180 protein-coding genes, 1 tRNA gene, 2 pseudogenes and 1 riboswitch (1 of these 184 running past the window's edge) are annotated in these 185,872 nt (G+C 62.1%); of the genes and pseudogenes, 100 read left to right on the forward strand and 83 right to left on the reverse strand.

Translation table 11 applies throughout. From position 1 onward, the window contains the following. The 3 genes in view from HP556_RS23300 to HP556_RS23310 are tightly spaced (at most 46 nt apart) and all read left to right on the forward strand, a layout consistent with a single transcriptional unit that may run on beyond the window. On the forward strand, nt 1–1,051 hold the 3' portion of the coding sequence (locus HP556_RS23300; RefSeq protein ID WP_175368702.1) for a TonB-dependent receptor. 1,154 nt of this gene lie to the left of the window's left edge; only the last 1,051 of its 2,205 coding nucleotides appear in the window; its start codon lies beyond the left edge, outside the window; it ends in the stop codon at nt 1,049–1,051. A gap of 46 nt (nt 1,052–1,097) precedes the next feature. Beyond that, entirely contained in the window at nt 1,098–1,466 is a 369-nt protein-coding gene (locus HP556_RS23305) for a hypothetical protein (RefSeq protein WP_089262497.1), read from the forward strand. Continuing rightward, nucleotides 1,463–2,719 carry an MFS transporter gene (locus tag HP556_RS23310; protein WP_175368703.1) on the forward strand — a complete coding sequence of 419 codons (1,257 nt, stop codon included), beginning with the start codon at nt 1,463–1,465 and terminating at the stop codon, nt 2,717–2,719. Before HP556_RS23305 ends, HP556_RS23310 begins: the two co-directional genes overlap by 4 nt. On the opposite strand, the gene HP556_RS23315 is transcribed toward HP556_RS23310, so the two are convergent. After that, a complete protein-coding gene (locus tag HP556_RS23315) occupies nt 2,691–3,659 on the reverse strand; it encodes an ABC transporter substrate-binding protein (protein ID WP_175368704.1) in 969 nt (322 codons plus the stop codon). The genes HP556_RS23310 and HP556_RS23315 overlap by 29 nt on opposite strands. A 59-nt stretch (nt 3,660–3,718) precedes the next feature. On the opposite strand from HP556_RS23315, the gene HP556_RS23320 reads away from it, so the two are divergent. Then, a complete protein-coding gene (locus tag HP556_RS23320) occupies nt 3,719–3,913 on the forward strand; it encodes a hypothetical protein (RefSeq protein ID WP_175368705.1) in 195 nt (64 codons plus the stop codon). Nucleotides 3,914–4,051: 138 nt separating this feature from the next. Continuing rightward, nucleotides 4,052–5,152 (forward strand): glycosyltransferase, encoded by a 1,101-nt coding sequence (locus HP556_RS23325; RefSeq protein ID WP_175368706.1) that lies wholly within the window; start codon nt 4,052–4,054, stop codon nt 5,150–5,152. Here HP556_RS23325 and HP556_RS23330 read toward each other — a convergent pair. Next, nucleotides 5,149–6,075, reverse strand: a complete 927-nt coding sequence (locus tag HP556_RS23330) for a LysR family transcriptional regulator (RefSeq protein WP_175368707.1) — start codon at nt 6,073–6,075, stop codon at nt 5,149–5,151. The genes HP556_RS23325 and HP556_RS23330 overlap by 4 nt on opposite strands. A 107-nt stretch (nt 6,076–6,182) precedes the next feature. Here HP556_RS23330 and HP556_RS23335 point away from each other — a divergent pair, with 107 nt between their 5' ends. Both HP556_RS23335 and wrbA read left to right on the forward strand, forming a co-directional pair. Beyond that, on the forward strand, nt 6,183–6,881 hold the full coding sequence (locus tag HP556_RS23335) for a pirin family protein (protein WP_120288381.1): 699 nt from the start codon (nt 6,183–6,185) through the stop codon (nt 6,879–6,881). Nucleotides 6,882–6,937: 56 nt separating this feature from the next. Further along, on the forward strand, nt 6,938–7,537 hold the full coding sequence (gene wrbA / locus HP556_RS23340; RefSeq protein WP_175368708.1) for an NAD(P)H:quinone oxidoreductase: 600 nt from the start codon (nt 6,938–6,940) through the stop codon (nt 7,535–7,537). Nucleotides 7,538–7,550: 13 nt separating this feature from the next. On the opposite strand, the gene HP556_RS23345 is transcribed toward wrbA, so the two are convergent. Further along, a complete protein-coding gene (locus HP556_RS23345) occupies nt 7,551–7,769 on the reverse strand; it encodes a hypothetical protein (protein ID WP_175368709.1) in 219 nt (72 codons plus the stop codon). Nucleotides 7,770–7,828: 59 nt separating this feature from the next. On the opposite strand from HP556_RS23345, the gene HP556_RS23350 reads away from it, so the two are divergent. Both HP556_RS23350 and HP556_RS23355 read left to right on the forward strand, forming a co-directional pair. Further along, nucleotides 7,829–8,203, forward strand: a complete 375-nt coding sequence (locus tag HP556_RS23350) for a winged helix-turn-helix domain-containing protein (protein WP_175368710.1) — start codon at nt 7,829–7,831, stop codon at nt 8,201–8,203. A 149-nt stretch (nt 8,204–8,352) separates the two neighbouring features. Beyond that, the gene (locus HP556_RS23355; RefSeq protein ID WP_175368711.1) at nt 8,353–8,919 is read left to right on the forward strand and encodes a DUF2478 domain-containing protein; all 567 of its coding nucleotides are present in this window, start codon (nt 8,353–8,355) and stop codon (nt 8,917–8,919) included. Nucleotides 8,920–8,940: 21 nt separating this feature from the next. Here HP556_RS23355 and HP556_RS23360 read toward each other — a convergent pair whose 3' ends face one another. The 3 genes from HP556_RS23360 to HP556_RS23370 all read right to left on the reverse strand — a co-directional run bounded on the left by HP556_RS23360 (nt 8,941) and on the right by HP556_RS23370 (nt 12,655). Next, nucleotides 8,941–9,603, reverse strand: coding sequence for a sulfite oxidase-like oxidoreductase (locus HP556_RS23360; RefSeq protein ID WP_089262482.1), 663 nt, complete (start codon nt 9,601–9,603; stop codon nt 8,941–8,943). A gap of 30 nt (nt 9,604–9,633) precedes the next feature. Next, complete coding sequence (locus HP556_RS23365; protein WP_175368854.1) at nt 9,634–10,869, reverse strand: MFS transporter; 1,236 nt, start codon at nt 10,867–10,869, stop codon at nt 9,634–9,636. Between the two features lie 361 nt (nt 10,870–11,230). Beyond that, the gene (locus HP556_RS23370; RefSeq protein ID WP_175368712.1) at nt 11,231–12,655 is read right to left on the reverse strand and encodes an amidase family protein; all 1,425 of its coding nucleotides are present in this window, start codon (nt 12,653–12,655) and stop codon (nt 11,231–11,233) included. A gap of 147 nt (nt 12,656–12,802) precedes the next feature. Here HP556_RS23370 and HP556_RS23375 point away from each other — a divergent pair, with 147 nt between their 5' ends. Next, nucleotides 12,803–13,648 (forward strand): alpha/beta hydrolase, encoded by an 846-nt coding sequence (locus HP556_RS23375; protein WP_175368713.1) that lies wholly within the window; start codon nt 12,803–12,805, stop codon nt 13,646–13,648. 69 nt (nt 13,649–13,717) lie between these two features. On the opposite strand, the gene HP556_RS23380 is transcribed toward HP556_RS23375, so the two are convergent. Next, a complete protein-coding gene (locus HP556_RS23380) occupies nt 13,718–14,473 on the reverse strand; it encodes an SDR family oxidoreductase (RefSeq protein ID WP_175368714.1) in 756 nt (251 codons plus the stop codon). Between the two features lie 133 nt (nt 14,474–14,606). Between HP556_RS23380 and HP556_RS23385 the strand changes: the two genes are divergently transcribed. Continuing rightward, nucleotides 14,607–15,497: an AraC family transcriptional regulator gene (locus HP556_RS23385; RefSeq protein WP_175368715.1), complete on the forward strand. Its 891-nt coding sequence runs from the start codon at nt 14,607–14,609 to the stop codon at nt 15,495–15,497. 43 nt (nt 15,498–15,540) lie between these two features. Here HP556_RS23385 and HP556_RS23390 read toward each other — a convergent pair whose 3' ends face one another. Then, nucleotides 15,541–15,972, reverse strand: a complete 432-nt coding sequence (locus HP556_RS23390; protein ID WP_089262474.1) for a winged helix-turn-helix transcriptional regulator — start codon at nt 15,970–15,972, stop codon at nt 15,541–15,543. 156 nt (nt 15,973–16,128) lie between these two features. On the opposite strand from HP556_RS23390, the gene HP556_RS23395 reads away from it, so the two are divergent. Together HP556_RS23395 and HP556_RS23400 are read left to right on the forward strand one after the other, a co-directional pair. Beyond that, nucleotides 16,129–17,004, forward strand: a complete 876-nt coding sequence (locus HP556_RS23395) for an alpha/beta fold hydrolase (protein ID WP_175368716.1) — start codon at nt 16,129–16,131, stop codon at nt 17,002–17,004. 20 nt (nt 17,005–17,024) lie between these two features. Beyond that, nucleotides 17,025–18,026, forward strand: a complete 1,002-nt coding sequence (locus HP556_RS23400; protein WP_175368717.1) for an NADP-dependent oxidoreductase — start codon at nt 17,025–17,027, stop codon at nt 18,024–18,026. A 9-nt stretch (nt 18,027–18,035) separates the two neighbouring features. On the opposite strand, the gene HP556_RS23405 is transcribed toward HP556_RS23400, so the two are convergent. Next, nucleotides 18,036–19,046, reverse strand: a complete 1,011-nt coding sequence (locus HP556_RS23405; RefSeq protein ID WP_089262468.1) for a polyprenyl synthetase family protein — start codon at nt 19,044–19,046, stop codon at nt 18,036–18,038. 236 nt (nt 19,047–19,282) lie between these two features. Here HP556_RS23405 and HP556_RS23410 point away from each other — a divergent pair, with 236 nt between their 5' ends. The 8 genes from HP556_RS23410 to HP556_RS23445 all read left to right on the forward strand — a co-directional run bounded on the left by HP556_RS23410 (nt 19,283) and on the right by HP556_RS23445 (nt 26,503). Beyond that, nucleotides 19,283–19,510 carry a putative signal transducing protein gene (locus HP556_RS23410; RefSeq protein ID WP_068733164.1) on the forward strand — a complete coding sequence of 76 codons (228 nt, stop codon included), beginning with the start codon at nt 19,283–19,285 and terminating at the stop codon, nt 19,508–19,510. Between the two features lie 4 nt (nt 19,511–19,514). Further along, nucleotides 19,515–20,291: a tRNA1(Val) (adenine(37)-N6)-methyltransferase gene (locus tag HP556_RS23415; protein ID WP_175368718.1), complete on the forward strand. Its 777-nt coding sequence runs from the start codon at nt 19,515–19,517 to the stop codon at nt 20,289–20,291. Nucleotides 20,292–20,525: 234 nt separating this feature from the next. After that, on the forward strand, nt 20,526–21,410 hold the full coding sequence (locus tag HP556_RS23420; RefSeq protein WP_175368719.1) for a S49 family peptidase: 885 nt from the start codon (nt 20,526–20,528) through the stop codon (nt 21,408–21,410). Nucleotides 21,411–21,518: 108 nt separating this feature from the next. After that, entirely contained in the window at nt 21,519–21,710 is a 192-nt protein-coding gene (locus HP556_RS23425; RefSeq protein WP_089262464.1) for a hypothetical protein, read from the forward strand. A 188-nt stretch (nt 21,711–21,898) separates the two neighbouring features. Further along, nucleotides 21,899–22,066, forward strand: coding sequence for a hypothetical protein (locus tag HP556_RS23430; RefSeq protein WP_175368720.1), 168 nt, complete (start codon nt 21,899–21,901; stop codon nt 22,064–22,066). Between the two features lie 51 nt (nt 22,067–22,117). Next, nucleotides 22,118–23,050, forward strand: a complete 933-nt coding sequence (locus HP556_RS23435) for a glycine--tRNA ligase subunit alpha (protein WP_175368721.1) — start codon at nt 22,118–22,120, stop codon at nt 23,048–23,050. Continuing rightward, complete coding sequence (gene glyS / locus HP556_RS23440) at nt 23,050–25,140, forward strand: glycine--tRNA ligase subunit beta (protein ID WP_175368722.1); 2,091 nt, start codon at nt 23,050–23,052, stop codon at nt 25,138–25,140. Before HP556_RS23435 ends, glyS begins: the two co-directional genes overlap by 1 nt. A gap of 262 nt (nt 25,141–25,402) precedes the next feature. Beyond that, nucleotides 25,403–26,503, forward strand: coding sequence for a hypothetical protein (locus HP556_RS23445; protein ID WP_175368723.1), 1,101 nt, complete (start codon nt 25,403–25,405; stop codon nt 26,501–26,503). A 263-nt stretch (nt 26,504–26,766) separates the two neighbouring features. On the opposite strand, the gene HP556_RS23450 is transcribed toward HP556_RS23445, so the two are convergent. Next, nucleotides 26,767–27,132, reverse strand: coding sequence for a DUF1236 domain-containing protein (locus HP556_RS23450; protein ID WP_089263628.1), 366 nt, complete (start codon nt 27,130–27,132; stop codon nt 26,767–26,769). Nucleotides 27,133–27,379: 247 nt separating this feature from the next. On the opposite strand from HP556_RS23450, the gene HP556_RS23455 reads away from it, so the two are divergent. The 8 genes from HP556_RS23455 (at nt 27,380) to HP556_RS23495 (ending at nt 36,633) form a co-directional block, all read left to right on the forward strand. Then, nucleotides 27,380–27,538: a DUF3096 domain-containing protein gene (locus HP556_RS23455; RefSeq protein ID WP_089262456.1), complete on the forward strand. Its 159-nt coding sequence runs from the start codon at nt 27,380–27,382 to the stop codon at nt 27,536–27,538. 118 nt (nt 27,539–27,656) lie between these two features. After that, the gene (gene ppdK / locus HP556_RS23460) at nt 27,657–30,629 is read left to right on the forward strand and encodes a pyruvate, phosphate dikinase (protein ID WP_175368724.1); all 2,973 of its coding nucleotides are present in this window, start codon (nt 27,657–27,659) and stop codon (nt 30,627–30,629) included. Between the two features lie 363 nt (nt 30,630–30,992). Then, nucleotides 30,993–32,435 (forward strand): cell wall hydrolase, encoded by a 1,443-nt coding sequence (locus HP556_RS23470; protein WP_175368726.1) that lies wholly within the window; start codon nt 30,993–30,995, stop codon nt 32,433–32,435. A 40-nt stretch (nt 32,436–32,475) separates the two neighbouring features. Further along, nucleotides 32,476–32,622 carry a hypothetical protein gene (locus HP556_RS23475; RefSeq protein WP_175368727.1) on the forward strand — a complete coding sequence of 49 codons (147 nt, stop codon included), beginning with the start codon at nt 32,476–32,478 and terminating at the stop codon, nt 32,620–32,622. A 78-nt stretch (nt 32,623–32,700) separates the two neighbouring features. Next, nucleotides 32,701–33,954, forward strand: coding sequence for an MFS transporter (locus HP556_RS23480; protein WP_089262451.1), 1,254 nt, complete (start codon nt 32,701–32,703; stop codon nt 33,952–33,954). Between the two features lie 65 nt (nt 33,955–34,019). Further along, nucleotides 34,020–34,172: riboswitch (FMN riboswitch) on the forward strand. A gap of 80 nt (nt 34,173–34,252) precedes the next feature. Then, entirely contained in the window at nt 34,253–34,762 is a 510-nt protein-coding gene (locus HP556_RS23485) for a 6,7-dimethyl-8-ribityllumazine synthase (protein ID WP_175368728.1), read from the forward strand. A gap of 140 nt (nt 34,763–34,902) precedes the next feature. After that, nucleotides 34,903–35,889, forward strand: coding sequence for an acrylyl-CoA reductase (NADPH) (gene acuI / locus HP556_RS23490; protein WP_175368729.1), 987 nt, complete (start codon nt 34,903–34,905; stop codon nt 35,887–35,889). A 111-nt stretch (nt 35,890–36,000) separates the two neighbouring features. Beyond that, entirely contained in the window at nt 36,001–36,633 is a 633-nt protein-coding gene (locus HP556_RS23495; RefSeq protein ID WP_089262445.1) for a hypothetical protein, read from the forward strand. Between the two features lie 5 nt (nt 36,634–36,638). Here the strand turns inward: HP556_RS23495 and HP556_RS23500 are convergent, their stop codons facing one another. Both HP556_RS23500 and HP556_RS23505 read right to left on the reverse strand, forming a co-directional pair. After that, the gene (locus tag HP556_RS23500) at nt 36,639–37,790 is read right to left on the reverse strand and encodes a M48 family metallopeptidase (protein ID WP_175368730.1); all 1,152 of its coding nucleotides are present in this window, start codon (nt 37,788–37,790) and stop codon (nt 36,639–36,641) included. A 26-nt stretch (nt 37,791–37,816) separates the two neighbouring features. Then, nucleotides 37,817–38,377 (reverse strand): LemA family protein, encoded by a 561-nt coding sequence (locus HP556_RS23505; RefSeq protein ID WP_175368731.1) that lies wholly within the window; start codon nt 38,375–38,377, stop codon nt 37,817–37,819. 330 nt (nt 38,378–38,707) lie between these two features. On the opposite strand from HP556_RS23505, the gene HP556_RS23510 reads away from it, so the two are divergent. Further along, the gene (locus HP556_RS23510) at nt 38,708–41,593 is read left to right on the forward strand and encodes an autotransporter family protein (RefSeq protein ID WP_175368732.1); all 2,886 of its coding nucleotides are present in this window, start codon (nt 38,708–38,710) and stop codon (nt 41,591–41,593) included. A 278-nt stretch (nt 41,594–41,871) separates the two neighbouring features. Here HP556_RS23510 and HP556_RS23515 read toward each other — a convergent pair whose 3' ends face one another. The 9 genes from HP556_RS23515 to HP556_RS23555 form a co-directional block, all read right to left on the reverse strand. Beyond that, nucleotides 41,872–42,252 carry a COG4315 family predicted lipoprotein gene (locus HP556_RS23515; protein WP_093759564.1) on the reverse strand — a complete coding sequence of 127 codons (381 nt, stop codon included), beginning with the start codon at nt 42,250–42,252 and terminating at the stop codon, nt 41,872–41,874. A 67-nt stretch (nt 42,253–42,319) separates the two neighbouring features. Next, the gene (locus HP556_RS23520; protein WP_175368733.1) at nt 42,320–43,312 is read right to left on the reverse strand and encodes a small ribosomal subunit Rsm22 family protein; all 993 of its coding nucleotides are present in this window, start codon (nt 43,310–43,312) and stop codon (nt 42,320–42,322) included. 185 nt (nt 43,313–43,497) lie between these two features. Beyond that, nucleotides 43,498–46,962: a chromosome segregation protein SMC gene (gene smc, locus HP556_RS23525; RefSeq protein WP_175368734.1), complete on the reverse strand. Its 3,465-nt coding sequence runs from the start codon at nt 46,960–46,962 to the stop codon at nt 43,498–43,500. 324 nt (nt 46,963–47,286) lie between these two features. Continuing rightward, nucleotides 47,287–48,048 (reverse strand): hypothetical protein, encoded by a 762-nt coding sequence (locus tag HP556_RS23530; RefSeq protein WP_175368735.1) that lies wholly within the window; start codon nt 48,046–48,048, stop codon nt 47,287–47,289. 2 nt (nt 48,049–48,050) lie between these two features. Further along, nucleotides 48,051–48,929 (reverse strand): hypothetical protein, encoded by an 879-nt coding sequence (locus tag HP556_RS23535; protein ID WP_175368736.1) that lies wholly within the window; start codon nt 48,927–48,929, stop codon nt 48,051–48,053. Nucleotides 48,930–49,547: 618 nt separating this feature from the next. Then, entirely contained in the window at nt 49,548–49,799 is a 252-nt protein-coding gene (locus tag HP556_RS23540) for a hypothetical protein (RefSeq protein ID WP_120288406.1), read from the reverse strand. A 618-nt stretch (nt 49,800–50,417) separates the two neighbouring features. Beyond that, on the reverse strand, nt 50,418–50,762 hold the full coding sequence (locus HP556_RS23545) for a DMT family transporter (protein WP_175368737.1): 345 nt from the start codon (nt 50,760–50,762) through the stop codon (nt 50,418–50,420). 62 nt (nt 50,763–50,824) lie between these two features. Then, nucleotides 50,825–51,481 (reverse strand): DsbA family protein, encoded by a 657-nt coding sequence (locus HP556_RS23550; RefSeq protein WP_120288407.1) that lies wholly within the window; start codon nt 51,479–51,481, stop codon nt 50,825–50,827. Between the two features lie 105 nt (nt 51,482–51,586). Then, on the reverse strand, nt 51,587–52,066 hold the full coding sequence (locus HP556_RS23555) for a DUF721 domain-containing protein (RefSeq protein ID WP_175368855.1): 480 nt from the start codon (nt 52,064–52,066) through the stop codon (nt 51,587–51,589). 28 nt (nt 52,067–52,094) lie between these two features. Between HP556_RS23555 and mutY the strand changes: the two genes are divergently transcribed. Further along, nucleotides 52,095–53,207 carry an A/G-specific adenine glycosylase gene (gene mutY / locus HP556_RS23560; RefSeq protein WP_175368738.1) on the forward strand — a complete coding sequence of 371 codons (1,113 nt, stop codon included), beginning with the start codon at nt 52,095–52,097 and terminating at the stop codon, nt 53,205–53,207. 43 nt (nt 53,208–53,250) lie between these two features. Here mutY and HP556_RS23565 read toward each other — a convergent pair whose 3' ends face one another. Beyond that, a complete protein-coding gene (locus HP556_RS23565) occupies nt 53,251–54,540 on the reverse strand; it encodes a flavin-dependent oxidoreductase (RefSeq protein WP_175368739.1) in 1,290 nt (429 codons plus the stop codon). Between the two features lie 206 nt (nt 54,541–54,746). Between HP556_RS23565 and HP556_RS23570 the strand changes: the two genes are divergently transcribed. Beyond that, nucleotides 54,747–55,283: a PAS domain-containing protein gene (locus HP556_RS23570; protein ID WP_089263626.1), complete on the forward strand. Its 537-nt coding sequence runs from the start codon at nt 54,747–54,749 to the stop codon at nt 55,281–55,283. Further along, nucleotides 55,246–56,571 carry a methyl-accepting chemotaxis protein gene (locus HP556_RS23575; protein ID WP_175368740.1) on the forward strand — a complete coding sequence of 442 codons (1,326 nt, stop codon included), beginning with the start codon at nt 55,246–55,248 and terminating at the stop codon, nt 56,569–56,571. The genes HP556_RS23570 and HP556_RS23575 overlap by 38 nt, the downstream gene beginning before the upstream one ends. Before the next feature lie 78 nt (nt 56,572–56,649). Here HP556_RS23575 and HP556_RS23580 read toward each other — a convergent pair whose 3' ends face one another. Both HP556_RS23580 and HP556_RS23585 read right to left on the reverse strand, forming a co-directional pair. After that, the gene (locus HP556_RS23580) at nt 56,650–56,985 is read right to left on the reverse strand and encodes a hypothetical protein (RefSeq protein ID WP_089262415.1); all 336 of its coding nucleotides are present in this window, start codon (nt 56,983–56,985) and stop codon (nt 56,650–56,652) included. A 156-nt stretch (nt 56,986–57,141) separates the two neighbouring features. Continuing rightward, nucleotides 57,142–58,065 carry a LysR family transcriptional regulator gene (locus HP556_RS23585; protein WP_175368741.1) on the reverse strand — a complete coding sequence of 308 codons (924 nt, stop codon included), beginning with the start codon at nt 58,063–58,065 and terminating at the stop codon, nt 57,142–57,144. Between the two features lie 91 nt (nt 58,066–58,156). Between HP556_RS23585 and HP556_RS23590 the strand changes: the two genes are divergently transcribed. After that, entirely contained in the window at nt 58,157–58,585 is a 429-nt protein-coding gene (locus HP556_RS23590; RefSeq protein ID WP_175368742.1) for a nuclear transport factor 2 family protein, read from the forward strand. A gap of 53 nt (nt 58,586–58,638) precedes the next feature. Here HP556_RS23590 and HP556_RS23595 read toward each other — a convergent pair whose 3' ends face one another. Continuing rightward, the gene (locus tag HP556_RS23595) at nt 58,639–59,325 is read right to left on the reverse strand and encodes a glutathione S-transferase family protein (protein ID WP_175368743.1); all 687 of its coding nucleotides are present in this window, start codon (nt 59,323–59,325) and stop codon (nt 58,639–58,641) included. 149 nt (nt 59,326–59,474) lie between these two features. Further along, nucleotides 59,475–60,608 (reverse strand): site-specific DNA-methyltransferase, encoded by a 1,134-nt coding sequence (locus HP556_RS23600; RefSeq protein ID WP_175368744.1) that lies wholly within the window; start codon nt 60,606–60,608, stop codon nt 59,475–59,477. Between the two features lie 240 nt (nt 60,609–60,848). On the opposite strand from HP556_RS23600, the gene ypfJ reads away from it, so the two are divergent. Continuing rightward, entirely contained in the window at nt 60,849–61,790 is a 942-nt protein-coding gene (gene ypfJ, locus HP556_RS23605; RefSeq protein WP_089262405.1) for a KPN_02809 family neutral zinc metallopeptidase, read from the forward strand. Between the two features lie 2 nt (nt 61,791–61,792). Further along, the gene (gene moaB, locus HP556_RS23610; RefSeq protein ID WP_092139542.1) at nt 61,793–62,353 is read left to right on the forward strand and encodes a molybdenum cofactor biosynthesis protein B; all 561 of its coding nucleotides are present in this window, start codon (nt 61,793–61,795) and stop codon (nt 62,351–62,353) included. Here the strand turns inward: moaB and HP556_RS23615 are convergent. Both HP556_RS23615 and HP556_RS23620 read right to left on the reverse strand, forming a co-directional pair. Further along, nucleotides 62,350–62,829: pseudogene (locus HP556_RS23615) on the reverse strand (GNAT family N-acetyltransferase); the annotation flags it as partial. The gene moaB and the pseudogene HP556_RS23615 overlap by 4 nt on opposite strands. Nucleotides 62,830–62,858: 29 nt before the next feature. After that, nucleotides 62,859–63,428, reverse strand: a complete 570-nt coding sequence (locus HP556_RS23620) for a glycosyltransferase (RefSeq protein WP_175368746.1) — start codon at nt 63,426–63,428, stop codon at nt 62,859–62,861. A 204-nt stretch (nt 63,429–63,632) separates the two neighbouring features. Between HP556_RS23620 and HP556_RS23625 the strand changes: the two genes are divergently transcribed. The 4 genes from HP556_RS23625 to HP556_RS23640 all read left to right on the forward strand — a co-directional run bounded on the left by HP556_RS23625 (nt 63,633) and on the right by HP556_RS23640 (nt 67,761). After that, the gene (locus HP556_RS23625) at nt 63,633–64,796 is read left to right on the forward strand and encodes a PA0069 family radical SAM protein (RefSeq protein WP_175368747.1); all 1,164 of its coding nucleotides are present in this window, start codon (nt 63,633–63,635) and stop codon (nt 64,794–64,796) included. A gap of 111 nt (nt 64,797–64,907) precedes the next feature. After that, complete coding sequence (locus HP556_RS23630; protein ID WP_175368748.1) at nt 64,908–65,366, forward strand: VOC family protein; 459 nt, start codon at nt 64,908–64,910, stop codon at nt 65,364–65,366. A 75-nt stretch (nt 65,367–65,441) separates the two neighbouring features. Continuing rightward, on the forward strand, nt 65,442–66,170 hold the full coding sequence (locus tag HP556_RS23635) for a ribonuclease HII (protein WP_175368749.1): 729 nt from the start codon (nt 65,442–65,444) through the stop codon (nt 66,168–66,170). Between the two features lie 82 nt (nt 66,171–66,252). Further along, nucleotides 66,253–67,761: a glycosyltransferase family 39 protein gene (locus HP556_RS23640; RefSeq protein WP_175368750.1), complete on the forward strand. Its 1,509-nt coding sequence runs from the start codon at nt 66,253–66,255 to the stop codon at nt 67,759–67,761. 14 nt (nt 67,762–67,775) lie between these two features. Here the strand turns inward: HP556_RS23640 and HP556_RS23645 are convergent, their stop codons facing one another. Beyond that, nucleotides 67,776–68,609, reverse strand: coding sequence for a uracil-DNA glycosylase (locus HP556_RS23645; RefSeq protein ID WP_175368751.1), 834 nt, complete (start codon nt 68,607–68,609; stop codon nt 67,776–67,778). Between the two features lie 156 nt (nt 68,610–68,765). Between HP556_RS23645 and HP556_RS23650 the strand changes: the two genes are divergently transcribed. The 3 genes from HP556_RS23650 (at nt 68,766) to HP556_RS23660 (ending at nt 73,438) form a co-directional block, all read left to right on the forward strand. Then, on the forward strand, nt 68,766–70,424 hold the full coding sequence (locus HP556_RS23650; RefSeq protein ID WP_175368752.1) for an electron transfer flavoprotein-ubiquinone oxidoreductase: 1,659 nt from the start codon (nt 68,766–68,768) through the stop codon (nt 70,422–70,424). 310 nt (nt 70,425–70,734) lie between these two features. Further along, nucleotides 70,735–72,522, forward strand: coding sequence for a tetratricopeptide repeat protein (locus HP556_RS23655; protein ID WP_175368753.1), 1,788 nt, complete (start codon nt 70,735–70,737; stop codon nt 72,520–72,522). A 4-nt stretch (nt 72,523–72,526) separates the two neighbouring features. After that, nucleotides 72,527–73,438: a 4-(cytidine 5'-diphospho)-2-C-methyl-D-erythritol kinase gene (locus tag HP556_RS23660; RefSeq protein ID WP_175368754.1), complete on the forward strand. Its 912-nt coding sequence runs from the start codon at nt 72,527–72,529 to the stop codon at nt 73,436–73,438. 168 nt (nt 73,439–73,606) lie between these two features. Here HP556_RS23660 and HP556_RS23665 read toward each other — a convergent pair whose 3' ends face one another. Continuing rightward, nucleotides 73,607–74,386: an SDR family oxidoreductase gene (locus HP556_RS23665; protein ID WP_175368755.1), complete on the reverse strand. Its 780-nt coding sequence runs from the start codon at nt 74,384–74,386 to the stop codon at nt 73,607–73,609. A 144-nt stretch (nt 74,387–74,530) separates the two neighbouring features. Between HP556_RS23665 and HP556_RS23670 the strand changes: the two genes are divergently transcribed. Further along, entirely contained in the window at nt 74,531–75,607 is a 1,077-nt protein-coding gene (locus tag HP556_RS23670) for a tartrate dehydrogenase (protein WP_175368756.1), read from the forward strand. Between the two features lie 72 nt (nt 75,608–75,679). Here HP556_RS23670 and HP556_RS23675 read toward each other — a convergent pair whose 3' ends face one another. Genes HP556_RS23675 through HP556_RS23685 form a run of 3 tightly spaced genes read right to left on the reverse strand, consistent with a single transcriptional unit; the run spans nt 75,680 to nt 78,817 of the window. Beyond that, on the reverse strand, nt 75,680–76,588 hold the full coding sequence (locus tag HP556_RS23675) for an NAD(P)-dependent oxidoreductase (protein WP_175368757.1): 909 nt from the start codon (nt 76,586–76,588) through the stop codon (nt 75,680–75,682). A gap of 22 nt (nt 76,589–76,610) precedes the next feature. Then, nucleotides 76,611–77,858 carry a Zn-dependent hydrolase gene (locus HP556_RS23680; RefSeq protein ID WP_175368758.1) on the reverse strand — a complete coding sequence of 416 codons (1,248 nt, stop codon included), beginning with the start codon at nt 77,856–77,858 and terminating at the stop codon, nt 76,611–76,613. Between the two features lie 41 nt (nt 77,859–77,899). After that, nucleotides 77,900–78,817, reverse strand: a complete 918-nt coding sequence (locus tag HP556_RS23685) for a LysR family transcriptional regulator (RefSeq protein WP_093759539.1) — start codon at nt 78,815–78,817, stop codon at nt 77,900–77,902. A gap of 119 nt (nt 78,818–78,936) precedes the next feature. Here HP556_RS23685 and HP556_RS23690 point away from each other — a divergent pair, with 119 nt between their 5' ends. From HP556_RS23690 to HP556_RS23725, 8 genes are all read left to right on the forward strand, one after another. Further along, a complete protein-coding gene (locus HP556_RS23690; protein ID WP_175368759.1) occupies nt 78,937–79,755 on the forward strand; it encodes a putative hydro-lyase in 819 nt (272 codons plus the stop codon). An 81-nt stretch (nt 79,756–79,836) separates the two neighbouring features. Beyond that, complete coding sequence (locus HP556_RS23695) at nt 79,837–81,087, forward strand: ABC transporter substrate-binding protein (RefSeq protein ID WP_175368760.1); 1,251 nt, start codon at nt 79,837–79,839, stop codon at nt 81,085–81,087. A gap of 267 nt (nt 81,088–81,354) precedes the next feature. Beyond that, complete coding sequence (locus HP556_RS23700; protein ID WP_210269314.1) at nt 81,355–82,188, forward strand: branched-chain amino acid ABC transporter permease; 834 nt, start codon at nt 81,355–81,357, stop codon at nt 82,186–82,188. Beyond that, the gene (locus HP556_RS23705; RefSeq protein ID WP_170849756.1) at nt 82,188–83,171 is read left to right on the forward strand and encodes a branched-chain amino acid ABC transporter permease; all 984 of its coding nucleotides are present in this window, start codon (nt 82,188–82,190) and stop codon (nt 83,169–83,171) included. Before HP556_RS23700 ends, HP556_RS23705 begins: the two co-directional genes overlap by 1 nt. Beyond that, complete coding sequence (locus tag HP556_RS23710; RefSeq protein ID WP_068733262.1) at nt 83,168–83,902, forward strand: ABC transporter ATP-binding protein; 735 nt, start codon at nt 83,168–83,170, stop codon at nt 83,900–83,902. Before HP556_RS23705 ends, HP556_RS23710 begins: the two co-directional genes overlap by 4 nt. After that, nucleotides 83,886–84,590, forward strand: coding sequence for an ABC transporter ATP-binding protein (locus tag HP556_RS23715; RefSeq protein WP_068733264.1), 705 nt, complete (start codon nt 83,886–83,888; stop codon nt 84,588–84,590). The genes HP556_RS23710 and HP556_RS23715 overlap by 17 nt, the downstream gene beginning before the upstream one ends. A 52-nt stretch (nt 84,591–84,642) precedes the next feature. Beyond that, nucleotides 84,643–84,843 (forward strand): hypothetical protein, encoded by a 201-nt coding sequence (locus HP556_RS23720; protein WP_175368761.1) that lies wholly within the window; start codon nt 84,643–84,645, stop codon nt 84,841–84,843. Then, the gene (locus HP556_RS23725) at nt 84,840–85,094 is read left to right on the forward strand and encodes a ParE family toxin-like protein (RefSeq protein ID WP_175368762.1); all 255 of its coding nucleotides are present in this window, start codon (nt 84,840–84,842) and stop codon (nt 85,092–85,094) included. The genes HP556_RS23720 and HP556_RS23725 overlap by 4 nt, the downstream gene beginning before the upstream one ends. A gap of 10 nt (nt 85,095–85,104) precedes the next feature. Here HP556_RS23725 and otnC read toward each other — a convergent pair whose 3' ends face one another. Continuing rightward, the gene (gene otnC, locus HP556_RS23730) at nt 85,105–85,773 is read right to left on the reverse strand and encodes a 3-oxo-tetronate 4-phosphate decarboxylase (protein ID WP_175368763.1); all 669 of its coding nucleotides are present in this window, start codon (nt 85,771–85,773) and stop codon (nt 85,105–85,107) included. A 133-nt stretch (nt 85,774–85,906) separates the two neighbouring features. On the opposite strand from otnC, the gene ltnD reads away from it, so the two are divergent. The 5 genes from ltnD to HP556_RS23755 all read left to right on the forward strand — a co-directional run bounded on the left by ltnD (nt 85,907) and on the right by HP556_RS23755 (nt 93,756). Continuing rightward, on the forward strand, nt 85,907–86,839 hold the full coding sequence (gene ltnD / locus HP556_RS23735; RefSeq protein WP_175368764.1) for an L-threonate dehydrogenase: 933 nt from the start codon (nt 85,907–85,909) through the stop codon (nt 86,837–86,839). Nucleotides 86,840–86,856: 17 nt separating this feature from the next. After that, the gene (gene otnI, locus HP556_RS23740; RefSeq protein WP_175368765.1) at nt 86,857–87,639 is read left to right on the forward strand and encodes a 2-oxo-tetronate isomerase; all 783 of its coding nucleotides are present in this window, start codon (nt 86,857–86,859) and stop codon (nt 87,637–87,639) included. Next, complete coding sequence (gene otnK / locus HP556_RS23745; RefSeq protein ID WP_175368766.1) at nt 87,636–88,913, forward strand: 3-oxo-tetronate kinase; 1,278 nt, start codon at nt 87,636–87,638, stop codon at nt 88,911–88,913. The genes otnI and otnK overlap by 4 nt, the downstream gene beginning before the upstream one ends. A gap of 459 nt (nt 88,914–89,372) precedes the next feature. Beyond that, nucleotides 89,373–92,558: an efflux RND transporter permease subunit gene (locus tag HP556_RS23750; protein ID WP_175368767.1), complete on the forward strand. Its 3,186-nt coding sequence runs from the start codon at nt 89,373–89,375 to the stop codon at nt 92,556–92,558. After that, nucleotides 92,548–93,756 (forward strand): efflux RND transporter periplasmic adaptor subunit, encoded by a 1,209-nt coding sequence (locus HP556_RS23755; protein ID WP_175368768.1) that lies wholly within the window; start codon nt 92,548–92,550, stop codon nt 93,754–93,756. Before HP556_RS23750 ends, HP556_RS23755 begins: the two co-directional genes overlap by 11 nt. 65 nt (nt 93,757–93,821) lie before the next feature. Here HP556_RS23755 and HP556_RS23760 read toward each other — a convergent pair whose 3' ends face one another. Genes HP556_RS23760 through HP556_RS23770 form a run of 3 tightly spaced genes read right to left on the reverse strand, consistent with a single transcriptional unit; the run spans nt 93,822 to nt 96,952 of the window. Continuing rightward, the gene (locus HP556_RS23760; protein WP_175368769.1) at nt 93,822–94,277 is read right to left on the reverse strand and encodes a PaaI family thioesterase; all 456 of its coding nucleotides are present in this window, start codon (nt 94,275–94,277) and stop codon (nt 93,822–93,824) included. Nucleotides 94,278–94,283: 6 nt separating this feature from the next. Continuing rightward, nucleotides 94,284–95,801, reverse strand: coding sequence for an acetyl-CoA acetyltransferase (locus HP556_RS23765; RefSeq protein ID WP_175368770.1), 1,518 nt, complete (start codon nt 95,799–95,801; stop codon nt 94,284–94,286). Nucleotides 95,802–95,818: 17 nt separating this feature from the next. Continuing rightward, nucleotides 95,819–96,952, reverse strand: coding sequence for a nitronate monooxygenase (locus HP556_RS23770; protein WP_175368771.1), 1,134 nt, complete (start codon nt 96,950–96,952; stop codon nt 95,819–95,821). 211 nt (nt 96,953–97,163) lie between these two features. Between HP556_RS23770 and HP556_RS23775 the strand changes: the two genes are divergently transcribed. Beyond that, on the forward strand, nt 97,164–98,825 hold the full coding sequence (locus HP556_RS23775; RefSeq protein ID WP_175368772.1) for a flavin-containing monooxygenase: 1,662 nt from the start codon (nt 97,164–97,166) through the stop codon (nt 98,823–98,825). A gap of 160 nt (nt 98,826–98,985) precedes the next feature. Here HP556_RS23775 and HP556_RS23780 read toward each other — a convergent pair whose 3' ends face one another. Beyond that, the gene (locus HP556_RS23780; RefSeq protein WP_175368773.1) at nt 98,986–99,777 is read right to left on the reverse strand and encodes an SDR family NAD(P)-dependent oxidoreductase; all 792 of its coding nucleotides are present in this window, start codon (nt 99,775–99,777) and stop codon (nt 98,986–98,988) included. A gap of 218 nt (nt 99,778–99,995) precedes the next feature. On the opposite strand from HP556_RS23780, the gene HP556_RS23785 reads away from it, so the two are divergent. From HP556_RS23785 to HP556_RS23795, 3 genes are read left to right on the forward strand one after another with little or no spacing between them, the layout of a single operon-like run. Further along, nucleotides 99,996–100,790 (forward strand): enoyl-CoA hydratase/isomerase, encoded by a 795-nt coding sequence (locus tag HP556_RS23785; RefSeq protein WP_175368774.1) that lies wholly within the window; start codon nt 99,996–99,998, stop codon nt 100,788–100,790. A gap of 3 nt (nt 100,791–100,793) precedes the next feature. Next, nucleotides 100,794–101,792: a phosphotransferase family protein gene (locus tag HP556_RS23790; RefSeq protein ID WP_175368775.1), complete on the forward strand. Its 999-nt coding sequence runs from the start codon at nt 100,794–100,796 to the stop codon at nt 101,790–101,792. Nucleotides 101,793–101,850: 58 nt separating this feature from the next. Then, nucleotides 101,851–102,225 (forward strand): DUF6285 domain-containing protein, encoded by a 375-nt coding sequence (locus tag HP556_RS23795; protein ID WP_175368776.1) that lies wholly within the window; start codon nt 101,851–101,853, stop codon nt 102,223–102,225. A gap of 11 nt (nt 102,226–102,236) precedes the next feature. On the opposite strand, the gene HP556_RS23800 is transcribed toward HP556_RS23795, so the two are convergent. Next, nucleotides 102,237–103,016: an enoyl-CoA hydratase-related protein gene (locus HP556_RS23800; protein ID WP_175368777.1), complete on the reverse strand. Its 780-nt coding sequence runs from the start codon at nt 103,014–103,016 to the stop codon at nt 102,237–102,239. A 146-nt stretch (nt 103,017–103,162) separates the two neighbouring features. Here HP556_RS23800 and HP556_RS23805 point away from each other — a divergent pair, with 146 nt between their 5' ends. Next, nucleotides 103,163–104,437, forward strand: coding sequence for an acyl-CoA dehydrogenase family protein (locus HP556_RS23805; RefSeq protein ID WP_175368778.1), 1,275 nt, complete (start codon nt 103,163–103,165; stop codon nt 104,435–104,437). Between the two features lie 118 nt (nt 104,438–104,555). Here HP556_RS23805 and HP556_RS23810 read toward each other — a convergent pair whose 3' ends face one another. The 4 genes from HP556_RS23810 to HP556_RS23825 form a co-directional block, all read right to left on the reverse strand. Further along, a complete protein-coding gene (locus HP556_RS23810; RefSeq protein ID WP_175368856.1) occupies nt 104,556–105,191 on the reverse strand; it encodes an HAD hydrolase-like protein in 636 nt (211 codons plus the stop codon). Between the two features lie 15 nt (nt 105,192–105,206). Continuing rightward, on the reverse strand, nt 105,207–105,581 hold the full coding sequence (locus HP556_RS23815; RefSeq protein ID WP_175368779.1) for a TIGR02301 family protein: 375 nt from the start codon (nt 105,579–105,581) through the stop codon (nt 105,207–105,209). A 79-nt stretch (nt 105,582–105,660) separates the two neighbouring features. Then, complete coding sequence (locus tag HP556_RS23820) at nt 105,661–106,083, reverse strand: NUDIX domain-containing protein (RefSeq protein WP_175368780.1); 423 nt, start codon at nt 106,081–106,083, stop codon at nt 105,661–105,663. A gap of 4 nt (nt 106,084–106,087) precedes the next feature. Beyond that, nucleotides 106,088–106,603: a hypothetical protein gene (locus HP556_RS23825; RefSeq protein ID WP_175368781.1), complete on the reverse strand. Its 516-nt coding sequence runs from the start codon at nt 106,601–106,603 to the stop codon at nt 106,088–106,090. A 61-nt stretch (nt 106,604–106,664) separates the two neighbouring features. Between HP556_RS23825 and HP556_RS23830 the strand changes: the two genes are divergently transcribed. Further along, nucleotides 106,665–107,420, forward strand: a complete 756-nt coding sequence (locus tag HP556_RS23830) for an SOS response-associated peptidase (protein ID WP_175368782.1) — start codon at nt 106,665–106,667, stop codon at nt 107,418–107,420. Nucleotide 107,421: 1 nt separating this feature from the next. Here HP556_RS23830 and HP556_RS23835 read toward each other — a convergent pair whose 3' ends face one another. The 3 genes from HP556_RS23835 to HP556_RS23845 are packed head-to-tail and all read right to left on the reverse strand — an operon-like array spanning nt 107,422 to nt 110,351. Further along, nucleotides 107,422–107,850 (reverse strand): GNAT family acetyltransferase, encoded by a 429-nt coding sequence (locus HP556_RS23835; protein ID WP_175368783.1) that lies wholly within the window; start codon nt 107,848–107,850, stop codon nt 107,422–107,424. Then, nucleotides 107,847–109,304 carry an FAD-binding oxidoreductase gene (locus HP556_RS23840; protein ID WP_175368784.1) on the reverse strand — a complete coding sequence of 486 codons (1,458 nt, stop codon included), beginning with the start codon at nt 109,302–109,304 and terminating at the stop codon, nt 107,847–107,849. Before HP556_RS23840 ends, HP556_RS23835 begins: the two co-directional genes overlap by 4 nt. A gap of 51 nt (nt 109,305–109,355) precedes the next feature. Continuing rightward, nucleotides 109,356–110,351 carry an L-threonylcarbamoyladenylate synthase gene (locus HP556_RS23845; protein WP_175368785.1) on the reverse strand — a complete coding sequence of 332 codons (996 nt, stop codon included), beginning with the start codon at nt 110,349–110,351 and terminating at the stop codon, nt 109,356–109,358. 94 nt (nt 110,352–110,445) lie between these two features. Between HP556_RS23845 and HP556_RS23850 the strand changes: the two genes are divergently transcribed. Beyond that, nucleotides 110,446–110,522, forward strand: a tRNA-Pro gene (locus HP556_RS23850). Between the two features lie 107 nt (nt 110,523–110,629). Here the strand turns inward: HP556_RS23850 and HP556_RS23855 are convergent. Further along, nucleotides 110,630–111,355, reverse strand: coding sequence for a FadR/GntR family transcriptional regulator (locus HP556_RS23855; protein WP_175368786.1), 726 nt, complete (start codon nt 111,353–111,355; stop codon nt 110,630–110,632). Between the two features lie 141 nt (nt 111,356–111,496). Beyond that, nucleotides 111,497–112,507 (reverse strand): Gfo/Idh/MocA family protein, encoded by a 1,011-nt coding sequence (locus HP556_RS23860; protein ID WP_175368787.1) that lies wholly within the window; start codon nt 112,505–112,507, stop codon nt 111,497–111,499. Nucleotides 112,508–112,762: 255 nt separating this feature from the next. Here HP556_RS23860 and HP556_RS23865 point away from each other — a divergent pair, with 255 nt between their 5' ends. The 6 genes from HP556_RS23865 to HP556_RS23890 all read left to right on the forward strand — a co-directional run bounded on the left by HP556_RS23865 (nt 112,763) and on the right by HP556_RS23890 (nt 118,650). Then, the gene (locus HP556_RS23865; protein ID WP_175368788.1) at nt 112,763–113,926 is read left to right on the forward strand and encodes an ABC transporter substrate-binding protein; all 1,164 of its coding nucleotides are present in this window, start codon (nt 112,763–112,765) and stop codon (nt 113,924–113,926) included. Nucleotides 113,927–114,004: 78 nt separating this feature from the next. Then, the gene (locus HP556_RS23870; protein ID WP_175368789.1) at nt 114,005–115,081 is read left to right on the forward strand and encodes an ABC transporter ATP-binding protein; all 1,077 of its coding nucleotides are present in this window, start codon (nt 114,005–114,007) and stop codon (nt 115,079–115,081) included. An 11-nt stretch (nt 115,082–115,092) separates the two neighbouring features. Then, the gene (locus tag HP556_RS23875; RefSeq protein ID WP_120288454.1) at nt 115,093–115,977 is read left to right on the forward strand and encodes an ABC transporter permease; all 885 of its coding nucleotides are present in this window, start codon (nt 115,093–115,095) and stop codon (nt 115,975–115,977) included. Nucleotides 115,978–115,986: 9 nt separating this feature from the next. After that, on the forward strand, nt 115,987–116,799 hold the full coding sequence (locus HP556_RS23880) for an ABC transporter permease (RefSeq protein ID WP_093759509.1): 813 nt from the start codon (nt 115,987–115,989) through the stop codon (nt 116,797–116,799). Nucleotides 116,800–117,015: 216 nt separating this feature from the next. Continuing rightward, nucleotides 117,016–117,402: a hypothetical protein gene (locus HP556_RS23885; protein ID WP_210269298.1), complete on the forward strand. Its 387-nt coding sequence runs from the start codon at nt 117,016–117,018 to the stop codon at nt 117,400–117,402. A 420-nt stretch (nt 117,403–117,822) separates the two neighbouring features. Then, nucleotides 117,823–118,650 (forward strand): NAD-dependent protein deacetylase, encoded by an 828-nt coding sequence (locus tag HP556_RS23890; protein ID WP_175368791.1) that lies wholly within the window; start codon nt 117,823–117,825, stop codon nt 118,648–118,650. Nucleotides 118,651–118,666: 16 nt separating this feature from the next. Here HP556_RS23890 and HP556_RS23895 read toward each other — a convergent pair whose 3' ends face one another. Continuing rightward, nucleotides 118,667–118,888 carry a hypothetical protein gene (locus HP556_RS23895; protein WP_175368792.1) on the reverse strand — a complete coding sequence of 74 codons (222 nt, stop codon included), beginning with the start codon at nt 118,886–118,888 and terminating at the stop codon, nt 118,667–118,669. A 320-nt stretch (nt 118,889–119,208) separates the two neighbouring features. On the opposite strand from HP556_RS23895, the gene HP556_RS23900 reads away from it, so the two are divergent. Then, on the forward strand, nt 119,209–120,087 hold the full coding sequence (locus HP556_RS23900; RefSeq protein ID WP_175368793.1) for a UPF0104 family protein: 879 nt from the start codon (nt 119,209–119,211) through the stop codon (nt 120,085–120,087). 1 nt (nt 120,088) lies between these two features. Here HP556_RS23900 and HP556_RS23905 read toward each other — a convergent pair whose 3' ends face one another. Then, nucleotides 120,089–120,781 carry a class I SAM-dependent methyltransferase gene (locus HP556_RS23905; RefSeq protein ID WP_246297869.1) on the reverse strand — a complete coding sequence of 231 codons (693 nt, stop codon included), beginning with the start codon at nt 120,779–120,781 and terminating at the stop codon, nt 120,089–120,091. Between the two features lie 169 nt (nt 120,782–120,950). Here HP556_RS23905 and HP556_RS23910 point away from each other — a divergent pair, with 169 nt between their 5' ends. Then, entirely contained in the window at nt 120,951–122,159 is a 1,209-nt protein-coding gene (locus tag HP556_RS23910) for a BtaA family protein (protein WP_175368794.1), read from the forward strand. Nucleotides 122,160–122,219: 60 nt separating this feature from the next. Here HP556_RS23910 and HP556_RS23915 read toward each other — a convergent pair whose 3' ends face one another. The 6 genes from HP556_RS23915 to HP556_RS23940 all read right to left on the reverse strand — a co-directional run bounded on the left by HP556_RS23915 (nt 122,220) and on the right by HP556_RS23940 (nt 127,697). Further along, nucleotides 122,220–122,927 (reverse strand): ABC transporter ATP-binding protein, encoded by a 708-nt coding sequence (locus HP556_RS23915; RefSeq protein ID WP_089262171.1) that lies wholly within the window; start codon nt 122,925–122,927, stop codon nt 122,220–122,222. Beyond that, the gene (locus HP556_RS23920) at nt 122,914–123,657 is read right to left on the reverse strand and encodes an ABC transporter ATP-binding protein (RefSeq protein ID WP_120288460.1); all 744 of its coding nucleotides are present in this window, start codon (nt 123,655–123,657) and stop codon (nt 122,914–122,916) included. Before HP556_RS23920 ends, HP556_RS23915 begins: the two co-directional genes overlap by 14 nt. Then, nucleotides 123,654–124,583: a branched-chain amino acid ABC transporter permease gene (locus HP556_RS23925; RefSeq protein WP_175368795.1), complete on the reverse strand. Its 930-nt coding sequence runs from the start codon at nt 124,581–124,583 to the stop codon at nt 123,654–123,656. Before HP556_RS23925 ends, HP556_RS23920 begins: the two co-directional genes overlap by 4 nt. Nucleotide 124,584: 1 nt before the next feature. Beyond that, nucleotides 124,585–125,439 carry a branched-chain amino acid ABC transporter permease gene (locus HP556_RS23930; protein ID WP_068733337.1) on the reverse strand — a complete coding sequence of 285 codons (855 nt, stop codon included), beginning with the start codon at nt 125,437–125,439 and terminating at the stop codon, nt 124,585–124,587. Nucleotides 125,440–125,567: 128 nt separating this feature from the next. Next, a complete protein-coding gene (locus HP556_RS23935; protein ID WP_175368796.1) occupies nt 125,568–126,791 on the reverse strand; it encodes an ABC transporter substrate-binding protein in 1,224 nt (407 codons plus the stop codon). 498 nt (nt 126,792–127,289) lie between these two features. Next, nucleotides 127,290–127,697, reverse strand: coding sequence for a hypothetical protein (locus tag HP556_RS23940; RefSeq protein ID WP_089262161.1), 408 nt, complete (start codon nt 127,695–127,697; stop codon nt 127,290–127,292). A 229-nt stretch (nt 127,698–127,926) separates the two neighbouring features. Here HP556_RS23940 and HP556_RS23945 point away from each other — a divergent pair, with 229 nt between their 5' ends. Further along, entirely contained in the window at nt 127,927–128,316 is a 390-nt protein-coding gene (locus tag HP556_RS23945) for a hypothetical protein (RefSeq protein ID WP_246297870.1), read from the forward strand. 55 nt (nt 128,317–128,371) lie between these two features. On the opposite strand, the gene HP556_RS23950 is transcribed toward HP556_RS23945, so the two are convergent. The 4 genes from HP556_RS23950 to HP556_RS23965 all read right to left on the reverse strand — a co-directional run bounded on the left by HP556_RS23950 (nt 128,372) and on the right by HP556_RS23965 (nt 132,957). Then, nucleotides 128,372–129,661 (reverse strand): ArgE/DapE family deacylase, encoded by a 1,290-nt coding sequence (locus HP556_RS23950; protein WP_175368797.1) that lies wholly within the window; start codon nt 129,659–129,661, stop codon nt 128,372–128,374. 27 nt (nt 129,662–129,688) lie between these two features. After that, nucleotides 129,689–130,966 carry a 4-aminobutyrate--2-oxoglutarate transaminase gene (gene gabT / locus HP556_RS23955; protein WP_175368798.1) on the reverse strand — a complete coding sequence of 426 codons (1,278 nt, stop codon included), beginning with the start codon at nt 130,964–130,966 and terminating at the stop codon, nt 129,689–129,691. A gap of 270 nt (nt 130,967–131,236) precedes the next feature. Then, a complete protein-coding gene (locus HP556_RS23960) occupies nt 131,237–132,262 on the reverse strand; it encodes an arginase family protein (protein WP_120288468.1) in 1,026 nt (341 codons plus the stop codon). Then, nucleotides 132,259–132,957 (reverse strand): GntR family transcriptional regulator, encoded by a 699-nt coding sequence (locus HP556_RS23965; RefSeq protein ID WP_246297871.1) that lies wholly within the window; start codon nt 132,955–132,957, stop codon nt 132,259–132,261. Before HP556_RS23965 ends, HP556_RS23960 begins: the two co-directional genes overlap by 4 nt. Nucleotides 132,958–133,095: 138 nt before the next feature. Here HP556_RS23965 and HP556_RS23970 point away from each other — a divergent pair, with 138 nt between their 5' ends. The 6 genes from HP556_RS23970 to HP556_RS23995 all read left to right on the forward strand — a co-directional run bounded on the left by HP556_RS23970 (nt 133,096) and on the right by HP556_RS23995 (nt 139,952). Beyond that, complete coding sequence (locus HP556_RS23970; RefSeq protein WP_093759488.1) at nt 133,096–133,869, forward strand: class II aldolase/adducin family protein; 774 nt, start codon at nt 133,096–133,098, stop codon at nt 133,867–133,869. 66 nt (nt 133,870–133,935) lie between these two features. Further along, nucleotides 133,936–135,483 (forward strand): ABC transporter substrate-binding protein, encoded by a 1,548-nt coding sequence (locus HP556_RS23975; protein WP_175368800.1) that lies wholly within the window; start codon nt 133,936–133,938, stop codon nt 135,481–135,483. Between the two features lie 84 nt (nt 135,484–135,567). Further along, a complete protein-coding gene (locus HP556_RS23980; protein WP_120288470.1) occupies nt 135,568–136,539 on the forward strand; it encodes an ABC transporter permease in 972 nt (323 codons plus the stop codon). Further along, nucleotides 136,536–137,375 (forward strand): ABC transporter permease, encoded by an 840-nt coding sequence (locus tag HP556_RS23985; RefSeq protein ID WP_093759485.1) that lies wholly within the window; start codon nt 136,536–136,538, stop codon nt 137,373–137,375. Before HP556_RS23980 ends, HP556_RS23985 begins: the two co-directional genes overlap by 4 nt. After that, entirely contained in the window at nt 137,375–138,994 is a 1,620-nt protein-coding gene (locus tag HP556_RS23990; RefSeq protein ID WP_175368801.1) for an ABC transporter ATP-binding protein, read from the forward strand. Before HP556_RS23985 ends, HP556_RS23990 begins: the two co-directional genes overlap by 1 nt. 19 nt (nt 138,995–139,013) lie before the next feature. After that, nucleotides 139,014–139,952 (forward strand): NAD(P)-dependent oxidoreductase, encoded by a 939-nt coding sequence (locus HP556_RS23995; protein WP_175368802.1) that lies wholly within the window; start codon nt 139,014–139,016, stop codon nt 139,950–139,952. A 115-nt stretch (nt 139,953–140,067) separates the two neighbouring features. Here HP556_RS23995 and HP556_RS24000 read toward each other — a convergent pair whose 3' ends face one another. From HP556_RS24000 to HP556_RS30425, 5 genes are all read right to left on the reverse strand, one after another. Next, nucleotides 140,068–140,646, reverse strand: a complete 579-nt coding sequence (locus tag HP556_RS24000) for a sarcosine oxidase subunit gamma family protein (protein WP_175368803.1) — start codon at nt 140,644–140,646, stop codon at nt 140,068–140,070. Further along, nucleotides 140,639–143,605, reverse strand: coding sequence for a sarcosine oxidase subunit alpha family protein (locus HP556_RS24005; protein WP_175368804.1), 2,967 nt, complete (start codon nt 143,603–143,605; stop codon nt 140,639–140,641). Before HP556_RS24005 ends, HP556_RS24000 begins: the two co-directional genes overlap by 8 nt. Next, complete coding sequence (locus HP556_RS24010; protein ID WP_175368805.1) at nt 143,602–143,862, reverse strand: sarcosine oxidase subunit delta; 261 nt, start codon at nt 143,860–143,862, stop codon at nt 143,602–143,604. The genes HP556_RS24005 and HP556_RS24010 overlap by 4 nt, the downstream gene beginning before the upstream one ends. Nucleotides 143,863–143,868: 6 nt before the next feature. Further along, entirely contained in the window at nt 143,869–145,119 is a 1,251-nt protein-coding gene (locus HP556_RS24015) for a sarcosine oxidase subunit beta family protein (RefSeq protein ID WP_175368806.1), read from the reverse strand. A gap of 109 nt (nt 145,120–145,228) precedes the next feature. Next, entirely contained in the window at nt 145,229–145,354 is a 126-nt protein-coding gene (locus HP556_RS30425) for a hypothetical protein (protein WP_256461202.1), read from the reverse strand. A 125-nt stretch (nt 145,355–145,479) separates the two neighbouring features. Here HP556_RS30425 and HP556_RS24020 point away from each other — a divergent pair, with 125 nt between their 5' ends. Then, the gene (locus HP556_RS24020; RefSeq protein ID WP_175368807.1) at nt 145,480–146,298 is read left to right on the forward strand and encodes an aldo/keto reductase; all 819 of its coding nucleotides are present in this window, start codon (nt 145,480–145,482) and stop codon (nt 146,296–146,298) included. Nucleotides 146,299–146,503: 205 nt separating this feature from the next. On the opposite strand, the gene nikR is transcribed toward HP556_RS24020, so the two are convergent. Further along, nucleotides 146,504–146,944 carry a nickel-responsive transcriptional regulator NikR gene (nikR, locus tag HP556_RS24025; protein WP_120288477.1) on the reverse strand — a complete coding sequence of 147 codons (441 nt, stop codon included), beginning with the start codon at nt 146,942–146,944 and terminating at the stop codon, nt 146,504–146,506. A 96-nt stretch (nt 146,945–147,040) separates the two neighbouring features. On the opposite strand from nikR, the gene HP556_RS24030 reads away from it, so the two are divergent. Together HP556_RS24030 and HP556_RS24035 are read left to right on the forward strand one after the other, a co-directional pair. Then, nucleotides 147,041–149,335 carry a TonB-dependent receptor gene (locus HP556_RS24030; protein WP_175368808.1) on the forward strand — a complete coding sequence of 765 codons (2,295 nt, stop codon included), beginning with the start codon at nt 147,041–147,043 and terminating at the stop codon, nt 149,333–149,335. A gap of 91 nt (nt 149,336–149,426) precedes the next feature. Beyond that, complete coding sequence (locus HP556_RS24035; protein WP_175368809.1) at nt 149,427–150,578, forward strand: lactonase family protein; 1,152 nt, start codon at nt 149,427–149,429, stop codon at nt 150,576–150,578. Nucleotides 150,579–150,643: 65 nt separating this feature from the next. Here HP556_RS24035 and HP556_RS24040 read toward each other — a convergent pair whose 3' ends face one another. From HP556_RS24040 to HP556_RS24065, 6 genes are all read right to left on the reverse strand, one after another. Beyond that, on the reverse strand, nt 150,644–151,579 hold the full coding sequence (locus HP556_RS24040; protein WP_175368810.1) for an MBL fold metallo-hydrolase: 936 nt from the start codon (nt 151,577–151,579) through the stop codon (nt 150,644–150,646). Nucleotides 151,580–151,791: 212 nt separating this feature from the next. Further along, nucleotides 151,792–152,691: an NAD(P)/FAD-dependent oxidoreductase gene (locus HP556_RS24045; protein ID WP_175368811.1), complete on the reverse strand. Its 900-nt coding sequence runs from the start codon at nt 152,689–152,691 to the stop codon at nt 151,792–151,794. Continuing rightward, nucleotides 152,688–153,155 (reverse strand): RrF2 family transcriptional regulator, encoded by a 468-nt coding sequence (locus HP556_RS24050; protein WP_175368812.1) that lies wholly within the window; start codon nt 153,153–153,155, stop codon nt 152,688–152,690. The genes HP556_RS24045 and HP556_RS24050 overlap by 4 nt, the downstream gene beginning before the upstream one ends. Before the next feature lie 250 nt (nt 153,156–153,405). Next, nucleotides 153,406–154,620: an acyl-CoA dehydrogenase gene (locus HP556_RS24055; protein ID WP_120288483.1), complete on the reverse strand. Its 1,215-nt coding sequence runs from the start codon at nt 154,618–154,620 to the stop codon at nt 153,406–153,408. Between the two features lie 124 nt (nt 154,621–154,744). Then, on the reverse strand, nt 154,745–155,836 hold the full coding sequence (gene ribB, locus HP556_RS24060) for a 3,4-dihydroxy-2-butanone-4-phosphate synthase (protein ID WP_089263618.1): 1,092 nt from the start codon (nt 155,834–155,836) through the stop codon (nt 154,745–154,747). A gap of 272 nt (nt 155,837–156,108) precedes the next feature. After that, the gene (locus HP556_RS24065; protein WP_175368813.1) at nt 156,109–157,836 is read right to left on the reverse strand and encodes a cation:proton antiporter; all 1,728 of its coding nucleotides are present in this window, start codon (nt 157,834–157,836) and stop codon (nt 156,109–156,111) included. A gap of 154 nt (nt 157,837–157,990) precedes the next feature. Here HP556_RS24065 and HP556_RS24070 point away from each other — a divergent pair, with 154 nt between their 5' ends. Continuing rightward, nucleotides 157,991–159,232: an aminotransferase-like domain-containing protein gene (locus HP556_RS24070; RefSeq protein WP_175368814.1), complete on the forward strand. Its 1,242-nt coding sequence runs from the start codon at nt 157,991–157,993 to the stop codon at nt 159,230–159,232. Nucleotides 159,233–159,257: 25 nt separating this feature from the next. Here HP556_RS24070 and HP556_RS24075 read toward each other — a convergent pair whose 3' ends face one another. Continuing rightward, nucleotides 159,258–160,103: a DUF1499 domain-containing protein gene (locus tag HP556_RS24075; RefSeq protein WP_089262113.1), complete on the reverse strand. Its 846-nt coding sequence runs from the start codon at nt 160,101–160,103 to the stop codon at nt 159,258–159,260. Nucleotides 160,104–160,304: 201 nt separating this feature from the next. Between HP556_RS24075 and HP556_RS24080 the strand changes: the two genes are divergently transcribed. Then, nucleotides 160,305–161,915 (forward strand): acyl-CoA synthetase, encoded by a 1,611-nt coding sequence (locus tag HP556_RS24080; protein WP_175368815.1) that lies wholly within the window; start codon nt 160,305–160,307, stop codon nt 161,913–161,915. A gap of 208 nt (nt 161,916–162,123) precedes the next feature. Here HP556_RS24080 and HP556_RS24085 read toward each other — a convergent pair whose 3' ends face one another. Continuing rightward, the gene (locus HP556_RS24085) at nt 162,124–162,645 is read right to left on the reverse strand and encodes an SRPBCC family protein (protein ID WP_210269300.1); all 522 of its coding nucleotides are present in this window, start codon (nt 162,643–162,645) and stop codon (nt 162,124–162,126) included. Between the two features lie 215 nt (nt 162,646–162,860). Between HP556_RS24085 and HP556_RS24090 the strand changes: the two genes are divergently transcribed. Next, nucleotides 162,861–163,478: a LysE family translocator gene (locus HP556_RS24090; protein ID WP_175368816.1), complete on the forward strand. Its 618-nt coding sequence runs from the start codon at nt 162,861–162,863 to the stop codon at nt 163,476–163,478. Between the two features lie 69 nt (nt 163,479–163,547). Then, nucleotides 163,548–164,522, forward strand: coding sequence for a DUF3592 domain-containing protein (locus tag HP556_RS24095; protein WP_231078033.1), 975 nt, complete (start codon nt 163,548–163,550; stop codon nt 164,520–164,522). A 39-nt stretch (nt 164,523–164,561) separates the two neighbouring features. Here HP556_RS24095 and HP556_RS24100 read toward each other — a convergent pair whose 3' ends face one another. Beyond that, on the reverse strand, nt 164,562–165,365 hold the full coding sequence (locus tag HP556_RS24100; RefSeq protein WP_175368817.1) for an N-formylglutamate amidohydrolase: 804 nt from the start codon (nt 165,363–165,365) through the stop codon (nt 164,562–164,564). Nucleotides 165,366–165,491: 126 nt separating this feature from the next. On the opposite strand from HP556_RS24100, the gene HP556_RS24105 reads away from it, so the two are divergent. Beyond that, nucleotides 165,492–166,400 (forward strand): transglutaminase family protein, encoded by a 909-nt coding sequence (locus HP556_RS24105; RefSeq protein ID WP_175368860.1) that lies wholly within the window; start codon nt 165,492–165,494, stop codon nt 166,398–166,400. Nucleotides 166,401–166,408: 8 nt separating this feature from the next. Continuing rightward, nucleotides 166,409–166,804, forward strand: a complete 396-nt coding sequence (locus HP556_RS24110; protein WP_175368818.1) for a gamma-glutamylcyclotransferase family protein — start codon at nt 166,409–166,411, stop codon at nt 166,802–166,804. Here the strand turns inward: HP556_RS24110 and HP556_RS24115 are convergent. The 4 genes from HP556_RS24115 to HP556_RS24130 form a co-directional block, all read right to left on the reverse strand. Continuing rightward, entirely contained in the window at nt 166,801–168,018 is a 1,218-nt protein-coding gene (locus HP556_RS24115) for an MFS transporter (protein ID WP_175368819.1), read from the reverse strand. The genes HP556_RS24110 and HP556_RS24115 overlap by 4 nt on opposite strands. Before the next feature lie 280 nt (nt 168,019–168,298). Further along, nucleotides 168,299–168,622 carry a BrnA antitoxin family protein gene (locus tag HP556_RS24120; protein WP_175368820.1) on the reverse strand — a complete coding sequence of 108 codons (324 nt, stop codon included), beginning with the start codon at nt 168,620–168,622 and terminating at the stop codon, nt 168,299–168,301. Further along, nucleotides 168,564–168,896 carry a BrnT family toxin gene (locus HP556_RS24125; RefSeq protein ID WP_175368821.1) on the reverse strand — a complete coding sequence of 111 codons (333 nt, stop codon included), beginning with the start codon at nt 168,894–168,896 and terminating at the stop codon, nt 168,564–168,566. The genes HP556_RS24120 and HP556_RS24125 overlap by 59 nt, the downstream gene beginning before the upstream one ends. A 119-nt stretch (nt 168,897–169,015) precedes the next feature. Continuing rightward, entirely contained in the window at nt 169,016–169,573 is a 558-nt protein-coding gene (locus HP556_RS24130) for a chlorite dismutase family protein (protein ID WP_175368822.1), read from the reverse strand. Between the two features lie 24 nt (nt 169,574–169,597). Here HP556_RS24130 and HP556_RS24135 point away from each other — a divergent pair, with 24 nt between their 5' ends. The 3 genes from HP556_RS24135 to rpoD all read left to right on the forward strand — a co-directional run bounded on the left by HP556_RS24135 (nt 169,598) and on the right by rpoD (nt 174,383). Further along, nucleotides 169,598–169,810, forward strand: coding sequence for a hypothetical protein (locus HP556_RS24135; RefSeq protein WP_175368823.1), 213 nt, complete (start codon nt 169,598–169,600; stop codon nt 169,808–169,810). Between the two features lie 144 nt (nt 169,811–169,954). Beyond that, nucleotides 169,955–171,973 (forward strand): DNA primase, encoded by a 2,019-nt coding sequence (gene dnaG, locus HP556_RS24140; RefSeq protein ID WP_175368824.1) that lies wholly within the window; start codon nt 169,955–169,957, stop codon nt 171,971–171,973. A gap of 280 nt (nt 171,974–172,253) precedes the next feature. Beyond that, complete coding sequence (gene rpoD, locus HP556_RS24145; RefSeq protein ID WP_175368825.1) at nt 172,254–174,383, forward strand: RNA polymerase sigma factor RpoD; 2,130 nt, start codon at nt 172,254–172,256, stop codon at nt 174,381–174,383. Nucleotides 174,384–174,513: 130 nt separating this feature from the next. On the opposite strand, the gene HP556_RS24150 is transcribed toward rpoD, so the two are convergent. Together HP556_RS24150 and HP556_RS24155 are read right to left on the reverse strand one after the other, a co-directional pair. Next, the gene (locus tag HP556_RS24150; RefSeq protein ID WP_175368826.1) at nt 174,514–175,215 is read right to left on the reverse strand and encodes an NlpC/P60 family protein; all 702 of its coding nucleotides are present in this window, start codon (nt 175,213–175,215) and stop codon (nt 174,514–174,516) included. 60 nt (nt 175,216–175,275) lie between these two features. Continuing rightward, a complete protein-coding gene (locus HP556_RS24155) occupies nt 175,276–176,607 on the reverse strand; it encodes a hypothetical protein (RefSeq protein WP_175368827.1) in 1,332 nt (443 codons plus the stop codon). A 114-nt stretch (nt 176,608–176,721) separates the two neighbouring features. On the opposite strand from HP556_RS24155, the pseudogene HP556_RS24160 reads away from it, so the two are divergent. Beyond that, nucleotides 176,722–176,910: pseudogene (locus HP556_RS24160) on the forward strand (sigma factor-like helix-turn-helix DNA-binding protein); the annotation flags it as partial. Nucleotides 176,911–177,100: 190 nt separating this feature from the next. Here HP556_RS24160 and HP556_RS24165 read toward each other — a convergent pair. Further along, nucleotides 177,101–177,925 carry a LytTR family DNA-binding domain-containing protein gene (locus HP556_RS24165; protein ID WP_175368828.1) on the reverse strand — a complete coding sequence of 275 codons (825 nt, stop codon included), beginning with the start codon at nt 177,923–177,925 and terminating at the stop codon, nt 177,101–177,103. Nucleotides 177,926–178,045: 120 nt separating this feature from the next. Here HP556_RS24165 and HP556_RS24170 point away from each other — a divergent pair, with 120 nt between their 5' ends. The 7 genes from HP556_RS24170 to HP556_RS24200 all read left to right on the forward strand — a co-directional run bounded on the left by HP556_RS24170 (nt 178,046) and on the right by HP556_RS24200 (nt 184,853). Next, on the forward strand, nt 178,046–179,017 hold the full coding sequence (locus HP556_RS24170; protein ID WP_175368829.1) for an alpha/beta hydrolase family protein: 972 nt from the start codon (nt 178,046–178,048) through the stop codon (nt 179,015–179,017). A 194-nt stretch (nt 179,018–179,211) separates the two neighbouring features. Continuing rightward, complete coding sequence (ku, locus tag HP556_RS24175; protein WP_175368830.1) at nt 179,212–180,147, forward strand: non-homologous end joining protein Ku; 936 nt, start codon at nt 179,212–179,214, stop codon at nt 180,145–180,147. Next, a complete protein-coding gene (locus HP556_RS24180; RefSeq protein ID WP_089262085.1) occupies nt 180,144–180,491 on the forward strand; it encodes a hypothetical protein in 348 nt (115 codons plus the stop codon). Before ku ends, HP556_RS24180 begins: the two co-directional genes overlap by 4 nt. Nucleotides 180,492–180,874: 383 nt before the next feature. Continuing rightward, nucleotides 180,875–181,267, forward strand: coding sequence for a DUF4345 domain-containing protein (locus HP556_RS24185; protein WP_175368831.1), 393 nt, complete (start codon nt 180,875–180,877; stop codon nt 181,265–181,267). A 100-nt stretch (nt 181,268–181,367) separates the two neighbouring features. Further along, complete coding sequence (locus HP556_RS24190) at nt 181,368–181,937, forward strand: hypothetical protein (RefSeq protein ID WP_175368832.1); 570 nt, start codon at nt 181,368–181,370, stop codon at nt 181,935–181,937. A gap of 9 nt (nt 181,938–181,946) precedes the next feature. Continuing rightward, entirely contained in the window at nt 181,947–182,111 is a 165-nt protein-coding gene (locus HP556_RS24195; RefSeq protein WP_175368833.1) for a hypothetical protein, read from the forward strand. Nucleotides 182,112–182,204: 93 nt separating this feature from the next. Further along, nucleotides 182,205–184,853, forward strand: a complete 2,649-nt coding sequence (locus HP556_RS24200; protein ID WP_175368834.1) for an ATP-binding domain-containing protein — start codon at nt 182,205–182,207, stop codon at nt 184,851–184,853. A gap of 259 nt (nt 184,854–185,112) precedes the next feature. Here the strand turns inward: HP556_RS24200 and HP556_RS24205 are convergent, their stop codons facing one another. Then, the gene (locus tag HP556_RS24205) at nt 185,113–185,349 is read right to left on the reverse strand and encodes a hypothetical protein (RefSeq protein WP_068733419.1); all 237 of its coding nucleotides are present in this window, start codon (nt 185,347–185,349) and stop codon (nt 185,113–185,115) included. Nucleotides 185,350–185,686: 337 nt separating this feature from the next. On the opposite strand from HP556_RS24205, the gene HP556_RS30120 reads away from it, so the two are divergent. Continuing rightward, the coding region (locus HP556_RS30120) for a hypothetical protein (RefSeq protein ID WP_210269301.1) at nt 185,687–185,872 on the forward strand (186 nt) is incomplete at its 3' end.

Genomic DNA, 185,872 nt, shown 5'->3' on the forward strand with positions numbered 1-185,872 from the left:
CAAGACATGGCAGACGCTGACCGATGGCCGCGATGTGTTCACGCCGTTGACCCAGGTGACGACCGCCGGATTTGCATTGGTACAAGTCCCGATCACCGATCGGCTGACCGCGCGGGGCGGCGTTCGCTACGAGCATTTCGATCTCAGCGTCGACGACTTCCTGCGTCCGGCCGCCTATGCCGCGATCTCGCCCGTGACGCGCTTCGTTCTGCCGGCGCTCAATGTTATCGGCGGCCAGTACGAATATGCCTCGCCGACCTACAATCTCGGCGCGACCTTCAAGCTCAACAACAAGATCGACCTGTTCGGCGGCTTCTCGCAGGGTTATGCGCTGCCTGATGTCGGCGCCTATACGCGCCGCGCCGGCCTGTCATCCACGGCCTTTGCCTGTCCGGTGGCGACGCCGAACTGCCTGCCGCTGGCACGCCAGACCATCTCTTTCACCTCGATCGCGCCGGAAGCCCAGATCGTCAACAATTACGAAATCGGCATCCGCGGCGGCGACGGCCCCTACAAGGGCAGCATCACCGGTTTCGTCAGCACCTCCGAGAAGGGCGTGACCTTCGATCCCGTCACCAACCTGATCTCGCAGCAGAAGGAAATGATCTACGGCGTCGAATATATCGGCGAGATGGCGATCAACCGGAATTTCACGCTGGGTACCACGATCGGCTACAAGGAAGGCCGCTACGACACCAACAAGGACGGTGTGCTCGACTCGTGGCTGCCCAACAACCGGATCGGCAGTCCGGTGCGCGGTCTGATCTTCGGCGACTATCGCTTCGACAACGGCATCAAGCTGCGCGTCGAGGGCGAGGGCTATTCGGGCCGGAACCGCGGCATCAACCTGACCAATACGGTCTATCCCATTGAAGGCGGCTTTACGATGAATGCCGCGCTGAGCGGGCCGGTCTATGGTGGCGAGGCCTATGCTGCGGTCAACAACCTGTTCGACGCGGAATTGCAGAACCCGACCGCAACCTCAGTGCGCAACCTGCCGGTCTATTCCTGGGGCCGCACCGTGACGGTCGGCTATCGCAAGACGTTCTAAGAACAAACCTTCCAAGGCCACTTCCCAGGGAGTTCTAATTGCCATCATGGTGGATCTGGAGATTGATGGGAGCCTGCTGACGCTACGGTTCCTGCCGCCTTACGCGGAGTCGGACGAGCGCGATTATCTGGCCGCGCTGGCCCGAGTCGGCGAGCATGATGCGCCATTCGAACTTCTGACCGTGTTCGGGGGCGGCGGGAAACTGTCCGTCGCCGGCGAGCGGGAGCAGGCGCTGTGGTTCAAGGCGACGCGCGGCCATATCTCCGCGCGCTGCCGTGCTGTGGCGATTGTACGCCCCGGCGCCAACAAGAAGATGGAAGAGACGTTTCGGAAGCTCTGGCCGATGCCGCTGGTGGCGCTCGAGGACGAGATCGCCGCGCGCGCCTTTCTCGCCGAACATCGCGGCCTCGCATGAGCACCGCGGAGCTTAACGCATCTGCGCCGGTCGCCGTCATGGGACGCAAGCGTCTGTTCGTCGTGCTTGGCGGGCTGTATCTGGCACAGGCGATCCCGTCCTATCTGTTCGCGGCGGCCCTGCCGCCGATCATGCGCGAAGCCGGCGTCTCGCGCAGCGAGATCGGATATCTCAGCCTCTGGTTTCTGCCGTTGCTGCTGAAGTTCTTCTGGGCGCCGGTGGTGGATCGCATCCGCCCGTTCGCGCGTGCACATCGTGCCGGTTGGGTGATCGTGACCCAAACCGGGGTCATCATCAGCCTGCTGTGTTTGATCCCGCTCGGCGCGACCAATATCTGGGGCATCATCACGGTGGGCCTGTTCGGTTCACTGCTGATCTCGACGCAGGATATCGCCACCGATGGCTATGCTGCGAAATATCTGGCGCCGGAGGACCGTGCCATCGGCAACGCCATCCAGGGCGGCTCGGTCGCGTTCGGTGTCGTGATCGGCGGCACGCTCGGGCTGGTGCTGTATGCGCAGATCGGTTGGACCGGTATGCTGCTGACCATCGCCGGCTTCTCGCTGATCCCGCTCTTTGCCGCCTTCGCCATGCGCGAGGACGAAGCCGGGCAGATCGATCCGTTGAAGCCGCGGCCTTCCGTGATGGCCTTCCTGCGCCGCCGCGAGGTGCGCAACATTCTCTGGATCGCACTGATCTACCGGATGAGCGAGGGCCTCGTGAAGGCGATGGAGGGCAGCTATCTCGTCGATGCCGGCGTGCCGCTCAAACAGATCGGTTATCTTTCCGGCGGCGCCGCGACGACGGCGGGCCTCGCGGGTGCCGCTGGCGCAGCATGGCTGTTGCAACGCTGCGGCACCGGCTGGACGCTGGGTCTGCTGGGCATTCTCCGCACTATCTGCTTCGCGCTGTTTACGGCTCATGCGCTGGGTGTGATCTCGGGCTTCTGGCCGATTTTCGGTGCGGCCGGATTCCAGACCCTGATCCGCTACATGGAGATCGTTGCGCTCTACAGCCTGTTCATGGCCGCGGCGTCGAAGGAGCAGCCGGGCACCGACTTCACCATTCTCGCCTGCGCCCAGCTCATCATCTACTTCATCGGCTCGATGCTGTCGGGCCGTATTGCCGATCTGCTCGGCTATGGGACGCTATTCAGCGTCGCCACAGTGTTGTCGCTGATCGCGGCGATTGCGACGATGCGCATTCTCGCAGCGCAACCGCCCGCTAGTTTGACGCCGGCGCAGCCTGCGTGAAGCTGCGATCGACGGCCTTGCTGACATCGACCTGTTTTGACAGGATTCCGTAGCGCGTGGCGCGGTCGGAGGCTTCCTGGAACTCCTTCACCACGCCATCGTCGATGGCGATCGGCCGTGTGTCCTGCGCCTTGTAGGCGCGCGCCAGCACGTCTTCCGGCAGCTTGGTCAGCTCGGCGGTGTTTTTAGCATATTCATTGACATGCTCGCGCGACCAGTTGCGGGCCTTGTTAAGCCGCTGCAACAGGTCGGCGACGGCCTCGCGCTTGGTGGCAATTGCCTGTTCGGAAGCGACGATAAAGGTCAGGGTCGGGGTCAGGCCCGTGCCATCGGCAACCACCCGCGCATTGTCTTTCAGCACGGCGTAGGAGATGTAGGGTTCCCATACGGCCCAGCCGTCGATCGAACCGGCGAGAAGTGCAATCTTGGCATCGACGGGACCGAGCGGCGCGAAAGTTGCGTCGCTGGTCTTGTAACCGGCTTTCTCCAGCGTCGCCTCAATCAGGAACTGGCCCCAGCCGCCGCGTGTGCCTGCGAGGCGCTTGCCCTTGAGGTCGGCAGCGGTCTTGATCGGTGAATCGTTGCGCACTAGGATCGCCTGTGTGTCCGCATTGGAGCGTGTGCCGCCTATCGCCTTGATCGGTGCGCCGTTGGCATAGACCGTGAGGAACGAGAGGTCGCCGGTGTAACCGACATCGAGTGCGCCGGCATTGATGGCTTCGAGAATCGGCGCTGCCGCAGGGAATTCCGACCACTGGATCTTGTAAGGCAAGTCCTTCGCCAAGCCGGAGATCTCCAGCAGCGAGCGGTTGCCACCCTTCTGGTCGCCGACGCGCAGCGTGATCTGGTCCGCCGCGAAAGCGGAGGTGGCGAGCGTTGCGCTGAAGGCTGTGGCGATGAGTGTTGAAAGCAAGCGGCGCGAGGTGGAAGAGGCGGTCATGGTCACTTTCTCTGATGCAATGGCGAGCATCAAAGCTACGTCCGAGACGGATTCAGTCAATGAAATGGCTGACTGAATATCATCGAGCGAAAGCAACGAATGTAGCGCTGCTGGAAGTAGCGTGGAAGTTTTGCGCTTTCGGAAAATCTGATGTGTTTTGGCCCACCGTCAACCTGCGTGCGCATTCCCGCCCAACTCTGCCGCCTTTCCGCCAGAATTCATTTCCGCAGCGCATTTGGTGCGCCGCAGAATAGCCACGAGCGTCAGCCGAAATAGGCTACGAAACATAATCCGGACGCCTGTGAAATTCCACGCAATTGCTGCGGCGGAATAATCCGGATGAAGGTCTAGCTGGAAATTTACGCGGCATCCGGGCCGGGGGCATTTCAAACGTGGCGTCTGTACTTCAGTTGATTTCATCCCTGACCGTGGGCGGGGCCGAACGGCTGCTGATCAACTTTGCAGTCAGTTGCGAACCGGGTGCGGGCGTGCCGCAGGTGTTCGTTGTGATCAACGACCGGCTCAATCCCGATCTCGCCGCCGAACTCTCCGCCACCGGTCACCCGATCTATTTTCTGAAACGCGCGCCGGGCAATCGCAATCCGCGCATCATTCTGACGCTGCTCAATATCATTCGCCGCCATGACATTCGCGTTATTCACGCCCATGACAGCGGGGCGAAACATTTCGCGATGCTGAGCAAACTGTATAGGCCCATGAGCGTCGGCTACACGATCCACAATACCGGCATCGCAGGTACCTGGGATCGCGTGAAGCTGCGCCTGCACCGCCGCTTCGTCGACTGGAACATCGCCATCTCCGCCGCCGTCGAACGCGAATGTCAGGCCGTGCATCTGCAGCGGTTGTTCAAGGTGCATAACGGCATTCCGCTGGGCGCCTTCCGCGCCGTGGCCCGCGAACGTCGCTTCGGCTCGCCGCTGCGGCTGATCAACGTGGCCCGCATCTATCCGAAACAGAAGGGGCAGGACATCCTGATCAAGGCGGTCAGTCTCTGCGCCGCGCGCGGGCTCGACATTCGCTGCGATTTCGTCGGCAGTCCACCGGAGGGCGACGAGTCGACCCTCCTGAGTTTGAAGGCGCAGGCGATCGCCGAGAACGTCGCCGATCGCGTTCGCTTCCTGTGCGGGCGCACCGATGTGCGCCGTCCGCTGGACGAGGCTGATATTTTCGTCTTGCCATCGCGTTTCGAAGGTTTCGGACTGGTGCTGCTCGAAGCCATGGCGGTCGGCCTGCCTGTCATCGCCGCGGATGTCGATGGCCCGGCCGAACTGCTGGTGGACGGCTCGAACGGTATCAAATTCAAGGTCGGATCCGCTGAGGATCTTGCCGACAAGATCGCGGCGCTTGCGGCGCAGCCCGAGCTCGCCGCGAAGATCGCAAGGACGGCGAAGGATTTCGTCACCGAATTCGATATCGCCAATATGCGCGACCAGTATTTCGGCATCTACGGGCAGATGATGAAGGTGAGCTAGCTTGATGTCTTGCGTGCGCGCTTGCCGGTGGCAGCGAGTTTGTCAGCGAGGAATTCCAGCAGCACCTCGACGCGGGCGGGGCGGGGACCGCCCGGTGGCGTGACGAGGTAGACACCGCTCGACGATTGCGACCAGTCCTGCAACACGGCCTCCAGCGCGCCGCTCGCCAATGCATCGCCGACGATGAAATCCGGCAGGTCGCTGATCCCCAATCCCGCGATCAGCGCAGGCAGCAGCGCCTCGCCATTGTTGACGCGGAGCGGTCCGGCCGGCCGAACGCTGGCCTGTTCGCCGGCTACATTGGTGAAGTGCCAGACGCCGGGGGTCGAGAGATAGGTGTAGCCAAAGCACTTGTGGTCGGCGAGATGCATGGGATGCGTCGGCCGGCCGTATTTCGCGAAATAGGACGGCGCCGCCACGATGTGGCGCTTCACCGGGCAGAGCCGCCGCGCGATCAGCGATGAGTCCGGCAGCGTGGCGATGCGGATTGCAGCATCGAAACCTTCGCCGATCAGATCGACGGTGGCGTCGCTGAGGCTGAGGTCAATGGAGACTTCCGGATATTTGGCGAGGAACTCCGGCAGCAGATGCGCCACCGTATTGGTGCCGTAGGTCATCGGCACGGCCAGCCGTACCAGCCCGCGCGGCGTTGCCGACTGCGCCAGTGCCTCGTTCTCGAGCGCTTCGCCGTCCGCCAGCAATTGCGCAGCCTTCACCGCCAGCGTCCGGCCGGCATCGGTCAGCGCCAGCCGCCGCGAGGTCCGGTTGAACAGCCTGGCACCGAGGCGGTCCTCCAGCCGGCTCACCGCCTTGGAGACGGTGGCCTTGGACAGGGTCAGCTCGGTCGCCGCCGCCGCAAAGGACCGCAGTTCGACCACCTTGGCGAAAATCGCCAGCGCTTCGAAATCGGGAAGTTTGGGCATCTCAAAATCCGAAACGATGAGTTTCCATCATTTCTATTTATGCGCCATCTGCGAGGGCATATCCAGATGCCCAGGATGCAAATGCATCAAACGACGGAGATTTCGTCATGATCGACCTCAGACCTTTCGACAAACTCGGCGGTGCCGACCACGGCTGGCTCAAGGCCAAGCATCACTTCTCGTTCGGCAGTCACTACGACCCAGAGAATATGGGCCACGGCAGCCTGCGCGTCTGGAACGACGACGAGATCGCGCCGAACACCGGTTTCCCGGCTCATCCGCATTCCAACATGGAAATCATCACCTATGTCCGCGAAGGCGCGATCACGCATCAGGACAGTCTGGGCAACACGGGTCGCACCGAGGCCGGCGACGTCCAGGTGATGAGTGCGGGCTCAGGCATCCGGCACTCCGAATACAATCTGGAGGCATCGACCACGCGGATCTTCCAGATCTGGATAGAGCCCACCCAAACGGGCGGCCAGCCTTGCTGGGGCGCCAAGCCGTTCCCGAAGGCCGATCGCTCCGGCCAGTTCGTCACCATTGCCAGCGGCTTCAAGGACGACGCCGGGGCACTGCCTATCCGGGCTGACGCCCGGGTGCTGGCAACCACGCTGAAGGCCGGTGAGACCGCGCAATATCCGCTGGGTAGCTCGCGCAACGGCTACCTCGTGCCGGCGGCCGGCGCGATTGAGATCAACGGCATTCGCGTCAACGCCCGCGACGGTGTCGCCATCCGTGACGAAGCAAACGTCACGATCAAGGCGCTGGAAGATTCCGAACTCGTGTTGGTGGACGCCGCCTGACGGCGCCCACCAATCATCAACCCGACCTATTCATCCCAATCCAACGGAGACTGACCATGACCAAAGTACTCGTTCTGTATTATTCCGCTTACGGCCATATCGAAGCGATGGCCAATGCCGTCGCCGAAGGTGCCCGCGAAGCCGGCGCCACTGTCGATATCAAGCGCGTGCCTGAACTGGTGCCTGCCGAGGTCGCCAAGGCGTCCTACTACAAGATGGACCAGGCTGCCCCGATCGCGACCATCGACGATCTCGCCAATTACGACGCGATCATCGTCGGCACCGGCACCCGCTTCGGCCGCATGTCCTCGCAGATGGCCAACTTCCTCGATCAGGCCGGTGGCCTGTGGATGAAGGGCGCGCTGCATGGCAAGGTCGGCGGTGCCTTCACCGCGACCGCGACCCAGCATGGCGGCCAGGAGACCACGCTGTTCTCCATCATCACCAACCTGCTGCATTTCGGCATGACCATCGTCGGCCTCAATTACGGCTTCCAGGGCCAGATGAAGCTCGATGAAGTCACCGGCGGTTCGCCTTACGGCGCGACCACCCTGACCGGTGGCGACGGCAGCCGCCAGCCTTCGGCCAACGAACTGGCCGGTGCCCGTTATCAGGGCAAGGTCATCGCCGAGACGGCCAAGAAACTTCACGGCTAAGCTGCGTGGCTAACTAAAAAGAGATGGCTGACAAGAGAAAGGCGGCGTTCTGATTGCAGAGCGCCGCCTTATCTATGCTGGAACAAACGGATTCGATTTCATCATGCTCGACGTGTATTTCATCTATCAGCTGGCCCGGCGGCCGCTGCACGCGATAGCCCGGAAATGGCTTTGTCGCGGCATCGCGCATGTGACCAGGGGCGAAGTCGTTTGCCCCGAATGCCGCCAACACTGAAACGTTCCTCGATTGTTGGACTGGCAACGTTGCGTCTGGGGACGTAGACTTCGGCTATGTCCAAGCCAGCCAGCCCGTCCGCGCCAGCCCTCAGTATCCGCATCGACCTCGATCCCGAGGGACGGATCGGACCGGGCAAGATTCAGCTTCTCGAACATATTCACACCACCGGTTCGATTTCGGCTGCTGGCCGCGCCATGGCGATGTCCTACAAGCGCGCTTGGGATCTGGTCGATGAACTCAATCGGATTTGCGGGCAGCCTGCCGTCGAGCGCCAGACGGGTGGTAAGAATGGGGGCGGAGCTCTCCTCACGCCATTCGGCTTGACGCTCATCAAGCGCTATCGTGGCATCGAAAGCGCTGCGGCCACCGCCGCGCGCAAGGAGCTGCTGGCGCTGAAGGGCGATATCGGCAAGAAGCGCAGGTTCTAACCGGTCAAGCCGGCGGTATCACCGTTGTATTCGGATAAATATATCGTGACGGTCACCCTGATCGCGCTTTCGAATGGCTCTATTCTGGAATAGGATTGATCCATCCTTGGTCGCTCGTGGCGCGCCGTGGTCTAAACTGGAACTTCGCAATGTTCGACGCCCAATGCGATCTGGCTGCGCTTGTCTATGACAAGGATCAGGATCCCGACGCAGTGTTGCACACCTTCGCGGCGGATTTGAGCAAGCAGGGCGTTCGCGCCGTCGGATTGGTGCAACTCGGGCATCGCGAATTCGACGTGCCGAAGCTGACTGCGGTCATGCTGCACACCGGTGCGCACGTGCGCTTGTTTCAGGATCTCGGTCCCGGCGCCAAGGGCTGCAAGCTCGATGTCGGACAATTGCTCGATGCCGGCACGCAGGTCGCCGACGCCATCGACGAGGGCGCCGATCTCGTCATCATCAACCGGTTCGGCAAGCAGGAGCGCGAGGGCAAGGGGCTCGCTTATCTGATCGAGCGCGCGCTCTCTAGCGATATCCCCGTGGTGATCGCCGTGCCGTCGCATCGCTTTGCCGAATGGATTGCATTTGCCGATGGCATGAGCGTGAAGCTGCATTGCGATCGCGAGTCGCTCGATGGCTGGTGGGCAAAAGTCTCTTGCCGCACCGAGGGACTGATACGTCAGGACCATCGCAGCGTTTGCGAAGTGCTGAAATAGAATTCCATCAACGCGTCTCTATCAATCGTCCGAATATCGCTGCTCCTGCCACGGATCGCCGCGGTTGTGATAACCGCGGACTTCCCAATAGCCGGGCTTGTCGTCGCCGACGAACTGGATGCGCTGCAGCCACTTGGCGCTCTTCCAAAAATATAGATGCGGCACGATCACCCGCACCGGGCCGCCATGATCGCGCTCGATCGGGGAGCCCTGCCACGAATGCGCCAGCAGTGCGTCTTCGGCAGCGAAATCTTCCAGCGACAGGTTGGTGGTGTAGCCGTCATGGGATTCCAGCACCACAAAGCGCGCCTCGGGCTTCGGCTGGCACGCATCCAGCAGCGCACGGGTCGAAAGACCTTCCCACTGGTTGTCGTAACGCGACCAGGTGGTGACGCAATGGATGTCTGAGATGAAGGTCGATTGCGGCTGCGCGCTGAACTGGCCGAAATCCCAGAACAGCGGCGTCTCGACGGCGCCGTAGACATCGAGCCGCCAGCGCTCGCGAGGGATGTTTGGCGTGATGCCCAGATCCAGTACCGGCCAATCCTGGGTCAGATGCTGGCCGGGCGGGAGCCGCTGGTCGTCCGGGCGCGCAATCTTGCCGGTGAGAAACCGGCCTTCGCGCGCCCAGCGCTGTTTGGTCTGCGTCAGCTTGGATTCCGGCGGGGTGTGATCCTCGGTCATGGCTGACGCTCCTTGGCTAGACGTTGACCGTCACTCGTGACGGTGCATCGCCGACTTGTGCTTGGTGTCGCGCATGGTGGCGTAAATCAGCAGCGACAGGAAGATCATGCCCGACAGATAATAGTAGAACCACTGTTCATGACCGATCTGCTTGAAGTACAGCGCGATCGCCGGCGCCGTACCGCCGAAGATTGACACCGTCAGCGCATAGGGTACGCCGACGCCGAGGGCGCGGATATTGGTCGGGAACAGTTCGGCCTTCACCACCGCATTGATCGAGGTATAGCCGGCCACGAAGATCCAGGCGCCGCAGATCAGCAGGAACGCCGTGAATGGCGACTTGGTGGTCTGCAGCGTGGTGAGGATCGGAACAGTCGCCAGCGTGCCGACAACGCCGAAGAAGATCAGCAGCGGCTTGCGGCCGATGCGGTCGGAGATCGCGCCATAGATCGGCTGCAGCAGGCAGGCGAATATCAGCGTGCCGAAGATCACCGTGGTGGTCTGGTCCGCGGTGAGGCCGACCGAGAGCTTCACGAAGGTCTGCATGTAGGTGGTGAAGGTATAGAACGCCGCGGTGCCGCCGGCGGTGAGGCCGACAACCAGCAGCAATTCGCGCGGATAGGCCATCAGCGCGCGCAGCGAACCCATTGGCTTGGCCTGCTTCTTCGCTTCAACGAACTGGTCAGTCTCGTGCATGTCGCGACGCATCACGGCGGTGAAGACCGCAAGACCAGCGCCGATCACGAACGGAATGCGCCAGCCCCAGTCCTTCAGCTCCTGCTCGGTGAGGAACACCTTCTGCAGCAGCAGGAGCACGATGATCGCGGTCAGCTGGCCGCCGATCAGCGTGACATACTGGAAGCTCGAATAGAAACCGCGATGCTTAGGATCGGCAACTTCCGAGAGATAGGTGGCGCTGGCGCCGTATTCGCCGCCGAGGCTGAGGCCTTCGATGATGCGGGCGAGCGCGAGCAGGATCGGTGCCGCGATGCCGATGGTGGCATAGGTCGGCGTGCAGGCGATGATCAGCGAGCCGAAGCACATGCACAGGACCGAGATCGTCAGCGATATACGACGGCCATAGGTGTCGGCGAGATAGCCGAACAGCCAGCCGCCGAGTGGCCGCATCAGGAAGGTGGCGGCAAACAGCACGGCCGCATTGAGCTGCTGAACGACGGGGTCGGAGTTCGGGAAGAAGGCCGGCGCGAAATACAATGCGAAGGCGGTGTAGGCGTAGAAGTCATACCATTCGACGAGATTGCCCATCGAGCCGATGAAGATCGCCTTGATGCGTTTCTTGGCGTCGTCGAAATGGAGTTTGCCGTCCGCCGGCGGTGCGAATGAATCTGCCACGTAGAACCCTCGTATTCCGTGAAGTGAAATGTCCCGTTGCCACGCGCGGCACGAAAAGCCAATGCCGCGGAATGCATTGCTGCTGGCAGGATCGTTCTGTCAGGCGATGCCCGCATCCCGGCCGCGGCCGCACATGACTAGCCGCGACATGTGACAATGTGGCTTAGACAAAAGTCTATGAAGGGTAGCGGTACTCCGGGCGGCCCTGCCCAAAGGCATCGTCCTGGCCGGCACAAGGCCAGCCAGGACGAGCGAGTATGAGGGCGGAGTTCCGTTACTTCGCCGGGCGCGGATCGATCGGCGTAGAGTCGCGCAGGCCCAGAATGTCTTCCAGCACGCGTGCGCCGGCGAGCAGCGAAGCTTCGCCGCGCGGCGGGCCGACGACCTGCAATCCGACCGGCAGACCCTTTGAGGTGAAGCCGCAAGGCATCGACAGCGCCGGGCAGCAGGTCAGCGTGATCGCATAGACGATGCCGAGCCACTGCACGTAGTTGTCGAATTTGGTGCCGTTGCATTCGGCGAGATAGCGCTGTTCGATGGGGAATGGCGGCGTGATGGTCGCCGGGCACAGCAGCAGGTCGTAGCTCTGGAAGAACTCGTAGGCACGCGCCGCCAGCGTGACACGCTGCGCTTCCGCCTTCGCCAGGTCATCGACCGTGAGCTTTAGGCCCTGCTCGATGTTCCAGATCACTTCCGGCTTCAGCTGATCGCGCTTGTCGCGGAGCAGCTGGAGCTTCGAGATCGCGAAGTCATAGGCGCGCAGCACGTGGAAGCATTCGTGGGCTTCGCGCAGGTCGGGATGCGCTTCCTCGACGATCACGCCGGCGTCGGCGAATGCCATCGCTGCCTTGCGGGTGATGGCGACCACTTCGGGATCGACGGGGGTGATACCGAGATCCGGCGAATAGGCGATGCGCTTCGGTTTGGTACCGGCGCGCACGGCCGAGCGGAACGAGGTCGGCAGTTTCGGCAGCGAGATCAGATCGGCAGGATGTTCGCCGCTCATGGCATCGAGCATCAGCGCGAGGTCTTCCACGGTGCGGGCCATCGGGCCCTGCACGCTCACCATCCGGGCGAGCGCCACGGCGGGCGTGGACGCAACGCGGCCGACGCTCGGACGCAGGCCGACGATGCCGCAGAAGCTGGCGGGATTACGCAGCGAGCCGCCCATGTCGGAGCCATGGGCAATCCACGCCGTGCCGCTGGCAAGGGCTGCCGCGGCGCCGCCGGACGAGCCGGCGGCCGACTTCGACAGGTCCCACGGATTCAGCGTCGCACCGAACACTTCGTTGAACGTATTGGCGCCCGCGCCGAATTCAGGCGTGTTGGACTTCGCATAGATCACGCCGCCGTTTTCTTCGAGGCGTTCGACCAGCACGTTGGACTTGGTCGGCACGACGTCCTTGTAGATCGGCGAGCCCTGTGTGGTGCGCACGCCGGCGACGGCGGTGAGATCCTTGATCGGCACCGGCAGGCCGGCAAGGATGCCGCGTTCGCCGAGCGGCTTCTTCATCAATTCCTTTGCGTGATCGCGGGCGCGATCGAAACACAGGATCGGCAGCGCGTTGACCTGGCCGTCGACTTCCTTGATGCGCGCTTCCAGCGCGTCCAGCAGGTCGAGCGGCGTCACCGTCCCGGCATTGAGTTGATCGACCACGGCGCAGGCCGTTGCTTTGATGAGATCTTGCTGAGAGGCCACGCACGTCTCCAATTTCGGATGCAGAGCAATTCGTATGCTTGGGATGTCGATCCCGACGTAGCCGTGTAGACCATTTTCTGGATAAATGGGACTCGCAGGCCAAATCTCCTTAACCCAAGTCGCCTCACACAATGCAGGGATGCAACCATGAGTAAGCCTTTCGGCGATTCCAACTGGCGCGCGATGACGCGCGAGCAGCTCGATGCCGGCCTGAACAACTCGACCGCCGTTGCAGGCAGCGCCGACATCGCCGCCGGATGGGGCCAGCGCTCCGACGCGATGAAGGCGAAGTATCCCGCACATCTCGACGTCGCCTATGGCCCGCGCGAGCGCAATAGGTTCGATTTCATCAAGGCGGCCGATGGCGGGCCGACACTGCTGTTGATTCACGGCGGTTACTGGCAGATGCGCTCGAAGGACTTCTTCACCTGCTTCGCTGCAGGTCCCATCGCCCACGGCATCAACGTCGCTGCGATCGGCTATACGCTGGCGCCAGACGCGACGCTGGACGAGATCGTGGCCGAGATGCATGCCGGCGTCGATGCGCTGGTGGAGAAGCTGCCTTCGCTCGGCGGCGATCCGAACCGCATCGTGGTGTCCGGCTGGTCGGCCGGCGGTCATCTCACCTCGACCACGCTGTCGCATCCGAAGGTGAAGGGCGGCGTCGCCATTTCCGGCATCTACGATCTCGAACCGATCCGCGCGTCCTATCTGAACGAGAAACTCAAGCTCGACGAGGCGATGTCGAAGCGACAGTCGCCGCTGCTGCAGGATGGCGGCCCGAACAAGCCGCTGGCGCTGGTGGTCGGCGGCGGCGAGTTGCCGATCCTGCGCCAGCAGACCGCGGACCTCGCCGTGCATCGGGCAAAGCACGGTCTGCCGGTGAGCTATGAGGAGATCCCGGGCGCGGATCACTTCTCGATCATGAAAGAACTGGAATCGCCGACGGGGCGGATCACGACGCTGATCAAGGAATTGGTCGCGCGGATTTAAAATCAGACCAGCAACTTGAATATGCGAGACGTCTCCCGGCGCCGCTCGTCAGCGCCGGGATTGTGTTGTCTACAGCCCCTGTCCGCCCGATACCTCGATCCGCTGTGTGTTCACCCAGCGATTATCCTCCGACAGCAGGCTCGCGATCATCGGCCCGATATCGTCGGGCAGGCCGACGCGGCCAAGGGCGGTCATGCCGGCGATCGTCTTGTTGATGTCTGGATTGTCACGCACGGCACCGCCGCCGAAATCGGTTTCGATTGCGCCGGGCGCGACCGTGTTCACGGTGATCCGGCGGCTGCCCAGTTCCTTCGCCATATACATGGTCATCACCTCGACGGCGCCCTTCATCGCGGCATAAGCAGCATAGCCGGGGAGGCACATGCGGGTCAGCCCGGACGACAGGTTCACGATGCGGCCGCCGTCCGCGATCAGTGGCAGCAGTGTCTGCGTCAGGAAGAACACGCCTTTGAAATGCACATTCACCAGCCCATCGAACTGCGCCTCGGTGGTATCGGCGATCAGTGCATAATCCCCGTGTCCGGCATTGTTCACGAGATGGTCGAACGTCTCGCGCGACCAGGTTTCGCGCAGTGCTGTTCGCAGACGACCAGCAAAGTCGGCGAAGCCGGCAATCTTGCCGGTGTCGAGTTGCAGCGCCACCGCCTTGCGGCCCATGCGCTGGATTTCGGAGACGACAGCCTGTGCGTCTTCGCTGCGGCTTTGATAGGTGAGGACGACATCGCCGCCGTGACGGGCAATGTTGAGAGCGGTATTGCGGCCGAGACCGCGGCTGGCGCCGGTAACGAGGGTAATCTTGGTCATGGTCAGCTCCTGTGGTGTGACCATCCCGATATCGCCCCGGCGAACCGGGCTTGGTTGCCCGAAGCTCGACGTTCCTTGCCTAATCCTCCAAAATCATGTGCTGGCGCATTTACGATGATGTAGGCTGGGCGTCATGACCACGCTTCTCAATGCCGTTCGCCGTTACACAGAGACCCATGCTGATAGTGCCGGCATCGCGACCACGCCGATCCTCGGCCTTGCTGCCGTGCGCGCAACCACACCCAGCGACATTATCCACGCGATCTTCCAGCCGCTGATCTGCCTCGTCGTGCAGGGCACCAAGCATGTCACCATGGGCACGGAGAGTTTTGTCTTCGCCGCCGGGGATTCGCTGATCATCACGGCCGATGTTCCGATCGTCAGTCAAATCACACGGGCGAGCATTGCCGCGCCCTATCTCTCGCTGGTGTTCGAACTTGATCTGGCCGTGATCGCCGAACTGGTTGTCGAGATGAAAGCGGAGCCAAGCGCCGATCTCGCGCGTGTCCGGGTCGAGCCCACCGATGCCGAAGTTGCGGACGCGGCGTTGCGGCTGATGCGCTTGCTCGATCGTCCGGCGTCATTGCCGGTGCTGCGCGCGCAGCTGGTGCGGGAGATGCATTACTGGCTGCTGGCTGGTCGCCACGGGCCGGCGATCCGACGGCTTGGCTGGCCGGATAGTCACGCACAACGTGTCGCGCGCGCGGTCGCGGTGTTGCGCGCCGAGTTCGCGCGGCCGGTGCTGGTTGAGCGTCTTGCAGATGTTGCGGGCATGAGCCCGTCGTCATTCCACCAGCATTTTCGCACGGTGACCTCACTCACGCCGCTGCAGTTCCAGAAGCAGTTGTGCCTGATCGAGGCGCGGCGGCTGATGTTGTGGGAAGGCGCGGCCGCGAGCAGCGCGGCCTTCGCCGTCGGTTATGAGAGCGTGCCGCAATTCACCCGCGAATATGGCCGCATGTTCGGCGCGCCGCCGGTACGCGACATCGAGGCTGCGCGTGACAAGGCACGCTCCGTGGCGTGATCGCCAGCGCATTGCCGGCCATGGCGCCGGAATGCCGCGCGGCTCATTCGATTGCGGCGACGCGAATGGGACGTGTTCCGACCGGAGCGCCGGTCTCGCGGTCGATGGTAACGGGATCGATCTCCGTTCCGGCCTCTGCGTCGAAGAACCGGGTGACGTCGCCCCCGCCGCGATGCTTGCGTCCCCACGCGCCGATCGCAAATAGCACCGGCAGAAAGTCGCGGCCGGCTTCCGTCAGCACATATTCGTCCCGTGGCGGACGCTCGGAATAGCGACGTTTCTCCAGCAGCCCTTCGTCGGTCAGGGCTGAAAGACGCCCCGTTAGCATCGTTGGCGCGATACCGAGGCCTTTGCGGAAATCATCGAAGCGGGTCAGCCCCGCATGGGCGTCGCGCATGATCAGCATGCTCCATGCGTCCCCCACTACCGCAAGGCTTCGGGCAATCAGGCATGGCTGGTCCGAAAGATTCTTCATGTCGGTATCTTTTTAGTAGTGACTTACTATTAATTCGATAGTAACACCGCCTCCAAGGATGTTCCACGATAAAATGAAGGCAGAAGCGATGAGTACAGGAGAGCGCAGCCGTGTCGGGTTGGTGACAGCACAGGTGCTGCGGCAATGGAGCAAACAATGACGAGTGCTCCTGGCAACGTTGGATCTGGCGTGCGCTACGTTGAGGCGCCCAATCTCTCCATCAACGTCGGAGGAACTGCCTTTGCCTATCGAGATCTAGGCCCCCGGGGCGGCGTGCCGCTCGTTCTCCTCAATCATTGGGGAGCGGTGCTGGACAATTTCGACCCGCGGATCGTTGACGGCCTCGCCTGCAAACACCGCGTGATCGCGACCAACTATCGCGGCATCGGCGCGTCGGGCGGAACAGCACCTGTGACTATCGACGAAATGGCGCGCGACGCGATTGCCCTGATCCGGGCGCTGGGTTTCGAGAAGGTCGATCTGCTCGGCTTTTCCCTCGGCGGATTTGTGGCGCAGGATGTTGCGCTCAAGGCTCCCGGTCTTGTGCGAAAGCTCATCCTGACTGGCACCGGTCCTGCGGGCGGCAAAGGTATCGATAAGGTCGGAGCGGTGTCCTGGCCGCTCATGATCAAGGGTCTGCTGACGCTACGCGACCCGAAATTGTATCTGTTTTTCACATCTACGGCCAATGGTCGCCAGGCCGCGAAGGCCTTTCTGAAGCGGTTGAAGGAACGCAAGGCGGACAGGGACAAGGGCCCGACTCCTGGCGCCTTCCTGCGGCAACTCAAGGCAATCAAAGCCTGGGGCCGACAGGCGCCTCAGGATCTCGGCCGTATCAAGATCCCCGTCCTGATCGCGAATGGCGACAACGATATCATGGTCCCGACTGTGAACAGCACCGACTTGGCCGAACGCATCCCCGGAGCGCAACTGGTGATCTACGAAGACGCCGGGCATGGCGGGATATTCCAGTACCACGCTGATTTCGTGCCGAAGGCTCTTTCCTTCCTGAGCGATTGGCGCCGCTGCTAACTTGAGATTGGAGAAAGCCCATGAAGGCATTCGTCGTTGATAAGTACAAAAAGAAGGGCGCTCTGCGCCTGGCCAACGTGCCCGAACCGGAAGTGCAGGACACTGATGTTCTGGTCCGGGTTCACGCCACAGCTGTGAACCTGCTGGATTCCAAGCTCCGGGATGGAGAGTTCAAGCTTATTCTTCCCTATCGTCCGCCTTTTATCCTGGGTCACGACGTCGCCGGAACGGTTGTCAGGACAGGATCCAGGGCCAGCCGGTTCAAGGTGGGCGACGAAGTCTATGCGCGGCCGCGCGATCATCGGGTCGGTACGTTCGCCGAACTCATCGCCATCAATGAAGCTGACGTGGCGCTGAAGCCGAAAAATCTCAGCATGACGGAAGCGGCATCCATCCCGCTGGTGGGGCTGACGGCGTGGCAGGCGCTGGTCGAAGTGGGCAAGGTGAAGCCCGGCCAGAAGGTCTTCATTCAGGCCGGCTCCGGTGGTGTCGGGACTTTTGCAATCCAGCTCGCCAAGCATCTCGGCGCTACAGTTGCGACGACAACCAGTGTAAAGAATGCCGAACTGGTCAAAAGTCTCGGGGCGGATGTGGTCATCGACTACAAGACGCAGGACTTCGAGAAGGTCCTGTCGGGCTACGATCTTGTGCTGAATAGTCAGGATCCAAAGACGCTCGATAAATCTCTGGGTGTGCTCAAGCCGGGCGACCAGCTCATTTCCATTTCCGGTCCGCCCGATCCGGCTTTCGCCAAGGAAGCCGGTCTGAACCTGTTCCTGAAACTGATCATGCGTCTGCTGAGCCGTGGCGTGAGGAAAAAAGCCGAGCGCCTCGGCCTACGCTATTCATTCCTGTTCATGCGCGCGCAGGGGCAGCAGTTGAGCGAGATTACGTCCCTGATCGAAGCCGGCGTGATCCGGCCGGTCGTCGATAAGGTGTTCCCGTTCGAGAACACCGGGGATGCGCTGGCCTATGTCGAGACCGGCCGCGCGAAGGGCAAGGTGGTCATCGCGGTGCAGTGAGGTCTGGCCTTAGTGCGTCCGTGCCAGACAGAACGCCACGACCTGCTCCAGTGCAGTCTTCATCGGCGACGACGGAAACAGCGCCAGTGCATCGACCGCCATGGCGCCGTAATGCTGGGCGCGGTTGATCGTGTCTTCCAGTGCGCGGTGCTTGGTCATCAGGCCGATCGCGTGATCGAGGTCGCCTTCGCCGATCTCGCCGCGCTCCAGCGCCTTGATCCAGAATTCGCGCTCGGCGTCGTTGCCGCGGCGGAAGGCGAGCACCACGGGCAGGGTGATCTTGCCCTCGCGGAAATCGTCGCCAACATTCTTGCCGAGCTTGGCGGCCTTGCCGCCGTAGTCGAGCACGTCGTCGATCAGCTGGAAGGCGATGCCGAGATTCATGCCGACCGAACGGCACGCGGTCTGCTCGGCCTTCGGGCGGTTCGCGATCACCGGGCCAACTTCGCAGGCGGCGGCAAACAGTTCGGCCGTCTTGCCGCGGATGACCGCGAGATATTCGTCTTCGGTGGTGGCGGTGTTCTTGGCGGCGGCGAGCTGCATCACTTCGCCCTCCGCAATGGTGGCGGCAGCCGAGGATAGAATATCGAGCGCGCGCAGTGAGCCGACTTCGACCATCATGCGGAAGGCCTGGCCGAGCAGGAAGTCGCCGACGAGAACGCTGGCCTCGTTGCCCCACAGCATGCGCGCGGACAGCTTGCCACGGCGCAGTTCGCTCTGGTCGACCACGTCGTCATGCAGCAGCGTCGCGGTGTGCATGAATTCGACGGACGCCGCGAGCTTGATATGGCCGTCGCCGGTGTAGCCGGTGAGGTTGGCCATCGCGAGCGTCAGCATCGGGCGCAGCCGCTTGCCGCCCGACGAGATCAGGTGGTTGGCGACCTCGGGGATCATGGTGACTTCCGAGCCGGTCCGCGACAGGATGGTCGCATTGACGCGCTCCATGTCAGGGGCGACAAGGCTGACCAACTGGTCGATCGACGCTGTCGCGTGACTCTCGAAGGGAACAATCACCGCCACGCTGGGCTCTCCGAATTACAAGGGCGCTTCGTCGGGCCATGAAGAAGGCAGGCACTGGCAGCGCTTATATTCAAATAGGGCGAATTCACGTTGAAAACAGGTGTCCCCATCTGCTGAATTGCCGTCGACCGATATCGGGCCGCACAATAGAAACTGCGCAGCGGCGCGGCAAGGGCATCGGAACCTTGACTTCCCCATAGATACACACCCGGTTACTGGCAGGGAGCGACCTCCAATTGCGCGAAATCATGCGGACGAACGATGTGGTGCTGGTCTCGGCGGTGGGCGCGCTGCTCGACGGCGCGAATATCCACCATCTGGTGCTGGACCAGAATATGAGCGTGATCGAGGGATCGCTGGGCATCATTCCGCGCCGGATCCTGGTGCATGAAGACGATGACCTGCAGGCGCGCCGCGTGCTGACGGATGCCGGACTGGCCCACGAGTTGCGGCCGCAGGATTGATGTGATGGCTGACGCGATCGTGACCACGGAGGACGGCTTCCTGGGTGGCCAATTGCGGCTGCGGCAGCCGAAATCCGGTCATCGCGCCGGCCATGACGCGATCCTGCTGGCTGCTGCAACCTCGGCGCAAGCCGGACACAAGGTCGTCGATTTTGGATCAGGCGTGGGGACGGCCGGTCTGGCGCTGGCGCGGCGTGTCCCCGGCCTGTCCCCGACGCTGGTCGAGATCGACCCGCAACTCGCTGAACTGGCGAGGGAAAACGCGACGGCGAACGGTATCGCAGTGGATGTCGTGACGCTCGATATCGCTGCGAGCGCCGATGTTTTCGCTGCCGCAGGTCTGCCGCAAGACAGCGCCGACGCGGTACTGATGAATCCGCCCTTCAACGATCCCGCGCGCCATCGCGCCTCGCCGAACAAATCGCGCGAGATCGCCCATGTCGCGACTGAAGACACGTTGCAGACATGGATTCACGCGGCGCGGCGGCTGCTCAAATCCGGCGGCGTGCTAACGCTGATCTGGCGGGCGGACGGATTGGCCGATGTGTTGACTGCGCTGGACCGCGGCTTCGGCAGCGTCGCGATCATGCCGGTACATGGTGACACGACAGCGCCTGCGATCAGGGTGTTGGTGCGTGCTGTGAAGGGTGGCCGCGCGCCTGCGGCAATTGAGCCCGGCATATCGCTGCGGGATGCGGATGGCGCGCCTGATCTCCATATCCAGCGCGTGCTGGCCGGGCAGGCGGTTCTGCCATGGTCGTCGCTTCGGGCATCGCTCTAGGCGATGCCGCAGTCGGCCTGGTGTTTATTGAGGAGCTGTTTCGGAACGTTTCTGCGGCGTCGACGTGAAGTGGATCGCCGTGAGCAGCGTACCGATGATCAGCATGAGCAGATAGATTTTCATGTCTTCTCCCGCTGCGGCGTAAAGGCCTGTTATGGTTTTCAAACGCTGAAAGCGTCTCTCGGTTCAATGACAGCAGCGTGATAAAAGTTGGTTAATGTCGAGGAAATTTGAATGAGCGAATCCAATTTAAAAGCGACGATCACAAGGCTGCTGCCTGCGCGTTTCCGTCGCGCAACTGCAGTCGTGCCGGTGGTGCGTCTGTCCGGCACAATCGGCGCCGTCACGCCGCTGCGTCCAGGATTGTCGCTCGCGGGCGTGGCAAGGCTGCTGGACAAGGCATTTGCGACGAAGAATGCCAAGGCTGTCGCGCTGGTGATCAATTCGCCGGGCGGCTCGCCAGTGCAGTCGCGGCAGATCTATCTGCGCATCCGCCAGCTCGCGGCGGAGAAGAAACTACCGGTGTTCGTGTTCGTCGAGGACGTCGCGGCATCCGGCGGTTACATGATCGCCTGTGCGGGCGATGAAATTTTTGTCGATCCGTCGTCGATCGTCGGCTCGATCGGCGTGGTCGGTGGCACCTTCGGTTTTCAGGAGCTGATCAAGAAGATCGGCGTCGAGCGCCGCCTCTATACCGCGGGTGAGCACAAGGCGATGCTCGATCCGTTCCTGCCGGAAGATCCCAATGATGTGGCGCGGCTGAAATCGCTTCAGCGCGAAATCCACGCGATCTTCATCAATCTCGTGAAGGACAGCCGCGGTGCCCGGCTGAAGGGCGCCGAGGATGTGCTGTTCTCCGGAGAATACTGGGCCGGTGAAAAATCCATCGCGCTCGGCCTCAGCGATGCCATTGGCGATCTGCGCTCGGTGCTGCGTGCCCGCTATGGCGACAAGGTGCAGATGCCGGTGATCGCGCAGCCATCCGGCATGTTGTCGGGTCTGCTCGGCCGCAAATCGGGAGCGGGCTCGCAGCTTTCGATGGACGGCCTGTCGGGACTGCCGGATCAACTGATCTCGGCGCTGGAGACTCGCGCGCTGTGGTCCAAATACGGCTTTTAGCAGGACGGTATTGCGCGGCATTTGGTGTCGCAAAAGCCAATTGCGGGAAACCGGCACTTGCGCGAGACTATCGGCAGGGGGCTTGAGATGAACGACAGGAATCGACACATGCCGCCGCTGGTCGCACTTGCAGGCGCGCTTGGGAGCGCAGCCGTTGTCCGCTGGGCCTATCGAACCGCCAAGCGGATCAATCATGAACTGGAAGAAGCCCGCCAGGCGCGGGTCGCCGAACGCAGCGGGACCACGGAAGTCCCAACCCTGCGCCGCGATCCCGTCACGGGCGCCTATCGGCCGGGCTAGCCGCCGTAAATTGGGCCCCAAAACATTTGCGCCGGCCTGAGGACGGGGCACGTCCTCGAGACCGGCGACAAAGTTGGGCTTTCAGGCTTGGAGGTCCCTCGGCCCTGGAGATTTGGACAACTTAAGACTTGGAGGTCTTCGGCCCGCGCGACTTGGATCGTTCGAGCCTTTCGCTGGGGTAAGTCCCGATGACCGGGTTCGTTCCCACCGATGCGATTCAGGATAGTGCGCCGGACTTAACGACTAACCCTGCTGATCAGGCGATGTGCCGGCGCGGTTACCCGTCGGTTACCGCCAAATCGGGCCGCATTGCCTTGATTCCGCAAGGCCGCGCCGATACGGTCCGCGCGCTTTGATCCGCCTTGATCCCCTTGGCGAATCCCCGGAAAAACGGCCCAGAAACCACCATGGACTCCCTGCCTCCGCACATGCGCCCGGAACGTTCGTTCCAGGGCTTCATTCTCGCTCTGCAGCGGTTTTGGGCCGAGCAGGGCTGCGTGATCCTGCAGCCCTACGACATGGAAATGGGCGCCGGCACCTTCCATCCCGCGACGACCTTGCGCGCGCTGGGGCCGAAGCCCTGGAAGGCCGCCTATGTGCAGCCGTCGCGCCGGCCGAAGGATGGCCGTTACGGTGAGAACCCGAACCGGCTGCAGCATTATTATCAGTTCCAGGTGATCATGAAGCCGTCGCCGGCGAACCTGCAGGATCTGTATCTCCAGTCCCTCAAGGCCATCGGTATCGACACCGCCTTGCATGACGTGCGCTTCGTCGAGGACGACTGGGAGAGCCCGACTTTGGGCGCCTGGGGTCTCGGCTGGGAATGCTGGTGCGACGGCATGGAAGTCAGCCAGTTCACGTACTTCCAGCAGGTCGCGGGCGTCGAATGCGCGCCGGTGGCGGGCGAACTCACTTACGGTCTCGAACGTCTCGCAATGTACGTGCAGGGCGTCGACCGCGTGTATGACCTCAACTTCAATGGCCGCGACGGCGCCGACAAGGTGACCTATGGCGACGTCTTCCTGCAGGCTGAGCAGGAATATTCGCGGCACAATTTCGAACATGCCGATACCGCGATGCTGTTCGAGCAGTTCAAGATGGCCGAGGCCGCCTGCCGCAAATATCTCGACGCCGGCTGGAAGAGCGACAAGCGCGACGAACATCTGATGGCGCTGCCGGCCTATGACCAGTGCATCAAGGCCAGCCATGTCTTCAATCTGCTCGATGCGCGCGGCGTGATCTCGGTCACCGAGCGCCAGAGCTACATCATGCGCGTCCGCGAACTCGCCAAGGCCTGCGGCGAAGCGTGGGTGCATACCGAAGCCGGAAGTGCTGCCTGATGCCTGATTTGCTCCTCGAATTGTTCTCCGAAGAAATCCCCGCTCGCATGCAGGCCAAGGCGGCGGAAGACCTGCGCCGCATGGTCACTGACCGACTGGTTGCCGAAGGTCTCGTTTATGAAGGCGCCAAGGCCTTCGCCACGCCGCGTCGTCTGACGCTCACGGTGCATGGCATTCCCGCGCGCCAATCCGACCTCAAGCAGGAGCGCAAGGGACCGCGCGTCGGCGGCGCCGAAGCCGCGATCCAGGGCTTCCTGAAAGCCACCGGTCTCGCTTCGCTGGATGAGGCCAAGATCCAGCGCGACCCGAAGGGCGATTTCTACATCGCGCTCACCGAGAAGCCGGGCAAGCCGACGGTCGACGTGCTGGCCGAGATCCTGCCCATCATCATCCGCACCTTTCCGTGGCCGAAGCAGATGCGCTGGGGCGCAGCTTCCGCGAAATCCAGCGCGCTGACCTGGGTGCGCCCGCTGCATTCCATCGTCGCCACCTTCGGCATCGAGACCGAAGAACCGGAAGTGGTGCAGTTCGACCTCAGTGGCGTCAGCGTCGGCCAGACCACCTACGGCCATCGCTTCCTCGCGCCCGATGCCATCCAGGTGCGCCGCTTCGACGACTATGTGGCGAAACTGCAGGCCGCGAAAGTCGTGCTCGATCCCGAGCGCCGCAAGGAAATCATCCTGGCTGACGCGCGGCAGCTCACTTTCGCGCAGGGCTATGAACTGGTCGAAGACCCCGCGCTGCTCGACGAAGTGGCGGGGCTGGTCGAATGGCCGGTGGTGCTGATGGGCTCGTTCGACAAGGAATTCCTGTCGATCCCGGACGAAGTGATCCGCGCCACCATTCGCGCCAACCAGAAATGCTTTGTGGTCCGCGATCCCAAGACGCAGAAGCTGACCAACAAGTTCGTCATAACAGCCAATATCGAAGCGAGCGATGGCGGCACCGCGATCATCGCCGGCAACGAACGCGTCATCCGCGCGCGTCTGTCGGATGCGAAGTTCTTCTACGAGACGGATCTCAAGACCAGGCTCGAATCGCGGCTGCCGAAATTCGAGCAGATCGTGTTTCACGAAAAGCTCGGCACCCAGGCCGCGCGTATCGCCCGTATCGAAAAGCTGGCTGGCGAGATCGCGCCGCTGGTCGGCGCCGATGTCACGAAGACCAAGCGTGCGGCGCAGCTCGCGAAGACGGATCTGCTCACCGAAGTGGTCGGCGAGTTTCCAGAGTTGCAGGGCCTGATGGGCAAGTATTACGCGCTGGCGCAAGGCGAAGACGCCGCTGTCGCTGCCGCTTCCGAGGATCACTACAAGCCGCAGGGACCGACCGATCGCGTGCCGAGTGATCTTGTCAGTGTCGCCGTGGCGCTGGCCGACAAACTCGATACGCTGGTGGGTTTCTGGGCGATCGACGAAAAGCCGACGGGATCGAAGGACCCGTTCGCATTGCGTCGTGCGGCGCTCGGTGTGATCCGTCTGATCATCGAAAACAATCTGCGCCTCAAGCTGAAGTCTGTCGCGTCGTCTCATGCGTCGACGATGACCGGCTATGACGAGAGCAAACCGGCCGATCTCCTCGCCTTCTTCGCAGACCGCCTCAAAGGCCAGCTCCGTGACCAAGGCGCCCGTCACGATCTCGTCGATGCGGTGTTTGCGCTCGGCGGCCAGGACGACCTGTTGATGGTGGTCCGCCGCGTCGAAGCGCTCGGCAAATTCCTCGACAGCGATGACGGCAAGAACCTGCTGGCCGGCACCAAGCGCGCCAACAACATTCTCGCCATCGAGGAGAAGAAGGACAAGCGCAAGTTCGACGGCGCGCCGGATGCTGCGTTGTTCAAGCTCGATGAAGAAAAGGCATTGGCCAGGGCGATTGCCGAGGTCGGTCCGGAAGCGAGCGTGGCTGTCGCCAAGGAAGACTTTGCCGGCGCGATGACCGCCATGGCCAAGCTGCGGCCGGCGGTGGATGCGTTCTTCGACAAGGTGAAGGTCAATGACGACGACGCGGCGGTCCGCGAAAATCGTCTGAAGCTGCTGAACGAGATCCGCGCGGCGACGCGTGCGGTGGCGGATTTCTCGAAGATCCAGGACTAAGGCTTACATACGGGCCTCTCCCCATGTCATGGCCGGGCTTGACCCGGCCATCCATGTCTTTCTCTGTCGCCTAGGCGTGGATACCGGCACGAGGCCGGGCGGAGATTGAACCGAGGGCGCGGCAGTCGTCGGCTGACGCGATATTTCCAGCAATCTCCCGAAACATTTACCTTACATTAACCATCCCTTGAAATGGTCCGGTTCCGTAACGGTTCCTTAACCGTCGCTTCCCAGCGCGGGCAGGACTGCCCAAGGATCGCCCATGACTTCGGTCAATACCGGCCTCAATCCCTATGCCAATTACGGCTCCGCCTATGCGCGGGCCGCCGCCACTGCGCAGCCATCGCTGGCCAATGCGCTCAACAGTAATGAAAGCGCCTCGTCGTCCTCGTCCGATGCGGCGACCAATCTGACGCTATCGGAGGCGGCGCGGGCGAAGCTTGCGAGCTCCGGCTCCGACAAGGATATCGCGACCGTCATTACGGATCTGCGGGCGAAGCTGGCGGCCCAATATGTGGCCGCAAAGGCGACGGGTCCGCTGGACAAGGACGGCAAGCTGACCATCGATCTCTCGACGCTGGATCGCCGTTCGCTCTACGCCATGGCCACCAACAATGGCGGCACCTTCACCGCCGACGAGCAGAAGGTCGCCCAAGCCGAACTGGGCAATCGTTTCAACGCGGCGCTGGCGCCTGCTGCAGGCACGGCCAAGCTCACCGGCGATTTCAGCGGCATCTACAAGGCGGCGCTGGACTATCTCGATGCCGCGGGCAGCGAAGAGAAAGCCTCGGCGGCCTGGTCCGCGCAGCGCGAGGCCGTGCTGAAGGGCATTCAGGCGACCGAGCAGACACCGACCAAGGCGCCATCAGGCATCGCCAACGATCCGGTCGCAGCCTATCTCGCGCAGCCCGATACAACGACGCCCGTGCAGGACATCGCCACCGTTGCGAAGAGCGTGCGTGCGGCGCTGGATGCGCAGGCCAAGGCGGCGAAAGAGGCGGGCAAGGGCGAACTCGTTTATGACAGCCGCCGCAAGACCGGCCAGCTCGCGGATTTCTCCGCCGTCGACAATCGTTCGCTCTCGGCGATCTCGCTCAATCAGGATGGTCTGTTCTCGAAGGAAGAGAGCTTTGCGGCCAAGCAGGTGCTCGATTCACGTAATCGCACCAGCATTCTCGAGGCGTTGCAGGCAAGCCAGAAGAGCGGCGATCCCAGCCAGTTCAGCCTCGGCATTCTCAACACCTATTCGGCGATGAGCGATGAGGAGCGGACCGCCTCCAACTGGACGCCGAGTTTCCGCGACAATGCAGTGGCGAGCTACAAGTCGACCAACCACATTCTGTCGCTGCTGAAGAGCGGATAAGCGTCGATACAGGAAGGTGCTGAAATACTCCGTCCTCATCCTGAGGAGCGGCATCTTCGCCGCGTCTCGAAGGACGGCTGCAAACGCCGGCGCTCCCCATTCATGGTTCGAGACGCGCGAAGTCGCGCTCCTCACCATGAGGCGGTGCTTGTGGCGTCATGCGCAAAGAAAAAGCCCCGCCCGGTGGGGGATGACCGGGGCGGGGCTTCTTCGCCCGGTCGCCATTCGCGGCGCCCGAACGAATCTTTTTTCAACGTGACGTGTTAGTCGACGACCTGCACGATGCGGCGTGAGCGCGGCTCCACCAGCACTGTCTGACCATTCACCACGGTGTAGCGATACGGCGTTGTCGCCACCGTCTGCGGCACGTCGTAATAGGTCACGCCGGCTTCAGGCAGCGTGGTGCCGACGACGATGCGATCGGGCACGGTGAAGGTCGGCACGCGTTCGCGCACCACATATTCACGGAATGCCGGACGCTCCTGCACAGTGATGCCATCCGGATCGTTGTTGTCGACGATGACGCGATCACCGCCCGATACACCGACGGTGACGCCCTGAGCCTGCACGGCCAGCGGAGTGCTGAGCGCGCCGACAAGGGCCGCTGCTGCAATAAGTTTGTTTCGCATGATCGTCTCCTTCATGAACGATGTCCGGCTTGCCGCGCCGGTCTGTGCCATCCAGCCTGGTTTGATTTATTCACCGTCCGCCAATGCATGCCGCCAGCGATCGTTCCGGAATTTTCCACGCGCAATTGCTGGTTTTTGATGCACTGCATGCAGGTATGACGGAACCCATTGATGGGCAGGGCGTCTTTATGCTGCTAAATCCCCGCGGCGCATCGCACCCGAATCGATTCCCTCACGGAGACACTTCATGGTCATCACGGCAGCTCACATCCAGCCGATTGTCGCGCTTATCGCTGGCGTTCTGATTTTGATCATGCCGCGGTTTCTCAATCTGGTGGTGGCGATCTATCTGATCTTCGTCGGACTGGCCGGACTCGGCGTCTTCAGGATGTTGAAGATCGGCTAAATTTCGACACGGCCGTTACCTACAGCGGTACCTCCGGGCTGCTTGCGCCACGTCCCTGAAACGTGGTGTAACGCGGCACATTTCCCTGTCGTTTCCTCTCGCGGATTGATTGAGAACCATGGCCAAAACCGCCTCGAAGTCCAAGAAAGCCCCTGCGAAGTCAAAGTTGTCCAAGGCTGCGCCCAAAGTAGCGTCGGTGGCCCGCAAGGCGCTTAAGAAGTCAGCTGCAAAACCTGCAGCTAAATCCGCGGCGAAGGCCAAAACGGCTGTGAAAGCAAAGGTTGCTCCGAAGCCTGTTGCAAAGGCTCCCGCATCGAAGAAGGCGGTTGTGGCCAAATCTTCTACAGCCAAGACTTCGGCGACCAAGGCCGTCAAGAAGGCCGCCGGCAAGCCGGTGACGGACGTCATCAAGGCTGGCAAGTGGGTTTACAATTTCGGTGGCGGCAAGGCCGAGGGCAAGGCTGGCCTGCGCGACCTGCTCGGCGGCAAGGGCGCGAACCTCGCCGAAATGGCCAATCTGGGCCTGCCGGTGCCTCCCGGCTTCACCATTCCGACCTCGGTCTGCACCTATTTCTACGCGAACGGCAAATCCTATCCGAAGGAATTGCAGTCGCAGGTGGAGAAGGCGCTCGAGGCCGTCGGCAAGATCACCGGCAAGGGCTTTGGCGACGAGAAAAATCCGCTGCTGGTTTCGGTGCGCTCCGGCGCCCGCGCCTCGATGCCGGGCATGATGGACACGGTCCTCAATCTCGGTCTCAACGACACCACGGTGGAAGCGCTGGCCGAACTGTCGGGCGACAAGCGCTTCGCCTATGACAGCTATCGCCGCTTCATCACCATGTATTCCGACGTGGTGCTCGGCTTCGAACATCATCACTTCGAGGACATTCTCGACACCTACAAGGACAACAAGGGCTACACACTCGACACCGATCTCGATGGTGACGACTGGGTCAAGCTTGTCGGCCAGTACAAGGAAGCTGTCGCGCGCGAAACGGGGAAGGACTTCCCGCAGGATCCGCATGAGCAGCTCTGGGGCGCCGTCGGCGCCGTGTTCTCATCCTGGATGAATACCCGCGCGGTGACCTATCGCCGCCTGCACGATATCCCGGAGTCGTGGGGCACCGCCGTCAGCGTGCAGGCCATGGTGTTCGGCAATATGGGCGAGACCTCGGCCACCGGCGTTGCGTTCACGCGCAACCCGTCGACCGGCGAGAGCAAGCTGTATGGCGAATTCCTGATCAACGCGCAGGGTGAAGACGTGGTGGCGGGCATCCGCACGCCGCAGGACATCACCGAAGACGCACGGATCGAGAGCGGTTCGGACAAGGCGTCGATGGAAGCGGCGATGCCGGAGGCGTTCAAGGAATTGACGCGCATCTACACCCAGCTCGAGAAGCACTACCGCGACATGCAGGACATGGAGTTCACGGTCGAGCAGGGCCGGCTCTGGATGCTGCAGACCCGCAATGGCAAGCGTACTGCCAAGGCGTCGATCCGCATCGCGGTCGAACTCGCCAATGAAGGCGTGATCTCGCAGAAGGATGCGGTATCGCGCATCGATCCGGCGTCGCTGGATCAGCTCCTGCATCCGACCATCGATCCGTCAGCCAATCGCGACGTCATCGCCACCGGCCTTCCGGCATCGCCGGGCGCCGCATCGGGCGAGATCGTGTTCTCGTCGGACGAAGCCGCCAAGCTGCAGGCCGACGGCAAGAAGGTTATTCTTGTTCGCGTCGAAACCTCGCCGGAAGACATTCACGGCATGCACGCTGCCGAAGGCATTCTTACCACCCGCGGCGGCATGACCTCGCATGCGGCGGTGGTCGCGCGCGGCATGGGCAAGCCTTGCGTCTCCGGCTGCGGCACCGTCCGCGTCGACTACGGCCGCGGCACCATGTCGATCGGCGGTCGTGTGTTCAAGGCTGGCGACGTCATCACCATCGACGGTTCGGTTGGCCATGTGCTGTCTGGCCGCATGCCGATGATCGAGCCGGAATTGTCGGGCGAGTTCGCAACGCTGATGGGCTGGGCCGACAAGGTCCGCAAGCTCAAGGTCCGCGTCAATGGCGACACGCCGGAAGATGCCCGCACCGCCATCAAGTACGGCGCGGAAGGCATCGGCCTGTGCCGCACCGAGCACATGTTCTTCGAAGAGACCCGCATTCGCACCGTGCGCGAGATGATCCTCGCCGAAGACGAGCAGGCCCGCCGCGCCGCGCTTGCCAAGCTGCTGCCGATGCAGCGTGCCGACTTCGTCGAACTGTTCGAAATCATGAAGGGCCTGCCGGTTACCATCCGTCTGCTCGATCCGCCGCTGCACGAATTCCTGCCGCACACCCAGGGTGAAGTCGAGGAAGTGGCGCGTGTCATGGGCACCGATCCGCGCAAGCTTGCGGACCGTGCGCGTGATCTCGCCGAGTTCAACCCGATGCTCGGCTTCCGCGGCGTACGCATCGCTATCGCCTATCCGGAAATCGCCGAGATGCAGGCGCGTGCGCTGTTCGAAGCCGCGATCGAAGCGGGCAAGCGCACTGGCGAACAGGTCGGCCTCGAAGTCATGGTGCCGCTGATCGTCACCAAGATGGAGTTCGATCTCATCAAGGCGCGCATCGATGCCACTGCGGTGTCGGTGATGAAGGAGACCGGCGGCAAGCTGAACTATTCGGTCGGTACCATGATCGAACTGCCGCGTGCCTGTCTGCTGGCTGGCGAGATTGCCGAGACCGCCGAGTTCTTCTCGTTCGGTACCAACGATCTCACGCAGACGACCTTCGGCATCAGCCGTGACGACGCCGCGAGCTTCCTCGGTACTTATATCGCCAAGGGCATTCTGCCCGTCGATCCGTTCATCACGGTCGACCGCAGCGGCGTCGGCGAACTCGTGAAGATTGGCGTCGCGCGTGGCCGCAAGACTCGTCCTGATATCAAGGTTGGTATCTGCGGTGAGCACGGCGGTGATCCGGCATCGGTAGCCTTCTGCCATGAGATCGGCCTCGACTACGTGTCGTGCTCACCCTATCGCGTGCCGATCGCGCGTCTCGCTGCCGCACAGGCTGCGCTCGGCAAGGAAATTTCCAGCCAGGCGTAAGTGCTTCGCTGATTTCATGATCTGAAAAATGGCCGGGGAGTTCCCCGGCCATTTTTATTGCGTGCCTCATGCCGTGTTTGTTCGTGCGTCGGAATGGAACTCGCAAACATTTTCACGCGCGCGCAAATTTCTCTTCATCATCTTTGTCAACGCGATGTTTACTACTTTTGTGGAGCCGCGGTTTACCAAGGCTTTCGAATGATTTTGCGCTGCGCTCGTACAGCTTGCGTGTGGCGTCGTTGCATCGCCGATTAACTCCGCGGCAACTTTGATTCCGTACTAACGAAATAGATCGAAATGTACGGATGTGCAGATTAGTGCCGTGCAGGGCGATGCTGGTGTAAGCGTTGCGTGAGCGTATCGATGTTAGTACTGCGTAACCGGCCGAAGGGCGCGCGTGGCGCGTTCTTCGGCTTCGGTCTCTGCGTTTTCGCATTGGCCCCGACAGAATCTGGCTATCAGGACATCGCCTCGCTGCTGGCTCGCCAGCCGGGCGTGACCGAACGCTGGCAGAAGCGCGTGTTCGCGCCCGCCGTCTCCTCCATCCAGGTTGCGACATTCTCGTTCGGCCGCCCGATGGGCACGGCCTCGCGCAATCCGACCTTGCAGCTCGCCAGCCTCGACAATTCCGGCATCGCCGCCAGCGGAGCGCTGACTGACATCACCGGTGCACTGACCCGCAATCCGCTGGCGCAGCCGCCCCGCCGCTATGAAGCTGCAGATTTTCCAAAAGTGGATCGCTCGCTGAAGGGCGATCGCCTCGCCATCCGCGCGCCGGAGACCGTGGCGCCTGATGAGCCGGCAAAGCAGGATTCATTCGACGACAACAGATCGGTGATGGGCGCGAAGACCGTCGATGCACTGCCATCCGCGCAGCATGCCCCGCTCGATCCAGAACTCGATGAAGCGCTGCGTGCCCCACCGCTTGCGCAATACGACGCATCGCAGTCCGTGCAGCCCACCGAGGACGCCAAGACCGATGCGGCGGTGATCCCCGTTGAGCCGGCGCCGGCCAAGGACGGCTTCTCGGTGAAGACCGCGAGCCTGTTTTTCGGAAGTTCGTCGCTTGGCGCATCGGTCGAGACAATGGAACGCTGGCAGCCCGGCGAAGAGCCAACCATCGTAATGCCAGGCACAGCCGTGCCAGGCATGGCCATGCCGGGCTCAAGCCTCGATCCGGACATGAAGGCTACGGCGGTGGTGCCGAATGCGGCGATCAACCCGACCGACGGCGGCGAAAGCGTTGCCGGCAAAGGCGAGGTCAACGGCGCCAATCAGCGTGCGAAGACGCCGGCCGAACGTATGGGCCTCACCGAGCAGACGCGCGGCAAGCAGGAAAAGTGTCTGACGGAAGCCATCTATTTCGAGGCCCGCGGCGAGGCGGTGCGCGGCCAGATGGCGGTGGCGCAGGTGGTGATGAACCGCGTGTTCTCCGGCTTCTATCCGACAACCGTCTGCGGCGTCGTCTATCAGAACAAGCATCGCCGCCTGGCCTGCCAGTTCACCTTCGCCTGCGACGGCATTCCGGATGTCGTGAAAGAGCCGGATATGTGGGAGCGCGCCCGCAAGATCGCGAAGGCGACGCTGGACGGCCGGATCTGGCTGCCGGAAGTCGCGAAGTCCACACATTACCATGCCTATTGGGTGCACCCGTCCTGGGTCCGCGAGATGAAGAAGATGTACAAGACCGGCGTGCATTCCTTCTATCGCCCACGTAACTGGGGCGACGGCAGCGAAGCACCAAGCTGGGGCACGGCGGCGCAGACGGCGGAAATCTCCGCCAAGCTCTCCGAAATCAAGCCGTAGCAGCCACGACTTTACCTCCGAGCCTGCCAAGAGCGATGCCATGCCCGGCATCGCTCTTTCCATTCCGGATTTCGCAAATGTTATCCCGACCCTGGGCTGTGATGACGTCTGCGCGGCCCTGCATCCCAGCAATGCATCCTCCGAAATCCCCATCAACGCCATTGGGATTTCCATGCGAATGCATTAATCTCCCGTCTAATCCGGACCGGGCCTGCGCTCTTGGGCCGGCTGAATTTTCAATCCGAATTTGATCCGGGGAAACGACATGGCGGCAATTGACGGCGCGACGCGCCCGGCATCTGGTTTTGGCTGGCGTACGCCGCTGGTGATCATCATCTGCGGATCGCTGATCGGCATGCTCACCTTCGGGCCGCGCTCCAGCGTCGGCTTCTTCATGCAGCCCTTCAGCCAGGAGTTCGGCTGGGGCCGTGACGTTTTCGCGCTCGCCTTCGCCGTGCAAAACCTGCTCTGGGGCATCGGCCAGCCTTTCGCCGGCGCCGTTGCCGACAAGTTCGGCAGCGTACGCGTGATCTGCGTCGGCGCCTTCCTCTATGCGGCTGGCTTGCTGATGATGCGCTATTCCTCGACACCGCTCGAGCTGAATATCAGCGCTGGACTGCTGATCGGTTTTGGCCTGTCGGGTTGCTCGTTCAATCTGGTGCTGTCCGCCTTCGGCAAACTGGTGCCGCCGGAATGGCGAGGCATCGCGCTCGGCGCCGGCACCGCCGCAGGCTCGTTCGGCCAGTTCATCTTTGCGCCCTTCACCGTGGCGATGATCGACAACACCGGCTGGCAGGCGACGCTCACCGTGTTCGCGGTGCTGATGTTGCTGGTGATCCCGTTGTCGCTTGCCTTGGCGACTCCGACCGCGAGTGCCGCGTCCGCCGACGCGCCGGTGGCGCAGAAGCAGTCGTTCAAGAGCGCACTCACGGAAGCCTTTGGCCATCGCTCCTATGTGCTGCTGGTACTGGGCTTCTTCACCTGTGGCTTCCAACTCGCTTTCATCACCATGCATCTGCCGGCCTATCTGGTCGATCGCGGCTTGCCAGCCGCTGTGGGCGGCTGGGTGATTGCCATCATCGGCCTGTTCAACATCATCGGCTCGCTGACGGTCGGTTATGTGCAGGGCAAGCTGCCGAAGCGCTACATCCTGTCCTTCATCTATTTCACCCGCGCGCTGGCGACGGTGGCCTTCATCATGCTGCCGCTGACCACCACCTCGGCGCTCGTCTTTGGCGCCATCAGCGGTCTTGCCTGGCTCTCCACCGTGCCACCGACATCGAGCTTGGTGTCGCTGATGTTCGGCACGCGCTGGCTGGCAACGCTGTATGGCTTTGCCTTCTTCAGCCATCAGGTCGGTGGCTTCCTTGGCGCCTGGCTGGGCGGTGTCGTGTTCGACAAGTTCGGCTCCTACACGCCGGTTTGGTGGCTGTCGGTGCTGTTCGGCGTGTTGTCGGCGCTGATCAATCTGCCGATCGTGGAAGAGCCGGTGAAGCGTCCGATTGCACAGCCGGCATGAGCCTGTTGTTGACTCGCTGATCTCCAGCGATAAAAATTGATCTTGGCCGTCCCAGTCAGGGCGGCCTTCGTTCTCAGGGCGGGGTGAAAATCCCCACCGGCGGTAATCGGGCGCAAGCTCGGGAGCCCGCGAGCGCCTGACGGGTTACACCGTCGGGGTCAGCAGATCCGGTGCGATGCCGGAGCCGACGGTCATAGTCCGGATGAAAGAGAACGGGTATGCGCAGGGAGTCCGCCTTGGCGGATGCTCGGCGTGTGACCGTACGTCCTGATTCTGGTCTCAAACCGCGAGAGCATCCATGAATCAGCCTGTGATGAACTTCAAAACTTCCACTTCCGTAAATCTTGCACCATCGACCGGGCGGATCGCCTTCATCCAGTCGTGCTGGCACAAGGATATCGTCGATCAATGCCATGTCGGTTTTGTCGCCGAACTTGCACGGCATGGTGTGCCTGACAGTCAGATCGATGTCTTCGAGGTGCCCGGCGCCTTCGAAATTCCGCTGCAGGCCAAATTGCTGGCGCGCACCGGCCGCTATGTGGCGATCGTTGCCACCGGGCTCATCGTCGATGGCGGAATCTATCGCCATGAATTCGTCTCTGACGCTGTGATCAACGGGTTGATGCGGGTGCAGCTCGACAGCGAAGTGCCGGTGATCTCGGCGGTGCTGACGCCGCAGCATTTCCACGAACATGCCGAACACGTCAGGTTCTTCCGCGAGCATTTCGTCGTGAAGGGCACCGAGGCGGCGACGGCCTGTGCAGCGACCGTCGCCAATATCGCGGCGACCCGGCAACTGGCCGCCTGATCGCCACCATCGCCGCGTTATGCCGCTATGGCCGGGCAGGGCTGCAGAGCTCCTGCCCGGCTGGCGCGGGTGGCGTTTCCCGCAACGGCGCGGCATAATTCGGCAACGGAAATCACAAGCAAAAACTCGGGAGTGGCGTGTTGGGAACGTTCAAGGCTGTCCGCATCGACAAGGCTGACAAAGGCACCACGGTTGCGCTGACGCAGTTCGACGAATCCGAATTGATGGACGGCGACGTCACCGTGCGGGTCGAATGGTCCACGGTGAATTACAAGGACGGCCTCGCCGTCACCGGCAAGGCACCGGTGGTGCGCCGCTTTCCGATGATCGCCGGCATCGATTTCGCAGGCACGGTGGAAGCCTCGTCCAATCCGAACTGGAAGCCCGGCGACAAGGTGATCGGCAATGGCTGGGGCATGGGAGAAACCCATCTTGGTGCCTATGCCGAAAAGACCCGCGTGAAGGGGGACTGGCTGGTTCGGCTGCCGGACGGCATGACCACCCGCGACGCCATGGCGGTCGGTACCGCCGGCTACACCGCAATGCTGAGCGTACTGGCACTGGAGAAGCATGGGCTGAAGCCCGCCGATGGCCCGATCGTCGTGACGGGTGCAGCCGGCGGCGTCGGTTCGGTGGCGATCGCCGTCCTGTCGAAGCTCGGTTACCAGGTCATCGCCTCGACCGGCCGGACCTCGGAGGAGGGCTATCTCAAGGGCCTCGGCGCCAGCGAGATCATCGACCGCAACGAGCTGTCCGGACCGGCCAAGCCGCTGGCCAAGGAGCGCTGGGCCGGCGGCATCGACAGCGTCGGTTCGACCACCCTGGCGAATCTCCTGTCGATGACGAAGTATCGCGGCGCCATCGCCGCCTGCGGTCTCGCGGCCGGCATGGACCTGCCATCTTCGGTTGCACCCTTCATTTTACGCGGCGTGTGTCTTCTCGGCATCGATTCTGTCATGTGCCCAATCGAGCTGCGACAGCAGGCCTGGGCGCGGCTGGCGACGGATCTGGATCACACAAAACTCGCTGAAATTACTCAGGAAATTCCGCTGGACCAAGTGATCGACGCCGGCGCCAAGGTTCTGGCCGGGCAGGTCCGCGGGCGAATCGTGGTAAAGATCGGCTAACGACGTTCAGACTTTACCAACCAACCTGCTCCATTGTTGCCACGGTTGGTATGGTAAGCAGCGGGTAAAGACATCAGGCGGTCATCCGCGCTCGGTTGTTCGGAGTATCCTATGGTTGCGCGTTATGTGTTGGGAGCGGTGCTTGCCGCCACGGTGGCGACCCCCGCGCTGGCTGGGTCGATGACGGCCGAAGAGGCCCGCAAGTTCGTCGCCGGCAAGGTCTTTGCCTTTACCTGTTTCGACGGTACCCGCGGCGCAGGCCGCGTGTTCGACGACGGCGGTGCGGCGGGCGCTGTCCAGTTTTCGGGCTCCGGTCCTGCGCGCAACATGCGCCTGCCGGGCAATACGCTGCAGGTCCGCGGCGAAGCGATTTGCGCCTCGATCAAGGGCATCCCGTTCGAGCCGTGCTTCAATCTCAACAAGAATGACGAGCGCAGCTTCCGTGGCTCGGTCTCCGGCATGGGCTTCGCTTATTGCGATTTCCGTCACCAGGGCGGCCGTGGCCAGATGCTGATGGCCCGCTCGCTGTCGGCCCCGCGCTCGCTGCGCGCGCCGTCGACGACCCGTTCGGCCGACGCCTCTGCCGGTGCCGACAATACGGTGACCCGCGTCTCGACCCCGCGCGTCGAGAGCAGCAAGATCGACGCCGTCGGATCGATCAAGTCCGAGCCGGCCAAGGAAATTGCCAAGACGCCGGAGCCGGAAAAGACCGAAGCGCTCGAGCTGCGCAAATCCACCAACTAAGCAAGCTAGGCGTGGCGACCCCAGGGTCCCCGTAGCGGCTCCTGCGCGCTGCTGGTAGGCGCAGTCTTGTCGGTCCATGGGCCGGAGCGCGGCGGCAGCGGCGACGTGTCGTCGGCCTCTCCGGGCGCGTCCGTATCGGATGGCAGTGCCATCCGGCCGGGATCGTGTCCTCCGGCGAATTTCACCAGTGCCGCGACCCGCGAATCCACCGACGGATGCGTCGCGAACAGGTCGGCAAAACCCTCGCGGGGATTGTCGATGCACATCTCCATGACGGCCGAAGTCGCGCCGGGCAGTTCGCCGCGATTCTCGATCTTGCGCAGTGCCGAGATCATGGCGTCGGGATTCTTGGTCAGCTCCACCGAACCCGCATCGGCCAGTAATTCGCGCGAGCGCGACAGTGCAAAGCGCACCACCAGCGACAGCGCCCAGGCCAGCGCGATCAGTGCCACGGCGATGATGATGACGATGATAGCGCCGCCGCCGGAGCCCTTGCTGTTGCTGTCAGACGAGGAAGACGATCGCGACGATCGGCTGCCGCCGAAGCGGAAGCCGGAATTGATGAATATCCGGAAGAACAGTTCAGCCGCAAAGCCGACCACGCCGGCGATGATGACGGCGACTACCATCAGCTGCACGTCGCCATTGCGGATATGCGTCAGCTCGTGGCCGAGCACTGCTTCCATCTCGTCATCGTTGAGCGCGCGCAGGAGGCCCGTCGTGACCGTGACGGAATATTGCCGGGGGTTGAGGCCGGTGGCGAAGGCGTTCAGCGCATCAGAGTCCATCACCTTGAGCTTCGGCATCGGAATGCCGCGCGAGATGCAGAGGTTTTCAAGTAGGTTATAGAGCCGCGGCTGCTCCTGCCGCGTCACGCTTTCGCTGCCGGTGATGCTGTCGATCATCTTTTGATGCCCGAAATAGGCGATGACGATCCACAGCACCGCGCCGATGGTGGCGAAAGGAAGCGCCTTGATCAGGTCGCGCGTTGCGGCGTTGATATAATACGCAACCGAGCCATTGCTGTTAACGGCCACCTCGCCTATCAGGGCGCCGGCGAACACCATGACGTAAATCAGCAGGAACAGCCCTGCGAGCAGCAGCATCGAACGCGTCTTGTTCGAGGCGATATGCGTATAGAGACCATAGGCGGCCATGATGCGCTGCTCGGTTCAGGCCGTGATCAGAACTTGACCTGCGGCACGGCTTCGACCTCCTTGCGGGTCTCGCCGAGGTCGAAGAACTCCTTCGAATGGAAGCCGAAGGTGCCGGCGAACAGAGCCGCGGGCATCTGCTGGATGCCGGTGTTGTATTCGGACACGGCATTGTTGAAGAACCGGCGCGACGCGGCGATCTTGTTCTCGATGTCCGAGAGCTCGGTCTGCAGCTGCTGGAAGTTCGCATTGGCCTTGAGGTCCGGATAGGCCTCGGACAATGCGATCAGCCGGCCGAGCGCGCCGGAGAGCTGGTTTTCCGCGGCGCCGACCTGCGCCGGGCCTTGTGCATTCATCGCCGAATTGCGCGCCTTGACGACGTCGTCCAGCGTGCCGCGCTCATGCGCCGCATAGCCCTTTACGGTCTCGATCAGGTTCGGGATCAGGTCGTGGCGCTGCTTGAGCTGCACGTCGATATCGGCAAAGGACTGGTTGACCCGCTGGCTCAGCGCCACCAGCCGGTTATAGGCAGCAAATGCCAGGACAATCAAGACAACGATGACGCCAAGAACGATCCAGCCGGTCGACATGTAAGAACCCCCAAAAGAAACCATCAAACCCAAAGCCTAGCCGATCATGCGGCCACAGAGCAGGGGCCGCAGGCATGTCGCGGCACGGATTGGTCGGCGCGAGGGTGGAATACGTTCAAGGGCGCTCCTCCATCGCGCCCTGTCATGTGTACCCCTCTGCTACAACTTTGAAAGGAGATGTTATCGGTCTGCACCGTTGCGATGTTGCATCAGTGGGTAGGAGACGTCAGCAGAACGCCTGCGGGTTAGCGCCGGTGCGCTATCCGTCATCCAACCGTCATCCGCAGAACCTAATGAAATCCTAACCTTTGGGCTGGGGAATGAACTGTGATGTTGGAATGGCGTAACGGCGCGAGCCGGCTTGCGATGGGCGTTGTTGTGGCGGCGCTGTTCGCGCCGATGGCAGCGGAGGCGGCATCGTTCACGGTGGCAAACGGTGCGAGCGACGCGTCCAAAACGCTAAACGGTACGGAAACTGGAACCGTGGAGGCCGGTGGCCTGCTGACCGGAGCAACCGCAATTACATGGGGTGTGACCGGCCCTCTTCCTTCACCTGCACCCGGCGTGACCATCGATAATTCTGGCACGATCACTGGTACCACGCGCGCTATCGGCACATCTGGCTCCGGAACGCCGCGTAATCTGACTCTGTGGAATCGTGCGGGTGGTACGATCACGGGCATTGGCAACGACGCTTTCCAGATCGGCAATGATATCGGAAACGGCACGGTCAACGTCTATAACTACGGCACAATCCTTTCGAACGGCGGTCAGGCGCTCGATTTTGATGCCATCTCCTCGACGACGGCGACGGTGAACATCGTCAACTATGCGACCGGCGTGATCAAGAGCACAGCCAATGACGCGATCCGTCCCGGGCAGGGCGCGGTGGTGACAAACTACGGTTTGATCTATTCGGAAGGAGTAGTCGGTGCCAGCAATGACGGCATCGACTGGCAGGGTCATTCCGGCACTGTAATCAACAAGACCGGTGGCATCATCTCTGGCCTACGCCACGGTATCACCACCGATGTCGATGTGAAAGTTACCAATGAGGTCGGAGCGACAATCATCGGCCGCAACGGATCCGGCGTGGGATCCGACGGCGCGGGCACCGTAGTGAACTATGGCCGCATCACCGGCGCTTATGATGGCAGCGGCGTTGGTGACGGCGATGGCGTCGATGTCGATAACATTGCTAGCGTAACTAATTATGGGATTATCGAGGGGACGGGCGCTGCCGGTTACAAAAATGGCCTCGCCAACGCGAGCGAAGGTCTCTCCATCGGTGGCGGAACGATTCTCAACTATGGAACGATCTCCGGTGCCGATGCTGGCATCGTCGTGAATAACGACGGCAATCTCAACCGTAGCGGCCTCGCCGCAACCACGTTGACCAACTACGGAACCATCGTTGGCCAGAAGAGCTATGCGATCCGCATGGAGAACAAGCTTGGCACCGCAGCGGACAACGATACGATTACGAACTATGGAACGATCATCGGCAACGGCGCAATCCCGAACCCGAACGCTACGGTTCTGACCGATACCGGTACGCCCGATCCTGCCAACGGTACACTGAACGGTGTGACCTATGCTGCCGGCTCCGCCCGCTTCATCCGCGGCGATGGTTCCGCGATCCAGATGGGCGAAGGCAACGACGTGCTGACCAATTACGGTACGATCATCGGCAACAATGGCCGCGCCGTGAACATGGAAGGCGGCAACGACACCGTTAACATCATGAAGGGCTCGCGCATCGTCGGTCTGGTCGATGGCGGCGTTGGTACGGATACGCTGAACTACAACAAGGCGGGCCTCACCGACGCCAAGCGCGCCGCACTGCAGGCCGGTCAGACCGTGAATATCGGCGGTACACTCTATACGTCGTTCGAGGTGATCACCGGAGCGTCGTCTTCGTTCGCGTCCTTTGCCAGCGCGGGCTCGCTGGGCGTCGCGTCGCTGTTCGACAATCTGCCGGCCAACGCCACCAGCAGTTCGGTGGTCAATCTGCTCGACAGCGTTGCCAGCTCGGCAGATGTCGGCGCGGCGCTGGCGCAGCTCACGCCCGCGGCCTATCAGGGCCTCGGCCGCATGACTATGAATGACGCGTTCCAGACAACCTCGCTGGTCGGCCAACACCTGACGCAGAACCGCCTCGGCGGCCTCGGCACCGACATGTCCGGTGTCGGCAATGCGCTGGCGATGTTCGATGGCGGCATGTTCGACAAGAATTTCAGTGCCGATCGTGCGCTGGCCGCGGTGACGGGATTCCCTGGCAGCGCGAGTTCTGCGCTGGCCGATGCCGGCTGGGGCGCTAATGCCGCCGATGCGATGGCCTATGCGCCGGTGACCAAGGCTCTGCCCGGTCTGCGTCCAGTCGCCGTCGCTGCCGAACAGGGCCTGTTCATCACGTCGGGCGCGAGCTTCGCCCGCGAAGGCGCACGCACTGACGCGCCGGGCTTCAAGTCGAACACGGTCAACGTGCTCGCCGGCTACGACCGGCGCATCACGGACAGCATCGTCGCCGGCGTGTTCGGTGGCTATGCGCTGACCCGCGGCGATATCGATAATGTCGGCAGCCACACCAAGATCTCGACCGGTACCATCGGCGGCTATGGCACCTATCAGGCGCCCGGCTGGTTCGCGACCGCCATGGGCCTCTATGGCTTCAGCGATTACGACACCACGCGCGTGGCGGTCGGCACGGCGAACACCGCGGCCTTCAGCGGCGATCACTATGCGATCCGTGGCACGGTTGGCACCGACCTGCGCGTCAGCGGCTGGGTCGTCACGCCGGAGATCGGCCTGCAATATACGCGGGTGATGACCGATGGCTTCGCAGAGCGCGGCGGCGCTGCCGCGCTGGTGGTCGGCTCGGACAGTTCGGAATCGCTGCGCTCCAGCGTCGGCGCACGCTTCGCCTATGACTACGCGCTGAATGGCGGCGTGCTGACGCCGGAATTGCGGCTGGCCTGGCTGCATGAATTCAGCGATGGCGTGCGCGGCATCAATGCGAGCTTCGCCGATACGACACTGCCGGGCTCGTTCATCACCGCGACCGGCAGCGCATTGCGCGATCGCGGCGTGATCGGTGCCGGTCTGTCCGGCAAGCTTGCGCCGCTCACGGTGCTGTCGGTGAACTATGATGCGATCGTCGGCAGCAACGACGCCGTCGCGCATCAGGTGATGGGCCGCATCCGGCATTCGTTCTGAGAGCGGGCTATCCGCAGGAAAAACGAGATTCGCAAATACCGAATGTAGGTGAGGGCGGTGCCATGCCCCTCACCCGACATCCGCGCTACGCGCGCATGTCGACCTCTCCCCGCGCAGAGCGGGGAGAGGTAAGCACGGCGCCACCTTCCTTAACCTCGCCCCGCTCTTTGCGGGGAGAGGTCGACTGGCGAAGCGCAGCGAAGCCGGTCGGGTGAGGGGCCTTGCAGTGAGCTAGCCGCAATCTCGCGACCAGCGGGTCGTTCCAGCGCAGAAGCCGCTTACGGCTTCGCCATATGCCACGCACCGTTCAAAAATCCGTCGCCATTGGTGTCGCCGGCGGCGGTGTCCTTCTTGAAGGTGTAGAGCGGCTTGCCTTTATAGGCCCACATCTTCTTGCCGTCGTCGCGCACGACGATGGTCATGTCGGCACTCGGCTTGGCATCGTCCACCGCGAACAGTGGTGGCCAGTTTTCGGCGCAGGGACCGTTGCACATCGACTTGCCACCGGCGTCCTTGTCGAAGGTGTAGAGCGTCATGCCCTTGGCATCGACGAAGGTCTTTCCCTTGGCGGTGTCGGCGGTCTTCAGCATCTGAGCCGAGGCGGCGCTTGAGGCGAGCATGAGAGTCAGAGCCGCGAGGGCGGCGAATGATTTGGTCATTGCAGCGTTACTCCTGATGATTGGGCGACGCAGTCGCGTCAGGAGAACAAACGCCCGCCGTAGAGAATTATTCCGCGGATGATGTCGGTGAATCGAAAACCGCATCGCCCCAGTCGAGCTTGCGGAACTTTGCATACTTCGCCTTGTCGCGGCGTGGTGCGTTTGCGGCGATAACGCCTACATTTGTGCAGAGTTTTGCCGTGATTGCGATCTTCGTCGTCACCGGCTGCGCGAGCACGCGCGATGGCCGCTGTGCGACAGGCGTACGCGACAGCGCGACGTAAATAAATTTCTCGTCCTCATAGGGAAGTTCTGCAGATTTGAGTTGTTTATGCACACGGGAGCGCTGCAGCCGCTGGCTGAAGTGGCACCAGTCCGGTTTCACCAGCGGACATGCATCGTCATGAGGGCAGGGCGCGATCACATGCGCGCCGTTCTTGATGAGCTGCGCACGCGCATCGAGAATGCGTTGATAGCCCGACGGTGTGCCGGGCTCGACGATTAGCAATGTATCATTGGTCTTCGCCCACATCGCCGCGACGAGTTTTGTTCGCGCGAGATCGTTGAGCTCATTGATGACATAGCTCGCGATGACGAGATCGGCGGATGGGGCATTGGCGATTGTCGCGGCAGCGTCGCCGAGCGTGTAGTTCATCGCGGGGATGCGGTGGCTGTCCTGCGCCAAACCGAGCGCAAGCGTGCGCAGAGCGGGATTGGCATCGAGCAGCGTGAACGCATTGAGCGACGCGAAGGCTTCGGCGCAGGCCCATGTCGCCGTTCCCGGCCCGGCGCCGCAATCGAGTAGCGTGGTCGGTGCGAAGTCCGGTCGTGTCTCCTGCAGCGCATTGAGGCTGGCGATGACCGCCGCATAGGTCGCCGGCATGCGGGCGAGCGCATAGGCCAGCGCGTCACTCTCGTTGCGGATGGTCGTGGAGCCGCCGCCAGAGCGATAGGTCTGCGAGATTGCATCGGAGCGCGCAGCCGCGTCGTTGCGCGAGAAGCCGTGCAGGCGGGCGTTGAGGGCCGCGGTGAGTTCGGCGGGGAGATCGGGTGCGGTCATAACTTAAGCGCGCCCTTTCTTATCCCTCCCCCTTGCGGGGAGGGTGGCCGCGCGTAGCGCGGTCGGGTGGGGGTGCCACATACTCAGCGGCGCGTGGGGCACCCCCACCCCGGCCTCCACTTCGTTCGGCCGACCCTCCCCACCTGGCGAAGCTTGGCTTCGCGCGGGGGGAGGGCAAGGAAGAGTTACGCTACTTCTTGATCGAGGATCTTCACCGCGTTTTCGAGATCCACCGAGACCAGCTGCGACACGCCGCGCTCCGCCATCGTCACGCCGTACAGGCGGTGCATGCGCGCCATGGTGATCGGGTTGTGCGTGATGGTGATGAAGCGCGTTTCGGTCGAGGCGCACATTTCATGCAGCAGGCTGCAGAAGCGCTCCACGTTGTGGTCGTCGAGCGGCGCGTCGACTTCGTCCAGCACGCAGATCGGCGACGGGTTGGTGAGGAACACCGCGAAGATCAGCGCCAGTGCGGTCAGGGCCTGCTCACCACCTGACAGCAGCGACAGGGTCTGCGGCTTCTTGCCGGGCGGCTTGGCGACGATTTCGAGACCTGCTTCGAGCGGATCGTCACTCTCGATCAGCTTCAGCTCGGCTTCGCCGCCGCCGAACAGTTCGACGAACATGCGCTTGAAGTGGCCGTTGACGATGTCGAACGAGGTCATCAGCCGTTCGCGGGCTTCCTTGTTCAGGCTCTGGATGCCGGTGCGCAGCTTCTTGATGGCTTCGACGAGGTCGTCGCGCTCGGTGGCGAGGCCGTTGTGCGTGCCTTCGACTTCGTTGAGCTCTTCCTCGGCGCGCAGGTTGACGGCGCCGAGACGCTCGCGATCGCGGCGCAGCTTTTCCAGATCGGCTTCGATGTCGGCGAGCGGCGGCAGCGTGTCGTCCTGGCGGACTTCGGCCAGCGCCGCGACGCCTTCCGGCTCGACTTCGAGCATGTCGCGGATTTCGCGCTCGATGTCCTCCAGGCGGCGCTTGCCGCTTTCCATGCGCTCCTCGGTGCGGGCGCAAGCTTCGCGCGCGGCCGAGAGCGCTTCCAGCGAGCCGCGGGCATCGCGGTCGGTCTCGCGCATGGCGTTTTCGGCCGAGGCGAGTGCGTTGGCGGCGAGCTGGCGGGCCTGTTCGGCGCTCTCGACTTCCGAGATCAGCGCGCGGCGCTTCTGCAGATAGAGCGCCGGGGCGTCTTCGAGTTCGGCGCGTTCGCGGGTCACTTCGGCGACGCGCGCGGCAACCGTCTCGATCTGCGAGGCCGCGGAGGTCTTGCGGTTCGCCCAGTCGGTGCGCTCGGCGATGATCGCCTGCAGGCGGCGGTCGGCCAGTTCGGCCTCGCGGGCCAGCGCCTGCGCTTCGGCGCGCACCTGAGCGGCGCCGCGGCGGTGGCCTTCGATCTCGCCGCGCACGGTCGCAAGCTGCGCCTCGGCGTCGGAGCTCTCCGGCAGATATTCCAGTGCGGCGTGCGCGCTCTCATGCGCCGCTTCGGCTTCCATGCGATCGTTCGACAGGCGCGACTGCGCTTCGGTCAGCGTCGCGCGGCGGGCCGCATGGCGGTTGATCTCGCGTTCGGCATTGGCATGGCGCTCGCGGGCCTGGTCGACGTCGCGGCGGGCATTGCGCAGCGCGTCGCGCGATGCGCCTTCAGCCGAGGCCGCAGCCTTCAGCGCCTGCTCGGCGCTTTCCAGCGCTTCGCGCTTGGCAATGGCGTCGATCTTGGCGTTTTCCAGATCGGCTTCGATATCGGTCAGGCGTGCGCGCTCGGCGAGACGACGGGCAGCACCCGTCGGCGCATGCGCACCGGCAACGAAACCGTCCCAGCGCCAGACGTCGCCTTCCAGCGACACCAGCCGCTGGCCGGTCTGCAACTGCGAGACGAGGGCTGCGCCCTGATCCTTGGTGACGACGCCGATCTGCTTCAGGCGGCGTGCGAGTTCGGCCGGCGCATTCACATGCGAGGCCAGCGATTCCACGCCCGCAGGCAGCGCCGGATCGTTGGCGTGATCGCCGGCATTGGTCCAGCGCATCGGCGCCGAGGGATCGACCGGCGCGTCGAGATCGTCGCCGAGCACGGCGCCGAGCGCCTTTTCATAGCCCTTGGTGACGCTGACGCCATCGATGATCGGCGGCCACAGGTTCTTGGTTTCGCCGTTGAGGATCTTTGAGATCGTGCGGGCTTCGGTCTCGAGCCGCTGCACCTTCCTGTCGGCGTCGTTCAGCGGCGCGCGTGAGGCTTCCAGCGTCTGCCGGGCCGCGATATGGGCGGCCTCGTTGTCGGCCACGGCGCCTTCGGCCTGCAGCAGGATTTCCTGCGAGGTCTCCATCAGGGCTGCGAGTTCGTCCAGGTCGCCGAAGCCTGACGTTTGCGCCGTCAGTGCCTCGATCTCGGCCTCGACGCTGGCGATTTCCTGGCCCAGACGCGCGAGGCGATCGGCCTGGCTGCGCACGTTGGACTGCAGCTGGTTGCGCTTGGCGGTCATGTCCGCATGCGCGGTGGTGAGTTCGGTGAAGGTGCGCTCGGCGGCGGCCAGCACGGCTTCGGCCTCGGAGACGCGGTCATCGACGCCGCCACGCAGCTCGACGCGCTGCATGATCTCTTCCTTGAGCATCGCGTCTTCTTCGTCGAGACGGAGCAGCGCGAATTCAGCGTCTTCCGACTGCTTCATCTCGCGCGCGACGTCGCTCTCGAACTGGGTCAGGCGACGGTCGAGCTCGGCGGCGCGCTCCTTGGCGCGCTCTTCCTCGCGGTCGAGCATGTCGCGGGCATTGGTCAGGCGCTGCAGACCGGCCGCGGCGGCGGCTTCGGCCTCGCGCAGCGCGGGCAATTCACTGGCGCGGATCGCCTGGATGCGCGCGGCCTCGCCCTGTTCGCGGGTGCGTTCGGCGAGATCGCGGACATACTGGTCGTGCAGGGTTGCGGCTTCGGCATTGTCCTGATGCGCCTGCAGCCAGCGCAGGTGGAACAGCATGGCCTCGGCCTTGCGCACCTTGCCGGCGACTTCGCGGTAGCGGATCGCCTGGCGGGCCTGCTTCTTCAGGCCTTCCATCTGGCCGGAGAGCTGACCGATCACGTCCTCGACGCGGGTGAGGTTGGTTTCGGCGGCCTTGAGGCGCAGCTCGGCCTCGTGGCGGCGCGCATGCAGGCCGGCGACGCCGGCGGCGTCTTCCAGCACGCGGCGGCGCTGCTCGGGCTTCGCCTGGATGATTTCGCCGATCTTGCCCTGGTGGACGAGGGCGGGCGAACGCGCGCCGGTGGCGGCGTCGGCAAACAGGATCTGCACGTCGCGGGCGCGCACGTCGCGGCCGTTGATGCGGTATTGCGACCCGGCTTCGCGCTCGATGCGGCGGGAGATTTCGAGAATTTCGGCGTCATTGACCATGGCCGGCGCCGTGCGATCGGTATTGTCGATCGTCATCACCACTTCGGCGTGGTTGCGCGAGGCGCGGTTGCCGGAGCCGGCGAAGATCACCGCGTCCATGTCGGCGGCGCGCAGCGACTTGTGCGAGGTTTCGCCCATCGCCCAGCGCAGCGCTTCCACCAGATTGGACTTGCCGCAGCCGTTCGGGCCGACGACGCCGGTCAGACCGGGCTCGATCATGAAGTCGGTCGGTTCGACGAACGACTTGAATCCGTGCAGGCGCAGGCGCGTGAGTTTCATGGATACGGTACTCTAGGTTAGCCGAACAGCCCCGAGAATCGCGAATCCCCCAGCACGAACAATAGCATAAATGCAGCTGCCGCGCGGACGGAGACTCGCTGGTCGCGGCTCTCATTGGCTCGGACAATGGCGAGACGAGGGCAGCTGCGCAACCGCGGAACCCCGCTTTTCCCAAGGGTTTTGCGGGGGATAGGTGGGGGAGGGAGAGAAAAAGGGCTTGTTTTGCAGGGCTCCAGGATCGTGCCCCTATGAATGTGTCTATTTCCGCCCAGCGTGGATGTGCCAGATTTGGCGATGCGAAGAAAATGCTGGTTGGGCGACCCGCTAAGTTAAAGACGTGCCAAAGTCTGGTCTCATTTTGTATCGCGAGGGCGCAAATTTCAGGTGGTGCGCGATTGGTGCGAGGGGGTCCCGCGAGATCGGGAGCGTTATGACGAAATTTCGTGCAGTGACATAGCAGGCATCGTGCTCGAGCTTAAACGTAAATGGCTTGCTCCAAGTAGGATCATCAACGGTGGTCGCGGGCGCTCCGCTAAGCAGTATTTGGTAGCGAGAGCCGAGATTGCGATGAAAGCGATGCGGATTGAAGAATTGTTCGCGCAAGAGAAGCCCGCTCTTCATCAAAGTAGTGATGTACCCAAACTCCTCGACCATTGCGAGATACCCGAGTATCAGACCTCCGATGATGTGCGTGTTATATAGTCGCTTGTCTTCGCTCTTAGTGACGGCGCGGCCCGACAAGATATCAGCAATCGGACCGTCGAAGTGCTTACCTTTCCAACTATTGCACCCGCTGCCGTGCAGCGGCGAATTCTTGTAGAGCAGAGGTTTCCTGCACAAGAGGATGTTGCGCGCACGAACATTGCGCGGTGTTGCAGGATCATTCCTCACCTCCAGGGGGTCTTCACGCAGTGCCTGTTGCGGGATGACGTGCTCCAGATCGAAATCATCTTGCGGCAAAAAGCGTCCGCAAGCGCAGCACATCAGCAGCCGATTGTTTGCGATTTCGGGGACGAACTTAGTCAGGTAGGCCCGCATCTTGTGCCACAGCCGCTCCTTGATCGAAGTATCGAGCAACTCGGACATTTCTACTCTGCCCATACTCGGTAAAATAAGGAAGTTAAGCGTGCTTTTATGCGTTCGGTGGCAGTGAGTTCCTTTTTGAAACCCTTCACCCAGTCCCTATAATTACTGTCGGGCGGGATGAGTCCGGCTTTTTTTGCTATATCCCAATTGGGTGGCCCGATTTTTTTACCTGGTAGGCGGTATCGCCAGCGATAATTTGCTCGTAGCGCATGCTCGGCCTCGATTATGCGGTCGCCGAGCTGTCGACCAAAAAATATACAATCGTCCGTTTGAGCGTATAGGGCGTGAACGCAATCCTTCCAGCGAGTATCTTGCCCGCCGCCGCTTGGAAGTCCCAAGTAGAAGGAGAGTTTTTCTAAGTGGCCAGTCGGCGCCTTTCCGCGAAATTCCTTTGTCAGCTCGTTCCTCAGATCAATCGTTCTCTTGAGGTCATCCGCGGATTCACAAAGCGCAACTACAGTGGCGATACTCCTTCCGCCTAAGAAGCATTTTTCGAAGAGTGTTTTCTCCAAAGCAGGAGTTGCAAAAGTAGTTTGTGACAGAGTTTGCAAATCTAAATTTGCGTTGAACGTGCCTTGTGGATTTCGCTGATAGTCGGTGAACGCGGCAAAAACAGAGTCGAAGTTCTCTTTCAGGGATCGGACGTGCTGGCTCTTTATGGCGAGGGCTTTGTTGACCACTGCAAAGCATAGCGCTTGCGCGGCGCGCAGTGCGCGCAACTCGGCTACGATTTCCTTTTTCTTCTGGGATCTGCTCGTCACCCAAGCACCAAAAAGAGCGCCAATCGCGGCCGTAAGAAAAGTTTTTACCGCGCCAGGCGTTTGGTGCCAGATCGCTTGTGCGTAATCCAAAATCGTCACGTTATCCCCCGCTTCAGGCATCTCATCGCAACCTTAGCGAGAGATCAAGGGACTCGACGCGCGAGAGTGCCCTCTAAGGGAGGCTTCATCCAACTGCCGGTGCTGCTGGATTCACGTCGGACGGCGCGACGATCGTGTAGCCACTCGGGCCGGCAGGCCGGTCGTCGCTGTACGGAATGCTCAAGGATCGGTTCGGAGTGACCTGGGCTCTGGATGTCGAGACGAAGTCGGCTGCGGCTTGATCGATCAGACGACGGGCAATGGTGCGGCGAGCGTTCGCCCATGCTCGTGTGTCGTCAGCGCGTTGTGTGAGGGGCTTGGTGTTTTGGCCGGTCGTTACACGTCCCGCGCATATCCATTCGGACGACGCTGCTGCGGCGCGCCGAGCACGGCGATGCAGAGGCCGAGAAATGCCAGGCCGATGATCTCGCAGATGAAATTTTCAAACATGATACGCCCTCACGCTAATGGGATGAGAATGCGGAGATGGCGCTTAAGCGTTCCTTAATGCGCGTTTACACCTGGAATCAGGGTTAATCCGGGGGCGCGTCATCCGTTAAGATCTGGGAGGCGCGTGGGCGCGGCTGTCGCCGGACTGCTACCGCAGGGCTGCTACCGCAGGGTGCCAGCCGCAGGGTGTCAGCGAGCGTGAGTCTCTGCGCTGCGCGGCATCGGAATTTTGGCCTTCAGCGCGGCTTCGCCTTCGGGCGTGATGCAATAGCGCACCAGCGAGCCGGCCTGGAGCGCGATCCAGGTCTTGGCGACCATCTTGGACAGGGTCTTCGGCCCGGCAGGCATCAAATGCGGCGCAAGCAGGCCCGGCGTATCGCGCAATTTCTGAAGCGCGGTGCGCTCGACATAATGCGGCAGGTGGCTGGCGCGTGTCGGCATGGGGCAAGTCTCATCAGGTTGGACGAGGGGAACTGAACTATTCTTTTGGGTGAACTACATGAACGCATGAGCGCGGCTTCAGTTGCATCCGGCATCGAAAAAATGCCTGGCGGACACTTGACAATTTTCCTATAAGATTATAATCAAATCTTATCCGGTTCGCGAGGGGCGCTTCATGAGGCGTCTTGAGGTGGGACAGGATGCGGCGCCTGCGGGTGTGGGGTGACGTACCCCGCACACTCGGGAGGCTTGGGGTCACCGTCCGGGCCCACTACGGGGCTCTGCCACTCATGCTGGCTGGACGTGGTATTGGTGAACGGCGCGAAATCGTCGGGATAAGCGGAGTGCGGAGCTCTGCCCTTTACCCGGAAGAACGGTCCCGAAGCTAAAAAGACGTCGCGGTGGCGCGCCCTCAAGGCGTTGCGCGGTTGCAGCTTGCCGGCGTTCCGGTGGAGCGGATCGCGACACACACCACCCTTTGCGCCTGATGGCGCGCCGCGACCCCTCATGTTTCAGGAGGGGGGATTGCTCACACCTCGGACGCGCAAGCGCCGCGAGACTGCGAGAGCTTGGCTGTTTGAAGCGAAGAATCAGAGAACACGATGGCGCGGCAGCGCGCTAATGCGATGCGCTGGCCGAGAACGCGTTGACGATGACCACGCCGGTCAGGATGAAGCCGATGCCGATAATGGCGGCGAGATCGAGCGCCTGCCGGAATGCAAAATAGCTCACCGCCGAAATCAGCACGATGCCGAGCCCGCTCCAGATCGCATAGGCGATGCCGACCGGCATCACTTTCAGCGCATGGGACAGGAAATAGAGCGACAGGATGTAGCAGACGGCCATGCCGAACGTCGGCCAGAGCTTCGTGAACTGCTGCGACTGCGCCAGCAGCGCCGTGCCGACGGTCTCCAGCACGATGGCGCAGCCAAGGGCGGCGTAGTTGAGGAAGGTCGGGGTCATGAAAGGGCTCGGGCGTTCAGGAATCCCTCCCCGCGCGAAAACGGGGGAGGGACAAGAAAACCTCAGCTCTTCAGCAGCGGGGTGATCTTCTTGGAGAATTCCTCGAACGACTGCTCGCCCTTCAGCATTTCGCCATTGATGAAGAAGGTCGGTGTCGAGTTCACCTTCAGCACTTCATTGGCGTATTTCTGGTCAGCGGCGATCTTGTCGAGCAGCGCCTGGTCCTTCAGGCATTCTTCCACGGCCTGCTGGCTGAGGCCGGCCTGCTTGCCGATGCGGGTCAGGGTCGCGGCGGTGTCCTTCATCACCCAGTCGTTCTGCTGCTTGAACAGCATGTCGATGACGGCGAAGTACTTGCCCGAGTCTTCCTTGGCGATGCAGCGCGCCAGCATCGAGCCGGCGGCGGCCTTGATGTCGAGCGGGAATTCGCGAAACACGAAGCGGATCTTGTTGGTGTCGATGAAGGCTTCCTTGATCTTCGGGAACACCTGCTCGGTGAAGGCCGCGCAATGCGGGCAGGTCATCGAGGCATATTCGGTGACGGTGACGGCGGCATCCTTCGGGCCGAGCGCCATGTCGGGCAGCGACACCGGCTTGGCGACGTCGACGGCGTTCTGCGCGAATGCCTCGGAGATCAGCTGCAGCGGCGACAGGCCGATGGCTGCTGCGGCGCCGGTGAGGGCAATGGCGGCGGTGAAGTCACGGCGCGTGATGATCAAAGGAATGCTCCAAAGCGGCGGCGGACGCCGGGACAAGGTTCGCTTCGCTAACTTGAAACCACAAATGTGGCAAGCACGCGCCGGTTCCGGGCGAGCTGGAAAGCCTCAACTTCGCTTGATCGAGGCGCCGAGCCGCGCCAGCGCCTCGCGCAAGGCGTCGTCCTCGACCTCGGGCAGCGTTTCCGCAAACTGGGCGATGGCCTTGGCATCCGGCGGCTTCACGGTGCGGCGAGGCTGCGGCCGTGACAGCGGCGCCTGGCGCAGCGCGATCTTGCCGACCGCATTCCAGCCGAAAAAGCGATTCACCCGCTGCAGGATCGCATCCGACGAATGCTGGATCTCCAGCGCCATCGGGCCCTCGACGCGCAGGATGAGCGTCGCCGGCTCCTGCGGCTGGCCTTCCACCGGCCGCGGCCACTGGATCTTCAAGGGCTCCGAGAAATTCGCCACCTGCTGGCCGGCGATTTCGGCCCAGCGTGTCACCAGCTCGCGCGAAGCAAAGCCCTGTTTGGCATAGGCATCGGCAAACACCCCGCCGAGCAGGACGGAGAGCGGTTTCGCCGAGATATAGCCGGGCTTGTTCATGGTCGGGCGTTTTGGATACATGGTCGGCATGAGTCTATCAGCCGCCGCCACCCGACGAAAGAAACCTTCCGCACGGGATAGCGGGGAAAGCGCCGCCGCCAAGCGTCCGGCCCAACTGCTCGCCTGGTATGACAAGCATCGCCGCAGGTTGCCGTGGCGGCCATTGCCCGGCGAGGGCATCGATCCCTACCGCGTCTGGCTGTCGGAAATCATGCTGCAACAGACGACGGTTCAGGCGGTGGGGCCGTATTTCGCCAAGTTCCTGGCGCGCTGGCCTACCGTGAGCGATCTCGGCAGCGCCTCGCAGGACGACGTGCTGCGGATGTGGGCGGGGCTCGGCTATTACTCCCGCGCGCGCAATCTCCATGCCTGCGCCGTCACCGTGCTGCGCGATCATGGCGGCGTCTTCCCGGATACCGAGGACGGGTTGCGCGCGCTGCCGGGCATCGGGCCCTATACGGCGTCAGCCATCGCCGCGATTGCCTTCGGCCGCCAATGCATGCCGGTAGATGGCAATATCGAGCGCGTCACGTCGCGGCTCTATGCGGTGGAAGAACCGCTGCCGAAATCCAAGCCGGTGATTGTGGCGCTGGCTGCGACATTGCTCGGTCCGACGCGGGCGGGCGACAGCGCCCAGGCGCTGATGGATCTCGGCTCCACCATCTGCACGCCCAAAAAACCCGCCTGTGCGCTGTGCCCGATCAATGACGATTGCGCAGCAAAGACCCGCGGCGATCAGGAGACGTTTCCGCGCAAGGCGCCGAAGAAGGCCGGCATACTGCGGCGTGGTGCGGCTTTCGTGGTCACGCGCGGCAACGAACTCCTGGTGCGCACCCGCCCGGAAAAGGGCCTGCTGGGAAACATGACCGAAGTGCCGTCATCGGAGTGGCTCGCCGGTCACGACGACAAGGACGCCTTGAAGCAGGCGCCAACCTTAAAAAATCTCACGGCATGGCATCGCAAAACCGGCGCGGTCACCCATATCTTCACACACTTCCCGCTGGAGCTCGCCGTCTATACGGCGCATGTGCCGCCCCGCACCCGCCCCCCGGAGGGGATGCGCTGGGTCCCGATCGCAACATTGGACGACGAAGCCTTGCCGAACGTCATGCGCAAGGTCATCGCGCACGGGCTCGATTGAAGTTTGAGTCCAGACGCTTGAATGCGCGCCGGCGCGAGTTGCATCAACCCGCGCTGGAAAGTTGCGACGATTGCGGCAGCGTCACGATCGGCGGCTTCGCGTTGAGCCCTTCAACCTGAAAACCGGCGACGCGCTTATAGTTGGCGGCGATGTCTTCCAGTTCCTGCTGCGACAGCACGTCGGTGACGACATCGAATCCCTCAGGCGCGCGCTCCTCGACGATCTGCATGACCTGTTCCGGTCCGTTGCGGCGGTTCAACATCACAAGGTCAGTGGTCGCGGGGCGTCGTTCGGCCTCATAGGCTTCAAGTGCAGCCGGCACTTCACCTTTGGCGAGAATTTCACGCGTCAGTACGCGCGCATCGAGGATGGCCTGCGACGCGCCATTGGAGCCGATCGGATACATCGGATGCGCGGCGTCTCCCATCAGCGTGACGCGGCCGAAGGTCCAGCGATCGACCGGATCGCGGTCGACCAGCGGATATTCATAGGCGTGCGGGCAATTGCTGATCAGGCCGGGCACGTCGAGCCAGTCGAAGCGCCAGTCCTTGAACCAGGGCAGGAATTCCTCGAGCCGCGCCGCGCGGTTGTAATCCTCACGGCGCCACTCATAGGTCGGCGGCATGTGCCGTTCGGCCACCCAGTTGATGTCGTACTTTCCGTTGGCATCCGGCTCCTGCGAGATCGGGTAGCAGACGAATTTCAGGATCTCGTGGCCGGCCATGATCATGGTGCGGCCAGTCAGGAACGCATCGCCCTTGGTGATACCGCGCCACAGAATGCGGCCGTTCCAGAGCGGCGCGCCTTCCTGCGGATAGAGCTTCTGCCGGATGACCGAATGGATGCCATCGGCGGCGATCAACAGCGTGCCGTCATAGCTGCCAGCGGATTTGCCGGTGGCCTTGTCGATGAAGTCGGCGCGGACGCCGTCCGGCGTTTCCGTCCAGCCGCTCAGGTGATGGCTGGTGAGGATGTTGTCGGCGCCAAGGCGTTCGATGGCGGTGTCGAGCAGGATCTGCTGTAGCCTGCCACGATGGATCGAGAACTGCGGCCATTTGTAGCCGGCCTCGATGCCGCGCGGTTCGCTCCAGATCGGCTTGCCGTGCTTGGAGAAGAAGGCGAGTTCGCGGGTGCGCACGCCGGACGCGTCGAGCTGGTCGTGCAGGCCGAGCTCGATCAGCTCGCGCACCGCATGCGGCAGCACATTGATGCCGACGCCGAGCGGCCTGAGCGCCGGCACGCTTTCAAACACGCGGCATGGCACGCCGATCTGGTGCAGGCTGAGCGCGAGCGTCAGTCCGCCAATTCCGCCGCCCGCAATGAGAACGGTCATTTTTTGTTGCCTCCCCTCGATTTGATCGAGGTCATGGCACGGGAAAGGCGATCGCGGCAACTGGGACGATCGCGACGGAAAAACGCGTCCGGATCGTCCGCCGGCAGCGAATTCATGGTGGACAGAACCTTAACGCAAAATTCAGCCGCGTTCCCTAATACCGGTGGCACTAGTTTTTGGGTGAATCGGTCACCAACAGGTCAATGATGTCCAACCAGATCAAGCCGAGCGGCCGCGAGACTTTCTTTCCGGCATCGGAGCTCATCGTATCCAAGACGGATCTCAAGGGTCGCATGACCTATGTGAACCGTCTGTTCTGCAAGATGGCCGGTTATACCGAAGCCGAGTTGCTCGGCCAGCCGCACAGCTTGATCCGTCATCCCGATATGCCGCGCAGTGTCTTCAAGCTGCTCTGGGACACCGTCGAGGAACGCCGCGAGATTTTCGCTTTTGTGAAAAACATGGCGAGCAATGGCGATCACTACTGGGTCTTCGCCCATGTCACGCCGTCCTATGGTCTCGACGGCAAGATCGCTGGCTATCATTCCAATCGCCGTGTCCCGCCGCCGGATCTCATCAAGAAGACGATCGCGCCTGTATATGCCGACGTGCTGGCAATCGAGAAGCGGCACGTGAACGGCAAGGAATCCCTCGCCGCCGGCTACAAGGCCCTAACCGATTTCGTTGCATCCCAGAAAGTCAGCTATGACGAACTTATGTTTTCTCTCAAGAGCGCAGCTTAGCACGCTCGTCGTCATTGCCGGCTCTGCGCTTGCTCTGGTGCTTCAGTTCTTCGGTCTTCCGCTCGCGGCCATGGTCTGTCAGGCTGTTGCGATCGCTGCCGCCGTTGTCGCGCTTGTCCTGATGGGCAAGACGGCGCGCCTGATCGAGAAAGCGCGTATCGCCTGCCAGCGCATCGCGCAAGGTGACTTCGAGGCCCGTATCCTTGGCATCCCGGTGCGCGGCGTGACCGGCGAGTTGCTGCACAGCGTTAATGACATGATCGACGGCTGCGATGCTTTCGTGCGCGAATCCACCGCGGCGATGGCAGCGCTGAACGACAACAAGTATTATCGGCGCATCCTGCCGGGCGGATTGCATGGCGGCCTGCTGTACGGGGCGAAAGCGATGAACGCGGCGACCGACAACATCGCCGACCGCATCCGGAATTTCGAGCGCCAGACCAGCCAGCTCGAATCCACCGTGGGTGGCATCGTATCCGCACTCGACAGCGGCGCGGTCGAGATGAGCAGCACCGCAGGCAATCTGCGGACTGGCGCATCCTCGACATTGACCCGCGTCACGTCGGTGGCAGCGGCATCCGAACAGGCGTCCGCCAACATGCAGTCGGTGGCTTCGGCCACGGCGCGACTGTCGTCCAGCGCCAGCGAAGTGGGCGCCGACGTCAATCGCTCGGCGGCGATTGCCGGCCGTGCCGTCGAACGCGTCGCCGATGCAGCCAGCAATGTCGACGTGCTTCGCGCTGTCGCCGTACGCATCAGTGAAGTCGTGACCTCGATCAACGTGATCGCCAGCCAGACCAATCTGCTGGCGCTGAACGCGACGATCGAGGCGGCCCGCGCAGGCGATGCTGGCCGCGGTTTCGCTGTGGTGGCGCATGAAGTGAAGGCACTGGCGACCCAGACCGCCAACTTCACCGCCGAGATCGAAAAGGAAATCGGCCAGGTTCAGTCGGCGACCGACAAGGTCAGCTCGTCGATCACCGAGATTGGCACCGTGATTGCGGAAGTGAACGAGATCACCGGCAAGGTCGCGAGCGCCTCCGAAGCGCAGTCGGCGGCAACGGCCGATATCTCGCGCAACATCGACGAGGCCTTCGCGGTGGTGCGCGAGATTTCAACCAACATCCAGTCGCTGGCAACCACGGCCAAGGACACCGAACAACTCGCCACATCGACCATGGTGGCATCGAGCGATCTGTCGTCGCAGTCGGGATTGCTGACCAAGGAAATCCGCGGCTATCTCGGCGAGGCCCGGCAAAATCTGGTACGCCAGGCTGCCGCGCGCTGATCGCGTCCGCTCATTTCGATTGATCCGGAATTGGCGCCGTTGCGGCGCCAATTTCTTTAGCGGTGTAACGCGCGACTGCTAGGCGCTGATATCCGTAAAGAAACCACTGGCGCTGCCGCCATTCTCGGTCTTCTTGTTCACGGCTTCCTTGATCTTGTCGGCAATCTTCTGCTCGACCTCCCGGCGTTGCTCCGGCGACATGTTGTTCAATTCTTCTTCCGTTACGCCGATGCTCGACAGCAGCGCGTCGCGCATTTTTTCTGCCGGCGTCTTTTTCGCGTAGTCGAGGAATTTCTCTTCCGGCGATTTTGCTATCGCTGTTGCATTGCCGAGGCCGCTCTCGGCCTTGTCGGATGGCTGCAGTCTGGTCGGAAGCTTGAAGGACTGCATGCTGGAGATAATGGAGTTCGACATCTGAATTTCTCTTGCTGTGAGATGTTTGCGACCCACTACGCAAAAATCAGGCCATCAGAAATATTCAGACATCATAAGCGGTTAGGTATTTGTAGTTGCTATCAGGCGTTGCCTGCCGGCAAGCTTTGCCGGCAAAATTGACCGGGGCGCGCTGTGTCAGGCCGTACGGCGCTTTGGCGGATCGAGCTCGCGGCCGGTTTCCAGCATGATCTTGCGGAGCCAGATTGAGCCGGAATCGAATTGCGCGCGTGTCGGCGTGAACATGAACTGTTCGTCGTTGCCGGGATCGAATGGTGGCGCAATTGTCGTGAGCGATAGTGGCTGAGCCAATGCGGCAATCAGGCGTCGCGGCACAAAGGCCACGAGATCGGTCCGTGCCGCGACATGCAGCACCTCGATATAGCTCGGCACGACGAGGGCGATCTGCCGCTCCAGTTTCTTGTTGCGCAGCCAGTCGTCGATCAGGTCTTCGCTCTGGCCCCGGAGCACCACGGCGATGTGGCGGGCTTTGAGAAATCCCTCGGTCGTCTTCAGGCGCGCCACTGCCGGATGGCCCTTGCGGACGGCGAGGGCGTCGGAATCGACATAGAGCAGCTGACGATGGAAGCCGTTGAAGGCGTTGCCGATGCTGATCACCATGTCGAGGCTGCGGGCGAACTCCGCCGTCATGATTGCCGGACCGCGCCATGGTACGACATTGATCCGCACACCTGGCGCGACGCTGTCGAGTTTCTTCATCAATGGTGGCATCAGCAGTTCGACGGCCAGATCCGGCATCATCAGCCGAAAGTGCCGGTCGCTTTGGCGGGCGTCGAAGACATCCGGGATGAACAGTCCGCGGACTTGCTCCAGTGTCTGGGCAAGTGGACCGCGCAGGGCCTGTGCGCGCGGCGTCAGCTCCATGCGGGCGCCGACACGGACCAGCAGGGGATCGCCGAGAACGTCGCGCAGCCGGCGCAATGCGTGACTCGCAGCCGGTTGCGACAGGCCGATCCGCATCGCGGCGCGGCCGACATTGCTCTCGCGCAGCAATGCATCGAGCGCGACCAGCAGATTGAGATCGAGCGCGGCTAAATTCATAGGTCGAATATATATCATACAGACTATCGATTGGAAGAATGGGGATTGTCCAACCCATACTGCGTCATCGTTCAAGCGATGGAGCAGAACAATGAGCACGGCAGACAACAAGAAGCTTATTCAGCAGGTCTATAGCGATTCAGCCAACCGTAGCGGCACGACCTTTGCCGATCACCTCGCCGATGACGCGTGCTGGATCGTCGTCGGTCAGTATTCCTGGGGACGTACGTTCAAGGGGAAGGATGCGATCCTCAATGGCCTGATGGGACATTTCAGGTCGCTATTCGACATTCGACCGCGCACGGTCGCGTCCAATTTCATTGCGGAAGGCAATCTGGTGGTGGTCGAGGCCAAGGGCGACAATGTCACCAAGACCGGCAATCGATACGACAACGATTATTGCATGGTGTGGCGTGTCGAGAACGGCAAGATCACCATGATCAAGGAATATTGCGACACTGCGCTTGTGGAGCGGGTGTTGGGTCCTTTCCCGGAGGAGATGGCGCGCGTGCCTGCCTGACACAAAAATGCCGGGCGCAGTGTTGCGCCCGGCATTCGTCGAATGGTTCGTGATTAGGCTGCGCTGGTGGCGAGATGCTTGAACATGGCGGCGCGGGCTTCGTCGTCCATCTCGGCCTTGAACTTGAATGTGTCCTTCAGGGCGACAGCCTTCGCTGCGGCCGGGCGTGCCGAGATCTCATCATGCAGGCGCTTTACGTTGGGGAATTGGGCAAAGCCCTCGTCGCCGAGAATGAAGTTGGTCATCCGCACCCAGCCCCAGACGTCCATGTCGACGATCGTGTAGCTGTCGCCGACCATATATTGCCGTCCGGCCAGGCGTTCATTGAGCACGCCGAGATGGCGTTTTGCCTCGAACTGATAGCGGTTATGCGCGTAGTCGATCTTCTCCGGCGCGAAATGCTTGAAGTGCACGGCCTGGCCGAAAAACGGACCGACGCCGGTGGCGACGAACATCAGCCAGGACAGCATCTCGCCGCGATTGGCCGGGGTGTTGGCGGGCAGGAATTTGCCGGTCTTCTCGGCGAGGTAGAGCAGGATGGCGTTGCTGTCGAACACCTTGACGCCGTCGTCGTCGATTGCAGGCACCTTGCCGTTCGGATTGACCTTCAGGAAGTCCTGATTGAACTGCGCGCCGGTGCGGGTGTCGATAGCGATCGGCTCATAGGCCAGGCCGGCTTCTTCCAGAAACAGCGCGACCTTGGTCGGGTTCGGCGACCCGTTGAAGTAAAACTTCAGCATCTCAAATCTCCCTGGATTTTGTACGTCAAAGCGCGAGGCGAGGACCGCGGGCGCGAACCATCGTCTCGTGCTTGGAATTACGGGAGAGTGCAAGCGACGTTTTGGTGAAGGCCGGGCGCGCGCGTCCGGCGGGTAGCATGAGCCGGCCGCTAGCCCGCACCCATCTCGCTGCGGATTTCAGCGCGGAGTTCGTCGATCAGGCGCAGGCCCTTCTTGGTCTCGACGTGCCAGAATGTCCAGCCGTTGCAGGATGCGGAGCCCTGGGCCATTGCGCCCATGCGATGGATCGAGCCGACCTTGTCGCCGAACATGATGGCGCCGTCGGCGCGCACCAGTGCGCCATGACGCTTCTTGAGATCGACCAACTTGGTGCCGGGCGAGATCATGCCACGTTCGACCAGTTCGGAGAACGCCACGCGGGGCGCGCTGCGGGCGGTCATGAACGGTGCCAGTGTTGCCTCGGGCAGCGGCTCGATTGCAGCGATGCGTGCTTCGGCAGCGGCAGCGTATTCGCGGTCACGCTCGAAGCCGATGTAATTGCGACCGAGGCGCTTGGCGACGGCGCCGGTGGTACCGGTGCCGTTGAACGGATCGATGACGAGATCGCCGGGTTTCGACGAGGACAGCAGCACGCGGGCCAGCAGACCTTCCGGCTTCTGGGTCGGGTGAACCTTCTTGCCGTCACTGCCCTTCAGGCGTTCGTCGCCGGTGCAAAGCGGAATCAGCCAGTCGGAACGTGCCTGCACGTCCTCATTCGCGGCCTTGAGGGCTTCGTAATTGAACGTATAGCCCTTGGCGTTCTCATCGCGCGCAGCCCAGATCATGGTCTCATGCGCATTGGTGAAGCGACGGCCGCGGAAATTCGGCATCGGATTCGATTTGCGCCACACGATATCGTTGAGGACCCAGAAGCCGAGATCCTGCATGATCGCGCCGACGCGGAAAATATTGTGATAGGAGCCAATGACCCACAGGGTCGCCGACGGCTTCATGATACGGCGTGCGGCCAGGAGCCACGCGCGCGTGAAGTCGTCATATGCGGCGAATGACGAGAACTTGTCCCAGTCATTATTCACCGCATCGACATGGGATTCATCGGGGCGCTTGAGATCGCCCTTCAGCTGCAGATTGTACGGCGGATCTGCGAACACCAGATCGACCGACCCTGCCGGGAGTTTTGACATCTCTGCGACGCAATCACCAATGACGATGCTGCTGCTCGGAGAGGTTTCGAAGTGAGAGCGGGGCGCCCTTGCAGACGCCCCGCGACGCGAAACAACCATGACTCAATTACTCTGACTCAGGCGACGCTGTCGGCGACGCGGGACTAAACAACCGACAGGCAGACATTGACCGGGCAAAGTAAAAATCGACTTAATTGGTAACGAGTTCGAACTAGGCAAGTTTTGCCGGGCAGGTTAATGCTTAATGGAATGGAAATTTTACGCTGCAATTGCGTTATGGTGTTCGGATCGCGTCAAACCGGTCTAAAATGCTGCGACTTGAAATGAAGGAATTACCTCATGCGTTACGATGACTTCCGTCGCAGCGACAATATCGACGACCGTCGTGACGATAGCGGCGGCGGATATGGCGGCGGAGGTGGCGGTGGTTTCGGAATTCCGGGCGGTGGCGGTGGTCTCGGCATCGGCACGGTGATTGTGCTTGGCCTCGTTGGTTGGGCGTTCGGCATCGATCCGCGCATCTTGATCGGCGGTGCAGAAATTCTCACCGGCGGCCAGCAGGCGCCGACCTATCAGACCGATCGGCGCTCGACGCCGACGAAATCAGGCGCACCCACCGACGAGATGGGCAGCATGATCTCCGGCGTGCTCGGCGAGATCGACGATCGCTGGGACGAAATCTTCAAGGAGAGCGGGCAGAAATATACCGGGCCGCAGATCGTGCTGTTTCGTAATGCCACCAATGGCGGGCGCTGCGGCAATGCGCAGTCGGCGATGGGGCCGTTCTACTGTCCGCCCGACAAGAAGATCTATCTCGACACCGGCTTCTTCCGTCAGGTCGAAACCAAATTCCGCGGTTGCTCGGGCAATGCCTGTAAATTTACCGCGGCCTATATCATTGCGCATGAAGCCGGCCATCACATTCAGAACCTGCTCGGGATCATTCCGCGCGTGACACGGCTGCAGCAGCAGGCGGGCAGCAAGGCTGAGGCCAATCTGCTGCAGGTTCGCGTTGAACTGCAGGCCGATTGCCTCTCCGGCGTCTGGGTCAATCGCGAATCGAAGAAGCGCCCCGGTTTCCTCGAAGCCGGCGACATCGATGCTGCGCTGCAGACCGCGTCCGCCATCGGCGACGATACGTTGCAACGTCAGGCACAGGGCCGCGTCGTGCCGGACTCGTTCACGCACGGTTCTGCCGAACAGCGCAAGCGCTGGTTCATGACCGGCTATCAGCAAGGCACCGTGCAGGCCTGCAACACATTTGCGACGGATCGGCTGTAGCGATGGAGCCTGATGCGACCAAGGCCTTCGTGCCGCTCAACATTGCGGTACTGACGATTTCCGACACGCGGTCGCTCGATGACGACAAGTCCGGCGCGACGCTGGCCGATCGGCTGACATCGGCTGGTCACGTGTTGGCGAAGCGCGAGATCGTCACGGACGATGTCGAAGCGATCCGCAAGATCGTGCGCGCATGGATTGCCGATCCCGGCGTGGACGCGATCATCACGACCGGCGGCACGGGGTTCACCGGCCGCGATGTCACGCCGGAAGCCATCGAGCCGCTGTTCGAAAAGCGGATGGATGGTTTCTCGATTGCGTTTCACATGCTGAGCCACGCCAAGATCGGTACCTCGACGATCCAGAGCCGCGCGACTGCTGGCACCGCCGGCGCGACATTTATCTTCTGCCTGCCAGGTTCGCCCGGCGCCTGCCGCGATGGCTGGGACGGTATCCTTGCCGCGCAACTGGATTACCGCACAAAGCCCTGCAATTTCGTGGAGATCATGCCGCGGCTGGATGAGCATCTGCGGCGCCCGAAGGCGAAGGGCGCGTCGGTCTAGAGCACGAGCTCCCAGGTCTCACCGATCAAATTTTGCCCGAAACTGCGATGCGGCTCGGTGGCGACCAGCGCGAAACCCGCATCCTGATAGATTTTTCGCGCAGCGCCGAGATTGCTCTGGGTCCACAGCGTGATCCTGCGATAGCCGCATTGCCGCGCAAAGGCGATGGATTCCGTCACCATGCGCTGGCCGAGCTTTTGTCCGCGCGCCTTGGGATCGATCAGCAAGAGCCGAAATTTGGCGACGTCGTCGGATGCCTTCACGAGAAACAGCGAGCCGACGGGCGCGCCATCCATCTCGGCGATCCAGCAGCGTTCGCGCGTGGCATCGCATGACGCGACGAATTCTGCGGCGATGTCGGCTACCAGCGCCTTGAAGGATGCATCGAACCCGTATTCACTCGTATAGAGTTCGCCGTGACTGCGGATGACCCAGTCGATATCGCCAGGCTCGAGATCGCGTAGCACTGCAAGCGGAACGGCATCGGGGGCTTGGGCGGCCATGATCAGGCAACGATGATCCGGCTGCGCAGCAATGTGCGTGAGGAGCGGCCGAGCTGGCGCAGCAACCGCGCTTCGGAGCGCCGGGCATCGGGCGCGTAGCCGCCGAGACGATCATAGTGTTCGCGGGCGATCAGCAGGCCCTGATCGGCCTTGGGTCCTGTGATCATCCGGACCAGGTGCTTCAGGCCATCGCGAAAATTGGTCTCGTCATAGGGCGAGCGCGTATAGCGGAAAATGCCCGCGCGGGGGCGGTTGCTGGTCGATACGCGCTGGATGAATTGCTGGGTCTCCTCGATCCAGCCGGCATCGAGCACGGCGCCGGCATGGAGAAACATTAGCCAGGGCGAGCGCGCCTGCTTGGCGCCGGCGGCCATCGCCGCGGCGCGCGATCCCTGCGAGGTCAGGAAGCCGCAGCCCGCGACATCGGCGACACGTTCGATGACATCGGTGCCAGCGCGATCGACCAGCAGCACTTCGCGGATCACCCCGGCAGCCGCGCCCGGCACCAGCGCTGCCAGTGTGGCAACAGCGGGCTGCTCGACGCCTTCGGTGGGGATGATCACGCTCAGCATGGGTGTCGGATAATACCTCTCAACAACGGGGTGGCCGCATTATCGTTTCGTCATAGTCTATGCGGCACCGGCGGCTGCTGCAATTTCGGGGCGGTTCGACTTTCGGCCGCCCCTGCAAGGCGGCGGGAGAATGCACAGTGCCCTGATCGTGTGCCACCCTATTTATGTTCTTGCTTTGTTCCATGTGTGCGCTATCGTGGCTTCATGAGTCGCCAGATCGCTGCCCTCAAGCACCCGCCGGTCCCGGCGCCCTCCGATAAGCCGGCGGGTGCGCTTTCCCCTTTTCCCGAGATCGCGGTAGCGATCGACAAGCAGCGGCGGCGCGGCCGCGGTGCCCAGTCCAACGACAGCGGGCGCTACGAGGCTGAGGCCCGGGTCGCCTTTGATGACGGCTGGCAGAGCCTCGATGAATTGCCGCCGTTCAAGACGACTGTTGCGACGGACACCGCGCGCAAGGTCATCACGCGCAATGAATCGCCGGATATCGGCTTCGACCGTTCGATCAATCCCTATCGCGGCTGCGAGCATGGCTGCGTCTATTGTTTCGCGCGGCCGACCCACGCCTACCTCGGTCTCTCGCCCGGGCTCGATTTTGAAGCCAAACTGTTCGTGAAGCCCGATGCGCCGGCGCTGCTCGAGAAGGAGCTGGCCGCCGCCGAATATGAGCCGAAGATGATCGCGATCGGTACCAATACCGATCCGTATCAGCCGATCGAGCGCGAGCGGCAGGTGATGCGCGGCATTCTCGAAGTGCTGGAAAAGACCGGCCATCCCGTCGGCATCGTCACGAAGTCTGCCTTGGTGACGCGCGATATCGATATCCTGGCGCGGATGGCGAAGCGCAATCTGGTCAAAGTGGCGTTGTCGGTGACGTCGCTCGATCCGAAGCTCGCGCGCACCATGGAGCCGCGCGCTTCGACGCCGTCGAAGCGACTGGAAGCTTTGCGGCAGCTATCCGAGGCTGGCATTCCGACCACGGTGATGGTGGCGCCGGTGATCCCCGCGCTGAACGACAGCGAGATCGAACGGATTCTCGATGCCGCCGCGCATGCCGGCGTCAAGGAAGCCAGCTACGTTTTGTTGCGGCTGCCGATGGAAGTACGCGATCTGTTTCGCGAGTGGCTGATCGCGAATTATCCGGATCGCTATCGGCATGTTTTCACGCTGATCCGCGAAATGCGCGGTGGCCGCGATTACGACTCGCAATGGGGCACGCGCATGAAGGGCACGGGGCCGATGGCCTGGATGATCGGTCGCCGCTTCGAGATCGCCTGCACGAAGCTTGGCCTAAACAAGCGTCGTTCGAAGCTCACCCTCGATCATTTCGAGAAGCCGGCCGGTGCCGGTCAGCAATTGAATCTGTTCTAACTCCGCAGGTCTCGCAGCGTACGGAGTGGTGGAGAGGGGACGTTGGCAGGAAACCAGAGCCTGCCAACGTCCCTCTTTTCGATCTATAGAGTGAGTACAGGAGTGACGCGCATGACGACGAAGAAACCACCGGCGCCGATCGCGCGCATGACGGTGATCACGCTGGGTGTCGCGGATATGCGCAGGAGCATTGCCTTCTACGAAGCGCTGGGCTTTACGCGAAAGGCCCGTGCCTCGGGCGATGCCATCGCCTTTTTCGACACCGGCGCCAGCGTCCTCGCGCTGTTTCCATGGGATCAACTGGCGCAGGATGCGACATTGCCTGACCATCCAAGGCCGCAGGCGTTTCGCGGCAGCACGCTGGCGTGGAATTGCCGCTCCGAAGGCGAGGTCGATGCGGTCCTCGCTTTCGCTGTCGATTGTGGTGGATCGCTTCTGAAGCCAGCGCGAAAGACCGATTACGGTGGCTATTCCGGCTACTTTGCCGACCCGGACGGGCACGCCTGGGACGTGGTGACGGCACCGGGGATCGAGGTCGGTGATGACCGGCGGGTGCGTCTGGACGATTAAAGACCCGACCTGAATAGCGGGCATGATCCTGAGTTCCCGGTTGCACCCCGGGAGCTGCTTCAGCAGGATCCTCCGATGATTCGAGATGCGAAGAAGAAAGCGCCGGCCAAGCCGCGCAAGATCGTGGTCGCGCCGAGCTTCACGCGCGAGCGCACACTGCTCAAGAAAGGCATCTGGCCGGTGGCTGGTTGCGACGAGGCCGGGCGTGGTCCGCTGGCCGGACCGGTTGTTGCCGCCGCGGTTGTGTTGGACCCGAACAACATTCCAAAAGGCCTCGACGATTCCAAGAAGCTGACAGAGAGTAAGCGCGAGGCGCTGTTCGAGGAAATCTGCGCTACGTCGTCCTTTGCCGTCGCCTACGCATCACCCGCCCGGATCGACCGCGACAATATCCTGCGGGCCTCGCTCTGGGCGCTGGCGCGTGCCGTCGCGTCGCTCCCGGACGCGCCGAAACATGTGTTTGTCGACGGCCGCGACAAGATCGATACGAAGGCCGATTGCGAGGCCGTCATTGGCGGCGATGCGTTGGTGCTCTCCATCGCAGCAGCCTCGATCATCGCCAAGGTGTCGCGCGACCGGCTGATGTGCCGGCTGGCCGAGGATTGTCCGGGCTATGGTTTCGAGGTCCATAAGGGCTATGGCGTGCCGCAGCATATGGCCGCGCTGAATGAATTGGGGCCCAGCATTCATCATCGCAGCCTGTTCGCGCCGGTTGCTGCGGCGCGTGCGCGTCATCAGGCTGGCGTCCGTGCGGCAGGTCTGATCGAAGTCCACACCACCATCGATATCGAGATATCCGCCTGAGCGCTCAGGCGGTTGCCTCTCTTGGCTCTGCGCCGTATCACCTGAGCACGCTTCATTCCCTGCTGGCCGGTTCAGACGTTCAATGCGTTTCACCTCCCTGATCGTCGAACTGATCCGCGCCCGGCCACGGCTGGTGTTCTGGATCGTCGTGCTGTGTCAGGCCGCGATCTGGCTCGTCGTCCCCCTGCTGCTGTATCGCGGGCCGCCGGGCGATCTCGCCACCGTGTTGGCCTATGGCCGGGAATATCAAGTCGGTACCCATATGGGACCGCCGCTGGCGTTCTGGCTGGCGGACATCGCCTTTCGGGGGGCCGGCAATCATGTTTTCGGTGTCTATCTGCTGGCGCAGATCTGCGCCGTCCTCACTTTCCGCGCGGTCTATCAGCTGGGCAGTGCCATCGTCGGCGGCCCGCAGGCTGTCATCGCCGTGCTGCTCACCATGACGGTTACGGCCTTTAGCACGCCCGGCATCGAATTCGGCCCGCTGATCCTCGCGCGTCCGCTCTGGGCGATGTTCCTGCTGCATGCCTGGCTCGCGATCGGGCAGGGCCGTCGCAATGCCTGGTTCGCGCTGTCCATCGAGGCCGGCCTGCTGCTGCTGACCACGCCTCATGCCATGTGGCTGCTGCCGCTGCCACTCGTCTTCGGGCTCGCGACATCGCGCGGCAGGCGTAACCTTGCTTCGTTCGATCCGCTTTATGCGCTGCTGGTCATCGCGGTGCTGACATTGCCATGGGCCATGTGGGTGATCCGGGCCGGCGCACCAATTGTGCCTGTACCGCCGCAACTGACCGATATCGCCAGCCAGGCGCGGCAGTGCGGCGTGCTGATGGCCTGGCTGCTTGCGTCAATTACCGGCGTGATCGTGCTGACGGTGATGAACTGGGGCCGCATCGTTCCGAAGACCGAGGAAGCTCCGATTATCTTCCGCCCGCCGGTCGATCCGCTGGCACGTGACTATGTATTTTTCTTCGCGCTCGTGCCGGGGCTGCTCGGCAGCCTGTTCGCTGCCCTTTACGGGCTCGATCGCGTGGTCGGCGGTGCCGGCATTGCGCTGGTCATGTCGGGTCTCGCCGTGGTCGTGGCGTCGGGCGACCTGATCGCGCTGCGGCGCCAGCGCGTGCTGCGCAAGGTCTGGGCCTTCGCCATCATCGCTCCGGCCCTCGCAGCCTTCGCCAGTCTTGTGATTCTGCCTTGGGTCGACGGCCCCGAAGATGTGACGGCGCTGCCTGCACGCGAGATCGGGCGCTTCTTCGGCGAGAGCTTCGAGCGCCGGACCAATAAGCCATTGCCGGCGGTGGCCGGCGATGCGCAACTCGCAGCATTGATCGGGATGAGCGCGTCACGGCCGCATCTGCTGAACGATGCAGTGCCTTCCCGTACGCCGTGGATCACGCCAGCGAAGTTCGCCGAGACCGGCGGCGTCGTGGTGTGGCGCGCGGCGGATACAGTCGGTACGCCGCCTGCAGACGTTGCGCAGCGTTTCCCCAACCTCGTGCCGGAAGTCCCGCGCGCCTTTGAGCGTCTGGTGAATGGCCGGCAACCTTTGCTGCGGATCGGTTGGGCAATTGTCCGGCCAAAGGCGCCCTAGATGAAACGCCTTCGCTAGCTCGTCCTGCCCGATGGCGCTTCCAGTGCCTTGGCGATCGATCGCAGATCCATCCAGGTCATCCGCTTGTAAGACGGCGAGCGCAGCAGATAGGCGGGGTGGAACGTCGCCAATGCCTTGATCTTGCGCGTGCCGGTGTCGTAGTCGACCCAGCGTCCCCTGGACTTCATGATGCCGTCGCGGGTCTGCAGCAGCGTCTGTGTCGAGGGATTGCCCAGCGTCACGAGGATGTCCGGATTCACCAGCTCGATCTGGCGCTGGATGAACGGCAGGCAGATCTGCGTCTCCTGCGGCGTCGGCGTGCGGTTGCCCGGCGGCCGCCATGGAATCACATTGGCGATATAGACGTCGGTGCGCTTCAGGCCGATGGCGCGCATCATCAGATCGAGCAGTTTGCCGGAGCGGCCGACGAAGGGCAGGCCCTCGATATCCTCGTCACGGCCCGGCGCCTCGCCGACGAACATGATCCGTGCCTGTGGATTGCCGTCGGCAAACACCAGTTGGGTCGCGGTCGATTTCAGGGCGCAGCCGTCGAATGTATCCAGCATGCCACGCAGCACCTCGAGCGAGGGCGCGGTGCGCGCGGCGTCCCGGGCGGCGGCAATCGCCACGTCCGGGGCGACCTCGACGCGGGCAGGCGGGCGCGGCGGTGGAGGCGGCATGCCATTCAGCGGTGGTCGCTTCGGCGCGCTATCGGACAGCTCCCGGGCAGGCGGCGGGAGGTCGTCCGACAGCCGGTTCACCGGCTCATCCATCAATGCGCAATCGACCCCGGCCTCCAGATAAAAGGCGAGCAGTTGCGCAACGCTGGGGTGGGGTTCAGGCGTCATGAGAGGGGGGTCACAGGCATGCCAGCAATCTAGGCCGGATCGCCGCCCAGCGAAACGCCCCCTGTGCATTTAGGTGGTTGTTCTTCCGTGAAAAATCGGAAACAACAGCCCTTAGAAGCGTTCTGAACGGGTTGGAAACGGGTCTGAGACGAGATTATGAGCACTGAAGAACTTCCGCCGCGCGAGTCCATGGAATTCGACGTCGTTATCGTCGGTGCCGGGCCCTCGGGTCTGTCGGCCGCGATCCGGCTGAAACAGCTCAATGCGGACCTGTCCATCGTTGTCGTGGAAAAGGGTTCCGAAGTCGGTGCGCACATCCTGTCCGGCGCGGTGATCGATCCCGTCAATCTCGACAAGCTGATCCCGGATTGGCGCGAGGATGCGGACTGCCCGCTCAAGACCCAGGTCAAGGACGACCAGTTCTATTTCATGACCAAGACCGGCGGCTTCAAGCTACCGAACTTCTTGATGCCGCCGCTGATGAACAATCATCACTGCTACATCACCTCGCTCGGCATGGTGTGCCGTTGGCTGGGTGCGAAGGCGGAAGCGCTTGGCGTCGAAATCTATCCCGGCTTCGCGGCTGCCGAGACGCTGTATGACGACAATGGCGCCGTGCGCGGCATCGCCACTGGCGACATGGGTATCGGCCGCGACGGCAAGCCGAAGGATTCGTTCACCCGAGGCATGGAACTGCTCGGCAAATACACGCTGTTCGCCGAAGGCGCGCGTGGTTCGCTGACCAAGCAGATCATCGCCAAATTCGCCCTCGACAAGGATTGCGAGCCCGGCAAGTTCGGCATCGGCATCAAGGAAGTCTGGCAGATCGATCCGGCCAAGCACCAGAAGGGCACGGTGAAGCACTCGTTCGGCTGGCCGCTCGACAATGACGTGGGCGGCGGCACGTTCCTGTACCACTACGACGATAACCTCGTGGCTGTCGGCTTCGTGCTGCACCTGAACTACGAAAACCCCTATCTCTATCCGTTCGAGGAATTCCAGCGCTTCAAGACCCATCCGCTGATCCGCGACACATTCGAAGGCGGCAAGCGCCTCGCCTACGGTTCGCGTGCGATCACCGAGGGCGGCTACCAGTCGGTGCCGAAGCTGGTCTTCCCGGGCGGGGCGCTGATCGGCTGCGCCGCAGGCTTCGTCAACGTGCCGCGTATCAAGGGTGTTCACAACGCCATGGCGTCAGGCATGCAGGCTGCCGAGCACGTCTCCGCTGCGCTGGCTGCAGGTCGCGCCAATGACGAGTTGATGGAATACGAGACCGGCTGGCGGTCGTCCTCGATCGGCAAAGATCTCTATCCGGTCCGCAACGCCAAGCCGCTGTGGTCCAAGTTCGGGACCCTCCTCGGCAACGCGCTCGGCGGCTTCGACATGTGGTGCAACACGTTCGGCTTCTCGCTGTTCGGCACCCAGAAGCATGAGAAGCCGGATCGCAAGGCGCTCAAGCCCGCCAAGCAGTATCAGCCGATCGTCTATCCGAAGCCGGACGGTAAGATCACCTTCGATCGTCTGTCTTCGGTGTTTCTGTCGAATACCAATCACGAGGAAGACCAGCCGATCCATCTCAAGGTTGCCGACATGGCGCTGCAGAAGTCGTCGGAGCACGACGTCTTTGCCGGTCCATCGAATCGCTATTGCCCGGCAGGCGTCTATGAGTGGGTGGAAGAGTCGAGCGGTGCGCGATTCCAGATCAATGCGCAGAATTGCGTCCACTGCAAAACCTGCGACGTGAAGGATCCCAACGGGAACATCACCTGGGTTCCGCCGGAAGGTGGCGGCGGCCCGAACTACGAGGCGATGTAACCGGTTCGCTGATTACGATTGTGTGAGCGGCGGCGCCCGTAGGCGGGCCGCTACACCGGCCGGATGTCACGATAACGCCACAGTGCGAGCGTTCTCAGGGGCAGTGGCGCAATCCGGCGGCCCAATTGCTGACAGGCTTCAAGGTGCCACTGGTGCGATCGCGCCTCCGATCCTTGCGATTGACCGCCAAACGCGGCATTGTTGGCATGCGCACTATTGCCGGGTCGGCTGCGCATCCGAGCCTGTCTTGCAGTCTTGCTCGCATTTTGCTCGATATCCTGCCCGTAAATCCTGGAGCTAGGCGAACCCTATGTTGTCCATCCGTTTCAATCGTTTGACGCTCGCTGCCGTCACGGTCGCCGTTCTCGCGATGCCCGGTCAGCTGCTGGCGCAAACCCCGGATCATACCGGCGATAGCTCGGCTGCCCAGTTTCCCACCTCCCGTGACCTGAAGTCGCTCACCACCGCCGGCAGCTATCTGGCCGCCCGCCACGCCAGCGTCGAGCGCGACGCCACCTCGGCTGCGGCGTTTTACCGCTCCGCGCTGCGTACCGATCCGAAGAACAACGAACTGCTCGATCGCGCCTTCATCTCCTCGCTCGCGGACGGCGATATCGAAGAGGCCGTCAAGCTCGCCGATCGCATCCTCACCATCGACAAGTCGAACCGCGTCGCCCGTCTCGTTGTGGGCGTGCGCGATCTCAAGCTGAAGAAATACGCTGCCGCGCAGACCAATATCAACCAGTCGGTGCGCGGCCCGATCACCGACCTCGTTGCGACGCTGCTGTCGGCCTGGGCCGGCTACGGCGCCGGTGAGAGCAAGACGGCGATTGCCAATATCGACAAGCTGGCCGGTCCGGAATGGTATCCGATCTTCAAGGATCTGCATGCCGGCCTGATCCTCGATCTTGCCAACAAGCAGAAGGATGCGGGCGCCCGTTTCGAGCGTGCCTACAAGCTCGACGACTCCGCGCTGCGCGTGGTCGACGCCTATGGCCGCTGGACGTCGCGCAACAAGGACGATGCGGCAGCGCTCGGCATCTACGAGACCTTCAACAAGAAGCTCGCCCGTCACCCCCTGGTGCTGGAAGGCATCCGCGAGACCAAGGCCGGCAAGAAGCTGGCGCCGCTGGTCGACAGCCCGCAGGCCGGCGCTGCTGAAGCACTTTATGGCATTGGCGCATCGCTGACCCGCCGCGGCGGTGAAGACCTCGCGCTGGTCTATCTGCAGCTCTCGCTTTATCTCAAGCCGGACCACTCGCTGGCGCTGCTGTCGCTCGCCGACCTCTATGAGTCGGTGAAGAAACCGCAGATGGCCATCAAGGTCTATGAGCGCGTGCCCGCCAATTCGGCGCTGAAGCGCAACGCGCAGATCCAGCAGGCCACCGATCTCGATGCGGCCGATCGTAGCGATGAAGGCATCAAGATTCTCAAGGGCGTTGTCGCCGACGATCCCCGGGATCTCGAAGCCATCATGGCGCTCGGCAATATCGAGCGTGGTCGCAAGAAATTCGCCGATTGCTCCGAGACCTACACCAAGGGCATCGACGTCATCGCCGCCAACCAGGACAAGCCGAACTGGGTGTATTTCTACTTCCGCGGCATCTGCCTGGAGCGTTCCAAGCAGTGGGCCAAGGCTGAAGTCGACATGCGCAAGGCGCTCGAATTGCAGCCCGAACAGCCGCATGTTCTGAACTATCTCGGCTATTCCTGGATCGATCAGGGCATCAACCTCGACGACGCCATGAAGATGATCAAGCGCGCCGTCGACCAGCGTCCGGACGATGGCTACATCGTCGACTCGCTCGGCTGGGCCTATTACCGCATCGGCAATTTCGACGACGCTGTGAAGCAGCTCGAACGTGCCATCGACCTGAAGCCGGAAGATCCGACCATCAACGACCACCTCGGCGATGCCTATTGGCGCGTCGGTCGCAAGCTGGAAGCCAAGTTCCAGTGGCAGCACGCCAAGGATCTGAAGCCGGAAGCCGAAGAGATTCCGAAGATCGAAGCCAAGATGGAAAACGGTCTGTCGGACGAGCCATCGTCGTCGGCTGCATCCAACGACAAGAAAAAAGAAGACGGTAAAGGCGGCTGATTCAATGGTTGGGGGCACGACCGGTTCAACGAGCCCGGTTCTCGAAGAAGATGCGCGCGCCAAGGTCAATCTGACCCTGCGCGTTATCGGCCGTCGAGTTGACGGCTATCATGATCTCGAAAGCGTCGTGGCCTTTGCCGATTGCGCCGATAGATTGACGCTGGATGCGGGCGGCGATCTGTCGCTGACCGCTACTGGCCCGCGCGCGCAGGAATGCGGCGACACCGCCGATAATCTCGTGATCAAGGCCGCCCGGCTGCTCGGCGAGCGCGTCGAGGGTCTCACATTCGGGCGCTTTGCACTCGACAAGCATTTGCCGGTTGCCGCCGGGATCGGTGGCGGTTCGGCGGATGCTGCTGCGGCGCTGCGTCTTCTGGTGCGCGCCAACAATCTTGAAATGGACGATCCCCGCGTGCTCGAAGTGGCGCGCCTAACCGGCGCCGATGTGCCGGTTTGCGTGCCGTCGCACGCCTGCGTGATGACGGGCGTGGGCGAAAACCTGCTGCCGCTCAGCATTCCGCGTTTGCCCTGCGTGATGGTCAATCCGCGCGTGCCGGTAGCGACCAAGGATGTGTTCAAGGAGCTCGGCCTGAAGAATGGCGAGCTGCGTGCCGGCGTCAAAGACGTCCTGAAACGGGCTACCTGGCCGAATGAAGGCGGCTCACTCGATGCCTGGATCGACGCGCTCAATGCCGGAACCAATGATCTTGAAGCGCCCGCATTGAAGGTCGAGCCCGTGATTGACACCGTGCTGTCGGCCTTGCGCGGTGCCGAAGGCGTTCGCCTGGCTCGCATGTCGGGTTCGGGCGCGACCTGTTTCGCGCTGTTCGGCAACGACACCGACGCGCAGCGCGCGGCCGCTGCCATTCAACTTGCCCACCCGCTGTGGTGGGTGCATGCCGGCGTGCTGAGCTAGCGCGCTTTTTCCCTCGCCCCGCCTGCGGGGAGAGGGTGGCGCGGACGAAGTCCGCGACGGGTGAGGGGGAGCCAGCGAGTGAAACACTGGCTCCCCCTCACCCGGATCACTCGCTGCCGCTCGTGCTCCGACCTCTCCCCGCAAGCGGGGCGAGGTTAAGAAAAGCGACTAACTGCCCCATCCAGCGCCATATCCGCCATCCACCGTGTAGATCACGCCGGTCGTATAGCCCGCGCGCTCTGACGCCAGAAACGTCATCATATCGGCGATCTCGCGCGGTTTCGCAGCGCGGCCCAGCGGCAGGCCCTGCTGCAATTCCCGGAAACGATTCTCGTCACCGAATTGCGCCTTGGCGCGGGTTTTCATCAGCGTGATGTGGCGCTCGGTCTCCACCGGGCCCGGGTTGATGCCGACCACGCGGATATTGTCCTTCAGGCTTTTTCCGCCCAGCGCCCGGGTGAACGCCATCAGCGCGGCATTGCCGGCGCTGCCACAGATGTAATTGGCGTCGAACTTCTCGCCGGCGGCGCCGATGTCGTTGACGATCACGCCGTGGCCGCGGGCCTTCATCTGCGCATAGACGAGGCGCGTCAGATTGATGAAGCCGAACACTTTGAGGTCCCAGGCATGGCGCCAGGTCGGTTCGTCGATCTTGTCGAGCGAGCCGCCGGGAATATCGCCGGCATTGTTGACGAGGATGTCGATATCGCCAGTTGCGACCGCCAGCGCGGCCAGATCGTCCGGCTTGCGCAGATCGACGCCATGCACGGCGACGTCGATCTGGTGGTTGGATCGCAGCCGGTCCGCCAGCGCTTGCATCTGCTCCACATTGCGGGCCGCGAGGCGGAGATCGCAGCCTTCTTCGGCAAACGCTTCCGCGGCCGCAGCGCCGATACCCTTGGATGCGCCCGTGATCAGGACGCGCTTGCCGCGCAAATGAAGATCCATGGAATGCCTCTGATTGCAGAAGGGATTGTCTGCGACAGAGTTAGGCCCCTGCGGCAAAACCGGTCAACATTGCAGTGCAGCGTTGATCGCAGGCCGGCTTTGGTCCACATCTGCAGGCAGAATTACTGGCGAAGGAAACCCCACGTGAGCGCACAAAAAGAATATCGGATCGCGGTCATCCCCGGCGACGGCATCGGCAAGGAAGTCATGCCGGAAGGCCTGCGTGTCCTTGAAGCGGCAGCGAAAAAGCATCGCGTGAAGGTGCATTTCGATCATTACGACTTCTCGTCCTATGACTATTACGAGAAGCATGGCCAGATGATGCCGGACGACTGGAAAGCGCAGATCGGGAAGCACGATGCGATCTACTTCGGCGCCGTCGGCCTGCCGGCAAAGATTCCGGATCACATTTCGTTGTGGGGCTCGCTGATCAAGTTCCGGCGCGAATTCGACCAATACGTCAATCTGCGCCCGGTGCGCCTGATGCCCGGCGTGCCCTGTCCGCTGGTCGGTCGCAAACCCGGCGACATCGACTTCTGGGTGGTGCGCGAGAACACCGAAGGTGAATACTCCTCCGTCGGCGGTCGCATGTTTCCGGACACCGACCGTGAATTCGTTACCCAGCAGACGGTGATGACCCGCACTGGTGTCGACCGCATCCTGAAATTTGCGTTCGACCTCGCGCAGTCGCGGCCGAAGAAGCACCTGACCTCGGCGACCAAGTCCAACGGCATCGCGATCACGATGCCCTATTGGGATGAGCGCGTGAAGGCGATGGGCGCCAACTATCCCGATGTGAAGTGGGACCAGTATCACATCGACATTCTCACAGCGAATTTCGTGATGCATCCGGACTGGTTCGACGTCGTGGTTGCGTCCAACTTGTTTGGCGACATCCTGTCCGATTTGGGCCCGGCCTGCACCGGCACCATCGGCATCGCGCCGTCCGGCAATATCAACCCGACCGGCGATTTCCCGTCGGTGTTCGAGCCGGTGCATGGCTCGGCGCCGGACATTGCGGGGCAGGGCATCGCCAATCCGATCGGCATGATCTGGTCCGGGGCGATGATGCTTGAGCATCTCGGCGAGAAGCAGGCCGCAGACTCGATCGTCAAGGCGATCGAACGCACGCTTGAAGAGCGGACGCTGCGGACGCGCGATCTCGGCGGTCAGGCCGATACAGGCGCTTGCGGCAAGGCCGTCGCGGAGATGGTGGAGTAAGCTGCCGCCACTGACGCGCAAAAAAAATGCCCGGCTTCATGCCGGGCATTTCCGTTTCAGACGATTGAAAGGTTAGGCGGCGATTCGCCGGCAGTGCTTCCAAGCCGCCGCGATCAGATTGATGCTCGCCTCCGGCGTCCGGAACGCCGAATGTGCCGACAGCGTCACGTTCGGCAGCGTCGTCAGCACATGGCCGGCCGGCAGCGGCTCGATATCAAATACGTCGAGGCCGGCATGGCGCAGATGGCCCGAGCGCAGCGCATCGATCATCGCGGCTTCATCGACCACGGCTCCGCGGGCAGTGTTGACGAGGATTGCACCCTTCTTCATCTGGCCGATGCGCTCGCGGGTGATCATGCCGCGGGTGTCGTCATTCAGCAGAAGATGAATTGACACGACGTCGCTCTGCGACAGCACGGTTTCCATGTCAGTGAACTCGACACCAGGATAGGACTTCGGCGACCGGTTCCAGGCTAGTACCTTCATGCCCGAGCCGAGCGCAATACGCGCGACTTCCGCAGCGATGCCGCCGAAGCCGATCAGACCAACCGTTTTGCCGGTGAGCTCCATGCCTTCATCGCGCAGCCAGTTGCCGGCCCGCATTTCACGGTCCTGCTGGGCAAGGCCGCGTGCGGCAGCCCACATATGTGCAATGGCGCATTCGGCGACGGCGGTGTCGCCGTAGCCGCGGATCAGGTGGACTTCGATCCCCAGCCCGGCAAGCTCCTCGATATTCATGTAGCTGCGCGCGCCGGTGCCGAGAAACACCACATGCTTCAGGCCGGCGCACTGCTTGGCCACATCGGTCGGCAGATAGGTGTGATCGATGATGGCGATCTCGGCGCCGTCCAGCACCCCAGGCAAATCGGCTGACTTGATGTCCTCATCGCGATTGATCTTGATTGCGATGTCGCCTGGCTGCGTCAGCCGTTCCAGAATCTTCGCCAGTTCTTCGCTGGCATCGACGAATACACCCCGCATCACTATCCCCTGTCTGTCTTCGTTACTTCGATGCGACGCCGGCAAGCGCCAGCACCGTATGCATCAATACATTGGCGCCGGCGGCGCAATCTTCCTGCGTCGAGCTTTCGAGCTCGTTGTGGCTGATACCATCCTTGCTCGGAATGAACACCATCGCTGTTGGCATGATGTTGTTGAGGTTGCAGGCGTCGTGGCCGGCGCCAGAGGTGATACGGCGATGCGAGTAGCCGAGCGAGGTCGCAGCGGTCTCGACCGCATTGACGAAGTCCTTGTTGAAGTGCGTCGGCGGCTTGTGCCAGACTTTGTCGAAGGCGACGTCGACCTTGCGATGCGCAGCGATCTCCTTGATGGCATCGCGGACGCCCTTCTCGATGGCGTCCAGCTTGCCGGCGTCGGCGCTGCGCAGATCCATGGTGAAGGCGATCTCGCCAGGGATCACGTTGCGCGACGGATTTGCGATCACGGCTTCGCCGATAGTGCCGAGCGCGCCGATATTGCTGACTACACGCTCGGTGGCCAGCACGATCTCGGACAGTGTCGCGAGTGCATCCTTACGCAGCGGCATCGGGGTCGAGCCGGCATGGCTCTCGAAGCCGGTGATCTTGCCGTCGAACCACAGCACACCCTGGCCGGAATCGACTACGCCGATGGTCTTGCTTTCGGCCTCCAGGATCGGGCCCTGCTCGATATGCAGTTCGACGAAGCCCGAGAATTTCTGCGTGCCTACCGGCACGTCGCCGCGATAGCCGATCTCGTCGAGTGCTTGGCCGACGGTGACGCCGTCATGATCCTTGCGCGACAGAATGTCGTCGGTGGTGAAGTCGCCGACATAGGCGGCGGAGGCCATCATTGCCGGCGCAAAGCGCGAGCCTTCTTCATTGGTCCAGTTGGCGATGCAGATCGGCATCTCGGTTTCGATGCCGGCATCGTTCAGCGTGCGGACGACTTCGAGCGCGCCGAGCACGCCGAGGATGCCGTCGAACTTGCCGCCGGTCGGCTGGGTATCGAGATGCGAGCCGACGCCGATCGGGGCCTTCGACATGTCGCGGCCCTTGCGCAGCGCGAACATCGAACCGAGGGCATCGATATGCACCTCGAGGCCGGCATCTTCGCAGGCCTTGCGGAACCAGTTGCGCACCAGCTTGTCTTCAGGCCCGAGCGTCAAACGCCGCACGCCGCCTTTCGGGGTGCCGCCGAATTTCGCTGTCTCGTTGATCGTGTCCCAGAGCCGCGCGGAATCGATTTTGAGGTTGTCGCCAAGCTTGGTCATGCGGTCTGTCCCGAGAAGTTTGTGTTGAAGAGGCCTGCTTTTCAATGACCCGGCGATGCCGGCTCGTCAACCAATGGGCTGTTCTGCGCCAGTTGCGCAGCAATGCCTGCGACGAGTTCGATCGCGGCCGTGTCGGGTGACGCGAGCCAGCTTGCCGAAAATGTCAGCGGCTGGAGCTGCAGGTTGGTATTGAGCAATTGTAGGCGTCCGTCCGCGAGTTCGTTCTCGATGATGGCTGTCGGGATCAGTGCTATGCCTAAGCCCTCAATCGCCATGTGCATTACGGTAGACAGCGACGCGCTGGCGTGCAGCCGGATCGGTGGCAGGTCGGGCCGGTTGAACAGCGAGCGCGCGATCTCGTAGGGCCGGGTCTTGCGCGAGAAGGTGATGATGGGAAATTTCGCGAGGTCATGGATCGAGAGCAGATCATTGCCGAGCCCGAGCGAAGGGCTGGCGAGAAAGCCGACGGGGTAGTCGCACAGCACACGGTTGCGAATGTTGGATGTCGAAAGCGGCCCGAGCACGAAAGCGAGATCGATCTCCTGTGCCTGCAGCCGCGCATTCAGGTTCGGCGTGATATCAACCTCGATTTCGAGGGACAGGTTCGGATACGAGATGTTGACGTGCTTGATCAGCCGCGTCAGCAAAGTGTGGACGATGGTCTCGGCGACGCCGAGCCGCAGCACGCCGCGCATTGCCGAGCGATCGCCAACCGCCGCCATCATCTCTGAGCGCAGGCCGATCAGCTTTTCGGCATAGACCAGCATCTGCCGCCCGGCCGGCGTCGGCGAGGCGATACGGCGGTCGCGCTGCAGAAGCCGCACGCCCATCTCATGTTCCAGTTGCGCGATACGCTGGGAGATTGCCGGCTGGGTCGTGTTGAGCTTCTGGGCCGCGCCGCGGAAGCTGCCGAGATTGACCACCCAGAGAAAAGTCTCCAGCGCCTTGAAGTCCGCCATGGATGCGATCCGGCCATAGATAAGTAGGATTTATGGATGTCGATTAAAAACAACGATTAGACATTATACTAGCCCTGAGTTTCAGTGCGTGTCGAGGCAGAATTAGGCAGGACACTAAGATGGCTATTTCTTCGGCAGCGCAGCAAAGCGACGATCGATCCTCGGATTTGCCCAGCGCGGTTGCTCGCCGCGAATATCGCGCGGGCAAATATGGCAGCACCGCCGGAGTGGCCCCGGGTTATGTCCAGGGCAATCTCGTCATTCTGCCGGAAGCCCAGGCCGCGGCTTTCCATCGCTTCTGCCAGCTCAATCCGAAGCCGTGCCCGATCATCGGCATGTCGGATGTCGGCAATCCAAGCATTCCCGCCCTCGGTCTTGATCTCGATATCCGGACTGACATTCCGCAATATGTCGTCTGGAAGGATGGTGAGGCGATTGATCGCCCTTACGAGGTGACGAAGTACTGGCGCGACGATCTCGTGTCTTTCGTCATCGGATGTTCGTATTCTTTCGAAGAAGCCATGATGGCCGATGACCTGCCGATCCGTCACATCGAACAGGATGTGCTGGTGCCGATGTATCGCACAAACATCGCCTGCAAATCCGCTGGCCCGTTCGCCGGGCCGATGGTGGTGTCGATGCGACCGCTGAAGCCGGCTGATGCGATCCGTGCCGTCCAGATCACCTCGCGGTTTCCCGCAGTGCATGGTGCGCCGGTACATCTGGGTCTGCCGCAGTCGATCGGCATCAAGGATATCAACAAGCCTGATTACGGCGATGCGGTGCACATCAACGACGATGAAATCCCGGTGTTCTGGGCCTGTGGCGTCACGCCGCAAGCGGTCATTGCTGCAGCGCGCGTGCCGTTCGCGATTACGCATGCGCCGGGTGTCATGCTCGTCACGGACCTGAAGAATAAGCATTTGGCTGTTTTATAAGAAGCAGCTTGCCGATCTTTCGGGCTTTACCGTAACCTTGATTAGTTTCATCGATAGCCGCCGGTCACAAAGGACAAAGACATGACGATTTCTCGCCGAAACGTATTGCTTGGAGGCGCCGCTTCCGCCGCGCTGCTGCCTCTCGCCAAGCCTGCGCGCGCGCAGGTCAAGGAAGTCGTGATCGGCGTGATTTATCCGCTGTCCGGCGCCAGCGCGCAGATCGGCGTCGACGCGCAGAAGGCTTTCGAAACGGCTGCCGATATCATCAACAAGGATTACGATTTCGCGTTGCCGATGGCGAAGGGCGAAGGCTTCACTGGTCTCGGCGGCGCCAAGGTACGTCTCGTTTTCGCCGACCATCAGGCCGATCCGCAGAAGGGCCGCGCTGAAGCCGAACGCCTCATCACCCAGGAGAAGGTCTCGGCCATTGTCGGCACCTATCAGAGCGCCGTCGCCGTCACCGTCAGCCAGATTTGCGAGCGCTACCAGATCCCGTTCCTGTCGGCCGACAACTCGTCGCCAAGCCTGCATCGCCGCGGTTTGAAATATTACTTCCGCGCCGCCCCGCATGACGAAATGTTCTCGACGGCGATGTTCGATTTCTTCGATGCGCTGAAGAAAAAAGGCCAGAAGATCGAGACGCTGGCGCTGTTCCACGAAGACACCATCTTCGGCACGGACTCGGCGAATGCGCAGATCAAGCTCGCTGCCGACCGCGGTTACAAAATCGTCGCCGACATCAAGTATCGCGCCAATTCGCCGTCACTCACTGCCGAAGTGCAGCAGCTCAAGGCTGCCAATGCCGACGTGCTGATGCCGTCGAGCTACACCACCGATGGCATCCTGCTCATCAAGACCATGGGCGAACTTGGCTACAAGGCCAAGAACATCGTCGCACAGGACGCCGGCTTCTCCGAGAAGGCGCTGTATGATGCGGTCGGTGACAAGATTCCGGGCGTCATCTCGCGCGGTTCGTTCTCACTCGATCTCGCCGCCAAGCGTCCGATGGTCGGCAAGATCAACGACATGTTCAAGGAGAAGTCCGGCAAGGACTTCAACGACTACTCCTCGCGCCAGTTCATGGGCCTGATCGTGATGGCCGATGCCATCAATCGCGCCAAGTCCACCGATGGTGAGAAAATCCGCGAAGCGCTGGTCGCCACCGACATGCCGGGCGAAAGCACGATCATGCCGTGGGCCAAGGTCAAGTTCGACGAGTTGGGCCAGAACAACAACGCCGATCCGGTACTGCTGCAGTATAATGGTGGCAAGTTCGTCACCATCTTCCCGCCGCAGGCCGCCGTGGCGGACGCGATCTGGCCGATGCCGTAAGGCGCGTTCTCTAAACGCATGTGATGGCGTCGTCGGACTCGACGATGCCATCACATACTCCGGTGTCATCCCCGCCTAGCACGCCGAAGGCGTGCGGGGGGCGGGGATCCATATCCTCCGAAGGATTGGTTTGCACCTGGTCTGACCGGCATCGCCCAGTTGTGATGTCGGTGGTTATGGGTCCCCGCTTTCGCGGGGACGACAGACAGAGAGGATTACTTCGTGACCGCCGCGACCATCATCCAGAGCCTTGCCAGCGGATTGCTGATGGGGCTGCTCTACGGCCTGCTCGCGGTCGGCCTCGCGCTGATCTTCGGGCTGATGGACGTCACCAACTTCGCCCATGGCGAATTCCTGATGTTGGCGATGTATCTCACCTTCTTCCTGTTCATGTTCTGGGCGGTCGACCCACTGCTGTCGATCCCGCTGGTGGCGGCCGGCATGTTCGTGTTCGGCGCGGTGATCTATCTCGTGATCATACGCTTCGCGATGCGGGCCAAGGCCAATATCGGCATGGTGCAGATCTTCGCAACCTTCGGCCTCGCCATTCTGATGCGCGGCCTCGCGCAGTTCTTCTTCACCCCGGATTATCGCAGCATCCCGGCCTCGATGCTCGGCGGCAAGACCATCTCGATCTTCGGCGTGTTCCTGCCGGTGCCGCAGCTGGTCGGCGCGCTGATCTCCATCGCTGCCTTCGGCGCGCTCTACTTCTTCATGAAGAAGACCGATTTCGGTCGCGCGCTTGAAGCGACCCGTGAGGATGCCGGTGCCGTGGCGCTGGTCGGCATCGACAAGAACAAGGTGTTCGCCCTCGGCTGGGGCCTCGGCTCGGCGCTGATCGGTCTCGCCGGCGGCGTGATGGCGATCTTCTTCTACATCTATCCCGACGTGGGCGCGTCCTTTGCGCTGATCGCTTACGTCACCGTGGCGCTCGGCGGCTTCGGTAGCGTGTTCGGCGCGTTTGCGGGCGGCATCATCGTCGGTCTGGTCGAGGCGACCACCGCGATGATCCTGCCGCCGTCGCTCAAATCGGTCGGCATCTATGCCGTCTATCTCCTCGTTGTCTTTGTCCGGCCGCGCGGCCTGTTCGGATCGATCTGATGGACAGCTTCACACAGCGTCGCCGCCGCGACCTCATTCTCGCCGCCGCGCTTGCGGCCATCGCAGCCTGCGTGCCGTTCTTCGTCAAGGACGTCTATGTCCAGAACATCATGGTGCTGACCCTGATGTATGCGGCGCTGTCGCAGGCCTGGAATATCCTCGGCGGCTATTGCGGTCAGATTTCGCTCGGCCATGCGCTCTATTTCGGCCTCGGCGCCTATACGACGGCGCTGCTGTTCACCAAATTCGGCGTGCTGCCGTGGTTCGGCATGCTCGGCGGTGGCATCATTTCTGCGCTGATCGCGCTCGCATTGGGTTATCCGACCTTCCGCCTGCGCGGCCATTACTTCGTCATCGCCACCATCGTCATCGCCGAAATTGGCTTCCTGCTGTTCCACAATTGGGACTATGCCGGTGCGGCGCTCGGCATCGACATCCCGGTGCGCGGCGATAGCTGGGCCAAGTTCCAGTTCACCCGCAGCAAGCTGCCGTTCTATTACTTCGCGCTGGTGTTCTGCTGCGTCGCCTGGTTCATCACCTGGTGGCTGGAAGACTCTAAATGGGGCTTCTGGTGGCGCGCGGTGAAGGATAATCCCGATGCGGCCGAAAGCTTGGGCGTCGTGGTGTTCAATTCCAAGATGGGCGCCGCTGCCGTCTCCGCTTTCCTCACCGCGATCGGCGGCGCTTTCTATGCGCAGTTCGTCTCCTATATCGATCCTGAAAGTGTCATGACCTTCCAGTTCTCGCTGCTGATGGCGCTGCCGGCGGTGCTGGGCGGTATCGGTACGCTATGGGGACCCGTGCTCGGCGCGGTCATCCTGATCCCGATGACCGAACTGACGCGCTCCTTCATCGGCGGCTCCGGCCGCGGCGTCGATCTCATCCTCTATGGCGCAGTGATCGTCGTGATCTCGCTGGCGCGGCCCGATGGTTTGATCGGCCTGTTCTCGCGACGTCCGGCTTCGAAAGGAGTGCCGCAATGACGACACCTCTTCTCGAAACCCGTGGCGTCTGGCAGCGCTTCGGCGGCCTGATCGCCAATAGCGACGTCTCGATCTCCGTCGGCGCTGGCGAAATCGTCGGCCTGATCGGGCCGAACGGCGCCGGCAAGTCGACGCTGTTCAACCTGATCGCCGGCGTGCTGCCGCCGACGCAGGGCACGATCTGGTTCAACGGCGAGAACGTCACGCAGATGCCGGCGGCGGAACGCTGCCAGCGCGGTATCGCGCGCACCTTCCAGGTGGTGAAGAGCTTCGAGACCATGACCGTGATCGACAACGTCATCGTCGGCGCGCTGATCCGCAACGAAAAGATGCGCGATGCGCGGCGCAAGGCACATGAGGTGCTTGAGTTCTGCGGTCTTGCCCCGCGCGCCGACAAGCTTGCTAGGGATCTCATTCCGTCGGAGAAGCGCCGCCTCGAAGTGGCGCGTGCGCTGGCCACCGAGCCCAAACTCCTGATGCTCGACGAGTGTCTTACCGGCCTCACGCCGCTCGAGGCGCAGTCGGGCGTGGCCCTGGTTCGCAAGGTCCGCGAGACCGGCGTCACCGTGCTGATGGTCGAACACGTCATGGAAATCGTCATGCCGCTGGTCGACCGCGCCATCGTGCTCAATCTCGGCAAGAAGCTCGTCGAGGGCAAACCCGCGGATGTCGTGCGGCATCCTGAAGTCATCAGTGCATATCTCGGGGATCGCCATGCTGTCGGTGCGTGAGGCCACCACCGCCTATCAGGGGCTGGTCGCCATTTCGGACGTCACCATCGACGTCGCCAAGGGCGAGATCGTCGCCGTCTGCGGCTCCAACGGCGCCGGCAAGTCGACGCTGATCAAGACCATCGCCGGCGCCGAGCGTCCGCGTTCGGGCACCGTCACCTTCGATGGCGAGCAGATCAACGGCGTGCCGCAGCATCTCATCACCGCGCGCGGCATCGCCTATGTGCCGGAAAACCGCCGGCTGTTTCCGCGGTTGTCGGTGGAAGACAACCTCCGCCTCGGCAGCTACATGTATCGCGGCAAGCCCGATCGCGACGAGCCGTTGAAGCTGGTGTTCGACCTGTTCCCGCGCCTTTCCGAACGTCTCGAGCAGCGCGCCGAAACCCTGTCCGGCGGTGAGCAGCAGATGCTGGCCATAAGCCGCGCACTGATGACCCGTCCGCGCTTGTTGATGCTTGACGAACCGTCGCAGGGTATCATGCCGAAGCTGGTGGACGAGATCTTTCAGGCGGTCATCAAGATCCGCGACGCGGGCATGACTGTGCTGATCGTCGAGCAGCGCATGGCCGAAGTGCTGGAGATCGCCGACCGCGCTTACATCCTGCAGACCGGCCGCGTCCAGATGCAGGGCAAGGCCTCGGAGATTGCGACCAATCCGGATGTGCGCAAGGCGTATCTGGGGCTGTAAGTCCCGGAATTGTCCCGTTTAAAGCCGCTGACGAACGTGTTATCGTTCTTGGATGAGCAACGTCGAAGACATCGAGAAGGCGATCGAGAATCTGCCACCGGCAGAGCTAGCGCAATTCCGTGCCTGGTTCGAGGCTTTTGACGCCGAAGTGTTCGATCAAAAGATTGCTGCTGATGCATCGTCAGGGAAGCTGGACCGCTTGGCGGAGCAAGCTCTGAACGGCTACAGCCAAGGCCGCGCGCGAGACCTGTGAAACACCTCGCCAGCCCGGAATTCTGGGCGGCATATCGGCGATTACCCGTTCACGTTCGTTCATTGGCAGACAAGAATTTTGCGCTGCTGAAAAGTGACCCCAGTCACCCTTCGCTGCACTTGAAGAAGATCGGCCGCTACGTTTCGGCGCGCGTTGGCCTGCGTTATCGGGCTTTGGCCGTTGAGGTTGATGATGGTTTGCTATGGTTCTGGATTGGATCGCACGCCGACTACGATCAACTCCTTAAATGAGCCGCCTGGCTCAATCGTGCCCATGCGCGTCATGATCGGGCAGAACCAGCCCGAACGTCGCCACCAGGTCCTTCACTTGTGCCGGCGTCAGGTGCCGCGGGTTGAGCCCGCGCAGCAGCAGATAGAGTTTCGCGGTTTCTTCGAGCTCCTCGATGGCATAGACCGCTGCTTCCAGCGTGTCGCCGGACACTACGGGGCCGTGATTGGCCAGCAGCACCGATGAATATTTGCCGGCGAGGCCCTTAATGGCGTCGGCGACGGCCGGATCGCCCGGTCGATAATATGGCACCAGCGCCGTCGCGCCGCATTTCATCAGGTAATAGGGCGTCATCGGTGGCAGCGCGGCGCGCGGATCGATTTCCGGCAGCATCGAGACGGCGACCGAATGGGGCGAATGCAGATGCACCACGGCGCGGGCGGCGCTGCGTGTCTCATACAGTGCCGCATGCAGCGGAACCTCTTTGGTCGGCGCGTCGCCAGATATGAGGCGGCCGTTGCTGTCGAGGCGCGACAGCCGGGCCGGATCGAGTGAGCCCAGTGACGCATTGGTCGGGCTCACGAGCCAGCCGCCATCATCGCAGCGCACACTGATATTGCCTGATGAGCCCGGCGTCAGCCCGCGGTCGAACAGCGAGCGGCCGAGCCGGCAGATCTCTTCACGCAGCTTTGTGTCAGTCACCGGATGTCCTCGGTCTTTTCTTGGCATTTCCTCGTGATGCTTTTTCCCACGCTTTGGCATGATGGCCAAGCCGTGTTACCGAGAGGCAAGGCCGCCTCAAGCTGGCCATCGAGGACCCCTAGGGAATTGCCGCATGTCACCTGCATCTGAAAAACCAAGTTCTGAGAGACCACGCGTCGCCGTTATTGGCCTGGGGTCGATGGGCTATGGCATGGCCTTGTCGCTGAAGAAGGCCGGCTTCATGGTGACCGGCTGTGACGTCTCGGCGGATGCGGTGAAGCGCTTCGTGGCCGACGGAGGGCAGGGCGCTGATACCCCGGCCGGTGCCGCGCAGGGCGCGGATATCGTCATCAGTGTCGTCGTCAATGCCGCGCAGACGGAGACCATCCTGTTCGGGGTGGATGGCGTTGCCGAAACGCTGCCGAAAGGTGCGGTATTCGTATCGTCCGCGACGATGGATCCCGATGTCGCCCGCCGCCTCGCCGGGGATCTCGAAGCCACCGGCCGACATTACCTCGATGCCCCGATCTCCGGCGGTGCACAGCGTGCGGCGCAGGGCGAACTCACCATTCTAGCATCCGGCAGCGAGGCTGCCTTTGCCCAGGCGCGGCCGGCGCTCGATGCGATGGCCGCCAAGCTCTATGAACTCGGTGATGCTGCCGGGCAGGGCGCCGCTTTCAAGATGATCAACCAGCTCCTCGCGGGCGTACATATCGCCGCCGCCTCGGAAGCCATCGCGTTTGCGGCCAAGCAGGGTCTCGATATCCGCAAGGTCTATGAGGTGATCACCGCCTCCGCCGGCAACTCCTGGATGTTCGAGAACCGCATGCCACATGTGCTCGATGGCGATTACACGCCGCGCAGCGCGGTCGATATCTTCGTCAAGGATCTCGGCATCATCCAGGACATGGCGCGTACGGCAAAATTTCCCGTGCCGGTCTCCGCTGCGGCTCTGCAGATGTTCCTGATGACATCGGCGTCAGGCATGGGCCGCGATGACGACGCGTCGGTGGCGCGAATGTATGCCAAGGTCACCGGCACCAAGCTGCCGGGCGAGCCGAATTAAGAACACGAGGACGATCGATGCCCCGCTTCGCCGCCAATCTCAGCATGATGTTTAACGAACACGCATTCCTCGATCGCTTCGATGCCGCGGCCAAGGCAGGCTTTACTGCGGTGGAATTCCTGTTTCCCTATGAGCATCCGCCGGAAGCGATTGCCGAACGACTGGAACGCAACGGGCTCAAGCAGGTGCTGTTCAATCTGCCGCCGGGCGACTGGAATGCCGGCGAAAAGGGTTTTGCCGCTCGCCCCGACAAGTTCGATGAGCTCCGGCAGAGCATTCACACGGCACTGCCCTATGCCCTGGCCACCAATGTCCGCCGGCTGCACATGATGGCCGGTCTCGCCGATCGCCGTGATCCGAAGGCCGTGGCGGCCTTCCGCAAATCCGTTGAATGGTCCGCGAATTTTCTCGGCGAACATGGCGTCGACGTGGTGATCGAGCCGATCAACCCGCGCGACGTGCCTGGCTACTTTCTCAACGACTTCATGTTCGCACGCGACATCATCGCCGACATGAAGATTCCCAATCTCGGACTGCAGTTCGATATCTATCACTGCCAGATCATGCACGGTGACGTCACGATGCGGCTGCGCGAGATGCTGCCGTGGATCGGGCATATCCAGATCGCCAGCGTGCCGTCGCGCAACGAACCGTCCGGTGAGGAACTGAACTATCCGTTCCTGTTCGATGAACTCGACCGGCTCGGCTACGACAATTATGTCGGCTGCGAATATCGCCCGGCCGGCGACACGGTCGCAGGACTTGGCTGGTTCAAGCCCTATGCCGGAGTGAAAGCATGACGCTGGCGCTGGGCTGCATCGCTGACGACTACACGGGTGCGTCCGACCTGGCCAACACGCTGACCCGCTGCGGTCTGCGCACGGTGCAGACCATCGGCATTCCTGCGGATGATCTGCAGCTGCCAGACGTCGATGCCGTTGTAGTATCGCTGAAGAGTCGCTCGATCGCGGCCAGCAGGGCGGTCGAGAAATCGCGCGCCGCCGAAAAATGGATGCGCAGCCGCGGCGCGGATCATGTGCTGTTCAAGATCTGTTCGACATTCGATTCCACCGATGCCGGCAATATCGGCCCGGTGATGGACGCATTGCGGCTCGATTCCGGTGACAATATCGTGCTGGTGACGCCGGCATTCCCCGAGACCGGTCGGACGGTCTATCAGGGCAATCTGTTCGTTGGCTCCGTGCCGCTGAACGAGAGCCCGCTCAAGGATCACCCGCTCAATCCGATGCACGACTCCAATCTCGTCCGTGTGCTGGCGCGGCAGAGCGCGACAAATATCGGGTTGGTCGATCTCGGAGTTGTCGCCTGCGGCGCCGACGTGGTGCGGACGCATCTCGATGGACTGTCGGAGAATGGCTTTGGCGCGGCGATCATCGACGCGGTGTTTGCCAGCGATCTCGAAACCATCGGTGCGGTCGCCCTGGGTCATCGCGTCTCTGTCGGTGCATCCGGCATGGGGCTTGGCCTGGCGCGCGCACTGGTCGCGTCCGGCCGCGTCAAGGCGAATGCGGCGACCTCGATCAAGGATACGCCTGTGGGTGGCGCTGCAGCCTGTCTGGCTGGGAGTTGTTCGCAGGCGACGCTGCAGCAGATCGCGCGCGCCGAACAGGTGATGCCGGTGCTGCATCTCGATCCCGAACAGGTGATTGCCGGCGGCGCGGAAGTTCAGCGCGCGCTCGGCTGGGCCAAAGAGCGGTTGGGTAAGGGCCCGGCCCTGATCGCAAGCAGTTCGACGCCGGATCAGGTGACAGCCCTGCAAAAGCGCCATGGCCGCGATGCCGCGGGGCATGCCATCGAGCAGGCGATGGCCGATCTCGCTGAAGGTCTCGTCCGCGCCGGCGTACAACGGCTCGTCGTGGCTGGCGGCGAGACATCCGGCGCTGTCGTGGATCGGCTGGGCATTCCGGGTTTTCTGGTCGGTGCCGAAATCGCCGCCGGTGTGCCGGTATTGCGCGCGGTCGGTACAGCCGAGCGCCAGATGTTGCTGGCATTGAAGTCCGGCAATTTCGGCGGTCCGGATTTCTTCGCGGACGCGCTTGGCCTGATGGTGTGATGGCTGCCGCCCAATCCAGGGGCGACAGGCTGCCCGAATAGGCAGGACGTTGCCAACGTCGCGCGCATTACAGATAGTTCATCTTTGACCGGCCCATGACACCTTGCATGTCGCGAGCCGCAGCCGCGTCTTTTTAAGCCTAAAACTGTTGTGCGGACGCCACGGCGGCCCGGAAACAATTAACAATACCGCTGAAGTGAATTGCCGTGAGGCTTCGCGCGTTAGCTATTTTGTCGCAGGTCGGGTAAATCTGCTGGCGTGGACAGGCCGGGAAACCGCTCGTTCGCAGCCCTTCATGTAAAGAGGATTGCCCGTTCATTCATGAACCGAGCCGATAGGCTTATGCCGGCCCGGCTCACTAATCGGATGCGGACGATCTCTCTAAACAGGTGAATTCGATCGTGGGCAGGCGGGTTTCCGCAGTGCCCCTCTCGTCAATGTATCGAGGACTACCCGTTCATGATCTCGTTGGTGCGCATCGCCCTGACCCGGCCTTACACCTTTGTGGTGCTGGCCCTGCTGTTGCTGATTGTCGGGCCGCTGGCCGCGCTTCGCACACCTACCGATATTTTCCCTGACATCCGCATCCCGGTCATCGGCGTGGTCTGGCAATATACCGGCCTCCCGCCGGACCAGATGTCCGGCCGTATCACCACGCCGTTCCAGCGCGCACTGACCACCACGGTCAATGACATCGAGCACATCACCGCGAATTCCTATGCCGGCTTCGGCATCATCAAGATCTTCTTCCAGCCCAATGTCGACATCCGCACCGCCAATGCGCAGGTCACCGCGATCTCGCAGACGCTGATCAAGCAGTTGCCGCCCGGCGCCACGCCCCCGCTGATCCTGAACTATTCGGCCTCGACGGTGCCGATCATCAACGTCGCATTGTCGGGTGACGGTCTTACCGAACAGAACCTCGCCGATATCGGCATCAACCAGCTTCGTACCCCGCTGGTCACCGTGCCTGGTGCCGCGATTCCGTATCCGTTCGGCGGCAAGCAGCGCCAGATCCAGATCGATCTCAATCCCGGCGCGCTGCAGGCCCGCGGTCTGTCCGGTCAGGACGTCGCCAATGCATTGGCCGCGCAGAACCTGATCACGCCGGTCGGCACGCAGAAGATCGGCGAATTCGAATACACGATCAATCTCAACAACTCGCCGCTGAAGATCGAAGAACTCGGCCGGCTGCCGATCAAGAGCGTCAACGGCGCCATGGTCTATGTGGATGACGTTGCCACCGTGCGCGACGGCAATCCGCCGCAGACCAATATCGTGCATGTGGATGGCAATCGTTCGGTGCTGATGCAGGTGTTGAAGGCTGGCTCGGTTTCCACGCTCGATATCATCTCCGGCATCAAGCAGAAGGTGATCGACTATCGCTCTGCGCTGCCGGACGCGTTGAAGATCAGCTATATTGGCGACCAATCCGGCTTCGTGCGCGGCGCTATCGAGGGCGTGGCCGTGGAAGGCGTCATCGCGGCCTTGCTGACGTCGGTGATGATCCTGTTGTTCCTCGGCAGCTGGCGTTCCACCGTCATCATCGCGGTGTCGATCCCGCTCGCGGTGCTCGGCGCCATCATCATGCTGTCGATGATCGGCGAAACGCTGAACATCATGACGCTGGGCGGTCTGGCGCTCGCAGTCGGCATCCTCGTCGACGACGCGACCGTGACCATCGAGAACATCAATTACCATCTGGAGCAGGGCAAGGACGTCGAGACCTCGATCATGGACGGTGCGGCGCAGATCGTGACGCCGGCTTTCGTGTCGCTGCTGTGTATCTGTATCGTCTTTGTGCCGATGTTCTTCCTCAACGGCATCGCGCGATTCCTGTTCGTGCCGATGGCCGAAGCGGTGATGTTTGCGATGGTCTGGTCGTTCCTGCTGTCGCGCACGCTGGTGCCGACCATGGCCAAGTATCTGCTGCAGCCGCATGTCCATCATGAGGGCGAGAAGCCGCCGACCCGCAATCCGCTGGTGCGTTTCCAGCGAGGCTTCGAAGCCGGCTTCGAGCGGATCCGCGGCGGCTATCACGGCCTGCTGGATATGGCGCTGGCGCGGCGCCCCGTTTTTGTGATTGGCTTCCTCGGCGTCGTCGGCGTGTCGTTTCTGCTGGTGCCGTTCCTTGGCCGCAACTTCTTCCCATCGGTCGATGGCGGCGCCATCCTGATGCATGTCCGCGCCCAGGTCGGCACCCGCATCGAGGAAACCGCGAACCAGTTCGCCGATATCACCAAGGCGGTGCGCAAGATCATCCCGCCGGATCAGATCGAGACCATGACCGACAATATCGGCATGCCCGTCTCCGGCATCAATCTCACCTATAACAACACCGGCGTGATCGGCCCGCAGGATGGTGACTTCCAGATCAAGCTGAAGGAAGGCCACAGGCCGACAGAGGAATATGTGCGGCAATTGCGCGAGCAACTGCCGCGGCAGTTCCCGGGTGTCAGCTTCGCCTTCCTGCCTGCCGACATCGTCAGCCAGATCCTGAACTTCGGCGCTCCGGCCCCGATCGACCTGCAGATCCGCGGTGCGAATCTCGCGGCGAACTTCGAATATGCCAACAAGCTGCTCGGCAAGATCCGTCGCATTCCCGGCATTGCCGATGCGCGGCTCCAGCAGTCGCCGAACAATCCCGGCTTCAACATCGATGTCGACCGCACCCGTGCGCAATATGTCGGCCTGACCGAGCGCGATGTCACCAACAGCCTCGTGGTCAACCTCGCAGGTTCGTCGCAAGTCGCGCCGACCTATTATCTCAGTCCTGATAACGGCGTGTCCTATTCCATCGTGATGCAGACGCCGCAATACAAACTGGATTCGCTGGGTGCGCTGGAGACGCTGCCGATCACGGCCGTGAATGCCAGCAACAACTCCCCGATGCTCGGCGGCATTGCCAGCATCAATCGCTCGACCTCGAATGCCGTGGTGTCGCAATATGACATCCAGTCGATGGTGCAGATCTATGCCACCACGCAGGGGCGCGATCTCGGTTCCGTGTCCAACGACATCTACAAGGTGTTGGAAGAAACCAAGGCGGATGTGCCGAAGGGCAGCAATGTGGCGCTGCTCGGTCAGGTGCAGACCATGAACAGCGCCTTTGCCGGCCTGCTGTTCGGTCTGCTCGGCGCCATCGTTTTGATCTATCTCTTGATCGTCGTGAACTTCCAGTCCTGGTCCGATCCGTTCGTGATCATCACCGCGCTGCCGGCGGCATTGGCCGGCATCGTCTGGATGCTGTTCACGACGCAGACGACGCTGTCGGTTCCAGCATTGACCGGCGCCATCATGTGTATGGGCGTCGCAACAGCCAATTCTGTGCTGGTGATTTCCTTTGCCCGCGAGCGCTACGCGATCCTCGGCGACCCCATCAAGGCCGCGTCCGAAGCCGGTTTCGTCCGCTTCCGCCCTGTGCTTATGACCGCTTTGGCCATGATCATCGGCATGGCGCCGATGGCGCTAGGGCTGGGCGAGGGCGGCGAGCAGAATGCGCCACTTGGCCGCGCTGTCATCGGCGGCCTGATTTTTGCTACCATCGCCACGTTGATGTTCGTGCCGGTGGTGTTCAGCATGGTTCACAAGAAACAGCAGCCTGCGCCGGACGCGGCCACCTCGGAGACTTTGCATGCCCACTGAGCAGACCCCCCCGGTATCGCGCCGCAAGCTCGGCCTGGTCGGAGTGATTGGCCTGTGCGCCGCCGGCGCCATCGTCGTCACCGGCATCATGGCCCGCGCCAAGACCGAGACCGACCTGAAGGCCTGGACCGACGATCAGGCGATCCCGACGGTCGCTGTCGCTCCGCCGGATGCCCGCGTCCTCAACGCGTCGCTCGATCTGCCCGGCCGGCTCGAAGCCTATTACCGCGCGCCGATTTTTGCCCGCGTTTCGGGCTATCTGAAGAGCTGGAGCGCCGATATCGGTGCACAGGTCAAATCCGGCCAGGTGATCGCCGAGATCGAAGCCCCGGACCTCGATCAGCAGTTGCTGCAGGCCCGTGCCGATCTCGTCAGTCAGCAGTCCAGCGCTAAACTGTCGGAAGCGACGCTGAACCGCCGCAAGACGCTGGTGGCGTCGAATTTCGTCTCGGCGCAGGAAATCGACGAGCGCACAGCCGATCTGAACAACAAGCGCGCCGCCGTGAATTCCGGCCAGGCCAATGTCGAGCGTCTGGAAGCGCTGGCCGGTTACAAGAAGATCACCGCGCCGTTCGATGGAGTTGTGACCCAGCGCAACACCGACGTCGGCGCGCTGATCTCGGGCGGCACCGGCACCGGTGCCGCGATGTTCGTGGTATCTGATATCAAGAAGCTGCGCGTTTATGTCGACGTGCCGCAGAGCTATGTGCCGGCGATCAGGTTAGGTGCCAAGGCGATCATCAGCGTGCCCGATCATCCGAACAAGACGTTCCCGGCCACGGTGGAAGCCTCGTCGCAATCGGTCGATGTGGCATCGGGCACCACGCGCATGCAGCTCGTGCTCGATAATCCGAGCGGCGAGTTGCTGCCGGGTGGCTATGCGAATGTGAAGATGAGCCTGGCGCGCGACTCCGCGCCGCTCCATGTTCCGGCCTCGGCGCTGATCTTCAACAAGAGCGGCATGCGCGTCGCGACCGTTGGACCGGACGACAAGATCCTGTTCAAGACCGTGACAATCGCCAGGGATCTCGGCCGCGACATCGAGCTCGCATCCGGCATCGCCGCCGACGATCGCATCGTCATTGCCCCGCCGGACGGCCTCAACGACGGCGACAAGGTCCGTATCACTGGCGGCAGCGGTACTCCGAAAAACGGCAAGCCGACGGCCGAGACGGACAAGAAGGAAGTGAAGGGGTAGGGCGTTGACGCCGCGCTATGCCGGGCTCGTATGCCGGGCATAGCGCCCCCTCCGTTTACGATTATCTAGTGCGTGATGCCCTCGCGATCGAACAGCGCCATCAGGGTGCAGCTCATCGTTGCAATCAGCTTCTCCTCGCTCCGCTCCACCGCAAAGGCCTGGCCCTCACAGACCGTTATGGTTCTTCCGGGCTTGAGAACGCGGGCCCGAAACAGGAAATGCTCGCCGCGGGCCGGGGCCAGAAAATTGGTCTTGAATTCGACGGTCAGAACCGCGGCATTGTCGGGCATCAGCGAGAAGGCGGCATACCCGCAGGCTGTATCCAGCGCTGTCGTGATGATGCCGGCATGAATGAACCCGTGCTGCTGCGTAAAGGCGGTGTTGTACGGCATTTTGAGCTCGACTTCGCCGGCTGCCTGACGCGCAACTTCGATACCCAGTGTCGCCATCGCCGTTTGGCGGGCGAAGCTCGCCTGCACGCGGGCCTCGAAGTTTGCGTCCTTTGGAATGAATTTGGTCATTTCGCTTTATCGCGCCTTTCGCCACTCCAGCACGCCGTCACCTGCCGTGCTGATCGGCCCTGACGCTCCCACCGGCGTCTTGTCCTGATCCATCAGAAACGCCAGCGTCGCCTGGTCCTGCACCGGCACACGCGCCAGCGCGCGTTCATTGGCAGCAGTGCGCAGGATCACCACGCCGTGCTCGATCTCGCCGCTGCGGCCGTAGATCACCGTGAAGCTTTCGACAGTGCCGTTGCCCGAGGCCTCGGTGACATATGTCGGAACGGGCTTGCGGTTGCGATCAGCGTCTGCCTGCACGTTTGTATCCTGTGCGATCGGTGCCTTGGGTATCTCCTTCGACACCACCAGCGCGTGGTGCTTGGTGACGAAGCCGCCTTGCGCGTAGAGCAATCCAGTCTTGGTCCCCGCGCGGATTTTGCGGACCATCGCGCAGGCGGCATGCGCCATGTAGTCGTTCAGCGGCGCGCCAAAGAAGGTGAGACCGCCGGTCACGGTTGGTTGTACATCGCTGCCAAGGCCGAGGGTGCGGCGGGCCATCTTCGGCACGCAGGGGAAGCAGCTATAAAGCTCGATGGCGCCGAAATTCTTGCCGGAGCCGCCGACCAGATCCATCGCGACTTTCAGCACCGCATTCTGCGCGTGGCTTTCCACATACTGGTCGCGGTCGAGATAGTCGCGCGGCTCCTCGGCCGAAGCGCCGCCCCAGATATGCACGATGCGATCCTCGGGCACGCCGGCAGCGCGCGCCTTGGCAAGGCTGGTGACGAGGATGGCGGCCGACTGGTTCACCATCGGATTGGCGACCATCAGCTTGGTATAGGGCCAGGCGATCAGCCGGTTGTCAGGCGTCGGCGTTGTGATCTCGTCGGGCGTGAAGGCCTTCTTGTTCCACGCTTCCGGATTGGTCGCCGCGACGCCTGCATAGCGCGACCACAGCTCGCCGGATTCGCGATGGGCCTCGCGCGGCGTCTGGCCCCAATGCGCGGCGGAGGCGGCTTCATAGAACGGGTAGACCGTGACCGGTTTGGCCACGCCGAGCTTGGTCGCCATCGGCTTCTGGTAGTTGGCACCGCGCAGCGGCTCCGGCGCATCCTTGGCGAATGGCGTCCAGGGCAGATCCACCTTGGCGCGTTCGGCCTTGGTGGCCGTGCCCTGCGATTCCGCGCCGGTGATCGCTGCGACCTGAGATTCGCCGCGCGCGATACGCTTGGCTGCTTCATGAATGTAACGGATCGGGCTCTCGCCGCCGACCGGGCCGTAATAGGCGTGCTTCGGCGCGATGCCGAGCTTCTCGCTGAGTTGCTTCTCCGGTGCGGTGTAGCGCCAGCTCAGGAAGTTCACGATGTCGAGCGAGTCGATATCCCCAAGCAGCTTCCCGCCAGAGTCCTGCTCCGCGCGCTTCAGCGCCTCGATCATCAGCGCGAGCGGCTCGAGACCCTCCGTGAGCTCCTTCGGATGATCCGAGAATTCGCCGACGCCGACGATGACGGGGATGCGGTCTTCAGCTTGGTTCGACACTGCCATTGTTCTTGCTCTTGCCTCTATTCGGAAACCAGCATGGTGAGGTGCTCCGCCGCTTCGGCAAAGTCCTCCTTGAACTCCTGCACAACTGCGCCTGCCGACTTGACGCTGTCAATCAGGCCGACGCCCTGGCCGACGAAATAGCTGACCAGATCTCGCGCCTGCGCATTGCCTGCGGCTGCGGAACGATCAATCGAGGCGAAGGCGTCGCGGCTGATCAGGCTCTGCAGTGGCATCGGCAGTGCGCCTGGGCTGTCTTCGCCGCGATCCCAGGCATCGGTCCAGACCGAGCGCAATTGCCGTGCGGGCTTGCCGGTACGGCCCCTGGAGCGGATCGCATCGCGCGACGAGGCGGCAATCATCTTCTCGCGAAAGATTTCGGAGGTTTCAGATTCCGTGGTTGCGAGCCACACCGAACCGGTCCAGACGCCTGCCGCGCCCATCGCCATGCAGCCGGCCATCTGCCGCCCGGTCATGATGCCGCCGGCGGCGAGCACCGGGACCTCGCGCATCGGCTTGACGGCCTTGATCACCTCCGGCACCAGCACCATGGTCGAGACCTCGCCGCAATGGCCGCCGGCCTCGGTACCCTGCGCCACGAGAATATCGACGCCGGCCGCAACCTGCCGGATCGCATGTTCCTTAGCACCGACGAGTGCCGCCACCGGGACGCCATGGGCTTTGCCCATCTCGATCATCGCCTTCGGTGGCACGCCGAGTGCATTGGCGATCAGCCGGATCGGATGATTGAAGGAAACGTCGAGCAGCCGCAGTGCAGTCTCGCCATCGAATGGCTGCGGCTGGTCGGCGGACACTTCGGTGATCCTGAGATCGACGCCGTATTTCTTCAGCAGGCTCTTGGTGAAAGCGCGATGTTCCGGCGTGATGCGGCGCTCAAGCGATTTCCAGGTGACGTCCTTTTCGCCTGATGTGGAGATATTCTCCGGGATCAGCACGTCGATGCCGTAGGGCTTGCCGTCGACGTGATCGTCGATCCACTTCAGTTCCTGCTCCAGCGTCTCCGGAGAATGCGCGGTGGCGCCGAGCACACCGAAGCCGCCGGCACGGCTGACGGCAGCAACCACGTCGCGGCAATGGCTGAAGGCGAGTAGCGGAAACGCGATGCCCAGCATCTCGCAGATCGGCGACTTCATCGGCGTGTCTCCCTGAATCTCTTGTGACCCGCTTCATGTGGCGAGTTCGTGATGAACGCTAGCGTATGGGGAAGGGCGATGCCAAGCGGACGAGGGGCATTCCGCCTAGCAAAATACCGGGGCAACGACGCCCGATTTCCTGCTTGCGCTTTCGCGTTATGCGGGAAATGCTACCTGTAACAAGCAAAGCAAAAAATACGGGAGTGAACGCATGGCCGCTGCTCAGCCGCAACCTGTCTCGCATCAGAACGCGCGTATCGATGTCGTGGTCGTCGGCGCCGGATTCGCGGGGCTTTATCTGCTGCACAAGCTGCGCGGCCTCGGTCTCCACGTGAAAGTTTTCGAACAGGGCGGCGATGTCGGCGGGACCTGGTACTGGAACCGCTACCCCGGCGCGCGCTGCGACGTCGAGAGCATGCAGTATTCGTTCTCGTTCGATAACAAGTTGCAGCAGGAATGGGACTGGAGCGAGCGCTATGCGCCGCAACCGGAAATCCTGCGCTATGCCGGCCATGTCGCCGATCGCTACGATCTGCGCAGGGACATCCAGTTCAACACGACGGTCAAATCTGCAGTCTTCGACGAACGCGCCAATCTATGGACGGTAACGACCTCCGATGGTCAGACCACCACCGCGCAGCATGTCGTGCTCGCGACGGGTTGCCTGTCGAATGCGCGTACGCCCGAATTCAGGGGCATGAAGGATTTCAAGGGCAAGGTCTATCACACCGGCAACTGGCCGCATGAGACAGTCGATTTCACCGGTCTGCGCGTCGGCGTCATCGGCACCGGCTCGTCAGCAATCCAGTCGATCCCCCTGATCGCCGAACAGGCGAGCCAGCTCACTGTGTTCCAGCGCACAGCAAATTTCAGCGTGCCGGCGCGCAATGCGCCGCTCACCGATGACGAGCGCAAATCGTTTCGCGACAACTATCCGGAGATTCGCAGGCAGGCGCGTGAGGATTTTAAGAACGGCATCGTGCAGCCGATTCCGGATCGCGGCGCGCTCGACGATCCGGAACATGAAAGGCGTGAGAAGTATCATGCGCGATGGACATCGGGCGGGCTTACCTTCATGGGCGTCTACAATAACCTGGTCCTGGATCAGCGCGCCAACGATACCGCTGCCGATTTTATCCGCGAGAGAATTTCAGAGATTGTCAGCGATCCCGAAACGGCAAGGCTGCTGCAGCCGACCGATCATCCGGTTGGTTCAAAGCGTATCTGCGTCGACACAGATTACTATGCGACCTTCAATCGCCCGCATGTGACGCTGGTCGATATCAAGGCCCATCCGATCGAGCAGATTCTGCCGAATGCCGTGCGCACCGGCGGCAAGGATTACGAGGTCGACGCGCTGGTGCTCGCCACCGGCTTCGACGCGATGACCGGCTCGGTCGCCAAGATCGACATTCGTGGCCGCGGCGGCCAAACGCTGAATGATAAATGGGCGGAAGGCCCGCGAACCTATCTCGGCTTGATGAGCGCCGGCTTCCCGAACCTGTTTATCGTCACCGGCCCTGGCTCGCCCTCGGTGCTGTCAAATATGATCGTGTCCATTGAGCAGCATGTCGACTGGATTACCGATTGCCTGAGCTATATGCGCGACCGTGGCGCAGAGGTGATCGAGGCGACGCATCCCGCGGAGGACAAGTGGGTCGCTCATGTCAATGAGGTCGCGGCCGGCACGCTCTACCCGCAGGCCAATTCCTGGTACATGGGCGCGAATATTCCCGGCAAGCCGCAGATTTTCATGCCCTATATCGGCGGCGTCGGGGTCTACCGGCAGATTTGCAATGATGTGGCGGCGAAAGACTATGAGGGATTTGCGATGACGGTGGGCGCGCGGCCAAAGGAGGCGGTGGCGTCGTAGCAAACGGCGACTTTCTTGCCCTCTCCCCCAGCGCAGCGAAGCTGCGCGCCGCGGGAGAGGGTGGATCGAACGCGCAAAGCGCGTTCGAGACGGGAGAGGGTCAGCCGCAAGCTCCGAGTCCAGCACCCCTCTCCCGCAAGGGGAGAGGGGAAGAAAGAAATCAAAACGCCGTATACCCGCCATCGATCACGAATGTATCCGCTGTATGATACGATGACGCCTTGCTCATCAGATAGACAGCGATGCCGCCGAAGTCCGACGGTTCGCCGAAACGGCGCACCGGGATGCGCGGCATGACATTGGCGACGAATTTCTCGTTGCCCATGATCCCGGCCGTCATGTCGCTCTTGATCCAGCCGGGCAGGATCGCATTGGCTGTCACGCCCTGCCGTGCCAGTTCGACGGCCAGCGCGCGCACCAGCGCATTGATCGCCGCTTTGGTCGCCGCATAGTGCTCGTTGCGCGCGGTGCCGAAGATCGAGGCAAGACTCGATGTCGCAACCAGGCGGCCGAATTTGTCGCCAGCCTCCGCGCGTTCGGTCATATGCCGTGCGGCCACCTGGAAGGCATGGAAGACGCCGTCCAGATTGGTGGCGAACATGGTGCGCCACTGCTCTTCGGTGCGGTCGATGAAATTGTGCCGGCCGCCGCCGCCGATGCCGGCATTGGCGAAGCAGCCATCGACACGGCCGAATTTCTTGAGCGTGGCATCCATCGCCGCCTTCACCGAGGCGGTGTCGGTGACGTCGCAGACCAGCGTGTCGACCTTGCCGGTGCAGTCCGCCATGGTGGCAGCCGCGGCCTTGTTCTTCTCGGCGTTGCGGCCCCAGATCGAGACGTTGCAACCGGCGGTGGCCAGCGCCTGCGCGATGCCGAGGCCAATACCGCCATTGCCGCCGGTGATGACGGCCACGCGGCCGCTGAGGTCGAATATCTGTGTAGACGTTGCCATGTCAGCGTTTCCATGCTTGGCGCACGTTATGCCGTGCGTCCGTCGGTGGGCTGGTGTTCCCCAGGAAGCATGGACAAGCGCGTCCGAAAAATCAAATATGCCGCCTGACATACAATCGCATGATCCCGAAAAGTGGATGCTGGTTTTCGGATCAGATCATGCCCAGACAAAGCTTCCACACCGCGGAATAAACACGCGGATCATCCCGTGAGGAAACCATGCAGTTCAAACACGTCACGCTCGATTTCGACGGCAATGTCGCCATCCTGAAGCTCGATCATCAGGAGGTGATGAACGCGGTCTCGGTCGACATGCTCGGTGGTCTCGGCGAGGCGCTGGACGAGATCGATGATCGCAAGGCGGACGTGCGCTGCCTGGTCCTCACCGGTGCCGGCCGTGCCTTCTGCACGGGCGCCAATCTTCAGGGGCGCAACAATCAACTCACAAAGGCGCGCAGCAACGCCGGCGCGACGCTGGAGACCGCTTTCCATCCGTTCCTGCGCCGGCTGCAGAACCTGCATTGCCCGATCGTCACCGCGGTAAATGGCCCCGCCGCCGGCGCTGGCATGAGCTTTGCGCTGATGGGCGATCTCATTCTGTGTGCGCGCTCGTCCTATTTCCTGCAGGCTTTCCGTCGTATCGGGCTGGTGCCGGATTGCGGCTCGACCTGGATCCTGCCGCGCTTGATCGGCAAGGCGCGTTCGGTCGAACTGTCCTTGCTTGGTGAAAAGCTGCCGGCCGAGAAGGCGCTGGAATGGGGCCTCGTCAATCGCGTCTATGACGATGCGGTGCTGATGGATGAAACCATGAAGCTCGCCCATGAACTCGCCAACGGCCCGACCATCGCACTGTCGCTGATCCGCAAGCTCTACTGGGAAAGCCCGGAGAATTCCTTCGAGGACCAGATCAATCTCGAGGTCAAATCGCAGCGCGCCGCCGGTGCTTCGCCGGACTTCAAGGAAGGCGTCGCGGCGTTCCTGGAAAAACGTCCGGCCAAGTTCACGGGCCAGTAAGCCTTGAGTACGACGTCTGTTGCGGAGCTTTTGGCGCGCAGTGCGGCGGCGTGGTGTCCCGGTGCGGCGGGCGTGACATCCGCAGCACGGCTGTCCGGCGGCGCCAGCCAGGAGACGTGGTCGTTCGATATCACGCATCCCGATGGTGCCATCGGCGCCATCCTGCGCCGCGCACCGTCGGGTTATGGCGCTGCGCCCGGCCGTGCCGCGGGTCTCGATGCGGAAGCGGTACTCATGCAGCTCGCGCATGATGCTGGCGTACCGTCGCCGAAGGTGCTGCACGTTCTCAGACCGGACGACGATCTGGGAACGGGCTTCATCATGCAGCGAGTCGCTGGCGAAACCATCCCGCGCAAGATCTTGCGTGACGATGAATTCGCCGGCGCACGGCCCAAACTCGCCCGGCAATGCGGCGAGATCCTCGCCGGGATCCACGGGCTGTCCGCTGCAAGCCTGCCGCAACTGCGCCGCATGACTGCCGCAGCAGAAATCGCCGAATTACAGCGCGAGATCGACGGCTTCGATTGGCCGCGCCCGGTGTTCCAGCTGGCGCTGCGCTGGCTGCGCGATCACGATCCCGGCCCGTCCGAGCGCGTCACTTTGGTGCATGGCGATTTCCGTCACGGCAATCTGATGATCGGGCCCGATGGCGTCCGCGCGGTGCTCGACTGGGAGCTGGCGCATCTCGGCGATCCCATAGAGGATCTCGGCTGGATCTGCGTCAATTCATGGCGCTTCGGCGTCATCGACAAGCCGGTCGGCGGTTTCGGCACCTATGAGGAATTATTCTCGGGTTACGAGGCGGCCAGCGGCATCGCCGTCGATGTGGCACGCGTGAAATTCTGGGAAGTGATGGGCACGCTGCGCTGGGGCGTGATGTGCGTTGGGATGATGCAGCGGTTTCGTCTCGGCCCGGATCATTCGATGGAGCGCGCGATGATCGGACGGCGCTCGTCGGAGACGGAGATCGATCTGTTACGGCTATTGGCGCCGCGCGCATGATCCCGAAAAGTGGCGATCGGTTTTCGGATCAGATCATGCGCAAAAACAAGGTGATGACATGCAAGATGAACCGAGACCCGATGAACTGGTGAAGGCCGTCTCGGATTTTCTCCGCAACGACATTGCGCCTCAGATCTCGGGCCATGCGGCGTTCAAGCTGCGGGTCGCGATCAACGCGCTCGATCTGGTGACCCGGCAGCTCACGCTCGCCGGCGACAGCGACGCCGCCGAGCTACATGGATTGACGATGCTGCTCGGCGTGCATGGCACGCTCGACGGGTTGAACCAGGATCTCGCCGACCGCATCGCGCGAGGCGATATCGATCTCGCGACGCCCGGCGTGAAGGAACATCTGTGGCAGACGACACTGGCGAAGCTCGCCGTCGATCAGCCGAACTATGGTTCCTACAAGCGCGAGCTGGAACCGAAGTAAGCGCCGAAGCGCTACTTCCCCTTCCAGTTCGGCTTGCGCTTCTCCGAAAACGCCTTCGGCCCTTCCACATAATCCTCCGACGCCGCCATCGCTTTCACGGCGGGATATTCGCGCTGCTCGGTGATGGCCTGTTCCAGCGACACCGCCATGCCCTTCTGGATCGCCTGCTTGGAGGCGCGGATCGACATCGGCGAATTCTGGCAGATGGTCTCGGCCCAGCGCAGCGCGGCATTCAGCGCCTCGCCCTGCGGCACCACTTCATTGACGAAGCCGAGTTCATAACCTTCCTGCGGCTTCACATGGCGCGCGGTGAGGATCATGCCCATGGCGCGCTTCATGCCGATCTGGCGCGGCAGCCGCTGCAGGCCGCCGGCGAGCGCGGCGAGGCCGACGCGGGGCTCGGGCAGGGCAAAGGTCGCATTTTCTGCAGCGATGATGAGGTCGCAGGCCAGCGCAATCTCGAAGCCGCCGCCCATGGCGACGCCGTTCACCGCAGCGATGATCGGCTTGTCACAATCGAAGCGCGCGGTGAGGCCGGCGAAGCCCGACGTGTTCCAGCCGCGCTTGCCGCCGGCGGCCTGCCATTTGAGGTCATTACCAGCGCAGAACGCTTTGTCGCCGGCGCCGGTGACGATCGCCACCCACTGCTCGGGATCACTGGCGAAGTCGTTGAACACCTCGTGCAACTCGTTATGCGCGTCGGTGTGCAGTGCGTTGTAAACTTCCGGACGCGAGAGCGTCACGATGGTGATCGGTCCCTTGCGGGTCACGGTTGAGAATTGCAGAGCCATCGCGGCCTCCCTTTTGTTTTTCGTTACGCAGAATTTATGACGCCCAAGCGTACTTGACTTGCCGCGCTTGACTTGATCGGACGATGCCATCTTAATCGCTCGATTAACAAGAGCAACAAAGCTCGGAAAACAATCGGGAGAGCGCCTTGGATTTTTCCCTGCCGGCCGATCTGGTCGCCTATCTCGCTGAACTCGATTCATTCATCCTGCGCGAGATCAAGCCGCTCGAAGAGCGAGATGACAATATTCGCTTCTTCGATCATCGCCGCGAATGGGCGCGCACCGATTTCGATAATGGCGGTCTCCCGCGACATGAATGGGAGCAGCTGCTGCGCCAGGCGAAGAACCTCGCCGACGGCGCCGGCCATCTGCGCTTCGCAATTCCAAAGCGCTATGGCGGCAAAGACGGCAGCAATCTCTGGATGGCTGTGATCCGCGAACATTTCGCCGCCAAGGGTCTTGGCCTGCACAACGATTTGCAGAACGAACACTCCATTGTCGGCAATCTGCCGCTGGTGACGATGCTGGATCGCTATGGTCGCGATGATCAGAAGGAAATGATCGAAGGATCAATCACCGGAAAATATCGCATCACCTTTGGGTTGACCGAGCCCGAGCACGGCTCCGATGCCACGCATATGGAGACGACGGCCGTCGAGGCGACGCGTGACGGCGTCAAGGGCTGGGTCATCAATGGCGAGAAGATGTGGACCACCGGCATGCATGTGGCCACGCATTGCGCGCTGTTCGCGCGCACGTCGGGGGATGACGGCGATGCGCGAGGCATTAGCTGCTTCCTAGTGCCGGCCAAGGCCGCAGGCGTAAAGATCGAAGAGTATATGTGGACCTTCAACATGCCCACAGACCATCCGCGTGTGTCGTTCACCGATGTGTTCGTGCCGGATGACGCGTTGTTCGGTGAGATCGGCCGCGGCCTGTCGCTGGCGCAGTGTTTCGTGCATGAGAACCGTATCCGGCAGGCGGCGAGTTCGCTCGGCGCCGCGGTCTATTGCATCAATGAGAGTGTGAAATATGCGCGCGAGCGCAAGCCCTTCGGCGAGGAACTAGCGCGCAATCAGGGTATCCAGTTTCCGCTGGTCGAGCTAGCGACGCAGGCGGAGATGCTGCGCCTCCTGATCCGCAAGACGGCGTGGGAGATGGACCAGCTCACCCAGGCGCAGGTCGAACACACGCTGTCCGACAAGGTGTCGATGTGTAACTACTGGGCCAACCGGCTGTGTTGCGAGTCCGCCGACCGCGCGATGCAGGTGCATGGCGGCATGGGCTATTCACGGCACAAACCGTTCGAGCACATCTATCGCCATCACCGCCGCTACCGCATCACCGAAGGCAGCGAGGAAATCCAGAAGCGCAAGGTCGCGGGATTCCTGTTTGGCTATATGGGCGGGGGGAAGCACTGAACTAGTTTCGACACGCCGCCCTTTCCGCCGTCATTGCGAGGAGCGAAGCGACGCGGCAATCCAGAGGTCACAAGCGAAGACTGGATTGCTTCGCTTCGCTCGCAATGACGTTGATAGCTCAGTCGATAAACCCCGGGATCTCCGCAGGCGAAGCCACCAGATGGCGCGCACCAGCGGAGGTCAGCTCCTCGCGGCCGCCATAGCCATAGAGTACGCCGATCGCCGGAATGCCGTTATTCGCTGCGCCGATGATGTCGTGCTTGCGATCGCCGATCATGATCGCTCGCGCGGGATCGGCGGAGGTTTCGTCGAGCGCATAACGCAGCAGGTCGCTCTTGTCGACGCGAGTGCCATCGAGTTCCGAGCCAAATACGCGCGTGAAGTATTGGCGCAGGCCGAAGTGATCGACGATGCGATCGGCAAATACATGCGGCTTGCTGGTGGCGACAAACAGCCGGCGGCCTGTTGTGTGCAACGTATCGAGCGTCGCGGTGATGCCATCATAAAGCGTGTTCTCGAACAGGCCGATCGTGCCGAAGCGTTCGCGATAGAGTTCAACGCCGCGATCGGCATCTTTCTCGCCGCCGAGCAGTGCCACGAAGCTGGCGCGTAGGGGAGGGCCGATGCACCAGGTCAGTTCTTCCTGTGTCGGGACGGGAAGCCCGAGCTTGCCGAGCGCATACTGGATCGAGCCCGTAATGCCGATCTTGGGATCGGTCAGCGTTCCGTCGAGATCGAAAAAGACCGTGTCGATCGCATGTGGCTTCATCTAGTTCGCATACCTTGCGGTGAGGTCGCGCGAGATCCGCGAGCCTTCGTCGATATAGCGGCGGATTGCGATGCTGGCGGCAGGCGTGCAGGTCCGGTAGGTCTGCTGGAAACCGTTATAGCCGCGGTTGAAACCGGCGATCATGCGGGCGCGGCGCTCGCCGGATGGCGTCTCGGCATCGACCAGCGCCTGCATTTCGTTGCGCCACTTGTTGCCTTCGTTGTTGCCACAGATGCCGCGCAGGTAATGCAGCGCGCCGAGAATCTCCGACATCCGCTGCAGGTCATTGTCGAACGGCGCAGCCGCATCCTGCGCCCGGGCAGAGCCAGCGCCGATCGTCACAACCGTCAGAATGATGAGCAGATGCTTCAACATGAATGGTCCCGGAACCCGGCTGATATGCCTTTTCAAGGCGTCTGAAGCAAGGCGGGCTGCTGATATGCCAAGGTGCTACCTATGGTCCAACCAGATCTTCCGCCATGGCGAGGATCGGGCCAAGGCCATCGGTGGTCTTGAAGGCGTCGAGATCGTCCGGCGCGACCCACTGGAAATCGTCAAGTTCGTCATTTAGCTCGGGCTCGCCAGCCACCCAGCGAGCGGCAAAGGACATGATCAGGTAGTGCCCGGCCACCTTGTCGTTCGGCAGCACTTCGCGAAAGCCGGACAGGCCGACAATGTCGATGGTCAGTCCGGTTTCTTCCATCACCTCGCGGGCAAGGGCTACGGCGAGGGATTCGCCGAATTCCACGCGTCCGCCGGGCAGTGAATAGAAGCCCTTGCCGGGCGAACGGGCGCGGCGGACCAGCAGCACCTTGCCATCCCGGAAGATGGCGGCGCTGGTGGCGAGTTGTGGATGAGCGGGAGGCGTGTCGGTCACGAGGTCATTGCGCCATGATGCTGTCGATGTCGGATTCCTGATCGCGGCCGTTGATAATGCCGCCGGCCGTTCCGACCATGGGCTTGACCCAGCCGGCAGCCTGTTCGGCCAGCATGGCGCGGGTCCGGTCCTGCTGCACGGTGCGCATGGCTTCGCCGACAGTTGTCAGGATTTGCGTCATGTTCGCGACCAGCGCATCGAATTCTGCACGGATGGCCGGGCGTGCAGCCTCATAGGATGCGATGGCGAGATCGCGTGCCTTGAAGTTGGATTTGATGAAGTGCTCGGCATAGCTGAGCGGCTGCCATTCCAGGAACAGCTCATAGCAGTCCGGCATGTCCGGGATCAGCTCGAGCAACATGATGGCTTCATTGAAGTGATTGAGATAGTCGGTCGCCAGACCCGTGCGTGGATTGATATTGGCGGCCATCAGCTCGGCAGCGGACGCGACCGGGCCGGCACCGGCACTGGCCAGATCGCGATGGTCATGCTGCGCCGGTTGTATGGCCGTCAGGGTCATATGTCGCACTGTTGGTGTTTTGGGTTAAAACCGCCTGAAGAGGCAGGATTGCGGATCGAGAATGTGCGGGCGGTTTGTCATTACATCAGCGCCGGAAGCGTTACGGCAGGTATTCAGTTATATCGAGCAACCGAATTTTCCTGCGAGGTACAATATTGCGCCGACGCAGCCGGTTCCTGTTGTCATCGTTGAAAACGGATCCCGGCATTTCCGTCTGATGCGATGGGGCCTTTTGCCCTCCTGGGTCAAGGACCCGCGGAAGTTTACGCTTCTGATTAATGCACGCGCTGAGACGGTGCAAGAAAAGCCGGCCTTCAAAAACGCGATTCGCCGCCGCCGCTGTCTGATTCCGGCCGATGGCTATTACGAATGGCAAAATCGCGGTGAACGCAAACAGCCGTATTTTATCCACCCAAGCGCAGGCGGGCCGATGGGCTTTGCGGGCCTGGCCGAGACCTGGATGGGACCGAACGGCGAAGAAGTCGACACGGTCGCGCTTATCACCGCGGAAGCCAGCACGGGCATGTCGGTACTGCACCATCGCGTACCGGTGACGATCGCACCCGATCATTTCGGCCAGTGGCTCGATTGCAGTTCGGATAGCGCGTCCGACGTGATGACGATGCTCGCTGCGCCCGCAGACGGCACCTTCGCCTGGCATCCGGTGGCGATGGCCGTCAACAAGGTGGCCAATGACGATGCGCAACTGATCCTGCCGATCTCGGCGGAAGAGGCCGCTGTGGAGCAGGTGAAGCCGATGAGGGCGCCGCGCAAGGTCGTGGTGGTCGAGGACGACGGGCAAGGCTCGTTGTTCTAGTTCACGGCGTCAGTGGCCGTCCGTCGAGCCACTTGGCATAGATCACGCGCTTCTGTTCGCCGTAGCCGAGCGACTCGTAGAATGCCTGCACCTTGGTGTTATCCGAGCGCACCATGAGCTGCATCTTCTCGATGCCGCGCTCGCGCAGCCAGTCTTCGGCTGCACTCATGATGCCGCGGCCGAAATCCTGGCGCTGGTGCTCGGGATCGACCGAGACGTAATAGACCCAGCCGCGATGGCCATCATGGCCGACCAACACGGAGGCGACGATGGTCCTTCCCTTGCGACCGACCAGGACATCGGCATTGGTGCCTGCGCGCGCCAGCCTGATATCGGCCTCCGGATCGTTCCAGGGCCGGACCAGTCCGCAGCGCAGCCAGAGCTGAACGACCGCTTGAATGTCGGTGTCGACGAGCCGGGCAACTTTCAATGTTGCACCGGCAGCAGCACCTTGCCCGGATTGAGGATGTTCAGCGGATCCAGCATCGCCTTCAAGCTGCGCATCAGCTCGATGGCGACGGGGTCCTTCACCGAGGGCAGCTCAGCCGCCTTCATCTGGCCGATGCCATGTTCGGCGGAGATCGAGCCGCCCATGCGCAACACGACGTCGAAGACGACTTCGTTGACGTCGTGCCAGCGCGCCAGGAATTTCTCGCGGCCGTCGCTGTCGCCGAGCGTTTCCTTGGGCTGTGTGACATTGTAGTGGATGTTGCCGTCGCCGAGATGGCCGAATGGCACCGGACGTGCGCCGGGCATCAGCTTCACGACGGCAGCATTGGCTTCGGCGATGAAGGCGGGCACGGAAGCGACTGGCACCGAGATATCGTGCTTGATCGATCCGCCTTCCGGCTTCTGCGCTGGCGAGATTTCCTCACGCAGTTTCCAGAACGCCTGACGGTGGGCGATATTTTCGGCGATCACGGCGTCATCCACGATGCCGTCTTCAAAGCCGCGTTCGAGGATCGCTTCCAGTGTCGCGCGGGCATCGTCGCGTCCCGACGACAATTCCATCAAGACATACCAGGCGTGCTTGCTGGTGAGCGGATCGCGAATGCCGATGCCGTGGCGGACGCTGAAATCGACGGCGATATCGGCGATCAGTTCGAAACTGGTGAGATTGCCGGCGGCCTCGGAGCGGGAGATGCCGAGCAGCTTCAGCGCATCGTCTGGCGACTTCAGGCCGACAAAGGCGGTCTCGACCGCGCGCGGCTTCGGAAACAGCTTCAGCGTTGCCGCAGTGATGATGCCGAGCGAGCCTTCGGCACCGATGAAGATATTGCGCAGGTCGTAACCGGTATTGTCCTTCTTCAGCTTGGACAGGCCATTGAGAATGCGGCCATCGGCGAGCACGACTTCGAGGCCGAGGGCCATTTCCCGCGCGACGCCATAGGCGAGGGCGGTCGTACCGCCAGCATTGCTGGAGAGATTGCCGCCGATGGTGCAGCTGCCTTCGGAGCCCAGTGACAGCGGAAACAGCCGGTCGGCTTCCGCAGCGCGCTGCTGCGCAACCTGCAGCACGAGGCCGGCTTCCACCGTCATGGTGTTGGACGACGTGTCCAGATCGCGCACCTTGTCCATCCGGCGCATCGACAGCACGACCTCGCCGCCATAGGGGGTCTGGCCGCCGACGAGGCCGGTATTGCCGCCTTGCGGCACCAGTGCGGTGCGGGTCTCGGTGGCGAGTTTGCAGATCGCGGCGACTTCGGCGGTCGAGCCCGGGCGCAGCACCAGCGGCGAGGTGCCGAAGAACAGGTTGCGATCCTCGGTGACGTATTGATGCACGTCGGCCTGATCGGTGATGGCGTATTTGTCGCCGACGATGGCCCGGAAGCGCGCGATGGTTTCGGGGGAAAGCGTGGGCGGCTTCGGCTGGACGATATTCATAACTATTCCCTTGGATATTTTCTTGGCGCGTTTCTTGGTCTTGCGTTCGAGTTACACGGCGGCGCGGCGCAGCCGGTCATTGATGGCTTCGCCGAGCCCGTGGTTCGGCACCGGCATCACCGCGATGCCGCTGGCGCCCGAAGCTATAGCAGCGGCGTCGAGCGCGCGAAGATAGCCGAAAAGATTGGTGGCGGCTTCCCCGAGATCGCCCTGTTCGGACAAATTCAGGACAGCGGCGGCGGCCTCGATGCCCGGCAGCGGGGCCGATCCGAAAGCCAGTAGCGCCTCGCCGGGATTCACAGCCTCGGCCAGCAGCCGCACCCGTGTCCGCGGCGCATAATGCGAGGCGAGCATGCCCGGCGCCAGCGGCTGATTTGTATCGCTTGCGGGGTCGTCCGGCGGGCTCGCCAGCGGCTGGCCCAGCACCCGTTCGATCGCTTCGCGCGGCAGGCCACCGGGGCGGAGCAGCATCGGCGTGTCGAAACAACCGACGATGGTGGATTCAACGCCCACTTCAACCGGTCCGCCATCGAGAATCATGTCGATCCGGCCATCCAGATCGCTCAGCACATGGGCTGCGGTGGTCGGCGAGACATGCCCGGAGATATTGGCCGACGGCGCCACCACGGCGCCGCCAAAGGCCTGCAGGAGCGCGTGGGCCACGGGATGGGCCGGCACACGCATGGCAATGGTATCGAGGCCGGCGGTGGCCAGATCGGCCACCGGGCAGTCCGCCGCCTTGGGCAGCACCAGCGTCAGCGGCCCCGGCCAGAACGCCTCGGCAAGCGCCAGCGCGCGCGCATCGAATCGGGCAATGCGCCGGGCAGCGGCGAGATCGGCCACATGGGCGATCAGCGGATTGAATGACGGCCGGCCCTTGGCCTCATAGATTCCCGCCACAGCCCGTGGATTGGCCGCATCGGCGCCGAGCCCGTAGACCGTCTCCGTCGGGAACGCCAGCAGCCCGCCAGCGCGCAGGCAGCGCGCCGCCTCCGCAATATGGGCGGGGTCGGCGGGGCTCATCCGGGTGGTCAGGCCAACGGCCATGCGGGGCAGATCCTTGGTCTCGAAAATTGGTCAGGCTTCTTTACCGGGGTTCTTGCAGGATGCGAAACCCAAGGCTATAAGCCGCGCTCTTAGTCGGAGTGTGGCTCAGCCCGGTAGAGCACTGCGTTCGGGACGCAGGGGTCGCAGGTTCGAATCCTGCCACTCCGACCATGATTTCAATGACTTAGCGTCCTTTCGCGGCGCCGCCATCTGTCAAGAATCTCCCGATTTTCATCTGAGTACAACCACTCGGGCGCGCGAGCTGCTGCTGCGCGCAGCTATCCGCCCTCAAAAACGCGCTTGCGGGCGTTTTCGATATGCGATCGCATGGCTTCGCGAGCTCCGGCTTCATCTCTGGAGGCGATCGCATCGAGCACGGCCCGGTGCTCCTCTTGCCCACGCAGAAGTCGGTCGCGAGGCTGGATCAAGGAGAGATTTCGATTGAGCGTGATACCCACGCTCACCTGAGACTGGATCGCGGCGAGAGTCGCGGCGAAGAAGCGGTTGCCGGTGGCCTCTGCGACCGAACGGTGGAACGCAATGTCTTCCTCCACGCCGAGCGCGGCATCCGCGATCACTTGATCCAGTGCCGCGATAGCGTCGCGGATCCGGCGCAGACCTTCCGGATCGTGATCGCGCGCGGCAAGCGCGGCGGCTTCTCCTTCGATGCCGATCCGAAATACGAAACAGCGCTGTATGTCGGCAATGCTTCCCACGGGAGCGTAGTTGTAAACGTCTGCCGCGGGACGTCGCATCACGAACGAACCGGCGCCCTGCCGCGATGCGACGACGCCGTCATCGCGCAGCCGCATCAGCGCTTCACGGACGACCGGGCGTGAAACGCCAAGCTGATCTGCCAGGCGTGTCTCTGGAGGAAGCCGCGAATTGACCGGGTAAATTCCGACCGTGATCTGGCTGAGGACATGATCGTAGACGCGGTCGCTGAGCTTTCCCGTCACAGCCGGGCGCTCCGAAATGTCGTCCCGTTTGACCGTTGAGCCCATGTTCACCCCGTCCTTGCTCCGAACATGCTCCAGTCTTTGGCAACATTACATCTTTTTGACAAGTCGGTGCGCTGCCGCTGACAATCCGGGATTGCAGCGCTGGCCAAACTGCTTGGGCGCAAGCGGTCGTGAGAGCGTCGGTCAAGCGTGGGCGGCGGCGTCTGACAGCCAGGCCTCGATCAGCCGCTGCACGTGAAGAGCGGAGCGCACGCTATTGGACGGCTCGCGTCGTTGTTCGATGGCATCCAGCATCTCGGTGATCACGCTCCGATGCGGGCCATGATCGAATGCCATCGGATCGGCGCCACCTCCGCCCGATTGCGCAGTCCCGACCGTCTCTGGCGGGCCTTCGTGGCGATGGATGGCCAACTGGAACGTCTCGAGATAGGCCGAGCCGCGTGTGCCAGCGATTTCGATACGCTCCGGATAGCCGGGCCGCGCAACACTGGTGGCATCGAGTACGCCGATGGCACCGCTTTGGAAACGGACCGCCGCCGCGGTCACGTCTTCCGTATCGATCGTTCGGAGCGGTGAGGTCGATGCAAAGCCGGCAACGTCCTTGTGCGGTCCCACGAAATGCAGAAGCAGATCGAGCGTATGGATGGCCTGTGTGAGCAATACGCCGCCGCCATCGCGAGCCTTCATGCCGCGGCCCGGTTGACGGAAATAGGCGTCATCACGCCACCAGCGGATCGATGCACTCGCCGACAGGATATCGCCCAGATCTCCCTGATCCAGCGCCGCCTTCAGGCGTAGTGCTGCGGGACGAAAGCGATGTTGCAGGCACACGCCGCACCGCACGCCGGCAGCCTCCGTGACGGCCGCTAGTTCCTCACCCCTGGCAACCGATATCTCGACGGGCTTCTCCACCAGAATGTGCTTTCCTGCTGCGGCTGCAGCCTGCACGGTCGCCAGATGCGTTCCAGGGGGCGTCAGTATCAGGACGAGATCGAGATCGGAGCGCGACAGCAAATCCTCTTGGCTATCGAAAATCGGAACGCCCCACTGCTGTGAAAACGCTGACCGGCGGTCCGCTGACGGCGCAAATCCGCCGACGATCGTAATCCGTCCCTGCGCCTGCAATTCAAGCAACGAAAGAATATGCGGCTTCACCGCCATTCCGAGCCCAATCAGGCCGACTCCAATTGGCATGCGTTTCTCCCGATGGCCGACCTTCTCAAGGCGCCGACTTGTCGGCTCTTAGGGGCGGGTATGACGTCACAGATTGATATGCGAGCGAGCAAGACGGGCAAGGTGCGACATCGCGACATCAGCAAGTCCTGCTCATGATCGGCCGATTGCGATCTCCCAATGCTTGACAGATGTCGCCTAACTCGTCGATGCTATGTTTACAAATAAATGACAACCGCGCGCGACGCGGGTGCATATGCCAGGGAGGAATCGGAAATGCGGATCTGTCCGAATGCATTATTGCGCCCGTTTGCCGGCGCTGTGGCTGTCCTCGCCGTGACGGCCTTCGCTGGTGAACCTCTGAAGGCCGCCGAGCCCATCGTTCTCTCGATCATCGATACCGGGGGAGATCTGGCATCTACCCAGGTCATCATCGAGAACTACAAAAAGGCCAATCCCGACAAGATCAAGGAGATCAGGATTCAGCGCGCGCCGGCGCCGGAGTTGCCGGCCAAGATCAAAGCTCAGCAGGATGCCGGACGGCTGGACATCAACCTTGTGCTGACTGGACAGGACGGTGGTGCGTTTCTCGCGGCCAACAACCAGTTGATCAAGATTCCTGATTTTGAGAAGCTGTTTCCGCGCGATGAGATGACGCCTGCCGGCAAGGCGCTATACGACGAAGGCCGCGATTATATGGTGCCGTCGGTGGGCAACGCCGGCGGGCCGGTGTTCGTCTACAATCCCAGCAAGGTGCCCAACCCGCCGAAAACCGCCGAAGAATTGTTGGCCTGGGCAAAGGCAAATCCGGGCCGGCTGATGTATGCGCGTCCGGCGAATAGCGGACCGGGTCGGTCGATCGTACTGGGCATGGCGCACATTCTAAATGACTCGAAGCCACTCGATCCCGACAAGGGGTGGGACAAGACCTGGGCCTATCTGAAGGAGCTTGGGCAGTACGTCGAATACTATCCGACGGGCACCGCGATCACATTGAAGGAATTCGCCCAGGGGCAACGCTGGATCATCGCCGGCATCATGGAATGGGACATGAAGCCGCGTGCCCAGAGCGTCATCCCGCCGGACTCCAAGATCACCATCCTTCAGAACACGACCTTCGTGGTCGACGGACATTACTGGTGCATCCCCACAGGCGTGCCGAAAGAACAGGTCGACGTCATTCTCGATCTCATGAAGTTCATGCGCCGACCGGAGCAGCAGGTGCTTTCCTGGCCGGGCTTCATTGGGCCGACGATCACCGCAGCCACCATGGAAAAGGCGCCCAAGGAGATTCAGGAACTGGTGAAGGAGTTTTGGCGGCCCGAATACGACGAAGTCGGCACCAAGTGGAAAGTATCCCCGCCGCTCGGCGTGAAGGAATTGAGCTACGCGATGGATCGTTGGGACCGGGAAGTGGGCGCAAACCAGGTCAAGAAGTAATCAATTCGATGAGCGTGTGGGTCCGCATGCACGGACCCGCCGGTGGCTGTGTTGCTTCTTACTCAGAAACGGGACGACATGAACGGGCCGGGAGATACGTTGGACTCGCTGAAGCTTGGAATCACCAAGCGCTATGGCAACAAGACCGTACTGGACAACCTTGAACTCGATATCCGAAAGGGCGAGTTCGTCACCTTCCTCGGACCGAGTGGATGCGGAAAGTCGACGGCCTTGTCGATCGTCGCTGGCCTGATTGCGGCGACCGAGGGCGAGATCAGGCTCAATGGAGCGCGGGTCGATCATCTGCCGCCCGAGAAGCGTGCGTTCGGAATGGTGTTTCAAAACTACGCGCTGTTTCCTCACATGACGGTCTTCGACAACGTTTCGTTCGGGCTCACCTTGAAGCCATTGTCGAAGGAGGAGATCAAGAAGCGTACCGATGCGATGCTCATGCTGGTGCAATTGACGGGCTATGAGGAGCGCTATCCGGGCCAGCTCTCCGGTGGTCAGCAGCAACGCGTTGCGATTGCGCGGGCCCTCGTGTTGCATCCGCGCCTGATGCTGTTCGACGAGCCGCTATCAAATCTCGATGCCAAGCTGAGAGTCGAGATGCGGGCGGAGATCAAGCAGATCCACGCCGCGCTGGGGCTGACGTCGATCTACGTGACCCACGACCAGGCCGAAGCACTGTCACTGTCGGACAGGATCGTTGTGTTGCGCAATGGCGTCCTGATGCAGTCGGGTACCCCACAGGAAATCCACGACCGGCCCAAGAATGTCTTCGTGGCGGACTTCATGGGTTTCCGGAATTTCTTCAAGGTCAGGATCGCGTCAGTGTCCAACGGAATCGCCGAGGGCGTCGGTGACGGAATCTGCATTCGGGCGCGGGCGGGGGCCGATGTGCGCGTGAATACCGACATGGTGATGGCGATACGTCCAGACGATATCCGGGCCGGCGGTGAGGTGGTTTCCGGTGCCGAAGATGTTAGTGGCCGTGTCGAAGTGGTCGAGTATCTCGGTCGGGAACAGGAAGCCGCCATACGCATCAATGACAATACGCGAGTCTGGTTACGCACCGCCGAGGCGATACGAACCGCCGACACGATTGGCCTTCAGTTTCCGATCGACAAGGTCGTCTTGCTTCCTGCGGAATAGGCGAGAAAATAATGCGCGCCGTAGCCAACGATGAGAAGAGCGAATTCGACGCGCTGGCATTCTTCTGTTTGCTGCCGTCCTTGCTCTACGTTCTCTGCATGTTCGTCTATCCGTTTCTGTATGGTGTCTATCTCAGTCTTCAGCCGCAAAAGGTTGGCGGCTTCAGCCTCGCGAACTATCTCACCTTCTTCAGCGATCCCTATCAGTATGGTACGATCTGGATCACCTTCAGTCTGGCGATTCCCACTACGATCGTTGTCCTTCTGCTCGCTCTTTGGCTGGCTTACGGCATGCGCCGGGGCATTTTCATGGAACGGACCGTGACGACGATCTTGATCATGCCTATTTCGCTTGGCGTGATCCTGCTGTCGGAAGGTATCTTGGGCTTCTATGGTTCCCAGGGTTGGTTCAATCAGGTCCTTCTCGGATTAGGGCTTATCAAAGAGCCGTTCATTCTGACCCATAACTACGCTGGCGTTATGCTGGCGTTGTTCATGCAGCAGTTTCCGTTCTGCTTCCTGATGCTGCTCGGATACATATCCGGCATCGACCCCAGCCTTGAACGCTCGGCGCGGATGCTTGGTGCGACACCTTCGATTGTCTTCCGACGCGTGATGTTGCCGCTCATCGCGCCCGGTCTTGCCATCGCATTCGCACTGGTGTTCGTCATGAGCTTTGCGGTCTTTCCCTCGGCCATCATGCTCGGGCAGCCGGCGGGTACCACGCGCACGATCTCTATTGCGGCCTATCAGAAGGCCTTCGAACAATATGACATGTCGGCTGCTTCCGCGATCGCAGTGATTATGGGCCTGTGTCAGCTGGCAGCGCTGCTGGTGATCATCCTGTTCCGTCGCCGGTTGTCGCCGGCAGCGACCATGGGCGTCGGAAAGAGATAGGGCCGCACAATGCGAAGCAGAATGTGGAAGCTCTCGCTCTATCTGTTCATTGTGGGTTTCATCCTCAACATGCTTGGGATCGTGTCGCATGTTGTCGTGAGCTCGTTTGCCAAGCGTTGGTTCGGCGGCCTGCTGCCGCCGGCCTATACGACGGACTGGTTCGCTTATGCGTGGAAGAATTTCGATCTGGGGCAGGTGTTAGGTGTCACGCTGCTAATCGTAGTCGTTGTCGTCTTCCTTGCATTGGCCATTGGATTTCCGGCCGCTTACATTCTTGCGCGACGAAATTTCCGATTCAAATCGGTCATTCTGCTGCTGTATTTTCTGCCGCTGGTCATCCCACAAATGACTTACGGGATTCCGCTGGCGACTACTCTTTACCGATACGGGGTCGGCGGATCCGTCGTCGGCGTGATTCTGGCGGTCCTGGTGCCGATGGTCCCGTTGGCCGTCTTCGTGTTGATGCCATTTTTCGAGCAGATCAGCGTCAATCTGGAATGGAGCGGGTCAATGCTTGGCGCAAGCCGGGCTCAGATTTTCAGGCGGATTCTGTTTCCCCTGATGGTACCGGGAATACTGACCGCCGGCGTCCTTGTGCTGGTCAATACGATATCGAATTTCGAGCTCGCATTTCTTCTCGGCGGCGGTGGATCGCAGACGCTCGTCGTCGCGTTATTCTACAACATGTTTGCCGGTGGTGTCCGCCCCGTCTATTCCATCGATGCCATGGCCGTGATCTACATGGTGATGGTCATGACGCTGCTTCTGATCGCATTGCGGTTCGTGCGCCCGACACAGATGGTGTTCAAGCTCGACAAGTAAATTCATATTTGAGGCTGCGCGTGCTTGGTCATCGCCAAGGTTGGCTCATCGCGCAAGGCGGACAGGAACCACCTGCCGAAGCATGGAGCCGGACCTAGCAACTGGCATCGACTTTTGTCGCGATCTTGAACCTGCCGTTCGAGGCGTGCAGATGCATGGAACGTTGAACAGTCCGATGACGAGCAGCCGGCTGGGTTCTCGTTCGCATATTGGTTCATGGGCATCAGCGCGGTCCTACGGGCGCCTGCTTCCAAATTGAATTTCGTGACTTTGCGGATACGTTGTACTTTGCGCTACACCGGCTTGGAACTTAATCCACCAACCGACGGGGTAACGGTGCAGATCATCTTCGCGCCGATCACTTTGACAACTGATGCGCCTGGCCAGACTCCGACTGGTGATCGGAAGCTGCTGTCGATCGTTTCGGCGCTGAGATGGATTCAGCGCTACGTTGGAGCTGAAACCCGCGCGTCCCCTCAATGGGTTGACGTCGTCAGCAGGCTAGCTGCTGCGAGCGAAGATCCGGTCAGCACTGTTGACGCTAGGAATGCACTTCACGATGCAATGGTTGCCTATGGTTGGGCCAAGCGGAGCATCCATTGATTTCGTTTTGGCAAGGGGCCGCGTGTGTCAGCCGCCGACATAGATATTGCCAGTATGACGGATTCAATCCGGCGCTGCGCGTGGCTGATGCGGAAATTCGATCGCTTCTGTTGCGGTTCATTTACCTGAGCGCCGCGGCGCTTCGGGAAATGTTTTCCGCCAGGGTCTGAAGTCTTGGTAAAAAGGTTTTGAGCAATTCACGTCGATCAATTGCAGAGATAAAATAAGTCATTCCTACTGTCGCAAGCACCTTGTCTCCACTCATGAACAAACCGGTTCATCCCCTCGCCAGCGATGTTCGACGCCGTGGCGTGATCTCGCGTGGTGGAATCGCCGAATTCCCTCCCTACATATGCAGTCCTAGATGCCGCGTCCGCGGCGGTTTGGCATGATTTGCTGCCGAGAGATAGTCGTTCCCCTATGACCCCACCCAATGTCCTCCGCGACTTCGTCGATCGCCATCAACGTCTGTTTGTCCTGACCGGTGCGGGCTGCAGCACCAATTCGGGCATTCCCGATTATCGCGACACCGACGGCAACTGGAAGCGGACGCAGCCTGTGACCTTTCAGGCCTTCATGGGCGAGGAACTGACGCGGCAGCGCTACTGGGCACGCAGTCTCATTGGCTGGCGTCGGTTCGGTCATGCGCGGCCGAACGATGCACATCATGCGCTGGCGCGGCTCGAACAGTTCGGCAGATGCGAGGTGCTGCTCACGCAGAATGTCGACCGGTTACATCAGGCGGCCGGCAGCAAGAAGGTTATCGACCTCCACGGCCGGCTCGACCTGGTGCGCTGCATGGGCTGCGAACGCCGGATTCGGCGAGACGAGTTTCAGCACGAGATGGGTCGCTTGAACGCGGGATGGCTGGACCTCGATGCGGCCGTTGCGCCCGATGGCGATGCCGATCTGGAGGGCGTCGATTTCGCATCCTTTGTCGTGCCGGCTTGCGAGATCTGCGGCGGCGTCCTCAAGCCGGATGTCGTGTTCTTTGGCGAGAGCGTGCCGCGCGACTTCGTCGATGCCGCGCTCGGCCACTTGCAGAACGCCGATGCCATGCTGATCGCCGGTTCGTCTTTGATGGTATATTCCGGCTTTCGCTTCGTGCAAGCGGCGGTGCGCGCGGGGATTCCGATTGCCGCGGTCAATCTCGGCCGCACGCGCGCCGACGAGTTTCTCAGCTTCAAAGTCGAAGATCGCTGCGAGGACGCGCTCGCATTTCTGCTTCAGCGGGCGGATGCGCCCTGACGGCGCAAGCCTCGGCTCAGGCTGCCAGATCCCACAGTCGCGGACAGCCGCGCAGAACCACGGCGCGGCCCGTGGGTGTCAGCGCCGGATCGGTGTCCGATAGCGCAACCAGTCCCATCGCAACCAGCTGATCGAGAACGTAACGGTTCAGCTTGGCCGGTGGCAGGATCGCGGGGCGAAGCCTCCGCAATGTGTCCCACTGGTTTTCGGTGAGCTGATATTCGGTCTCGGTCGACATGGTGTCCTGCTTGGATGAATCAGTGCATTCAGTGCGTATGGCTTACGGAACCCGCATGACCTTGATGCGACATCGCGGGGGCGAAATCTGGAAATCACCGGATTGTTGGGCGGCGCCAAAACGCTGCTTTTGCGCAGCTGTCACATGGACGTGCAACAGAACGCGCGAACACATGCGCGAATCACGGCGTGCTCAGACCTAATGAAAAGTAGAACAATGTGCCACCCGCATTGAAAAATATCATGCAGCTGATGCGTACGCGCCTCAGCTGGAGGTGGCTTGGCGCGCTCCTTAGCATAGCAATTGCTACGATTGCGTTTATGGCGCTGACCAAGGCGCTCAAGGGCGTGGATTTCGCCCACGTGCTGTCTGCCATGCACATGGTACCGCCAAGCAGCATCGCACTCTCGCTGGTGTTGGTGGCGATCTCCTATGGCAGCCTGACGCTGTATGACTGGCTGGCGCTGCAGATGATCGGGCGGGGGGACATTCCCTTCAGGATTGCAGCGCTGGCCAATTTCACCAGCTATCCGATTTCGCACGGAACCGGCGCAGTGCTGCTGGTGTCATCGGCCGTGCGCTACCGGATCTATGCACCGCACGGCATCGGCCCCGCCGGCGTCGCCCGCATCTGCTTTCTCACCGGCCTGACCTTCTGGCTCGGCAATCTCACCGCGCTGGCGCTCAGCACCCTGCACGAGCCGGGCGCCATCAGCCGGATCGATCAGCTTTCGCCCGAAATCAACCGTTTCATCGCGGTGGCAATTCTCGTGGGTATCATCGCTTATGTCGGCTGGACGTGGAACGGTATGCGGACACTCGGCGGTCGCACCTGGTCGGTGCCGGTGCCGAGCGGGCGCAACGTGTTCTTTCAGATCGGCATCGGGCTCGTCGATCTCGGCGCGGCGGCACTGGCGATGTATGTGCTGATCCCGGAGACGATGGATGTTGGCGTCGCGCAGGTGATCGTCGTCTTCATCGCCGCGACGCTATTGGGATTCGCCAGTCATGCACCCGCCGGCATCGGCGTGTTCGATGCAACGATCTTGGTCGGGCTTGGCGGCGAACATACCGAGCAGCTGCTGGCTGTGCTGCTGCTGTTCCGGCTGTTCTATCACCTGATTCCGTTCGTGCTGTCGCTGACGCTGTTCGGCGCCGTTGAAGCCTACCGGAATGTCAACAGACGCAAGCTGGCCTGAATTACGTCGGCAGCGTCAACACCGCAGACTGCGCGTAGCCGCGGAACGGGCGATTGAAATCGAGATTGGCGTGATGACGCTCGGCGAGCGCCTTCAGCACATCGAGAAGCTCGCGGCGCGGCGTCACGTCGAACAGTGTCAGCCAGTGCAACAGCAGCTTGCTCGCGATCTTCGGTAACCGCTCCTGATGGCCGAAATCGACGATGTGTAGTCGCCCGCCAGGCTTGAGCTGCGATACGGCGTGGTCGAGCACATCCTGCCAGCTCGGGATCATCGAGAGGCTGTAGGAAATCATGACGTGATCGAATGACGGAACGGCGAAAATGCGCGACGGATCGAAATTCGTCGCATCGCCATGGGCGACGCGGACGGTATCCGTAAGGTCGTTGCGCGCAATTGACGCGATCGCTGTGGTCAGCATCTCGGTCGAAATATCGATGCCGTAAAATACCGCTTGTGGATATCTGCGGGCAGCCTGAACGAGATTGCGGCCGGTGCCGCAGCCGACCTCCAGCACTGTCGCGCCCGGCGCGGGTGCCAGTTCGGCGATGAGCTGATCGCGACCGAGCAGATAATACCGGCGCGTTGCGTCATAGATGAAGCGCTGCCAGCGATACATCCGGTTCATGCGCTGGGTGGCCTCGTTCGACCATGCGGGCAGACCGCCGTCTTCGTATTCGGAGACAATCGTCATGGCGCACCTCATCGCATCCGGATGAGCGATCCATTTCATCGCAACACGACAGCGGTGTGACAGTGGTTTCGTCGCGGTAATCGGCCGAAATTTAGAATGACTGTCGCAAAACCGCAGTCTGCGCTTGATAAAAATTTCAGATTGTCGATTCGAAGGGTCCAAGAAGCCGATGAATACGCATCTGATCGCCGACGCTGTTCGCAATAGCCGTGGTCGCGAGGAAACGACGATTTGGGACAGGCTGTTCGCCTTCTGGTTCCGCCGGCTGGTCTATACCCAGATCTGGGAAGATCCCGAAGCCGACATGGCGGCGCTGAAGCTGGCGCCCGGTTCGACGATTGTCACGATTTCCAGTGGCGGCTGCAACGCGCTGTCCTATCTGTCGGCGAAGCCCGAGCATGTCTACGCAGTCGATCTCAACGAGGCGCATCTGTCGCTGCTGAAGCTGAAGCTCGCCGGCCTGCGCGCGCTGCCGAACTATCAGGACTTCTGGAAATTCTTCGGCGAAGGCGCATCTGATACCAATGTGGGCCTCTATCGCGAGCGGCTGCGGCCGCTGCTCGATGCCGAAGCGCGCGGCTATTGGGACGAGCGCGATATCCAGGGCCGCCCGCGCTACGGTTACTTCAGTGACGGCTTCTATCGTCATGGCGCGCTCGGCCGCTTCATCGGCTTCGCGCATACGCTGGCGAAGCTCGCCCGCATCGATCTCAAGGCGTTGTTGCACGAGGACAAGCAGTCCCCGGCGCGCAAGCGCGCGCTGGAACGACTGCACTGGCTGTTTCATTCGCGGCTCGCTCGTATGATGACGAAGACGCCGGCGCTGTTGTTCAGCCTCGGCATCCCGCCGCAGCAGCGCACGCTGCTGGGCGGCAACCAGCCGCTCAACGAAGTGCTGCATCAGCGTCTGCTCGCTCTGATCGACGTGCATCCGAACGCCAACAACTATTTTGCCTGGCAGGCGCTGAGCCGCAGCTATGTCGGCCCCGGTGACAAGTGCTTGCCGCTCTATCTGCAGCAGAGCCGTTACGCGGATACCGCCGGCCGCGCCGCTCTGGTCACGCCGGTGCATGCCAATCTGCGCGTGTTTCTGGAGAGCCTTCCGGCTCGCCAGATCGACGCGGTCGTACTGCTGGATTCGCAGGACTGGATGGCGCCGGATGAAATCCGTGCGCTGTGGGACGCGATCGACCGCGCCGGCAAGGACGGCATCCGGGTGATCTTCCGCACCGCCGGTGCCGAGTCGCCGCTGGACGATCTGGAACATGCATCGCTGCGTGAGACGTGGCAGCGCGATGAGGCGCGCAGTGCCGAAGGTCTGGCTGCGGATCGTTCGGGCATCTATGGCGGGTTTCATCTGTATACGCGGAAGGCGTAGGCGTTGCTGTCTTAACCTCTCCCCGCAAGCGGGGAGAGGTAAGAAGCGAGCACGTGAACGTCACACCCCCAGATAAATCTGCTGGATATACTTGTCGCCAGCAATCTCCGCAGACGTCCCCTCACGGATCGTCCGTCCATGCTCCAGCACATAGACGCGATCCGCGATCCGCAGCGTTGATGTAGCGTCCTGTTCGACGATCAGGATCGCGGTGCCGTCTCTCCGGATTTGCTGGATCGAGTCGAAGATCAGCCCCTTCAGCCGCGGCGCGATGCCGACGGACGGCTCATCCAAAAGCAATAGCTCGGGCCGGCCCATCAGCGCGCGGCCGATGGCTACCATCTGCTGTTCGCCGCCGGACAATGTGCTGGACTGTTGCCATTGCCGTTCGCGCAGCACCGGGAATAGCGTGAAGACGCGCTCCAGGTCCTTCTCGACGTCCGCGTTGTTCTTGCGCAGGTAAGCGCCGAGCTGCAGGTTCTTCAGCACCGACAATTCCGAGAACAGTTTTCGCCCCTCGGGACAGTGGCAGATGCCCTTGGCAACGACGTTATATGGCTCGATCGGATGCAAGGACGCATCCTTGAAATTCAGTGTGCCTTGCGATGCGATCGAGCGCGAGATCGCTTTCAGCAGCGTGGTCTTGCCGGCGCCATTGGGGCCGAGCACGCCGATGAGTTCGCCTTTCTCGACCCTGATGGAGACGGATTCGATCGCCAGCGCCTTGCCATAGCTGACCTTGAGATCGGCGACTTCAAGCAGAGGCATGGGCTTCCTCCGTCTTGCCGATATAGGCTTCGATCACCTTCTCGTTCTTCACGATTTCTTCCGGTGGGCCGACGGCGATGATCTCGCCGAAATTCATCGCGATCACGCGCGATACCAATGCCATGAACTCGCGCAGCTTGTGTTCGATCAGCAAAATAGTGAGGTTCTCCTCGCGATGCAGCCTGCGGATCAACTGTGCCAGTTGTTCGATCTCGCTGCTGCCAAGCCCTGCGAAGGGCTCGTCGAGCAGCAACAGGTCCGGCCGGGTCGCCAGCGCACGGGCGATTTCGAGCCGCCGCAGGTCGCCGTAAGGCAGCGTCTCCACCGGCTCCTTGTCGCGTCCGCCGAGACCGACCTGTCCCAGCAGATAGCTGGCGCGCGCCTCCTTGTCCTTGTCCTCGCTGGCGCGCGGCGACATGCAGGCCACCAGCACGTTCTCCAGCAGGTTCATGCCGACGAAAGGCCGGGTGAGCTGGAAGGTGCGCGCCATGCCGCGATTGACCACCTTGTAGGGGGCAAGCTCGCGCACCAGTTCGCCGTTGAAGTGAATGGTGCCGGTTGTCGGCTGCATGAAGCCGGTGAGGATGTTGAACAGTGTGGTCTTGCCGGCGCCGTTGGGGCCGAGAATGCCAGTGAACTCGCCTTTCTTCAGCGTGAAGCTCGCGTTCTTGACTGCGGTCAGGCCGCCGAAGCGCTTGGTCACGCCGTTGACTTCGAGCAGGTCAGTCATCGCAGGCGCTCCGTCAGCCGGCGCCAGAGCGGCGCGATCAGTCCATTAGGCAGGAAGAACAGGATCAGCATCAGGGTCAGCGTGTAGATCCATAGCCGGTATTCGCCGAAGCCGCGCAGCATCTCGGTGAGCAACGTCAGGAGGATCGCGGCGACGGCGGCGCCATAGATCGAACCGATGCCGCCGACATAGACCATGATGATCACCGTGATGGAGACCACGACCGAGAACAGCGGCGGTGACACCTGTAGCTGATAATGCGCATAGAGCGCGCCGCCCAGACCGGCGAAACCGGCCGAGATCATCAGCGACACGATCTTGTAGAAGGTGACGTTGATGCCGGCTGCCTGACAGGTCGCCTCGTCGCCGCGGATCGCGCGGAGTAGTAATCCCCAATGCGACTGCGCCAGCAGCGTCAGCGCGATCACTGTGACCGCGAGAATCGCCAGCACGAACCAGTAGTAATGCAGCGGGTTCTTCATGAGGGGATCGAGGCCGTAGATGCCTTCCTCGCCGCCGGTATATTCCCAGAAGATCAGACACAGCCGCTGCAGGATCGCGGAGGCGGAGAGCATCGCCAGCGCGAAATATGGCCCGCGCAACCGCAATGTCGGGAAACCGACCAGCAGGCTGAAGGCGATGGCGATCACCACGCCGAGCGGCAGGCTGACCCACGGATTTGTCGACCAGATCGAGGACAGGAAACCGGCCGTATAGGCGCCGGCGCCGATGAACAGCGAATGGCCGAAATTCTCGCGCCCGGTGAGGCCGGACATGAAGTCCCAGCTCGAGGCCCAGATGCCGTAGATCACGCAGACCGTGAGCACGCCGGTGAGATAGTTGCTGGCGGCGAACATGGGCAGCAGCGCGAGAAAGGCGACCACGAGGATGCCGCCTGCGATGTCTATGGGGGCGATGCGTTTCATGTCAGAATGCCGCCCGTCGCCCGAGGAGTCCTGACGGGCGTATCATCAGCGTGACGACGACCGCGACCAGCGACACCAGCTCGGTCCATGACGTCGAAATCAGATAGGCGACGATGGTCTCGGAATAGCCGAGGATCAGCGACGCGATGATGCTGCCGGGGATCGAGCCAAGCCCGCCGACGATGACGATGGCGAAGGCCTTCACCATCGGCAGCAGGCCCATGGTCGGCTGCACCGTGAGGAAGGGCGACACCAGTACCCCAGCGAGCGCCGCGGTGCCGGCGGAAATCGCCATCACGATGGAGAAAATGCGGTTGGTCGGGATGCCCATATATTGCGCGGCTTCCGGATCCTGCGATACCGCGAGGATGGCCGCGCCGAGCCGCGTGCGCTGGATGAACAGCCAGAGGCCGAGCAGCACGAGGACACCGGCGACAAGGGCGAGCAGGCGCTGGCCGGAAATATCCACGCCGCCGATCGAGAGCTTGTCAGCCACGAAGGAAGGCACGTTGCGATATTCGGAGCCGAAGGTGATGAACAGCGCCTGTTCGACCGCGAGCGAAACGGCGAGGGTAATCATCAGCACCGCGAGCTGAGACGAGCGCAGCGGACGCACCAGAAAACGCTCCATCACCACGCCGAAGCCGGCGACGATCAGCACAGCAAGTGGTGCTGCGATGAAGAGCGGAACGCCGAGCAGCGAGGTGAGGACATAGGCCGCATAGGCGCCGAGTGCGTAGAACGAGCCATGGGCGAGATTGAGGATGCGGGCGACGCCGAAGATCAGGGTGAAACCAACGGCCAGCATCGCATAGATGGCGCTGGAGACCGCGCCGTAGATCAGAATCTGAAGCATGAGAACCCGCTGTTGAAGACCGGACGGCGGAGGGCGAACTTCTTCGGGCTCGCTTCTCCCGTTTTCCGGCCGGCGAGGGATCGCCGGCCGCGCGGTTACGCTGCGGTCAGATGACCGCCATCAACAAATCAGTTGCTCATCCAGGGCGGTGCGATCATCGGGCCGGTAGCGGCTTCCTTCGGCCAGACCACGACGCGGGCGCCGTCCTTCTGCCACTGCACGAACAGCAGGTTCTGCAGGCCCGGGCCGGTCTTCACGTCGTGTACTTCGTCGAACACCAGCTTGCCGGCGATGCCGACATGATCGGTCTTTTCAAGCTCCTTGATGACCGCATCGGGTTCTATGGAGTTGGCGCGCTTGACGGCGTCTGCATAGACGTACACCGAGTCGTAAGCACCGATTCCGGTATAGACGGGTGCGGTGCCGAAGCGCTTCACGAATTCATCCCAGAACGGAATGGTCTTTGGCGTAAGCGGCGCGCGGATGGCGAACATGCCGACGGTTTCGGCATTGGCCTTGCCGCTGACGCGCGTGAAGAAGTCGGCATCCTGGCTCTTGACGTCGATGCCGCCGATCGGGATCGGCACCTGCGCGTCATGCCACTGCTTGACGAAGATGTCCGATGAGGCATGCGAGAGCACGACGATCAGATACTGCGCGCCGGAATTCTTCACCTTGGCGAACAGCGGTGAGAAATCCGAGGTCGAAGTGTCGAAGAATTCGGCCAGCGTCACGTCGGTGCCGCCGTCGGTCGCGCCCTTTTTCAGGATCGGAACGAGATCCTGCACCCATTTGGCGTTCTCGCCGACGATGGCGATCTTCTTCAGGCCCATCTCGCCTTTCAGCTTGCCGTTGATGAAGTCGACCAGCGCGCGCGCCTGATGCGCCGCGTTGATGGGGAAGGCGCGGAAGATATATTTGTAGTTCTCATAGTCTGTTTTCACCTTTGCGGTGATGGCAGGTGAGGCAGCCCCGACGCCGATATAGATCGTCTTGGCGTTGGAAATATGCGGCAGCTGGGCCAGTGTGACGCCTGACGTATAGCCGCCGATCAGCACGTTGACCTTGTCATCGGCGGTGAGCTTCTTGATTGCAGCGATGCCCTGTTCGGGATTCTCGGTCTCGTCGGCGACAACCATTTCGAGCTTGCGGCCGAGCAATCCGCCCTTGGCGTTGATCTCTTCGATGGCCAGCTTAGCGGCGTTCTGCGTATCGCGGCCGACCTGCAACTGGACCGACGTCGGAATGCCGATCTTGATCGGCGCTTGCTGGGCAGATGCTGGAGCAGCGGAAGCAAGGGCGCCAGCAACAATCATACTCGCAGCCGCAAGCGGCCTCAGAAATGAGTCCATGGTGTCTCTCCCTAGAGGCATCTGGGTCGTTGCCCGATGCTTTTTTGTGTGATCACAGACTGCCAAGTGCGGCGAGAGCAAGTCAAGGAAGATTGCGCGCAGCAACACTGTGTCGCGGATTAAATTGCGAGCATTCACAAAGCGCTTCTTGTTGCGACGCGATCACTGCTTGCATGACATGTAACGATGCTGCGGCGCGGGTGGCACATTGCAAGTTGCGAGCAGGTGCAACATGCGCATTCTCAAGTGGCCGAGTTGGGGGTGGCGTTGGGTACAGCCGGGGCTGCCAAGGGGTGGGACCGCCGACGCAGGTAATAACGGCGGTCCCGTGCCGTGCATTGAAATTCGGGGTTGGAAAGCGACTTCCGCACCCCACTGCGCGACGCGATCGACGCTATCCCAGCCGGGTTTTGTCGCAACTTAAACCAAATCTTAACCTAACCGATTAGGCTTACCTGGCCGGCTTTTCGAGCATTTTTAGTAAAGGTGGAGAATAATCTACTCCGCAGCCCGGGCCAGCAGGGTGATGTCGTTGGCATTGGCGCAATAGTTCTCGTAGTTCGCCGCCGCCGTCTTGGCTGCGAGGTCGGCGCCGCAGGCCCGTTTGTGTGCGCAACTGGCGCAGGCGTGGCGCATCTCCATCATGTCAGGCGGCCGGATCTTGGCAATGGCGGCTTCGTCAAAACCGAGCGCACGGAGCATCTGCGGCAATTCCTCCGCACCGTTCACGCCTCTGCGCACGATCGTATCGAGATCGCTTGGCGCAAGGCCAAGCTCATGGGCCATGCGTTTGAACTCGCCGCTGTCGAGCGCACCGAGTTCGTTGAGCTGGCGACGCTGGATCAACCAGTCGCCAATGCGTTCGATGAGATTGCTGACGACGGGATAGGGCTGGACGGATGTCATGGCGGTCTCCGCTGCTGAGAGTGATTGAGCGAAGGGTCTGCGCAGCAGCGCGGAGTCGCATTGCGCTGGATCAATCGGTGGGTGCGCCATGGACGGTTAGTCTTACCGCCAGAAATGCCTGCGCCGCAGGCACTTTCCGGGGAAACTCGAGGCTGGATTCAACGTTATCCATGCTTAACTTAGAGACATTGTTAGTCCAGAAGCCGGGAACCGGCCTCAGGAGGCGTAAATGAGTTGCAAGCGTTTGAGTATGATTGCGGCCGGCGTCAGTCTGCTGGCGTGCGTCGGTGCCGCGCAAGCGGACACATACAAGCCCGGCGAATTCTTGCTGCTCGACCTGCAGAAGGCCGTGCTGTCGCCGAAACTGCTGGGCCCGCCCGCGTCATTCGAGCAGGTGCAGATCCAGGCCAAGGCCGATGCGAAGGCGAATGTGAAAGCTGATCCGGCGAAGGCAGCACCGCGTCTTGTGCGCGCGCAGTCTGCGAAGCCGGTGGCACAGCGCGCCGCTGCGCAGAAGAAGGTTGCCCGTCGCAGCAATCCGCTGAACGCCAATGCGGCGGACACGCGGGTGCAGGTCTGGCCGTGCCGCACAGGTGGCATCTGCAGCTGGCAGAAATGAAAAGGCGGCGGATTGCTCCGCCGCCCATTCGGTCTTCAGGCTGAGGCCTGAATGATCAGGCCTTGATCTCTTCCACGCCGCACCATTCGGCGATGAACAGCGCCAGCGCCGTCGTCGTCTTCTTCAGCGAGGGCAGGTTGACGCCTTCGTCGAAGCCGTGGACGCCGCGCGAAATGCAGCCGTAGTTCAGCGTCGGCACATTGTCGAACAGCGCGTAGACGCGGCTGTCGAGATAGGCGAGCGAGATTTCCGGCTTGGGCTTCTGGCCGAACACCGCTTCATGCGCCGCGGCCAGCGTGGCTTCTGCATCAGATCCCGGCTTGAGTTCGTAGCCTTCGGCCTGGAAGCCGTTGAAGGTCACGGTCGGCGGGATGTTCGACAGGAACGGATCCTGATGTGCGAAGGCGGCGACGCAGTCGGTGATCTCCTTCTTCGCTGCTTCGGCTGTCTTGCCGGGCAGCAACGAGATGCGGAAGTCCACCTTGCACCAGGCCGGGACCGATGACGCCCAGTCGCCGCCGGCGATCTTGCCGATGTTCAGGTTGACCGGCTTCTCGATGTTCTTGAAGTGCTCGTGCTGGTCCTTGGTCGCATTCCACTTGGCTTCCAGCTTGCGCAATTCGCCGATGATGCGATAGGCGCCGTCGATGGCGTTGGCCCCGGTGCCCATGCGCTGCACATGCACCGGCACGCCGCGGACTTCGACCTGGAACCAGACGACGCCGATATTGGCGCGCGTGATCGTCTCATGCGACGGCTCCGACACCACCACGGCGTCGGCCTTGTAGCCGCGCAGATGCGTCATCAGCGCGCCGTCGCCGGTGGACTCCTCTTCCACCACCGACTGCAGATAGACCGTTGCCGCTGGCTGCAGGCCGAGGCTCTTGAGTGCATCGAGCGCGAAGATGTTGGAGGCGCAGCCGGCCTTCATGTCGCCGGCGCCGCGGCCCTGCATCCAGTCGCCCTGGATCACGGGGTCGTAAGGCGGCGTGGTCCACATGTCGTGGGGACCTTCCGGCACCACGTCGACATGGCCCTGCATGATCAGCGAGCGGCCTTTCTCCTCGCGCGGATAATGCGTGCCGACCACGATCGGCGCAGTCGAATGCAGGTCGTCCCAGGCGCCGGCGCCGGGATGATGGCCGAGCGCGGCGCGATCCATCTCGAAGCGCTCCATCTTGTAGCCGCGCGTTTTCATGGCGCGGAACATGAAGTCCTGCATCGTGTGTTCGTTGCCGCGGGTCGAGACGTGGCGCACCATGTCCTGGGTGAACTTCACCTGGGCATCGAAGCCCTTGTCGACGGCAGCGATGATCTTGTCGCGAAGTGCGGGATCGAGAGCCATTTGTTTTTCCTTTTCTTGTGAGAGGGCTCAGGCAGTCAGCGCGCGTTCGAGCTTGTCCATGCCTTCGTCGAGGATTTCGTCCTGGGCGGTCAGCGGAACGAGCACGCGGATGGTGTTGAAGTTAACGCCGCAGGACAGCAGGATCAGACCTTCTTCGGTGGCCTTCTGCGTCACCTTCTTGGTCAGTTCCGCGTCCGGCGTGTCCGAGCCGCGTTCCTTGACGATGTCGAAGGCGATCATGGCGCCGACATTGCGGATGCTGGCGATCGGCACGAGATCGTTACGCTGCTGCATCTTCTTCAGGCGCGTGGTGATGCGCTCGCCGATATGGTTGGCGCGGTCGACCAACTTCTCTTTCTCGAACACGTCGAGCACGGCCATCGCTGCGGCAATCGCCAGCGGGTTGCCGGCATAGGTGCCGCCGAGGCCGCCCGGATCGGCAGCGTCCATGATCTTCGCCTTGCCGATCACGCCCGACAGCGGGAAGCCGCCGGCGAGGCTCTTCGCCACGGTGATGAGGTCGGGCTTCACGTCGTAATGTTCCATCGCGAACATCTTGCCGGTGCGGCCGTAACCGGTCTGCACTTCGTCGGCGATGAAGACGATTCCATTCTCGTCGCAGATCTTGCGCAGCGCGCGCATCAGTTCCGGCGGGGCCTGGTGGAAGCCGCCTTCGCCCTGCACGGGCTCGATGATGATGGCCGCGACGCGGGCCGGATCGATGTCGGCCTTGAACAGGAAGCTGAGATACTTGAGCGATTCCTCAACCGTGACATCGAGCGGCGCGGCCGGGAACGGCACGTGCCAGACTTCCGGCATGGCTCCGCCAAAGCCCTTCTTGTAGGGGAACACCTTGCCGGTCATGGTCATGGTCATGTGGGTGCGGCCATGGAAACCGCCGGTGAAGGCAATCACGCCGGCGCGGCCGGTGGCGGCGCGGGCCATCTTGATGGCGTTCTCGGTCGCTTCGGCGCCGGTGGTGAAGAATGCGGTCTTGGTGGCGCCGTCGATCGGCGCCAGCTTGTTCAGGCGCTCGGCGAGGGTCACGTAGGATTCATACAGCAGCACCTGGAAGCAGGTGTGGGTGAAGTTCTCCATCTGCGCGCGCACGGCGGCCATGATGGTCGGGTGGCAGTGGCCGGTGTTGAGCACGGCGATGCCGCCGGCGAAGTCGACATAGCGCTTGCCTTCGACGTCCCAGACTTCCGCATTCAGCGCGCGCTGCGCCGAGATCGGAGTGGAATGGCCGATGCCGCGGGGAACGGCGGCTTCGCGGCGCGCGAAGATTTCTGCGTTGGTTGGCATGCGAGTTTGTCCTTCGAGTTTTCTTGGATGTTGTTGGGTGTGGATCAGTGGATGGAGCAGGCTGCTGCGCCGGGCGCTGTAGGCTCCCTCGCCCCGCTCTTGCGGGGAGAGGGGTGGGGTGAGGGGCTCTTGCGATCCGCAAGTGCAGTGCGTGCGATGAGCGCCGTGCCATGCCCCTCACCCGCCGCGAAGACGCGGCGACCTCTCCCCGCGCAGAGCGGGGAGAGGTTAAGAGAGCGCGGCGTGCTGGTGTTCACTCGATAAGTCCAATCACCGCGCGGCTTCGAAACCGGCGAGGGTCGAGGTGAGGTTGGCGCCGAGGATGTCGGAGAGATATCCGCCTTCCTGAACGAGAACGGTGGGCAGGCCCATGCGCGCAACGGCTTCACCGATGCGCTTGAAGCCCGGGGTGGTGACTTTCAGGGCCGCCAGCGGATCGTGCTCGGATGCATCGAGGCCGAGAGCGAGAACCAGAGCCGTCGGTGCAAACGACTTGATGGTCTTCTCGGCGACAGCAAGCGCGTCGATGAAACCGTCATCGCCGGTGCCAAGCGCGAGCGGAATATTGAGATTGGTGCCGAGACCGTTGCCTTCGCCCTTCTCATGGGCATAGCCCCAGACGAAGGGGTAGTAACCGACGGGATCGGCATGGATCGACACCGTCAGCACGTCTGGACGCGCATAGAAGATGCCCTGTGTGCCGTTGCCGTGATGCACGTCGACATCGAGGATCGCGACGCGCTCGTGCTTGGTGCGCAGATGCTCGGCGGCGATGGCCGAATTGTTCATGAAGCAGAAGCCGCCGGCCATGTCGCGATAGGCGTGGTGGCCGGGTGGGCGACACAGCGCGTAGACGGCGTCCTCACCGTCCATCACCATCTGCGCCGCGGTGACGGCGACGTCGGTGGAGGCGCAGGCACCAAGCCAGGTGCCAGGACCGATCGGTGCTGCGGTATCCGCGGTGTGCCAGCCGAGCTTGCCGGTGATGTGGGTGGGATAGCTGCCCGCCACGCGGTTCGGGTGGATATTGGCGATCATTTCCGGGCCGTAATCCGGCAGCTTGATCCATTCTTCCCAGGCGCCTTCGAGGAAGCGCAAATATTCCGGCGAGTGCACGCGGGCACGTGGGCCCTGGCCGAATTCGGTCGGCGCGACGATCGTGTGCTTGCCGTCGGCGAGGCCTTTCAGCAGGCGCTCGGCGCGCTCCGGCTGCTCGGTGGTTTTACGGACCTGACCGCGCACTAGGAAGAACTGCGGATCATGGCTCTTGTGCTTGTCGGAATACACTGCCTTCACGTAGCGGCTCCATTCGTTGAGGAGGGAAGTTCGCGGACCAGCTTGCCGACTTCGCGCCAGGCAGCGCCGATATGATAGTCGATCCGCGCGGTGATGATGTCGGCATGCCCCTGTTCGAGCACTTCGAGCAGCGCCTCATGGGTCTGCGCAATCCGATGCGGATCGTCATAGAGCCGGCCGATCAGACCGATCGTCATCCGCAGTTCCGAAGCGAGATCGTCGAACAATCGCAACAGGCGTTTGCTGCCGGCAATTTCGCAGATCATGCGATGAAATTTGTAATCTTCCTCGATCTGTCGCGCGTGATCGTCGATCGCGGCAGTCTCATGCATGACGTCGATCTGCCGGCGCAGCATGTCGCGATTGGCAGGCGTCATGTTCTTGGAGGCCAGCACGCCGGCATGACATTCGACGCAAATGCGCAGGTCGTAGACCTCGTCGATATCCGTCGCTTCGAGCTTGCGGACGAAGAAGCCGCGGCGTGGATGTGAGACCAGCAGGCCCTGTTGCTCGAGCAGCCGTGCAGCTTCACGGACAGGGGCGCGGCTGACGCCGAGTTCGCGGGCGATGCCGGCTTCGACGACTTTGGCGCCGGGCAGCAGCTGCCCCTTGATGATGGCCTGGGTCAGGATGCGTGCGACCTGCCCGACAAGATCGGTGTCGGCGAGGGCGGTCAGACCAACTGGAGGAGACATCAAACGCATGCGGGGGACCCGTTTCTTCCCCTGTACAAGAATTAATCGTCGATTGTCGACAGTTTAATCTTGCGAGCTGCCATGCGATTGTGTTTCCTGCCCGCACCTTAAAAAAAGCCGGGAACCGCGCCTGTGAATATGCACGCAAACCTTACGCCGACCCTCGATGCCGCCAAGCAGGTCCGTATCGACCTCGCCGCTGCCTATCGCCTGATCCATCGCCTCGGCCTCGATGACAGCATTTACACGCATATTTCGGTGCGCGTCCCCGGCACCCAGGACCGCTTCCTGATCAATCCCTATGGCATGCGCTTCGAGGAAGTGACGGCCGGCAACCTCGTCACCGTCGACGTCGACGGTAAAGTTGTCGACGATCCGCTCGGCCTCGGTATCAATCCGGCCGGCTTCACCATTCACAGCGCCGTTCACGCCGCCCGCCACGACGCGCAGTGCGTGCTGCATACGCATACCGTTGCCGGTGTCGCCGTGTCGTGCCTGAAGGACGGTCTGCAGCCGCTGAACCAGTGGTCGATGCAGTTCACCGACCGCATCGCCTATCATGACTTCGAAGGCATCGCGCTAGACCTGTCCGAGCGCGAGCGTCTGGTCGCCGATCTCGGCGACAAGATGGTTCTCATCCTGCGCAACCACGGCCTGCTCACCTGCGGCCGCTCGGTCGGTGAGGCCTTCAAGCTGATGTTCAACATGGAGCGCTCCTGCCGCGCGCAGCTCGCGATTCTTTCAACCGGCGCAGAAGTCATTCGCCCGTCCCACGCCATTGCCGCACACACCGCCGGCCAGTATGACCGCGGTTACGACAAGGTGCATGGCACCGAAGGCGGCAAGCCGGACAGCGAGTGGGAAGCGTTCAAGCGCATGCTTGATCGCACGGACGCCGATTACAAGAATTGATCCGACTTCCGCTACACATCGTCAACTGATCTGGGTTACGTGCCAACCGGCACTAAGGGGAAAGATATGTTGAAGAAATTTGTATTGGCTTTGGCACTGAGCACCGTGAGTACAATGGCGCTCGCGCAGGAGCCGAAGATGGGCGGCACCATCAATGCGGTGATCCAGCCTGAACCGCCGGGCCTGATGCTCGCGCTGGTTCAGAACGGCCCGACCCAGATGGTCTCGGGCAACATTTATGAAGGCCTGCTGCGCTACAGCAAGACACTGGAGCCGCAGCCCGGTCTCGCCGAGAGCTGGACCATCAGCCCGGATGCCAAGACCTACACGTTCAAGCTCAAGCAGGGCGTGACCTGGCACGACGGCAAGCCGTTCACCGCGGCCGACGTGCTGTTCTCCATCGAGACGCTCAAGGTCACCCACGCCCGCGCGCGCAATAACCTCGTGCAGCTCGACAAGGTCGAAGCGCCGGACGATTACACCGTCGTCTTCACGCTGAAGCAGCCCTTTGGCCCCTTCATCGGCATCTTCGAAGTCGGCTCGATGCCGATCATCCCGAAGCACATCTATGAAGGCTCCGACGTCAAGACCAATCCGGCGAACAACACGCCGATCGGTACCGGCCCGTTCATGTTCAAGGAATGGAAGAAGGGCTCGTTCATCCAGCTGGTGAAGAACCCCAACTACCACGTCCAGGGCAAGCCCTATATCGACGGCATCTACTGGCAGATCATTCCGGACGCCGCTGCGCGTTCGGTGGCCTACGAGACCGGTAAGGTCGATGTGCTGCCCGGCGGTTCGATCGAGAACTTCGACGTGCCGCGCGTGAGCAAGCTGCCGAATACCTGCGTCACCGGCGACGGCTGGGAGTTCTTCTCGCCGATGGCCTGGATGTGGCTCAACAACCGCACCCCCGTGCTCGCCAACAAGAAGGTTCGTCAGGCGATCATGTATGCGGTGGACCGCGAATTCGCCAAGGACGTGATCTGGAACGGTCTCGGCAAGGTGGCCACCGGCCCATCGTCGTCGGCGATCAAGTTCTACACCGACAACGTGCCGAAATACCCCTACGATCCGGCCAAGGCCAAGGCGCTGCTGAAGGAAGCCGGCTACAAGGGCGAGAAGATCCGCCTGATGCCGCTGCCCTATGGCGAGACCTGGTCGCGCTGGGGTGAAGCTGTGAAGCAGAACCTCGTCGACGTCGGCATGAATATAGAGACCATCGCCACCGACGTGCCTGGTTCGAACCAGAAGAACATGGAGTGGGATTACGATATCTCCTTCACCTATCTCTATCAGTACGGCGATCCGGCGCTCGGCGTTGGCCGCAATTACGTGACGAGCGCGATCCAGAAGGGCCAGCTGTTCAACAATCTCGAGGGATACTCCAATCCCGAGGTCGACAAGCTGTTCGAAGAGGGCGCCGTCGCCACGCCGGATTCGAAGCGCAAGGAAATCTACGAGAAGGTCCAGAAGATCCTCGTCGAGGATGTGCCTGTGGCATGGCAGCTTGAACTGCAGTTCCCGACCATCACGAACTGCAAGATCAAGAACCTGATCACCACCGGTATCGGCGTCAATGACGGTTTCCGCGACGCCTGGATCGACAAGTAAGCTTTCAGCCTGATGCCCGTGACGATCTCTGTGATCGTCACGGGTTTTCTTTGTGTACTCTGACCTGAATGCGATGGACCTCTGATGCTGTCATTCGTTGCCCAGAGGATCGTGAAGGGCGTGTTCGTCCTGCTTGCGATCATCGTGATGAACTTCTTCCTGATCCGCCTTGCGCCAGGCGATCCCGCAGCGGTGATGGCCGGTGAGGCCGGCGCCAGCGATGAGCAATTCGTCCAGCAGCTGCGCGAAAAGTTCTCACTGGACAAACCGCTGCCGGAGCAGCTGTTCATTTACGTGAAGGGTGTCGTCACCCTCGACCTCGGTTTCTCGTTCCGCCAGCAGATGCCGGTCGCGAAGCTGATCGCCGAGCGTCTGCCGGCGACGCTGCTGCTGACGCTGACGGCGTTCGGCATATCGCTGTTGCTGGGCATCACATTCGGTACGCTGGCCGCGAGATTTGCGGGGACATGGGCGGACACCGCCATCACTGTCTCGGCGCTGCTGTTCTATGCCACGCCGATCTTCTGGGTCGCGCTGATGTCGATCCTGCTGTTCTCGGTCTATCTCGGCTGGCTGCCGAGCTTCGGCTACGAGACCGTCGGTGGAAACTTTACCGGATGGGCACATGTGAAAGACGTGGCCCTGCATCTGGTGATGCCGGCGATGACCATCGGCCTGTTCTTCATGGCGACCTATACGCGCATGACGCGCGCCTCGATGCTTGAGGTCAAGCGGCTGGATTTCGTCAAGACCGCCCGCGCCAAGGGCCTGCGCGACAACATCATCCAACGCCGCCACGTGCTGCGCAACGCGCTGCTGCCGGTGGTGACGCTGGCCGGCGTCCATTCCGGTACGTTGGTGGGCGGCGCGGTGCTCACCGAGACGGTGTTTGCATGGCCCGGCATCGGCCGGTTGCTTTATGAGGCGCTCTTGCAACGCGATTATAACCTTCTGCTCGGCGTCTTCGTGGTCTGCTCGGCGATGGTCCTGATCTTCAACCTCGTCACCGACCTCGTTTATCGGCTGGTCGATCCACGCATCGAGTTTGCATCATGAAGAAGTTCTGGAAATTGATGCTGCGCAATCCCGGCGGCGTTATCGGTCTGGTCATCATCACGCTTGCGATTTTCGTCGCGCTGTTCGGGCAGATGATCTTCCCGACCTCGCCCTGGCGCATGGTGCAGCGGCCGTTCCTGCCGCCCTTCACCAATCCGATGGTGACGCTCGGCACCGACGCGCTGGGCCGCGACGTGTTTGCAGGCCTGATCTACGGCGCCCGCGTGTCGCTGCTGGTCGGTCTCGTCTCGACCACCGTGGCGCTGACCATCGGCGTGCCGCTCGGCGCCATCGCCGGCTATTTCGGCGGCAAGGTCGACGACGCCCTGATGCGCTTCACCGAATTCTTCCAGACCATTCCGAGCTTCCCGCTGGCCATTGTGCTGGTGGCGATCCTGCAGCCGTCGATCTATTCCATCGTTGGGTCCATCGCCATTGTCTCCTGGCCGCCGGTGGCGCGTCTGGTGCGCGGCGAGGTGCTGTCGCTGCGCACACGCGAATATGTCCAGGCGGCCATCGTGACCGGCCAGAGCAACACCTGGATCATCTCGCGCGAGATTTTGCCGAATGCGCTGTCGCCGGTGATCGTGCTGGCGTCGCTGATGGTGGCGAATGCGATCCTGCTGGAATCCTCGCTGTCGTTTCTCGGCCTCGGCGATCCCAATCTGATGTCCTGGGGCTATATGGTCGGCGCCGGCCGGACGGTGATCCGTCAGGCCTGGTGGATCACCGTCTTCCCCGGCGTCGCCATCCTGATTTCAGTACTCGGCATGAACCTGATCGGCGAAGGCCTCAACGACGCGCTCAATCCGCGCCTGGCGAAGGATAGCCGCTGATGACTGCTACCCCCGCCGTTTCCATCAAGAACCTGAAGATTGCTCTGCCGAAGAGCGCCGAACGTCCCTATGCGGTCGATGGCGTGTCCATCGATCTCATTCCCGGAGAGATCGTCTGCGTCGTCGGCGAATCCGGTTCCGGCAAATCCATGTGCGCGCATGCGCTGATGGGCCTGCTGCCGGATACGGTGAAGACCGAGACCGGCGAAGTTCTGTTCGAAGGCCAGAATCTCCTGAAGCTCGACGAAAGCGGCTGGCGCGAAGTGCGCGGCCGCGGCATCGCCATGGTGTTCCAGGAGCCGATGACGGCGCTCAATCCTCTGATGCGGATTGGCGAGCAGATGATGGAAATGTTCGAGGCGCATAATCTTTTGACGCCGAAGGAGCGCCGCGCCAAGGCCCTCAGCCTCGCCAAGGAAGTCGGTCTGCCAGATCCAGAGCGCATCATCCGCGCCTATCCGCACCAGCTCTCCGGTGGTCAGCGCCAGCGTGCGATGATCGCCATGGCACTTGCGCTCGAACCATCGGTGCTCGTCGCCGACGAGCCGACCACGGCACTCGACGTGACCACGCAGGCACAGATCCTTAAGCTGATCCGGAACCTGCAGCGCAGCCGCAACATGGCGGTGATGTTCATCACCCACGATTTCGGCGTCGTCGCCGATATCGCCGATCGTGTCGTGGTGTTGCGTCATGGCAAGATCGTCGAGGAAGGCTCGATCGACGCCGTCTTCAGGAATCCGCAGCACGATTACACCAAGGCTCTGCTGGCTGCCGTGCCGTCGATGCATCCGCCGGTGCGCGCGTCGCTCGACGAAAACGCCAAGGCTGTCGAGGTCATCGGCCTCGACAAGACCTATGTGACCTCGGGCGGCTGGTTCAAGCCGGACCGCCGCGTGCAGGCGGCGAACGAAGTCACGTTCTCCATCATGCAGGGCGAGACCGTCGGCCTGGTCGGCGAGTCCGGTTCGGGCAAATCGTCCGTGGCGCGTCTGGTGATGCGGCTCATCGAAGCCGATCGCGGCACCGTGCGCATCGGGGATATCGATCTCACGGCACTCGAAGGCAAGGCGCTGCGGGCGCAGCGCCACCGCATCCAGATGATCTTTCAGGACCCGTTCGCCTCGCTCAATCCGCGTCGCCGGGTCGGCCAGATCATCACCGATGGCCCGATCGCCCGCGGCACCGATCCCAAGGTCGCGATGCAGCGTGCGCGTGATCTGCTGGGGATGGTCGGACTCGATGCCGGCTCGCTCGATCGTTATCCGCATGAGTTCTCCGGCGGCCAGCGCCAGCGTCTCGGCATCGCCCGCGCGCTTGCGATGGATCCCGAGATCATCGTCGCCGACGAAGCCGTCTCCGCGCTCGACGTCTCCGTGCAGGCGCAGGTGCTGAAGCTGCTCGAAGACCTCAAGGCCCGCCTTGGTCTCTCGATGCTCTTTATCACCCACGATCTGCGCGTCGCCGCGCAGATCTGCGATCGCATCGCCGTGATGCAGCGCGGCGTCATCGTTGAGCTGAAGCCGACGGCGCAATTGTTTGCGTCGCCGGAACATCCCTACACCCGCGAATTGCTCGGCGCCGTCCCCGGCCAGAGTTCGCCATCCCAGGCCGCCTGACCTTATGCCGACGTCTCCCGTGACTTGTGTTTTCCTGAGCAGGACCATCAACCTGCGCAAATACCTGACCAACGAAATCGCCCGGCTCGACGGCAAGGTGAATTTTGTCGACCATCTCGACGGCACCGATCCCGCTAAAATCGACATGGCGGTGAGCTGGCATCCGCATGCCGACGGGTTCGATCACTATCCGAACCTGAAGGCAGCGTGTTCCATCGGCGCCGGCGCCGACAGCATCCTGAACTGTCCGAGCCTGCGCGATGGCATCGACGTGGTGCGCGTGGTCGAGCCGGCACAGGCGCAGATGATGTCGGGCTTCGTGATCTGGAACGTGATCTATCACCAGCGCCAGTTCGGGACGTATCTGCAGAACCAGCGCGATCACGTGTGGAAGCGCCTCGGTGGCGGGCGCCGCCCGTCCGAGGTTCCGATCGGCATTCTCGGCTACGGCGCCATCGGCGCGCGCGTCGCGTCCGATCTGGCGATGCTCGGCTTTCCCGTCAGGGTCTGGAGCCGCTCGGCCAAGCCGACGACACCCGGCGTGACCGGCTTCCACGGCAGCGATGGGCTCGATGCGATGCTCGCGGGCTCTGAGGTGCTGGTGAACCTGCTGCCGCTCACCGAGGAAACCCGCGGCATCCTCGATGCAAGCCTGTTCGCCAAGCTGCCGCGCGGCAGTTATCTCATTCAGGTCGGCCGCGGCGAGCACTCCGTTGAGCAGGATATCCTCGATGCGCTCGCCGGCGGGCAGCTCTCCGGCGCGACACTCGATGTCTTCCACACCGAACCGCTGCCCAAGGACCATCCGTTCTGGTCGCATCCGCAGATCGTGCTGACGCCGCACGACGCCTGCGAGGTCACCATGACCGCCATTGGTGACACGATTTTGGCGACGGCCGAAGCCGTGAAGCTGGGCGTGCAGCCGAAGGATTCGGTGGATCGCGGGAGAGGTTACTAACACTCCGTCATGGCCGGGCTTGTCCCGGCCATCCACGTCTTTGGACGAGTCAAGAAAGGCGTGGATGCCCGGCACAAGGCCGGGCATGACGACCGAGAGAATGGCGCTAGGCCCCTTACTCCGCCGCCAATCCCGTCATGCCCGCCGACGCTTCCAGCCAGTGCAGGAAACTGCCAGCCATGCTGCGCGCGACCGCGATGTGGAAAGTTGGCGCCTCGTCGACCTTCCACAGCGTCACGCCCATATGCGCGATCTGCGTGACGGCAACGCTGCCGGCTGGAAACGCCGCGGCGCTGAGATCGACGGCGACGCCCTTGGCCAGCACATCGAGCAGGGCCGGCCCGGTTAGCCGCAGCAATCCGACGCCATCGGACTGATCGACCACCGAGGCGAGGCCATCGAGCTGCTGCGCAAGGCTAACGACGAAACGCGGTGTGCCCGCATCGTGGGTCACCAGCCAGCGGCCGGGACCGGTGCCGAGAAATGATGTCGCATCGCTGCCGGAGCCGTGCGGTCCCCGTGGCAGGTTGATATCGAACTGTTCCTTCACGGCAGCAGCGAGCGCGGCACCCTGGCCCTTGCGGGCCATGACCGTCGCAATGGCGATGCCGCGACGTTCCCGTGCGATGACGCCGCGGCCATCGCCGATGGAGCGCAACTCAGCGAAGGCCGAGATATGAGCGAGATCAAGCACGCAGCCGCGCTCCTTCTGCATCGACGAACACGGGATCAACGACTTCGAGTTCAAGATCGCCGGAGCGTACGGGATCCCAGGCGCGGATGATCTCGCCGTGCCGCTCCGGTCCGCGCGCCAGCAGGCCAAGCCCGATCCAGTGATTGTTGCCAGGGCTGAACGCCGTCGAGGTGATGAAGCCGGCATTGTTGTCCGGCGCAGGCGTCACGCCGCGCGCGAACAGCAGCGATCCGTTGCGGAGGCGCTGGCTGCGATCGACCGGCCGCAGGCCGACCAGCGTCGGCCGATCCGGATCAATCAGCGCCTCACGCGCCGCCATGGTGCGGCCGATATAGTCCTTCTTCACCGACATCATGCGTCCAAGCCCGAGATCACACGCCACGGTCTGGCCGTTGAGTTCGGAGCCCGCGACATGGCCCTTTTCGATGCGCATTACCGAGAGCGCTTCGGTGCCATAGGGCGTAACGCCGAGTGCCTTGCCGGCCTGCATCAATGCATTGAACAGCGCTTCGCCATAGCCCGCGGGCGCGGCGATCTCATAAGCGAGTTCGCCGGAAAACGAGACGCGGAACAGCCGCAGCGGAATGTTGCCGACACGAAACTCGGCGCAAGCCAGATAGGGGAAGACTTCGTTGGAGATGTCAAAGGCATCGCCGAGCAGCACCTGCAGCAGCTCGCGCGATTGCGGCCCCGCGACCGCAACTTGCGCCCATTGTTCGGTGACCGAGACCATCTGAACGTCGAGTTCGGGCCACAGCACCTGATGGCAGTATTCCAGATGCTGCATCACCTTGCCGGCATTCACGGTGGTGGTCGTCATTACATAATGATCGGCGGAGAGCCGCGCGGTGGTGCCGTCGTCCATCACGAAGCCGTCTTCGCGCAGCATCACGCCATAGCGCACCTTGCCGACGGGCAGCGTCGAGAAGGTGTTGATATAGACGCGGTCGAGGAACGTGCCGACATCGGAGCCGCACAGCGCGATCTTGCCGAGGGTCGAGACATCGCAGATGCCGACGCTGGAGCGCACAGCCTTCACCTCGCGGGTGACGCTCGTGAGCCAGTCAGTCTCGCCGGGCGCATTGAACCATTGGGCGCGCATCCATTGGCCGGCTTCAACGAAGGTGGCGCCCGCCGCAGCGGAGGCCGCGTGGCTCGCCGTCAGTCGCACCGGTTTGAAATGCTTGCCGCTGTGCAGGCCCGCGAAAGCGCCGATAGCGACGGGTACATGCGGCGGGCGCGCCCGCGTCGCGCCGGTCTCGGCGATGGTCTTTTTGATTTCGCCGGCCAGGATCGCGAGCCCATTGACGTTGGACGTCTTGCCCTGATCGGTCGCCATGCCCAAAGTCGTGTAGCGTTTGAGCTGTTCGACCGAGCGAAAGCCTTCCTGCGCGGCAAGGGCAACGTCTGTCGCGGTGACATCGTTCTGAAGATCGACAAAGGCCTTGCGGCGCGATCCCGCGAACAGCCAGACCGGGTTGTTACAGGAGGCTTCATCGCTGGCGAGGATCGGCTTCTGCGCCTGCAACCCGAGACCGACATGCGAGGCAGCTTTTGCTCCGGCCAGCGCGCCGTGCTCAAGCGCGTCCGCGAGTGACCATTGCGCGGCTGCGGCGCCTGCGATCTGCATGCCCGGTGGCGTGTCGCTGCAGAGAAATGCCGATTTCTCCTCCGACCAACTGCCCTTGCCACCGAGATGCGTGGCGATGCCGATGCTCGGCGACCAGCCGGCGGAGACGCCAAGCGTATCGACGGCCACAGAGCGCGTCTGGCCAGCGCTGTCGGTGATCGTGATGTTCGTCAGCCGGCGATAGCCCGATGTGTCCGAGACATGCGCGCCGAGGAATTGAGGTGCGTTGCCTGCGAGTTTGCGCACCTCAGGCGAAACGTCTGTCCGTGCATCGACCACAACCGCGATTTCAGCACCGGCCTTCTGCAGTTCGAACGCACTGCGCCAGCCATCGTCCGATGTCGTGAAGATCGCAACGCGTTGGCCCGGCACCACGCCGAAGCGGTTGGCATAAGTGCGCAAAGCCGAGGCCAGCATGATGCCGGGCCGGTCGTTGCCGGGAAACACCAGCGGTCGTTCCTGCGCGCCAGCGGCGAGCACGCATTGTTTCGCAACGATCTTCCACAGCCGCTGCCGCGGCATGAATGGCGGCGGCACTGGCAGATGATCGCTGACGCGCTCGATGGCGCCATATTCGCCGTCATAGGCGCCGAACACGGCGGTACGCTTGAGGATGCGGACATTCGGCAGGGTGCCGAGTTCGGCCTCCGCCAGCGCCGCCCATGAGGCTGCTGTGACGCCATCGATCTGCGCGGTGTCGCTGAGCAATCGTCCGCCGAGCACGAAATCTTCCTCGGCCACGATCACCCGCGCTCCGGCGCGTCCGGCGGCGAGCGCTGCGGCGAGGCCCGCAGGGCCGGCGCCGATCACCAGCAGGTCGCAGAAGGCGTGCGATTTCTCATAGGTGTCGGGGTCGTCGAGGCCGCTGAGTGCGCCGAGGCCCGCCGAGGCACGGATGGCGGGCTCGTAGAATTTCTCCCAGAACGCCGCGGGCCACATGAAGGTCTTGTAGTAGAAGCCGGCATTCAGCAGCGGGCCGGCGAGCTGATGCACGGCCCGCAGATCGAAATTCGGCGACGGCCAGCAGTTCTGGCTCGATGCGTCCAGGCCATCAAACAGCTCGACCGTGGTGGCCTTGGTGTTCGGCTCGGCGCGCGCGCCCGAGCGCAGCGTCACCAGCGCATTCGGCTCTTCCGGCCCGGCCGAGAAGATGCCGCGCGGCCGGTGATATTTGAACGACCGGCCGACCAGCATTGTGTCATTGGCGAGCAGCGCGGACGCCAGTGTGTCGCCGGCATAGCCGCCATAGGTCTTGCCGTCGAAGGTGAAATTGATCGGCTTCGATCGGTCGATCAATCCGCCGGAGGCGAGGCGACGCGAGATGCTCATGATGCAGCCTCATCATGGGCCAGCACGGCGTCGATCACCTCATGCGTCGAGACGTTGCGCGTGACCTTGAGCCATGCGTGGCAGCCGGCGGCGTGATACCAGTATTCCCTGTGAACGCCGACTGGATTGTCGCGCAGATAGACATAGTGGAACATCGCTTCCGTGTTCTCGGGCGCGGGCCGCGTCAGCGTCGCGTCGCCGGAATAGGAAAATTCCGAAGCGTCGCGGGATCCGCAATAAGGGCAGGGGATGCGCATGGGGCCTCAGTGCAGGTTCGGTTGGGCGCCCTGGCCCTTTTCATCGACGATGTGGCCGGAGCGAAACCGGTCCAGCAGCAACCGATTGGCCGCGGGATGCGGCTCGTCCTTGGCGAGTAAATGCGCGAAGACTAAGCCGGAGCCCGGCGTCGCCTTGAAGCCGCCATAGCACCAGCCGGCATTGAGATAGAGCCCTTTGACGTGGGTGCGGTCGATGATCGGCGAACCGTCCATGGACATATCGACGAGGCCGCCCCAGTTGCGCAGCATCCGCGCACGGCCGATGGCCGGCATCAGCGCCATGCCGCCTTCGCAGACGTCCTCGACCACAGGCAGATTGCCGCGCTGGGCATAGGAGTTGTAGCCGTCGATATCGCCGCCGAACACGAGCCCGCCCTTGTCGGACTGGCTGATGTAAAAGTGCCCGGCGCCGAAGGTGATGACGCCGGGGATGATCGGCTTCAGCCCTTCGGAGACGAAGGCCTGCAACACATGGCTTTCGATCGGCAGTCGCATCCCCGCCATCGCTGCCACGCGCGACGACGAGCCGGCGACGGCAAGGCCGATCTTCTTCGCCTTGATCGCGCCGCGCGAGGTCTGCACGCCCACCGCGCGACCGTCGACGATGTCGATCCCTGTCACTTCGCAATTCTGGATCACGTCGACGCCGCGATCGCTGGCGCCGCGGGCGTAGCCCCACGCCACCGCATCATGGCGGACGGTGCCGCCGCGCTTCTGCAGCAGGCCGCCCTGGATCGGAAAGCGCGCCGCATCGAAATTCAGGAACTGATAGAGTTTGCGTACGCCCTCGCGATCCAGCAATTCGGAGTCGGCGCCGTTCAGCCGCATCATGTTGCCGCGCCGCGCATAAGCGTCGCGCTGGCCGTCGGAGTGATAGAGGTTCAATACGCCGCGCTGGCTGACCATGGCGTTGTAGTTGAAGTCCTGCTCGAGGCCTTCCCACAGTTTCAGCGACAGCTCATAGAGCGAGATGTTTTCCGAGAGCAGATAGTTGGACCGGATGATCGTGGTGTTGCGGCCGATATTGCCTGACCCGATCCAGCTCTTTTCCAGCACGGCGATATTCTTGAGGCCGTATTCCTTCGCGAGATAATAGGCCGTCGCCAGCCCATGCCCGCCGCCGCCGACAATGACGATGTCGTATTCGGCCTTCGGCGCAGCATCGCGCCATTGCGGCGTCCAGCCTTTGTGGCCGGCGAGGGTTTGCCTGAGCAGCGACATCAGCGAATAGCGCATGGAGAATCCGGGTGGCGATCAGGCCCGGAGTGTCGCGTATTTCGGGGATCGACACTAGTCCATGGGCGACATTCAGAAGCCCATCAGCGACATCGTGAGATGATGTCGTTTAGCGTGCCAGCCAGAAGCCGCCCACCACCAGGATCATGGCCAGCAGGCTAATGACCCCGAGCACGGCCGCAGTGATGGCCAGCAGGCCGTGGGAGTCGAGCCATCCGCGTAATGCCTTTTCCATGGTGCTGAAACTCTCCCGGTGATTTGAGTTTATCGTTGCAGGCTGGCACCGTATCAAACACTTCAGGCGCCGTCGTCTCGGACGGTTTCGCCATATTGAAGAATTGACATGCTTGAGGAAGTGACATGGACAATCTGAACACGCAGGGCATTTCAGTGCCGAAACTCGGCCTCGGCACATTCAAGCTCATGGGCGACGGCTGCGTCGCCGGCGTGGAAAGCGCCATCGGCCTCGGTTATCGCCACATCGACACCGCCGAAATGTATGGCAACGAGGCCGAAGTCGGCGCCGGCATCAAGGCTTCGGGTATCGCGCGTGGGGATCTCCATGTCACCACCAAGGTCTGGCATGAGAATCTCGCGCCGGATGCCATCAGGCGCGCCTTCGACACCAGCATGAAGAAACTCGGTCTCGATGTCATCGATCTCTATCTGGTGCACTGGCCCTCGAAGGGCATGAACCTGCCGGCGATCTTCGAGACGCTGCTGAAGCTGAAGGACGAGGGCCGCATCCGCGCGCTCGGCGTTGCCAATTTTCCGGTGAAGCTGATGAAGCAGGCCGTGGAAGAAATCGGCGCGCCGGTTGCCTGCAACCAGGTTGAATATCACGCGCTGCTCGACCAGACGAAGCTGCTGACCTATCTGCGGTCGAAGTCGATCCCGCTGGTGGCCTATTGCCCGCTCGGTCAGGGCCGGCTGGCCGACAACGATGTGATGAAAAAGATCGCCGCCAAGTACGGCGTGTCAGCGGCGCAGGTCGCATTGAAATGGCTGCTCGATCAGGATGGTGTCGCGGCGATCCCCAAGGCGTCGCGCAAGGAAAGCCAGCAGGCCAATCTCGATGCGCTGAAGGTCACGCTGGACGACGACGACCGCAAGGCGATCGCAGCACTGCCGAAGACGCAGCGGCTGGTCAATCCGGGTTTCGCGCCGGATTGGGATTGATCTTTCTTCCCCTCTCCCCCGCGAAGCGCAGCTTCGCGAGGTGGGAGAGGGTGCCTGAGCGAAGCGAAGGCGGGAGAGGGGGCGCCACAACGTACGGAGCCTGTGGCGCTCCCTCTCCCGTCTCGAACCGCTGCGCGGTTCGATCCACCCTCTCCCGCTGCGCGCTGCTTCGCCGCGCTGGGGGAGAGGGGAAGGAAGCTCCACTTCACCCGTGCGAATGCCCCTTCTTCTTCCCTTCCGCCTTCTTCCCCGTCGGCATCATCACCACGCGGCCATATTTCACGCCGCGCTCCGCGATGATGTGATCGGCGAAATGCTGCACCTCGCTGCCCGAGCCACGCAGCGCCGTGACTTCCATGCAGTTGTCGCCGTCGAGATGCACATGCAGCGTCGCCAGCGAGAGGTCGTGGTGATGGTGATAGGTGTCGACCAGACGGCGTGACAGGTCGCGCTGGGCGTGATCATAGACATAGACCAGGGCGGCGACGCATTCGCCGGTCTTGCCCTTCTCTTGTGTCGCCTGCTGCATGCCGGCCCTGGCGAAATCGCGGATCGCTTCGGAGCGATTCTGATAGCCGTGTTCGGCGATCATCGCATCCAGCTCTTCCATCAGGTCGTCATCGAGCGTGATCGTAATGCGCTGCATCGGTCCTCTCAAGAAGTATGACGAATCTTTGACTTTGTCATACTTGGCATGTCAGTGTGTTCCGGTTGAACCCAGCATAGCCCGGCCGACTGACCGATGCATCGCTCTCTCTTTTCATCGGCCGGAATCGCCCTGGCTTCGCTCGCAGCCATCACGCCGTCGGCTGCGCAGCCGGCGACAGTGCTGTCGCCGGTCGAAGTCGAGGCGCCGCCGCGGCCTGCGGCCAAACCACGTGTACCGCGCAGCGGCAATGAGGCAGGCCGCCCGGCGGCACGCCATGTTGCTGCACCGACGTTGGGGGCCGGCGGCATGAGTGTCACGCCCGGCGCCAGTGCAGCGCAGGCGCCGGTCGCCTCCGCCAGCGAGAAGAATATCAGCGGCGCCGAGGTCAATGCGCGGCCGTTGTCGCGCCCGGCCGAAGCGCTCGAAGTCGCGCCAGGCCTGATCGTCACCCAGCATTCCGGCGAGGGCAAAGCCAACCAGTATTTCCTGCGCGGCGTGAATCTGGATCACGGCACGGATCTCGCCATCTCCATCGACGGCATGCCGGTGAACATGCGCACCCATGGTCACGGCCAGGGCTATGCCGATACAAATTTTCTGATCCCCGAGCTGATCAATTCAGTCAACGTCCGCAAGGGACCGTATTTCGCCGATGAAGGCGACTTCTCGTCCGTGGGTGCGATCCATGTCAGCCTGATCGACAGCGTCGCGCGCACCATGGCGTCGATCACATCAGGAAGTTTCGGTTACAACCGGGCCTTTGGCGTGACGTCGGGCAAAGTCGGCGAAGGCACGCTGCTGGTGGCAGCCGAGGCCAATATCTATAACGGCCCGTGGGACAATCCCGACAGGCTCCAGAAGCTGAATGGCGTGATCCGCTACAGCCAGGGCACGGCCGACAACGGCCTGTCGCTGACCGGCATGGCCTATGGCAACAAGTGGAATTCCACCGATCAGGTGCCGCTGCGGGCGATCACTTCCGGCGCGATCGGCCGCTATGGCGCGCTCGATCCCAGCGATGGTGGCAATTCGGAGCGTTTCTCGCTGTCCGGCCGTCTCCGGCAAACCGATCTCGACAGCGCAACTAAACTCGATTTCTACGTCGTCAAGAGCAAGCTCAATCTGTGGAACAACTTCACGTTCTTCCTGAGCGATCCGGTCAATGGCGATCAGTTTCACCAATATGACGACCGTGTGCTCGGCGGCATCAACGCCTCGCATACATTCAAGTACAATATCGCGGGCTTCCGCAACGAAACCGAAGTCGGCATCCAGAGCCGCTACGACGATATCAATGTCAGCCTCGGCAACACCATCAAGCGGCAATATCTCTCCACCACGCGCAGCGATGGCGTGAAGGAAGGCAGCGTCGGCGTGTTCGTGCAGAACACGACGTTCTGGACTGACTGGCTGCGCACCAATATCGGCTGGCGCGGCGACTATTACGACACCACGGTCAATTCGCTCTTCAATCCCGCTAATTCCGGCAGTGCCACGGCGACCATCGGCAGCCCCAAGGCAGGTCTCGTGCTCGGTCCTTTCGCCAGGACCGAACTGTTCCTGAATGCCGGCGAGGGCTTTCACAGCAATGACGCGCGCGGTGTGACTATCAAGGAATCGCCGTCGGATGGTTCGCCGGTCGACAGCTCGCCGTTCCTGGTGAAGACAAAGGGCGCCGAAGTCGGGCTGCGTACCAAACTCATTCCAGGGCTGACCAGTTCGATCGCGCTCTTCATGCTGGATTCCGCCTCCGAAATCCTGTTCGTCGGCGACGCCGGTGACACTGAAGCCAGTCGTCCCAGCCGCCGTGTCGGCTTCGAATGGACCAACGACTACAAACCGACGTCATGGCTGAGTCTTGAAGCCGACCTCGCAATGACCCGCGCGCGCTTTCGCGGCAGCAATGCCGATCAGGCGGCGGCCTATGCTGAGCTCGATGGTTATCCGGCCTCGCAGATTGGCAACGCGCCCGGCAATTTCATTCCCGGCGCTCCCAACATGATCGCCTCGGCTGGCATCCGGCTGGGCGACGCCACCGGCTGGTTTGGCGCCTTGCGCTATCGTTATTTCGGCCCGCGTCCGCTGACTGAAGACGCGGCCTTCATTTCGCCAGCCACGGGTCTGCTCAACGGGCAGGTTGGTTACCGCTTCGATAATGGCTGGCGGATCCAGCTCGACGCGTTCAACATGCTCGACAGCAAGTCCGACCAGATCACCTATGCCTATGGTTCGCTGCTGAAGACGGACTCGCTGTACGCTGCGTGCTTCCCGTCAGGCGGCGGCGCGCCGACGGCACCTGCCGCGGTGTGCCAGACCGGCATCATGGATCGCGTGCTGCATCCGGTCGAACCGCTGGCCTTGCGGGTGACGGTGGCCGGCCGGTTCTGATCACCCGTTCCGACTTTGCCGCAGCGCAGCTTGCCTATTCCAGAAGGCGGTAGCATCATCCCTCCCAATGAAAAGAGGCAGGGAGGTGTTGATGCTCGCACGGGTTCGTTCCGTTTCGCGCCGTTGGCCATTCACGCGTGCCAGCGCCGGTTTGAAGGCGCTGCTGGCGATCGTGTCGCTCCCGTTAGCAACAGGGTTCATCATGTCATCGGCCAGCGCCGCCACTTACGTCTATGTCGGCAATGCCGACAGCCAGAACATCAGCATCCTCGAACTGAAGGCGAATGGCAGTCTCGGCGCGATCGACACCGTCGCGGTGCCGGGGCCGGCAAAGCCCGGCGGTTCGCTGCCGCTGGCCATCAGTCCCGAGAAGCACCGGCTCTATGCCGGTTTGCGCAACGAGCCCTACACGGCGGTGACCTTCGATATCGATGCCAAAACTGGAAAACTGAAACTTGTCGGCCCCGGGCCACTGGCCGATTCCATGGCCTATATCGCCGTCGATCGCACCGGGCGCTTCCTGCTCAGCGCGTCCTATGGCGGCAACAAGGTGACGGTGAACGCCATCGGGCCCAATGGCGTGATCGCGCCGGCACAGCAGGTCGTCGCCACCGAACCGAACGCGCACTGCATTATCGTCGACCCCACCAATCGCTATGTGCTGCATACGAGCCTCGGCGGCGATGTCATCTATCAGCAGAAATTCGATGCCAAGGCGGGAAAGCTGACGCCGAACGATCCGCCGACCGTGAGCGTGAAGGCGAAAGGTGGCCCTCGCCATCTGGTGTTCTCGCCGGACAAGAAGTTCGTCTATCTGCTCAACGAGCTCGATGCGGCGATCTATGTGTTTCCATGGGACGCTGCCACCGGCACGCTGAAGAAGGAGACGCAGGTCGCCTCCGCGCTGCCCAAGGGCTTTGACGGCAAGCCCTGGGCGGCGGATATCCATCTGACACCCGACGGCAAGTTTCTCTATGCGTCGGAGCGCACCAGCAACACGATCGCTGCGTTCCGTGTCGATCCCAAAACCGGCGCGCTGACATCGCTTGGCTCCACCGCGACGGAGAAGCAGCCGCGCGGCTTCAATATCGATCCGTCAGGACGCTATCTGCTGGTGGTCGGGCAGCTATCGAACAGCATGACGACCTATGCCATCGACAAGGCGACGGGCAGCCTGACCAAGCTGAGCGAAACACCCGTGGGCAAGAATCCGAACTGGGTCGAGATCGTGAATCTGCCGTAAGGACTGTCTCACTTCGATCCGACGCACCGTCCTCTCGCTGCCTCTCCCCGCAATGCGGGGAGAGGTTAAGCAGCCATCCGATAACTCCCACTGATGACCGGGTCGCCGTCCGTCAGCACCAGGCCGCGGGCGACGAGATCTTCCAGATGCGCCAGCACCGAATAGCCGGCGGCACCCGTCAGGCGTGGATCTAGCCCGATATAGATCGCGCGCACGATGGTGGGGATATCCGCTTCGCCCTTGCCGAGACGATGCAGGATCGAGGCTTCGCGGGCGCGGCGGTGGCGAATGAGAAAGCGGACATAGCGCTGCGCGTCGGGAATGTCCGGGCCGTGGCCGGAGAAATACAGGTCCTCGTCGCGCGCCGCGAGTTTGTCGAGTGAGGCCATGTAGTCGATCATCGAGCCATCGGGCGGCGCGACGATGGAGGTCGACCAGCCCATCACATGATCGGCGACAAAGAGATATTTTTTCTCGCGCCAGGCAAAGGCCATGTGGTTGGCGGTGTGGCCCGGCGTCGCCACGCCTTCCAGCGCCCAGCCGTCGCCCTCGATCACGTCGCCGTCGGCGACCAGCACGTCCGGCTTGAAGTCCCGGTCGGCGCCTGACTCCGGCGAGTGTTTTTCGCTCTCGAAGCGCGGCCGCGAGGCGCGGTGCGGGCCTTCGGCGTAGACCGTGGCGCCGGTGGCGGCCTTGAGCGCCGCGGTATTCGGCGAATGGTCGCTATGGGTATGGGTGACGAGAATATGCGTCACCGTTTCGCCCTTCACCGCATCGAGCAGCGCCTGCAGATGCGCGTCATTGGCCGGGCCGGGATCGATGATCGCGACCTTGCCGGTGCCGACGATATAGCTGTTGGTTCCGGTGAAGGTGAAAGGCGAGGGGTTGTTGCAGAGAACCCGGCGCACGTTTGGGCGAACCTGATCGACGACGCCGGGCTTCAGCGGATAATCGCGATTGAACGGAACGTCGTCGTTGGCGCCGTTATCCTTGTCGCTCATGGTCGGTCCTTCCCAGCATGTTCTTCGCCTGTGATGACTAGCAAGGGGAGCGGGGAAAGCAAACGGCGCGGAGACGCGCCAGCCATGCATGCTTAAACACCGTCATGGCCGGGCTTGTCCCGGCCATCCGCGTCCTGCCGTATGCGCCGCCGAGGCGTGGATGCCCGGGACAAGCCCGGGCATGACGAACTCTGGAAGCACAGATCTGGAAGCTACCCGTGTCCCGGCCCGAACATCAGCGATCGGTGCGCACCGACCCCGGCCATCGCGCCATCGCCCACCGCAAGCGCCACGGAGCCCGTCGCGCGCGCCATATCACCACAGGCGAACACGCCGGAGATGGTGGTTTCCTTGAACATGTCGGTCTGCAGGAACGGTCCCATCGGCCCGTCTTCCATGGCACAGCCGAGCTGTGCGCCGAGTGGCGACGCTGGACTGGTGCGCGTCAGCGTGAACATGCCATCGAGCGGAATGACGCGGCCATCCGTGAGTTCGACCTCGATGGATGCGCCTGACAATTGCCTGATCGGTTCACGCTCGATGGTGACGCCGCGCTGCATCAGTTGCATGAGCTGGTCTGCGTCCGGCGTGAACGCGCCGTTGAGGAACAGCGTCGTCGATCCCCAGTCCGGCAGCATCAAGGCGTGATGCATCGACATCTCCGATGACGCCAGCACGCCGATACGGCCCTGGTCGAGTTCGTAGCCGTGGCAATACGGGCAGTGAAACACGTGCTTGCCCCAGCGCTCGGCGAGGCCGGGGACATCCGGCAGTGCATCGACGACGCCGGCGGCGAGAATGATACGCCTGGCTTGATAGCGCGCGCCGCTCTCGGCGTTGATCGTGAAATTGTCAGCTTTGCCTTCACCCGTCGAGGCTTTCGCATCGACCCATTCGACAGTGGGATATTTCATCAATTGCGCGCGGGCGTCTGCTGCGATTGCGCCGGGCGCGCGGCCATCTTGGCCGAGAAAGCCATGCGAATGTTCAGCGAAGCGATTACGGCGCTGGCCGGAATCCATGACCAGAATCTTGCGGCGCGCACGCGCCAATTGCAGCGCTGCGGAGAGGCCGGCATAGCTGCCGCCGATGACAATGGCATCGAAACTCATTTTGTCTTCCTTGAAATCTTGCTCTGAATTTTGCTGCGATGATCCTCCGCCCGCGCGTGAAAATCCGCGGCGAGCTGCGCCAGCGTGACATCCGCAAGGCGGCCGATCAGCACGGCTTCCGCTTCCGCGAAGGCCGATGTGAGCGAGCGATTGACGGCCTGCTCGACGAGGCAGGTCGGGCTTTCCAGATGAATACCCATGGCCATCAGGCTGGGCTTGCCCAGCGCGTCATAGATGTCCTTCAGCGTCACGGTTGCGAGGTCGCGCGCGATCTCCCAGCCGCCGCCATGGCCCTTTTCGGAACGCACGAGGCCCGCTTCGCGCAGTCCCGCCATGGTGCGGCGGACAACCACTGCATTGGTGGTCATGCACATGGCCAGTTCGGCGGAGGTCATCGGGCGGTTCTGCTCGGCCATGTGCAGCAGCGCATGCAGCGTGGCCGAGAGGCGGTTGTCTCGTCTCATGTAACTTATGATGATACATGATAGAGCGGGCGTCAACCCTCTGTCATTCCGGGGCGGGGCCGACGCCGCAGGTGGCGGGACCGAGCCCGGAATCTCGACATGGCAGTCTCCGTAGCCAAACACTCCGGGATTCCGGGTTCACGTCCGGCAAGTGCCGGCCGCGCCCCGGAATGACGGACGTATGGCCAAATAAAAAATGCCCGGCACAAGGCCGGGCATTTCGAAACTTTGAAACCTGAAGCGTAGACGCTTAACCGAACGCCTGGATACCCGTGATCGCACGTCCCAGGATCAGCGCGTGGACGTCATGCGTGCCCTCATAGGTGTTCACGGTCTCCAGGTTCTGCGCATGGCGCATCACATGGTATTCGGCCTGGATGCCGTTGCCGCCGTGCATGTCGCGGGCCATGCGGGCGATATCCAGTGACTTGCCGCAATTGTTGCGCTTCACCACCGAGATCATGTCCGGATGGAAATTGCCTTCGTCCATCAGGCGACCGACGCGCAAGCTGCCCTGCAGACCGAGCGAAATTTCGGTCAGCATGTCGGCAAGCTTCTTCTGCACCAGCTGGGTGGCCGCGAGCGGGCGGTTGAACTGCTTGCGGTCCAGCGTGTACTGGCGGGCGCGGGCCATGCAGTCCTCGGCGGCGCCGAGCACACCCCAGGAGATGCCGTAGCGGGCGCGGTTGAGGCAGCCGAACGGACCCTTGAGGCCCGACACGTTGGGCAAGAGGTTCTCTTCCGGGACGATGACGCCGTCCATGACGATTTCGCCGGTGATCGAAGCGCGCAGCGAAAGCTTGCCGCCAATCTTCGGTGCCGTGAGGCCCTTCATGCCTTTCTCGAGGATGAAGCCGCGGATCTGGTTGTCATGTGCGGCGGACTTCGCCCAGACCACGAACACGTCGGCGATCGGGGCGTTCGAGATCCACATCTTGGAGCCCGAGAGCTTGTAGCCGTCCGACACCTTCTCGGCGCGGGTCTTCATGCCGCCGGGATCGGAGCCGGCATCGGGCTCGGTCAGGCCGAAGCAGCCGACCCACTCGCCGGTGGCGAGCTTGGGCAGGTATTTCTTGCGCTGATTCTCGTCGCCGTAAGCGTAGATCGGATACATCACCAGCGACGACTGCACCGAGTTCATCGAGCGGTAGCCGGAGTCGACGCGCTCGATTTCGCGGGCCACGAGGCCGTAGGCGACATAGCTGGCATTGGCGCAGCCATAGTCTTCCGGCAGCGTGATGCCGATCAGGCCGAGCTCGCCCATCTCGTTGAAGATTTCGCGGTCGGTATGCTCATTGAGATAAGCGTCGTTGACGCGCGGCAGCAGCTTGTCCTGGGCGTAAGCGCGCGCGGTGTCGCGGATCATGCGCTCGTCTTCGGTGAGCTGGCTATCGAGCAGGAACGCATCGTCCCACTGGAAACTTGCAGCGGCCGGCTTGTCCTTTGCCTTGGGGGCAACGCTCATCGAAATCCCTTTCACATCATGGCTGAGTAATGCGCATTGGCTGCGCGTGTTCTGGTCGCAAGCGCTGTTTCGCTCAACAGGGGGCCGTCTCAGGCGGCACCCGCGCATTGCGTGCTACGGCATTTTAGGTCTTTGAACTATCGCCATCAAGCTGTTCGTTGCAGGCGATCTCGATGCCGAAACCCGACAGGCCCTTGTAGTCGTGGGTCGACGAGGTCAGATGGCGGATCGAGGTGACGCCGAGATCGCGCAGGATCTGTGCACCGACGCCGATTTCACGCCACTGCCGGTTGCGGTCGGCTTCCGCCGACTTCGGCGCATCGAGCGGCTCGACAGGAACGCCCGCGGCGCCGTCGCGCAGATAGACCAGCACGCCGCTGCCGTTCTTCTTGAAGCGTTCCAGCACGGGCTGCATCTTGGCCGGGCCGAAGAACACGTCGCGCACGATGTTGGGCTTGTGGAAGCGCGTCAGCACGTTCTTGCCGTCGCCGACGCTGCCGTAAACGAAGGCAACATGGTGGATCGGATCGAACGGTGAGCGATAGGAATAGCCGTGCAGCGGGCCGATCGGACTGTCGGTGGTGAAGGTCGAGACGCGCTCGATCAGCTTCTCGCGGGCCTGACGATAGGCGATCATGTCAGCGATCGTGACATGCTTGAGCTTGTGCTTGGCCGCGAAGTCGACGACCTGCTGGCCCTTCATCACCGAGCCATCGTCGTTCATCAATTCGCTGATGACGCCGACGGGCGCGAGATTGGCCAGCTTGCAGAGATCGACGGCGGCTTCGGTATGGCCGGAGCGCATCAGCACGCCACCCTCGCGCGCGATCAGCGGGAAGATATGACCGGGACGGGCGAAGTCATTGGCGCCGGCATTCGGATTGGCCAGTGCGCGGCAGCAGGAGGCGCGCTCATCGGCTGAAATACCGGTACCGCCATCGGGCTTGTAGTCGATGGAGACGGTAAAGGCGGTGGTGTGGTTGCTATCGTTGTTGACGACCATCGGATCGAGCCGCAACCGGCGCGCATCCTCGGTGGTGATCGGCGCGCAGACGATGCCGGAGGTGTGCCGAATGATGAAGGCCATCTTTTCGGCGGTACAGAACGACGCGGCGACGATGAGGTCGCCTTCGCCCTCGCGGTCGTCATCGTCGGTCACCACGACCATTTCGCCGGCGGCAAAGGCTTGCAGAACGTCTGAAATCGGGTCGGCCATAAAATTCGCCTCGGATGCACTCTTGCTCTGTGTGAAGTCCATATGGCGCAGAGCGGGGGGCGGTGCAACCCGCGGAAATGGGGGGCGGTATGCGGGTTCGCAGAGCGGAATGGGGAGTTTGCCTTCTCCCCGCTTGCGGGGAGACGGTGGCCCGAGCTTGCGAAGCATGATCGGTCGGATGAGGGGGACGTTCCACGAACTGATGAGTGGATGGAAAGTCCCCCTCACCCGCCGCGAAGACGCGGCGACCTCTCCCCGCAAGCGGGGAGAGGTCAAGGCAGCACTTCTCGCCGCTCCGCCAGCTGCGCGTCCATTTCGGCGCGTTTGGCGTCCAGCAGGCCCTGATCGGCGGCTTCGATCACCTCATACAGCGCATGGGCGTCGCTGAGCCGGGGCACGGTGACGTAGTCGGCGCCGGCCGCGTAAATATCGCTCACGTCGCCGAGCACGTCCGCCGTGGAGATGATCTTGGCGTTCGGGTTGATCGAGCGGACATGGCGGACCAGCTTCTCGTTGTTCGCGCCCTTCAGCAGCGAGTCCGGCACGCTGAGGATGATGATCTCGGCCTTGCCGACGCCGGCATGCACCAGCGTGTCGACATTGCTGATGTCGCCATAGATCACGTGCTGGCCGCGCCCGACCAAAGTGCGGAAGACGTTCGGATTGAAGTCGACGACGCTGATCTGGTCGAGCAGCGACGCGTTCTGGCGCTCGATCTCGGCGAGCAGGGCGGACGCGGTGCGGAAGAAGCCGAGAATGACGATGCGGCGGGCGTCGCCATGGCCCTCGGCATGATCGCCCTCGCGGCCCTGGCCGTGATCGAGGTCGCGCAGCCCGATGCGCTTCATCGGGCCGATCAAGAGGCGCGTGATCTGGTCGCTGCGCATCATCGCGAAGGTGGAGAGCACCGCGAGGATCACGAAGGCGAAGGACGCTGCGCTGGAGGTCTGCGTGGTGATATGGCCGGCAGCGATGCCCGTTTGGAGCACCACCAGCGAGAATTCGCTGATCTGCGCCAGATTGAGCGCCGGCAGCAGGCTGGCGCGCAGCCCCTGCTTCATCAGATACAGCGGCGTGAAGGTCGTGAGCATACGGCTGATCACGGTGAACACGGCAATGATCAGGGCGAGGCCGATAGTCGCGCCATTCGGGATCGGGATCGTCATGCCGACGGCGACGAAGAACAGCGTGATGAAGAAATCCCGCAGCGTCGTCACCTTGGCGGTGACGTCGAGCGCATAGGGGAAGGTCGATAGCGATACGCCGGCCACCAGCGATCCCATCTCGCGCGACAGATGTAGCCGTTCGGCGATCTCGCCGATCAGGAAGCACCAGGCCAGCGCGCCCAGCAGCACCAGCTCCGGCCGTCGCGCGATCTGGTGGAACAGCGCCGGCAGCACATAGCGGCTCAGGATCAGCGCAGTGGCGACCAGCACGCCGACGCGGGCGATCGACAACGCGACAACGCTGACCTGCAGATCGGCGAGGCTCGGCTGCACCGCGAGAAACAGAATCGCGAAAATGTCCTGCAGCACCAGGATGCCGAGCGTGATGCGGCCGGGCAGGGTGTCGAGCTCGCGCTTCTCATAGAGTACCTTGACGATGACCACCGTGGAGGAGAGCGCACAGGCGACGCTGAGATACAGCGCGTCGAACCCGCCGCCGCCGAGCTTGAGCCCGAGCGCCATGAAGAAGGCGGCGCCGAGTACGCAGCCTGCGATCAACTGGCCGCCCGCGGCGAACAGGATGACCTTGCCGGCGCGGATGATCTTCTTCAGATCGATCTCGAGACCGATCATGAACAGCATGAAGATCAGGCCGAGTTCGGAGATCGTGCTGATGGATTCGTCCGACTTGACCCAGCCGATGCCGAATGGCCCAATGATGAAGCCGGCAATCAGATAAGCAAGAATCAACGGCTGACGGGTGACGTGCGCAATAAGCCCGATGCCCCACGCAAACAGGATACACAGCGTGATATCGCGGATTAAGTCGTGCATGCCCCTGCCGGAAAAGCCTTACATTTCGGCGGCACTCTAATGGTGCGCCGCGTGAGGGCAAAGGGGTAATATCCGGCATTCGGCGCGCGATACACGCGGAGGGCGGTCCAACGAGGCAGCCTTCGTCATAAAAAGCTTCAGGGAGACGACGTTCATGACCACTGCACGGTTCGACTACGCGCCATTGCTGCCTCCGGGCCTGCCCGCGGCTGCGGCAAAATGGACCGGTCTCGCCAAATACAGCTTCGTCGGCGGGAACAACGATATGGACCAGGTGCCGGTGGAGGGCCTGACTGCTGCCGCCAATGCCGTCATGCTGCGCGAGGGACGCACGCTGGCAACCTACGGTCTGGCGAGCGGTCCGCAGGGCTATCTGCCGCTGCGGGATTTCATTGCTACCAAGCTGAAGCGCGATGCGAGCATCGATTGCAGCGCCGATGACATCCTGGTTGTCTCCGGCTCGCTGCAGGCGCTCGACCTCGTCAATCACAGCCTGCTCGCCAGGGGCGACACCGTCATCATCGAGCGCGACTGCTATCAAGGCTCCATCAACCGGCTCACCCGTCTCGGCGTCAATATCATCGGCATCCCCTTGGATGACGACGGCATGCGGATGGACGCGCTGGCCTCAGCATTGGAAGATCTGAAGGCGAAGGGCATCCGGCCGAAATATATCTATACGATCCCGACCGTGCAGAACCCGACTGCCACCATCATGCCGGAAAGCCGTCGCCGCGAATTGCTGGCGCTGTCGGCCAGATTCGGCGTCCCGATTTTCGAGGACGATTGCTATGCCGACCTGATCTGGAACGGCGAGCGTCCGCCGGCGATTCACGCGATGGATAAGACCGGCAGCGTGATCCATATCGGCTCGTTCTCCAAGTCGATCGCGCCTGCGCTTCGCGTCGGTTACATCGTCGCGCCCTGGGAAATCATGTCGCGCATGCTGGCGCTGAAGACCGATGCCGGCTCAGGCGCACTGGAGCAGATGGTCCTCGCCGAATATTGCGTGCCGCATTTCGCCACCCATGTGCCGAAGGCGACGCGCGGACTACGCGCCAAGCTGGAGACGCTGATGGACGCGCTCAACGAGCAGTTCGGCACGGCGGCGGAATTCGACGAACCCAAAGGTGGCATCTTTCTGTGGGTGAAACTGCCCGCCAATGTCGATGCGATGAAGCTCTATCAGGCCGCGCTCAAGGCCGGCGTGTCGATCAATCCCGGCCCGGAATGGTCTGTCGACAAGGCCTATGCGCACAGCCACATTCGCATCTGCTTTGCCAGCCCCACGCATGACGAAATCCGCGAAGGGATCGCGGTCCTCGCTGATGTCTGCCGGCAGGAGTTCGGCGTGCCAGAGCGGATCGCGAATGTGGAGAAACGCGCGCGGGGGTGAGAGCTTGTCGCGGAGGGGCGGGAGCCTACTTCTTCGCGCCCTTTGCCGCAGCCTTCGCCGGCGTCGCTGCCTTCTTCGGCGCCGGCGCGCTGTCGACGGCGGTGTTGATGTCGTCGATCAGCTTGGTGATGCGCGCGGCGTTGCTGCCGAGGTCGCCTTCGAAATAGCGCGACGACGAGCGGATATCGACGCGTGAGCCTTCGCCGTCGGGGGTGAAACGGATCGAGACGTCCTCGCGAAAACCCATGATAGGGGTGCGCGCCACCGCCTCGATACGGCCAATGCGGCGCGGCGGCTGCGGCGGACGCTCGTCGATGACGATCCACTTGCGCTTTTCGACCAAAGCGCGCGTCACGTCATAGGCGCGTTGCACGGGCACCTCCAGCTCCACCGGCTCGATATCCGGATAGGCCGTGCGCTGCTGCTCCGCGGAGTAGAGGCCGGAATAGACGGCTGAATTGGTACCGTCGCCGGTCCGCAGCCGCGCCAGCGCCTCGAAGCGCGGCGGGTCGACCGGGTCGGTGGTGATGTCGTGGATCTTCGGCAGCTTGCGGTACTGGTACGCAAGGTAGCCGGGATACGCCAGGATCACCACGTCGAGCATCAGCGCCACCATGATCACGCTCATGCCCCGCGAGCCGTTCTGCCAGATCGCGGCAAAGCCGGCGAGCGCCACCAGGATCGAGAGGCCGGCGAATCCCAACGCGCCAAAGAAGGTCATCAGCGCCGGTTTTACTTCAAGGAACCCGAAGCGGACGATGATGATCGAGGTAAGGGCTGCAATGGCGGCGAAAACCGCGAGGCGCCGCGCCCACAGCGCCAGGCTGGATACTGGCTCCGACTGATAAGCGGCCGAAAACCTGCGTGCCATGGGGAATTTCTGCCGGATTGAGCTTGCGAAGGCGCTGATAGCGCCGGGTTCCGAATAGGGTGCTTGAGACCATGCCGGGCCGGGAATTTCAAGGCACTTTGGCGGACAGGACTCCTCGTTTAAGAATGGGGCCGCGGCCGTTCAGACTTCTCCCCTGGTATAACGAGAAGAAGCAAGCAACGCCGCAGGGAGCCGCCTGCCATGCTGGTCGAAACCACGGATTATGAGACGCTCGCCCGCAATTTCCGCTGGGATGTGCCGGAGCGATTCAACATCGCGACGGTGGCCTGCGACCGTCATGCCGACGGTAGCGGGCGGCTGGCGCTGATCTATGTGGACGAGGACCGCGGCACGCATCGTTTCTCCTTTGACGAGATGCAGGCTTTCTCGCGCAGCTTCGCCAATGTGCTGAAGGCGGATGGCCTGCAGCGCGGCGACCGCATTGCGGTGTTTTTGTCGCAATCGGTGGAATTGCCGGTGGCGCATCTCGCGGCGTTCCGGTCCGGGCTGGTGTCGGTGCCGCTGTTCACGCTGTTCGGCGAGGATGCGCTGGAATTCCGCCTTGCCAATTCTGGAGCCAAGGCCATCGTCACCGACGCGAGCGGCTGGGACAAGTTGTCGAAAATCCGCGAGCGGCTGCCTCATTTGCAAGATATCTATGTCACGGACAGTGCACCGCATGCCGGTGCCAAATCGTTCTGGTCGGCGATCGAGGCGGCGTCCGAAGACTTCACCACGGTCGATACGTCCTGCGACGATCCCGCGATCATCATCTACACCTCGGGCACGACGGGAAATCCCAAGGGCGCGCTCCATGCCCATCGCGTGCTGCTCGGCCATCTGCCCAATGTGGAGATGGTGCACGGCTTCTTTCCGAAGCCGGGCGACGTCTACTGGACGCCGGCCGATTGGGCGTGGATCGGCGGGCTGTTCGATGCGCTGTTTCCGGCCTGGTATCACGGCGTGCCGATCGTCGGCTATCGCGCCAGGAAATTCGAGCCAGCGGCGGCGATGCAGCTGATGGCCGACCACAGGATACGCAACGTGTTTCTGCCGCCGACGGCGCTGAAGCTGATGCGGCAGGCAAGCGTCAAACATGATGGCGTGAAGCTGCGCAGCATGCTCACTGGTGGCGAGTCGCTCGGTTCGGAATTGCTCGACTGGGTGCGCAATACGTTCGGCATCGACGCGCATGAGATCTACGGCCAGACCGAATGCAATCTCGTGGTCGGCAACAATGCCGATCTGTTTCCGATCCGGCCCGGCTCCATGGGCAAGCCGACGCCGGGTTTCGATGTGCGTATCGTCAATGAGCAGGGCGAGGAATTGCCGCGCGGCGAGCGGGGCATTGTCGGCATCAGACAGCCAAATCCCTGCACCATGCTCGGCTACTGGCAGAACCCCGAAGGCACCGCGAAAAAATTCGCCGGCGAATTCCTGCTAACCGGCGATCTCGGCATTCAGGATGATGACGGTTACTTCTGGTACGTGTCACGCGAAGACGACGTGATCACATCCGCAGGTTATCGTATCGGTCCGTCGGAGATCGAGCATACGCTGCTGAAGCATCCCGCGGTCGCACTGTCGGCGGTGGTCGGTATTCCCGATCCGATCCGCACCGAAGCCGTGAAAGCCTGGATCGTGCTGCGTCCGGGCTTTGAACCGAGTGACGAGCTGGCGCGCGAGCTGCAGGACTTTGTGAAATCGCAACTCGCGGCGCACGAGTATCCGCGTCACGTGCAGTTCGCGGAGTCGCTGCCGATGACGGCGACGGGCAAGGTGCTCAGGCGGGAATTGCGGGCGCTGGGGTAGTTCTTCACCTCTCCCCGCAGTGCGGGGAGAGGTCGCCGCGTCTTCGCGGCGGGTGAGGGGCAGGGCACACAGTTCGTACCAACCACGCCACTCTCGAATCTCACCGACCCGAGAGTGAAGCTTCGTGGGGTCGACGTACCCCAGCCCCTCACCCCACCCCTCTCCCCGCGCAGAGCGGGGAGAGGGAGCGCACGGCCGGCGCTGCACCTCACATCCCGGGCACCTTGATCCCCATCTCCTTCAGCGCCGCCAGCAGCTTCAGCGGTGGCTCTATCTGGATCGCGGGGACCTTGCCCGTTTCCAGCAAACTCTTCAGGCTCGAAAGGATCGCCGGCCAGCCGGCGCGTCCGCCGGACAGGATGTCGTCGCTGAGGTGGCGATCATGCGCCTGCGTCATCGTCAGCTTCACCGTCTCGCCTGATGGCGCGAGATCATAGGTGACCAGCGTCGAACCGAGCGCTTCGACAAGTCCGGGCCAGTTCACGTCCCAGGTGATCGTCAGCTTGCGCGGCTGGTCGTGCTCGATCACCTCGCCCGAAACATGCAGCGATCCATCCGGCGCGAGCACCTTGAACGCGCCGCCGACGTTTCCCTCAAGCTGCACCGCGAAGCCGGAGAAATACTGCCGGCTGAACTCCGCCGAGGTCAGTGCCTGCCAGACCTTCTCGGGCGTCGACGCGATATAGATCGTGTAGACGATCGCGGGCCGGAACCTGTTGATATCGATCATGGCCGTTGCTCCATGCGTGCGGTGACAGGCAACCAGATGGCGCCCTGCCGGGCAAGTGTGTTTTGCTGTGAGCAATACGAGTGCTAGTGTTAAGACAACACACCGTCGTCATGCCCGGCCTTGTGCCGGGCATCCACGTCTTAGCCTGCAGTGAAGGCGTGGATGGCCGGGAAGCCCGGCCATGACGTAGATAAAATCGGAATAGGAGCGTGCCGATGTCCCTGCAAGTCTATCTCGCTTTCGTTGTCGCCTGCATTGCGCTGGCGCTGCTCCCCGGGCCGAACGTCACGCTGGTGATCGCCAACGGGCTGCGCTACGGCACGCGCGCGGCGATGATCAGCATTGCCGGCACGCAAGCGGGGCTTGCCGTAGTGATCGGCATCGTTGCGCTTGGGCTTGCGACGCTGATGGCCACCATGGGCTACTGGTTCGACTGGGTCCGCTTTGCCGGTGCTGCCTATCTGGTGTGGCTCGGCATCAAGATGGTCCGCGCGCCGGTCGAGGGCATCGATGCGGATACGCCGCCGGCACCGCCGCGCGGCGGCTTCTTCCTGCAGGGCATGATGGTGCTGCTGAGCAATCCGAAAGTGCTGGTGTTCTTCGGCGCCTTCATTCCGCAATTCGTCGACATGGAGAAGAACCACATTCTGCAGGTCGGCATCCTTGGTGCGACCTTCATGGTGACGGCCGCGCTCACCGATATCGTGTATGCGGTGGCCGCGGGCCGCGCGCGACAATTCTTCTCGGCGCGGCGGACGCGGTTGCTGTCGCGGATCTCCGGCGGCTTCATGATCGGCGGCGGCGTCTGGCTGGCGCTGACCCGAGCGCGCTGAACCTTACGCCGCATCCGCACGTCCAACGATCTGAGGGCGCCGCCGGCGTTCGTGCCGCAAGGATCCGCCGTGCCCGACATTCCCTGGTTCGTCTATGCGATGCTGCTGGCGCCGTTCGGCCTGATTCTGGTCGCCGCCGGCTATAAATATCTGCAGGTCCGCGCCGCCAGCGACTGGCCTTCCACATTTGGCAAGGTGATCGTCTCGACCTCCGAAGTACGAGACGTCAAGGTGCTCGACGACACGCGCGAGGAGCGCAAGCGCACCGAAAAACGCAATTTTGCGAATATCGTCTACGAATACACCGTTAGCGGACAGAAGCTTACGAACAATCGCGTCAGCATCGGCGAGGACCGCGGCAATTTCGAAGTCGCCGAGACAATCGCGCGCTATCCGGTCGGCACCGCGGTGATGGTCTACTACAACCCGCGGCACCCGCGCGACGCCGTGCTCGATCGCGAGATGCCGAAGGGCATTGGCGGTTGCCTTGGCATCGCTGCAGTTATCGTGCTGGCGATCGTGGTCGGCGGCATCTTTGGCGGCGTCCGCATCAATGAATTCATCGCAGCGCATCTTGTCGATCCAAAGGTGTCCCCGATTGTGACGGCGCTCTGCGGGTTCGGCTTCCTCGTTGCCTTGTTCGGCCTGGCGCTACACCGGCAGGGATCTCTGGCCAAGAAGTGGCCGGTGGTGCCCGGCATCGTCAAACTGGGCGCGCCCGAGACCTATGTGAGCCGTGACAGCGACACCGGTCGCAGCGGGCCGGTGATGCAGACCCGGAACGTGCAATACAACTATCGCTTCAAGCACGTCGCCTATATCGGGTCCGCCGGGAGCTTGAGCACGAGCAACCCGAACCCGCCGCAATGGCAGTTGCGGCTGTTCGGGATGGACTACAAGAGCGGTGACGCCGTGAAGGTCTTCGTCAATCCGGACAATCCGTCCGACTCGACGCTGAGCCCTGGTGGCGGCGCGGCCTATTTCCTGTGGGTGGTCGCGGCGGGATTTGTGGTGGTGGCTTATTTCATCGGGACGCACGGCTAGGCACCTCACGCCGCGCGGGTGCATTAGCAGCATCAAGAGCTAGAGATGCGATGCGCGCGGCGTGATCAGCGTCGCCTCGATCTCCGTAAAAATGCGCGTCAGCCGCTCCGCCCACTCCGTCTGGCCGCTTGGGTCGGTGATCAGATCCTGCCGGATCTCGATGCCCGTATTCATCAACCCGCGTTTCTCGCCATGCACGGGAATTGTGTAGTCGGTCGCGTCGGAGACCGCATAGGGTTCGTTGTCGCCCACCACCAGATCGGCTTCGGCGCGCAACAGCTGCAGCAGCAACGGTGGCAGTTTGCTGTCGTGCTGATAGAGCGTGCCGATATGCCAGGGGCGGGGAATGCCGGCATAGACAGGCGTGAAACTGTGCAGCGACACCAGCACTGTCGGCTGGCCCTTCGCCAGCCTTGCATCGATCACCTCGTCGATGCGCCGGTGATACGGATCGAAGATCAGCTCGCGCCGGCGCGCCTTCGCATCGGACGTGAGACCGTCATTGCCGGGCACGGTGGTCGCCTCGCTGATCAGCGGAATCGCGCTTACGGCGTCCGGCGGGCGGTTGCAGTCGATCACCAGCCGCGAATAGCGCTGCGCCACGAGATGCGCATTGAGCGCCCGAGCCATCTGCTCGGCGACGCCGGCGATGCCGACATCCCAGGCGATGTGGCGGACGAGCTCGCTCTCGGGCAGGCCGAGCTCGCCGAGCATCTCGGGAATCAGCCGGCCGTAGTGGTCGCAGGTCAGGAGAAAAGGGGAGTTTCCGGCGGTATTGAGTTCCAGAACGGGCGGAACCTCTTGGGGGCCGAGACGTAGGGATGTGTCCTGATCGCTATCCAAGGCTCTGTCCAAAATTCTGTCCAAGGCTTTTTCCCGATATTGCCTAACGATGCGGCATCCCGGCCTGTGATTCTGCAGGCTTCCGTATAAATTACACGGGACAAATCACGCATGAACGAACCATTGATGCCCCTGCTCACGATTCATCACAAGACCGAATATCGCTACGCCCATCCGGTCGAATTCGGTGAACACCGGATCATGCTGCGGCCGCGCGATGGCCATGATCTGCGCATGCTCAACGGCAAGCTCGAGATCACGCCCGAGCCGGCGTCGCTTCGCTGGATCCATGACGTGTTCGGCAATTCGGTAGCTATCGCCACTTTCGATGAGCACGCGCGCAAACTCACCTTCGTATCCACCGCGACCATCGAACATCTGCCATCGGATGAGTTCGCGCTCACGGCGGACGACAAGGCCTATTTCTATCCGTTCCTCTACGATGCCGAAGAACTGCCCGATCTGCAGGAATTCATCCGGCCGCAATATGGCGATCCCGATGGTGAACTGGCGGCATGGGCGCGCGGATTTCTCGACCCGCAGGGCCGCACGCCGACCGTCAATATTCTGACCGGCATGACGCTCGGCATCCGCAAGCAGTTCGCCTATCGCAAGCGCTACGAGCACGGCACCCAGCATCCGCTCGATACGCTGCAGACCAAATCCGGCACCTGCCGCGATTTTGCGCTATTCATGATCGAGGCGCTGCGCCGGCTCGGCATCGCCGCGCGTTTCGTGTCGGGTTATCTGTTCATCCATGGCGACCGCGAGCACAATTATGTCGGCGGCGGCTCCACCCATGCCTGGGTGCAGGTCTATCTGCCGGCCGCGGGCTGGATCGAATTCGATCCCACCAACGGCATCATCGGCAGCAAGGATCTCATTCGCGTCGCGGTGGCGCGCGATCCGCGCCAGGCGGTGCCGCTGCACGGCACCTATATGGGCTCGGCCGATGCGTTTCTCGGCATGGATGTGAGTATCAATGTGGTGTCCGCGGGCGACGATGTCGCCGCGGCGCTGGCCGAGAAAGTCTGACTTAGATCATGCCCGATCGCGTTTTCGTCTACGGCACGCTGATGCGCGGCTTCGATCACCCGATGTCGAAGCTGCTCTCGTCCGGTGCCGATTTCCTTGGTGAAGCCTCCTGCCGCGGCAGGCTGTACATGGTCGCGCATTATCCCGGCCTGCTGCATTCCGACGAGGCCAATGATGTCGTGTTTGGAGAGCTGTTCCGGCTGCGGAATGTGGATGAACTGATGGCCGCGCTCGACGACTATGAGAGCGTCGGCCCGGGCCATCCGCAGCCGAATCTGTATCTGCGTGAGCGGATTGCGGTGATGCTGGCCGATGGTAGCGTGAGCGAAGCCTGGACCTATATCTACAACAAGCCGGTCGATGAAACGAAGCGCATCATGTCCGGGCGTTTCCTCGCGCCCTAGCTCACCTTGCGTCTGCTGGCGACCTCAAGGCCGAACAGCGCCAGCGCAATCAGCGATGCACCGATGCCGATCAGTGCGATCATCGACGTGCCGCCTGATGCCACCGCAAATCCGCTAAAGCCCGAGCCGACTGCGCCGCCGAAGAAGGCGCAAGCGAGAAACAGCGCGTTGAGCCGGCTGCGGATATGGCCGGCGAGGGCATAGATCGCGCGTTGTCCGGCAACGACATTACCCTGCGTGCCGGCATCGATCAGGATGCCCGCGATCACGAACAGCGTCACGGCCGTCGCGCCGCCGGTGTGGCCGCCGATCCAGGTCAGCACGAAACTCACCAGCACCAGCAGCATCGCAGTGACGGTCACGAGATCGCCGCGGCCGCGATCGGCGAGGCGTCCCGCAAGCGGGGCCACCAATGCGCCGCCGGCGCCCGACAGCAGGAAGGCCGACATGGCGATATGGCCGAACGAGAACGGCGGCTGGTCCAGCACCAGCGGCATCGCCGTCCAGAATAGGCTGAAGGATCCATAGAGCAGACATTGATAGGCCGAGCGCTGTTGCAGCACCCGCGTGGTCAGCATCAGGTCCCACAGCGAGTGGATCAGCGTCGCATAGGTCAACTCATGCTTCGGTTGCCGCCGTGGCAGCGCGATCACCATCAGCACGAATACGCCGCACATCAGCACCGCGGACATCACGAACACCGCGCGCCAGCCGAACGAGCCGGCCACCATGGTGGCCAGCGGCCGCGACAGCAGGATGCCGAACAAGAGCCCGCTCATCACGGTGCCGACGATCTGCCCGCGCCGTTGCTCCGGCGCCAGATGCGCCACCACCGGCAGGATCATCTGCGTGCCCACGGCGGCGACGCCGAGCAGCAGGGTCGAGGCGATGAAGATCGCTGCAGTGGGTGCGGCTGCGGCGATCAGCAGGCTCACGATCAGGCTGCCCAGTGTGATCAGGATCAGCCGTTTGTTCTCGACGAGATCGCCGAGCGGCACCAGGAACAGCAGGCCCAGCACATAGCCGAACATCACCATGGTCAGCATGATGCCTGCCGACGACAGGTCTAGCCCGAAGCTCTCGCTGATCGGCCCCACCAGCGGCTGCGCGTAATAGATATTGGCGACGGTGACGCCGCAGGCGACGGCAAAGGAAAAAATCAGCCAGCCGCCGGGACCGGAGTCGCGGGCGGGATGTTCGGACGATGAGGACATGGAGGCTTTCGGGCAGGCGGGGCGGTGGGAGAGATATGGCGCATGTGATGCCATGCCAGAAGTGCGGCGTCTTGAATGGGAGCCATGCAGGTTGGATGTTCGGGCAGGGCTGGAGACCGCTATGGCCGCGGCCGCTCGAGGGAAATAGGGGCGGGGAGAGGGGGGCGGAACGGTCCTTCTGAGCAATTCCTCGTCATTGCGAGGAGCGTAGCGACGAAGCAATCCAGAAAGCCAAAGGCAAGAACTGGATTGCTTCGCTTCGCTCGCAATGACGGGCGGACTATGCCCGTTTCTTGGTCTTCGGCTTGGCCTTCTGCAGCATGTAAGACCGCAGCACCGCGTTCATTCGGCCCTGATAGCCATCGCCCTCGCTCTTGAAGAAATCCAGCACGTCTTCGTCGATGCGGATGGAGATGGCCTTCTTCTTGGCGGGAATGACGAGGACAGCTTTGGACCAATCGATATTCTCGAATTCCTTCCAATCGGGATCATTGGCAATCGCGGTTTCGATGTCCTTCTCCGTCAACGCGTCGAAACGCGCCCAGTCAGTCTTTCCCTTGCGGCGATCGCCCCATTGTCGCGTTACGATATGCTCTTTCTTCATTTGGTCTCGGATGGCGCGCGGAAATAATCCTGATCAGTTCACTTCGGTGTGTGAAAATAACCGAAATGATTCGACCATTAGCTTCCCCTATCGCTATCCATCGCTCCTCGTTGTTACGGGGTGAACGCCAGGCAATGATCGGTGAGTAAAAGATCTCACTTGCCTCTTCAAAAGCAATGTTGTGCTTCTTTAGGTTCGCTTGGCTCTTGAGATTATCCCATTCGAAGCCCGCGGGCTCCAGAGTCTTAAATCTCGTGTCGCGTTCGGCCGTCATCTGCGCCCCATCGAGAAGAAGTTACAATCTGCATTGCCTTCTCCAAGTTTGGAACTAGCCGTTCAGCGCGATGGTTGTATATACAAAAGTATTTCGTGCTGGTCAAGGCTTAGTGGATATCAAACCGCCACCTTCACCACCCGCACGTCGACCTCGCGCTCCACATAGCTCCATTCTTCCGTCTCGCGCAGGCCGCCGACGAGATCCTCGAATTCCTGCGCGTGTTCCGGCGCATATTCGAACCAGGTGAGGAAATCGAACGGCTCGCCGAGATCGCGGGAATGGTAGAGCTGACGCGCGATGGCGGGCAGGTATTTCAGGCTGTCGGCGATATGGCGGGATTTGTCTTCGAAGATGCGGCGGCGCTCGTTCTGGGTCATGTCCCACCACGCTGCGTTCTTCCTGATGGGGATCAGCGCGCCATGGGTTGCCTCAGGTCGGCCGAGCCCGGCCTGTGCCGCAACCAGTGCGATCTTCTCGGTGCGTTCGACATAGCGGACATGGCTGGCGACGCCGGCGAGGCGCCAGGATGTCTGCGACGGCAGCAGCGGCAGCGAGATGGCGTCGGCATGGGTGATGGACAGCGCCGCAACGGGTTTGAGCGTCTCGCCCTTGACGGGCGAGATCGAGATCACCTGCCATGCACCGGTATTTCCGCCGCGGAATGTCGTGAACATGGAATATGAGAGCGTGGAACCGGGGTGAGTTCAAGCAAATTGACACAAACTCGTCATTCCGGCGTCGCGCAGCGCCAGCCGCACGCGAACCTCAGCCATTCCAATTATCCCGAGATGTTCATCGTCGCTCGCTTCCCAGTGTCCAGTCGCGATGAACACAACGGGATTCCGGGTTCGCCCGCGCAAAAGATGCGCGCGCGCCCCGGAATGACGAGCTTTATTTTCGCCTGTGAATAGCGGGCGCAAGAACCGCAGGTTCAAATCTGCTCCCGGAAAACCTATATCCATGGTCGGCTGGGCCAAGGCTCATGGGCTAAAGCCCAAAAGGCTCACATCCGAGCCCGCAACACTTACCTAACCCGATCGCACGATAACTGCCCCATGCGCTTCACGCCCCAATTCCTCGACGATCTGCGCGCCCGGCTTCCGGTTTCGGAAGTCGTGAGCAAGCGCGTCAAGTTGAAGAAGGCAGGGCGTGAGTGGAAGGGCCTGTCGCCGTTCCAGCAGGAGAAGTCGCCGTCGTTTTTCGTCAATGACGAGAAGGGATTTTACCACGACTTCTCCAGCGGCAAGCACGGCGACATCATCAATTTCGTGATGGAGACCGACGGCGCCAGCTTCGTTGAGGCGGTCGAGCGGCTGGCGCAAATGGCAGGCGTCGCGCTGCCGGCGGCGACGCCGGATGCCGCGCGCCACGAGCAGCGTCGCAAGACGCTGTATGATGTGATGGATCTCGCCGCAAAATTCTTCGCGGAGACGCTGGTGGGGCGCGAGGGCGCCCGTGCGCGCGGCTATCTCGCCGATCGCGGCATCACGCCCGCGGTGCAGCTCCAGTTCCGCATGGGCTTTGCATCCGAAGATCGTTTCGCGCTGAAGGAATATCTCGGCGCCGCCGGCGTGCCCGTGAACGACATGGTCGAGGCGGGCCTGCTGATCGGCGGCGAGGACATCCCGGTGCCTTATGATCGCTTTCGCGATCGCGTGATGTTTCCGATTTCCGATGTGCGCGGACGTATCATCGCCTTTGGCGGCCGCGCCCTGAAGAAGGATGCGCCGGCGAAATATCTGAACTCGCCGGAAACGCCGCTGTTTCACAAGGGCGACAATCTCTACAACCTGCCGATGGCGCGGAAGGCCGCCCATGACGGCGCGCCGCTGGTGGTGGTCGAAGGCTATGTCGACGTCATCGCCATGGTCGGCGTCGGCTTTCCCGGTGCGGTCGCGCCGCTCGGCACGGCGCTGACCGAGAACCAGTTGCAGTTGCTCTGGAAGATGGCCGACGAGCCGATCCTGTGTTTCGACGGCGACAAGGCCGGCCAGAAGGCGGCATGGCGCGCGGCGGAGCTGGCGCTGCCGCATCTCAAGCCCGGCAAGAGTCTGCGTTTTGCGCTGCTGCCCGAAGGGCAGGACCCCGACGACCTCGCGCGCTCCGGCGGCCGCGCGGCGATCGAGGATGTGATGGCGGCGGCGGGCACGCTGTCGGATCTGATCTGGGCGCGCGAGATCGCCGGCGGCACCTTCGCGACGCCGGAGCGCCGCGCGGCGCTGGAGGCTCGGATCAACGAATTGTCGAACGGCATCCGCGACGATGTCGTGAAGAAATACTACCGCCAGGACATGACCGAGCGGCTGCAGCGCGCCTTCGGCACCGGCCCAAAAAACTACGGCGGTAACAACGGTGGCCGCGGTGGCTTCCAGCAGGGTGGCGGAGGCGGCGGTTTTGCCCGTTCCCCGCGTCCGTTTACCCCCGGTCCAGCGGGGCGAATCAGTGGCGGCGGGCGGGGCGGGGCCAATGCGGGACCCCAGACCATCCAGCGCGGGCCCTATCAGGTGGTCAGTCCACAGCTTGCGACCTCGTCGATCATGCGCGGCCAGCGCAGCGCCATTTCGAGGCGCGAGGCGCTGATCGTGCAGTCGCTGATCAACCATCCCTGGCTGCTGCATGACCGGCTGGAGGAGGTGGCGGCACTGGAACTCGCCCATCCCGAGATGCACCGGCTGCGTGCCGGGATCATCGCGGCCTTTGCCCATGAGCATCATCACGGCGATGAGGCCGAGCAAAGTGAACAAATGCGTTCAGATCTGGTTAAAGCTGGATATTCCGAGCAATTACAACACGTTGAGCAGGCGGTTACCACTCAGGCGGTGTGGGCGGCGCGGCCTGGTGCGGCCCGCGAGGATGTTCTTTCCACCTGGACGCAGCTCGTTGCCTTGCATCGCCAGTGGCACTCATTACTTAGGGAGCTTAAAGACGCGGAGCTTGCTCTGGGCGCAGAAGCGAGCGAAACGAACTACGGCTGGTTGCGCGATGTGAAGGCCCGGTTGGCTGAGGTCGACGGGATCGAGGCGCTGATCGAGGGGTTCGGAGAATCCTCGGGGCGGTTCCAGCGCAGTTCGTGAAGCAACTTTGCTGCGGATGGTGCCCGGGCAAACCGCGAAAAGACTCGCCAAACCCATGGTTTGGCTGCAAAAACAGGGTTAATCCGGGCTTAAGGCTCTCCACGTTAAGGGTCTGGGCTTAAGTAGTGAAAACCGCGAAGACGACGTCGGGGGTGGCGATGGATATGCGCCGCCCTTTGTGCGTCAAGCGGTGACGATGATTGGATCGGGGCGCTTGCGTCCCCTGGATTGATAGCGGGGCGGTGACGCCCCCGGCGTGAGCGCGTTTCAGGAGCATTGAATGGCCACCAAGGCAAAGACGCTGCAGACCAAGGACAAGGAAAAAGACGACAAGGCAGCTGACACGCCGGAGAAGGACTCCGCAGACGCGCCGTCACCTTTGCTCGACCTGTCCGACGCTGCCGTCAAGAAGATGATCAAGCAGGCCAAGAAGCGCGGCTTCGTGACCTTCGATCAGCTCAACGACGTCTTGCCATCCGATACCACCTCTCCTGAACAGATCGAAGACATCATGTCGATGCTCTCCGACATGGGCATCAACGTTTCCGAAAACGAAGACAGCGACGGCGAGGAAGAGAGCAAGGACGAGGACGACGATACCGACAACGAACTCGTCGAAGTCACGCAGAAGGCCGTCACCGAAGTCAAGAAGTCGGAGCCCGGCGAGCGCACCGACGATCCCGTCCGCATGTATCTGCGCGAGATGGGCACCGTCGAGCTGCTGTCGCGCGAAGGCGAAATCGCCATCGCGAAGCGCATCGAGGCCGGCCGCGAGGCGATGATCGCAGGTCTCTGCGAAAGCCCGCTGACCTTCCAGGCCATCATCATCTGGCGCGATGAACTCAACGAAGGAAAGATCTTCCTTCGCGACATCATCGATCTCGAAGCGACTTACGCTGGCCCCGACGCCAAGAACAACATGAACCCGGCGCTGATCGCTCCGCCCACGGGCGATGGCGAAGCAGTGGCCGAGGGCGCCGAAGCCGTTGCCGCGCCGCCTGCGGCCCCGCCGTCTGCCACCCCGTTCCGTCCGGCTCCGCCGCGTTCGGCGCCTGCTGCGGCTCCCGCCGGCGAAAGCACGTCGGAAAGCGCTGCCGACGGCGACATGGACGACGACGAGTTCGAGAACCAGATGTCGCTCGCCGCCATCGAGGCCGAGCTGAAGCCGAAGGTGGTCGAGACCTTCGACAAGATCGCCGACAGCTACAAGAAGCTGCGCAAGCTGCAGGAACAGGACATTGCGAACCAGCTCGAGAGCGCCTCGCAGGGCCCCTCGCTGTCGCCGTCGCAGGAGCGCAAGTACAAGAAGCTCAAGGACGAGATCATCGTCGAGGTGAAATCGCTGCGCCTCAACCAGGCGCGTATCGATTCACTCGTCGAGCAGCTCTACGACATCAACAAGCGCCTCGTCTCGTTCGAAGGCCGCCTGCTGCGCCTCGGCGACAGCCACGGCGTCGCGCGTGAGGACTTTCTGCGCAACTATCAGGGCTCGGAGCTCGATCCGCGCTGGCTCAACCGCGTCTCGAAACTTTCGGCCAAGGGCTGGAAGAACTTCGTCGCCATCGAGAAGGACCGCATCAAGGAACTGCGCGGCGAAATCCAGCAGCTCGCAGCCCTTACGGGTCTTGAGATCGGCGAATTCCGCAAGATCGTGCACGGCGTGCAGAAGGGCGAGCGCGAAGCCCGTCAGGCCAAGAAGGAGATGGTGGAAGCCAACCTCCGTCTCGTGATCTCGATCGCCAAGAAGTATACGAACCGCGGCCTGCAGTTCCTGGATCTGATCCAGGAAGGCAATATCGGCCTGATGAAGGCCGTCGATAAGTTCGAATATCGCCGCGGCTACAAGTTCTCGACCTATGCGACCTGGTGGATCCGGCAGGCGATCACCCGTTCGATCGCCGATCAGGCCCGCACCATCCGCATTCCCGTGCACATGATCGAGACGATCAACAAGATCGTGCGCACGTCGCGCCAGATGCTCAACGAGATCGGCCGCGAACCTACTCCTGAGGAACTGGCTGAGAAGCTGGGCATGCCGCTGGAGAAAGTTCGAAAAGTTCTCAAGATCGCCAAGGAGCCGCTGTCGCTCGAAACCCCGGTGGGTGACGAGGAAGACTCGCATCTCGGCGATTTCATCGAGGACAAGAACGCCATCCTGCCGATCGATGCCGCGATCCAGAGCAACCTGCGCGAAACCACCACGCGCGTGCTGGCCTCGCTCACCCCGCGCGAAGAGCGCGTGCTGCGCATGCGCTTCGGCATCGGCATGAACACCGACCACACGCTGGAAGAAGTCGGCCAGCAGTTCTCGGTGACCCGTGAACGTATCCGCCAGATCGAAGCCAAGGCGCTGCGCAAGCTCAAGCACCCGTCGCGGTCGCGCAAGCTGCGCTCGTTCCTGGATAACTAACGGTCGCTGTCGATCATTCGATCCTTCTGATGATGCCCGGCCTCGCGCCGGGCATTTTTGTTTTGCAGGCCGTCGCTCGCAGGACCGCGAGCTTGCCCGTGCGCGGCGCCGCTGCAACTGGAGCGGGCGGTTAGCGCTCGTTCTGCGACAGTTGCTGCAGGTGCTCCGGCGGAATCGGCTTGTCTATCACTTGGCCGGCAATGGCGCGCGCTGTTGTTGGCCAGCGCGTCGCAATCAGCCGGTCCTTGGCGACCCTGGCAATGCTCACGGAGTTTGACTGATTACCGCCCAACACACGATAGGCGTCCTTGTCCTCGCCGTCATAGAAGCCGACGTGACCCAGCCCGCTCGACTTGCTGACGCGCCAGAACACCAGAATCGCGCCGTCAACGGGTTTGTCGATCGGCTGGCCGAACTTCGCCCACTGGCGCGCGCCCAGCGGATTGGTCGGCAGTGGCTCGGAGGGCAACGTCGCGCCAGCGCAATGGGCGACGAAGAGGCCGCACCAGGGAATGTCGTCGTCGCCATAGGGGATGCCGAGTTCGGTGGCCCAGTTGAGGATGGTGCGGTTAGAGCCGCGCCCGGTCACTTCTCGCGTTCCCATCAGGCGACGGGCTTCATCCATCCAGACCATCCCGTTGCTGGTCGCGGCAGGTTCGTTGAGCACGATCAGGTTTTCCAGATCCGGTGTCAGGATTCCATCGGCGGTCAGGCCCTGGCGAGTCTGGAATTCCTGCACGGCCGCCAGCGTCATGCGCCCCCAGATGCCGTCCAGCGGACCCGGATAGTATCCTTGCGCTTTCAGCGAGCGTTGCATTTTCAACAGATCCATCGCAACTCCTCCTTGTTGGTTCTGATCCTCACTGGTGGGAATGGCTTGGCGTGGCTTCAGTCAGGGTGGCGACGTTGCCGACGACTTGCTGTAAATCCACTCTTCGCCGAGCTTCTTCCGGATCTCGTTCCAGAGTTGCCGCAGACGATGCACGTGGAGGTCGTCGGCCATCACCATGACGGCGTGGCGGATGCTGGGAATGTCGAGTTCGGGAGCAGTCTCCGCGGTGGCGGCTTTTTTGGTAATGAGGCCGCGCTGGGCTGGGGCCGCGTCGGAGAAAACGACGCTGCCGATCATGTGGACATAGGCGTCTGGCGCTCCATCGCCAAGCACCGCCCGTTCCAGATCAAGAATGGTCCGAATATTGTGCTTCTTCAGCTCGAAAAAGATCCGCGGCCCGACGACGAGGCACAGTTGCGCCTGTAACACCCAGTCGAATGACTGGTAGAGCCCGTAAGGGGTCTCGACAAATAGCAGGATCGGATTGGCGGTCGCGAGATTTTGAATGTCGACAATATTGGTCTCTTCGAGACGATAGCGGGTGTCGTAATCGATACCGTCGATGACCTCGATCGGAACGGTCGCCGCCGATTTCAGTACTTCGCTGTCGATCGGTTTGAGGTAGTTGATCTGTAGGTATCGTATCAGTGTCACCATGCCGAAGTCGGGCACGTATCCTGCGACAAAGGCGATGGCGAGCCACAAGCGCAGCGATGTTTCGGCGGGCGCGCCCGGCGCCAATTGGATCAGGTTCGACAGATAGGGAGTGCCGCTCAATGTGCGATACAACAGGAGGGCAATGATCGCGCCACCGATGAGATGGACCGCTGAACGCAGCCAGGTAATCGGGTTCAGTTCGAAATTCATGACCGCACGCAACAGTAGCCGCAGCGTGAACAGATAGCCGCCAAGGAACGCCGCGCCGACGATCGAGGCGGAGTTCAGGAGCTTCGCCGTCAGATCTGCTCCAGTGACCTGCTCATCGGTCCAGAACAGAGTGGGGACGATCAGTCGTCCGCCGCATGTCCCGTCGGAAATCAGCGCGCAGATGGGTACGATCAGCAACAAAAAACCGGCGATCGAAAACAGCAGATAAGGCACGGCCGACAGCAGTAATGTGCGTGTGCGTGTAAGTGAGGCGGCGGCGAGCTGGCTGTCGTGGTTGGACAGTTCACTACCAGGAGCATTGCGTAGTTCAGACGATCGCACGCCATATTTGTTGCGGGCAAATTCAATCGTCGGAATGTCGGGATTGTCCTTGAATAGCGTCTCAAGGAGATCCGTCAACATCGTGCTTCGGCGCCGCCGAATGACCTCGCGCATGACAAGCAATGTCAGCGGTATGACGATAGCCACAACGGCTGCGAAGAGACCCCATGCGTATGTACTCATCACGCAACGCTCCTACCCCTGAAAGCATGATGCGGAGGGGTCCGAGAAATGTCAATCTATGGTTGTGTTTTTTGCTCGTGTCGCGTTATAGCGCGTTAGGCCATATTTCTGAGCACATCAGGTGCCAGGCGCGTGCTGCGCATGCGCTTCGGCATCGGCATGAACACCGACCACACGCTGGAAGAAGTCGGCCAGCAGTTCTCGGTGACGCGCGAACGTATCCGTCAGATCGAAGCCAAGGCGCTGCGCAAGCTCAAGCACCCGTCGCGGTCGCGCAAGCTGCGCTCGTTCCTGGATAACTAACGGTCGCTGTCGATCACTCGATCCTTCTGATGATGCCCGGCCTCGCGCCGGGCATTTTCGTGTGTGCGTGCCGTGCTTTCACGCGCTCGTTGCCAGGGTACGTGGCCGCAAATATGTTCATGATTTGTTCTGTTCGTCAAGAGGCTTTGTGTCGCGTGTGTCCTTCGCCCGCCGCGGAGCGGATGGCGGATTACGTGTCGCCAATCGGTCCTGCGCGCGCTGGTTCGACGCCGCGGTTGTCCGGAGCGGTCTCTGTCGTGAGCCAGCCGGCCTCGCGCACCATGGCCACGGCCGAGCGGGAGACAGGGGCGGTGATCCCGTTGACGAGTTGCAGGCGCAGATTGCGGCCCTCGGTCACGACGCGCACAACGGCCTTCCGCGCGACCCACCATGACCGGTGCACCTGCAGGCCGTCAGCGGTGCCGAGAGCCGCCATGGCCTGATTGAGCGTTGCCAGCACTAACCGGGAGTGGCCGGCGATATGGTGGACGCGGACATAGTGGTCTTCCATCTGCAGGCAAAGCACCGCGAAGGGCGGCGCACCGAGCAGGCCGAAAGCCGTTGGCGGCGCGTCGTCGGCTTCCTTGGCCTGGTGCCGCTTGTGTCGTCGCGCCTGAAGCAACAGGGTGAAGCCGAGCACGACAGGCAGGGCGGTGATCAGTCCTTGCACATACCAGTCGAGCGGGCCCAGCCTTCTCAGGAACGGCCATATCGATACGCCGATCCACGCGGTCCAGATCTGAAATGGGACGGTCAGGATGGCGACGCCGAGGACGATCGCCGTCCACGTCATCCACGGCCTCAACTGGAATCGCAGCACCACGCGGATCAGGGAGCCATACAGCAGGATTCCCGACCAGAAGCAGGCAAGCTGAAACGCCACGCGCTGCCATGCCGGTCCATTCAGATAGCTGCCGAATGGTCCGATCAGGCCGAGGAAGATGGCGCAGACGGTCGCGATCGCCAGGTCGACGGCCCAATCCCGCAGAAAATCACGTTGCCAAGCGTTGCTCATGACGTCTCATCGCAGCGCTTCGCCCACCGGCGAACCCGTTCGCCCATTGGCGAACAACGGCTGGCGCAGGGCGGCGCCCTTTGCAGAACTCGCGTGTCATCCCGATCCGCAGGAGGTTCCATGCGCAGCATCATCGCACAGGTTTTCGTCGCATTCATCGCTATCGCCGCCGCCAGCCAGGCCGACGCCGCGGTCGGCTTCCAGCATTTCAGCATCAGCGATCCACAAGGGCCACCCATCGAGGTCGGCGTTTGGTATCCTACCGGCGCTGCGCCGAAGCTGCAGGCGCTTGAGTCCGATCAACAGATGGTTGCCCGCGATGCGGCACTGGCGGGCGACCGCCTGCCGCTGGTGGTGATATCCCATGGTCACGGCGGCTCCTATGCCGGGCATCTCGACACCGCCATGGCCTTGGCCAATGCAGGTTTCGTCGTCGCCGCCCTCACGCATAACGGCGATAGCTGGCGCGACCCGGGCAACCCCACCGCGATCTGGGAACGGCCGCGCCAATTCAAGCTGGTCACGGATTATATGCTGGACGCATGGGGTGACCATGGGCGTATCGATGCGACGCGCGTCGGCGCGTTCGGCTTCTCGGCCGGCGGATTCACGGTGCTCGCGGTGGCCGGTGGCGAGCCGGACCTGCGGGCTCTCGGGGATCACTGCAGGGCGCATCCCGCTTTCGAAGATTGCCAGATCGTCGAACGGCACCCGCTTCCGCTGGATGCCACTATCGTCTGGGCCCACGATCCGCGCATCAAGGCGGTTGTCTCCGCGGCGCCCGCCCTTGGTTTTGCCTTCGGTCGCAAGGGCCTGGCGGCGGTCCGTCAGCCGGTCCAGCTTTGGCGGGCCGAGGACGACCAGGTCCTGCCACATCCCTTTTATGCGGAGGCCGTCCGCCTCGCTTTGCCGACGTCGCCCGAGGCGCATGTCGTGGCGAATGCCGGGCACTACGATTTTTTGACGCCATGCTCCGCGCAACTGGCAACACGCGTGCCGGCGATCTGCACCAGCAGACCGGGGTTCGACCGCGCTGCATTTCATGAGCGCTTCGATCGCGACATCGTCGCGTTCTTTACACGGGCGCTGTAGTCGCGGTCTGGATTTGGTTAGCCCGACAGCTCTCTTCATCGAGATGGGCGCGCGCACCTGCGGTGCGCGTCGGCGGCCTCGGCCGCGTGCTGTTCGAAGGTCGGCCTGCCGAACTGGTTCCGGCACCGGGAACAAATCGGGCAGGTCCCGCTTGAGTCGGGATTGTGTCGCGTCGTGTGAGTTGGAGTATTGCCATGGCCCCGCGTGCCAATTGGAAGGGCTTTTTGCGCCTGTCCCTCGTGAGCTGTCCGGTCGCGCTGTATCCCGCCACGTCGGATTCCGAGAAGATCAGCTTCAACCAGATCAACCGCAACACCGGCCATCGCATCAAATATCTCAAGGTCGATGCGGATACCGGCGAGGAGGTGGCGGCGGACGACATCATGAAGGGCTTCAAGGTCGATACCGATACCTATGTCGAGGTGTCGAAAGACGAACTCGACAACATTGCGCTGGACTCCACCCGCACCATCGAGATCGACGAATTCGTGCCGAAGGCCGATATCGACCCGCGCTACGCCATTCGTCCCTATTACCTCGTGCCCGACGGCAAGATCGGCCACGACGCCTATGCGGTGATCCGCGAGACCATCCGCGACATGGGCAAGGTGGCCATCGGCCGGCTCGTGCTCACCAATCGCGAGCACATCATCGCGCTGGAGCCGCTGAAGAACGGGCTGATGGGCACGCTGCTGCGCTATCCCTATGAGGTGCGCGACGAGGCGGAGTATTTCGACGACATCCAGGACGTCAAGGTCACCAAGGACATGCTCGATCTGGCGCGGCATATCGTGGAGCAGAAGGCCGCCGAATTCGAGCCCGGCAAATTCGAGGATCGCTACGAGTCCGCGCTGGTCGATCTCGTCAACCAGAAGCGCAGCGGCGTCGCCATCAAGCCGCATGGCAAGGCGCGGCCCGGCACCAATGTGGTCGATCTGATGACCGCCCTGCAGCAGAGCCTCAAGGGCGGCGGCGCCGCGCCGAAGCCGAAGGCGAAGAAGCCTCCGAAGCGCGCCACCGGCCAGAAGGAAATGCTGCTGCCGATCACCGGCAAGAAGGAGCCCGCGCCGGCGAAGAAGGTGGCGCGGCCGGTGGCCAAAGGGGTGACCAAGGGAAGGAGGGCGGGATGACGCGCGCCTGGACCCCGTCGCTGGTGCCGGATGCCGGCGAGCAGACCGTCTATCTCGTGCTGGATTGTTTCGACCGCGCCGGCTGCGCCTGGCGCGAGGCCGATGTCGCGGCGACCGATCTCGAAACCGTCATCGCCGACCTGATGTCCGGCCAGTACAACGATCCGCAGCGCGTGATCGCCTTCAACACGGCCGAACGCTGGGCCGACGACGTGTCGGAAGACGTCGCCCGCGAGATCCGCCGCCGCGCCGACCGCAATTACGAGGACGTCACCTCGTCGCTCGACGACTTCGTCCAGCGCCACGCCGGCCGCGAGCAGCAGCTCACGCTCAGGCTGGCGTGACGCGGGGTCTGAGATACTTCTCCGCGACAAGCGGGGTGACCGAATAAAAAAGGCGGACCGCAACGTCCGCCTTTTTATCGTGCGCGCTCTTAACCTCTCCCCGCAATGCGGGGAGAGGTCGACCGGCGGAGCCGGTCGGGTGAGGGGCCGTCACCAACGCAGCCGCAATCACCACCTTTCGGGTCGCACCGTCTCGAACCGGGAGAATGTCCGCATCCCGCCTGGCACAGCTCGCTGTGCGCGGGAGCGGGAGAGGGGCGCCGCACACGACGCGGCCCACGTTGATAACTCCGCCACACCCTTTGATTGTGCCGCGTCCCGCGCTAGCGTCACGCATTGCCCGATCAATTTTCCTGAAGCACATTTCACCCGAGGACATTGCCATGACGTCGCTCGCCCCGATGCTGCTCAGCCAGCGCGTTGCCCAGGTCTGCCTGTTTCTGGTCGGCGCCATCGCCATCTTCGGCGGCGCGCTGCAGATGGTTATGGGCCAGCCCGAGACAGCGCCGCGGCTTGATAACGTGCATCGCTTCATGGGCGGCATCTATCTGATGTCGGGCGTCATGGGCCTGTGGGCGGCATCGACCATTCGCGAGCACAACACGCTGGTCGTCCTGATGGCGGCGACGGTGTTTGTCGGCGGCCTCGGCCGCGTGTTGTCGATTACGAAGGTCGGTCTGCCCGAACCGCATGCCCTGTGGATCACCTATCTCGTGCCGGAGCTGGTGATTCCGTGGATCATCATCGCGGCGCAGGTGATGACGAACAGGAGGTGATCGAAAAGCCGATATGTAACCCTGAGTTGATTAACCTAATAAATTCACTTACAGGTGATGACGCTATGGCACGTTTTCTCGTTCTACGTCAGGGAAACTTATGAGCGATCCTACGGCCGATTCAGTTCAGTTGAAGGTGTTGGTCACGATAATCCCGGGGGTGCTCGGCTTCGTCGGATCGTGGATAGGCGCACAAGTAGCGCTATCTAATTTCAAACAGCAGCGCGCTTTTGACAAGAAGCTGGATTGGTACGAGCGATCGGCCAGATCACTGCAGAGTCTTGCGCAGAATATCGAAGTTGCCGCGACCGCCCAGGAGGAGGAGGGCACCGATCCCGAGCATCTCGAGAATGTTTGGCGCGATGTTCAGCGCGGGCATATCGAGCTTGAAGGACTCGCGTTTGAAGCGGGCTTTTACGGGTCTGCACCCGCAACCGAGCTGATGGATAAGATTCGGCTGACTGTAGAGAATGTGGCCGAGCAGAGTGAGGCATTCGATCCCGCAGCCGTCGATGCTGAATCGCGAGACGACGCCCTCGGAAAAATTATCGATCTGTCTGCCGAATTGCGCGCGACTCATAAGCCTCTCGTCGCGGAGGGACGTAAGCACCTCGGGCTCGATGAGCTGAGTTGGTTCGAGAAACTGAAAACAATGGGGCGTTCAAAATAGCGCCGGTCGATGCTCTATGTTCGCTGGCCTCGGTCGCGTGCTGTCGATCTCGAAGGTCGCCCTGCCGAACCGCATGCGCTGTGGATCACCTATCTCGTGCCGGAGCTGGTGATCCCGTGGATCATCAGCGCGGCGCAGGTGATGACGAACAGGCAGATGGCGGGTGGGGCTTAGGTAACCGCTACAGTCGCCGCGGTTCTGCTCTCATATTCTGTCCCGTCCCGAACACGCAAACAGAATTGGGCGCGCCGCGAGCCAAAGCGTGCGATGGGGCAAGTGCGCGGAAACTGTATCGCTGCTCCGCGCGATCAAATGGCGCACTTATCTCCATGTATTTGCTATCGGCTCGACACTAAAAATTGTATTTATTGTTTTTGCACCTTTTTATTCGGAGGCACGGTGGCTCGATCAAATACATCAGTGGCAACAGTTGTCAGCAAGGACGCAACTATTCTTGCTGCGCATGAAGAGTTGTCGACGCTTGAAAAATTGTCACAATATGTGCTGGCGAAGATATCCGAACTAACCAGCCGAAGGCCAGTTTTCGACAGTCGGAATTCTTCGGCGGAAGTTTCGATCCATGAAGCCAACTACTCTTCTTTGAAGTCACACGAAGAGCTAGCGCAAAATTGCTATGGTAGAACTGTCATTGGTGCAGAAGTTGATAATAGTGGAAATTCGAAACGTCCTTTCAGCTATCGAATAACTCAAGCGAATGTTGGATTTATTGAGGACGGTTGTAACGTGCTGGCGCGAAATTCGTTGGTCGCCTCAAAGCTCGTCACGACATCACCAGGTGAAGAAGCAGAAATAAGCGCCCGAAGTGGAACGCGGTTCTTGCAGGTGAAGGAGGTTCGGACTTTTGATCATCCGACCAGCCTTCTTTCGATATCTCAGAAGCCAAATTTTAGACTGATGTCGATTCGGCTGTTAGGACGTGCCGAGCAATCGCTCGTCAAGAACCTCCGCCTATTTGTTGAAGGCGCCGCAGAAAGATCTGAACCCGATTTAAGGCAGAAAACTCCGCAACGTGCGCCTGCCTCGCAGGTCATGCCTCCTGACGATCCAACATGGATGGTGTCTTGGGAGGATGTATCTCTTGGAGATTCCGATAGTTCGTCTTTAGGCCATCAGTTTTTTACTAGGACAACCGCCAAGCAAGAAGGCGCGCTTAATAAACCGCGCGGACTTACATTTGTTGAAGGCATTGCCGGCTCGGGCAAGACTTCTATCGCGCTTGGGCGGCTTAAGTTCTTTGCTAATTTTTCGACAGGAGAACATCGCGAAGACTACAGTCTAAAAGACGCCGGGCAGGCTGATTTCTCGCCATCGAACATGGTGGGATTTGTGCTCAGCCATAGTCTGAAAAGCTACCTTAAAGAGACTGCGTCTGCTCTTCAAATAGGTCAGCTTCCAATCCAGGATTTCCAAGAGTTTCGTGCAGATCTTTCGAATCGTTTTGGAATAGCTCGGGCGTTTAAGCGAAGTCAGAGTCAAGCTCCAATATTCCGGACTCAGTTGGCTTGGCTGCTTGCGATTGATACTGCGATGAGTCGCGCAGCAGGGGAGCGCCTTCGGCGTGTTGCAGTCGACGATCCCAAGATTCCGAAAGCAGTTCAGTCCGTTGTTATTAAGATGGCTGATGCGATGGCGGTTTGTGATGTTGAGGAAGGGCAGCTCAATTTCCATTTGTTGGGCCTTGCTGACCGCGTTGTTTCAGCTGTTATGGAAGCGGAGTTTCGCGCTCAAGAGGTGGAAATTCGCGCTAGGATGGCCAAAGAAAAGGATCGAAATGCTCGAGAAGAGATGCGCCTAGAGTTAGATCGAATTGCTAAAGAAGAAGACCGCAATGGTATATCGGAGCTGGGCCGTCGCCTTCTCTCTGAACTGACCGTTAGCGATTTGATTGCTGATGTCGCACGGATGCAAGACACTCCGGACATTGTTCGTAGAGCGTTTAATACTCGCGGAATTCCTTTCAATGAGGAAATTGACGATTCTGTTCGTTCGTTTGGGGCGCTGGTCCTAGGCGACGCTAGAAGCAGAAACCGAAGCCTAACTGATGCCGACGTTGCTGCGCTCGCCGCTCTTGCTGCCATAATAGCCGATGGCTTTGATCGGGGTGGTGCGCCAAATTACTTGTATCAAGTACGCCGACGGACTGCCGTCTTTATTGATGAAGTACAAGATTTTACGGAAGTCGAGATATTGTTGATGGGGATGGCCGTAACGAGCGCCTATCATCAGATTACTCTGTCGGGCGATAGGCAGCAGAGGCTCCAATTGGGTGGCGCTGAGGAATACCGAGACTTATTTCCATTCGTTCCCAGGTCGCGGCAGAATATGCAGGTTTTTTTAGACCATAATTTTCGTCAACGGGAAGTTCTTAGCGCGCTTAGCGCAGAGGTCAGGTCGGTGTTCCAAGGAGACTTGAACTCTTCTCCTGCCTTGAAGCACTCAAAAGTAGCTGCAGCCGTTCACACGTTCAAATCGAACGAAGAAATGGCGGCGTTGATAGTCGAGCGACTGTTGACTGTTGATGCGTATGCGACGGTAGCCGTAATCATGCCGTCTGAAATAGAGGCGCGTCGCTGGTACGATTTAATGCGTGATGATTTAGCTGCTTATCACCGGCCAGCGCTGCTGTCGCATCGAGATGATTTGACGCGACGAAATGATATCCACTTTACTGAAGTTCGCGAGGCTAAGGGGCTGGAGTTTGACGTAGTCATTGTGCCGGATATCTCGGTCTTTGACTTAAGTACCGTAATTGGTAGGAATCAATTCTACGTTGCTATAAGCAGGCCTCGACACGCTCTGCTTCTAGGCTGTCAAGAAGCGGAAAAAGGCGACGAGTACGTTGGAATCCTTGTCAAGGAAGGCGCAATCGTATGGCGGCCAATCGTGTCTCGCTAAGGAGGTTAGATGGCGAGCGATGCGCACAGGGGCGCGGACTGTCGGGCCGAGACGCTGGCGGGTCACAATGGCGCGCCCTTTGCCCTAAGCTCGTCATTCCAGAGTGGGACCGGCTCTTCCCGGAGCGAATCCGGAATCTCAAGATAGTTGAAACGCAGCGGCTCTCATGTCGAGATTCCGGGCTCGGGCCCGTCGCCGGACGGCACCGATCCCGCCGCGGAATGGCGTTGGAGGAATACGAAAGAAAGGAAGAAAGACGCTACTTCTTCTTCGCGCCCACGCGTTCGACGCTCTTGATCTCCAGCGCCGGACGGCCGGACTTCTCGGCGATCTCGCGGTCCTGCTCGGCGATGGCGGCCTTGGCCGGCTCATCGCCGTCGAGTCCCCCCAACAATTCGGAGGGCACGCGGCGGTTGGAGCGCTGCGAGCCGTCTTCATAGAAGACGTTGAAGAAGGCGAATTCGCCTTTGGGATTGGTACCGGGTTTCTTGGCCATGGCGGTTAAGTGGGGGATGGCGCAGGCGAAGTCAAAGCCTTAGCGCGCAAAGCGTGCATGCATCTGTGGGCAAAAGCGGGCAGTGGTTACCGGCGGGACGCGCCGCCCAGCCCGCGACCGAAAGTTCATGATTTGTTCTTGACGTTTCGGGAGTAAGGATTATTATCCCCTTCGTCCTGCCCCACCGAGAGGGGCGATCGCGATCGTCACGTTCGCGGGGTGGGATGCGGTGGACGCCGGAGATGCGGCGTCACGCGGTTCACGGGGGAACGTCTGTCTTCGGGCAGGACGGATCTGCGCCAGCACTGCCACTGGCAAGGAGACGGCCGACCTTCGGATGGACAGACTCCTGGACAGCGCGACGGACGACCAAATCGAAACGCGTTCGGCCAAGTGCTTTGCGGCTACCCTGTCCCTCCGCCCTGGGACATTAATTTTGGTGATGGGACCGTTCGCCATGGCAGATGTGCAAGCAACCGAAAAAACACCGCATGCGGAACGCCGGGCAATCGCTCGGCGCCTC

It is taken from the genome of Tardiphaga robiniae (assembly GCF_013359755.1).
GTDB classification, from domain to species: Bacteria; Pseudomonadota; Alphaproteobacteria; order Rhizobiales; family Xanthobacteraceae; genus Tardiphaga; species Tardiphaga robiniae.

Coding starts and splice junctions, on each gene's coding strand:
- HP556_RS23475 (WP_175368727.1), top strand. CDS start 32,476: ATGCCCGGCATCGCTCTTTCCATTCCGGATTTCGCAAATGTTATCCCG.
- nikR (WP_120288477.1), bottom strand. CDS start 146,944: ATGCAGCGCATTACGATCACGCTCGATGACGACCTGATGGAAGAGCTG.
- HP556_RS24040 (WP_175368810.1), bottom strand. CDS start 151,579: ATGAGCGACAAGGATAACGGCGCCAACGACGACGTTCCGTTCAATCGC.
- HP556_RS23985 (WP_093759485.1), top strand. CDS start 136,536: ATGAAGAAGTTCTGGAAATTGATGCTGCGCAATCCCGGCGGCGTTATC.
- HP556_RS23510 (WP_175368732.1), top strand. CDS start 38,708: ATGTTGGAATGGCGTAACGGCGCGAGCCGGCTTGCGATGGGCGTTGTT.
- HP556_RS23625 (WP_175368747.1), top strand. CDS start 63,633: ATGAGTCGCCAGATCGCTGCCCTCAAGCACCCGCCGGTCCCGGCGCCC.
- HP556_RS23505 (WP_175368731.1), bottom strand. CDS start 38,377: ATGTCGACCGGCTGGATCGTTCTTGGCGTCATCGTTGTCTTGATTGTC.
- HP556_RS24200 (WP_175368834.1), top strand. CDS start 182,205: ATGGGGCAAGTGCGCGGAAACTGTATCGCTGCTCCGCGCGATCAAATG.
- HP556_RS23600 (WP_175368744.1), bottom strand. CDS start 60,608: ATGGTTGTTTCGCGTCGCGGGGCGTCTGCAAGGGCGCCCCGCTCTCAC.
- HP556_RS23375 (WP_175368713.1), top strand. CDS start 12,803: ATGAGTAAGCCTTTCGGCGATTCCAACTGGCGCGCGATGACGCGCGAG.
- HP556_RS24090 (WP_175368816.1), top strand. CDS start 162,861: ATGTCCCTGCAAGTCTATCTCGCTTTCGTTGTCGCCTGCATTGCGCTG.
- HP556_RS23350 (WP_175368710.1), top strand. CDS start 7,829: ATGTCCAAGCCAGCCAGCCCGTCCGCGCCAGCCCTCAGTATCCGCATC.
- HP556_RS23450 (WP_089263628.1), bottom strand. CDS start 27,132: ATGCGAAACAAACTTATTGCAGCAGCGGCCCTTGTCGGCGCGCTCAGC.
- HP556_RS23545 (WP_175368737.1), bottom strand. CDS start 50,762: ATGACCCCGACCTTCCTCAACTACGCCGCCCTTGGCTGCGCCATCGTG.
- HP556_RS23385 (WP_175368715.1), top strand. CDS start 14,607: ATGACCACGCTTCTCAATGCCGTTCGCCGTTACACAGAGACCCATGCT.
- HP556_RS23360 (WP_089262482.1), bottom strand. CDS start 9,603: ATGACCGAGGATCACACCCCGCCGGAATCCAAGCTGACGCAGACCAAA.
- HP556_RS23695 (WP_175368760.1), top strand. CDS start 79,837: ATGACGATTTCTCGCCGAAACGTATTGCTTGGAGGCGCCGCTTCCGCC.
- HP556_RS23660 (WP_175368754.1), top strand. CDS start 72,527: ATGGTTGGGGGCACGACCGGTTCAACGAGCCCGGTTCTCGAAGAAGAT.
- ppdK (WP_175368724.1), top strand. CDS start 27,657: ATGGCCAAAACCGCCTCGAAGTCCAAGAAAGCCCCTGCGAAGTCAAAG.
- HP556_RS23455 (WP_089262456.1), top strand. CDS start 27,380: ATGGTCATCACGGCAGCTCACATCCAGCCGATTGTCGCGCTTATCGCT.
- HP556_RS23765 (WP_175368770.1), bottom strand. CDS start 95,801: ATGGCAGTGTCGAACCAAGCTGAAGACCGCATCCCCGTCATCGTCGGC.
- HP556_RS23620 (WP_175368746.1), bottom strand. CDS start 63,428: ATGCTGAGCGTGATCATCCCCACCGAAGGCGTCGAGCAGCCCGCTGTT.
- HP556_RS23335 (WP_120288381.1), top strand. CDS start 6,183: ATGATCGACCTCAGACCTTTCGACAAACTCGGCGGTGCCGACCACGGC.
- HP556_RS23530 (WP_175368735.1), bottom strand. CDS start 48,048: ATGTCCGAGTTGCTCGATACTTCGATCAAGGAGCGGCTGTGGCACAAG.
- HP556_RS23840 (WP_175368784.1), bottom strand. CDS start 109,304: ATGAATATCGTCCAGCCGAAGCCGCCCACGCTTTCCCCCGAAACCATC.
- HP556_RS23430 (WP_175368720.1), top strand. CDS start 21,899: ATGACCGGGTTCGTTCCCACCGATGCGATTCAGGATAGTGCGCCGGAC.
- HP556_RS23310 (WP_175368703.1), top strand. CDS start 1,463: ATGAGCACCGCGGAGCTTAACGCATCTGCGCCGGTCGCCGTCATGGGA.
- HP556_RS23540 (WP_120288406.1), bottom strand. CDS start 49,799: ATGCCGACACGCGCCAGCCACCTGCCGCATTATGTCGAGCGCACCGCG.
- HP556_RS23720 (WP_175368761.1), top strand. CDS start 84,643: ATGAGCAACGTCGAAGACATCGAGAAGGCGATCGAGAATCTGCCACCG.
- HP556_RS23915 (WP_089262171.1), bottom strand. CDS start 122,927: ATGCCTCTGCTTGAAGTCGCCGATCTCAAGGTCAGCTATGGCAAGGCG.
- HP556_RS23940 (WP_089262161.1), bottom strand. CDS start 127,697: ATGACATCCGTCCAGCCCTATCCCGTCGTCAGCAATCTCATCGAACGC.
- ku (WP_175368830.1), top strand. CDS start 179,212: ATGGCCCCGCGTGCCAATTGGAAGGGCTTTTTGCGCCTGTCCCTCGTG.
- HP556_RS23710 (WP_068733262.1), top strand. CDS start 83,168: ATGACGACACCTCTTCTCGAAACCCGTGGCGTCTGGCAGCGCTTCGGC.
- HP556_RS23665 (WP_175368755.1), bottom strand. CDS start 74,386: ATGGATCTTCATTTGCGCGGCAAGCGCGTCCTGATCACGGGCGCATCC.
- HP556_RS24115 (WP_175368819.1), bottom strand. CDS start 168,018: ATGTCCTCATCGTCCGAACATCCCGCCCGCGACTCCGGTCCCGGCGGC.
- HP556_RS24035 (WP_175368809.1), top strand. CDS start 149,427: ATGCTCGCACGGGTTCGTTCCGTTTCGCGCCGTTGGCCATTCACGCGT.
- HP556_RS23925 (WP_175368795.1), bottom strand. CDS start 124,583: ATGAAACGCATCGCCCCCATAGACATCGCAGGCGGCATCCTCGTGGTC.
- HP556_RS23315 (WP_175368704.1), bottom strand. CDS start 3,659: ATGACCGCCTCTTCCACCTCGCGCCGCTTGCTTTCAACACTCATCGCC.
- HP556_RS24130 (WP_175368822.1), bottom strand. CDS start 169,573: ATGTTCACGACATTCCGCGGCGGAAATACCGGTGCATGGCAGGTGATC.
- HP556_RS23900 (WP_175368793.1), top strand. CDS start 119,209: ATGGCGCTGACCAAGGCGCTCAAGGGCGTGGATTTCGCCCACGTGCTG.
- HP556_RS23755 (WP_175368768.1), top strand. CDS start 92,548: ATGCCCACTGAGCAGACCCCCCCGGTATCGCGCCGCAAGCTCGGCCTG.
- HP556_RS24190 (WP_175368832.1), top strand. CDS start 181,368: ATGAGCGATCCTACGGCCGATTCAGTTCAGTTGAAGGTGTTGGTCACG.
- HP556_RS24110 (WP_175368818.1), top strand. CDS start 166,409: ATGCCCGATCGCGTTTTCGTCTACGGCACGCTGATGCGCGGCTTCGAT.
- HP556_RS23860 (WP_175368787.1), bottom strand. CDS start 112,507: ATGCCAATTGGAGTCGGCCTGATTGGGCTCGGAATGGCGGTGAAGCCG.
- HP556_RS23575 (WP_175368740.1), top strand. CDS start 55,246: ATGACGAACTTATGTTTTCTCTCAAGAGCGCAGCTTAGCACGCTCGTC.
- HP556_RS23420 (WP_175368719.1), top strand. CDS start 20,526: ATGAGCGAATCCAATTTAAAAGCGACGATCACAAGGCTGCTGCCTGCG.
- HP556_RS24015 (WP_175368806.1), bottom strand. CDS start 145,119: ATGCGCTATTCGCTGATGTCGCTGCTCAGGCAAACCCTCGCCGGCCAC.
- glyS (WP_175368722.1), top strand. CDS start 23,050: ATGCCTGATTTGCTCCTCGAATTGTTCTCCGAAGAAATCCCCGCTCGC.
- HP556_RS23815 (WP_175368779.1), bottom strand. CDS start 105,581: ATGTTGAAGCATCTGCTCATCATTCTGACGGTTGTGACGATCGGCGCT.
- HP556_RS23485 (WP_175368728.1), top strand. CDS start 34,253: ATGAATCAGCCTGTGATGAACTTCAAAACTTCCACTTCCGTAAATCTT.
- HP556_RS23920 (WP_120288460.1), bottom strand. CDS start 123,657: ATGACTGACCTGCTCGAAGTCAACGGCGTGACCAAGCGCTTCGGCGGC.
- HP556_RS23705 (WP_170849756.1), top strand. CDS start 82,188: ATGGACAGCTTCACACAGCGTCGCCGCCGCGACCTCATTCTCGCCGCC.
- HP556_RS24070 (WP_175368814.1), top strand. CDS start 157,991: ATGACCACTGCACGGTTCGACTACGCGCCATTGCTGCCTCCGGGCCTG.
- HP556_RS23825 (WP_175368781.1), bottom strand. CDS start 106,603: ATGACCCTGACGGCCATACAACCGGCGCAGCATGACCATCGCGATCTG.
- dnaG (WP_175368824.1), top strand. CDS start 169,955: ATGCGCTTCACGCCCCAATTCCTCGACGATCTGCGCGCCCGGCTTCCG.
- HP556_RS23905 (WP_246297869.1), bottom strand. CDS start 120,781: ATGACGATTGTCTCCGAATACGAAGACGGCGGTCTGCCCGCATGGTCG.
- HP556_RS23760 (WP_175368769.1), bottom strand. CDS start 94,277: ATGACCAAATTCATTCCAAAGGACGCAAACTTCGAGGCCCGCGTGCAG.
- HP556_RS23875 (WP_120288454.1), top strand. CDS start 115,093: ATGCGCGCCGTAGCCAACGATGAGAAGAGCGAATTCGACGCGCTGGCA.
- HP556_RS23830 (WP_175368782.1), top strand. CDS start 106,665: ATGTGCGGGCGGTTTGTCATTACATCAGCGCCGGAAGCGTTACGGCAG.
- HP556_RS23305 (WP_089262497.1), top strand. CDS start 1,098: ATGGTGGATCTGGAGATTGATGGGAGCCTGCTGACGCTACGGTTCCTG.
- HP556_RS23580 (WP_089262415.1), bottom strand. CDS start 56,985: ATGTCGAACTCCATTATCTCCAGCATGCAGTCCTTCAAGCTTCCGACC.
- HP556_RS24165 (WP_175368828.1), bottom strand. CDS start 177,925: ATGAGCAACGCTTGGCAACGTGATTTTCTGCGGGATTGGGCCGTCGAC.
- HP556_RS24045 (WP_175368811.1), bottom strand. CDS start 152,691: ATGAGTTTCGATGCCATTGTCATCGGCGGCAGCTATGCCGGCCTCTCC.
- HP556_RS23870 (WP_175368789.1), top strand. CDS start 114,005: ATGAACGGGCCGGGAGATACGTTGGACTCGCTGAAGCTTGGAATCACC.
- HP556_RS23495 (WP_089262445.1), top strand. CDS start 36,001: ATGGTTGCGCGTTATGTGTTGGGAGCGGTGCTTGCCGCCACGGTGGCG.
- HP556_RS24170 (WP_175368829.1), top strand. CDS start 178,046: ATGCGCAGCATCATCGCACAGGTTTTCGTCGCATTCATCGCTATCGCC.
- HP556_RS23750 (WP_175368767.1), top strand. CDS start 89,373: ATGATCTCGTTGGTGCGCATCGCCCTGACCCGGCCTTACACCTTTGTG.
- HP556_RS23780 (WP_175368773.1), bottom strand. CDS start 99,777: ATGGCAACGTCTACACAGATATTCGACCTCAGCGGCCGCGTGGCCGTC.
- HP556_RS23690 (WP_175368759.1), top strand. CDS start 78,937: ATGGCTATTTCTTCGGCAGCGCAGCAAAGCGACGATCGATCCTCGGAT.
- HP556_RS23910 (WP_175368794.1), top strand. CDS start 120,951: ATGAATACGCATCTGATCGCCGACGCTGTTCGCAATAGCCGTGGTCGC.
- HP556_RS23930 (WP_068733337.1), bottom strand. CDS start 125,439: ATGCTTCAGATTCTGATCTACGGCGCGGTCTCCAGCGCCATCTATGCG.
- HP556_RS23480 (WP_089262451.1), top strand. CDS start 32,701: ATGGCGGCAATTGACGGCGCGACGCGCCCGGCATCTGGTTTTGGCTGG.
- HP556_RS23700 (WP_210269314.1), top strand. CDS start 81,355: ATGGGGCTGCTCTACGGCCTGCTCGCGGTCGGCCTCGCGCTGATCTTC.
- ltnD (WP_175368764.1), top strand. CDS start 85,907: ATGTCACCTGCATCTGAAAAACCAAGTTCTGAGAGACCACGCGTCGCC.
- mutY (WP_175368738.1), top strand. CDS start 52,095: ATGAGTCTATCAGCCGCCGCCACCCGACGAAAGAAACCTTCCGCACGG.
- HP556_RS24120 (WP_175368820.1), bottom strand. CDS start 168,622: ATGAAGAAAGAGCATATCGTAACGCGACAATGGGGCGATCGCCGCAAG.
- HP556_RS23570 (WP_089263626.1), top strand. CDS start 54,747: ATGTCCAACCAGATCAAGCCGAGCGGCCGCGAGACTTTCTTTCCGGCA.
- HP556_RS23845 (WP_175368785.1), bottom strand. CDS start 110,351: ATGGCCGTTGGCCTGACCACCCGGATGAGCCCCGCCGACCCCGCCCAT.
- HP556_RS23880 (WP_093759509.1), top strand. CDS start 115,987: ATGCGAAGCAGAATGTGGAAGCTCTCGCTCTATCTGTTCATTGTGGGT.
- HP556_RS24205 (WP_068733419.1), bottom strand. CDS start 185,349: ATGGCCAAGAAACCCGGTACCAATCCCAAAGGCGAATTCGCCTTCTTC.
- HP556_RS23965 (WP_246297871.1), bottom strand. CDS start 132,957: ATGTCTCCTCCAGTTGGTCTGACCGCCCTCGCCGACACCGATCTTGTC.
- ypfJ (WP_089262405.1), top strand. CDS start 60,849: ATGCGTTACGATGACTTCCGTCGCAGCGACAATATCGACGACCGTCGT.
- HP556_RS24185 (WP_175368831.1), top strand. CDS start 180,875: ATGACGTCGCTCGCCCCGATGCTGCTCAGCCAGCGCGTTGCCCAGGTC.
- HP556_RS23445 (WP_175368723.1), top strand. CDS start 25,403: ATGACTTCGGTCAATACCGGCCTCAATCCCTATGCCAATTACGGCTCC.
- HP556_RS23635 (WP_175368749.1), top strand. CDS start 65,442: ATGATTCGAGATGCGAAGAAGAAAGCGCCGGCCAAGCCGCGCAAGATC.
- HP556_RS23975 (WP_175368800.1), top strand. CDS start 133,936: ATGTTGAAGAAATTTGTATTGGCTTTGGCACTGAGCACCGTGAGTACA.
- wrbA (WP_175368708.1), top strand. CDS start 6,938: ATGACCAAAGTACTCGTTCTGTATTATTCCGCTTACGGCCATATCGAA.
- HP556_RS23425 (WP_089262464.1), top strand. CDS start 21,519: ATGCCGCCGCTGGTCGCACTTGCAGGCGCGCTTGGGAGCGCAGCCGTT.
- HP556_RS24050 (WP_175368812.1), bottom strand. CDS start 153,155: ATGAGACGAGACAACCGCCTCTCGGCCACGCTGCATGCGCTGCTGCAC.
- HP556_RS23645 (WP_175368751.1), bottom strand. CDS start 68,609: ATGACGCCTGAACCCCACCCCAGCGTTGCGCAACTGCTCGCCTTTTAT.
- HP556_RS23395 (WP_175368716.1), top strand. CDS start 16,129: ATGACGAGTGCTCCTGGCAACGTTGGATCTGGCGTGCGCTACGTTGAG.
- HP556_RS23680 (WP_175368758.1), bottom strand. CDS start 77,858: ATGACCAAGCTTGGCGACAACCTCAAAATCGATTCCGCGCGGCTCTGG.
- gabT (WP_175368798.1), bottom strand. CDS start 130,966: ATGCCAACCAACGCAGAAATCTTCGCGCGCCGCGAAGCCGCCGTTCCC.
- HP556_RS23980 (WP_120288470.1), top strand. CDS start 135,568: ATGCTGTCATTCGTTGCCCAGAGGATCGTGAAGGGCGTGTTCGTCCTG.
- HP556_RS24020 (WP_175368807.1), top strand. CDS start 145,480: ATGGACAATCTGAACACGCAGGGCATTTCAGTGCCGAAACTCGGCCTC.
- HP556_RS23565 (WP_175368739.1), bottom strand. CDS start 54,540: ATGACCGTTCTCATTGCGGGCGGCGGAATTGGCGGACTGACGCTCGCG.
- HP556_RS23650 (WP_175368752.1), top strand. CDS start 68,766: ATGAGCACTGAAGAACTTCCGCCGCGCGAGTCCATGGAATTCGACGTC.
- HP556_RS24105 (WP_175368860.1), top strand. CDS start 165,492: ATGCCCCTGCTCACGATTCATCACAAGACCGAATATCGCTACGCCCAT.
- HP556_RS23945 (WP_246297870.1), top strand. CDS start 127,927: ATGAGTTGCAAGCGTTTGAGTATGATTGCGGCCGGCGTCAGTCTGCTG.
- HP556_RS24030 (WP_175368808.1), top strand. CDS start 147,041: ATGCATCGCTCTCTCTTTTCATCGGCCGGAATCGCCCTGGCTTCGCTC.
- HP556_RS23640 (WP_175368750.1), top strand. CDS start 66,253: ATGCGTTTCACCTCCCTGATCGTCGAACTGATCCGCGCCCGGCCACGG.
- HP556_RS23435 (WP_175368721.1), top strand. CDS start 22,118: ATGGACTCCCTGCCTCCGCACATGCGCCCGGAACGTTCGTTCCAGGGC.
- HP556_RS23470 (WP_175368726.1), top strand. CDS start 30,993: ATGTTAGTACTGCGTAACCGGCCGAAGGGCGCGCGTGGCGCGTTCTTC.
- HP556_RS23330 (WP_175368707.1), bottom strand. CDS start 6,075: ATGCCCAAACTTCCCGATTTCGAAGCGCTGGCGATTTTCGCCAAGGTG.
- HP556_RS23655 (WP_175368753.1), top strand. CDS start 70,735: ATGTTGTCCATCCGTTTCAATCGTTTGACGCTCGCTGCCGTCACGGTC.
- HP556_RS23515 (WP_093759564.1), bottom strand. CDS start 42,252: ATGACCAAATCATTCGCCGCCCTCGCGGCTCTGACTCTCATGCTCGCC.
- HP556_RS23855 (WP_175368786.1), bottom strand. CDS start 111,355: ATGGGCTCAACGGTCAAACGGGACGACATTTCGGAGCGCCCGGCTGTG.
- HP556_RS23935 (WP_175368796.1), bottom strand. CDS start 126,791: ATGGACTCATTTCTGAGGCCGCTTGCGGCTGCGAGTATGATTGTTGCT.
- HP556_RS24055 (WP_120288483.1), bottom strand. CDS start 154,620: ATGAGCGTTGCCCCCAAGGCAAAGGACAAGCCGGCCGCTGCAAGTTTC.
- HP556_RS23390 (WP_089262474.1), bottom strand. CDS start 15,972: ATGAAGAATCTTTCGGACCAGCCATGCCTGATTGCCCGAAGCCTTGCG.
- HP556_RS23795 (WP_175368776.1), top strand. CDS start 101,851: ATGCAAGATGAACCGAGACCCGATGAACTGGTGAAGGCCGTCTCGGAT.
- rpoD (WP_175368825.1), top strand. CDS start 172,254: ATGGCCACCAAGGCAAAGACGCTGCAGACCAAGGACAAGGAAAAAGAC.
- HP556_RS23775 (WP_175368772.1), top strand. CDS start 97,164: ATGGCCGCTGCTCAGCCGCAACCTGTCTCGCATCAGAACGCGCGTATC.
- HP556_RS24155 (WP_175368827.1), bottom strand. CDS start 176,607: ATGAGTACATACGCATGGGGTCTCTTCGCAGCCGTTGTGGCTATCGTC.
- HP556_RS23355 (WP_175368711.1), top strand. CDS start 8,353: ATGTTCGACGCCCAATGCGATCTGGCTGCGCTTGTCTATGACAAGGAT.
- HP556_RS23715 (WP_068733264.1), top strand. CDS start 83,886: ATGCTGTCGGTGCGTGAGGCCACCACCGCCTATCAGGGGCTGGTCGCC.
- HP556_RS23500 (WP_175368730.1), bottom strand. CDS start 37,790: ATGGCCGCCTATGGTCTCTATACGCATATCGCCTCGAACAAGACGCGT.
- HP556_RS24180 (WP_089262085.1), top strand. CDS start 180,144: ATGACGCGCGCCTGGACCCCGTCGCTGGTGCCGGATGCCGGCGAGCAG.
- HP556_RS24150 (WP_175368826.1), bottom strand. CDS start 175,215: ATGGATCTGTTGAAAATGCAACGCTCGCTGAAAGCGCAAGGATACTAT.
- HP556_RS23990 (WP_175368801.1), top strand. CDS start 137,375: ATGACTGCTACCCCCGCCGTTTCCATCAAGAACCTGAAGATTGCTCTG.
- HP556_RS24065 (WP_175368813.1), bottom strand. CDS start 157,836: ATGCACGACTTAATCCGCGATATCACGCTGTGTATCCTGTTTGCGTGG.
- HP556_RS24125 (WP_175368821.1), bottom strand. CDS start 168,896: ATGACGGCCGAACGCGACACGAGATTTAAGACTCTGGAGCCCGCGGGC.
- HP556_RS24195 (WP_175368833.1), top strand. CDS start 181,947: ATGCTCTATGTTCGCTGGCCTCGGTCGCGTGCTGTCGATCTCGAAGGT.
- otnI (WP_175368765.1), top strand. CDS start 86,857: ATGCCCCGCTTCGCCGCCAATCTCAGCATGATGTTTAACGAACACGCA.
- HP556_RS23950 (WP_175368797.1), bottom strand. CDS start 129,661: ATGGCTCTCGATCCCGCACTTCGCGACAAGATCATCGCTGCCGTCGAC.
- ribB (WP_089263618.1), bottom strand. CDS start 155,836: ATGGCCGACCCGATTTCAGACGTTCTGCAAGCCTTTGCCGCCGGCGAA.
- HP556_RS23535 (WP_175368736.1), bottom strand. CDS start 48,929: ATGCCTGAAGCGGGGGATAACGTGACGATTTTGGATTACGCACAAGCG.
- HP556_RS23380 (WP_175368714.1), bottom strand. CDS start 14,473: ATGACCAAGATTACCCTCGTTACCGGCGCCAGCCGCGGTCTCGGCCGC.
- HP556_RS23865 (WP_175368788.1), top strand. CDS start 112,763: ATGCGGATCTGTCCGAATGCATTATTGCGCCCGTTTGCCGGCGCTGTG.
- smc (WP_175368734.1), bottom strand. CDS start 46,962: ATGAAACTCACGCGCCTGCGCCTGCACGGATTCAAGTCGTTCGTCGAA.
- HP556_RS23890 (WP_175368791.1), top strand. CDS start 117,823: ATGACCCCACCCAATGTCCTCCGCGACTTCGTCGATCGCCATCAACGT.
- otnK (WP_175368766.1), top strand. CDS start 87,636: ATGACGCTGGCGCTGGGCTGCATCGCTGACGACTACACGGGTGCGTCC.
- HP556_RS23585 (WP_175368741.1), bottom strand. CDS start 58,065: ATGAATTTAGCCGCGCTCGATCTCAATCTGCTGGTCGCGCTCGATGCA.
- HP556_RS24005 (WP_175368804.1), bottom strand. CDS start 143,605: ATGAGCATCTCGCGTCGCCTCGCCTCCGGCGGATTGATCGACCGATCG.
- HP556_RS23590 (WP_175368742.1), top strand. CDS start 58,157: ATGAGCACGGCAGACAACAAGAAGCTTATTCAGCAGGTCTATAGCGAT.
- HP556_RS23685 (WP_093759539.1), bottom strand. CDS start 78,817: ATGGCGGACTTCAAGGCGCTGGAGACTTTTCTCTGGGTGGTCAATCTC.
- HP556_RS30425 (WP_256461202.1), bottom strand. CDS start 145,354: ATGGAAAAGGCATTACGCGGATGGCTCGACTCCCACGGCCTGCTGGCC.
- HP556_RS23770 (WP_175368771.1), bottom strand. CDS start 96,952: ATGAAGTCGCCGATCTGCGAGATGCTGGGCATCGCGTTTCCGCTACTC.
- HP556_RS23520 (WP_175368733.1), bottom strand. CDS start 43,312: ATGACCGCACCCGATCTCCCCGCCGAACTCACCGCGGCCCTCAACGCC.
- HP556_RS23630 (WP_175368748.1), top strand. CDS start 64,908: ATGACGACGAAGAAACCACCGGCGCCGATCGCGCGCATGACGGTGATC.
- HP556_RS24080 (WP_175368815.1), top strand. CDS start 160,305: ATGCTGGTCGAAACCACGGATTATGAGACGCTCGCCCGCAATTTCCGC.
- HP556_RS23555 (WP_175368855.1), bottom strand. CDS start 52,066: ATGAACAAGCCCGGCTATATCTCGGCGAAACCGCTCTCCGTCCTGCTC.
- HP556_RS23415 (WP_175368718.1), top strand. CDS start 19,515: ATGGCTGACGCGATCGTGACCACGGAGGACGGCTTCCTGGGTGGCCAA.
- HP556_RS23885 (WP_210269298.1), top strand. CDS start 117,016: ATGGGCATCAGCGCGGTCCTACGGGCGCCTGCTTCCAAATTGAATTTC.
- HP556_RS24075 (WP_089262113.1), bottom strand. CDS start 160,103: ATGGCACGCAGGTTTTCGGCCGCTTATCAGTCGGAGCCAGTATCCAGC.
- HP556_RS23675 (WP_175368757.1), bottom strand. CDS start 76,588: ATGCGGGGTGTATTCGTCGATGCCAGCGAAGAACTGGCGAAGATTCTG.
- HP556_RS23800 (WP_175368777.1), bottom strand. CDS start 103,016: ATGGCTCTGCAATTCTCAACCGTGACCCGCAAGGGACCGATCACCATC.
- HP556_RS23785 (WP_175368774.1), top strand. CDS start 99,996: ATGCAGTTCAAACACGTCACGCTCGATTTCGACGGCAATGTCGCCATC.
- HP556_RS23970 (WP_093759488.1), top strand. CDS start 133,096: ATGCACGCAAACCTTACGCCGACCCTCGATGCCGCCAAGCAGGTCCGT.
- HP556_RS23595 (WP_175368743.1), bottom strand. CDS start 59,325: ATGCTGAAGTTTTACTTCAACGGGTCGCCGAACCCGACCAAGGTCGCG.
- HP556_RS24085 (WP_210269300.1), bottom strand. CDS start 162,645: ATGATCGATATCAACAGGTTCCGGCCCGCGATCGTCTACACGATCTAT.
- HP556_RS23400 (WP_175368717.1), top strand. CDS start 17,025: ATGAAGGCATTCGTCGTTGATAAGTACAAAAAGAAGGGCGCTCTGCGC.
- HP556_RS23320 (WP_175368705.1), top strand. CDS start 3,719: ATGAAATGGCTGACTGAATATCATCGAGCGAAAGCAACGAATGTAGCG.
- HP556_RS23895 (WP_175368792.1), bottom strand. CDS start 118,888: ATGTCGACCGAGACCGAATATCAGCTCACCGAAAACCAGTGGGACACA.
- HP556_RS23365 (WP_175368854.1), bottom strand. CDS start 10,869: ATGGGCAATCTCGTCGAATGGTATGACTTCTACGCCTACACCGCCTTC.
- moaB (WP_092139542.1), top strand. CDS start 61,793: ATGGAGCCTGATGCGACCAAGGCCTTCGTGCCGCTCAACATTGCGGTA.
- HP556_RS24010 (WP_175368805.1), bottom strand. CDS start 143,862: ATGCGCATCCCCTGCCCTTATTGCGGATCCCGCGACGCTTCGGAATTT.